The organism is Streptomyces sp. NPDC001980, assembly GCF_040296885.1.
In the GTDB taxonomy this organism is placed as follows: domain Bacteria; phylum Actinomycetota; class Actinomycetes; order Streptomycetales; family Streptomycetaceae; genus Streptomyces.
The window spans coordinates 1-228,426 of record NZ_JBEOYD010000004.1; the positions used below are offsets into that span (position 1 = coordinate 1).

Consider the following 228,426-nt stretch of genomic DNA (forward strand, 5'->3'; position numbering starts at 1 on the left):
CTGTATCGCAGATAGTGCGCATCAGGCAGGAAGTGGGTCCTTGGCGGGGCTACGGCGCGCACCTTCCCGAAGACGTCACAGGTGTCGCTCCCTGGCGTCCCGATCCGCTGCCACTGCGGCGGCTGGGGCTGCCCGCCACCGCTCCGGGCGCTGTAGGCACCCGCGCTGTACGCGCTGTACGAGTTCCCTCCGTACGAGCCCAGACCGTGGGTGCCGGTACTGAACGGGGCGGTCCCGAAGGCGACGAACCCCAGGGACTCCTCCCCGCTGCGATCACCCGGCAGCGTACGGAAGGCCTTGACCCACTCCGTGTAGAGCGAGTCGTAGATCGGCGTGGCCGAGACCCCGCCCGAGGCCTCCTGCGCCACCCGGGCAGCGGGAATGGCGGAGAAGGACGGCCGGTGGTGAGGAAGGTCGTATGCGTGCACGTATGTCCAAACGACCAGGTCTTCAAAGAGATGCGGCCCCTGAGATGCGCCATTAGGGGCGCGAGACCGCATTGAATGTGCGGCTACCGCCGCGTGGGCGCGACCAGCCGCGGACTACCCGCAGCCGCTCACGCACAGCAGCTCCCACCTGCGTGGGCGCCTCTCAAACCCCCGCGAGCGGAAGCGCCGCCGCCACCAGCTTCCCGTTCGCCGCCGCCTTGTCGATCGCGTCGCGCAGCAGATCCTCCCGGGGCTGTCGCCCGATCGACCCCACCGGCGCCGCGAACATCAGCACCTGCTGGTGCTTGTTGGCGGCCGCCCGCCACCCGTCGGTCACCTGCAGCGGCTGATGCGCCTGCCACCACGCCACCGGCTGCCCACCCGTCGGCCCGGGCTGCAGCACCGCGTGCAGCTGCCCCACCGCCAGCAGCACCGACCACCCGTGCAGCACCGGCGGCACCGCGGTCAGCTCCGGCACCGGCATGAAGCCCTGTTCGATGAGGAGCGGCAGGAAGTCGTCGCCCACCCCGTCCGTGCCGGGCCGCACGATCGGCGAGGTCGGCTCCACGACCAGCGCGGGGTGCAACTCCCCGGCGATCAGCACGAGTCCGCTGGTCACCCCGAGCACCGCCTGCTCGGGCACCGACTTCTGCGCCCCGCCGCCGGGCGCGCCCTCGCCGCTGATGGAGCGGACCGCGCCCTGCAGCTGCTCCTCGGTGACCTGGACGACCTGCGAGGGCAGGCAGGTGGCGTGGGCGAAGGCGAGGACGGCGGTCTCGTCGCCGATGAACAGGACGGTGCTGGTGCGCTCCTGTCCGGAGTCGCCCGGGGTGCGGCAGGAGGTGCAGTCGTAACTGCCGGGGGCGTTGTCTCCGGCGAGCAGCCGGTCGGCTTCTTCGTCGCCGATCTCGGCGCGTACCTCGTCGCTGACGTCGAGCATGCGCGGCACGGTGGCTCCCTCGGGATGCGGTACCTGAAGGCCCGGGTGGCTCCCGGTCCGTGAGCCCCCGGGGTCGCGGGCTCATGAAGAAGACAACGGGCGATCTGTGGTGGGGGTCACGCCTTGGGGGGATCGGGATCGAACCATCCGCTGCACAGGGTCACTCGTCGTGCGGAATCCGGCACTCCCCGTCAACTCTTCGCAAGCCAAAGCAGTTTGACGCGGTGAAGTGAATCACAGATCCGTCGAACCCATGGTCGACAAATCACGAAATCCTGGAATGTAGTGGGTGGCTGGAAATCGCCGCTACCCACGGTAACATCGAACTGGCCTGGCCTGACGGGGAGTTGGTTGATTTCGGGCGTTCCCGATCTCTAGATTCCTCCGCCGTGTGCAGCGAGCACCGCTCGGGTACGTCCGCCGGCCGGCACAGGCAGAGCACCACCGCAGTACCGGCCGCCGCGGACGGGGCGAGCGCGAGGAACCGCGTCCATTGCGCGGGGACCGCGTCCCGCCTGGGGGACCCCGGGTATGTGGAGAGGGAAATACATGTCCGAGTGTGCCGATACCACCCGTGAGACCGCCGCGAACAAGAACGGCTCCCGCAAGGGCCGTACGACGGCCGCCCTGGCCGGAGCGGCACTGCTCGCCCCGCTGGGCCTGCTGGCAGCCACCGGCAACGCCGCGGCGGCGGACAACGGAGTGTGGGACCGCATCGCCCAGTGCGAGAGCGGCGGCAACTGGCACATCAACACCGGCAACGGCTACTACGGCGGACTCCAGTTCTCCGCCTCCACCTGGCGCGCGTACGGCGGCACCGCCTACGCGGCGACGGCCGACCAGGCCTCCAGGGAAGCGCAGATCGCCGTCGCCACCAAGGTCCAGCACGCCCAGGGCTGGGGCGCGTGGCCGGTCTGCTCGGGACGGGCCGGGGCGACCGGCTCGGCACCGGAGAGCGCGTCGGTGACCACGAAGAGCAGCACGGAGTCGGCGACGAAGTCGTCGAAGTCGTCGACCACGACGACCACCCGGAAGTCGACCCCCGCGGCGAAGACGCCGCAGCGCTCGACGACCGGCACCGGCCGCACCTCGGCCAAGGGCGACTACACCGTCCGCGAGGGCGACACCCTGAGTCAGATCGCCGAGCGGCACGGCACCACCTGGCAGCGCCTCTACGCCGCCAACAAGGCCGTCATCGGCGACGACCCGAACCTCATCGTGCCCGGGCAGCGCCTCGCGCTCTGACGCGCACCCCTGCCCCGCACCACCATGCCCCGCCCGGTCCGACCGGGCGGGGCCCGGTGCGTTTCGTGGGGACATGTACATGCTCCGAATGGGGGCGCACGCCCGTATGTGAGGCCGATTCATGTGCGGACGGCACGCTCCGAGTTCACGTTGCCGCAACCTCGGTCCTACCCGCGCGGTACGGGGGTTCTGTGCCGAACCGGTGAATCTCTTATGCGGTGTCAGCTTCGGTGCGTCCCGGCGGAATCGGAATGGAATGCAGGCGCCGGAGTGTCCCGGATCCAGGCTTCCGGTTCTTTCCGGCGGCTTTTCGGAAGACCGTACCGGCATCGGGGAATTGCGCTCGAATGCGCCAGGAAGACGCATGGAACCGCTCGTACGTGTGACGGAGTTCGAGCGAAACGCGTGTCGTGATTCTGTGACAGAAGTGTGACCGGAGGTGGACGTGGGACTTCGGCTTCCGTCCCCGCCCGAAGCGGCCTAGCGTGGGCCGTATGGCACCGGACACCGCTCCGCCGACGGAGCCCCAGGACAGCCCGCAAGGGTACGTAGGCCGCGACGCGGGCGACGCGGAACGGCTCGCCCGGCAGCGCGGGTGGACCACGGTGCGCTCGCTGCCGCCGGGCGCGATCATCACCATGGAGTACCGGATGGGGCGGCTCAACTTCGAGGTACGGGACGGCGTCGTGGCGCGCGCCTGGAAGGGCTGACCCCACGACGGCGAAGGCCCCGGTTCCCGCAGTGGGGAACCGGGGCCTTCGCCGTGCCGGGGCCGGCTGTGCGTACCTGACCCCGCTGTCGCGTCCGTACGGCCGTCAGCCGCCCGTCAGCGGGCGGGCCGCCTGGGCGGCGGTGCCGCGCGGCTGCCGCTCCGGGTGCTGCGGGCGGCGGCTGCCCGCCGGGGTCACCGGGGTGCGCTCCGAGCGGGCCGTGTGCGGGCCGGGCGCCAGGTGGATCGGGGCCCTGGGCGCGCGGGCGAGGGAGACCGGTTCGCGTTCCGGCTCCGTCTGCTCGACGGGCGCCGGGCGCGGCTTGAGGACCACGGGCACCGGGACGGGTGCGGGCACCGTGCTGCCGCTGCGGGCGCGCCAGCGGTCGCGCAGGTCGAAGAGCCAGGCCTCGGCGAGGGCGATGAACGGCTCGCACCAGGGCAGCGCCAGCAGGATCAGCAGCCCCGCCGCCCAGCCCAGCAACACGTCGCTCAGCCAGTGCGTACCGAGGTAGACGGTGGACATGCCGACGCCGAGGGAGGTGACCGCCGAGGCGGCGGAGAGCCAGCGGCGGGCTCTCGGGGTGGAGGCCAGATATGCCAGAATTCCCCAGGTCACCACCGCGTTGGCGGTGTGTCCGCTGGGGAATATATCGCCGCCCAGGCCCATCTCGTTCGAGCCGATGACGGTCGCGTAGTGCGGTCCGAGGCGCCCCATGCCGAGCTTGGCGGCGCCGACCGTGATGTTGAGCAGCAGCAGCGAGGCGCCGAGCGTGAGCATCGGGCGCAGGGTGTGCTGCCGCCACGAGCGCCAGCCCAGCCAGGCCGCGACCATCACGGCGGTCGGGCCGCGCTGGCCGAGGACCACGTAGTAGTCGACGAACCAGTGGATTCCCGACCACTGCTGGTAGGGCCGGAAGAACATGACCTGCCAGTCGAGCCGGACCAGCCAGGACGTGATCACGACGGCCCACACGATCGCCAGGTAGAAGGCAAGGGTCGCGGTGAACAACACGACCCGGTGCCGGCTCATCTTCGGCAGATCAAAGTGGGCCGGTCGTTCCGGCTCACGGTCCAGTCTGGCGAACACCCGGTCCAGACGGGTGAGGTTTCGTTCGGTACGCACCCAATCGACGTTACAGCGAGTGAGCTCTGTTCCCGGTCGAAACTGCGGCTTTGTGATGACGATGTGATGTGGGAAACCTCTCAGGAGGTCTCCGAATTCTAAGGATTCCGTAATCCTCGGCGGGTCTGCCCTTCAATTCCTTTGATCATGCCGGGTCGCTGTTTTATGGCACTTATGAATTCGTTAACCAAAGCATGGGGTGGAATTCTCCGGCCGCTCACCGAGGACGTCGAAACGATCATGGAGGTCCCGAGCCGTTCAGCCAGAACGCGCCATAGATCGCCGAGGCCACCGCCACACCTGCCGTGACCAGGGCCGATCTGCTGGTGCGCAGCCGGGCGAGGGCCCGGGCGAGCGGCAGCAGCACCGGGAAGGCCGGCATCAGCAGCCGCGGCTTGGACCCGAAGTAGCTCGACGCGCACAGCGCGAGGGCGAGGACGACACCCGTGTAGACCAGCAGGGGGAGCGGTTGCCGCTGGCGGACTCCGGTCACGTAGAGCCACAGCAGCAGGCCGACGCCGAGGATCAAACCCGCTCCGGCCGGAGCGGACGGAAATGACGTGAACTTGTCGGCGACGAAGCGTGCGAACGCATAGCCGCCGTCGAAGCCGTTACGCCAGCCCGCCTGGACGTCCAGGTAGCCGAGCGGGCCCCGGCCGGTGCGGTGGCCGACCCACAGGACATAGGCGGCGGTGCCGACGGGAGCGAGGAGCAGGCCGAGGGCGCGGCGCCAGACGGGAGCGCCGGGGGTGGTGACGTGGGGGGCGCGTGTTGTGTGAGGTGCGCCGGTTGCCTGCGGGGCGCGCCGGGCGCGGGCGGCGCTGGACGCCTCGGGGGCGCGTTCGTCGAGATGCGCGCCGTCCGGCCGATCCGTACCACCGTCCCGCGCGCCCCTGCCTCGATCCCGCACGAACGAGACCACCCCAGCCGTCCACACCGCCGCCACCACGGCGAGCCCCACCGGCCGGGTCAGCCCCGCCAGCGCGGCCAGTACCCCGGCGGTCACCCAGCGACCGGTCAGCACGGCGTACAGCGACCACGCGGCCAGTGCCGTGAACAGCGACTCGCTGTACGCCATCGACTGCACGATCCCGACGGGCAGCACGGCCCACACCAGCACCGCGCAGATCCCCACCCGCCGGCCGTACACGACGTCCGTGACCGCGAAGATCCCCCAGGCCGCGGCGAGCGAGGCGAGCAGGCTCACCGTGAAGCCGGCGTCGGCGTACGGCAGCGGCGCGAGCGCGTGCAGCAGGCGCTCCAGCCAGGGCAGCAGCGGGAAGAAGGCCAGGTTGGAGTGGACGTCGCCGTTGGGCAGCCGCACCTGGTAGCCGTAGCCCAGTCCGGCGACCCGCGTGTACCACAGCGAGTCCCAGCGCGCCGTCAACAAGGTGTACGCGCTCCTGCCCCGTGCCGCGCTCCACCCGGCCAGCACGACCAGGCCGAGGGCGCGCACGGCCGCGTATCCGAGCAGGGCCGGCGCCGCCCGGCGCAGGGCGGGGGCGCGCGGTGCCGCCACGGACGTTTCAAGATCGGTCACGGGCTCGATTATCGACGGGACGCGGAACCGCGGGGTTCGCGCGGGCGTGGTGCAGAGCGGGGGCAGTGGCGTACGCCACATGAGTTCTCCGGAGCGTGTGAGAGGTCCGCCACGTGCCCCCGCAACGAACTCGCGTACGCTGACATGTCACTCGCGTTCGTCTGCGCGGGCCGGAGACCCCGCTCCTCTCCGGCCGTACGACGGGGAGTCCCCACCCCGCCGGTCCGCCGCACGCGAGGGACCATCTGGGAGGTACGTACATGTCCGGGACGACCACGGCCGCCGTACGACCGCGCCGTCGTGCGGTGTCCGGGGCCGGTGCCGGTGCCAACCGCTGGGTCGTCCTCGTCGTCCTCTGTGTCAGCCTGCTGCTGGTCGCCCTCGATGCGACCGTGCTGCACGTCGCGGTGCCCGCCGTCACCGAGGACCTCAAGCCCGGTGCCATGGAGCTGCTCTGGATCGTCGACGTCTACCCGCTGGTCTGCGCCTCGCTGCTGATCCTGTTCGGCACGCTCGGCGACCGGGTGGGCCGGCGGCGCGTCCTGCTCCTCGGCTATGCCCTGTTCGGCATCGCCTCCGCGGCGGCCGCCCTCGCGCCGAGCGCGGCGGCGCTGATCGGGGCCCGGGCACTGCTCGGCGTCGGCGGCGCGATGATCATGCCCGCGACCCTCTCCATCCTCCGGATGGTCTTCCCCGACCGGCGGGAGCGGGCCCTCGCCATCGGCATCTGGAGCGCGGTGGCGGCGGTCGGTGCGGCCGTCGGCCCCCTCCTCGGCGGCTTCCTCCTCGAACACTTCTGGTGGGGCTCGGTCTTCCTGGTCAACATCCCGCTGATGCTGGTCAGCCTTCCGGTGGGGCGTCTCCTCCTCCCCGAGTCCCGCGGCGACCGCAACGGCCCCTGGGACGTGGTCGGTGCGCTGCTGGCGGCGGTCGGCCTGTTCGGCGTGGTGTTCGCGGTGAAGCGCCTGGGCGGCGGTGAGCCGGCGGGGAGTGCGCTGACGGTGGTGCCGTTGCTGCTGGGCGCGCTGCTGCTGGTCCTCTTCGTACGACGCCAACGGCGGCGGACGTTCCCGCTGGTGGACCTGAAGATGTTCGCGCGGCCCGCGTTCAGCACGGCGGTGGGCTGCATCGTGCTGGCGATGCTGGCGCTGGTGGGCCTCGAACTGATCGCCGCGCAGTACCTGCAACTGGTGCTGGGCCTCTCGCCGTTGCAGACGGGGCTACGGCTGCTGCCGCTGACGCTCGCCGCGATGGCGGCGGGGCTGGCCGGGGCGCGGATGCTGCGGCGCTTCGGGCCGCGCCGGATGGTGTGCTTCGGCTTCTGCCTGACCGCGGCGGCGGTGCTCACGCTGACGGCGATGGGCGGGACCGACGACGCGGGCCTGCTGCTCGTCGGCTTCCTGATGCTCGGCTTCGGCCTGGAGACCACGCTCTTCGGGGCCTACGAGTCGATGCTGAGCGAGGCGCCGGCGGCGCAGGCCGGCGGGGCGGCGGCGATCGGCGAGACGTCGTACCAGTTGGGCGCCGGGATCGGGATCGCGCTCCTCGGCAGCGTGATGAACGCGGCGTACGCGCCGGGGCTGGCCGGGGTGCCGGGAGTACCGGCGTCGGCGTCGGTCGCGGCGGGGCATTCGCTGGGGGAGGCGTACGAGGTCGCCGGGCGGCTGGGCGGGTCGGCGGGGGCGGCGTTGCGCCGGGCGGCGCGGGAATCCTTCGTGCACGGGCTGCATGTGACGTTGCTGGTGAGTGCGGGGTTGCTGTTGCTGGGGGCCGTGATGGCACTGCGCCTGCCGCGCGCCATGCAGTGTGACGACACAGCCGCCTCGGTGGACCTCCCCGCCCCCAGGGAAGCCGAACGCTCGCGCGTGTCGGCGTAGCTCCTGCGGGGACTTCGCCGTTGGCGGGTGCGGGTCAGAACTTCTCCCACCCACGCACCGCCCGTGCGGGTTGGGGGAGGGGCGGGGCGACCTGTGGGGGTGGTTCGCCGTTGGCGGGTGCGGGTCAGGGCCTTTCCCGCCCACGCGCCGCCCGTGCGGGGTGGGGGAGGGGCGACCTGTGGGGGCGGTTCGCCGTTGGCGGGTGCGGGTCAGGGGCTTTCCCGCCCACGCGCCGCCCGTGCGGGTGCGGGGGCGTGTCTGCGTGCTGTCTTTGCGGGGGGACGTCTGCGCGCGGTCGCCGACGGTGAATGCGGGCCACGGGGGAGTTCGCCTTCTCAGGAGACCCGCACGGGTGGTGCGTGGGTGGAGGGAACAGGGAGACTGTGCCTAAGCTGGTGTAACTAGCGGTGCTAGTTTTGGGAGGGTTCTGATGTTCGATGCCGGTGACCCGCTCGGGATCGACGAGCTTCTGGAGCCGGAGGATCTCGCCGTACGGGAGACCGTGCGGAGCTGGGCGGCGGATCGGGTGCTGCCGTTCGTCGCCGAGTGGTACGAGAGCGGGGCGCTGCCCGGCATCAGGGAGCTCGCCAAGGAGCTCGGGTCCATCGGGGCGCTCGGGATGTCGCTCAGTGGGTACGGCTGCGCCGGGGCGTCCGCCGTGCAGTACGGGCTCGCCTGCCTGGAGCTGGAGGCCGCCGATTCCGGGATCCGGTCCCTTGTGTCCGTGCAGGGGTCGCTCGCCATGTACGCGATCTATCGGTTCGGGAGCGAGGAGCAGAAGCAGCGGTGGCTGCCGGGCATGGCCGCCGGCGACGTCATCGGGTGCTTCGGGCTCACCGAGCCGGATCACGGGTCCGACCCGGCCGCCATGCGGACGTACGCCCGGCGCGACGCCGGCGGCGACTGGGTGCTGAGCGGGCGGAAGATGTGGATCACCAACGGGTCGGTGGCGGGTGTCGCCGTCGTGTGGGCGCAGACGGAGAACGGGATCCGGGGGTTTGCCGTGCCCACCGACACGCCGGGGTTCTCGGCGCCCGAGATCAAGCACAAGTGGTCGCTGCGGGCGAGTGTCACCAGTGAGCTGGTGATGGACGACGTGCGGCTGCCCGCCGATGCCGTGCTGCCCGAGGTCACCGGGCTCAAGGGGCCGCTCAGCTGTCTGTCGCACGCCCGGTACGGGATCGTGTGGGGCGCCATGGGTGCGGCACGCACCTGCTTCGAGACCGCCGTCGACTACGCGAAGTCGCGCGAGCAGTTCGGTCGGCCCATCGGCGGCTTCCAGCTCACCCAGGCCAAACTCGCCGACATGGCGGTCGAACTGCACAAGGGAATCCTGCTCGCCCATCACCTGGGGCGGCGGATGGATGCCGGTCGCCTGCTTCCGGAGCAGGTCAGCTTCGGCAAGCTCAACAATGTACGGGAGGCCATCGAGATCTGCCGTACCGCGCGGACGATCCTCGGGGCGAACGGGATCTCGCTGGAGTACCCCGTGATGCGGCACGCGACCAACCTCGAATCGGTGCTCACCTACGAGGGCACCGTCGAGATGCACCAGTTGGTGCTGGGCAAGGCACTCACCGGGCTCGACGCCTTCCGGTGAACCCCGCGCGGGGGCAGGGCCGGTGAGCGGCCCTGCCTCAGCTCTGGTTGAAGAAGCCGTCCTCCCGGCGCCTGGCCGGTTCACCGCTGACGATCTCGGTGTTCGCGGGGGTCAGCAGGAAGACCCGGTTGGCGACCCGCTCGATGGTGCCGCGCAGGCCGAAGGTCAGCCCGGCCGCGAAGTCGACGACACGCTTGGCGTCGCCCGGCTCCATGGCCGTGAGGTTCACGATGACCGGCACACCCTCACGGAACAGCTCGCCGATCGCGCGGGCGTCCCGGAAGCTGTCCGGGGTGACCGTGCCGATCCGGCGGCCCTTCTCCTCGGCGGTGTCCGTGGCCACCTTGACCCGGGGGTCGGTGACCCAGGCATCCCCGGGCTGCTCGGTCCCTTCGGAGTAGTCGTCGTCGTAGTAGCGCTCGTCATCGTTGTCGTCGACGAGGCCAAGCCAGGCACTCGCCTTGCGTACCGATCCCATGGACGCCTCCTCTCACAGCGGTCTTTCTTGCTTCCGCATCCCTATGGTCGTCCATGATGCGGATGTCGCGCCAAGTGGATAGACGCCGCACGGGGGGTTTGTGACGGTACTGGTGCAGAGCCAAAACGTCGAGAGCCCAGGTACCCCAAGGGCGGTAGCTCACACGGCTGCTGACTGAGAGTGAAATATGATTGTTCCCGGCGTACGGGTGATGAACGGTGCGTCCGGGTGAACGGGCCGAGGCGGTTCGGGGCGTCTTCGGAATACCTTCCGGGCCTCTTCGAACAGTCTTCGGGGGCGGTCTGACGCACGCTCAGGGGACGTCGGCCGGCTCGGGTGCGGCGACGGGCGGCGGCAACCGGGGTGAGGATCCGTCACCGTATACGGACACGCGGCGCCGGGACGGTCGCCTCGGGGTTCGCCTTGATTCTGTTTCCGTGACGTAAAACAAAAAACATCAAGGCACTTCCGTGCAAGCGGCCGCCATGCGCACCAGGATCCTGATCCTGGTCGTCGTGCGGGCGCGGTGTTACTGGACCGGCGAACGTGCGAGGGGAGGGGTGCGCGTGTGAAGGCGAAGGGTGGGGCGGCGGCAAGGAACGCGAAGAGTCCCCGCTGTCCGCGGGGCGCGCAGGGGGGTCAGCTCAACAGGAACAGGACCACACTCGACCGAGGTCGATGTGGGAGCGCTTGACCAGCCACTGCTGCGGATGCATGGGCCAAGTGGAACAGGTCTCCGGTTCTCCGTCAACTGACCTGAGACGCGCTGCTCACACTCTGGACACCCTTGACAACGAGGGGAAACGGCACCGTAGAGTCGACGGACGGCCCTGCTGAGGGGCTCGGCCGTAAGAGCGCCGTACTCCGGCGTTCCGTGTGAAGGCACCCGCACCCCCGTGTGCGCGTCCACCGTGTTCGATTGATCCGCCACGGAGCCTTCGCATGTCTTCCGAGACCCTTGCCAGAACCATCACCCCCGTCCCCGGCATATCCGGGCCCGCGGTCGGCCGCGTCACCTCCGAGGCGGCCCGATGAGGCCCCAGCTGGTGATCGTGGGAGCCGGGCCGCGGGGGACCGGACTCCTGGAGCGGATCGCCGCCAACGCGCCCGAGCTGTACGCCGGTTCGGGTCTCGACATCCATCTGGTCGACCCGCATCCGCCGGGCGCCGGGCGCATCTGGCGGGCCGCCCAGTCGCCGCTGCTGTGGATGAACTCGCACGCCGAGGACGTCACCATGTTCACGGACGAGTCGGTGCGGATGGCCGGGCCGGTGCGGGAGGGCCCCACCCTGCACGAGTGGGCGGGCCTGGACGGCCGTACCTTCGCCGACCGGCAGATCCAGGGCCGCTATCTGCGCCACGTCTACGACCAGGCCGTCGCCGACCTCCCGGACGGCATCACCGTCCACCACCACCCACGCCGGGCCCTGCGGGTCAGCGGGCCGCGCGAGGGCCGCCAGCAGGTCTGGCTGGAGGGCCGGCCGCGCCCGCTCCTCGCCGACCTCGTCGTCCTCGCCCTCGGCCACCTTGATGCTGAACTCGACCCGGAGCAGGCCGAGTTGGCCGCGTACGCCGACGCGCACGGCCTGGTCCACCTGCCGCCCGACTTCACCGCCGACAGCGACCTGTCCGCACTGCGGCCCGGCGAACCGGTGCTGGTGCGGGGGTTCGGGCTCGCCTTCGTCGACCTGATGGTGCTGCTCACGGAGGGGCGGGGCGGCCGTTACGACGGCGACACCTACGTGCCGTCCGGGCAGGAGCCGGTGCTGTACGTCGGGTCGCGGCGCGGCGTGCCGTACCACTCGAAGATCGGGTACGACTGGACCGGCGAACGCCCGCCGCTGCCGCGCTTCCTCGGCCCCGCCGAGATCGACGGACTGCTCGCCCGGCCCGGGGGCTTCGACTTCCGGCGGGACGTGTGGCCGCTGGTGGAGAAGGAGCTGGGCTTCGCCCACTACCACCGGCTGTTCACCGTCCATCCCGAGCGGACGGCCGTCGCCTGGCGGGACTTCGAGGAGAAGTACGCCGCCGCCGAGGGCGACGCGGAAGTGCGGGCGCTGGTGGCGGCCGCCGTACCGGATCCGGCCGACCGGCTCGATCTCGCGGCGCTCGACCACCCGCTGGACGGGGTGCGGTACGGGTCGCACGAGGAGTTCCAGGAGGGGCTGCGCGGCTACATCGAGGCGGACCTGGGGCGCCGGCACGATCCCGCGTACAGCACCGACCTGGCGGTGTTCCTCGGACTGCTCTCCGTCTACGGACAGCTGGTGCGGCTCGGCGACATCGGGTCCTGGTGGCACGGGTTCTTCAGCTACCTCGCCTCCGGGCCGCCCGGCCCCCGGCTGCGGCAGATGCTCGCGCTGTCCCGGGCCGGGGTGCTGCGGTTCGTCGGCGCCGGGATGTCGGTGACGGCCGAGGGCGGGGTGTTCCGGGCGTCCGCCGACACCGTGCCCGGGTTCTCCGTGGAGGCGCGGGCCCTTGTCGAGGCGCGGCTGCCCGAACCCACCGTGGGGCGCGCCCGGGACGCCCTGCTGCGCGGGCTGCCCGCCGGCGAGGCCGCCGAGACGGCCGACGGGCTGCTCAGGGTGGACCCCGCCGACGGGCGGATCCTCGACGGGGGCGGGCGGCCGCATCCCCGCCGGTTCGCGCTCGGGCCGTTCACGAACGGCCGTACGCCCGGCGCGTTCACCCGGCCGCGCACCGGAGGGCCCGCGTTCCGGCAGAACGACGCCACGGCCCGCGCGGCCCTCGCCTTCCTGGCCGACCCGGCGGGAGTCGGGTCATGAGCGAGCGTCACGGTCGGCGTCCGGCTGTCTCACAGGCTGTCTTACAGGGAGGTTCGTGGTGATGACCGGCTCGTACGGCCGGGGGCTGCTGCATCTGGCCGCCGCCGTGGATCAGGTCGGCGTCTTCGACGCGGAGCGTTACGTCGAGCTGGTGCGGCTGGCCGAGAGCGGGGGGCTGGACTTCGTGACGCTCGACGACCGGTTCGGGTGGCCGGAGACCGACGCGCTCACCGTGCTGGCGCAGGTGGCCCCGGCCACCCGGCGGATCGGGCTGGTGCCGGTGACGACCGGGCCCGAGGCCGCCGTCGCCCACCTCGACCGGGTCAGCCGGGGCCGGGCCGGCCGGTGGAGCGAGGCCCCCGGACCCGCGCCGGAACAGCCGGTCCGGGTGACCGACGCCACCGAGCCCGCCGCCCGGCAGGCCGCCGCCCGGTACGCCGATGTCGCCCTGGTACGGGCCGCGAGCTCCGCGCAGGCCGCTGCCGTACGGGAGGAACTACGGCGGCAGGCAGCGGAGTTCGGGCGGGAGCCGGACGCCTTGCGGGTGCTGGTGAGTCTCGTGGTGGATCTGGGCGACGGGGAGCGCGCGGCCGAGCCGGGACACGGGGGCGGCGGGCCCCGGCAGACCGTGCAGGGGCCGCTGTACCGGGGCGGTCCGGTGGATCTGGCGGAGCTGGTCGCAGGCTGGCACGGCGAGGGCGCCACCGACGGCTTCCACCTGGTCCCCGCCGAGCCGCGGCGCGACCTGGAGCGGCTGGTCAACGGCACCGTGGCGCTCCTTCAGCACCGCGGTCTGTTCCGCACCTTCTACCCGGGCGGCACCCTGCGCGAGCACCTCGGCCTCGCCCGGCCCGCCGGGCAACTCGCGGCGCCGTGAAATACCTTGCGCATAGGGGAGAGGGGACGTGCGTCGTGACGAGAGCATGGGAAGGACTGATCGTATGAAAGCGGACGCGGCCGGGGACTGGAAGCGCTGGCACGAACACCGCGAGGAGACGGTGTCGGCGCCGTACGGGCCGCTCGCGCTGGTCGGCAGCCACTGGATCGAGGACCATCCGGAGGGCCGGCTCCCGGCCCTCCCCGGAATCTGGGCAGCCGACGAGGACGGCGTCGTGCTCACCGCGACGGCCGCCGACGGCCTGGCCCTGGACGGCGAGCCCTTCGCCGGTGAGGTCCGGCTCGCCGCCGACCCCGAACCGTCGGCCCGGGTCACGCTCGGCGAGCGCCGGCTGGTCGTCCTGGTCCGCGAGGACATATGGGGTGTACGGGAGTACGACCCGGCCGCCGGGACCCGCCGCGCCTTCCGGGGCATCGACGCCACCCCGTACGACCCGCGCTGGTCGGTGCCGGGACGCTTCACGCCGTACGACGACGACCCGCGCACCGTCCGCGTCGGCACCGCGGACGGAGTGGAGCGCGCGCTCGTGCTCGCCGGGGAGCTCGGCTTCACCCTGGCCGGCCGGGAGCTGACGCTCCAGGTCGCCGAGCAGCCCGACGACCGGCTGTGGGCGGTGTTCGCCGACACCACCGGCGGAGCCGGCAGCTTCCGGTTCAGGTTCCTCTATTCGGCCGCTCCGGCCGCCGACGGCTCCACCACCGTCGACTTCAACCGGGCGCAGCTGCCGCAGTGCGCCTTCGCGGACCACTTCATCTGCCCTTTCCCGCCGCCGGGCAACACGCTGGACCTCGCGGTCGAGGCGGGGGAGCGGAAGCTCGCCTGAGGCGTTCGACGGACATTCGACGGACATCGACAGGGCGTCAACTCACCCGGATCGCGACAGGATCACACAAAGTCGGCATGGTTCGAACACGGTCGCACGGCCGAAAGGCACCCTTGCGGGTACCGGTCGTTCGCCCGAATACTCCCCCTCAGCGCTTGTCAGGGGCATTGCGTGTCCGAAATCCGGGCGGCACCCACTGGCTGCGCCTCACGGGCCCCGACCCCACGCGGGCCCCCGACTTCCCCTGGGAGGGAACGAAAAGTGAGGATCAAGCGCACGACCCCCCGCAGCGGTATCACGAGACGGACCCGGCTGATCGCCGTGGGCTCCGGTTTCCTGGCCGCGGCAGCGTTCGCCGTCCCCACCGCGAGCGCGAGTGACGTTCACACCTTCAGCACCAGTGAGCTGAAGGCCGTGAACAGCTCCGTTCTGAAGGCGGACGTCCCCGGCACCGCCTGGGCCGTCGACAGCAAGACCAACCGTGTCGTCGTCACCGTCGACGCCACGGTCTCCAACGCCGAGATCGCCAAGATCAAACGGCAGGCGGGCGCCGACGCCGGCGCGCTCACCATCAAGCACACCAACGGCACCTTCAAGAAGCTGATCACCGGCGGCGACGCCATCTACGGCGGCGCCTACCGCTGTTCGCTCGGCTTCAACGTGCACAGCGGGAGCACGTACTACTTCCTGACCGCCGGGCACTGCGGTGAGGTGGCCTCGACCTGGTACAGCAACTCCGGCCACACCACGGTCCTGGGCACGAACGTGAGCTACAGCTTCCCGACGAACGACTTCGCGCTGGTGAAGTACACCAACACCTCGATCGCGCACCCGAGCGCGGTCGGCAGCCAGACCATCTCCAGCGCGGCCACGCCCAGCGTCGGGACGACGGTGTACCGCCGCGGTTCGACCACCGGCACCCACAGCGGCCGGGTCACCGCGCTCAACGCCACCGTCAACTACGGCAGCGGTGACATCGTCTACGGCATGATCCAGACCACGGTCTGCGCCGAGGGCGGCGACAGCGGCGGCCCGCTCTACGGCGGTTCCGTGGCCTACGGTCTGACCTCCGGCGGCAGTGGCGACTGCACCTCCGGCGGTACGACCTTCTTCCAGCCGGTCACCGAGGCGCTGAGCTACTACGGCGTCAGCGTCGGCTGACGACCCCTCGGATCGGCTTCGGACCGGCTTCGGATCGGCTTCAGGCGAGCCCTCGTACGCAACCGGCGTACGGGGGCTCGCCCTTGTACGACCCCGGGGTTACCGTCGAAGGATCGTTGAAGTCAGTCACCCCTTGGGGGCCGGCATGGTCGAGGCGCTGGTGGCGGCCGCAGCCGCTCTCGTGTCCGTCGGAGCGGTCTACGCGATGTCCGCGGCACGGGTCGTCAAACAGTACGAACGGGGCGTGGTGTTCCGCCTCGGCCGGCTCCGACCGGAGGTGCGTGGACCCGGGTTCACCATGATCCTCCCGTTCGTGGACCGGCTCCAGAAGGTCAACATGCAGATCGTCACGATGCCGGTGCCCGGGCAGGAGGGCATCACCCGGGACAACGTGACCGTGCGCGTCGACGCCGTCGTCTACTTCCGGGTGACCTCGCCCGCCGAGGCGGTCGTCCGGGTCGAGGACTACCGGTTCGCGGTCGCGCAGATGGCGCAGACCTCGCTCCGGTCCATCATCGGCAAGAGCGAGCTGGACGACCTGCTGTCGAATCGCGAAAAGCTCAACCAGGGCCTGGAGTTGATGATCGACAGTCCGGCCGTGGAGTGGGGCGTCACCATCGACCGCGTCGAGATCAAGGACGTCTCGCTGCCCGAGACCATGAAGCGGTCCATGGCCCGGCAGGCCGAGGCCGACCGGGAGCGCCGGGCCCGCGTCATCAACGCCGACGCCGAACTGCAGGCGTCCAAGAAGCTCGCGGAGGCGGCGAAGGAGATGTCGGAGCAGCCCGCCGCGCTCCAGCTGCGGCTGCTGCAGACGGTGGTGGCGGTCGCCGCCGAGAAGAACTCGACGCTGGTGCTGCCGTTCCCGGTGGAGCTGCTGAGGTTCCTGGAGCGGGCACAGCAGCAACTGCCCCCGGCGGCAGCGGCCGATGGTGCCGACGGGGCGGCAGGTGCGAATTCCGGCCAGGGATAGCCGGGAGGCAGCCGGGGCGGACGTCACTGTCGGCCGTCCGTTGCTCGCCCGCAGTGTTTGCAGAGCGAATTCTCCTGCGGTGATCGGCGGCTGTGAAGGGCCCGCACACGGGGGGCGCACAACATCCGCGCACGCGAGACCTGAAGTCGACCTTGTGTGCTCCCTGTGGGGCTCGGAATAGTGGGCGGCCGTCAACCAGCCTTCCGGCCCTTGAGGTCCCCACAACCTCACGGGCCGACCCCCCACAGGAGGACGTGAGTTGAAGCACCGACGCATACCCAGGCGCCGGGCGGCGCTCGCCGGCGCGGGTGTCGCCGCGCTCGTCGCCGCCGGAGTGACCTTCCAGAGTGCGAACGCGAGCGAGCCCGCCAAGACCGCCGTACCGCAGATCCTGTCCGCCCCGGCGGCCGGAAAGCTCGCCTCGACGCTCGCCGCCGACCTCGGCAGCGACGCGGCGGGCACCTACTACGACGCCGGGTCGAAGAACCTCGTCGTCAACGTGCTCGACGACACCGCCGCCAAGGCCGTCGAGGCGGCCGGGGCCAAGGCGAGACTCGTCGCCAACTCCCTCGCCGAACTCGACGGCGCGCGCACCACCCTGAAGCAGGACGCGACCATCCCCGGCACCTCGTGGGCGACCGACCCGGTCGGCAACAAGGTCGTCGTCACCGCCGACAGGACGGTCACCGGGGCCGAGCTGGCCAAGCTCACCAAGGTCGTCGACGGTCTCGGCGAGAAGGTCGAACTCCGGCAGTCGAAGGGGGAGTTCAAGCCCTTCATCGCCGGCGGCGACGCGATCAGCGGGTCGGGCGGGCGCTGCTCGCTCGGCTTCAACGTGGTCAAGGACGGCGAACCGTACTTCCTGACCGCCGGGCACTGCACCGAGGCCATCTCCAGCTGGTCGGACTCCTCGGGCAACGTGATCGGCCAGAACGCCCAGTCCAGCTTCCCCGGCAACGACTTCGGACTCGTCAAGTACACCTCGGACGTGGACCACCCGAGCGAGGTCGACCTCTACAACGGCTCCGCCCAGCAGATCACCGGCGCGGCCGAGGCCACCGTCGGCATGAAGGTGACCCGCAGCGGCTCCACCACCCAGGTCCACGACGGCACGGTCACCGGCCTCAACGCCACCGTGAACTACTCCGAGGGCACCGTGAGCGGACTCATCCAGACCGACGTGTGCGCCGAGCCCGGCGACAGCGGCGGCTCGCTCTTCTCGGGCAGCAACGCGATCGGCCTGACCTCGGGCGGCAGCGGCGACTGCACCTCCGGCGGCGAGACGTTCTTCCAGCCGGTGACGGAGGCACTGTCGGCCACGGGGGCCCAGATCGGCTGAGGCGAGGCCCGGCCACCGGCACCTCGATCGGCCGGCACGCGCCGTGTTCCGGCGAGGCCCTGCCCCCTCCGAGGGGGCAGGGCCTTTCCGTCCGGTCGGGATCCGCAGGGTGGAGCGGCTCAGCCGACCGTCTCTCCGGTGCTCTCACCGCACACCGGGTTGGCGGCCGCCAGCACGTCGAACTTCTTGCCCACCACTGTCGTCCGTGCCCACGACCGACGCCCCGGAGAGTCCCGTCTCGGAGGTGGCGACCCGGTCGGCCGGCTCGGCCGCCAGGAGGTCCAGATCGGCGAGGGCCCTGATAGTGCGTCATGAGCCGGAGGCGGTACGACCCGCCAGGCCGGTGCCGGTGCCGGTGCCGGTGCCGTGCTGCTCGTCGCCGCGTCACTCGTCCCGGTCGGCGCCCTCGCCCTCCGCCGTCACGGCGGTGCCGATCAGCAGCAGTGCCACCAGTCGTTCGAGGCGGGGGGCGAACTCCGTGGGCGAGTGGGCGAAGGCGGGATCCTGGGCGTAGATGCGCGCGAGGGTCTCCGGCGGGTTCGCGGTCTGCCACAGCGATGCGGCCATCGCCGTCACGCCGGCGATCACGTCGATGGCCTGGCTCCGGGACACCGACGGCATGGCGGACGTCAGGGTGTCGGCGATGCGGTCGACGGCGGCCAGGGTCGTGACCTTGAAGGCCCGGACCTCCTGTTCGGACACGCCGCGTTCGAGGTTGAGCTGCGCGTGGGCGAGCAGGTCGCAGAAGAGCGGCCGGCTCGCGAGCGTCTCGGCGAGAACGGCGGCGACCCGCTGCGGGCCGGCCGATTCGGCCAGGTGTTCCTCGACGGCCGCGGCCCAGTCCTGCCAGGCGTCCGCGGTCAGGAGGAGGAAGACCGCCTCGCGGGACTCGAAGTAGCGCAGGACGGCCGACTTGTGCACGCCGGCTTCGCCGGCGAGGTCGGTGAGGGTGACCGCCCGCACACCGTCGCGCCGCCCGAGGGTGGCGGCGGCGTCCAGGATGTCCTGCCGGCGCTGCTCCTTGTGCTCCGGTCGGCGTGCGCGCTGGAACGAAGAGGTCATGGAGGCATATTAGCGCAACACCGTTGCGTTGTTAGCGAAACGATGTTGTGTTGTTAGTGCACCCATGTTTCACTAATTCGTGCAGGCACTACCGCCTCCGAGCAAGGGAAGATCATGAGCGAGCACATCCACCCGTCAGGGCGTTACGAGTACACGAAGCTGCTGATCGGAGGGGACTGGGTCGAACCCGCCTCCGAGCGGGTCTTCGAGATCCGTTCACCGCATGACGGCCGCGTTGCCGGACACACTCCGGAAGCCGTGCGGGAGGACGTGGACCGGGCCGTGGCCGCGGCGCGCCGGGCGTTCGACGAGGGGCCCTGGCCCCGGATGACCCCGGGCGAGCGGGCCGAGGTGATCGCTCGCTTCGCGCGCCTCCACCGTGCCGAGGCCACGGAGCTGGCCGCGCTGACGACCGCGGAGAACGGCTCGGCCATCTGGTTCACGACCATGCTGCAGAACCTCGTCAACGACCGGACCGACGACTTCCTGCGCCTGGCCGCCGACCACCCCTGGGAAGAGGAGCTCGTGGACCCCTCGGGTCTGCGGACGCTGGTGCGGCGCGAGCCGGTCGGGGTGGTGGCCGCGGTCATCCCCTGGAACGCCCCGCAGCAGTCGGCGCAGGTCAAGCTGGTCCCCGCGCTGCTGGCCGGCAACGCCGTCGTGCTCAAGCCGTCTCCCGAGACCGCCCTCGACGGCGTCCGGTTCGGTGAACTGCTCGTCGAGGCCGGACTCCCCGAGGGAGTGATCAGCGTGGTCCCGGCCGACCGCGAGGTCAGCGAGTACCTCGTCGGCCACCCGGGCGTCGACAAGATCGCCTTCACCGGCTCCACCGCGGCGGGGCGCAAGATCGCGTCCGTGGCCACGGGACAGCTCAAGCGGGTCAGCCTGGAACTCGGCGGCAAGTCGGCGGCGATCGTCCTCGAGGACGCCGATCTCGGGCGGCTGGCCGAGGGGATCCGGTACGGCAGCTTCTCGAACAACGGGGAGGCGTGCGTGGCCCTCACCCGGGTCCTCGCGCCGCGCAGCCGCTACGAGGAGATCGTGGCCGCGCTCGGCACACTGACCGGGAGCCTGAAGGTCGGTGACCCGTCCGACCCCGAGACCTTCATCGGCCCGATGGTCCGCGAGGGCCAGCGCGACCGGGTGCAGTCCTACATTCAGACCGGCATCGAGGAGGGCGCCCGCCTCGTCACCGGCGGCCCCGGCGCGCCCGAGGGCCTGGAGTCCGGGTACTACGTCCGGCCCACGCTCTTCGCCGACGTCGACAACTCGATGCGTATCGCGCAGGAGGAGATCTTCGGGCCCGTCGTCGTGGTGATCCCCTACGAGGACGAGGCGGATGCCGTCCGGATCGCCAACGACTCGCCGTACGGCCTGAGCGGAGCGGTCTTCACCGCCGACCCCGAGCACGGCATCGAGGTCGCGCGCGCGGTGCGCACCGGTGTGTTCTCCGTGAACGGCGCGCCGCGCCACTGGGACGCGCCGTTCGGCGGGTTCAAGAACAGCGGCTTCGGCCGCGAGTACGGGCGGCACGGGTTCGACGAGTACACGGAGCTCAAGGCGATCGGCACCGGCCTCACCGTGTGACCGGCCGACGCGGCTTCTGACGCCGGCGGGGGAGCGGGATCGGCCGGCCCGGCCGTTGACCGTGCCGATGAGGTTGGCCTGCACGACCTTGGCGTACAGGCCCAGGTCGTGCACGCCCTTCTTGCCGGGGATCCGCATCGAGGGGCCGATGCGCGTCAGTTCTCCTGGTTCCGCACCCTGAGGGTGCCGCGGTCGTGCTTCTTCAGCGTCCGGCCGATGATCAGACGCTGGATCTGGTTGGTGCCCTCGAAGATCTGCATGACCTTGGCCTCGCGCATGTAGCGCTCGACCGGGAAGTCGCGGGTGTAGCCGTAGCCGCCCAGCACCTGGACCGCGTCGGTGGTGACCTTCATGGCGTTGTCGGTGGCCACCAGTTTGGCGATGGACGCTTCGCTGCCGAACGGCAGACCCTGGTCCTTGAGCCGCGCCGCGGCGAGTGTGGTGGCGCGCGCGGACTGGACCGCCGCGGCCATGTCCGCGAGGACGAAGGCCAGGCCCTGGTGGTCGATGATGGCCCGGCCGAACGTCTCCCGTTCCCGCGCGTAGTTCACCGCGTGGTCCAGCGCGCCCTGGGCCAGACCGACCGCCACCGCCGCGATACCCAGTCGTCCGCAGTCCAGTGAGGCCAGGGCGATGGCGAGCCCCTGGCCCTCCTCGCCGAGCCGGCGGCGGGCCGGGACGCGCACGTCCGTCAGCCGGACGGTGGCGGTGGCCGAACCGGTCAGGCCCATCTTGCGCTCGGGGGGATCGCTGGCCACGCCGGGCGTGTCGGCCGGGACGAGGAAGCACGAGATGCCGTGCGGGCCGTCGTCGGACGTGCGCGCCATGACGGTGTAGAAGTCCGCGTGCCCGGCGTGGGTGGTCCATGCCTTGGCGCCGTTGAGCACGTAGTCGTCGCCGTCCCGTACGGCCCGGGTGCGCAGCGCCCCGGGGTCGGAGCCGGCGTGCGCCTCGGACAGGCAGTAGGCGCCGAGCAGGTCGCCGCCGAGCATCCGGGGCAGCCACTCCCGCTTCTGTTCCGCGGTGCCGAAGGCGGCGAGGCCGAAGCAGGACAGCGCGTGCACGGAGACGCCGACCGCGACGCTGGACCACACGGCCGCGATCTCTTCGAGGACCTGGAGGTAGATCTCGTACGGCTGGCCACCGCCGCCGTACTCCTCGGGGTAGGGCAGGCTCAGCAGGCCGGCCCGGCCGAGGGTGCGGAAGACCTCGCGCGGAAAGCGTTCCTCGGCCTCGGCCTCGCCGACGCGTGGTGCCAGCTCCTTCTCGGCCAGCTCACGGGTCAGGCCGATCAGGTCGACGGCTTCCGCTGTGGGGAGCGTTCGGGTAGCGGGCATGGCAGTCCCTCGGATGTGAACACTGCGAAAGATTGATACGGAAAACAGTACTACCGTATCGCTTGAGGTACGGTAAAGCCATGCTTCCCAGAGCCGGATCCGCTGGCCCCCTCGCGGGTCTGCGCGTTCCCGAGCCGGCCGGGCTCGGCCCCGCCCCGCACGCGGCCATGGTGCTGGCCGATCTCGGAGCAGACGTGGTGCGTGTCGAACGGCCCGCGGGCCGCGCGCTCCGACTCGGGGCGCCGGCCGCGCCCGACTCGTGCTGCGCGGCCGCCGGTCGGTCTGCGCGGATCTCAAGGAGCCCGAGGGCCGAGCCCTGGTGCCGGTGCTGGCCGCCCGCGCGGACGTCCTGATCGAGGGCCTGCGTCCGGAGGTCGCCGAACGGCTCGGGGGCGGCCCTGACGACTGCGGCAGCCGGAACCCCGGTCTCCTCTATGCCCGCATCACAGGCCCGCGCAGGACGACCGCGGCGGCTGGCCGGCGCTGCGGGCCCGGTTCGCCGAGCTGTTCGCCTCCCGTACGCGCGACGCGTGGGTCGCGCACTTCGCCGGGTCGGACGCCTGTGTGACACCCGTGCTGACCTTTGCCGAGGCGGGCGCGCACCCTCATCTGGTGGCCCGCAGCACCCTGGTCGAGGCCGACGGCATCCTCCAGGCCGCACCGGCCCCGCGGTTCTCCCGCACCCCCGGCCGCCGGCCGTCGGCGCCCGCGGTGCCCGGCGCCCACACCGAGGAGGTGCTGTGCGACTGGGGCGTCCGGCCGTGACCGGCTCCGCTCAGGGCGAGACCGCGTGGACGATGAGCGAGGCCAGCTCGGCGTACGCCTCGGAGTCGGTCAGCCCGGTACGGGTGGAGATCTCGCCCCGCTGGATCTCCTGCATGGTGGCGGCGACGACCTCGCCCACGAACGCCGCGTGGACGTCCCGGAAGGCGCCGGCCGCGACGCCCTCCGTGATGAGCTGCCTCAACCGGCCCGCGGCGATGCGCGTATTGGCCTCGTACACCTCGCGGGCGGGCTCGAACCGGGCCATGTCGTCGAGGAACTGCCGGGAAAGCGGCTTGAGCTCCGCGGCGACGGCGTTCAGATAGACCACCACCCGGTCCGACGGCTCGGAGACGATCGCCACCTGCTTCTCGACGGACTTGGTGGCCTCCCGGAAGTAGTGCTTGACCGCTTCCCGGACCAATTCCTGCCTGCTGTCGGCCAGTTGGTACAACGTCGTCTTCGAGCACCGCAGCCGCTCGGTCAGCTCGTCCAGAGTGAACGACGCGAAGCCCTCGGCCGTCAGCAGCGCGACCAGACGCTCCAGCAGATCGGTCTGGCGCGCGGTACGGCGGGAGGCAGGCATGGCCTCAGCGTAACTGCTCCCCTTCGCGGGCGGTGACCAGCGCCGGAGCAGCTCGGGCGGGCCGGTGTGCGGCGCGGTGGACAGCGGGAACAGGTCCGAAGCGTAGGTGAGCGCACGGGACCGGAGCAGCGCGTCGTGGGGGAGGGGCTCGGCGACCCGGAGCCAGAAGCGCTGCCGGGGCAGGACACGTGCGCCGCGTGACGTGGACACCCGGGTCGGCTCGCCGTGGAAGCGCGGGTCGAGCGGGATCCGCATTCCAGGCGGAGGGCAGCGCGGGACCGCCCTCCACCCCGCTCGCGACGCGGTTCCCGGGTCAGGTCGGACCGGCCGGCGGATCGCCGTCAAACCAGGGTGGCCGCCGCCCCCGGGTCAGGTCGGACCGGCGGTGCGGCGTCTTTCGGTCACTGTTCGCCCCGCCAGAAAATCGCTGATGTGTTCGAATGTGGGGTCGCTGACCGGGGCTGGTGGGGTTAGAGTAATCGAACGCGAGTACGATGAACATATCGGGCGTATCGGGTGTGTGGCTGAAAAGGGGTGGAGTGATGGAGGTGCGGCATGACGGGCTTCGCCCATCTGCACGTCGCGTCCGGTTACTCCGTCCGCTACGGCGCCTCCCATCCCGAGCAGCTCGTCCAGCGGGCGGCCGAGCGGGGCATGTCCGCGCTCGCGCTCACCGACCGGGACACGGTCACCGGAGCTGTTCGATTCGCTCAGGCCTGCGCGAAGGAGGGGGTCCGGCCGGTCTTCGGTATCGACCTCGCGGTGGCGGCCCTGGCGCCCCCGCCGCCCGGCCGCCGCCGCCGCACCCCGGCGCGCGGCGGTGCGCACGTCGTCGAGCCGCCGCTGCGGTTCGTGCTGCTCGCCCAGGACCGGGAGGGCTGGGCCCGGCTGTGCCGCATCACGTCGGCCGCCCATGTCGGCGCCGTGTCCGGCACGCCGCCGGTGGTGCCGTGGGAGGCGCTGCGCGAGTACGGCGGCCCCGGCCTGACCGTGCTGCTCGGACCGCTCTCGGAGCCGGTGCGGGCGCTGTCGGTGGGGCGGGAGGACGTCGCGATGAAGCTGCTGGCGCCCTGGCAGGAGATCTTCGGGAGGGATGTTCGATTGGAAGCCGTCGCGCAGAAACGTTCCGGCACTGGTCCGGGATCCCTGCGCCTGGCCGCCCGCACCCTCGCCCTGGCCGACCGCACCCGCACCACCGCCGTGCTCTCCAACGCCGTCCGCTACGCCGATCCGGAACAGCATCGACTTGCTGATGTCCTGGACGCCGCGAGGCTGCTGCGGCCCATCGACCGGCGCCGCCTGGACAGCGGGCAGCGCTGGCTCAGGGACGAGAGAGGGATGGCGGCCGTCGCCCGCATGATCACCGACTGCGCCGGAACGGACGACCGCAGGGCCCACCGGCTGCTGGCGGACACCGCCGCCACCGCGGACGCGTGCACCGTCGATCCGAAGGCGGACCTCGGCCTCGGCACCCCGCACCTCCCTGAACCGGCGCTCTTCGGCGCCGAGCCCGGAGCCGACGGCGCGGCCCGGCTGCTCCGCCTGCGCAGCGAGGCCGGCCTGGCCCGACGCGGCCTCGACCGCGACCGGGAGGCGCTCGCCCGGCTGGACGAGGAACTCGCCGTCATCTCCCACTGGAACTACGACGCGTACTTCCTCGCCGTCGGACAGGTCGTCGCCGACATCCGGGCCAAGGGCATCCGGGTCGCGGCCCGCGGCTCCGGCGCCGGCTCCCTGGTCTGCCACGCCCTGGACATCGCCACCGCCAACCCGCTCGACCACAGCCTGCTGTTCGAACGCTTCCTCAGCAGGCGCCGGGAGTCGCTGCCCGACATCGACATCGACGTGGAGTCCGCCCGTCGCCTGGAGTGCTACGACACCATCTTCGAACGCTTCGGGAAGGAACGGGTGGCGGTGACCGCGATGCCCGAGACCTACCGGGCGCGCCGGGCCCTGCGTGACGCCGGTCTCGCGTTGGGGATCGCGCCCGCGGACGTGGACCGGATCGCCAAGAGCTTCCCGCACCTGCGCGCCTGCGACATCACCAGCGCCCTCGCCGAACTGCCCGAACTACGGCAACTGGCCGCCGAGGCACACCGCTACGGCCCCCTGTGGGAACTCGCCGAGGGCCTCGACTCCCTGGTCCACGGCATGGCCATGCACCCCTGCGGCGTGGTCATCAGCGACGCCACCCTCCTGGACCGGCTGCCGGTACAGCCCACCCCGCAGGGCGACTACCCCATGGCCATGGCCGCGAAGGAGGAGATCGAGGCGCTGGGCAACATCAAACTCGACGTCCTGGGCGTCCGGATGCAGTCCGCGATGGCCCATGCGGTCACGGAGATCGAACGGACCACCGGCAACCACATCGACCTGGACGATCCCGAACAGGTCCCGCTCGACGACGTCTTCGCCTTCAAGCTCATCCAGGCCAGCCAGACGCTGGGGCTGTTCCAACTGGAGTCGCCGGGCCAGCAGGACCTGCTGTCCCGGCTCCAGCCCCGTGACGTGCAGGACGTCATCGCCGACATCAGCCTCTTCCGCCCCGGTCCGGTCGCCGGTGGCATGCCCGAGCGGTACATCGCCGCCCGGCACGGCGGTACCCCCTCGTACGCCCACCCGGACCTGGAGCCGGTGCTTGCGGACACCTACGGAGTGACCATCTGGCACGAGCAGATCATCGAGACGCTGCGGGTGCTGACCGGCTGCGACCGGGCCTTCGGGGAGATCACCCGGCGGGCGCTCGGTGACAAGGAGCAACTGCCCGGGATCAGGGACTGGTTCCACGAGAAGGCCCGCGCGCGTGGTTACAGCGCGGCCGTACGGGACGAGGTGTGGAAGACGGTCGAGGCCTTCGGGGCGTACGGTTTCTGCCGGGCCCATGCGGTCGCCTTCGCCGTACCGGCGCTGCAGAGCGCCTGGCTCAAGGCGCACCACCCGGCGTTCCTGCTGGCCGGGCTGCTCGAACACGACCCCGGGATGTGGCCCAAGCGGGTCCTCGTCGCCGACGCCCGCCGCGGTGGCGTCCCCGTCCTGCCCGTCGACGTCAACAACTCCCGGGTGCGGCACACCGTGGAGAAGGCCGACGGAGACCGGTGGGGTGTGCGGCTCGCCCTGTCTGCGGTGCACGGCATCAGCGAGGAGGAGTGTGCCCGGATCGAGGAGGGGCAGCCGTACGGATCGCTGTCGGACTTCTGGCAGCGGGCCCGTCCCAGCAGACCGATTGCCGAACGTCTCGCCGAGATCGGCGCCCTGAACCGTCTGCACGACGGCCGCCTCACGCGTCGTGACCTGCTGCTCCAGATCGCCGAGCTCCACCGGGCCTCCCGGACCCGGTCCGCGGGCAAGGGCCAGTTGCCCATCACCGCGGACGCCGTCGGCGGAGCCGAGCCGAGCGGGCTGCCGGAGATGACCGGCCGCGAGGCCCTGAGCGCCGAGCTGAGCACCCTCGGCATCGACGTCTCCCGGCACCTGATGGAGCACCATCACCGGCTGCTGCGCGAGATCGGCGCGACCGACGCGGCGCACCTGGCCGCCATGCGCGCCGGACAGCAGGTCCTCGTGGCCGGGGTGCGGGCCTCGACCCAGACCCCGCCGATCGCGAGCGGCAAGCGGATCATCTTCGTCACGCTGGAGGACGGGTCAGGGCTGGTCGACCTGGCGTTCTTCGAGGACTCGCACCCGGCCTGCGCGTACACCGTCTTCCACAGCGGACTGCTCCTGGTCCGGGGCACGGTCCAGGTGCGCGGTACCCGTCGTACCGTCGTCGGCTCCATGGCCTGGGACCTGGACGAGATCGCCGCCGCCCGCCGTGACCACGGTCCCCAGGCCGCCCTCGCCCTCCTCGGCACGAGCCGCCCGCACCCGACCCCCGCCCAGCCGCAGCGCACCCTGGCCGACGGCACCGCGGGCGCCCGCCTCCATCCCTACGCCGACCTCCAGCCCGCCGGCACCCGCTCCGCCGACCTGAAGAAGTTCGGCCACCGAAGCCCCGGGAGCGCGGGATGAGCGGCATGGGTACACGTCAGCGGCACATCGCCCACCTCCACCTGCACGCCTCACTGACCGAGGCCCAGTACGCCGATATAATCGAACTGATGTCCAATGTCACGCCGCACGTCCAGGCCGTTCCGCCCAACGCCGTCCAACTCGACCTGACCTCGGCGCTCCGGTACTTCGACCTGTCTCCCTATGACATGGTTCAGGCGACGATGATGAGGCTGAAGGCCCACTACGGCATCGACAGCAGCGCAGGGCTCGCGGGCAACCGGATGCTGGCGGCGATGGCGGCCGACGCGTCCGCGCCGGGGGAGGCCACCTGGGTCCCCGCCGACCGGGCCGCCGAGTGGTTGTACCCCCGCCCGCTCACCGCGCTGCCGGGCATCGGCCGCGCCACGGCGACCACCCTCACCCGGTACGGCCTGCACTCCATCGGCCAGCTCGCCGACCTGCCCCCGGCGACCCTGCAACGACTCCTCGGCACCGCCCAGGCGCGACTGCTGGCCGAACGCGCCCGCGGTCACGACCCCCGCCCGGTCACCCCCAGGGAACCGGCGGCGTACCTGACCGCCGAGCAGGTACTCGACCAGGACTGCCTCGACGCGGCACAACACCGCCGAACCGTCCTGGGGCTCACCGACCGGATCGGCGGGCGTCTGCGCGGCGAGCGCCAGGTCGCCGGCCGGGTCACCCTCACGGTCCGGTACGCCGACCGCAGCTCCACCACGCGCACGCGTGCCCTGCCGGAAGCCACCGACCACTCACCCGCCCTCGCCGCGACAGCCTTGGGTCTGCTGGCTTCTCTCGGACTGCAACGCGCACGCGTGCGTGCCTACGTGGTCCGCGCCGACGACCTGCGGCCGGCCGGCACCGCATACCGCCAGCTCTCCCTGGACCCCGGCGACGCCCGCGCCCGCGCAGCCGAAGCCGCCGCGGACCGAGCCCGCCGCCGCTTCGGACCGGAGGCCGTACGGCCGGCCGCACTGGTCGGCTGACCGGCTGACCGAGTGCCGACCCGGGCGGCGGTGGCCTGGTCGGCCCCCTTGCCGTCCGGCACCCGCTCGGTGAACGGCCCCGCGACGCTCTTCCCTGGCCGGGGCGGTCGTTGCGACGGTCACCACGAGGTCGAGCCGAGGCTGCCGGTCGCGGTCGCGATCCCGACCGCGTCAGTGCCGGGGTTCGCCGCCGCTCGCGTCGACGAGGTCGTCGGCCACCGCGGTCAGGGAGGTGCCCGCGAGATGCGGCAGGCAGTGGCCCCGCACCCGGTCCACCTTCTCCTGCCACCGCCGCGGCAGGGCGCCGGCCCCGTTCAGGGCGCCGGTGAGGGCCCCCACCATCGCGGGCATGCTGTCGCTCTGCTTGGCGACCATGCCGGCCAGCGGCAGCGCGGTGACCGGGTCCCCGTCGGTCGCCCGGACGATCGCGAAGGCGGCGGCCAGCGTCTCCGGGGCGACCGTGCCGAAGCTGTAGGAGGCGTTCGCCACCTGGTCGTTGAGGTCCGCGACGAGGTCCAGTGGTGTGGGGGCCGCCTCGGCGAGGCCGAGCGCCCGCGTCGTCTGCCGGGCGAGCCAGGTGTCCGGCGGGATCCGGCCGGCGCCGACGCGCACGGCCTCGGCCGGGTCCGCGCCCGCCAGCGCCGCCGCGATGCTCGCCGCCATGGCGGCCGCGGCCCACACCCCGTCGTCGGCGTGGGTGATCTCGGCGAGCCGGGTGGCGACGCCGGCGGCCCGGTCGGGGTGTCCCGCCCAGCGGATGCCGACGGGTACGGCACGCGCCACGGCGCCGTCGTCGAAGCAGGCCGGGTTGTCGTTCCCGGTGGCCGGCGGCACCAGACCCGCCAGGGTGTTGACGATCGAGGAACGTTCGGCGATGCCCGACCACACCTCGTCGGCGCGGTCGACCACCAGCTTCCGCCAGCCCGCGAAGAGTTCCTCGCGCGTGGCGTCGGCACCGGCACCGAGGACGATGAGCGCCGCGGCCACCGCGAACTCGGTGTCGTCCGTCCCGGAGAGCTCCAGCGGCTCCGGGCGGCCCAGCGTGAACGGCAGCGGAAAGCGCAGGACCTGGTGGGAGTCGGCCTCGGCGCCGAAGTGCCACAGCCACGCGCGCGGGTCGTCGAAGCGCGCGCTGCGGTGGTAGAGGGCGGGCAGCCCGGCCGCGTCACCGATCGCCAGGCCGAGCAGGGCTCCGCGAGCGCGGTCACGCAGGTCCAGGGGGGTGACGGTGGGTGCGGTCACGCCGCGACCTCCTTTGCGGTCAGCGCCGCGTGCAGCTCGCGGGCGAGTTCGGCCAGGTCCGTCCCGGCCGTCGAGGCGATGCAGTGGCCGCGTACGACGTTGATGCGCCGCCGCCACGGCTCGGGTACGGCGTCGGAGCCGTGCAGGGCGCCGGCCATGGACCCGGCCATCGCCGCGATGGTGTCGGCGTCGCGGCCGATGTTGGTGCCGCCGAGCACCGCCGGCACGTACTCGCCCCGGGCGGCCGTGAAGACGCCCATCGCCAGTGCCGTTGCCTCCGGGCCGACGTCGGCGAAGGGGTAGTGGAAGATCGAGATGCGCTCGTAGAGCTCGTCCAGGGCGGCGGGCAGTTCCGTGTGCGAGGAACCGATGTCGACCGCCCGCCGGACGGTGCGCCCGGTCCAGGAGTCGGCCGGCACCGCGGCGAGCGCGGCCTGGACCACGTCCTCCCAGGAGGCGGCCGTCATCGCGGCGGCGACCCCGGCGGCCACGACCTGCGCGCAGCGGATCCCGTCCTTGGCGTGGGACACCTGGGCCTCGATCGCGGCGAGCCGGGCGGCCTCGGCCGGGTCGCCGGCGCACAGGATGCCGACCGGCGCGATCCGCATCGCCGCGCCGTCGCTCCACATCTCGTGGTTGTCGCTTCCGGTGACCGGAGGGGTGAGACCGGCCCGCAGGTTGTTGATCGCGGTCATCTCGCTGAACCCGCCACCGAAGAAGCCGCCCACCTGGTTGACCAGGTTCTCGGTCCAGGCGGCGCCGACCTGCTCGGGAGTGAGGCCCGTGCCGTGGGCCAGCAGCACCCGGGCCGTCAGCACCGCGTACTCGGTGTCGTCGGTGCCGGCCGGGTCGTCGTCGACGAAGTCCGACACCCACCCGTACCGCTCGACGATCTGAGCCCGGGTGAGCCCCTCGGTCGGCGCCCCGAGCGCGTCGCCCACCGCCTGTCCGATGAGCGCGCCGTAGACGCGCTCGAACGATGAAGTCACTGGCACCTTCCTTGCGTGCGGTGCTTGCACAACGATGCAAGACGATTTGCGCGCTCACTCAAACCCCACCGCCCCGACGCCGTCAAGGGCTCACCTAAAAATCGCAGTGACGTCCAGAAATCGTTTAGTAATGCGTGTTTTACCTCTTGACAACTCCGCAACGGCGCGACAAAGGTGACGGCCACACCACGCCAAACGTTTTGCATGGAGGTCGAGAGTGACTCAGGTCGGCATGACGGAAGTCGCCGCACGGGCCGGGGTGTCCGTCACCACGGTCTCCCACGTGCTCTCCGGGCGCCGACCGGTCTCGGAGAAGACCCGGGCCCGCGTGCTGCAGGTGATCGAGGAGCTCGGCTACCAGCCCAACACCCTCGCGCAGGGCCTGCGCACCCGGCGGACGATGACGGTCGGTCTGATCGTCCCCGACCTGACCAACCCCTTCTACCCGATGATGCTGCGCGGGCTGGACGACGTGCTGGTGCCGGCCGGGTACCGCACGGTCGTCTGCAACACCGACGGCACCCGCGAGCAGGAGCTGGCCTACCTGCGGGAGATGGCGACGCGGCGGGTCGACGGCGTGGTCGTCGCCCCGTTCCAGCTCTCGCGCAAAGACCTCCTGGAGCACCGGAAGGCCATGCCGGTGGTGCGGCTCGGCGGCGGCCCCTTCGACGCCGACCTCGGCGACCTGGTCCGCAGCGACGACGAGGGCGGCATGGCCCAGGCGGTCCGCTACCTGCTCGAACAGGGCCGGCAGCGGGTGGCGTACATCGGCGGCCCCCTGCACACCGGCCCCAGCGATCTGCGTGAGGCGGGCTTCCGCCGGGCACTGGCCGAGGCCGACCGGGAAGCCGACGAGAACCTCGTCCTCCGGGGCGACTACACCCGGGACGCGGGACGCGAAGCGGCCGAGACGCTCCTGGACCGGGAGGACCGGCCGGACGCCATCGCCTGCGCCAACGACCTCATCGCCATCGGCGTCCTCGACGCCGCCCGCAAGCTCGGCCTGCACGTACCGGACGAGCTGGCCGTCAGCGGCTACGACGACATCGACGCCGCCTCCCTGGTCCACCCCGCGCTCACCACCGTGGTGAACCCGGCGCGCCAGGTGGGCCGAGCCTGCGGCGAAGCCCTCCTGCGGCAGCTGACCGCGGAGGAGCCGGAGCCCGCCCGGGAGCTCGTCATCGCCAACTCCCTCGTGCGCCGCGAATCGGCGTGAGCCGCCCTCCCGAGTACATCGAGCACCTCGTACATGAACGACAGGAGCAGTGAACGGTGAACGACCACCCGCCCCACGATCCGCGTGAACTCCTGCGCTGGGAACTCGCGCAGCGCCAGGAGAGCGGATACGAGCTCGGCGACCTCGCCGCGGCCGGGCACCGGGCCGTGACCGGCGGCGACGCCGCCACGGCCCGCAGGCTCCTGGACGAGCTCGGCACCACCGAACGCAAGGCCGACTGGGGCTACGACGAGCCGGAGGGCCTCGACGCCATCCTCGCGTCCCTGCCCGACGCGCCGCCCGTGACCGCGATCGGCGAGCCCGAACTGGGCGACCGCGTGCTCGGCGCCTGGCTCGGCCGCTGCGCGGGCTGCAACCTCGGCAAGCCGGTCGAGAACGGCGACCACTGGACGTACCGGCACCTGCGCGCCTACCTGGAGCTGGCGGACGCCTACCCGCTGCGCGACTACGTCCCCGTCCTCGACCCGATGCCCGCGGGCTTCGAGTTCCGCGAGTTCTGGCCGTACACCACGCGCGGCCGGATCACCGAGAGCGCCCGCGACGACGACATCGACTACACGATCCTGGGCCTGCACATCCTGGAGGAGTACGGGTTCCACTACACGGGCGAGGACGTGGCCGCAGAATGGCTGGACCGGCTCCCGTACACCCAGACCTTCACCGCCGAGCGGTCCACCTACCGCAACCTCGTCATCGGACACGCACCCGCCGGCGCCGGCCGGATCGACAACCCGTACCGGGAGTGGATCGGCGCCCAGATACGCGCGGACATCTTCGGCTACGTCCACCCCGGAGATCCGCGGGCTGCCGCCGAACTCGCCTACCGCGACGCGGCGTTGTCGCACACGGCCAACGGCGTGTACGGCGAGATGTGGGCGGCCGCGCTGGTGGCCGCCGCGTTCACGGGCACCGCGCGCCAGGCCGTCGAGTCCTCCCTGACCTGCGTTCCGCCCGGCAGCCGGCTGGCGGAGGCGATCGGGTTCGTCCTCGGCCGGCATGGAGCCGGGGACACCTGGGAAGCGGCCCGGGCCGCCATCGAGGACCGCTACGGCCACTACTCCTGGGTCCACACGGTCAACAACGCCGCCCTGGTCGTGGCCGGACTGCTCTGGGGTGACGGTGACTTCACCGCCACCGTCGGGCTGACCGTGCAGGGCGGCTGGGACACCGACTCCAACGGTGCCACCGCCGGCAGCGTCGCCGGGATCATCTCCGGTGCGCAGCGGCTGCCCCGGCACTGGACCGCCCCGCTCAACAACACCGCCCGCAGCGCGATCCGCGGCTTCGACGGCTCCCGCATCTCGGACCTCGCCGACCGGACCGTACGGCTGGTGACGAGCAGATGACCCGCCACCCCAACCTCCACCGGGCACGCCAGAATGCGGAGGCCACCGTCATGCCCGCACCACTCTCCCGCCGCCGGTTCCTGCAACTGACCGGCACGGCCGCGCTGAGCGCGACAGCCCTGTCCGCCTGCGGCTCCGGCAGCGGCTCCGCGGGCAACCAGGTCACCTACTGGGGCGCGTTCGCGAGCACGGACATCCAGAAGTACTTCCAGCAGCACTTCGTCGACGCCTACAACAAGACCGCCACCGGGGCGAAGACGCTCAAGGCGCAGATGACCGTCAAGCAGATCGACACCATCGACCGGCTCACCCAGACCGCCGTCGCCTCGGGCCGCGGCCCCGACCTCATCACCACCACCGGCCCGGCGCAGACCCTGAACTACGCCGACAACCACCGTCTGCTGGCGCTGGACCCCTACGTCGAGAAGTCCGGCTGGCAGGACTCCTTCCTGCCGTGGGCGCTGGATGCCGGGCGGGTCGACGGCAAGCTCTACTCGCTGCCCTCCAGCTTCGAGACCATGGCCGTCTTCTACAACCCGGCCACGCTCACCCGGCACGGCTGGCAGCCGCCGACCACCCGGGCCGAGTTCGAGGACCTCTGCAAGGACGCCAAGGACAAGGGCATCATGCCGGTCGGCGCGGGCAACGCGGAGTGGAAGGCCGCCACCGAATGGCACGTGACCTGGGTCTGGAACGCCTTCGCGGGCCCCGAGGCGCTCTACGAGGCACTCACCGGAAAGCGCCGGTGGACCGACCCCGTCTTCGTCGACGCGATCGCCGCGCTCAAGGGCTGGTTCGACAAGGGCTGGTTCGGCGGCAGCACCGACCGCTACTTCACCAACAAGTTCACGGACCTCTACGGCGACCTGGCGAGCGGCAAGGCGGCCCTGATGTTCAGCGGCTCCTGGACGTTCAGCGAGATCGGCCCGTACTTCGGCAAGGCGGCCGGCAACGACGCGACCTGGGACTGGGCACCCCTGCCTTCGCTGAACACCGGCGTGCCCGCCGGGGTGCAGCCGCTGTCGATCGGCATCGCCAACTCCGTCAACAAGGACTGCACCCACCCCGAGCAGGCAGTGGCCGTACTCGACTACTTCGTCTCCGACCCGGCCCGCCAGCTGGAGTACCTGGCCGCGACGGGCGTCGCACCGTCCCCCGTCAAGATGACCGAGAAGGACTTCCCCAAGGACATCGACCCCCGGGTCAAGCGCCAGTACCTCCAGCTCGGCGAGGGCAGCAACATCGGCTACACGACCTGGACCTTCTGGCCTGCCAAGTCGGACACCTACATCTACGAGCAGATGGAGAAGGTGCTCACCGGCGGCCTCAGCCCGAAGGACTACTGCGCGGGGCTGGACAAGCTCTTCCAGCAGGAGCTCAAGGCCGGCGCCCGGCCGCCCGTGCCCGCCCCGAAGGGGGCGTGACCCATGGCCGTCCTCCAGGCCCACCGGCCCGCGGCGCCACCCGCGCCGCCCGGCCGCGCGAGGCGCCGCAGCAGGCTGCGCCGTACCGCCGTCGCGTTCGCCTTCCTCGCACCGCTGCTCGCGGTCAACCTGCTGGTGATCGCCGTACCCGGCGCCCTGTCCGTCTGGTACTCCTTCACCGACTGGACGGGCCTGGGACCGGCCCACTTCATCGGCCTGGACAACTACACCCGCCTGTTCGGCGACCCGGAGTTCCGCAACGCGCTGTGGCACAACATCCTGTGGACGGCGTTCTTCCTCACCGTGCCCATGGCGATGGGACTGTTCGGAGCGTTTCTCCTCACCCGTATCAAGCGCTTCCAGATGCTGTTCCGGGTCGCCTACTTCATCCCGTACATCGTGGCCACCGTGGTCTCCGGATCGATCTGGGAGAGCCTGCTCAGCCCCGACCAGGGCATCGGCAACGGGCTCGCCGGCCTGGGCATCCCCTGGCTGAAGGACGTCAACTTCCTCGGTGACCCGCATCTGGCCCTGGGCACGGTGGCGTTCGTCAACACCTGGCAGTGGTGGGGCTTCCTCGTGGTGATCTTCCTCGCCTCGATGCAGGCGGTGAACCCCTCGCAGTACGAGGCGGCCCGCCTGGACGGCGCCAACCTGTGGCAGGAGTTCTGGCACATCACGCTGCCCGGGATCCGGCCGACCCTGATGTTCCTGGGCCTGATGACCGTCATCTGGTCGTTCCTGATCTTCGACTACATCTACATCCTCACGCAGGGCGGCCCGGCCGGCTCCACCGACGTGCTCGGCACCCTCCTCTACCGCAACGCCTTCGCCAACCAGGACGCCGGCTACGCCGCGTCGATCGGCGTCGTGATGGCCCTGATCAGCGTGCTCGCGGTATCCGGCTTCCTCTGCCTGCGCCGCCGGGGGTGGGACATTTGAGCACCCTGACCACTCCCCGGCGCGCCCCCGGCAGGCGGTTGTCCCCCGGCCGGTACGCGGTCTACGGCGTCCTGCTCCTGCTCGCCCTGTTCGCCGTCGGTCCGATGCTGCTGTTCGCCTTCAACGCGCTGAAGACCCCCACGGGCCTCACCGACTCCCCGCTCGGCCTGCCCACGCACCCGCAGTGGCACAACTTCGTCGACGCCTGGCAGCAGGCCAACATGGGTGTCGGCCTGCGCAACAGCGCGGTCGTGGTGACCGGCACCGCGCTCGGCGTGTGCGTGATCTCCAGCTGCGCGGCCTACGCCCTGAGCCGGCTGCGCCTGCCCGGCAGCAGCTTCTTCATCTACTACCTGCTGGTCACCACGGCCCTGCCGATCCAGCTCTTCCTGGTCCCGCTGTTCTACCTGTGGACCAACCTCGGCCTCTACGACAGCCTGTTCGGCCTGATCGTCATCTACTGGGCCGTCTTCAGCCCCTTCGCCACCCTGCTCATCCGCTCCTTCATGGTCGGCCTGCCCAAGGAGTACGAGGAGGCCGCCCGGCTCGACGGGGCCGGTGAATGGCGGGTGTTCGCCCGCGTGGTCCTGCCCATGGCCTGGCCGGGACTGCTGACGGCCGCACTCGTCGCCGGCCTCCAGGCCTACAACGAGTTCCTGCTCGCCGTGACCTTCATCCAGAGCAGCGACAAGATGCCCGTCTCCACGGCCTTCTTCGCCTTCAAATCCGGCTACACCCAGAACTACACGCTCGTCAGCGCCGGCGGCATGATCATGGTCATCCCGGTCCTGATCGCCTTCCTGCTGCTCCAACGCCGGTTCATCGAGGGCTACACCTCGTCGGGGATGACGGGCTGACCCGCCCCCACCGCACAGCCCCTCGCCGGCACCCGAACACACCGTGGCACCTCTCTCAAGGCTCTCTCAAGGACGAGGAGAACCGCATGCCGTACACCAGAGGCACCGGACGCACCAGACACACCGGACGCAAGGTCGCCCTTGCCGGAGCACTCGGCTTCGCGCTGACGCTCCCCATGACGCTCGCGTCGAGCGGGAGCCCCGCCGAAGCGGCCGCACCGAGCACGTCGGCGGTACCTGCGGAAGGCACCCGGCAGAGCACCGACTTCCAGAACCTCAACGGGTTCATGTGGTACTACAACACGTACTTCGGCTACCGGTACAAGGACGTCGAGAAGGACCTCGACAATCTGAAGAGCCGCGGCATCCGGGTGCTCGGATTCTTCAGCCCGTACAGCGGCGACAAGAAGACCTGCGACGGCTGCGACCCCGTCGACTTCTACTCGGTCTCGCCGCAGAACGGCACGATGAAGGACTGGAAGAACCTGGTCGCCGCGGCCCACCGCAAGGGCATGAAGGTCGTCACGTACTTCGTCAACATCTACCTGGACGACCGGTCCCCGTACTTCGAGAAGGCCGAGAAGGAGTACGCGGCCGGCGACCGCACCTCCCGCGAGGTCAGCTCCTTCCACTGGACCGACAACCCGTCCGAGCCCCTTCCCCAGCCGCGGATGGGGCCCGCCGGAGTCAGTTCCTGGGCGTGGAGCCCCACCGCCGGGGCCTTCTACTGGAAGCTGTGGTTCGGACCCGGCTTCGACTACAACCTGGCCGGCAACGCGGCCGAGGTGGAGCGGATCGAGAAGTTCTGGCTCGACACGGGCATCGACGGCTTCATGTGGGACGTGGGCACGACCGACACCCGCTGGAAGAACGCCGCGATCGACCTGCCCAAGACCTACACCGGCACCGACAAGTGGCTGACCAGCGAACGGACCAACTCCTCCACCGCGGCCGCCAACCAGCAGTTCGGGTACACGTCCTGGTTCAACTACACCGACGACGACACGGTGAACGACTACACCCGGATCGTCGACGGCGACATCGACGCGAACGGGCTCGAGACGGCGCTGCACAACACCGACATCGCCCGCGCGGCGGGATCCACCACGTTCGCCTGGAGCATCTGGGGCGACGACCCGGCGACCAACCTGGACCCGCACACGTACCCGGCGTACGCGCAGGACGACGTCATGCGGGTCCAGGAAGCCGCCCTCCTCGCCGGCTCCGGCATGCTCTACGGCTCGGGCATGTACGACCAGTACATCCACTGGCCCAAGCAGCTCAGGACCGACTGGGAGAAGGTCCTGGAGACCGTCAACGCCAACAAGGCCCTGCTGCCCGCGGCCGACCGCACCCGCGTCCCCGCCGGGGACGACCCGAAGGTGTACGCCATGCGCCGCACCAGCGAGGACGGCAAGCAGACCGCCCTGCTCGTCTACAACTTCGACAGCACGGCCAAGGACGTGACCGTGGACCTGACCGGCACCGGCATCGACACGCACCAGACGCCCAGGGACCTCTACAAGGGAGGCGGCGCGGACGCGATCAACGGCAGCGAGTACACCGTCAGCCTGCCGGCCTACGGCTTCCGGATTCTTGATGTGACGGGCCGGTAGCGCCTTCAGCGGACGAGTGCCCGGTGACGAGGCGTCCGCCCGCCCGGAGCGGGCGGGCAGCCATCGCCGCCGGGCACCGGCCGTCACCGGTCAACTCCGGCGGGGGTGGGCGTGCACGCGGGCCGCGGAGGTCGTGCGGGAGTGGGGCGATGTGCTGAGCGGGGAGGAAGCGCGCGTGTTGCGGGATGGTCTTTTCCGTATCGCGCCCTATGGTCCCCTCAGGCCCGGCCGGTGACATCCCGTCAGGCGAGTGGTGTGCGACCGGTTACTCGGAAGTTTTACCGACGCGTAACTTCACGCTTGCACTACTCGTCCGTAACTTGATGAGTGAACAGCATCCTTCGTGATCCGGATCACAGGGCGTAAGGCCGTCGTAACTCCCTTGAGCCGCAAGGAGATCACCCGATGCTGCCCTGGAAACGAGTGCTCAGACCCCTCACCGCGCTGCTCCTCGCCGCCGCCGTCGCCACCGTTCCCGCCGCCACCGCCCACGCCTCCAGCGCCCCCACCACCGGCTGGAACGACTACTCCTGCCGCCCCTCCGCCGCCCACCCCCGCCCGGTGATCCTGGTCCACGGCACCCTCGGGAACTCCGTCGACAACTGGCTCTCCCTCGCCCCGTACCTGGAGGACCGCGGCTACTGCGTCTTCTCCCTCGACTACGGCCAGCTGACCGGCGTCCCCGTCTTCTACGGCCTCGGCCCCATCGACAAGTCGGCAGAGCAACTCTCCGCCTTCGTAGACAAAGTGCTCGCCGCGACCGGCGCCGCCAAGGCCGACCTCGTCGGCCACTCCCAGGGCGGCATGATGCCCCGCTACTACCTGAAGTTCCTCGGCGGCTCCGCCAAGGTGAACGCCCTCGTCGGCCTCGCCCCCGACAACCACGGCGCCACCCTCAGCGGCCTCACCAACCTGCTGCCGTACTTCCCCGGCGCCTCGGACCTGATCAAGGCCACCACCCCCGGCCTCGCCGACCAGATCCCCGGCTCCGCCTTCCTCACCAAGCTCAACGCGGGCGGCGACACCGTCCCCGGAGTGCACTACACGGTCATCGCCACCAAGTACGACGAGGTGGCCACGCCCTGGCAGAGCCAGTACCTGAGCGGCTCCGACGTCCACAACGTCCTGCTCCAGGACCTGTGCTCGCTCGACCTCTCCGAGCACGTGGCGATCGGGCTCTTCGACCGGATCGCCTTCCACGAGGTGGCCAACGCGCTCGACCCGGCACACGCCACCGCCACCACCTGTGCGTCGGCGTTCAGCTGAGCCGCCGCCCAACTGAACGCCGCCGGGGCCTGTCCGGCCTGAGCCGCCGGTCAGGCCCCGGAACCATGAGGGATCAGCGCCGGGGAGCCCGCCGCCGTACCGACAGGAAGAGCGCGCTGGAGCCCAGCGCCAGGGCGGCCGCCCCGCCGACCGCGAGGTACGGCGTGGAGCCGTCGCCGCCGGTCGCGGCGAGCGTCGTCTCCGGGCTTCCGGCGGGCTCGGGCGCGTTGGCCTCCGCGACCGGCTCGGCCGAGGTGCTCGCGTCGTCGTCGCCGTGACCACCGTGCTCGACCGTCGACTTGTCGGCACCGGCCGCGATCTGCTCGTCGGTGGGAGCGGAGGCGGTCGGGGCCGGCGAGGCGGTGGTGGCCGTACCGGTGTGGGCGTTGTCACTGCCCCCGAAGTCCACGTCCGAGCAGGAGTAGAAGGCCTCCGGGCTGTCCGAGCGCTGCCAGACCGCGTACAGCAGCTGGCGGCCGGTGCGTTCGGGGAGGGCGCCGGAGAACGTGTAGAAACCGTCGGCGGCGACCGGGTCGGTGGCCGTCGCCACCGGGTGGTCGAGGTCCAGGTCCGCCCAGGCCAGCGGCTTGGCCGGGTCGTAGCCGGCCTTGGTGAGATACACCTTGAAGGTGCCCTTGTGCGGCGCGGTCACCCGGTACCTGAAGGTGTACGACCCGCTGCTCACGTTCGTCGCCGGCCAGTCGGCGCGGGCCAGGTCGAGGCCCTTGAACTCGTCGTTGCCCGCGCTGCACAGCTTCCCGTCCGGGATCAGCGCCTGGTGCCGCCCGTTCGCGTCGCCGATGCGGATGCCGTTCCAGTCGTAGAGGGCCTGTGTGCCGCCGGCCGCCACCGCCGCCTTGCACGCGTCGGACTTCGGGCTCTCCGGGTTCTCCGCGTAACACTGGGCGACCCGGCTGACCGGGTCGCCCATCGTGCCGTGCGCGGACGCGGGCGCGGCGGCGAATGTGACCGCACCCACGCCGAGCGCGACGGCGACAGCGAGCTGACGGCGTGTTGCGAGCATGCGGAGACTCCTCGGAACGGTCCTCGGGGGGGGCGGGGTCGGGCGGGCCGGATCCCGTGGGGGCGATCAGAAAGCTAGCCCCAAGGAACCGTGAAATCGCCTGCTGGGAGCGGGCGACGGAGATCCTTATGGTCGCCTTAAGGGAATGTTCGGACTGCGCTGAGGTAGCTAGCGTTCACGCCATGACGAACGACGAGATCCGGCCCGCCCGGGCCGCCGACGTACCGGCCGTGAAGGCCGTGACCGATATGGCGTACCGCCACTACATCGCGCGGATCGGGGTGGTGCCGCAGCCCATGGAGGCGGACCACATGGCGAATGTGGCCGCGGGCCGGGTGTTCGTCGTCGGGGAGCCGGTGATCGGGCTCGTCGTCATCGAGGCCCACGACGACCACCTGTTCCTCGACAGCATCGCCGTCCGCCCCGACGCGCACGGCACGGGGGTGGGACGGCGGCTGCTGGAGTTCGTGGACGCACGCGCGCGTGCGCTGGGCCTGCCCGAGGTCAGGCTCTATACGAACGCCCTGATGTGGGAGAACCAGAAGATCTACCCGAAGTACGGCTACGAAGTCGTCGAGCGGCGCGTGGACGGGCCGTACGACCGGATCCACTACCGCAAGCGGCTGGACTGAAGGGCCCGGGGAGCGGGCCCGGTCAGCCGTCCGGCCACCAGGTGCGTGCGATGTCCTTGCGCACCTCGGGGCGTCCGGCGGGGCGCTCGTCGGCCTCCTCGCGGATCCGGCGGCTGTCCGTCCTCTTCAGGGGCTTCTGCACGGTTGTGCGGCGCATGGCTGCCTCCTTCAGTGCCTACCGAGATCCGTGTTGTCACGGAGGTAGACGCTTTTGGCGAGAGTTCCTCATCGGTGCCGGTCTGTCAGTGGTCGCTGTCACATGGACCGAGTGTCAGTGGTGGGTGTCACGCTGGGGGCATGAGGAACGAAAGTGATCGGACGGTTGCGGTGAGTGTCGACTGGGATGCCGAGGCGGCCCGGTTCGACGAGGAGCCGGATCATGGCCTCGGTGCGCCCGAGGTCCGCACGGCCTGGGCGGCGCGGCTCACGGCGTGGCTGCCCGCCCGCCCCGTCGACGTCCTCGACCTCGGCTGCGGCACCGGCAGCCTGGCCCTCCTCGCCGCCGAGCAGGGCCATCGCGTCACCGGGGTCGACAGCTCCCCGGCGATGGTGGCGCGGGCCCGCGCCAAGCTCGCCGGCCGTGACGCGGTGTTCCTGCTCGGCGACGCGGCGGCACCGCCGGTGGGCGAGCGGCTCTTCGACGTCGTTCTCGTACGGCATGTGCTGTGGGCGCTGCCCGACCCCGCGCGCGTGCTGCGGCACTGGCGGGGCCTGCTGCGGCCCGGCGGGCGGTTCGTGCTGGTGGAGGGGGTGTGGGGGACCGTGACCCCGGTCGGCATACCCGCCGACCGGCTCACCGCCCTCCTCGCGCCGCTCGCCGCGGACGTGCGCGTGGAGCCGCTGTCGGCGCAGGCGGTGCTGTGGGGCAAGGAGGTGGACGACGAGCGGTACGCGGTGGTGGCGACGGTGTGAGGGGGCGTCACGGCCGCAGGGACAGCAGGGCGGCGAAATCCGGCTTCCCGGCCAGGGTCTCCAGCGTGTCGAGCGCGGTCACGGCCGCCGCCGCTGCCTCCGGGTCCCGCTCCGCCAGCCCGCTCTCGGCGAACTCGTCCTCGTCCAGGCGCCGTACGTCCGTGCCGTCGGCGGAACGCCACAGGTCCAGGTCGAGGTCCTCGACGACCAGCCGGCCGCCGGTGAGCGTCGCCGGGCGGGTGACGTCGCAGTACCAGCCCTTCAGCGTGCCGTCGGCCGCGCGGACCTCCTTCACCGCGTACCAGCGGTCCCGCCAGTAGAACTCGGTGAAGACGTCGCCCTGTTCGAAGCGGACGAAGCCGAAGTCGCGGGGCGTGTCGCCGGCCCAGGGGGCGCGTACGGCGATCCGGACGCCGTCGTCGTGCAGCAGCGCGGCGGGGTAACGGATCTTCGTACGGCCCGCCTTGACCAGCACGACGTCCACCGTGCCCGCCGGTTCAGCCGAGTTCACGGACATACCTGACCTCCGTCGCGCAGATCTCGTACCCGAACCACTTGTTGATCGCGAGCATCGGGCCGTTGCCGCTGTCGTTGCCCGTGAACGCCTCCGTGAAGCCGGCGGCGCGGGCGCGGTGCAATGAGTCGTTCTTGGCGAGCTTGGCCAGTCCCCGGCCGCGGAAGGCACGGGCCGTGCCGGTCATGACGGTGCCGTACCTGGTGCCGCCGTCGGTGCGGGCCGCGCTGAAGGCGGCGGGGCGGCCGTCGACCAGGACCACCGAGGTCAGCTCCCGGCTGAACAGGGGGTGCCGCCAGGTCCCGTCCAGCCACGCCGCGTAGTCGGCGAACTCCGTGTCGATGTCGCTCGGTTCGTCCAGCGTCGTCTCCGCGTCGAGGGCGAAGAGCGGACGCGGGTCGTCGGCGAAGTCGGCGGCGGTGCGCAGCTCCACGCCGGGCGGGGGAGTCCGCAGCGGGGGGAGGGCGCCGTGCGCGAGGTCGAGCCGGAGGAAGTGGGCGGACCGGCTCGCCCGGTAGCCGCGCCGCTCGGCGAAGGCGCGGTTGGGCGGGGCGTCCAGGACCCAGGCGTACGACGTGCTCGCGCCGACGGCCGAGAGGTGCGCCTCCGCCGTACGGGCCAGGAGGGTGCCGGCGCCCCTGCCGGTGCGCTCCGGATGCACGTACACGTTGGCGAAACCCTGGCCCGGCTCCGTGCTCTCGTGCGCGAGGCCGACCTGGGCGGTGCCGACGACCTCGCCGTCCTCCTCCGCGACCAGCTGGCGGAAGCGGGCGTCGGGGTGGGTGTGCGTGAGGTCGTGGACCAGCGACTCCGGGGTGAACAGCATGAAGGGGAGGGCGAGCTGCCGGACCCGGGCGAAGCCCTCGGCGTCGGACCGGGCGTCGGGGCGCAGGTCACGCACGATCACTGTCATGGGGCGCACGCTATGCGGGACGTGTGCGGGATGCCTCTCATTTTCCGGCGGTTGCGGGAGAATCGGGCCGTGACCTTGAAGATCCACATCGATGACAGCGCGCCGCCGTACGAGCAGGTACGGGCGCAGATCTCCGAGCAGGCGCGGGGCGGCGTGCTGCCGGTGGGGTACCGGCTGCCGACGGTCAGGGGGCTGGCCGAGTCGCTGGGCCTGGCGGTGAACACGGTGGCCAAGGCGTACCGGGCCCTGGAGACGGACGGGGTGATCGAGACGCGGGGGCGCAACGGCACGTTCGTCGCCGCGGCGGGCTCGGCCGCGGAACGCGAGGCGTCGCTGGCCGCGCAGGCCTACGCCGAGCGGGTGCGGCGGCTGGGGCTGGCCGAGGAGGAGGCGCTCGCAGCGGCCCGGGACGCGGTGCGGGCGGCGTACGGGAAGGGCTGAGGACGACTCGGCACCGCCGGCAGCCCGGCGTCAGCCGCTCGTGCTCAGTTCCGGCGTCCTGGTCACCGTCAGCCCCGCCCGGTCCGCCGCCTTCCCGAACGCCACCGCGTCCCGCACGGCCGCCCCGCCCGGGTCGTTGTTGAAGTACGCGTAGACGTCGGCCGTCCTGGGGTACGCCGTGGCGATGCGGTCGATCCAGGTTTCCAGGGAGCGGCGGCCGTAGCGGGGCCAGGGGTGGGCGCGCCCCTGGTGGAAACGGACGTAGGCCCAGTCGGCGGTGCGCCAGAGGGGGGTCATGGGGCGGGCCTGGATGTCGGCCCAGCACAGGGCCGCGCCCCGGGACTCCAGGACCTCGCGGGTCTCCGGCGTCCACCAGGAGTCGTGGCGGGGTTCCACCGCCACCCTCGTACCGCGCGGGAAGCACGACAGACAGGCGTCCAGCAGCGGCGGGTCCGCCTTGAGCGTCGGCGGGAGCTGGAGGAGGACCGGGCCCAGCCGGTCGCCGAGGCCCGTCGCGTGGGCCATCAGGCGGTCGACCGGCTCCTCGGGGTCCTTGAGGCGTTTGACGTGCGTGAGATAGCGGCTCGCCTTGACCGCGATCACGAAGTCCGGCGGGACCCGGTCCCGCCAGGACTCGAAGTTCTCGCGGGTCGGGAGGCGGTAGAACGCGTTGTTCAGCTCGACCGTCGTGAAGTGCGTCGCGTACTCCTCCAGCCATGCGCGCAGGGGCACATCGGCCGGGTACAGGACGTTCCGCCAGTCCTTGTACTGCCAGCCCGAGGTTCCGACGAACAGGGCCATACCCTCATCAAAGCACTACAGGTACAGCCCCGCGTCCGCGCCCTCCCGCGCCCCCGGCACCGACGTCGGCGCCGTGCCCCGGCGCAGCGCGTACAGCTCCGCCAGGGTCGCCCCGTCCCGGCCCACGGCATCCTCCGTGCCGAGCCAGTTCACCGCCTCGCGGTGCGTCAGCGGGCCCACCTCGATCCGGGCCAGGCAGCGGCCGGGGCGGACCACGGCGGGGTGCAGCCGCTCCAGGTCCTCGTTGGTGGTGACGCCGACCAGGACGTTGCGGCCCTGGCCGAGCAGGCCGTCGGTGAGGTTCAGCAGCCGGGACAGCGCCTGGCCCGCCGTGTGCTTGGCCTCGCCGCGGATCAGTTCGTCGCAGTCCTCCAGCAGCAGGAGCCGCCAGCGGCCCTTGCCGGCGCCGTCCTCCTCGCCGATCGCGATGTCCATCAGATAGCCGACGTCGGAGAAGAGCCGTTCCGGGTCGAGGACGCAGTCCACCTGGCACCAGTCCCGCCAGGAACGGGCGAGCGTGCGCAGGGCCGAGGTCTTGCCGGTGCCGGGCGGGCCGTGCAGGAGGAGCAGGCGGCCCGCGATGTCCTCGGGCGTCGTCTTCATCAGGCGGTCCATCGCATCCGCGACCGGCGCCGTGTAGTTGGCGCGGACCTCGTCCCAGGTGCCCGCGGAGATCTGCCGGGTGGTGCGGTGCGGGCCGCGGCGCGGCGAGACGTACCAGAAGCCCATGGTGACGTTCTCCGGCTGCGGTTCCGGCTCGTCCGCCGCGCCGTCCGTCGCCTCGTTCAGCACCTTCGCGGCAAGTTCCGCGGTGGTGGCGGTGACGGTCACGTCGGCGCCCCGGTTCCAGCGGGAGACGAGGAGGGTCCAGCCGTCGCCCTCCGCGAGCGTCGCGCTGCGGTCGTCGTCGCGGGCCACCCGCAGCACCCGCGCCTCCTTCGGCAGCAGGGTCGCCCCGGACCGCACCCGGTCGATGTTGGCCGCGTGCGAGTACGGCTGCTCGCCCGTCGCGAAGCGGCCGAGGAACAGCGCGTCGACGACGTCGGACGGGGAGTCGGAGTCGTCGACGTTGAGCCGGATCGGCAGCGTCTCGTGCGGCTTGGCAGACATGCCGCCATGATCCGCCACGGATGTGCTGCGCGCACGGCATTTCCCTCGGATGGCAGCGCCGCTCCCCAAGGCGCGGGTCGTGCGGGTCGTACGGGGCGGCTGGGCGCGCTCACGCGGCGGAGCCGCATGTCGAACACAGCCCCGCGCTCCTTCGGGTCGCGTGGGTGTGCCCAAGACCCGCCCCCGGGACGATGTCCGCCGTTACTCTTGTCCTTGATGGGACGTCATGGGTGGAATTCGGGGGCTCGGCGGTGGCGGCTCACCGCCCTGCTCGGGGTGGGCTTGGCCGCGCTCGCCCTGATCGTGACACTGGTCAACACACTTCCCGGGGGCGGCGCCGACGCCGCGGGTACGACCCGCGACGGCGACAAGGTGCACGGCACCCCGGCCACCCCGCCGGACACCACCGAGCCGTCCGTGGGCTGGGGCTTCACCCACACCCAGTACAGCGCCGACGAGGGCAGTACGACCGCCACCGAGCGGGTCGAGGACCGGCTGTCCCAGGACGCCGGGATGCCGCAGGACCAGGCCATCATGGGCTGGGGCGCCGACAATCCCGAGCCGGTGAAGGGGCGTTACGACTTCGGCGCGCTGGACCGGCGCGTCGACTTCATGCGCAGGTCGGGCGGCACCCCGGTGATCACCCTGTGCTGCTCGCCGGACTGGATGAAGGGCGGCAGGGCCGGGGTGAACAACACCGACTGGAGCCAGGCCGCCCTGGAGACCGCGCCCACCCCCGACCACTACCAGGACTACGCCGACCTCGCCGCGACCGTCGCCAGGCGCTATCCGGACGTACGTCACTTCATCGTCTGGAACGAGTTCAAGGGCTTCTGGAACAACGCGAAGGGCCGCTGGGACTACGAGGGCTACACCGAGCTCTACAACCTCGTCTACAAGGCGCTGAAGGCCGTCGACAAGGACATCATGGTCGGCGGGCCGTACCTCGTCATGGACAGCTTCGACCCGCGCCAGACCGAGAACGCCTCGACCACCCTCAAGGGTGACTGGGGCGTCATGGACCAGCGGGTTGTCGACGCCTTCGACTACTGGAACACCCACAAGGCGGGCGCCGACTTCGTGGTCGTCGACGGATCCAGCTACACCAACGACGACGACATGCTGCCGAACGAGTTCGCCGCCACGGAGAAGCTGACCTACGTCAGCGAGTGGCTGCGGAAGCGGACGCACGACCTGCCGCTGTGGTGGGCCGAGTACTACGTCGAGCCCGCCGACGGCCGGGACGAACGCGACGGCTGGACCGAGGACCACCGGGTCGCCGTCCAGGCCACCGGCATGATCGCCCTGGTCAGGGGCGGCGCCGACTCCGGCTTCTACTGGAACCCGGAGGACGAGAAGGGCGGCGACTGCGCGGGCTGCCTGTGGACCACGACCGACAGCGGGGACGGCGGGCAGGCGCTGCCCATGTACGACCTGGTGTCGCGGTTCGGGAAGGCGTTCCCGCCGGGAACCAGGTACGAGACGGTCTCCGTCGCCCAGGACGACGTGCCCAACGTCCGCGTCCTCGCCAGCGACAGGACGGTCCTGGTGGTCAACACCCTCGACCGGGCGATCAGCGCCCAGGTGGACGGGAAGCGGTTCGAGATGAAGGCCTACGAGGTGAAGTGGCTCACCAGGTGAGCCACTTCACCTCGTAGGCCTGGCCTACTTGATCGTCAGGAACCGCTGCGCCAGCGAGGCCAGCAGCACCGCCATCAGCGGCAGCGAGAACCAGAAGCTGCCCTGCAGCAACCGCAGTTGACGCACCCCGGGCCGGACCGCGACCCGGACCACCTCGCGCGCCGTCAGCAGCAGGATCAGCGCTACGGCGGCGAGACCGCCGATCACCGACCACGGCGTCCAGGTGATCCGCGGCCCGATCGGCCCCGGATCCGGCTTCGCCACCGCTCCCGCGGGCTGCGTGCGCAGCGCGTACATGGTGAAGTCGTCGTTGACCAGGACCTTCGTCAGGTCCTGCCGGTCGTCCAGGTTCTGGATCAGCCGGCTCTCCCAGGTCGCCGAGTAGCCGGCGTCCATCCGGAGATAGGTCACCTGGCTCCTGTTGATCATCAGATACGAGTTCGGGCCCGCGTCCTTCAACGCCTTGACCAGGCTCGACACCAGCACCGGGTCGGTCGGGGCGAGCGTCGGCAGGTAGTCGACCCGCTCCATGTCCTTCGCGCCCCAGGGGATCGCCGGGGTCACGTCGTTGACCGTGTCGTTGCTCAGCCACAGCAGCCGTACCGTCGGCTTGTCGTGGGCGTAGACGTAGTCCATGGCGGCGACCTCGCCGGGCCGCACCCGTTCGAAGCTCTCGTTGCCCCAACGGGCCACCAGGAAGCCCCCCATGAGCAGCAACCCGGCCATGAGCGCGGCCACCGGGGCCAGACTGGCCTTCTCCTTCTCACGCTCCTTCGCCGTGACCCCGGTGCGCGGGAACAGGGCGAGCCCGGCCAGCAGGGCCGCGCCCGGCACGGCGAACATGAAGACGCGCAGCGCCATCTCGCCGCCGTAGGACTGCATGCCGAAGCCCAGGAACGGGACGAAGGTCAGGACCAGCAGGGAACGCTCGCGGTACCGGTGGAAGCGGCGGCGCCACCAGCCCCAGACGGCGAACGCCATCATGCTCCCGGCCAGCAGGACCCGGACGTACAGGACCAGCTTGTGGGTCGAACTGCCGCCCTGGATACGGCCGGAGACCGAGGTGGAGACATTGCTGCCGACTCCGCCGACCCCGCCGAACAGCTCGTTGAAGTGCCCCGACCAGTACGGCTCGGCCATGAAGCCCAGCCAGACGGCCGCGACCACCCCGAACAGGAGGGGCAGGCCCCGCAGTTCGGACCGGCCGATCAGCACCAGGGCCGCCAGCACGCCCAGCATCACGAACGGGGTGAGCTGGTGCGCCGGGACCGTCGCCGCGTACAGGCCGATCAGCACCATGAGCAGCACGGCCTGTTGACGGCGGTTCGTCGGCTCGACCTCCGCCTCGCCCGGCCGGAACTTCGCCCAGACGACGTGCGGGGCACGGAACCAGACGAGCAGGATCGCCACGAACATCAGATAGAGCAGGTACGTGAAGCCCTGCGGGGAGAAGTAGTCCTGGCCGACCCAGCCGCACAGCACGAAGATCCAGATGCCGGTCCACTTCGCCCGCCAGCTCGCCCGCAGCGACCGTACGAGCAGGAACATCGGTGCCAGATAGGCCAGTTGGATGAACGTCGGCCACCAGCGGATGACCTCGGTGAAGTCCGTGACCCCGCAGGCCCGGCCGATGAACGCGGCCGCCGCGAAGAAGCCCGGCCAGCTCCAGCGGGCGTCCAGGTCCGGTACCGCCGAGCCGGTGCGGTCGATGTAGTCGATGAAGCCGAGGTGCTGCCAGGCGGTCGGGAAGCGCGGCTCCGTCTCGATCACGGCGGGCAGGGCGTGCAGCGACACGACCGTCGCCAGCAGCGTGACCAGGAGCAGCGTCTTGTGCTCCCGGCGCAGCCACAGCAGCGCGGCGAACACCGTGACCAGCAGCGCCGCCCCGACCAGCGTCGGCAGCGGCAGCACCGAGATCAGCCCGAGCCCGCCCATCCGGTCCAGGTCGGCCTCGTCGAGCCGGGCCGCCGGCACCCAGTAGAGCAGCAGGGCGGCGACCAGCAGACAGCCGAGGACGACTCCCGAGCGGGTGGGCGTCAGCCGCTCCCGCAACGAGCGCACGGGCGCGGACTCCTCCGGAGCCTCGGCCGGTACGCCCGGCTCCTCGGGTACGACCGCCTTTCCGAACGGCGCGTCGACTTCCGCCTCCCTCAGCAGCGAGGCCTCGGCAGGCCCGAGCGAGGCCTCCGCGTGCGGCTCTCTCTCCTCCACCGGCAGCCCCGGGTTCCGTGCCGGCCGGAGCGCCCACGTCGGCCGGTCCTCCGGTCGGACAACGGGCGTACCCGTGGGCGGAGTTCCCGGACCCGGCCGGACGTCCGGGCGCCGCTCCACATGGTCGAAGTCCACATGGATGCCGAGGGCGAGGGTGTCGGTGTCCAGCGCCCACGCCGGACCCCGCCTGCGCGCTGCGGCGGCGGACGGGACCTCGCGCGCGCCCAGGTCGGCGAGGTCGCCGTCCGGAGCCGTGTCCTCGGGGATCTCCGCCGGGGCGGCCCGCAGCGTCCGCCACAGCCGGGGCGCCGCGATCGTCACGATCACCGCGAGGCTGGAGATCTCGGCCACGCCCGCGCCGGTCAGCCCCATCCGGGGCAGGAGCAGCAGGGTCAGCCCGAGCACCAGCACGCACAACAGGCCCTGCAGCCAGGCAAGGCCGGCGGTACGGCTCTGCGCGCGCAGCACCGCGAAGTACGTCTCCATCACGACCCTGAGCAGCGCGCCGACCGCGAACCAGCGCAGCAGCGGGGTCGCCGCGTCCGCGTAGCCGGGGCCGAACACACCGAGGATCCAGGGCGCCCCGAAGAACAGCAGCGCGCAGATGGGGATCATGATCCGGGCCATCCGCTTCAGCGCCGCACGGGTGTTGCCGGCCAGTCGGGCCGGGTCGTGCGAGCCCTCGACGGTCAGCGAGGCGCCCATGTTGATGGCGAGCAGGTTGGTGGTGCCGCCGATGGTGGTGGTGATGTAGAAGTACGCGTTGTCCTCGGAGCTGACCTGCGAGGCGATGATGACCGGGACCAGGTAGACCACGGCGAGGGAGAACAGCGAGCCGGTGTAGTCGCCGGCCAGGAACCTGCCGATCTCCTTCAGCGTGGGCGGTTTCGCATGGTCCGCGGTCGCCTTGACGTGCCGGGGCACCAGGCGCCGGAACACCAGCCAGCCGAGCGGTACGAACGAGGTGGCGATCGCGGCGACCCAGGAGACGAAGACACCGGCCATCGGGATCGCCGCCGCGAAGGCGACAAGGAGCGCCAGCTTCACAGCGGAGAAAACGGTGTTGCCCACCGGCACCCAGGGCGCGTTGCGCAGCCCGGTCAGCACCCCGTCCTGGAGCGTGAGCAGGTTCCAGGCGATCACCGCGACGACGAACCCGAGGCCGGGCAGCGGCCCGTGCAGGAAGCGGTACGACGGCCCCCACACGCCCAGCGTCAGCAGGAAGACCCCGGCCGCCAGCGCCACGATCAGCGAACTGCCCGCGTAGGTACGGAAGATGAACTTGCCGGTGTGGCGTCCGGCGACCGGGATGAAGCGGGCGAGGGCGCCGGTCAGGGTCACCGCGGTCAGTCCCGCCAGGAGTTTCATGGCGGCGATGGCGGCGGAGCTCTGGCCTACGGCCGACTCGGAGTAGTAGCGGGCCGCGGCCAGCCAGAAGCCGAGGCCCAGGACGGCGGAGATGCCGGTGTTCAGCATCAGCGCATAGGCGTTCCGGAAGAGTGGGCTGCCGCCGGACGAGCCGCTCCGTCCGGGCAGGCGAAGGCGGCGCCCCGACTGCTCGGGCGCCGCTGTGTCGGGTGTGTTGGCCTTTGTTGTGGTGGTCGTGTCAGACACGGGAACGGATGGCCTTCCGGCGGACCTGGCGTGCTCTGCGGAGAACGGCGTAACCCTTGGTGAGGGCACGGTCCCTGGCGAAGTTGCGGGCGATCGAACGGCCTTCGAGCAGCCGGGCGAACTCCTCGGTGTCCGTACTGCGGCGCACGGTGACGCGCTGCAGCGCGAACGGACCCTGACGGCGGCGGGCGAGACCGTTGCCGACGGCGAGCGCCTGGGTGTACCCGGCCGCCCGCACGGCCTGCCGGACCCGGCGGCTGGAGTAGCCGTACGGGTAGGCGAACGACGCGGGTGCGGCGCCCAGTTCGTCGGTGACGATCTCCCGGCAGCGCACCAGTTCGGCGCGCAGCCGCTCGTCGTCCAGCTGGTCGAGCTGCGGGTGGGTGTGGCTGTGCCCGCCGATCTCGCAGCCGGCGCCCGCGAGTTCGCGGACCTGGTCCCAGTCGAGCATGGCGTCCAGGCCGCCGCCGGTGTCGTGCGTACCCCTGATCCAGCCCGTCGAGACGAACAGCGTGGACGCGAAGCCGTGCTTGGCGAGCACGGGCAGGGCGTGCCGGTGCACGCCCTCGTAGCCGTCGTCGAAGGTGATCAGGACGGGACGGTCGGGAAGCGGGCCGCCGGAGCGCCAGCCCGCGCACAGGTCAGCCGTGTTGACGGGGGTGAGGCCCAGGTCGCCGACGAGCGCCATCTGCTCGGCGAACGCCTCCGGCGCCACCGACAGCGCGCGGGTGGCGTCGTTGGGCGCGGTCGCGACCGAGTGGTACATGAGGATCGGGACCGGGGTGTCACTCATGCGGCACCCCCGTCGGCAGGGGCGGACCGGTCGTACGACCCGCCCTCGATCCCGGCGACGGCGAAGGTCGCCCCGCCCCGCCGCGCCCGCACGCTCCCGACCACATAGCCGCCCGCCGCCGTGAGCACCCCGGCGACGATCGCGCCCGCCCGGCCCGCGCCGCCCGGCCGGGCCAGCAGTGCGTCCCGCAGGCCACGAGCGACCCCCGCGGGCAGCACACGCGTGGTGTACCGGCGTTCGGACTCCAGGCCCTTGCCGGCGCCCACGCTGCGGGCGACCAGGGCCTTGGAGAGGCCCTCGGCGTAGGCGCGGGTGCGGAAGTACCCGAAGTGCTCGCGGACTTCCGGGACCCGGTGGTGGATGACCGCGCGGTCGTCGATGAGCAGCACGGCGTCCGGGCGGGCCCGGGTGAGCCGGATGCACAGCTCGGTCTCCTCGCAGCCCAGCGGGCGCTTGTCGCCGTCGCGGCCGATGCCGGTGGCGAAGCCGCCCGCCGCGTCGAAGGCCGTACGCCGGAAAGAAGCGTTTCCGCCGAGGACGTTCCGGACCCGGACGCGGCCCGCCGGCAGCCCCCGGTAGGTGCAGCCGACGACCCAGTCGAACTCCTCCGGGAACCAGTCCGGGCGGCGGCCCGAGGCCCAGATCGGCATGGTCCGGCCGCCGACCGCCATCACCTTCGGGTCGGCGTACCCCTCGGCGAAGCGGCGCAGCCAGTCCCGCTCGGCCACGGCGTCGTCGTCGAGGAAGGCGATGACCTCGCCGTACGAGGCGGCGATGCCCGTGTTGCGGCCGGCGGACAGGCCACGGGGACCCGCGTTGGCGAGCACCCGCACCCCCGCGGCCTCTGTGTCCTCCTTGTACTCCTTCGTGAGCCGTTCCAGGAGCACCGGGTTGTGGTCGACGACCAGCAGGGTCTCCAGCGCCGGATACGACTGGGCGCGCACCGAGGAGACCGCCGCGAGGATGTCCTCCCAGCGGTCCTCGGTGTACACGCAGATCACGACGGAGATGTCGGGATCGCTCAAGACGACTCTCCCTGGCCCGTGGTGAGCATCGGGGAGTGCCGCACCTGCCGGCGCAGGTCACGCCGGTTGGAGCGCTCCTTCAGGATCACCTTGAGCACGCGCAGCCCGTCGCGTACGGCACGCAGGTTGCTGGTGCCGTGGATGCGGAGGTACTCGTAGCTCGGGATCTCCTGCACCTTCAGGCCCGCCTTGACGACCCGGATGTTGATCAGGGTCTCGATCTCGAAGCCGGTGCAGTCGAGGTCGATCTTGTCGAGGCAGTGCCGCCAGAACGCGTTGTATCCGTAGCAGAGGTCGGTGTACCGGGCGCCGAACTTGCGGTTGACGACCGTGCACAGCGCCCAGTTGCCGAGCTTGCGGATGAAGGTCATGTCGTCCGTGCCGCCGCCGTTGGCGAAGCGCGAACCCTTGGCGAAGTCGGCGCCCGAGACCAGGGCGGAGACGTACGACACGATCTCGTGGCCGTCGGCCGAGCCGTCCGCGTCCACCATGACGATGATGTCGCCGGTGCACGCCTCGAACCCGGTGATGAGGGCATCTCCCTTGCCCTTGCCACTCTGTTCGACGACTTTCACGTCGGGCCACAACTCCCGCGCTACTTCCACGGTGTTGTCGGTGGAATTACCGTCCACAAGGACCACTTCGTGTATCCAGCCGGGAAGTGTCTTGAAGACGTAGGGGAGATTCTCCGCCTCATTCATGGCGGGGATCACCACGCTCACCGGCGGTGTGATCGCCAGGTGGGAGGAGATCGGCCGGTATTCGATGGCCATTAACGGATCTTGGCCCGAAGTCGGGTGACGCAGAACAGAACTCATGAGTCTTGTCCCTCTCGTCCGGTGGGCCGCCCGCCCCTTGGGCAGCCCGCTTTGGTGTCCGGTTCGAAAGGGGGGTTCTTCTCACCCTTGGCACGGAAAAAGGATCTCCGCATCCCCAGGTGAGCTGGCAAAGCAGCCCGGTCTGCCGGCAAACGGCAGCCGGTCGCGCGGCACGACTCGGAAACGACAGTGGTCACACGAGAAACGAAAGTGGTCATTGCGGTCACCGAGCACGGCACCCCCCTACCGCGCCCCGCTCCGGAACATCGCGGTCCTTGAGCCCTCCCCTAGAGCCGCTTGATGACGATCCGATGCGGGTGAGATGTATGACGGTATTGACGATTGGACCAGTATGGCAAGTCCCGGAACTGGTCCTCACGTTTTTATTGGTTTGGCCGTTACGAAACTTTGGCCTACCTTGTTCTTCAACTCGAACGGATTTTCCCGGCTCGCCGGGACATCCGTTTGAGAATGCGCTCCACCGGTCGCAGGAGTACCAGTAGAAGCAGCAGAATGCTGATCGCGGTCACGGCGGCGATACCGCCGCGCCAGGACCAGTGGTGAGTGGCGAGCATGCCCTGGGCGACCAGCATGTCCAGGGCGACGGCACCCGCCAGCGCGGTGAGCACGCGGGCCGGCGGATCGAGTCCGCGCAGTGCCGCACCGATCGCCGCGGCCGGCGCGGCGAGCAGGAAGAACAGCGCGAACGGCCCCCGTAACGTCGAGCCCGAGTCGGTGAGTGCGAGCAGCGCGCCGGTCCCGGCGACGGCCGTCGCGACCCCCGCGAGCAAGGGCACCAGGTCCCTCCCCGGTCCTGGCCGTGCCCGTTCGTCCGCTGTTGATGATGTCTTGAGACGTATGGTCTGCATGGCCGACTTTGCCCCCCAAGGCGTCGGATGCCGGGCTTCAATGTCGCGCAGCCGAACTGGAGGCGTCAAGCGGGTCTCCGGACATGACCGTTCCCCGGAGACACCTGATGTCTCCGGGGAACAAGTCGCTCGATTCCGGTGTGTTCCGGTGATCGATTACGACACGAGCTTCAGGAGCTTGTTGGGCGAGCCGGTGCCCACGCTGGTGAGCACGTTGGACGTGGCGCCGTTGACCAGAGCCGTGGCGACCTGGGCCGGGGTGGCCGAGGTGTGGCCCGCGAGGTAGACGGCGGCCGCGCCCGCCACGTGCGGGGTGGCCATGGAGGTGCCCGACAGGGTGGCGGTGGCGGTGTCGCTGGTGTTGTAGCCCGCCAGGATCGACGAGCCGGGGGCGAAGAGGTCCAGGACCGACCCGTAGTTGGAGTAGCTGGCCTTGGCGTCGGAGCTGGTGGTGGCGCCGACGGTGATGGCGGTCGAGACCCGGGCCGGCGAGTACGAGGAGGCGTTGGCGCTGCTGTTGCCGGCCGCGATCGCGTAGGTCACCCCACTGGCTATGGAGTTGGCGACCGCGGTGTCGAGCGAGGTGGAGGCCGAGCCGCCGAGCGACATGTTGGCGACCGCCGGAGTGGTGTGGTTCGACGTCACCCAGTCGATGCCCGCGATCACCCCGGAGGTGGTACCGGAGCCGCTGTTGTCCAGCACCCGCACGGCGACGATGTTCGCCTTCTTGGCGACCCCGTACGTGGAGCCCGCGATGGTCGTCGCCACATGGGTGCCGTGGCCGTTGCCGTCGGAGGCGGTGGTGTCGCCGTCGACGGCGTCATAGCCGTAGGAGGCACGGCCGCTGATCTGGGTGTGGGTGATCCGCACACCGGTGTCGATCACGTAGACGGTCACCCCGCTGCCCGCGGTGTCCGGATAGGTGTAGGTGCCGGACAGCGGAAGGCTCGCCTGGTCGATGCGGTCCAGGCCCCAGGGGGCGCTGGACTGGGTGGTGTCGGTGAGGCGGACCGTCTGGTCCTGCTCGACGGTGGCCACCGCCGGGTCGGCGGCGAGTCTCGCGGCCTGGGTCGCCGAGAGCTCGGCCGAGTAGCCGTTCAGCACCTTGCCGAACGTCTTCTTCACCGTGCCGCCGTACTCCTTGACCAGGCCCTTGCCGGCGGTCGAGGAGGCCTTGAGGCCCGCGCTGTTCTTCAGCGTGACGATGTAGCTGCCCTTGACGGCCGTGGGGGAGCCGGCGTGCAGCACCCTGCCGGTGGCGGGTGCCGCCTGGGCGGGGAGCGCGGTGAGTCCGCCGACGAGGGCGGCGGCCGCCACGGTGGTGACGGCGGCGAACCGCAGCTTCTGGATACGCAGATGTGCCATTACGAGGGAGTCCTCCTCATAGGCAGCGTGCGCCCGGGTCGGCGCACGCGTGTGGGGGTGTGCGCGCGGCTTCGCGCACACGGGCCGGGAGCGTCGCGTTCCGCTCACGGACCGAGTAAAGAATCGGTTTTCCCCGGGCAAAGAACAAGGGAGTTGACGACCTGTCACAGAGCTGTCATGGGCATGCAATCAAACGCGCCGGGAACGCCCGGGATCGCTCCGGTTAGGGCTGGTTGAGATCCTGAACAGTTTTGGCATGGACACTTCCCATCAACACGCGTAGTTGGTACGCCAGTTATGGCAGAGATCCTGCTAAAGGGAGGTTCCATGAGACGTTCCCGAATTACGGCATACGTGACTTCACTCCTCCTCGCCACCGGCCTCGCCCTCACCGGGGCGGCCGCGACGGAAGCGCAGGCCGCGACCGGGGGCTATGTGGCGCTCGGCGACTCGTACGCGTCCGGCGTCGGCGCCGGCAGCTACATCAGCTCGAGCGGCAGCTGCGACCGCAGCACCAACGCCTATCCCTACCTGTGGAACGCCGCCCACAGCCCGTCCTCGTTCTCGTTCCTCGCCTGCTCGGGTGCCACCACGGACGACGTGCTCTCCGGCCAGCTCGGCACGCTCAGCTCCTCGACCGCCCTGGTCTCCGTCACCATCGGCGGCAACGACGCGGGCTTCGCCGACGTCATGACGACCTGTGTGATCAGCTCCGACAGCACCTGCCTGTCCCGCATCAGCACCGCCGAGGCGTACGTCGACTCCACGCTCCCCGGCAAGCTCGACAACGTGTACGACGCGATCAGCGCCAAGGCCCCCAACGCCAAGGTCGTCGTCCTCGGCTACCCCCGCTTCTACCTGCTGGGCACCACGTGCCTCGGCCTCTCCTCGACCAAGCGCACCGCCATCAACAACGCCGCCGACTACATCGACACCGCGATCGCCAAGCGCGCCGCCGACCACGGATTCACCTTCGGCGACGTCCGCAACGCGTTCTCCAGCCACGAGATCTGCTCCGGCAGCTCCTGGCTGCACAGCGTCAACTGGCTGGACATCACCGAGTCGTACCACCCCACCGCGGCCGGCCAGTCCGGCGGCTACCTGCCGGTGCTGACCAGCAACGCGTCCTGAGTTCCGGTACGAAAGCTCTAGTACGAACTCGAAGGCGAAGGCGAAGCGGAGGCCCCGTCGGTCGGGGTCTCCGTCGTTTTGGTGCAGGTGACCGAGAACGGTACCGAGTTGGACGTCGTCTCCACCGGGCTGCGCACCTCGACGGCGATCGCGTCGCTCAAAGTCCCGCTGTCGGACCAGGTCGTCACGGTCACCCCCGTCTGCCGGGTCTTCCCGCCGCCGTCCGGGAAGGACAGCGTCTTCCAGCCCTGGTCGTCGAGCTTCCCGTTCTTCAGCACCCACCGGTACTGCACGTCCTCGGGCACGCTCCCGACCGTGAACGTCGCGGTGAACGTGGGCGCCTGTGCCGTCGACGGCGGACAGGACCCCGAGTAGTCCGTCCGGGACCCGGTCACGCTGACCTTCACACTCTGCTGGGGCGCGCTGCTGCTCGCGGACGCCGACGGGGACTCGGACGCGGTGCTGCTGCTCCGGCTGGGTGCCGGGGAGCTGAGGTTGCTGGCCGACTGGCTCGCTCCGGCGTTGTTGCCGTTGCCGTTGCCGTTGTCGCGGTTGAGGAGGGCGTACGTCAGTCCGCCGAGCGCGAGGACCACCAGCACCAGGCCGATGAGCAGCACGGTACCGGCCCTGCGGTTGCCGTCGTGGTCGGCGGCGGGCGGCCGGGTGTCCGCCGGGGTGGGCATCGGGGGTGTGGGGGAGGAGGACCGGGGCTGGCGGGCGACGAGCGTCGGGGCCTCGTACGGCGGCGGGACCGGGACGGTGGTGGCCGTGTGCGGCGTGCCCCCTGCCGCGACCAACCGCAGGTCCCGTTCGGCCTGTTCGGCGGAGATCCGCGCGGCCGGGTCCTTGCGGAGCAGCCCTTCGATGACGGGACCGAGCGGTCCGGCCCGGTACGGCGGCGGCAACTCCTCGTCGACCACGGCCCGCAGGGTGCTCAGCGGGGTGTCCTGCCGGAACGGCGAGGCGCCCTCGACCGCCGCGTACAGCAGCACGCCGAGCGACCACAGGTCGGACTCGGGGCCGAACGCCCGCCCGAGCGCCCGCTCCGGGGCGAGGAACTCCGGTGAGCCGATCACCTCGCCGGTCATGGTCAGCGCCGAGCTGCCCTCGACGGTGGCGATCCCGAAGTCGGTGAGCACCACCCGGCCGTCGTTCGACAGCAGCACGTTGCCGGGCTTCACGTCCCGGTGCAGCACCCCGGCGGCGTGCGCGGCCCGCAGCGCGGACAGCACCTCGGCCCCGACGCCCGCCGCCCGCTGCGGGGACATCGGCCCCTCCGCCTCCAGCACGTCGGCGAGGGACACGCCCGGGATCAACTCCATGACGATCCAGGGCCGTCCGCCCTCCATCGCCACGTCGTACACCGTCACCACATTGCGGTTCGCCACCCGGGCCGCGGCCCAGGCCTCGCGCTCCAGCCGGGCGTACATCCGCTCGACGTCGGAGCCGGGCAGCCCGGCGGGCGCCCGCACCTCCTTGACGGCGACGTCGCGGCCCAGCACCTCGTCACGGGCCCGCCACACGGTGCCCATGCCGCCCTCGCCCAGCGGGGACAGCAGTCGGTAGCGGCCCGCGATCACTCGCTCACGGCCCGGCTGTTCGGTCACGGGTGCCCCCCACGGCAGCTCGCGCGAATTCATCACAAACGTAACTCAGAGAAGCGCGGATGCGGCCCCCTTGAGCACCAGTCCGGCGCCCAGGGCCACCACCACGAGTGCCGAGACGAGCGGGATGGTCCTGTGGACCAGGGCCGCCATGGGGTGGGTGGTCCAGCGAGGGCGTTTGTCCAGCACCCGGGTCATTCCCGTACCCAGCTTGACGACGGCGAACCCGGCGGCGGTCAGCGTCAGCGCGAGACCGACGCCGTAGGCGACCACGAGAAGCAGCCCGAACCAGGCCTGGCCGAGGGCGGCGGCACCGACGAGCACGACCACGGCGGAGGGGCTGGGCACGAGGCCGCCGGCGAAGCCGAGGAGGATGGTGCCGCGCAGGGTGGGGGCCGTGGGGTGGGTGTGGGTGTGGCCGCCGTGAGAGTGCGTGTGCCCGTTGGCGTGGGCGTCACTGGGGGCTGCGCCTCCAGACCCCCCTTCGGCCTGAACGGCCTCGTCCTCGAACTCCCCCAGAGGGGGTACCCCCAGACGGGCTGAAGAATGTGGCTGAGCGCCGTGGTCATGGCCATGAGCGTGGTCGTGGTCATGAGCGTGCCCGTTGCCATGCGAGTGGTCGTGGCCGTGATCGTGCGGGTGCCCGTGATCGTGTGTGTGGGCGTGAGCACGGGCGTGCTCGTGTGCCCCCACCAGGGCCAGCTCCCGCTTCTCGGGCGCCTCGTGCTCGTGGTCGTGCTCGTGATCGTGGTGATGGTCGCCGTGGGTGTGCGCCTGCTCGTGGGTCCGGTTCCGCCAGGCCCTACGGGTCAGGTTCGCGCCCGCCGCCAGGACCATGAGGCCGCTCGCGATGCCCAGCCAGGCGATCACCGACGGGGTGGCCGCCGAGCCGGCCGTCACCAGAACGCCGAGGGCGACCACGCCCAGGGTGTGGGTGACCGTGACCGACGCGGCAAGCGGGAGGACGTCGCGAAGGCGGGCGCGGCCGCCGCGGGCCGCTGCCGTCGCCGCCATCAGGGTCTTGCCGTGGCCCGGTGCGAGGGCGTGCATCGCGCCGAGGCCGATCGAGATGAAGAGGGCGAGCACCGCGAAGCCGACGGTGAGGTGGTGACGGGCGACCAGGTCGGTCAGGGCCTGGGTCCAGCGGTCGATGCCCCGGGGGAGGATCTCCGCGCCCGGGGTGTCCTGCCGTTCCTGGCCGAGGGCCGGGCCGCCGGGCCGCACGTGGACGGCGGCGGTGGTGATGTCGGCGGGGGAGGAGAGCAGGTCCTTGGGATAGCTGGTGAGTTCGTGGGAGACGGACGTCTTCGGTACGTCCGACTTCGTCAGCGTCATCCGGTCGCCGCGCGCCGTGATCTCCCGCCAGCCGGGCCCGGTGTCGGCGCCGGCGCTGTGGAAGGCGAGGGTGGCCGTGGTGCCCTGGGGGAGGGGCGCGGTGAAGCGGCACTCCACGCGGAGCGTGTTCAGGCCCGCCTGGCCGGGGCGGAGTTCGGCGTGGCTGGCCCGCACGGTCAGCGGGGTCGAACGGCCGTCGACGGTGAGCTCGCTCCCGTCGGCCGCGGTCGTGCAGCGCTGCTCGGCCCACTTGGCGGTGCCCAGCCGCTTCAGGTCGGGCTTGGCCTGGGTCGCCGGGATCTCGGCGAGGTCCTCGACGTGGTCGACGCGGAGCTGCCCGGGGGCGGCGACGAGACCGTCGTACTTGTTGACGGTGAAGTTGCCGAGCGGGTGGGCGCTTGCGCCCGTGGCGGACAACAGCGTCGCGGCGCAGGCCACGGTGAAGACGGCGGCGATCCGGCGGAGGTTCACTTCGAGTCCTCCAGCGCCTTGCGGGCGGTACGGGCGCCCAGCGGGGAGAAGCCGGGGTTGAGCTTGAGGGCCTTGGTGAGGGCGGCGCGGCCGGCCGCCTTCTCGCCGTTGGCCAGCTCGATCATGCCCTGGTGGTAGATGAAGGAGGCGTTGCGGTAGCCGGTCGCGGTGGCCCGGCGGGCGTACGGCAGTGCCTCCTTGTCCTTGCCGTTGACGTGCAGCGCCCAGGCCAGCGCGTCCGCCGTGTGCACGGTGTGGCGGCGGGCCCACTCGGCGCGGGCGGCCTTCAGGGCCTCGGCCTTGTTGCCGTGGTCGGCGGCGGCGAGGGCGGTGTCGAGGTCGGCGTTGACGCCGTTGGCGCGGGCGAGCGCGATCCAGGCCTCGACGAGCGCGTACTGGTCCTCGGCCTTCGCCTTGTCGCCCTTGGCGTTCCGGTCCTCGTACAACTCACCGAGTTCGACGAGGGGCTGGGGGAGCGGGTAGCGGGAGACGACCAGTTCCATGCCCTTGATGGCGTCGGCCCGGTCGCCGGTCGCCGCCTGGGCGCGGGCCCGGCCCTCCAGCGCGGGGAGGTAGTTCTCGTCGGCGGTCAGGGCGCGGGCGTAGTAGTCCAGCGCGCTCTTGTAGTCGCCCTGGTTCCAGGCGAGCAGACCGAGCTGGGCGGACACGTAGGAGATGTCACCCTTCGACGTGGCCGTGGACAGGGCCTGCTCCAGCACCTGCCGTGCGCCCTGCACGTCACCGCGCAGCTCCCGGACGTACGCGAACCGCGTGAACACCGGTACGCCCGGCTTGCGCCGGTCGGCGAGGTCGGCCGCCTTGCTCGCCTCGTCGTAGCGGCCGAGTTCGACCAGGGCGTCGATCCGGGAGGACAGGGCGTTCGCGCTGTACGGGTTCTGCTTCAGAGCCTGGTCCGCGTAGGTGAGCGCCTGCGCGAACTCGTGCCGGGCCGCGGCCAGCGCGGCCTCGCCGGCCAGGGCCTGGTCGTTGTCCGGGGTGATCTGGAGCGCGCGCTTGAGGGACTTCTCGGCCTGCGGGTAGCGGGACGGGTCACCCTTGGTGCGCGCCTGTTCGACGTAGGCGAGGCCGAGGGTGGCCCAGCTGTCGGAGTCCTTCGGCTGGGTACGGAGATGGGCCTGGAGGGAGGCGATCGTCGTGTCGAGGTCCCCGCTCGCCAGCAGCGCCGGGTCCACCGCGCTGGACGTGGCGACCGGCGCCGTACCGCCGTCACGGGTGGACCCGAAGGCGATCGCCCCGCCGGTCAGCGCGATGGCCATCAGCACGGCGGAGCCCGCGAGTTGGGCCCGGCGCCAGTTCCGCCCCGCGGCGGCGAACCGGCGCAGGGCGGTGACGCGCTCGTCGTCCTTCGTCTCGGCGGGCTGCTTGTCGTTCGTACCCGGGGCCATGCCCTCTCCTAGTAACTGTTTCGCGCGGGGCGGCGCGGCCCGCGCCGTGGGGGATTGGGTGGGTGCGGGCCGCGCCAGTAAATGGAGGGCGCCTCAAGCGCCCCGTAAGGGGCGCTGGGGGCACCCCCGGCCGAAGGCTGGGGGAGGAACTGCGCGACCGGCCACCGCCGACCCGCAGTCACCCCGCTGCCCTTGCCGGAACGGCGATTAGTACGGCCGCCGCATCCGCCGCCGCCACCAGCCGAACCCGGTGCCGATCAGCAGCACGCCCGCCGCACCCGCGGCCGCCGAGCCCGCGATCAGCGTCATGTTGTTGTCACCGGAACCGGTCAGGGCGTCGCCCAGCGCGCTCTTCGTGCTGCTGCCGGCCGCCGCCTTGGCGATCTTGCCGCGCGAGCCGGCCGTCGGCTCGGCCACGTACGGGAAGTACTTCTCGAAGCTCTTGTCGTTCTTGTCGACCGCGTCGCCCAGGTCGTTCTTGGAACCGACCAGTTCGCCCTCCACCACCTGGAGCGCCTCGTCGATCACGTCGTCGGTGAGCCGGCGCCCGTTCGGGAAGCCCTGGTTGTCACCGTCCAGCACACCGAGCCGCTTGGGCTTGGCGGTGGGCTTGATGGACGTGTTGAGGCGGAGCATCTCCGACGGCTTCGCCTGCGGCTGCTCCGTGTTGAGGCCCTTGACGCCCGTGAGGAACACGCTGACGAGGTCGTTGCGGGGCTCGGACGGCGCCTTGATGTTGTAGATCGCCTGGATGAGCTTCGGCAGTTCCGGGTTGGTGACGTTCTTCAGGAACTGCGCGTCGTCCTTCGGCTGGGACGCGTTGAACTTGTCCTTGTCCTTCTGCGGGTTGACGACCTCGTTGACCAGCGGGTTGCCGAGGCGCGAGACCTGCGAGTAGTAGCCCTGCGCGTTCTTGCGCTGGGTCGTCGCGTAGATGCCGACGGTCGGACGCGACGCCGACTGCCGGATCAGGGAGTTCGGCACCTGGAGGGCGATCGTGTTGACGTTGTAGCCCTTGAGGGTGTCGTTGCCGACCTCGCTGAGGTTGCCGCCGTACAGCAGGTCGAAGACGCGCAGGTCGGCGAAGAACGGGTCGTCGGCCTGGCCGGCGAAGGTCGCGCCGCCGCCGGCCGTCTTGTAGATGGCCTGCGAGCGCAGCTTCGCGTAGTCCGGCATCGACGCCTTGCCGACGTCCGACGGCGCCGCCGGGATGTTGTCGGCGACCTTCGTCGTGCGCTCCACCCTCCCCTTCTTCAGCTTGATGAGGTCGACGTCGTACGACTGCGTGACGTTCAGGTCGGGGTCGTTCAGGCTGTCGACCACGCCCGTGTTGTAGAGGAACGTCTTCTTGTTCTTGATCTGGGTGTGGAAGGTGTAGCGGAAGATCAGGTCGTCCAGCGCGTCACCGTTGTTGTCGATGTGGATGTCGTACTGGGCGTCGTCGGCGAACTGGTAGAAGTTCGGGCCGCCGGCCGGTTCCTCGAAGGGGATGTAGTCCGACACGATCGTGGTGGTGTCGGGCTTGTCCGGGCTGACGAACGCGTACAGGTCGGTGTTGTCGTACTGGGGGGTGCCCGAGATGAGCGGGGCCTCCCGGTGGGAGGAGGCGGAGGCCGCCCCCGGTTCCAGCGCGGCGACGCTGGCGGCTGTGATCCCGCCGGTGGCCAGTGCCCCACAGATGAGCGTGACAAGGCCCTTGCGCCCTGCGCCGCTCCTGGAGTTTAGAGGTGTCATGCCGTCCGTCCCTCGGTCCCAACTTGCTTGACGGACGGGTATACGGAGCCGGAGGGCCGTTTGGATTGGTCGGAAGAAAAAAATCTTTTCTTCCTGCTCGACCCGCGTTTTTGCCTCCCGCATACGTACTTCTGCCGGAGGTGCGTCAGTTGCGAATGCCTGGTGTGGGAGGACGGGCCGGGTGCGGCCACAGGAGGGGGGACGGGGTGGAGGCGGACGAACTGCTGGTGCTCGTCGCCGGTGGCGACCAGAAGGCGTTCGAGGACCTCTACGGACTGGTGTCCGGGCCGGTGTTCGGGCTCGTGCGCCGGGTGGTCCGCGACCCCGCCCAGTCCGAGGAGGTGGCCCAGGAGGTGCTCCTCGAACTCTGGCGCTCCGCCGCCAAGTTCGACCCCGGCCGGGGCAGCGCCCTCTCCTGGATCCTCACCCTCGCCCACCGCCGCGCCGTCGACCGGGTGCGCAGCGCCCGCGCGGCCGGCGAACGCGAGCAGCGCGAGGCGCTGCGGGCCGGCGAACCCGCCTTCGACCAGGTCGCTGAAACGGTGGAAGCCGGCCTGGAGCGCGAATGGGTACGCCGCTGCCTGGACCGCCTCACCGCCCTGCAGCGCCAGTCCGTCACGCTCGCCTACTACGACGGCTACACGTACCGTGAGGTCGCCGAGCGGCTCAAGCTGCCGCTGGGCACGGTCAAGACACGGATGCGCGACGGACTCACCCGGCTGCGCGACTGCCTGGGAGGTGTGGCGTGAGCCTGGTCGGCCGTCTGCTGCACCGCGAGGACCTGCACTCGCTGGCCGCGCCCTACGCCCTGGACGCCCTGGAGCCCGGCGAGCGGCGCCGCTTCGAGAAGCATCTGCGGGACTGTGACCGGTGCGCCGACGAGGTCCGGGAGCTGACCGAGGACGCGGTACGGCTCGCCTTCTCCGCGGCGGCCCCGCCGCCCCTGGCGATGCGCGGCCGGGTGCTGGCCGCCGTCCGCGCCACCCCGCAGGAGCCGGCCCCCGGCCAGGAGCGCGTGCCCAATCTGCCGCCGCACGTCTGGGGCGCACAGCCCCCGCCGCCGCGCCGGCGGCCGCGCCCGCTGTTCGTGCCGTTCGCCACCGCCACCGCGGCCGCCGCCCTGGTCGTCGCCTCGCTGTTCGCGGTGCAGGCCGACCGGACGCAGAATCAGCTCGACGCCGAGCGGGCCCAGTCGCGTGAGATCGCCCACGTTCTGGCCGCGACCGACGCCCGCGCGACCAGCTACAAGGACGCCCAGGGCCGAAGTATCGGAGCGGTGGCTTCCGTATCGGAGGGGCAGGCCGTCGTCACGCTCAGCGGATACGGCACCCCGTCGAACGGCCGGGTGCACCAGCTCTGGCTCATGCGCCCCCGTGTGCAACCGCGCTCCCTCGGGCTCTTCGAGGCCGACACGCCCCTGGTCGCCAGGGGGCTGAGCAAATCGGCGACGTCACTCGCGGTGACCGTCGAGCCCGCCGGTGGGTCAGCGCAGCCCACCAGCCAGCCAGTTGTCCAACTCGCCCTGAAATCGGTTGGATTCGGAGAGTAGTCAAAGTGTAGTTCAAGAGGGGTCGTCAACGCCCTTGCGGGGAAGGTGAATCCTGTGACCGCGATACACGAGTGCCCCATCGGGGCGATAGGGTTACCCTGCCCGGGCCGGGTGGACTCGTACGGGTGGGGAGTGACATGGATCAGATAACACGCAGCAGGGCGAGGGTTCCTGCGATCACCTGCGGGAGTGGTGCGACCAGTTCGCGCCTCGACCGCCATCTGTCGGTGCTGGCGGGTCCCGCCATACCGCAGCAGCAGGCGGTCGAGGCGACGTCGCTGATGCGTGAGCTGACCTCGCGTGAACCCGCGCAGCGCAGCGACCGGGGTGCGCGGGTCAGCCGCGTCTCCCTCTTCGCGCCACTGCGGCGGCTGCGCCGCTCGCTGTTCGGCGGCAACAAGTACTGACCGCCTGACCGTCAGGCCCGCGCTCAGACCGCCACACCGTCCCGGCGCAGCGCTGCGATCTCGGCGTCCGTCATCCCCACGGCACGCAGCAGCGCCTCGGTGTGCTGCCCGAGCGCGGGCACATCCCCCATCCGCGCCTCGTCCCCGCCCGGCAGCGTGATGGGCGGCAGCAACGCACGCAGCGGCCCCACCGGCGACCCCACTTCCCGCCACCGCTCCCGGGCCGCCAGCTGCGGATGCCCGGCCAGCTCATGCAGATCCCGCAGCCGCGCGCAGGCGATGCCCGCGGCCTCCAGCCGTGCCAGCGCCTCGTCGGTGCCGAGCGCCTTCAGCGCCCTCCCGACCAGTTCGTCGGTCCGCGCCCGGTTCGCCACCCGCGCCGCGTTCGTCGCGAACGCCGGATCCGCACCCAACTCCGGCAGCCCGATCACCTGTTCGGCCAGCCGCCGCCACTCCCGGTCGTTCTGCACCGACAGCAGCACCCGTCCGTCGTCCGCGGTCGGGTACGCGTCGTACGGTGCGATCACGGCGTGCGCCAGACCGGTGCGCTCGGGCGGCGTCCCCCCGTGCATGGTGTGATGCAGCGGATGCCCCAGCCACTCGGCCAGCGCCTCCAGCATCGACACCTCCACCGGCCCGCCCCGGCCGGTGGTCCCGCGCCGCACCAGCGCCGCGAGGACGCCCGAGAAGGCGTACATGCCCGCCGCGATGTCCGCGGCCGGGATCCCGGCCTTCACGGGCTGCTCCGGCGTCCCGGTGACCGACACCAGGCCCGCCTCGCACTGCACGAGCATGTCGTACGCGCGTTTGTCGGCGTACGGCCCCGACGCCCCGTACCCGGAGATGTCCACGGCGACCAGCCGGGGGTGCGCGGCGCACAGGGTGGCCGCGTCGAGCCCGAGCCGGGACGCGGCACCGTGGGCCAGGTTCTGCACGAAGACGTCCGCCTCTGCGACCAGCCGCCGCACGACGTCCAGGCCGCGCGGGTCCTTCAGATCCAGCGCGACGGACTCCTTGCCCCGGTTGCACCACACGAAGTGCGAGGCGAGACCGTGGGCGGCGGTGTCGTAGCCGCGGGCGAAGTCCCCGCCGTCCGTGCGTTCGACCTTGATGACCCGGGCGCCGAGATCGGCGAGCTGGCGGGTGGCGAAGGGGGCGGCGACGGCCTGTTCGACGGCGACGACGGTGATGCCTTCGAGGGGCAGCGGGAGACGGTCCATGCGCTGGATCATGTCCGGTGACCGGCGGGTTTGTCAGCAGCGCCCGTACCGGCGGACGGCGAGGGGCAGGAAGACGGCGACGAGGACCACGCTCCAGGCGACCGACCCCGCGACGGGGTGCGCCACCGGCCAGGCCGCGCCGTCGGGTACGGGAGCGTTGCCGAAGAGGTCGCGCAGGGCGGTGGTCACCGCGCTGATCGGGTTCCACTCGGCGAGCGTGCGCAGCCAGCCCGGGAGGTTGCCGGTGGGGATGTAGGCGTTGGAGAGCAGCGGCAGCACGAAGGTGGACGCGCCGAGCTGGCCGGCCGCCTCCTCGCTGCGGGTGAGCAGGCCGAGGTAGATGCCGACGGCCGTGCAGGCGAACCTGAACAGGAGCAGCAGGCCCACCGCGCCGGCCGCCGCGGCCGCCGATCCCTCCACGCGCCAGCCCACGGCGAGACCCACCAGGAGCAGGGGCACGGTACCCGCCGTGGTGACGACGAGGTCGGCCACCGCCTGTCCCAGCGGTACGGCGGCCCGGCTCACCGGCATGGCCCTGAAGCGGTCCGTCACCCCTCGGTGGGTGTCCTGGGCGGCCTGGAACATCCCGGTCATGACCCCGCCGGCCGCGGTCGCGACCAACAGTCCCGGGACGAGGAACGAGCGGTATTCGGGGCCCGGCATCGCCAGCGCGCTGCCGAAGACATAGCCGAAGAACAGCAGCATGTTGACCGGCATCAGCTGGGTGAGGACCGCGAGGCCGGGGCTGTTGCGGACCCGGCGCAGCTGCCGGCCCGTCATCGCGGCACCGTCGTACACGAGCGCACTCATGCGGGGCTTCCCGTCAGTCGGAGGAACACGTCGTCGAGGGTCGGTGGTCTGAGGCTCGCGTCGAGCAGCGGGACACCCGCCGCGTCGAGTTCGCGTACGAGACGGGGGAGGGTGAGGGTCGGATCCGTGGTGACGGCGCCGACGGTGTGCCGGTCGTGGTCGAACCGCGGCTCCCTGCCGGTGAGCCGGTCGAGAACCGCGGCCGCCTTCGGCAGCGCGTCCCGGTCGGCGACCACTGCCTCCGCGTACCAGCCGATGAGCGCCTTCAGTTCGGCGGGAGAGCCGGTCCGGGCCACCCGGCCCCGGTCGATCAGCACGATGTCGTCGGCAAGTTGGTCGGCCTCCTCCAGGTACTGCGTGGTGAGCAGCACCGTCGTACCGTCCGCCGCCAGCTCGCGCACCGCGTCCCAGATGCCGTTCCGGCCGGCCGGGTCGAGGCCGGTGGTGGGCTCGTCGAGGAAGAGCACGGCAGGACGGCGGACCAGGCTCGCCGCGAGGTCGAGGCGGCGGCGCATACCGCCGGAATAGGTGGCCGCCTTGCGGTCGGCGGCCTCGGTGAGGCCGAAACGGCCGAGGAGCTCGGCCGCCCGGTCGTCCGGCCTCCGCACCCGGAGCAGCCGCGCGAAGAGGCGCAGGTTCTCGCGGCCGGTGAGATCGCCGTCGACCGAGGCGTACTGGCCGGTGACGCCGATGCTGCGGCGCACGGCCGCCGGGTCCCGGACCACGTCGTGCCCGGCGACGCGGGCGGAGCCCGCGTCGGGCCGGAGGAGGGTGGCCAGCAGCCGTACGACCGTCGTCTTGCCTGCCCCGTTCGGCCCGAGCAGTCCGCAGACCGCGCCCCGCCGGACGGCCAGATCGAGACCGCGCAGCGCGGACACCGTGCCGAAGCGCTTCTCCAGACCTTCACTAAGTACAGCGTACGTAGTATTCACGGGGTGACCATAGCGCACTACGTACGGCGTACGTAACTAGCATGGTGGGCGAGGTGATGATCGATGGCAGTCCGAGGGGCCGAACCCGAGGTGATCTGGACGCGTCCGGAGCGTGCCGGGCGAGGGCCGAAGCCGGCGTTCACCCGCGCCGACATCGCCGCCGTCGCGGTGCGCATCGCCGACGCGGAGGGGCTGGACGCCGTGTCGATGCGGCACGTGGCGGCCGGGGTGGGGTGCGGGACCATGTCCCTGTACAACTACGTCCCCCGCAAGGAGGACCTGCACGAGCTGATGTTTGACGCGGTCAGCTCGGAGCACGAGCTGTGGGAGCCGACGGGGGACTGGCGGGCCGACATGATGCGGGTCGCCGGGCAGACGCGGGAGTTGATGCACCGGCACCCCTGGGTGCCGCGGCTGATGTCACCGGTCTACGGGTTCAGTCCTCATGCGCTGCGGTATCTGGAGCACTGCCTGGCCTGCCTGGATCCGCTGGACGCGTCGTACGGCACGAAGCTTGAGCTCGTCGCCATGCTGAACGGTGTGGTGACGACCTATGTGCGCAACGAGATCGACACGGCTGAGCGGGTGCGGAACCTGCCGTGGTCGGAGGAGCGGGAGAACGCGGTGCGCACCGCCTATCTCGGGGGGCAGATCGCCTCGGGGGCGTATCCGCGGATGGCGGAGGCGTTCGCGGAGGATTCGGGGCCGATTGATCTGGAGGGGGTTTTCAGGCGGGCCTTGGAGAGGGTGCTGGGTGGGTTCGCGTCGTCGTAGGGTGCGGGGCGGTGGGGGCTGGTCGCGCAGTTCCCCGCGCCCCCGAACAGGTTGGTCACAGCAACGTGAACTGGCCTGCTGGGCCTTCCTCGTGGTGATCCAGGACCGAAGCCGGTTTGCGGGCTGTCCCCGGGGGCGGGAGTACGTCCGCCGTCGTGAGGTCTGTAGCCGTGATCTGCGTCTTGATCTCCAAGGCGGCCTGCTGTGCGCGGACGTCCGCCAACAGGGCCAGGACCGTGATCAGTTCCAGCAGTTCCGAGGTCAGCTGTTGCGGCCACGTCGTGGGGCCGATCGCTGACAGGGTGCCTGGTTCCCCCTGCTGGGTGCGGGTGGTGAACCATGCCTCCAGGACCCGCACCTCACCCATCCTGAAGTCCCACGCCTCCGGCGGTACCGGGGAGATGCGGCCTTCGTCGATATGGAGGGCTTCCTCCTCCGTGTCGTAGCGGATCGTGAGGGGGCGGGCGGGGAGCGGGGACCGGACGTACGGGCGGCGGCCGCCCGGGAGTTTGGGACGGTCGCCGTCGCGGCGCAGCAGCCACAGGGCCCGGTGGCCGAGTTCCACGCCCTGTGCCCAGAGGTCGGTGTCCTCGGTGAGCGGGACGGTGCGGTCCGGGCGGATCGTGGTCAGGGTCCAGGCCAGGACGTCCAGCGGGGTGACTCCTCGGCCCAGCCGGTCGGCCAGGTACGCCGGCAGTCCCGGCGCCAGGTTCGGTTCCGCGCCGCCCGGGCGGCGGTACAGCGGGCGGATGCGGCCGGCGCGCAGGGTGGGGAGGAGGGAGGTCGCCAGCAGGGGCATGCCCTCCGGTGACTCCACCGCGAAGACCTGGTGGTCGTCCGCCACCCGCCACAACTCCGGGCGGGCCGCGTCGATCAGGCGGTGGTCCGGGATCAGCCACTGTTCGTCGAACGGGGCGGCCAGGACGCGGACCGGGTCCGGGCAGGGGTCCGACGCGTCGGCGAGCGGTCCGGTGCCGCTGAGCCGGCCGGGGAGCTGGGCGGCCGCGGAGTGGACCGTGCGGGCGCGCGTCGGCTCGAACAGGGTCTCGCGGTCGGGGCCCCCGGCCTTGAGGAGGGCGTCCCAGCGGGTCTTCAGGGTCGTCGGGTCGGGGGCCGTCGGCCACCCCCGGCCGAGCCGTAGTGGTGCGACGGACCACGGCATGAGGTCCGCCAGCAGCGGAGCGTCGTCGTGCGTCACGCCCGGCATCGTACGACGACTTCAGGTGGCGTCGAGCGTGACCGTGAAGGAGAAACGGTCGCCGCGGTAGTGGATGACCGCCAGGTCCAGGACCCGGCCGGCGGTGTCGTAGGTGACACCCGTGTAGTGCAGGATCGGGCTGAGGAGGGGGACTCGGAGCAGGCGGGCGGTCTCCGGGTCGGCGAGCCGGGCCGCCACCGTGTCCGTGATGCGGCTGATGTCCGCGCCGACGACGTCCCGGAGCACCTTGGTCATCGGCTGCCGGGCCAGGTCCTCCGGGTCGATGCGCTCGGCCAGTTCGGGGCGGACATGGTTGCGGGCGTGGTTGGTGGGCTCACCGGTCTGTTCGTCGCTGCGGAGGCGGTGATAGGTCGCCACCTCGGCGAGGTCCGGGAAGTACTCGGTGAGTTCGCCGGTGACGGGCACCATGCCGTGGTCCAGCAGCTCCGCCGTCATCCCCGACTGCTGGGCCACGATCGCGTCCACCGAGCCGAGCAGCCGTACCGGAGTGCCGCGCCGGGCGTCCGGCTCGATGAAGGTGCCCCGGCGGCGGTGCCGGCTGATCAGGCCCTCGTCCTCCAGCTCCTTCAGCGCCTGCCGCATGGTCAGCACGCTCACGCCGTAGTGCTCCGCGAGCTGTTCCTCGGTGGGCAGCCGGAGCGGGTCCAGGGGCGAGCGGCCGAGTATCGAGGCGCGCAGGGACTGCGACACCTGGTACCAGAGCGGCAGCTTGCGGTTCAGGACGATCGAGTCCGGGGCGAAGGAGGTCACGGGCCATCCGTACCGGTGAGGGATCTTCGATGCAAGGGGCGTCGGCGCAAGGAGCTTCAGTGCAAGGGGCGGTAGTGCCTTTCCAGGCCCTGCCACACGTCGTCGTAGCGCTGCTGGAGGTGTTCGGCGGTCGCCGCCTGCGGGGTGAGCGTCACCGGCCAGCGGGTCTCGAACATGAACGCCAGGCCGTCGTCCACCTTCTGGGGCTTCAGTTCGGCCGCGCTCGCCCGGTCGAACGTCTCCCGGTCCGGGCCGTGCGCCGACATCATGTTGTGCAGCGACCCGCCGCCGGGCACGAAGCCCCCTTTCCCGGCCGTCTTGGCGTCGTACGCCCCCTCGACGAGCCCCATGTACTCGCTCATCACGTTCCGGTGGAAGTACGGCGGCCGGAAGGTGTTCTCGCCCACCAGCCAGCGCGGCGCGAAGACCACGAAGTCGACACCCGCAAGGCCCGGGGTGTCGGAGGGAGACGTCAGCACCGTGAAGATCGACGGGTCCGGGTGGTCGTACGAGATGGTGCCGATCACATTGAAACGGCGCAGATCGTAGGCGTACGGCACATGTGTGCCGTGCCAGGCGACGACGTCCAGTGGGGAGTGGTCATATGTGGCGGTCCACAGGTTGCCGCAGAACTTGTTGACCACCTCCACCGGCCCCTCGACGTCCTCGTAGGCGGCGACGGGGGCCAGGAAGTCCCGGGCGTTGGCGAGGCCGTTGGCGCCGATCGGGCCGAGGTCGGGGAGTCGGAACGGCGAGCCGTAGTTCTCGCACACATAGCCCCGGGCCGTGGCATCCAGCAGCTCCACACGGAAGCGGACCCCACGGGGGATCAGCGCCACATGTCCCGGCTCCACATGGAGCAGGCCGAACTCCGTGTGCAGCAGCAGTCCGCCGCGCTCCGGGACGATCAGCAGCTCGCCGTCCGCGTCGGAGAAGACCCGCTCCATGGAGGCGTCGGCGTGGTAGAGGTGCACGGCCATGCCGGTGCGCTGGGTCGCGTCGCCGTTGCCGCCCAGGGTCCACAGGCCGGCGAGGAAGTCCGTGCCGGGCGAGGGCTCCGGCAGCGGGTTCCAGCGCAGCCGGTTCGGGTCCGGGGCGATGTCCGTGAAGGGAGCGGTGCGCAGCCCGCCGTTGTCGGCGGCCCGGGTGAACGCCGGGTGGGCGGCCGAGGGGCGGATCCGGTACAGCCAGGAGCGGCGGTTGTGGGCCCGCGGCTCGGTGAAGGCCGAACCGCTGAGCTGCTCCGCGTACAGGCCGAGAGGTGCGCGCTGCGGGGAGTTGCGGCCCTCGGGCAGGGCGCCCGGCACTGCCTCCGAGGAGTGCTCGTTGCCGAACCCGGAGAGGTACGCCAGCCCCTCGGCGGTCTTCCGCGCCGCCCCGCGCTCTCGCTCGAACGCGCCCGCGCGGGAGATACCCCCATCGCTCATGATCGCTCCCTGAACCTGCGTGCCATCGATTCCTATGTATCACCGTAGGATTGCGTGGGGGCGGGTGCAAGAGGGCCGGGATCATCCCGGCGGTGGATGGCGAGAACCCGACTTCAGGGGGATCCGGTCCGCGACGCGCTGTTCTACGCTCCCGGGCATGTCGTGGACGCGTGGACTGCCGGGTGCGCTCGCGGTCTGCGTACTGCTGCTGGTCGCCGCGGCGGGGTGCGGGACCGGAAAGGCCCACGGGCAGCGAGGGGCGGAGTCCCCCTCGCCGGTGGGCAAGATCCTCGACGACACGGACGAGAACGGACGCCACTACCGCGAGCTGGACAAGAAACAGGCGCCCGAGGTCGGCACGGTGGTCACCCCGGACGCGTCCGGCGGCTGGGACGTACGGCTCGACGTGCACCGCTTCCGCTTCTCCTCGGCGGGCGCCGCGGCGAAGGCGGTCGCCGGCCGGGGGCTCGCCTACCTCTTCGTGGACGGCGGCCTGGTGACGCGGCTGCGCACCCCCGCGTACCACCTGCCCGCCGGCCTCGTTCCGCACGGCACCCACCACATCACCGCCCGGCTCTACGCGGACGACGGCACGGTCTGGGCGGTGCACGGCAAGCCGGTGGAGAGCACGGCGGACGTCACGGCGTCGGGCGCGGAGACGGCGTCGCCGTCGGCATCGGGGGCCGTGCCCGCCACCCCCTCGGCCACCGGCACCGGCACCGGCGCGAGCAGCACGGACGCCGGATGAGTGCATGGGCCATCCGTCCGCGTACTGGGGGGCGAGGTTCACCTGATCCCGGCGGAAAGGCATCATGAAGCCCGTGCCCCCAGCGACACCGCTTCGCAAAGCGCCCGTACAGCGCCGCAGCGCCGAACGCCTGACCCGGATCCTCGACGCCTGTGCCGACCTCCTCGACGAAGTCGGCTACGACGAACTGAGCACCCGGGCCGTCGCGGTGCGCGCCGGGGTGCCCATCGGCTCGGTCTACCGCTTCTTCGGCAACAAGCGGCAGATGGCCGACGCCCTCGCCCAGCGCAACCTGGAGCACTACTCCGAGCGCGTCACCGAGCGGCTGAAGGAAGCGCCGAAGGGCGACTGGCGGACGGCGATGGACGCGGTGCTCGACGAGTACCTGGCCATGAAACGCACCGCCCCCGGCTTCTCCCTCGTCGACTTCGGCAACCAGATCCCGGTCGGCGCCCGCCACTCCGAACCCAACCGCAGAGTCGCCGACCGCCTGACCGACCTCCTCTCCGGCTACCTCGGCCGCACCCCCGACGAGGCCCTGCGCCGCACCTTCCTGGTGGCCGTGGAAACCGCCGACACACTGGTCCACCTGTCCTTCCGGGTGGATCCGGAGGGCGACGCGGAGATCATCAGGGAGATGCGGGAGCTGTTGCGGGCGTATCTGGGGCGGGTGCTGGACTGAACAGGCCCCGGAGGGGCTCCCGTTGCTAGTCTGAGTGCACGCTGGGGTCGCGCACGGGGGGACGTATGGCTCGGGTGGTCTGCATCCACGGAATCGGCCAGCAGCACACGGGCGAGCGGGAGTTGCGCGGGACCTGGCACCCCGCCCTCCGCGACGGCCTGATCCGTGCCGGAGCCGTGACCGACCTCGCGGCGGACGATGTGCGCTGTGTCTTCTACGGCGATCTGTTCCGCCCGCCGGGCCGTACCCTCGCACTCGGCGATCCGCCCCTGGACGCCTCCGACGTCGCGGACGGCTTCGAGTCCGAACTCCTGCTGGCATGGTGGGCGGAGGCGGCCCGGACGGACGGGACGGTGCTGCCGCCCGACGCACGCACCCTGGTCCGCACCCCCCAGGCCGTGCAGCGGGCCCTCAACGCCCTGAGCCGCTCCCGCTTCTTCGCCGGCGTCGCCCTGCGCGGTCTCGTACTCGACCTCAGGCAGGTCCGCGGGTACCTGTGCGACCCGGCACTGCGGGACGCCGTCCAGCACCGGGTCGCCGACGCGGTGACCGAGCGGACCCGGGTCGTGGTGGGTCACTCGCTCGGCAGTGTCGTCGCCTACGAGGCGCTGTGCGCCCGCCCGGACTGGCCGGTGCGCACCCTGCTGACGCTGGGCTCGCCGCTGGGTGTCCGCAACCTGGTCTTCGACCGGCTGCGCACCGGCCCCACCGGATCGCCCGGCGACTGGCCGGGTTCCGTACGGCACTGGACCAACCTCGCGGACGAGGGGGACGTCGTCGCCCTGGTGAAGGACCTCCGGCCGCTGTTCGGCGAGCGGGTCAGGTGTCAGGTGGTCCACAACGGGGCACGGGCTCATGACGCGACGCGGTATCTCAACACGGCGGAAGCGGGACACGCCGTGGAGGAGGGGTGCCGAGAGACGGGGGAGGCCGGGGTATGAGCGGCAGACGTCGGTCGGTGGGCCATGGGTGCGGCACCGCGCCCCGCTGAGGCGACGGACGGCCCGGCGCCGGGCACCTCGCGCCGCTTCCTCATCGCCACCGCCGTCACCTCCGTCGCCGCGCATCCCGAGGCGGAGCGCCTGGAACTCGCCGACGACGTACGCCGGATCGAGGAGCTCTTCCTCGGACCGCTCGGCTACCGCCGGGGCACGGACCTCGCCCTCGACCCGACCCGACGCCAACTCCAGGACGCGCTGCGGGCGTTCGCCACGGCCCCGGACCGCAGCCCCGAGGACTACGTGGTCCTCTATCTCGCCACGCACGGGGTCACCGCCGAGCACAGCGGACGCCACTATCTGCTGCTGAACGACAGCGACGCCCGGGATCTGCGCGGCACCGCCCTGCCCACCGAGGACCTGGTCGCCCAGCTCTGGGAGGACACCCCTGTCGAGCGGCTCCTGGTGCTGATCGACGCCTGCTATTCCGAGGAGGGGGCCGACCGGGCGCTGCGTGGTGCGCTGGAGGCCCGCCGCTTCCGGGAGCCGGTCACCGAGCACGGCCCCACCGGCCTGGTCCTCGTCTCGTCGTCGCGCCGAAAGGAGGAGGCGTACACCGGGGCTCTGTCGGCGGCCTTCGACCGGGCCGTGCGCCGCACGGCGACCGCCGGGCACGCGCCCGCCCACATCAGCCTCGAACACGTCATGGCGGCCATCCGCAGCGACCCCGAGGTCCCCGCCGCCCAGCGCCCCGTCTGGTCCCTCACCCACGCCACCGGGGACATCCCGGCCTTTCTCCCCAACCCCCGGCACGTGCCCGACTCCGCCGGGCTCAGGCTGGAGGAGATCGACCGCATCGTCGATCTCGGCGCCCGTGAACGTGGCGCCCGCGACCAGGACATGCGGGAGTTCTTCGTGCCCCGTGCCCGCGGCACCGACGTACCCACCGAGGACGTCTGGGACTTCACCGGCCGCCACGCGGCGCTGGGCGACATCACCACCTGGCTCGACCCGCGCCGGGCCGGGGAACGCCTGTGCGTGGTCACCGGGGACCCCGGGTCCGGCAAGTCCTCGCTACTCGGCATGGTGGCCGTCCTCACCGACGACCACCGCAGCGAGTCGGTGCCCCGCACCGGGCTGCCCGCGCTGCTGCCCCGCCCCGGCGACGTGGACGTCCGCATCAACGCGAGCCATCTCTCCACCCGCCAACTCCTGGACGCCCTCTCGGCGGCCGCGGGCTGCGCCGCCGACTCCCTCGGGGCGCTCACCGCGCACCTCCAGACCAGGCCCCGCCCGCTCGTCGTCCTCGTCGACTCGCTGGACGAGGCGCTGGCCCCGCACGAGGCCGTGGACGAACTGTTCCTCCCGCTCAGCGACCCCGAACGTCGGCTTCAGCTGCGCCTGCTGATCGGTGCCCGCCCGCACGTCGCCGCACGCCTGGCCGCCGCCGTCCCGCGCATCGACCTCGACTCCGAGCGGTACGGCGATCCGGACGCCGTCCGCGCCTACACCCGCAAGCTGCTGTGCGCCGGCGGCTCGGTCCTCAAGGCCGCCGTACCCCGGCTGGTGGACGAGATCGCGGAGGCGGTCGCGGAGGCCGCCGGCCGGTCCTTCCTGGTCGCCCGGATCACCGCCCGCACCATCGCCCGCGAACCCCGGCTACCGGACCCGCACGACCGGCGATGGCGCGACGGGCTCCCACGGCTGCCCGGCGAGGCGATGGAACGTGACCTGGTGCAGCGGCTCGGCCCGCTGGCCGCCCGAGCCCGGGACCTCCTCCTCCCGCTCGCCTACACCCAGGGCGCCGGCCTGCCCTGGGCCGGTGTCTGGCCCCGGCTGGCCTCCGCGCTCACCGGCACGCAGTACAGCGACGAGCACATCGTCTGGCTGCGGCAGGCGGCCGGGTCGTACGTGGTGGAAAGCGTCGAGAGCGGAGGGTCGGTCTACCGGGTCTACCACCGCGCGCTCATCGAGTACCTGCGCGAGGGCCGGGACGCGGCGGCGATCCAGCGTACGGTGACCGAGGTGCTGCGGGACATCGAACACCCCTATGTCCGGCGGTACCTGGCCTTGCACGCCGGCGCGGGCGGGGTCCTCGATCCCCTGGTCCAGGACGCGGCCTTCGTACTGGGCGCCGAACCGGGCCCGCTGCTCGCCGCCCTGGCAGGCCTCCGCACCCTCGAGGGCCGCCGCGCCGGGCAGGCGATACGCGACCTGGAGGAGTGGCTGCGGGACCGGGCGGGCGTCGGCGCGGACCCGAAGATCCGGGCCCGACTGCGGCTGGCCGCGGTGTGCCGCAAGGCGCAGCCCCTGGCGGACTCCTGCGACACCGGGGAGGGCGAGCTGCCGTGGCGCGCACGCTGGGCGGCGTGGAACCCGCACGAAGGGAACCGGCGGTACGCGGCGATGATGTTCGGGGTCGGGAACGGGGTGGTGGTGCCGGAGCGGTACGGCGCCCGGTTCCTGGACCTGTCGCCCTGGGACGGGGCGATGTGGTGCGACCTGGACAGTGGCACCTGGCAGGAGGTGCACCCGCAGCGGGGCGACCCGTACGCGTGGACGATCACGGCGACACCCCAGGTGGAGGGCGCGGCGGCCGGCCTGACCTGGACCACGCGCCTGGCGATCGAGGAGGAGAAGATCGTCACGAAGAACTACGCCCGCCTGCTCCACCTGTGGGGGGCCTACGGGCGGCAGACCTGGCTGCTGGCGCCCGCCCCGACGGACACCGAACCCGAGCGGCGGGTTCCGGAGCCGCCGTCGGAGGTGGCCGTACTCGCGGGGGCCGACGGCCGGGCCGGCACGGCGGCGCTGCGTCTCGGCGGCGGGCTGCTCGTCTATCGGCTCGGCGCCACCCGCGCCCACCCTCCGCTGACGCGCGCACAACGCCGGGCCCTGTGGGACTTCCAGATCAGCAACTGGGAAGAGCGTGCGGAGGAACTGTCGGCCGAGTTCCTCCTCGCCCTTACGCCCGAGGGACCGGGCACCCGGATCACCGCGTGCGCGGCGCCCGAGGGCCTGCCGGATCTGACGCTGCTGCTGGGGTACGAGGACGGGCGGGTGGTGCCGTTCGACACGGAAAGCCGCGCATCGGGCGTGGAGGTGAACACCGGACACGAGGGGCCGGTCACCCGGATCGAGTGGGTGGCCGGCCACCCGCAGGGCAGCCTCTTCGTCACCGCGGGCGACGACCACACGGTCCGGCTGTCCGCCGTCGCCACCCGCGGGCCGCTGCGGACCCTGTTGAGGGGCACCTTCGCCGTCGCGTCCTTCGCGGTGCACAGGGTCGGCCGGCAGTGGATCGTCGCCGTGGTCACGGCCGACGGCCAACTGCACCGGATCGACCTGGACAGCGGCCGTCCGATCGGTCTGCCCCTGCGGGTCGACCCCGGCACCGCGAGCCGGGTGGCCGCCTTCGACCTCGGACCCACCGCCTGTGTCTCCGTGCAGGGGAACAGCAGCGGTCTTCAGCTCTACGACCTGGTGTCCGGGGAGCGCGTGGGCGGCCAGGTCCGCAGACACGCCGCCGCGGCCGTCTGCGCGGCGGGTGGCACGGTCTGCGCGGGGGGGTCCGACGGGGTCGTACGGTTCTGGCCCTCCGTCCACGCCGCCGACTCGGTGCAGATCACCGCGCACGAAGGCGCGTTGCTGGCCGCCGGCGAGATCCGCGGACCGGGCGGCGCGCCCGCGCTGCTCACGGTCGGTGTGGACGCCCGGATCCGCTGCTGGGACCTGGACCGGCCGCACGAGCTGTGGCGCCGCCGCGTCCTCGACCCGGGCCCCTGGGAGGTCCCGCTGATCGGCTGCGCCACCGTGGGGCACACGGCGGACGGCCGGTCCTACGTGGTCACCGGCGAGCACAGCGGCCGGGTCGCGGTGCTCGTGCTGCGGGACGGACTCCCCGTGGCCGAGCAGGAGTTCACCCTTCCCGAGATCGTCACCGCCGTCACGGCGGGCCGGGTCCGGGGCCGGGACGTGGTGGTCGCCGGCACCGGATCCGGCCGAATGGCCTGCTGGGACGTGGGCGCGGGGCGGATGTACGCGTCCGGACCGGCCCCGGACGAGCCGGTGTGGCTCACGGCGCTCACCCTCGCCCCCGACGGCTCGGGGCGGCTGGCGGCCGGCGCGTTCGACGGATCCGTCCGGGAGTGGTCGCTGCCGGGGTACCTGCCGCTCGGACCGGCCCGTGCCGCGCACCGGGGCACGGTCCTCGCCCTGGCCCACGCCGGCGGCCGGCTCTTCGGCTGCGGCACCGACTCCCGGCTGGTGTGCCTGGACGACGGCTGGGAGCGGCGGATGCCACAGCCCGTCGGCTCGCTGCACGCCACCCGCGACGGACTGCTGTGCGGGGACGAGCAGGGACAGGTCTGGCAGGTACGGGAGACCCCCGAGGGCCGGCGCGCGGTGGAACTGCTGGACGCCGTACGGCCCGTGTCCGCGGTGGCGGCGGTGGCCCTGGACGGGGGCCTGGCGGTCGTCGCGGGCAGCGCCGACGGGTCGCTCCAGGTACGGGACGGCGAGACCGGGGCGCTGCTGCGGCGGCTGCGCCCGGTCAGCGGCGGCGGGGTGGAGCAACTCGCCACCGTCGCCTGGCGGTCGCCCGGTCGGGCGGTCCGCCCGCTGCTGTTCGCCCGGGGCACCGACGGCCTGCTGGAATACTGGGACTTCGGCACAGGCGGGGCCGTCGCCTCCGCGGGACGGCCCCTGGTCACGCCCGTGCCGCACCAGCGCCGGGAGCGGGTACGGCTGGCCGCGCTCCCGGACGGCCCGGATGCACAGGCGCTGCTCTCGCTGGCGGTCTGGGACGCGCGGCCGAATCCGCTGGCCTACGGCACCGCCGCCGACCTCCATGTCGCCGTCCACGACATCGCCCGCGGACCCCGGCACGACCAGCCGTGTTCGGCCGAGGCGGAGGAGACCGGGGCCGGCGCGGTGCGCGCGGTGCGCTGCGGGGGCCGACTGCTGGTCCTGGTCCACGTCGACGGGGTGGGCGTACGGGTGCTGGACACGTCGACCCGGCGCTGGGCGGTCCTGAACGGGCTGGACATGACCGAGGCGTTCACCCTGACGGGGCCGCGCGGTGACGAACTCCTGGTGACCGGCGGGCACCACACCCGCATCATCGCGTGGGAGTCCCTGCTGCCCCGTTTCACCGGTCGCGACGAGCGCCCGCCCCGGCATCGTCCCGCCACGGGCCGACGCCGCCTCTACCGCCGCCCGCCGTCACCGCCGCCCGTGGCCCACGAGCACGTCACGCGAGTGGACGTCGACTACGCCGCCCTCTTCCCGGACGGCGTGTCCTATGCCGTGGCGAGCAGGGACGTGGTGGTCGTCATGGACACCCGCACCGGCGCCGTCCACCGCGAAGTGGACCTTCCCTCCCCGTGCACCGCCCTTGCCGCCGGCTCCCGGGGCGAACTGATCGTCGGCACCCGCAACGGAATCATCCTCTTCGACTGAGGTGCCCCCGCCGGCTGTCGGCGCCTCGGCCCGGCCGCATACGCGCGGGTTCCCGACCTCACCCCCGCCGGGGACTCCCCACTCGACATACCGATCGGTATGCTCAGCTCGAGTTCCGTGACTTCCGGGAGGCCCCCATGCCCCGCACCGCCCTCCGTATCTGCCCCCTGTGCGAGGCCACCTGCGGCCTGACCCTCACCGTCGAGGGCACCCGCGTCACCGGAGCCCGCGGTGACCGCGAGGACGTCTTCAGCAAGGGGTTCATCTGCCCGAAGGGCGCCTCCTTCGGCGCCGTCGACGGCGATGCCGACCGGCTGCGCACCCCCCTCGTCCGCAGGGACGGCGAGCTGCGCGAGGCCACCTGGGCGGAGGCCTTCGACGCGGTGGCCGCCGGGGTGCGGGGGGTCGTCGAGCGGTACGGCCCGGACTCCGTCGGCATCGTCCTCGGCAACCCCAACGTCCACACCGTGGCCGGCGGCCTCTACCCGCAGGTCCTGGTCGGCGCCCTCGGCACCCGCAGCGTCTTCACCGCGTCCACGGTCGACCAGATGCCCAAGCACGTCTCCAGCGGACTGCTCTTCGGCGACGCCAACGCCATACCGGTGCCCGACCTGGACCACACCGACCACCTCCTCCTCATCGGCGCCAACCCCCTGGAGTCCAACGGGAGTCTGTGCACCGCCCCCGACTTCCCCGGCAAGCTCAAGGCGCTCAAGGCCCGCGGCGGCACCCTCACCGTCATCGACCCGCGCCGCACGCGCACCGCCAAGCTGGCCGACCGGCACATCGCCATCCGGCCCGGCGCCGACGCCCTGTTGCTCGCCGCGATGGCCCAAGTCCTCTTCGAGGAGGGCCTGGTGGATCCGGGCCACCTCGCCCCGCATGTCGAGGGACTCGGCGAACTCCGCGCCGAACTGGGGGACTTCACCCCGGACGCGGTCGCCCACGCCACGGACGTCGACGCCGCCACGATCCGCGTCCTCGCCCGCGAACTCGCCGCCGCCCCCACCGCCGCCGTATACGGCCGGATCGGCAGCTGCACCGTCCCGCACGGCACCCTCGCCAGCTGGCTCGTCGACGTCCTCAACATCCTCACCGGCAACCTCGACCGGCCCGGCGGCGCGCTCTTCCCACAGGCCGCCACCGACCGGACCCCGCGCCCGGCCGGTCCGGGCCGGGGCTTCGCGCTCGGGCGCTGGCACTCCCGGGTCAGTCAGCACCCCGAGGCGAAGGGCGAGTTGCCGCTCTCCGCGCTCGCCGAGGAGATCGACACCGCGACGGCGGAGGGCGAGCCGATCCGGGCGCTGATCGCCATCGCCACCAACCCCGTCCTCTCCGCCCCGGACGGCGACCGCCTCGACAAGGCCCTGGACTCCCTCGACTTCATGGTCAGCGTCGACCCCTACCTCAACGAGACCGCCCGCCACGCCGACGTCGTACTGCCCCCGCCGCCGCCCTCGCAGAGCCCGCACCACGACTTCGCCTTCAACACCCTCGCCGTACGCAACCAGGTCCGCTACACCCGCCCCGCCGTCCCGCTGGAGCCCGGCCGGATGGCCGAGACCGAGATCCACGCCCGGCTGATCCTCGCGGCCGGCGGCATGCACGGCGCCGAACCCTCCGCCGTGGACGACATGGTCATCGGCCAGACCCTGGGGAAGGCGGTCAAGGAGCCCCACTCGCCCGTGCACGGCCGGGACCCGCAGGAACTCGCCGGCCTGCTCACCGGCGAGACCGGTCCCGAGCGCCGGCTCGACCTGATGCTGCGCCTCGGCCCCTACGGCGACGGCTTCGGCGCCCGGCCCGACGGGCTCACCCTGGAGCGGCTGCTCGCCCAGCCGCACGGCATCGACCTCGGACCCCTCACGTCCCGCCTCCCGCAGCCGCTGAAGACCAGGAGCGGCAAGGTCGAACTGCTGCCGCGGCCGATCGCCGACGACCTGCCCCGGCTGCGCGCGGCCCTCGACACCAGCCCCGCGGCACTCGTCCTCGTCGGCCGCCGGCACCTGCGTTCCAACAACAGCTGGATGCACAACGTGCCCGCCCTCACCGGCGGCTCCAACCGCTGCACCCTGCACATCCACCCCGAGGACGCCGAACGGCTCGGCGTGCGCGACGGTGCCGACGTCCGCGTCAAGGGCGCCGGCGGCGAGGTGGTCACCCCCGCCGAGGTCACCGACGGCGTCCGGCCCGGAGTCGTCAGCCTCCCGCACGGCTGGGGCCACGACCGCCCCGGCACCCGCCTCAGCCACGCCGCCACCGCCCCCGGCGTCAACGTCAACCAGCTCCTCGACGGCAGCCTGCTCGACCCGCTGTCCGGCAACGCCGTCCTCAACGGCATCCCCATCGAGGTGACCGCAACCCCGTGACCTGGACTTTCGCGCTTATTGCTCGCGCGTCAACGTCTTGTTAACGATGTTTGACGCGACCTAACGTCGTCCGCACCGCCGGCCCTGGTGGGAGTTCAAGGGCGAACGTTAGGTAATCCACTCATGCTGACCATCCTCGGCTTCGCCATGATCGCGACCTTCCTGGTCCTGATCATGCTGAAGAAGATGTCGCCGATCGCGGCGCTCGTGCTGATCCCCGCGCTGTTCTGCGTGGCCGTCGGCAAGGGCGCCCACCTCGGCGACTACGTCATCGACGGCGTCACCAGCCTCGCGCCCACCGCGGCGATGCTCATGTTCGCGATCGTCTACTTCGGCGTGATGATCGACGTCGGCCTCTTCGACCCCGTCGTCAAGGGGATCCTGCGGTTCTGCAAGGCCGACCCGCTGCGGATCGTCGTCGGTACGGCCCTGCTCGCCGCGATCGTCTCGCTCGACGGCGACGGCTCCACCACGTTCATGATCACCGTCTCGGCGATGTACCCGCTGTACAAGCGCCTGAAGATGAGCATGGTCGTGATGACCGGGGTCGCCGCGATGGCCAACGGCGTGATGAACACCCTGCCCTGGGGCGGCCCCACCGCCCGCGCCGCGACCGCGCTCAAGCTGGACGCGAGCGACATCTTCGTGCCGATGATCCCCGCGCTGGCCACGGGCCTGCTCTTCGTCTTCGCCCTCTCCTACGTCCTCGGCCGCCGCGAACGCAAACGGCTCGGCGTGCTCACGCTGGTCGAGGTGCTGGTCGAGGAGCCGGAGACGGTTCTCGTGGGCGCGGGCAAGGCCACCTCCCGCACCGGCGGTCCGGGCTCCGGCACCGGCGGCGCGGACCTTCCCGACGAGCCCGAGGACGACGGCTTCCAGGGCCTCGACCCGCACCGCGAGACCCTGCGGCCCAGGCTGTACTGGTTCAACGCGCTGCTCACGGTCGCCCTGCTCACCGCCATGATCATGGAGTGGCTGCCGATCCCGGTGCTGTTCCTGCTCGGCGCGGCCCTGGCCCTGACCGTCAACTACCCCCAGATGCCCGCCCAGAAGGCCCGGATCGCCGCGCACGCCGAGAACGTCCTCAACGTCTCCGGCATGGTCTTCGCCGCCGCCGTCTTCACCGGCGTCCTCCAGGGCACCGGCATGGTCGACCACATGGCCGACTGGCTCGTCGGCAACATCCCCGACGGCATGGGGCCGCACATGGCCCTCGTCACCGGCGTGCTGAGCATCCCGCTCACGTACTTCATGTCGAACGACGGCTTCTACTTCGGCATCCTCCCGGTGCTCGCCGAGGCCGGCCAGGCGCACGGCGTCTCCGCGGTGGAGATCGCCCGCGCCTCGATCGTCGGCCAGCCGCTGCACATGTCCAGCCCGCTCGTGCCCGCGGTCTACGTCCTGGTCGGCATGGCCAAGGTCGAGTTCGGCGACCACACGCGGTTTGTCGTGAAGTGGGCTGTGGTGACATCGGTGGTGGTGCTCGGGGCAGGGATCCTGTTCGGGGCCATGTGACATAGCACTCGGTGAACTATGTGACACAGCACTGCGGGGGGAGTATGTGACATACCACTGGGAGGTTTCACCATGGCGCCCGGCAGGAACCGCCGCTGGCTGCTCCGTCTCGTCATCGCCTTCGGCTGCGCGCAGGGCGCCGTGTCGATGGCCCGACCCGCAGTCTCCTACCGGGCGCTCGCCCTCGGCGCCGACGAACGGGCCGTCGGCGTCCTCGCGGGTGTCTACGCGCTGCTCCCGCTCTTCGCCGCCGTACCGCTCGGCCGCCGCACCGACCACGGCCGCTGCGCACCCCTGCTGCCCGTCGGCGTCGTACTGATATCCGGCGGCTGCGTGCTCAGCGGAGTCGCCGGCTCCCTCTGGGCGATGGCCCTGTGGAGCGGGGTGATGGGCCTCGGCCACCTCTGCTTCGTGATCGGCGCGCAGTCGCTGGTGGCCCGCCAGTCGGCGCCGCACGAACAGGACCGCAACTTCGGCCACTTCACCATCGGCGCGTCGCTGGGCCAGCTGGTCGGGCCGATCGCCGCGGGTGCGGTCATCGGCGGGCCGGACATGGCGGGCACGAGTGCGCTCGCGCTGGTGGTGGCGGGTGCGGGGGCGGCGGTGGCGTTCACGTCGCTGTGGCGCATCGAGGACCGTACGGCGGTCAGGTCCCGTTCGGCGGCGGGGGACCGGGTGCCGGTGGGCCGCATCCTGCGTGCCCGGGGCGTTCCCGCCGGCATGCTGATCAGCCTCTCGGTGCTGTCCGCGACGGACATCCTGACCGCGTACCTGCCCGTGGTCGGCGAGCACCGGGACATCTCCCCGGCCGTGATCGGCGTGCTGCTCAGCGTGCGGGCGGGGGCGACGATCGCCTGCCGGCTCGTCCTCACACCGCTGCTGCGGCTGCTCGGGCGGCCGGTGCTGCTGACGGTGACCTGCTTCCTGGCGGCCGTGCTGTGCGCGGGGATCGCGGTCCCGGTGCCGGTGTGGGCGCTGGCCCTGATGCTCGCCGTACTCGGCTTCTGCCTGGGGGTCGGACAGCCGCTGTCGATGACGACGGTCGTCCAGGCCGCACCCGAGGGCGCCCGCTCCACGGCGCTCGCCCTGCGGCTGACCGGCAACCGGCTGGGCCAGGTGGCCGCGCCGGCCGGGGCGGGGCTGCTGGCGGGTGTGACCGGGGTGGCCGCGCCGTTCGTGATGCTGGGCGCGTTGTTGCTGGTGTCGGCGGGGGTGGCGGTGCGCTCGCCGGGGGCGGTGGGACGGGGCGAGGGCGCCGGTGCGATGCCGTCGGCGCGGCGAAAGGGCCGGGCGTTGCGCCGCACGAGCGATATCTGACGGCGCGTCGGACGTTTCTGCCGCGGGTCGTGGAGTGCATGAGTGACAGTCCAGACGAAAGGCCGATTTGTATGAAAATCATCTAACTCGGAGGAGCTTGCATGGCCACGCTCACACTTCCACGCGCCGCCGGCTCCCGCGCGGGCGCCACCGTCCTCCTCTCCGCCCTCGCCGCGGCGGGTGCGTCGTGGGTGGCGGCACCGAACGCGGTGGCCCAAGGGGAGAACGGCGACATCAGGCTCCACCGTGTGGGCGTGCCCTTCGGCGTCTCGAAGGACGACCCGCTGGTCTGCAAGTTCTACCTCGACGCCGTCAACTTCGACATCCTCGCCCAGATCGGCTACACCATCACGCCGCAGCCCCCGCTGCCCACCGCCGCCACCGTCGCCGGCTCCATCCAGCTCGCCGGAGGCGCCGGTCACACCGACCCGCTGGGGCTGGCGGACGGACAGTACAGGCTCGCGTGGACCGTGGATGGCGCCCGGAAGGAGAAGGTCTTCCGGGTCAACTGCCATGACGGCAAGCAGGACGGGCCGCAGGACCAGAACGGCCAGAACGGCCCGAACGGCGGTCCGAATGACCAGAACGGCCCGAACGGCGGCCCGGACGGCGGTCCGAACGATCAGGGCGGTCAGAACGGTCCGAACGGGCAGATCCAGGACAACCAGCGGAGCGACTCGTCCTGGGGGCAGGGCGGTGACGACCACAACGGCCCGCAGGGCGGTGTGCACGCGGGCGGCGGTGGCATCGCCGACACGGCGGCCGCGTTCTCGCCCGTGGCCGCGGCCGCGGCCGTCACCCTGGTCGCGGCCAGCGGCGTGGTGTACGTCCGGCTGATCCGCCGTCGCCCCCATGGCGCCGCGTAGACGCAGACGCAGGCCCTGGTACCGGACCCGTACCTACCGCCTCGCCAGAACGGCCCTGCTGGCGATCGTCCTGGTGACAGTGGTCCGGTGGTGGGGGCACGACGGGTCGACCGCGCCGGACGGGTCGGACGCCCAGGCGGCGTCCGGCCCGGGCGCGGACGAGTCCGGGCCCCCGCCCCGCCCGCTTTCCCGGTCCCGGCCGACGTCGATGCGCATCCCGTTCCTGGGCGTCGACGCGCCGGTCATCGGGATCCGGCTCGACCGGGGCCGGCAGCTGGAGACACCGCCGGTCGACGACCCGAAACTGATCGGCTGGTTCCAGGGCGGCGCCACGCCGGGCGAGTCCGGCCTCGCGATCGCCGTCGGCCACCGTGACACCAGGACGGGACCCGCCGTCTTCGCGGCGCTCGCCCAGGTCGAGCCCGGCAAGCGGATCGAGGCCGGGCGCGCGGACGGCCGTACCGCCGTGTACACCGTGGACCGGGTGAAGGTCTATGACAAGGTCGGCTTCCCCGACAAGGAGGTGTACGGCCCGACCCGGCGTCCCGAACTCCGCGTGATCACCTGCGGCGGCCTCTTCAGTCGGCGGACGGGCTACACCAGCAACGTGGTGGTCTTCGCCCACCTGACCGCGACGAAGTGACCGGGCGGAGCGCCGCGGCTCGACCTGGACGAGTGAACTCCGGTGGGAAGTGGGGATTTTGGCGGGGCAATCCCTCTAGGAAGGGGGCATGCGCACTTATTCCCTCCGCAATCGGTCGGCCCTCGCCGTGGCGGGGCTTCTGCTCGCCGGCGCTCCGACCGCGTTCACGGCGCTGGCCGCCGATCATCCCTCCGCCGCGCCGGCGCGTGGCAAGCCGTACATCGAGACCCGGCTGCTCTTCGGCACCGCCCGCCCGGACGGCGGACCGGCCGTCACCGACCGGCAGTTCACGGCCTTCGTCGACAAGGAGGTCACCCCGGACTTCCCCGACGGACTCACCGTGCAGAACGGGCGCGGGCAGTGGCGGGACGCGCACGGGACGATCGAGAAGGAGCGGTCGTACGAGCTGATCCTGCTGTACCCGGAAGCGGCGGCGAAGGGCAGCGACCGCAAGGTCGAGGAGATCCGGCGGGCCTACGAGAAGGCCTTCGGGCAGGAGAGCGTGGGCAGGGTGGACGAACACGCCCAGGTCGACTTCTGATGGTCCCGGAGCATGTCCCGGTGTGCGTCCTGGGGCACGTCTGGCGCGCTAAAACTATCGCCGCTAGTTTGTGATTCGGACGACGCAGCCCCGCCGGGAGGAAGCAGCATGAAGGCACACGACGGCCTGTACATCGACGGCGCCTGGCGCGCCGCCGAGAGCCGGGACGTGATCGAGGTCGTGAACCCGGTCGACGAGCAGGTCGTCGGCCGGGTCCCGGCGGGCGGCGCGCTGGACGTCGACACGGCCGTACGCGCCGCCCGTGCCGCCCTCCCGGTCTGGGCCGCCACCCCGCCGGCCGAGCGGGCCGCCCGGCTCGGCGCGCTGCGCGATGCGCTCGCGGCCCGGAAGGACGAGATCGCCGAGACGGTCACCGCCGAGCTGGGCTCACCCCTTCAGTTCTCCCAGGCGGTCCACGCGGGCGTGCCGATCGCGGTCGCGGGTTCGTACGCCGAGTTGGCGGCCACTCACCCCTTCGAGGAGAAGGTCGGCAACTCCACCGTCTACCAGGAGCCGGTGGGCGTGGTCGGCGCGATCACGCCCTGGAACTACCCGCTGCACCAGATCGTCGCCAAGGTCGCCCCGGCGCTCGCCGCGGGCTGCTCGGTCGTGCTGAAGCCCGCCGAGAACACCCCGCTCACCGCCCAGCTGTTCGCGGAGGCGGTGCACGAAGCGGGCTTCCCGGCAGGCGTGTTCAACCTGGTCACCGGCCTCGGCCCGGTCGCCGGTCAGGCCCTCGCCGAGCACCCGGCCGTCGACCTGGTCTCCTTCACCGGCTCCACGGCCGTCGGCAAGCAGATCGGCGCGGTGGCCGGGGCCGCCGTGAAGAAGGTCGCCCTCGAACTGGGCGGCAAGTCCGCGAACGTCATCCTCCCGAGCGCCGACCTCGCCAAGGCCGTCAACGTCGGCGTGGCCAACGTGATGTCCAACTCCGGCCAGACGTGCAGCGCCTGGACCCGGATGCTGGTGCCCGCCGACCGGTACGAGGAGGCGGTGGAGCTGGCGGCCACTGCGGCCGCCAAGTACGGCGAGCGGATCGGTCCCGTCGTCAGCGCCAAACAGCAGACCAGGGTCCGGGGTTACATCGAGAAGGGCATCGCGGAGGGCGCCCGGCTGGTCGCCGGCGGTCCCGAATCGCCCCGCGAGCAGGGCTACTTCGTCAGCCCGACCGTCTTCGCCGACGTCACCCCCGAGATGACGATCGCGCAGGAGGAGATCTTCGGCCCGGTCCTGTCGATCCTGCGCTACACCGACGAGGACGACGCCCTGCGCATCGCCAACGGCACGGTCTACGGACTCGCGGGCGCCGTCTGGGCCGGGGACGAGGCGGAGGCGGTGGCCTTCGCCCGACGCATGGACACCGGTCAGGTCGACATCAACGGCGGACGCTTCAACCCCCTTGCCCCGTTCGGCGGTTACAAGCAGTCGGGCGTCGGCCGCGAGCTGGGCGCGCACGGCCTCGCCGAGTACCTCCAGACCAAGTCCCTGCAGTTCTGAGGAGGTCGCTGCGATGACTTTCACCGTCCGAGCCGCCGTACTGCCCGCCGTGGGCGCCCCGCTGTCGGTCACCGCGATCGAACTCCCGGACCCCGGCCCCGGCCAGGTCCGGGTCCGGCTCGCCGCCGCCGGTGTCTGCCACTCCGACCTCTCCCTCTCCGACGGCACCATGCGCGTGCCTGTCCCGGCGGTCCTCGGCCACGAGGGCGCGGGCACGGTGGTGGCCGTGGGCGAGGGCGTCACCCGTTGTGCACCCGGGGACCCGGTCGTCCTCAACTGGGCCCCCTCCTGCGGCAGCTGCCCCGCCTGCGCGCTGGGCGAGGTCTGGCTCTGCGCCAACGCGCTGAACGGCTCCGCCGACGTCTACGCCCGCACGGCGGACGGCGCCGACCTGCACCCCGGCCTGAACGTGGCGGCCTTCGCCGAGGAGACCGTGGTCGCCGAGTCCTGCGTCCTCCCGCTCCCGGCCGGCATCCCGCTCACCGACGCCGCCCTGCTCGGCTGCGCGGTCCTCACCGGTTACGGGGCCGTCCACCACTCGGCGCGGGTCCGCGAGGGCGAGACGGTGGCGGTGTTCGGCGTCGGCGGGGTGGGCCTGGCCACCGTCCAGGCGGCCCGGATCGCGGGCGCCTCCCGGATCATCGCGGTGGACGTCTCCGAGGAGAAGGAGGGCCTGGCGCGCGCGGCGGGCGCCACCGACTACGTCGTCGCCTCCGACACCACGCCCCGCGCGATCCGCTCCCTCACCGGCAAGCAGGGCGTCGACGTCGCCGTGGAGTGCGTGGGCCGCGCGGTCAGCATCCGCGCGGCCTGGGAGTCCACCCGCCGGGGCGGCCGTACGACGGTGGTCGGCATCGGCGCAAAGACCGAACAGGTCACCTTCAACGCCCTGGAGCTCTTTCACTGGGGCCGCACCCTCTCCGGCTGCGTCTACGGCAACTCGGACCCGGCACGCGACCTGCCCCTGCTCGCCGGACACGTCCGGGCGGGCCGCCTGGACCTGGGCGCGCTGGTGACGGAACGGATCGCGCTGGAGGACATCCCGGTCGCCTTCGAGAACATGCTGGCGGGGAAGGGCGGCCGGGCGCTGGTCGTGTTCTGAACAGGCGTGTTCTGCGCGGGAGTCGTCACAGCGGCCTGCGGGCCTCCTCGGGCCGGGCCTCGTGCGCGGCCACGACCCGGGAGGTCCGCGCCCGCGACCGGGACACCGCGACACCGGCCAGGCACAGCACCCCGCCCGCGAGCGTCAGCACACCCGGCACCTCACCGAGCGCCAGCCACGACATCAGGACGACCAGCGCGGGCACCGCGTAGGTGGTCGCCCCCATCCGGCTGGCCGTCGTACGGGCGAGCGCGTACGCCCAGGTGGTGAAGGCCAGGGCGAGCGGGAACACGCCCAGGTACAGCATGTTGAGGGTCGCGGAGAGCGGGGCGTCGGCTGTCTCGCCGACGAGCTGCCCGGAGAACGGCAGGCACAGGACGGCGCCGATCAGACACCCGAACGTCGTCACCTGGAGCGCGCTGGCGTGGCCGAGCGCCGGCTTCTGCGCGACGACGCCGCCGGCGTACGCGACGGCGGCCAGCAGGCACAGCACCACGCCGAGCACCGAGGAACCGCCTTCGCCCGACATCGACAGGCCGACGGTCACCGCGCCCGCGAACGACACGGCCATCCCCGCGAGCAGCCGCGGCGGCATCGGATCGCCGAGCAGCCGGGCGCCGAGCAGGGCGATCAGGATCGGGCCGATGTTCACGACGAGGGCGGCGGTGCCGGCGTCCACCTGCTGCTCGCCCCAGTTCAGCACGACGCTGTAGAAGCCGAACCAGAGGAGGCCGGACACCACGATGCCGCGCCAGGCGGACCTGGGAGGGAGGCCCTCGCGCCGCACGACACAGAGGAGCCCGAGCACGAGCGACCCGGAGAGCAGCCGGCCGAGGGCGAGTGCGCCGGGAGAGTAGGAGTCGCCTGCGCTGCGGATCGACACGAAGGCCGACGCCCAGAGCACGACGGTGACGGCGGCTGCGGCGACGGGGAGGAGGCGGGGGTCGGCGATGCGAGCGGGCTTCTTCATAAGGTCGAGAGTAAGGAGCGGGGGAGGACGGGGCTGGCGGATTTCGGACGGGGCTGGTGGGTGGTTGGTGAGTGGAGGGCGCTAGGCGTCGCGCACGTACAGCAGCAGGCCGCCCGTCAGCAGCGCCGCGGCGGCCCACCCGGCGGTCACGCCGAGGCCGGCCCAGGGGCCGATGGGCAGGGAGCGGAGGCCGGTGGTGGCCTGGACGGCGAGTCCGGCGCTCATCGGCCCGATCCGCTGGAGCAGGCGCTGCCCGTGCGGATCGCCGATCGCCTGGGAGAGGAGAGGGAACAGGTAGAGCAGACCGAGGACGATCCCGATGCCGGTCGCGGAGTCCCGTACGACGGTGGCGACGCCGAGGCCGAGCAGGGCGATCAGGGTCAGATAGAGGACCGACCCGAGGGCCGCACGCAGCGTGGGTCCGTCGGACGGCAACAGCGACAGGGACGACGACGGGGACAGCGGCGGCGGGGCCGGACGGCCGTGGGTGGCCGCCGTGCCGGTGTGCCCGGGCAGCAGGACCCCGCCGGCGGTCAGCGACCCGAGAACCGCGACGGTCCCGGCCGCGGCCACGATCCCGGCCAGAGTGACGGCCTTGGCCGCGAGGACGGTGATCCGGCGCGGCATCGCCGTCAGGGTGCCGCCGATCATCCCGGTGCCGTACTCGGCAGCCATGACCAGGACGGCCAGGACGACGACCGGTGCCTGGCCGAGCCGTACGCCGGTGAGGCTCAGCCTGGTCGGGTCGCCGCAGCCGGCGGACCCGCAGGCCGCCACCGAGACCGCGCCGGCGCTCAGGGCCACGGTCGCCACGACGGTGGCGAGCAGCAGCCACAGCGGGCCGCGGACGGTCCGGAGCTTCGTCCACTCCGCGTGCAGGGCCGGTCTCACGCGTCCCTCCGGCGCAGCACCAGGGCCGCCGCGGCCAGCCCCGCCACCGCGTAGCCGGCCAGGACGGCGAGCCCGGCCCACGGGGCGAGCGGGTAGTAGCCGTCGTACGGCGTGTACACGCTCGTGACCTGGGGGTACCGCACGAGCGTCTGCTGGACGGCGAAGGCCGCGGCCGGGGTCACCCGGGCCAGCCGGTCCGCCATGCCCGCGGGCAGGAACGGGTTGGCGATCAGCAGGTACGGCAGCACGACGGCCACGACGACGCACGCGACCGCACCGGCCCCGCGCCGCAGGACGGTGCCGACGCACAGGGCCAGGACCGAGGCGGCCGCGAGCAGCGCCGCGGTCCCCAGCGCCACGCGGAGTCCGGTCCCGGACGTCACCGGGAAGACGAACACGCCGCTGTGCCGGGCCAGCCGCTCGCCGAGCGGAATCGCGAGAGCCGATCCGGTCAGCCCGGCGGCGAAGGTGACGCCGCCCAGCACCGTCGCCTTGGCCAGCAGCATGCGGCTCCGCAGCGGACCGGCGGCCAGGGTCACGCGGATCAGGTTGTCGCGGTACTCCGTGGTGATGAACAGCACCCCCACGACGACCACCACGATCAGCGCGGCGAACGTACCGGTGAGGAGATCGCCGAGGGTGCCGCCGGTGGGCAGGGTCTCGCGGACGGCGGGCGCCAGGTCGCCCGCGCCGGTCACCGTGAAACGGCCGTCGGATTCCGTGACCGAACCCGAGGTGTTCGCCGGATAACCGGCGAAGGTGGGCGATCCGGCCCCCACCTGGTCCCCCGTCCAGTCGCCGGCGGCCCACTGCCCCCCGACCCGCAGGTCCCCGAAGACGGCCGTGGAGACACTCCCGCGGGTGCCCCTGCCGTCCACGGCGGGCGGGGACGCGACGAACAGCCCGCCCTGCGCGGTGTGTCCCAGCCCGCGCAGCCGCACGGTGCCCACCTTGGTCCAGTGCGTGCCGTCGGCGGAGGCGTAACCGGTGACGGTGTCGCCCGCACGGTCCAGCCGCAGCCCGCGGACGGACGCGGCAGCCTCGGGGGAGGCGGGGGAGGCGGCGGAGTCGGTGCCGGGGAGAGCGGTGTCGTTGACGAAGTCGTCCTGCATCCGCACGCCATGGCCGCGGGTCACCATGATCGCCGCATAGGGCGAGCCCTGACGGGTGCTCTCCCTGACGACGAGTCCGGCCTTCGCCCACGGCACGACGCCGGGCTCCAGGTCCCGGGGACCGGCGGGAACGCCGCTGGTCAGCGCGGACACGGAGACGGAGACGGAGCCGTCTCCCGCCAGCGGCCGGTGCACGAAGTAGAAGCTGTCGGTGACCGGTACACCGCCCGGTCCGGTCGGCACGGGCGGTGCGCCCCGCTGGTCGCTGCTGACCCCGGCGAGCAGCGCCATCAGCACCGGCAGCAGCGCGGCCACCACCAGACCGGCCACCCAACCGCGTACGGTCCGGAACTTGGTCCACTCCGCGCGCACCAAGGGGACGAAGCGGGCCCACCGGCCGGCGGACGACGACGTGCCGGCGGCGGTCACCGCGGGACCTCCGTGGCCGCCGAGGCCCGGAACTCCACGGCGTCACGGGTGAGTTCCAGGTAGACGTCCTCGAGGGTGGCCCGGTGTGCCGACACCTCGGAGAACGGCACCGCGTTCGCGCCGAGCAGCGCCACGACACGGTCCGCGGGCAGGCCGGAGACGGTCACGGTGTCGCGGCCGGTGACCGCCACGGTCGCGCCGGCCCGGGTGAGCACCGTCGTCGCGTGGGTCCCGGCCGTGGTCCGCAGGGCCACCCGGTCCCCGGACGCGGCCGCCAGCAGCTCGGCCACCCCGGCGTCGGCGAGGGCCCTGCCGCGCCCGGCCACCACGAGGTGGTCGGCGGTGTCCTGCATCTCGCTCATCAGGTGGCTGGAGACCAGCACCGCGCGGCCCTGGGCGGCCAGCGACCGCAGGAAGCCGCGCAGCCAGATGACGCCGTCGGGGTCCATGCCGTTGAACGGCTCGTCGAGCAGGACGACCGGCGGGTCGCCCAGCAGGGCCGCGGCGATCCCGAGCCGCTGCCGCATGCCGAGCGAGTAGCCGCCGGCCCTGCGCCGGGCCGCCGGGGTCAGGCCGACCAGCTCGATCACCCGGTCCACCCGCCGCCCGGTCAGGCCCTGCGAGTGTGCCAGCCACAGCAGGTGGTTGCGCCCGCTGCGGGCGGGGTGCGGCGCCGCCGCGTCCAGCAGCGAGCCGACATGCCTCAGCGGGTGCCGAAGACTGCGGTACGGCGTCCCCCCGACGAGCGCGGTGCCCTCGTCGACCGCGTCCAGGCCGAGAACGACCCGCAGGGTGGTGGTCTTCCCGGCCCCGTTCGGTCCCACAAAGCCGGTCACCCGCCCCGGACGGACGGTGAAGGACATGCCGTCGAGGGCCGGGACCGGCCCGTAACGCTTGCGCAGTCCGGAGACGACGATCCCCGCGGCGCTCACCACGGCGCGCTGACGGTTCGAGAAGTCTTGGTGGTTCGAAGAGGACTCATGGCGACGGTTGTACGCGGCCCCTGGTTCCGGTCCGGTCGCAGTGGCCGCGACCCGGTCGAGACCTGGCCGCCCCCGTTGCGACCCGGTTGCGACCCGGGATCTGGCATCGTCGGGGCATGGCATCCCGACCCGTCGGCCGGTCCGTCCGTCCTGTCCGCCCCGTCCGCCCGGTCCACCCCGCACGTCACGTCCGCACGACGCCCCGCGGTGAGCGGCGGTGAGGGTCCTCGTCGTCGAGGACTTCGAGGTCCTCGCCCGCTCCCTGGGTACCGGACTCCGTCGTGAGGGCATGGCCGTCGACGTCGTCCTGGACGGCACCGCCGCACTCGACCGCTTGGCCGTCACCCGCTACGAGGTGGTGATCCTCGACCGTGACCTGCCCGGTGTCCACGGGGACGAGATCTGCCGGCGACTCGCCCACGGCCGCTGTGAGCCCCGGGTCCTCATGCTCACCGCCGCCGACACGATCGAGGACCGGGTCGACGGGCTGGGCCTCGGCGCCGACGACTACCTGCCCAAGCCGTTCGCGTTCGCCGAACTCGTCGCCCGCGTCCGTGCGCTGGCCCGCCGCGCCACCCCGCCGCTGCCGCCCACCCTGGCGTGCGGGGACATCACCCTCGACCCGGGCCGCCGCACCGTGTTCCGGGCCGGACGGCGCCTCGATCTGAGCCCCAAGGAGTTCGCCCTCCTCGCCTGTCTGCTCGCCGCACCCGGACTGGTCGTCTCCGCCGAGGAGCTGCTCGAACGCGTCTGGGACGAGGCCGCGGACCCCTTCAGCAGCGCGGTCAAGCACACGATGCACCGGCTGCGGGGCAAGCTCGGCGACCCGCCCGTGATCGAGACCGTCCGCGAGGGCGGCTACCGGATCGGACCTTCGTGACCGGCTCCGGCCGACTCGCGGGGAGATCCCTGCAGACACGGCTCGCGCTCGCCTACGCGGCCGGCATCTACGCCGCCGGGGTCTTCGTCCTCGTCTGCGTCGCCGTCCCGCTGGCCGGCGTCCGGTCGACGAAACCCAGAGGTGCCCCGTCGGCCGGCGGGATCACCGGAACCGGCGACGCGATCGGCCTGCCCCGGCTCCTCACCGGATCCGCGGTGGCCCTGGTCGTGCTGGTTCCGGTGGCGGTGGGGCTCGGCTGGTTCGTCGCCGGCCGGTTCCTGCGCCCGCTGCGCGCCATCACCACCACCGCCAGGGTCATCTCCGCGGGCGACCTCCACCGGCGCCTCGACCTCGGCGAGCCCACGGACGAACTGACCGAGTTGGGCCACACCCTCGACGACCTGTTCGCCCGCCTTGAGGCCTCCTTCGACGCCCAGCGCCACTTCGTCGCCAACGCCTCCCACGAGCTGCGGACGCCCCTCGCCGGACTGCGCACCCTCCTCGAAGTCGCCCTCGCCGACCCCGATGCCGACGCCGACACGCTGCGCTCGGTCTGCGAGGAGGCCCTCGTCCTCGGCGCACACCAGGAACGGCTCGTCAGGGCGCTGCTCGTGCTCGCCACCGGCGAGCGCGGGATCTCCCGCCGGGTCACCGTGGACCTCGCCCGTGTCGTCGAGGGGGTGCTCGTCTCCCGCCGCGACCTGGCGGCCGAGCGGGGCATCGGCTTCGCCGCACACCTGACGCCCGCGCCGACGGCCGGGGACCCGGGACTGATCGAGAGCCTCGTCGCCAACCTCGTGGACAACGCCGTCCGCCACAACCACCCGGACGGGCACGTGGAGATCACCGCGCGGACCGTCGGCACACAGGCGACCCTCACGGTCGCCAACAGCGGCCCGGTCGTCCCCGACGACCAGGTCCGGCGCCTGTTCCAGCCCTTCCAGAAGCTGGCGCCCGAGCGCAACGGCCACCGCGACGGCTACGGCCTCGGCCTCGCCATCGTCAACGCGGTGGCCCACGCCCACCACGCCACCCTCACCACGACCCCCCGCCCCGAGGGCGGCCTGTCGATCGAGGTCCGGTTCGCCCACAGCACCGACAGCTGAAGCGCCCCACCAGGGGCGCGGGACGTCATCGGCGTGCGGCTCCGCCGCGTGGGCGCGACAAGGCCCCACCGGCCCGCACCCGGCACACCACCGAACCACCCCCCCGGAAGCCCTACACCGTCCCCTTCACTCGTGCGAACTGTTCACTCAACCCGTCCAACAACGCCCGCAACCCCGTCTCGAACGCCCGCTCGTCCACCTTCTCCTGCTGTTCCGCCAGCAGATGCGCCTGCCCCAGATGCGGATAGTCGGCCGGATCGTACGCGCTCGCGTCGTCCACGAACCCCCCGGCGAACGACCCCAGCGCCGAGCCCATGATGAAGTACCGCATCAACGCCCCGATCGACGTCGCCTGCGCCGCCGGCCACCCCGCGTCCACCATCGCGCCGTAGACCACGTTGGCGAGGCGCAGGCCCGCCGGGCGGCGGCCGGGGCCCCGGGCGAGGACCGGGACGATGTTCGGGTGGGCCCGCAGCGCCGTCCGGTAGGACACCGCCCAGTCGTGCAGCGCGGTCCGCCAGTCCCGCCCGGCGTCGTGCCCGAGGTCTTCGAACATCGACAGGTCGACCTGCGCGCTGACCGAGTCCGCGACCGCCTCCAGGATCTCGTCCTTGGTGCGGAAGTGGTTGTAGAGCGAGGGCCCGCTCACCCCCAGCTCGGCGGCCAGCCGCCGGGTGGAGACGGCCGCCAGACCCTCCGCGTCCACGAGTTCCCGGGCCGCCCGGACGATCCGGTCGGTGCTGAGGAGGGGCTTGCGCGGTCGGGCCATGGCGCACATAGTAGGGCCCGGGGAAAGAAACTAGCAGTGCTAATTTAAAGGGTGATCGCATGGTGAACCTGGGACTCAGCGAGGAGCAGACCGCCGTCCGGCAGCTCGCCCGGGACTTCGTCGACCGCGAGATCACTCCGCACGTGATCGCCTGGGACCGCGCCGAGGAGGTCGACCGGGGGATCGTGAAGAAGCTCGGCGAGGTCGGCTTCCTGGGCCTGACCGTCGACGAGGAGTACGGCGGCTCGGGCGGCGACCATCTCGCGTACTGCCTGGTGACGGAGGAACTGGGCCGGGGGGACTCCTCGGTCCGCGGGATCGTGTCCGTGTCCCTGGGGCTGGTCGCCAAGACCGTGGCCGCCTGGGGTACCGAGGAGCAGAAACGGCGCTGGCTGCCGGGGCTCACCTCCGGCTCGTACGTCGGCTGTTTCGGCCTCACCGAACCCGGCACCGGCTCCGACGCGGGCAACCTCACCACCCGCGCCGTTCGCGATGGCGACGACTATGTCGTCAACGGCACCAAGATGTTCATCACCAACGGCACCTGGGCCGACGTCGTCCTCCTCTTCGCCCGCTCCACCGACGCCCCCGGCCACAAGGGCGTCTCCGCCTTCCTGGTGCCGGCCGACACCCCCGGCCTCACCCGCCGCCCCCTGCACGGCAAGCTCGGCCTGCGCGGCCAGGCCACCGCCGAACTCGTTCTGGAGGACGTCCGGGTCCCCGCCTCGGCGATGCTCGGTCCTGAGGGCAAGGGCTTCTCGGTCGCGATGTCGGCGCTCGCCAAGGGGCGGATGTCGGTCGCCGCCGGCTGCGTCGGGATAGCGCAGGCCGCGCTGGACGCGGCCGTGCGGTACGCGGGGGAGCGCGAGCAGTTCGGCACGCCGATCGCCGGGCACCAGCTCGTCCAGGAGCTCATCAGCGACATCGCCGTCGACGTGGACGCGGCCCGGCTGCTGACCTGGCGGGTCGCCGATCTGATCGACCGGGGGCTGCCCTTCGCCACCGAGTCCTCCAAGGCCAAGCTCTTCGCCTCGGAAGCCGCGGTGCGCGCCGCCAACAACGCCCTCCAGGTCTTCGGCGGCTACGGCTACATCGACGAGTACCCGGCGGGCAAACTCCTGCGCGACGCCCGCGTGATGACCCTCTACGAGGGCACCAGCCAGATCCAGAAACTGCTCATCGGGCGGGCGCTGACGGGCGTCTCGGCGTTCTGAGTACGTCCCTGAGTATCCCGACGGATGTGGCGCGGGCCACGTCCCGCGATGCTCGAACCATGAGTGACACACCGGTCAGACACCAGAACACGGCCGCCTTCTACGGGCAGGCCGTCGCCTCCTTCGCCCTCGCCCTCACGGCCATCGCCATCGGCATCTTCCGGCTGCACGCCGACGCCTGGGTCCGCGGCTTCCTCGGCATCGCCGTGCTCTACCTCGTCACCTCCGCCTTCACCCTCGCGAAGGTCGTCCGCGACCGCCAGGAGGCCGGGCAGATCGTCAGCCGCGTCGACCAGGCCAGGCTGGAGAAGCTGCTCGCCGAACACGACCCCTTCGAGAAGCTCTGACCCTTCGGGACGCTCCGAGGCCCCTGCCGCCCGTGAAAAGCTCTGAGCGGGCACACTAAGCGCTCGCTCAGCCGGGGCGGTATGGTGGAGCTCCGGTACCGAGAGGGGCGAGCGAGCGATGAGTACGGCGGAGGAGACGACCGGCGGCGAGGTCGAGCCGTGGGAAGAGGTCACCCCTGACGCGGCCCGGCGACTGCTGGTCGCCGCCGTGGAGGCCTTCGCCGAGCGCGGCTACCACGCCACCACCACCCGCGACATCGCGGGCCGGGCCGGCATGAGCCCCGCCGCGCTCTACATCCACTACAAGACCAAGGAAGAGCTGCTCCACCGGATCAGCCGCATCGGTCACGACAAGGCCCTGGAGATCCTCCAGACGGCCGCCCGGCGCGAGGGCACCGCCACCGAGCGGCTCGCCGACGCCGTCAGCTCCTTCGTCCGCTGGCACGCCGGGCGGCGCACCACCGCCCGGGTCGTGCAGTACGAACTCGACGCCCTCGGCCCCGACGCCCGCGCCGAGATCCTCGACCTGCGCCGCCAGGTCGACGCCGAGGTGCGCGGGATCATCCAGGAGGGCGTCGCCGCCGGCGAGTTCGACGTCATCGACGTGCACGGCACCACCCTCGCGGTGCTGTCGCTCTCCATCGACGTCGCCCGCTGGTTCAACGTGAACGGTCCCCGCACCCCCGAGGAGGTCGGCGCGCTCTACGCCGACCTCGTGCTGCGGATGGTCGGGGCCAAGTAGCGGCCCGCCGTCCTCAGAGGTAGTACCGGGACACCGACTCCGCGACGCAGACCGGCTTGTCGCCGCCCTCGCGCTCCACGCTGAAGGCGACCGTCACCTGCACGCCGCCCGTGACGTCCTCGACACCGGTGATCTTCGCGGTGGCGCGCAGCCGGGAGCCGACCGGGACGGGGGCGGGGAAGCGGACCTTGTTGGTGCCGTAGTTCACGCCCATCTTCACGCCCTCGACCGTGATCAGCTGGGGGCCGAAGAGCGGGAGCAGCGACAGGGTCAGATAGCCGTGCGCGATGGTCGTGCCGAACGGGCCCGCCGCCGCCTTCTCGGGGTCGATGTGGATCCACTGGTGGTCGCCGGTCGCGTCCGCGAACAGGTCGATCCGCTTCTGGTCGACCTCCAGCCAGTCGGTGTAGCCCAGCTGCTCGCCCACGGCCGCCTTCAGCTCGTCGGGGGAGGTGAAGATCCTCGGTTCTGCCATGTTGCCGGCCCTCTCGCACTCACGGTCACGTGTGCATTGTCTAAGCAACTGCTTAGCATGGTCGGGTACGGGCCCCCTGTCAACGGACCGCGACCCGCACCCGGTGGGTAGTCTCTGCGGGGTGCCGCAGATTCCCGAGAAGATCCACGAGCTGACCGTGGGCCAGTTGTCCGCGCGCAGCGGTGCCGCCGTCTCCGCGCTGCACTTCTACGAGTCCAAGGGCCTCATCAGCAGTCGGCGGACCTCCGGCAACCAGCGCCGCTACACCCGTGACACGCTGCGCCGGGTGGCCTTCGTCCGGGCGGCACAACGCGTCGGCATCCCCCTCGCGACGATCCGCGAGGCCCTCTCGGAGCTTCCCGAGGAACGCACGCCCAACCGCGAGGACTGGGCGCGTCTTTCGGAGGCGTGGCGGGCGGAACTGGACGAACGCATCAGGCAGCTGAACCGGCTCCGCGACCACCTGACGGACTGCATCGGCTGCGGGTGCCTGTCCTTGAGCAGCTGCGTGCTGTCCAACCCGGACGACGCGATCGGCCAACGCCTGGCGGGCTCGCGCCTGCTGCCGGAGAGGGGGCGGCCGTAGTCCGGCTGCGGGCCGGTGGGGGCTGATCGCGCAGTTCCTCGCGTCCCTAAAAGACATGGCTGCGGCCAATCGTGCCTCCCCCAAGCGTCCCCCCCCGCCCCCACCCCGGGCCCCTACTCGAACTCCGTCCCGCCCTTCCGGGTCAGGTACGCCGGGCTCACCGCCTTCGCGATCGCCCGCCCCCCGGTCACCGCGCTGTACCGCTCCACCACCGGACGGATCACCACACCCTCCCGCAGGTGCAGCCCCCGCCCGGACACGGTCTCCCGCCCGCTCGCGACCTCCAGCACCCGCTCGATGTCGTACGCCCCCTCGAACAGCCGCGGCACCAGCGGCAGCTCGCCGGCCAGGTATTCCGCCGCGTCCAGCCACCGCACCGCCCCGTCGAACTCGGCGGACACCTCGGCGGACACGTCGAACGCGGCGTACCCGAGCGACTCCCGCCGCCCGTCGGCGCCGTACGTCAGGTCCTGGACCCCCGCCCCGTACACCTCTCCGAAGATCCCGACCCGGCGCGCGCCGAGCCGTTCGGCGAGTCGGCGGGCCGCCTCGGCGACGCCGTGGCCGCGCACCGCCCGCCAGTAGAGGTTGCGCGGATCCTCCTTGAGGGCCAGGGACTTCGCGCCGAAGCCCTTCGAGGACACGTACACCCGGTCCTCGTCGGCGACATAGGTGACCAGGCATGCCGAACCGTGGAGCTTCTCGGTGAGGACCACCGGCTCGCCGGGCTCGAAGATGCCGGGGTAGCGCTGGATGTTCTCGATGTCGACCCAGGGGAGCAGATCGGGTGCCGACTCGACGTCCCCGTCCATCGTGGGCGGGACCGGCGGCACCCACTTGGTGATGCCGAGCGTCTCCGCGAAGTCGGTGCCCTCCGCCACCGCCCGCGCCAGGTCGACGCCGGTCAGCACCTTCGGACGGCACACGATGCCCTGCGACAGCTCACCGCGCAGCCGCACCGCCCTGACCCGGTCCGCGTTGCTTCCCGCCAGCCGCCCGGTCAGCCCCAGTTCCTCGATCAGCCCGGCCGGCAGCACGGCCTGTTCGGGGATGTACAGGGCGGTCTCGCCGGTGCGGTACACGCCCTTGGCGACGACCGCGCGGTAGAGGCCCACCTGGGCCAGCTCCAGCGCGTCGGCGTTGGGGTGCTCGTGGACGGTCAGCACTTCGGCGGTGACGCGCAGCGTCGACATCGGTGCTCCTCGCTCGGAGGGAACCTGCGGGTTCCTCAGCTGGGTTTCATCGGACCCAACTCTCCGGACGGGAAAAGGGTGGAACCAGCGGATTAGCCGCTGCTATGGCGCTGTCGTGAGCGGTTGCCCACCGCGGGCCGCCAGGCAGTTGGGGGGTGCGGCATCCCCGGCGCACCCCCACGTGGTCAGGCCGACATGAGAAGCCGCCCGCGCCTGGCATAGGCCAGGGCCTCGGGGGTGAGTACCGGACGCGGCACCAGGATCCCGCAGTCCGTGCAGACCGGACCGGCGGAGGGCTCGTGGTCCAGGTCGTACTTCCAGATGAGGCGCTCCCCTGCGCACACCGGGCAGACCGTGCCCGGCTCGCGCTCCAGGGCGGCGATCAGCCGTCGCAGCACCTCGGCGAGTGGTTCGTCGGGATGGACCCGTGGGTCGTCGCACCAGGCCACTCCGAATCCGCCCCAGGTCAGCCGGTGCCAGTCGTCCACGCTGCCCGGGCGGCGCAGCCCGTCGTGCTTCTCCTTCTTGCGGCGCTCGGCGAACTCGCCCTCATAGGCGAGCCATACCGTCCGCGCCTCCTCCAGCTCCTCCAGCGCGCCCACGAGACGCACTGGATCGGGGGACCGGTCCTCGGGACCGAACCCGGCCCGCGAGCAGAGATGGTCCCAGGTCGCGCGGTGCCCGTAAGGAGCGAACCGCTCCAGGCACTTGCGCAGCGAGTAACGCCGTAGCGCCAGATCGCACCGTGGGTCTCGCACCTGTCTCGCCAGACTCCGGAAACCGGCCATCGCCCTGCACCTCCGTCACACCTGCACCTGTACTTCGGTCACTTCGGCGTCGCCGCACCGGCTTCGCGCGGCGTTGCCGTATAGACGTATCGACACTCGAATCGGCTCCATCCGATTTCCGATGCCGCCCATAAGGCCGCCCGCCTTGACCGACGGCCGGTGGCACCACCGACGCGGGCGACCACTCCAAAACTTGACGCATGTTCATCTTCAATCCCGGGGATACCGGCGGTAACGTCCGGCACCACCCCCGTCGTGAGGAGCTGCCATGCCCCGGCGCACCAGACATCACGCGTTGTTCGACAGACTGAGAACTCCCCGCAAGCTCCCCGGGTTCCTGAAAGCCGCATCCGTATGCGTCCTCATGGCCGGCCTGCTCTCCCCGCTGGTCCAGGCGACTCCGGCGGCGGCCGCGGCCTCCAACGACTACTGCGGCGGCCAGTGTTCCGACATCCTGCCGCCCGGCGAGAACGGCAACGCCACGCTCGCCCAGGTCCTCCTCAACCAGGTCTTCGGCACCCAGCCCGACCATGCCGAGGATCAGCTGGGCCCCTACAACAACCTGGCCACGGGTTACTCCACCCTCACCGACGCGAAGATCAACACGTTCTTCAACGACTCGTCGTTCGGTGTCGCTTCCGATCAAGTCGCCTCCACGGAGAGTCCGGCGGGTCGCAGTGACGTGACGATCGTCCGTGACAAGAAGACGGGCGTGCCGCACATCACCGGTACCACCAGATACGGCACCGAGTTCGGCGCGGGGTATGCCGCCGCTGAGGACCGGCTGTGGCTCATGGACGTGTTCCGGCACGTCGGCCGCGGCCAGCTCACCACCTTCGCCGGTGGCGCCGCCTCCAACCAGGGCCTCGAGCAGGAGTTCTACCGCAACGCCCCCTACTCCGAGGCCGACCTCCAGGCGCAGATCGACAACGCCGTCGCCAACAACGGCGCCCGCGGCCAGCAGGCCCTCGCGGACGCCAACGCCTACCTCGCCGGCATCAACTCCTACATCGACGCCTCCGACAGCGGCCGGTACTTCCCCGGCGAGTACGTGCTGACCGGACACAAGGACTCGATCACCAACGCCGGTACGATCGACCACTTCAAGATCACCGACCTGGTGGCGCTGGCCTCCGTGATCGGCACGCTGTTCGGCTCCGGCGGCGGCGGCGAGGTCAACAACGCCATCTCGCTGCTCGCCGCCCAGGAGAAGTACGGCGTGACGGAGGGCACCAAGGTCTGGGAGTCGTTCCGTGAGCGCAACGACCCCGAGGCGGCGCTCACCGTCCACAACGGCGAGAGCTTCCCGTACGGCACCAAGCCCGACAACCCGCAGGGCGAGGCGCTGCCCGACGCCGGTACGGTGACGACCGAACCGCTGGTCTACAACGCCACCGGCACCGGCGCCGACCAGAGCGCCAGCGCGGCCTCCGCGGCGGCGACCGCGACCGCACTCAGCTCGGCCAAGCGAGGGATGTCCAACGCCCTGGTCGTCAGCGGCAAGTACACCGCGAGCGGTCACCCGATCGCCGTCTTCGGACCGCAGACCGGCTACTTCGCCCCGCAGCTGCTCATGCTCCAGGAGATCCAGGGCCCGGGCATCAGCGCCCGCGGCGCCTCCTTCGCCGGCCTGAGCATGTACGTCGAACTGGGCCGCGGCCAGGACTACGCGTGGTCCGCCACCACCTCCGGGCAGGACATCATCGACTCCTACGCGGTCGAACTCTGCCAGGACGACTACCACTACCTGTACCACGGCACCTGCACGGCCATGGACGAGGTCGAGCAGACCAACTCCTGGAAGCCGACCACGGCCGACGGCACGGCCGCCGGCTCGTACACCATGAAAGTCTGGAAAACCAAGTACGGCCCTGTCGAATACCGGGCCACCGTCGGCGGGAAGAAGGTCGCCTACACCACCCTGAGATCCTCCTACATGCACGAGGCCGACTCGATCATCGGCTTCCAGATGCTCAACGACCCCGACTACGTGAAGAGCCCGCAGACCTTCCAGAGCGCGGTCCAGCACATCAACTTCACCTTCAACTGGTTCTACGCCGACTCCTCGCACACCGCGTACTACAACAGCGGCAACAACCCGGTGCGGGCGAGCGGGGTCGACCCCGAGTTCCCGATCTGGGGCCAGGCCGCCTACGAGTGGCAGAACTGGGACCCGACCACCAACACGGCCGACTACACCCCGGCCTCCGCGCACCCCAACTCCATCGACCAGGACTACTACATCTCCTGGAACAACAAACAGGCGCTGAACTACACGACCGCCAGCTGGGGTGACGGGTCCGTGCACCGCGGCAACCTCCTCGACGACCGGGTCAAGAAACTCGTCGCTGCCGGCGGTGTCACCCGCTCTGCGCTTGTCAAGGCCATGGCAGACGCATCGCTCACGGACCTGCGTGCCGAGGACGTGCTGCCGGACCTGCTGAAGGTGGTCAACAGCAGTACGGTGACCGACTCCACGGCCGCCGCGGCCGTCACCAAGCTCCAGACCTGGCTGACCGCGGGCGGCAAACGCACGGAGACCTCGGCGGGTTCGAAGACCTATGCCAACTCCGACGCCGTCCGGATCCTGGACGCCTGGTGGCCGCTGCTGGTGAAGGCCGAGTTCCAGCCCGGCCTCGGTGACGACCTGTACACCGCGTTCACCAACAACCTGTACATCGACGAGACCCCGTCGGCCGCCCACGGCCCGACCGGTGCGCATGCCGGAAGCTCCTTCCAGTACGGCTGGTGGAGTTATGTCGACAAGGACATCCGGTCGGTGCTCGGGCAGACCGTGTCGGGGCCGCTCGCCGAGCAGTACTGCGGCGGCGGCAGCCTCAGCGCCTGCCGGGACATCCTCATCAGCACCCTGAAGACGGCGGCCGGCACCAGCGCGTCCACCGTCTACCCCGGGGACTCGCTGTGCTCGGCGGGCGACCAGTGGTGCGCCGACTCGATCGTGCAGCGCACCCTGGGCGGCATCAAGCACTACAACATCAGCTGGCAGAACCGGCCGACCTTCCAGCAGGTCGTCGAGTTCACGTCACACCGGTGAGCCGAATGCCGGTGAGCCGAACGCCGGTCCGCTGATGCCCCACGGCGGCGGGGTCATGCGATGTGCCCCGCCGCCAGCACCACCCGCGCCAGTTCGGGGTGCACGATGTCGCTGTGCGCCCCGGACGGCGGGCCGCCCCTCTTCACGACCGCCGCCGCGTCGACGTTCACACAGCCCGGCGCGGCGAGCGGGCCGCGCAGCGCCGCCGCCAGGTCCAGCGACCGGGTCCCCGGCACCTCCTGGACACCGTCGTGGCCCATCGCACCCCACTTGGCGCCCAGCATCCGCGCCACGTCCTCGCCCAGCGCCGACTCGCAGTCGTCCGCCATCCGCGAGGCCAGCGGGTACAGCGTGCCGAGCGACTGGTCGAAGTGGGAGTAGCAGCACACCAGCGGGCCGTCGATCCGGTTCTGCTGACCCTGGAGCACTCCGCCGGCGCGCGGATCGTGCGGCAGCCGGGCGGCGAACGCGTAGTGCGAGAACGCCCCTTGCAGCAGGGTCACGGACTTCACCGTGCGCACCCCGTCCGGCAGCCCGCGCAGCGCGAACGACACCAGCCGGCCGCCGAAGCTGTGCCCCACCAGATGCACCCGCACGTCCGGCGCCGCATCGGCCAGCTGACCGATCACCCGCCCGAGCCCACGCTCCCCGACGGTCCCCGCGCGCCGCTTCATCGCGTAGTACGTCGCCTGCCGCAGCAGCTCCTTCGCGCCGTCCCAGGGGTTCGGCACCGTGAACCCGGCCGCGCCGCCGTGCCCCTGGAGGGCGGCCAGCGCCGCCGCGAACTCCTCGCACAGGGTCGTGATCTCCCCGCTGAACAGCACGGGCTCGCTCTGCGGGACGCCCTCCGCGAGCGTGTCCGCGGCGAACAGCGGCTGCGGGCCGCCGGGCAGCACCTCGACCAGCAGCCGTACGAGCCGCCCGAACTCCTCCAACTCGTTCGCCGGCCGCTGGTCCAGCATCCGCGCGATCTGGTCGACCACGGTGGCCCGCCCCGGGAACGTCTCCAGGAGCGCGTGCCGGGTGTCCTTGTCGAGGACGGGGGCCTGTGCCTCCTCCGCCTCCGCGGCCACCACGGACTTCGGGAAGTCGGGGATCGGCTCGTCGCAGAACCGCATCGACGGCCAGATCACCCCGGCGTACCCGATCCGTGCCTTCGGTGCGAGCTTCGGGACCGGCGCGAAGAACCGCCGGTACAGGCGGGTCGCCCCCGAACGGTCGTTGTTCCAGCCGTGCGCGAAGACGATCAGGTCGTGGAGGCCGTGGCCGCCGATCTCGCCCAGCAGCCGGTCGCGTTCGCCGCCGTCCGGGTCCCCGTCGGCGTCGAAGGTCAGCTCCCAGTAGGGAGCCACGCTCATCCCAGGATCGGACATACCAGGCTCCTCGTCCCCCGAACCGGTGCGATGTGCGCGCATCGTCCCGCCACGGGGCAAGGTTGGCCATACAACGCGCCTCACCTGTAGAGGAGAAATTCCTTTCGTACCCGGCGGAACGCGGCGAGTTCGTCCTGCCAGGCGCCGACGATCTCGTCCGGGCCCGCGCCGGCGTCGATCATCGTGCGCACGCGCGTGGATCCGGTGAGCTTGTCGATCCAGTCGTCCGAGCGCCAGGCGAAGCCGCTCCACACCTTCTTCACGGTGACCAGCAGGGCGATTCCGGTACGTACCGGGTCGTAGGCGGCCCGGTCGTGCACATGGATCTGCACCCCGCCGACGGTCCTGCCCTGGAACTTGGAGAAGGTCGGCGCGAAGTACGCCTCCCGGAACCGCACGCCGGGCAGCGCGAGTTCGTTGGCGGCGGCCGCCCAGCGCGCGTCGATGCCCTCCGCGCCGAGCAGTTCGAAGGGGCGGGTGGTCCCGCGGCCCTCCGACAGGTTCGTGCCCTCGAAGAGGCAGGTCCCCGAGTAGGCGAGGGCGGTGTCGGGGGTGGGCATGTTGGGACTCGGCGGCACCCAGGGCAGGCCGTACGCGTCGTAGAAGCGGGAGCGCCGCCAGCCCGTCATCGGTACGACGTCCAGCGCCACCGGCGGGTCCAGGAACTCCGCGTTGAACAGCCGCGCGAGCTCGGCGACCGTCATCCCGTGCGCCTGGGCGATCGGCTGCCGGCCGACGAAACTGGCGAACTCCCGGTGCAGGACCGGGCCCTCGGCCGTGCGGCCGGTCACCGGGTTCGGGCGGTCGAGGACGGCGAAGCGCCTGCCGGCCAGCCGGGCGGCCTCCATGCAGTCGTACAGCGTCCAGATGTACGTGTAGAAACGGGCGCCGACGTCCTGGATGTCGAAGACGACGGTGTCCACGCCGGACGCGGTGAAGACGTCGGCGAGGGGCTGTCCGCTCTTGAGGTACGTGTCGTAGACGGGGAGACCGGTCGCCGGGTCGTCGTAGCGGCCCTCGGAGCCGCCGGCCTGGGCGGTGCCGCGGAATCCGTGTTCCGGGCCGAAGACCGCCGTCAGCTCGACCCGGGGGTCGGCGTGCATGACGTCGACGAGGTGGCGGGCGTCGGGGGTGATGCCGGTGGGGTTGGTGACGATGCCGACTTTTTGGGCGGCGAGGAGGGAGTAGCCGTCGGCGGAGAGGTGGTCGAACCCGGTGCGGAGGTGATCTCGGGCGTCTGCGGTTGTCGCGATTCCCGTGAGTGAGGCGGTTGCCGTGGCCGCGGTGAGCAGAGCTCTTCTGGACAGGTGCATGGGGGTGACCTCCACGTTGAGTGCTCCCGCACGAAGTTTGGCAGGCCGCGGGCCGGATGTGGCTGGTCGCGCAGTTCCCCGCGCCCCTTTCGGGGCGCGTTGCAGTGGGCCCTTTCCTGGAACATACCGACCGGTTAGTGTGTCGGTGCTGAGCCGAGTCTGGTCGCGTCGTGTCGAAGGAGACCGATGGTGGGAGCCGTGCAAGATGCCCGAGTCGTCGTCACCGGGGCGGGAGGTGGCATCGGGGCTGCTCTCGCCCGCCGGTTCGCCGCCGAAGGCGCCCGGGTCGTCGTGAACGACCTGGACGGGGACAAGGCGGCCGCGGTCGCCGCGGAGATCGGCGGGATCGCCCTTCCGGGCGACGCGTCCGGCATCGTCGGCGCCGCCCGGGACGCGCTCGGCGGGAGCGTCGACGTCTACTGCGCCAACGCCGGGCTCGGGTCGGGTGGGTCCGAGGCGGCCGACGCGGCCGTGTGGGAGTCGGCCTGGGACGTCAACGTCATGGCGCACGTACGGGCCGCGCAGGAGCTGGTGCCGGAGTGGCTGGAGCGGGGGAGCGGGCGGTTCGTGTCCACCGTGTCCGCGGCCGGGCTGCTCACCATGATCGGCGCCGCGCCCTACAGCGTCACCAAGCACGCCGCCTACGCCTTCGCCGAGTGGCTGTCGCTCACGTACCGGCACCGGGGCCTGAAGGTGCACGCCATCTGCCCGCAGGGCGTCCGTACCGACATGCTCGCCGCCACCGGCAGCGCGGGCGATATCGTGCTCCAGCCGACCGCCATCGAACCGGAGGCTGTCGCCGACGCGCTGTTCAAGGGGATGGCCGAGGACCGGTTCCTGATCCTGCCGCATCCCGAGGTCGCCGACTTCTACCAGGCGCGGGCCACCGACCCGGACCGCTGGCTGACGAACATGAACCACATCCAGCAGAAGTGGGAGGCCACCCGGTGAGCGAGTCGGTGACCGAGTCCGTCTACGCCGCCCGGCCCTGGGTGGGGCTGCTCAACGACGCCCAGCGCGGGCCGGTCGATCCGCCCGCCTCGCTGGTGCACGCCCTGCGGGCCGCCGTGGCCGAGGCGCCCGACCGCGCCTGCCTCGTCTACTTCGACGCCCGCCTCAGCTTCCGCGAGGTCGACGAGCTGAGCGACTCGGTCGCCGCGCATCTCGCCGGGCGGGGCCTGGAGCGCGGGGACCGGGTCGCCGTGATCCTGCAGAACTCGCCGCACTTCGTGCTCGCGGTGCTGGGTGCCTGGAAGGCGGGCGCGACCGTCGTGCCCGTCAACCCGATGTACAAGTCGGGGGAGGTCTCCCACGTCCTGCGGGACGCCGAGGTGGCCGCGCTGGTCTGCTCGCAGCGGGCCTGGGAGTCGTATCTGCGCGACACCGCCGCCGACTCGCCGGTGCGGATCGTGCTCACCGCGAGCGAGCTGGACTTCCAGACGCGTGCCGACGCGCGCGTGCTGACCTTCGAGCGGCTGCCGCAGGCCGCCGACGCCGAGGACCTGGTCGCCGTCGCGCGGCAGGGCGGGAAGGCTCCCGAGGGACGCGAACCGGCGCCCTCCGACATCGCGCTGATCAGCTACACCTCGGGGACCAGCGGCACCCCCAAGGGCGCCACCAACCTGCACGGCAACATCATGTACAACGCGGAGCGGCAGCGGACCGGGCTCGCGCTGCCCGACGCGCCGGTCTACTACGCCCTCGCGCCCCTCTTCCACATCACCGGCATGGTCTGCCAGCTCTGCGCCTGCCTCACCAGCGTGGGCACGCTCGTGCTGACGTACCGCTTCGAGCCGGGCCTGGTGCTGGAGGCGTTCGCCGAGCACCGCCCGCAGTACACGGTCGGCCCGTCCACCGCCTTCATGGCCCTGGCCGCCCACCCGGACGTCACCCCGGAGCACTTCTCCTCCTTCGTCAACATCTCCTCCGGCGGCGCGCCGCTGCCGCCGGCCCTGGTGGAGAAGTTCCGCGCCGGGTTCGGGCCGTACATCCGCAACGGCTACGGGCTGACCGAGTGCACCGCGCCCTGCGCCTCCGTGCCGCCGGAGCTGGAAGCGCCCGTCGACCCGGTCTCCGGGACCCTCGCGGTCGGGGTGCCCGGCCCGGACACGGTCGTCCGCATCATCGACGACGAGGGCCACGAGGTGCCCTTCGGCGAGCAGGGCGAGATCGCCGTGCGCGGGCCGCAGGTGGTGCCCGGGTACTGGCGGCGGCCCGAGGCCACCGCCGAGACCTTCCCGGACGGCGAACTGCGCACCGGCGACATCGGGTTCATGGACCCGCAGGGCTGGCTGTACGTCGTCGACCGCAAGAAGGACATGATCAACGCGTCCGGCTTCAAGGTCTGGCCGCGCGAGGTCGAGGACGTGCTGTACACCCACCCGGCGGTACGCGAGGCGGCCGTCGTCGGGGTGCCGGACGGGTACCGCGGCGAGACCGTCAAGGCCTACATCAGTCTTCGCCCGGGAACTGCAACCGACCCGGACGATCTAGCCCTCTATTGCAAGGAGAGACTGGCCGCTTACAAATATCCGCGCCAGGTGGAGATCCTGCCCGACCTGCCGAAGACGGCAAGTGGGAAGATCCTCCGACGGGAACTGCGTTCCCGACCGCAACAGGGTTAGTGGATTTACGAGAAAGGCAGGTGGCGGCAGTGCCCAGGACGACGGACGGAGACGGGGCTCCTGTTCCGCAGCGGCTTCTTGCCGCCGCCACCCGGCTCTTCGCGGAGCAGGGGTACGACCGCACCTCCGTGCAGGAGATCGTGGAGGCGGCCGGCGTCACCAAGGGGGCGCTGTACCACTACTTCGGCTCCAAGGACGACCTCCTGCACGAGGTGTACGCGCGCGTGCTGCGCGTCCAGCAGGAGCGGCTCGACGCCTTCGCGAACGCGGACGAGCCGATCGAGAAGCGGCTGCGGGGCGCGGCGGCGGACGTGGTCGTCACGACCATCGAGAACCTCGACGACGCGATGATCTTCTTCCGGTCCATGCACCACCTGAGCCCGGAGAAGAACAAGCAGGTACGCGCCGAGCGCCGGCGCTACCACGAACGCTTCCGCGCGCTCGTCGAGGAGGGCCAGCGCGAGGGCGTCTTCTCCACCGCGACCCCGGCCGACCTCGTCGTCGACTACCACTTCGGCTCGGTCCACCACCTGTCGACCTGGTACCGCCCCGACGGACCCATGACCCCCCAGGAGGTCGCCGACCACCTGGCCGACCTGCTGCTGCGGGCACTGCGTCCCTGAGCTCTCCCGCCGGTGCTCCTCCTGGTGGCGGCGCGTGGACACGGGCGCATAGTCTCGCCCGCATGGCAGATGCGTTTGCGGGCGTCCGGCTGCTCGGCCCGCCGGTGACCGACGGCGAGTACATCGAGTTGAGCGAGCACGAGACGGTGCACCTGCACGAGTACACGCGGATCTACGCCGTGCCCGGCCTCTACGAGCACGTCGTCCAGGAACGGTTGCGGTGCAGGTCGCCGCAGGTCGCGGCGGAGGGCTTCCTGCGCGCGGCCGCGAGCCTCGGGACGGCGCCGGAGTCGATGACGGTGCTGGACGTGGGCTCCGGCACCGGACTGGTCGGCGAACTGGTGCGGCGCGGAGGCGTGGCCCGGGTGGTCGGTGTCGACGCGCTGCCGGCGGCGCGCGAGGCGTGTCTGCGCGACCGGCCGGGCGTCTACGCCGACTACGTGGTCGGCGACTTCCAGCTCGGCGACGGACTCCGTGCGGCGCTGAGCCCGTACGCGTTCGGCGGGTTGGTGTCGGCCGGCGCGTTCGGCGGCACGCACGCCACACCGCGGGCCCTGGTCAACGCACTCGGGGCGCTGCCGTCGGGCGCGCCCGTGGCCTTCACCCTCCACGAGCAGTGGATGGACGAGGCGGATCCGGACGGGTTCGGCGTCGCCGTCGAGCGGCTGGTGGCCGACGGACGTCTCGAACTGCTGGAACGGACCCGCTTCCAGCACCGGGTGACGACGACCGGCGAGCCGATCTTCTACCAGCTCCTGGTGGGCCGGACGGGCTGAGGCGGACGGCGACGGGCCGGTGCGGGCATCTCCGATGTCCGCACCGGCCCCGAACCGCGCGTCGCCTACAGGTACTTCTTCAGCTCCCGCCGCGCCAGCGACCGCTGGTGCACCTCGTCCGGGCCGTCGGCGATCATCAGGGTGCGGGCCCCGGCGTACAGGTCGGCCAGCGGGAAGTCCTGGCTGACGCCGCCCGCGCCGTGCAGCTGGATCGCCCGGTCGATGATGTCGACGACCGCACGCGGCGTGGCGATCTTGATGGCCTGGATCTCGGCGTGGGCACCCCGGTTGCCGACGGTGTCCATCAGCCAGGCCGTCTTGAGGACCAGCAGCCGCAGCTGTTCGACCGTCACGCGGGCGTCGGCGATCCAGTTGTGCACCACGCCCTGCTGGGCCAGCGCCTTGCCGAAGGCCTGGCGGGAGACGGCCCGGCGGCACATCAGCTCGATCGCCCGCTCGGCCATGCCGATCAGCCGCATGCAGTGGTGGATCCGGCCCGGACCGAGCCGGGCCTGGGCGATGGCGAAGCCGCCGCCCTCCTCGCCGATCAGGTTCGTCACCGGCACACGCGCGTGGTCGAAGACCACCTCGGCGTGGCCGCCGTGCGAGTGGTCCTCGTAGCCGAAGACCTTCATCGCCCGCTTCACGGTGACGCCCGGGGTGTCGCGCGGGACCAGGACCATGGACTGCTGGCGCCGGATGTCGCTGCCGTCCGGGTCGGTCTTGCCCATCACGATGAAGATCTTGCAGTCCGGGTTCATCGCCCCGGAGATGTACCACTTGCGGCCGGTGATGACGTAGTCGTCGCCGTCGCGCTCGATGTACGTGGTGATGTTGGTGGCGTCGGAGGAGGCCACCTCCGGCTCGGTCATGGCGAACGCGGAGCGGATCTCACCGGCGAGGAGCGGCTCCAGCCACTGCTTCTTCTGCGCGTCGTCGGCGAACTGGGCCAGCACCTCCATGTTGCCGGTGTCCGGCGCCGCGCAGTTCAGCGCGGTGGGCGCCAGGTGCGGGGAGCGGCCGGTGATCTCGGCGAGCGGCGCGTACTGGAGGTTGGTGAGACCGGCGCCGTACTCGGCGTCGGGCAGGAAGAGGTTCCACAGGCCCTGCCTGCGCGCCTCGGCCTTCAGCTCCTCGACCACGGCCGGGGTGTCCCACGGCGAGGCCAGCGCGGCCCGCTGCTCCTCGGCCACCGCCTCGGCCGGGTAGACGTACTCGTCCATGAAGGCGAGAAGCTTGGCGCGCAGTTCCTCGGTGCGCGCGTCGAACGCGAAGTCCATGGCCGGTCAGCCTTCCTGAAGAGTGGTCAGTCCGTGGTCGATGAAGACGGGGACGAGCTCGCCGATACGGTCGAAGCCCTGCCCGAGCGTCTGGCCCAGCGTGTACCGGTAGTGGATGCCCTCCAGGATCACGGCGAGCTTGAACCAGGCGAACGCCGTGTACCAGGAGATGTGCGAGACGTCCCGCCCCGAGCGGGCGGCGTAGCGCTCGACCAGCTCCCGCGGGTCCGGGTGGCCCGGCGCCTCGGCGGTCGTCGACACCGGCGAGTCCGGCGCACCCAGCGGCAGGCTGTACATCACCAGCAGGCCCAGGTCGGTCAGCGGGTCGCCGAGCGTGGACATCTCCCAGTCGAGGATCGCCTTGATCCGGTCGTCGTCGCCGATCAGCACGTTGTCCAGGCGGTAGTCGCCATGGATCACCGTGGGCGCGGGGGAGTCGGGCAGGCGGCGGCCCAGGGTCGCGTGCAGCTCGTCGATGCCGGCCAGCTCGCGGTTGCGGGAGGCGTCCAGCTGCTTGCCCCAGCGGCGGAGCTGGCGGTCCAGGAAGCCCTCCGGGCGGCCGAAGTCGGCCAGTCCCACCTCCTCGGGGTCCACGGCGTGCAGCTCGACCAGCGTGTCCACCAGGGACAGCACGGCGTTGCGGGTGCGCTCGGGGCCGAGCGGGGCGAGCTGCTCGGAGGTGCGGTACGGGGTGCCGTCCACGAACTCCATCACGTAGAACGGCGCGCCGAGTACCTCGTCGTCCTCGCACAGCAGCACCGGACGCGGCACCGGCACCTCGGTCGGGTACAGCCCGCTGATCACCCGGTGCTCGCGCCTCATGTCGTGCGCGGTGGCCAGGACATGGCCCAGCGGCGGCCGCCGTACGACCCACTTCGAGGTGGAGTCGGAGATCGCGTAGGTGAGGTTCGACCGTCCGCCCTCGATGAGCCTTCCGGTCAGCGGACCGGTCACCAGGCCGGGGCGCTCGCGGTCGAGCAGGGCGCGCAGCCGGTCGAGGTCGAGTCCGGGCGGGTGGTCGGGGCTCATGCATCGCTCCTACGAACGAATGAACAGGACCCGACTCATGATGCCGACCAGTCGGTATGTCGTCCAGCGCGTGAGCCAAACGTGACCGGGACCACCCTACGACCCGCACGGCGGGTGACGGCTCCCCGCGTGCGCGGAGCGGGTAGCCGTCACTTTCGAGGACCGGCTCAGTGATCGTCCCAGTGGCCGTCGTGCTCCGCGTGCCGGTGGCCGTCGTGCAGGTAGTCGATGTGGTCGCCGTGCAGCACGCCGGTGTGCCCGCAGCCGTCGCCGTGCCGGTGCTCGTGCGCCTCGTGGGTGATGTGACCGGCGGGCTCGCACTCGTCCCAGTGGCCGCCGTGCTCGCGGTGCAGGTGCCCGTTGTGCGCGTAGTCGACGTGGTCGCCGTGCGGCACCTGGTCGTGCCCGCAGCCCGGTCCGTGGCTGTGGCCGTGCGCGGTGTGTTCCTGGTGCAGGGTGGTCATGGTGCTCGCCTTCGGGAGTGCGGGGTTCAGGGGGGTGGGGTTCGGGAGTGTGGCGTGATGCCGACGGACAGGCTGCCACGCAAACCGCACATATGCGGGCATCCCGGTTGCGTGGCGTCCGAGTACCCCGGAGGGTCATGGCATGAGAGGCATCAGCTACAGCCGGTACGGCGGCCCCGAGGTGCTGGAGTACGGCGAGGTCAAGGACCCGAAGGTCGGCCCCGACTCGGTGCTGGTGAAGGTCCGGGCGGCGGCCGTGAACCCGGTCGACTGGAAGTGCCGCGAGGGCCATCTGCACGGCATCATGGACGCCGTCTTCCCGGTGATCCCGGGCTGGGACGTCTCCGGAGTCGTCGTCCAGCCGGGCCCGGCCGTCACCGAGTTCGCGGTCGGCGACGAGGTGATCGGCTACGTTCGCGAGGACTTCCTCTCCCGGGGCACCCTCGCCGAGTACGTCGCCGCCCCGGTGCGCACCCTCGCCCGCAAGCCGCGCAACCTCACCTTCGAACAGGCCTCCGGGCTGCCGCTGGCCGGCCTCACCGCCTACCAGGTGCTGGTCCACGCCCTGGAGGTCAAGCGCGGCGAGACGGTCCTGGTGCACGCCGCCGCCGGCGGGGTCGGCTCCCTCGCCGTCCAGATCGCGGCCCACCTCGGAGCCCGGGTCATCGGCACGGCGAGCGAGCGCAACCACGACTTCGTCCGCGGCCTCGGCGGCGAGCCGGTGAGCTACGGCGCGGGCCTGGCCGAACGCGTGCGGGGACTGGCCCCGGAGGGCGTGGCCGCCGTCTTCGACACCGTCGGCGGCGAGGCCCTGACCGTCTCGGCGAACCTGCTCGCCCCCGAGGGCCGGATGGCCTCGATCGCCGACCCGGACGTCGTCGACTTCGGGGGCCGCTACTGCTGGGCGCGCCCCGACGCCGCGGACCTGGCCCGGCTCACCGCGCTCGCGGAACAGGGCGCGGTCACCGTCCATGTCGCCGAGACGTTTCCGCTGAAGGCGGCGGCCGACGCGCAGCGCCGCAGCCAGGCGGGGCGGACCCGGGGCAAGCTGGTGGTCACCGTGGACTGGCCGGAGGAGGGCTGAGCCAGGGCTCACACGACCAGGGCGGCGGCGCACAGGGCGATGGCGACCGTGCACAGCACCGCCCCGGCCGCCTGCCGGGACGTCAGTGCCGCGGGACGGCCGGTGGCCGCCAGGGCGCGGATACGGCGGTGGGCGACCAGGAGGAAGCCCAGCCACAGGGCGCAGCAGGCGGCGCAGGCGACGACGCCGGCCGAGGTGCTGCCGTGCAGTGCGGTCTTCGCCGCGAGTACGCCGGCGACGGTCGCCGACAGGGTGGTACGGCGCCAGGCCAGCCGGGTCCGCTCCGGCTGGAGCCCGGGGTCGCGGGCCGGCTCCGTCATCCCTCCCACCCGACGAGCACGACGACGACCATCGCGACGGCGACCACCGCGATGACCACGCTCAGCAGGGCCGGGAACCGGGACACCGGCAGGTCCTCACCGCGCCGCATCGCGCGCTCGCAGCGCATCCAGTGGTTCACGGCGCGCAGCGAGCAGAGGACGCCTGCGGCGAGGAGCGCGAGGGCGAGGCCGATGCGCCAGCCGCGGCCGAGGTCGGGCAGGAACTGGTCCACGGCGAAGCCGCCGCCGATGAGGGCGAGGGCGGTGCGCAGCCAGGCGAGGAAGGTCCGCTCGTTGGCGAGGGAGAAACGGTAGTCGGGGGTCGTGCCCTCCTGCCGCACCTCTTCGGGGGCGAACCACAAACGGACGTTCCGCGCGAATTCGATCACGTGCCGGAAGCCTACCGGCGGGTCGGGACGCGTGGTCGTTCGGCTGCGGCCGGGTGGGGGCTGGTCGGGCAGTTCCTCCCCCAGCCTTCGGCCGGGGGTACCCCCAGCGCCCCTGAAGGGGCTCTTCAGCCGCGGGCGCCATGTCAGCTCACGTAGCTGCGGGCAGGCGTGCCGCAGGGCGGCACGGGTGGGCGCGGCGGCACCCTGCAAGCGCCGGTAAGCGTCCCCCCGCCTCAGCCCCGCCACTCCCGCAGCCGCTCCCACGCCGCCACCCCGTCCGGTACCCACTCCCACTCCCCGAGCCGCGACAGCAGTTCCTCCTCGGTGAGGAAGTCGTGCCACGCCACCTCCTCCACCTGCGGCCGCACCGGCAGCTCGCAGCGCACCTCGTACACCGCCGACCACCAGCTGTGCCCGGCGCCGTCGTCGTACAGGAACTTGAAGAGGAACGTCGGCCGGGCGAGACCGCTCACGCCCAGTTCCTCCTCGGCCTCCCGCAGCGCCGCGTCGTCGTAGGACTCGCCCGCGCCGACCACACCGCCGACGAACATGTCGTACAGGGAGGGAAAGACCAGCTTGGTCGCGGTGCGGCGGTGGACGAAGACGCGGCCGGCGGCGTCGCGGGCCAGGATGAAGGCGCAGCGGTGGCGCAGGCCCCGGGCGTATGCCTCGCCGCGCGGGGACGTGCCGGTCACCTGGTCGTTCTCGTCGACGATGTCGAGGATTTCGTCAGCAGCGCTCATGCCGCCATCCAAGCAGGCGGACGGCGGTCGGCGTCAGCGCGGCTGGAGGTCCAGCGACGGCTCCTTCGGCGCCGTACCGCGCGGCATCGCCGGATGGAGCCCGAGGAGCACGATGCCCGCCACGATCGCCGCGAGCCCCGCCGCCTCCCAGGCCAGCGCCCCGGTGTCGGTGCGCAGCCTGTCCCCGAGGAAGCCGACCCCGCAGAGGATCCCGGCGAGCGGCTGGGCCGCGGTGAGCGCGGGCAGCGAGTTGCGCAGCTCCGCCGTCTCGAACGCGCTCTGGACGAGGATCAGCCCGGTGACCCCGAGGACCAGCACGCCGTACGGCTGCCAGCCGGTCAGGACCTCCATGATGCCGCCCTCGGAGAAGCGGGTGCTGGTGACCCGGGTCAGCGCGTCCTGGACGCCGTAGAGCAGGCCGGCGGCGAGGGCGAGCAGGGTGGGACCCGCGCTCAGGCGGGACCGCTTGGCGTAGGTGGTGAGCAGCAGGGCTATGCCGACCGTCACGCCGATGATCAGCCAGTGCCGCGCAGGGTTGGTGACGGCGTCGCCGCCGCGTGGCTGGCCCGCCAGGATGAACGTGGTCACCCCGCCCGCGAGCAGGATGAGGCCCGCCCAGCCCTGGTGGCTGAGGGGATGCTTGGTCTGGTGCCGGGAGAGCGCGAGGGCGAACAGGAGGTTCGTCGCGAGCAGCGGTTCGACGAGGGAGATCTCGCCCTTGCCGAGGGCGATCGCGCCGAGGATCATGCCGGCCACCATCAGGCCGATGCCGCCGAGCCAGCGCGGCACCCGCATCAGGTCGAGCAGCAGCCGGGGCGAGAGGAAGTCGCTGAGCGGTGCCTTCTGGGCGACGTTCTGCTGGAGCACGAACCCGAAGCCCAGGCAACAGGCCGCGCTCACGGCGAGAATCAGAACCAGAACGGACACGCTGCGTACCTCGATCTGCGGCCGGGCTACGGAGTGCGTAGTGGCCGACTGTAGCGCTCCCGGATGGGGATTGCTCCGGGGAGTACCCGGAACCGGGCGGTTGACTCGGTCACGCCGCCCGGGCCGGTCTCGGTGGGCGGATGGGGACGGTGGCGCGACCCTACGGCCATGGTCCGACGCCCGGGCGGCCCGCGCCATGGCGTACGCCACAGCCGGAACCCGGAGCCCCACGGTCACCGTACGCCAACCCGACCCCGGCGCGCGTCAAGTTCCGCTTCACGCAAGGTAGTTGAACGGAGTACCAGCCCCGTTCAACTTGACGCAAAGTCTTGGCTGGGGGTTTGCTGTGCGTGATCGGCCGATGGCAGCCCGACAACCAGGAAGTTCCGCGGTGCCCCCAACCCCGCCCCTCTTAGGCCCAGGCCGGGCCGTGGCAGGCCCCGGCCCGGCCGTCGCCGAAACTCCCCCTGCGCCGGCGCACCCCGGGTGCGAACACTGTCCCGACGACGCCCTCGACGACGCCGAACTCATCTCCGCGCGGGCCGCGTTGACCCAGGGCCGCTGGCAGTCCGCCCGCTCCCTGTTGCTCCACACGGGTGACGACTGGGACCGCCGCGGCCACCGGGTCACCGTCCTCGCCCGCGAGCCCTACGCCATCGCCTGGGCCCGCGAGTGGCTGCTCGCCGAGCCCGGCTCCGCCGGAGCCGCCACCCTGTACGCCCTGACCCTGGTCCGGCGTGCCCTTCGCGGCAAGGGGGAGCCGGAGCGGGCCCGCGAGGCCTGCGCCGGCGCGGCCGCCCTCGCCCCCGCCGACCCCACCCCCTGGCTCGGCCTCCTGCTGCTGGCCCGCTACCTGGGCACCGGCGAGGAGACGCGCCGCCTTTTCGCCGAGGTGTGCCGCCGCCATCCCGAGCACCACCACGCCCACCACCTGATGGCGGCCCGGATCGCGGAGACCGAGACCCGCGGGACGTACGAACTGTGCGCCTTCGCGGAACGCGCGGCGGCCGAGGCCCCGGCCGACTCTCCGCTCGCCGTCCTGCCGGTCGTCGCGTACACCGAACGCCACCGGGTGCTGGCCGCCACCGGCCGGGCCCCCGCCGACCCGGCCGCCGCCGGGCACTGGACCGAGCCGTCGGCGCTGGGCGCCCTGGGCGCCGCCTTCGACTGGTGGCTGGAGTGGGGGATCGAGGAGCATCCCCGCCGTTACGTCGACCTCAACCACCTCGCCCACGCCACCTTCGGTGCCGGCCGGTACGCCGAGGCCGCGGCCCTGTTCCAGCGGATCGGCCGGCATGTCACCCCGGCACCCTGGTCGTACCCGGACCGCGACCCGTGCGAGGCGTTCCGGGCGGCCCGGGAGCGGACGCTGGGAGGTTGATGAGAAGAGGTTGTGGATTCCTTACGGCCGCCGGATTCCGTGGCCGAACACGCCCCGATGGTGTTCGAATGAGTACGTGAACTCTGAACAATCCGAGGAGCCGCGGCGCACCGGGGAGGGCAGCCCGGTCGGCCGCCGGGTGTTTCTCGGCACCATCGGCCTCGGCGCGCTCGGACTGGTGACCGCCCCGGTGCTGCAACGCATGACCGAGACGGTCCTCGGCGCCTTCTCCGGCAAGGACCCCACGGGCCTGACCGGACTCCTCCCGAACGGCGGCGGCTTCCGCTACTACTCGGTGACCGGGTCCGTGCCGGACAAGACCGCCGCGGACTACCAGCTGAAGATCGACGGGCTGGTCGACAAGCCGCAGACGTACACCCTGGCCGACCTGCAGTCCCTGCCGCAGACCAAGCTGGTCAAGGACGTCCAGTGCGTGACCGGCTGGCGGGTCCCCGACACGCCCTTCGAGGGCGTCCGCCTCTCGCACCTGCTGGACCTGGCGGGCGTCCGGGACACCGCCAAGGCGATCCACTTCACCTGCTTCGACGGCGCGTACACCGAGAGCCTCACCCTCGACCAGGCGCGCCGGCCGGACGTCCTGGTCGCGCTGCGCATGCAGAACAAGGCCATCACCCACGACCACGGCGGCCCGGTCCGCCTCTTTGTCGCTCCCATGTACTTCTACAAGTCGGCCAAGTGGCTCTCCGGCATCACGGTCACCGACAAGGTCGAACCGGGGTACTGGGAGAACCTCGGCTACGACGTCGACGCCTGGGTCGGCCGCTCGAACGGACGTGACGATGAGCCTACGAGCTGAGGCCCCGGCCGCCACCGACCGGCTGCACCGCTTCACCCCGGCCGAGCGCTGGATCCACCGCACGACGGCGCTGCTGATGGGCCTCTGCGTCGCGACGGCCGCCTGCCTCTACATCCCGCAGCTGGCGATCCTCGTCGGCCGCCGCGAACTGGTCGTCCGCATCCACGAGTGCGCGGGCCTCGCCCTTCCCGTCCCGGTCGTCCTGGGCCTCGCCTCCCGCGCCTTCCGCAGGGACCTCGGCTTCCTGAACCGCTTCGGCCCCCACGACAAGCTCTGGCTGGTCGCCGCCCTGAGCCGCGACAAGCGCCCGTCCTCCCGCCCGGCGGGCAAGTTCAACGCCGGCCAGAAGATCTACGCGAACTGGATCGCCGGCGCGACCCTCGTCATGCTCGCCACGGGTCTCCTGATGTGGTTCACCCACCTCACCCCCCTGATGTGGCGCACCTCGGCCACCTTCGTCCACGACTGGCTGGCCCTCACCATCGGCATCGTCCTGGCCGGCCACGTCGGCATGGCCCTGGGCGACCCGGAGGCGAGACGGGGTCTGCGCACGGGAACGGTGAGCCGCGAGTGGGCCAAGCGCGAACATCCGCTGTGGCGGCGGTAGCCCTGCGGAGCCGTCGAACGCGCTCCGACGGCGTATCGGGCACCGCCGGACACCGCCGTCGTGGCTGATCGCCGTTGCGGCGGAGAGAAGGTCGCGGAGAGAAGTTCGGCAGCCGCCGCTCCCCTCGTCCCGCCGCCACGGAGATCGGCCGAGACGGCGGAGTCCGGCGGTGCCTCACCGGTCGCACCGTCGGACTCCGCCCGCCCCTAGATCACCAAGGACAGCAGCAGCACCAGGCCGCCCCCGACCACCGAGATGATCGTCTCCATGACCGACCAGGTCTTGAGCGTCTGGCCGACGGTCAGGCCGAAGTACTCCTTCACCAGCCAGAATCCCGCGTCGTTGACATGGCTGAAGAACAGCGAGCCCGCGCCGATGGCCAGCACCAGGAGGGCCGTGTGGGTCGTCGACATGTCGGCGGCCAGGGGGGCCACCAGGCCCGCCGCGGAGACCGTGGCGACCGTCGCGGAGCCGGTCGCGAGGCGGATCGCGACGGCGATCAGCCAGGCCAGCAGCAGTGCCGGGATCGACCAGTCCTTGGAGATCTCCAGGATCATCTGGCCGACACCGCAGTCGATCAGCGTCTGCTTGAAGCCGCCGCCCGCGCCGACGATCAGCAGGATGCCCGCGATGGGCATGAGCCCCTTCTCGACGGTCTGCGAGATCCGCTCCCGGGAGAACCCGGCCGGCCGGCCCAGCGTGAACATGCCGACGATCACGGCCGCGAGCAGCGCGATCAACGGGGAGCCGACCACGTCGAAGACGCGCTGGACGGTGTCCGCCGGGTCGTCGACGACGATGTCGACCAGCGCCTTGGACAGCATCAGGACGACCGGCAGCAGGATGGTGGCGAGGGTGGCGCCGAAGCCGGGGCGGTTCTCCAGTTCCTCGGACGGGCGCTGCGGGAGCATCCGGTCGGGGGCCTGCACGTCCACCCAGCGGGCGGCGACCTTCGAGAACAGCGGGCCGGCGATGATCACGGTCGGGATCGCGACCAGGACGCCGAGGGCCAGGGTCACGCCCAGGTTCGCGTGGACCGCGTCGATCGCGACCAGCGGGCCGGGGTGCGGGGGCACCAGGCCGTGCATCACGGACAGACCGGCGAGGGCCGGGATGCCGATGCGCATCAGGGAGTAGTGGCCGCGCTTGGCGACCATCAGCACCACCGGGATGAGCAGCACGATGCCGACCTCGAAGAACAGCGGCAGCCCGACCACGGAGGCGATCAGCACCATCGCCCAGGGCATCGCCCGGCCGCCGGCCTTGGCGAGGATCGTGTCGACGATCTGGTCGGCGCCGCCGGAGTCGGCCAGCAGCTTGCCCAGGATCGCCCCGAGCGCGATCAGGACACCCACGCCGGCGACGGTGGCGCCGAGCCCGGTGGTGAAGCTGGTGATGGCCTTGTCGAGCGGCGCTCCGGCGAACGCGCCGAGCGCGAGCGAGCCGATGGTCAGCGCCAGGAAGGCGTGGAGCTTGAACTTGGTGATGAGCAGGACGATGACGGCGAAGCCCAACAGGACGGCGATGCCGAGCCGGGCGTGTCCGGCCGAGGTGATGGGCGCGACGGTGTCCGCTGCCAGCATCTCGACGCTGAGTCTGGTCACGGGGGGTTCCTTGCAGTGACGGGGGAGGGGGGAGGAAAGGGGGGAGTTACTGCGGGGTGAGGCCGGGCAGCGCGTCCAGCGCCCGCACGGCCCGTGCGGTGATCTCCTCGGGGGTGCCCGAGACGTCCACGGCGACACCCGGCTCGTCCGCCTCCAGTGGCTGGAGCGTGGCGAACTGGGAGTCCAGCAGGGCGGTCGGCATGAAGTGGCCCTGCCGGTGCGACATCCGGTCCTCGATGAGCCGCCGGTCGCCGGCCAGGTGCAGGAACACGATGTCGGGGGCCGCGGCCCGGAGCCGGTCGCGGTACGACCGCTTCAGTGCGGAGCTGCTGACCACTCCGCCGAGTCCCGCCCGCCCGTGCGCCCAGGCGCCGATGGCGTCCAGCCACGGCCACCGGTCGGCGTCGTCGAGCGGGTGGCCGGCCGACATCTTGGCGATGTTGGCCGGCGGGTGGAAGTCGTCGCCCTCGGCGTACGGGACGCCGAGCCGGGCGGCGAGCAGGGGACCGATCGTGGTCTTGCCCGTGCCGGCGACGCCCATCACCACGACGACGTGAGGGGTGCGCATCAGTGCCTCGCTGTGTCTTCCTCGGAAGGTGTCGCCTCACTGAAACCCATTAGGTACGACGAATTCAAGAGTCTGTGACAAATAAGTCTGACTTTTTGGCTCGGTGATCCACTCGGTACGCTGAGTGCATGAGCACACCGGGCCGGGGCCTGCACGGCCGAGTACTGGACACCCTCGGCCCCGCCATCACCGCGGGCGAGTACCCGCCGGGCAGCGTTCTGCGCACCGACGAACTGGCCCAGCACTTCGAGGTCTCACGCTCCGTGATGCGCGAGGCGGTCCGGGTCCTCGAATCCATGCACCTGGTCGAGTCCCGCCGCCGGGTGGGCGTCACCGTCCGCCCCAAGGCCGAGTGGAACGTCTACGACCCGCAGGTCATCCGCTGGCGTCTGGCCGGCGCCGACCGCCCGCACCAGCTGCGCTCGCTCACCGTGCTGCGCTCCGCGATCGAGCCGGTGGCGGCCGGCCTGGCGGCGCGGCACGCCACGGCCGGGCAGTGCGCCGAGCTCACCGAGTGCGCCCTCGGCATGGTGGCCCACTCGCGCGGCCACAAGCTGGAGGAGTACCTGTTCCACGACGTGGCCTTCCACCGGGTGATCCTGGTGGCGTCGGGCAACGAGATGTTCGCCCGGCTCGGCGACGTCGTGGCCGAGGTCCTCGCGGGCCGTACTCAGCACGAGGTCATGTTCGAGGACCCCGACCCGGCCGCCGTCACCCTCCACGTCCAGCTCGCGGAGGCGGTCCGCGAGGGCGACGCACCCCGCGCGGAACAGCTGACCCGCGAGATCACCGTGGGTGCCCTCCAGGAGCTGGACATCCTGGCGCCGTAGCCCTACTGCTCCGGGAACTCCCCGTCCAGATACACCCAGGCCCCGTCGACCCGCTCGAACCGGCTGCGCTCCAGCAGCGAGCCGTCCCGGAACGAGGCGCGGAAGGTCACCGTGCCGGTGGAGTGGAAGGCCGAGCCGTCGGTCGCCGCCAGGATCTCCAGCCCCGTCCACCGCGTCCCGGGGTCCAGGCCGAGCCGGGCCGGGCGGGTCCGGGGATGCCAGGTGCGCAGCAGGTACGGCTCGTCACGCCTGACGAAGGCGCTGTAGCGCGAGCGCATCAGCGCCTCGGCGGTGGGCGCCGCCGCACCGCGGTGGAACCGGCCACAGCAGTTCTCGTACGTCTCCGGCAGACCGCACGGGCAGGCGGCGGACTGCTGCCGGGGTCGCTTCGGTGCCACGGACCCGCCCCCCTACGCCGACTCGGCGTTGGTGGGCGGCTGGGCCGGACGTACCGGGATGGTCAGGGTGGGGAGCGCGGGCAGCGCCGTGCGGTGTACCCAGGCGTCGAGGAGAGCGTCCAGCGGCTCGTCCGCGAACCGGTTGACGTGGGCCGTGAACATCGCGGTCGTCACCGACCCGCCCCGGTGCAGCCCCGCCCACGCGCGCAGCATGTGGAAGAACCGCTCGTCGCCGAGCGCGCAGCGGATCGCGTGGATCGTGACCCCGCCCCGCTCGTAGAGCCGGTCGTCGAACATCGACTTCTTGCCCGGGGCGGCGATCCGGATGTCCTGCGGCAGCCCGGAGAGCAACCGGTGCGCGATGGCGGCCAGTTGCTGCGCGCTGCGGCCCCCGGACCGCTCCGACCAGAGCCACTCCGCGTACTTGGCGAGCCCCTCGTTCAGCCAGATGTGCCGCCAGTCGGCGATGGACACGCTGTTGCCGAACCACTGGTGGGCGAGCTCGTGCGCGACCAGCCGCTCCGAACCCCGGGCCCCGTCCACGTGGTTGGCGCCGAACAGCGACAACCCCTGTGCCTCGACGGGGACATCGAACTCCTCGTCGGCGACGACCACGGCGTACTCGTCGAAGGGGTACGGCCCGAACAGCCGCTGGAACAGGTCCATCATCGCGGGCTGCCGCGCGAAGTCCCTGGAGAACTCCGGGAGCAGCTGCGCCGGTATGTGCCCGTGCATCGGGATCCCGCCGAAGCCCGGGTCGCCGAGCAGCACCGTCTGGAACTTGCCGATCGCGAGGCTCACCAGGTAGCTCGACGTCGGCGCCGCCTGCTCGTACACCCAGGTCGTCGTGGACGCCTTCGTGGTACGCGTGAGCAGCCGGCCGCCGGCCACCACCGAGTACGCCGACGGACAGGTGACCGAGAGCAGGTACGACGCCTTGTCGGCCGGCCGGTCGTTGCACGGGAACCAGGAGGGCGCGCCGATCGGCTGGCTGGCCACCAGCGCGCCGTCCGTCAGCTCCTCCCAGCCGATCCCGCCCCAGGGGCTGTTGACCGGCTTCGGGTTGCCGGACCAGTGGATCTCCACGGTGAAGGCGGCCCCGGCGCGCAGCGGCTTCGCGGGCTTGACCCGCAGCCGCCCGCCCCGGTGCGTCCAGTGCGGCTGGCGGCCGTCCACCCGGATCCGGCCGATCTTGAAGTCGGCCAGGTTCAGCTGGAACTCGGGCAGCGCGGCACGGCCCGCGATCGCGTTGATCCGGGCCATGCCGGCCAGGCGGTTGGGTCCTGGCCGGTAGTCCAGCGTGAGCTCATAGCGATGCACCCGGTACCGGGCATCGCCGTTGTCCGGGAAATACGGGTCCGGACCCGCTGACTGCTGCACTGCCACTTCCGCGTTCGCTCCCTGCGCTGTGCTCGAACCGTCCCTCGGTGCACCGATGCCCGCGGCCACCACCGGACGGCCCGCGCTCAGGGACGCCATGCCTCGATCGGGTTGCCGAGCCAACGGGTGTCGTCGGGGACCGACTCCGCCGCCATGACGAGCGACGCGGGACCCAGGGTGGTGCGGGCCCCGATCGTGCTGCCGGGCAGCACGATCCCGCCAGGGCCCAGGGTGGCGCCCTCACGGAGAACCACAGTATCCGTCCGCAAGATCCGGTCGTGGAAGAGGTGAGTCTGCAGGACACAGCCGCGGTTCACGGTGGCCGCGTCCTCCAGTGTGACCAGATCCGTCTCCGGCAGCCAGTAGCTCTCGACCCAGACGCCCTTGCCGATGCGCGCGCCGAGGCCGCGCAGCCAGGCCGTCATCACCGTGGTACCCGGCACCGAGCCGGCCAGCCACGGCACCGCCAGCACCTCGACGAACGTGTCCGCCAGCTCGTTGCGCCACACGAACGAGCTCCACAGCGGGTGCTCCCCGCTGCGGTGCCGTCCGACCAGTGTCCACTTGGCCAGCACGGAGACCAGGCCCGCGACCGCACCTGCGCCGAGCAGCACCAGGCCGGACAGCAGCGGCGCCCAGGCGCCCAGCGCGCACAGCGCGGCCACCGTCAGCCCGGCCAGCGCCACCGAGCACAGCACCGGCACGATCCGGCACGTCTCCACCAGGGCCCGCGCCCACAGCAGCCGGGCCGGCGGCTCGTAGGTCCGGCTCTGGTCGCCGTCGGCCGCGCTGCGCGGCAGCTTCACCGGCGGCAGCCCCAGGTACGACGTGCCCTTCTTGGCCTTCTTCGGCGTCGCCGACAGCACACCCACCAGACCGCCGTCCGGCACACTGCGGCCCGGCGCGGTCATCCCGGAGTTCCCGAGGAACGCCCGCCGCCCGATCTCCGCACGCCCTATCCGCACATACCCGCCGCCCAGCTCGTACGGCGCGGTCAGCGTGTCGTCGGCCAGGAACGCGCCCTCGCCGACCGTCGTCAGGCTCGGCAGCGCGAGCACGGTCGACACCTCGGCCCCGCGCCCGATCCGCATCCCGAGCAGCCGCAGCCACACCGGCGTGACCAGGCCCGCGTACAGCGGGAACAGCGTCTCCCGGGAGCGGTCCATCAGCTGGGACACCGTCCACGCCTGCCAGCCGGTCCGGCTGTGCGTCGGGTAGGTGCCGGTGCGCAGCCCCAGGCTCAGCAGCCGCACGGAGACCAGGATCAGCAGCGCGTACGCCAGCCCGAACGCCAGTGTGGCCGGGACCAGCGCGACCGCCGCGCCCCGCAGGGCCTCGGCCAGACCGTCCCCGGGGGCCACGAAACGCCCGGCGACCAGCAGCGCGGCGGCACCGGAGAGCACCGGAAGCGCGCTGAGCCCGAGGCCTGTCAGGCCGTACATCACCCGCCAGTAGGTGCCGCGCTGCGGCCGGTGCTTGGGCCAGTTCCGCTTGGCCTTGCCCAGCTTGACCGCGGGGGCGCCGGCCCAGCGCTGGCCGGTCGGGATCTGCCCGGTGACCGCGGAGCCGGGGGCCACCTCGGCGCGCTTGCCGACGCGGGCGCCCGGGAAGAGCATGCTGCGCGTCCCGACGACCGCGTGGGCGCCGATCCGGACCGGGCCGATCACCAGCCGGTCGCCGTCCAGCCAGGAGCCGGACAGGTCCACCTCGGACTCCACGGCCGCGCCCCGGCCGACCCTGAGCAGGCCGGTGACCGGCGGCAGCGAGTGCAGGTCCACCTCGGGACCGATCTTGGCGCCCAGCGCCCGCGCGTACCGCTCCAGCCAGGAGCCGGTCAGCGTGGTCGCCCCGGCGAACTCGGCCAGCCGCTCCGCCGCCCACAGCCGCAGATGGACGGAGCCGCCGCGCGGATACGTGCCGGGCTTCACGCCCCGCAGCAGCAGCCGCGCGCCACCGGCCGCGATCGCGATCCGGCCGGGCGGGGTGAACAGAGCCAGAGCCCCGAGGCCGACCAGCCACCAGGGCGCGGTGGGCAGCCAGCCGTAGCCGCCCAGCACGTTGCCGAGCGCGGCGAGGACCACCGTCCAGCGCAGCCCGAGGAGGGTGAACAGGGGGAGCAGGAACAGCAGCTGCACGAACTGGGCGCTGCGCGGCACCGGCGCGATCGTCCGCTCGGCGCCGTCGTCCTGCACGGACTCTTCGAGTCGGCGGGCCAGCTTGCGCAGCACCGGCTGCTGGTAGATGTCGAGGACGGCCGCGCTCGGGTAGCGGGTGCGCAGCCGGGTGGTGAGCTGGGCGGCGGACAGGCTGCCGCCGCCGATCGCGAAGAAGTCGTCGGAGGCGCTGCTCACCGGGATGCCGAGAATCTCGGTCCACTGCTCGGCGAGCCAGGCCTCGGTGCCGTACAGCTGCTCGGCCTTGCCGGCCGTCTCCAGGCCCTCCAGGGGCCAGGGCAGGGCGTTGCGGTCGACCTTGCCGGAGGTGCGGGTGGGCAGCTCGTCGACCGGCGCCAGCAGCGGCACCAGGGCCGCGGGCAGCTCGGTGCGCAGCTTCTCCACGGCCGCCGCGTGGTCCCAGCCGTCCTGGGTGACGACATAGCCGACCAGGAGCTGGTTGCCGCTGCGCGCGGTCCGTACGGCCGCCGCGGCGCCCGCGACGCCCGGGAGCGCCTGGAGGGCCGCGTCGACCTCGCCCAGCTCGATCCGGCGCCCGCCGAGCTTGATCTGCTCGTCGGCACGCCCGAGGAACACCAGCCCCTCGCGGTCGGCCCGCACCAGGTCACCGCTGCGGTACGCCCGCTCCCAGCCCAGCGACTCCAGCGGCGCGTACTTCTCCGCGTCCTTCTCGGCGTCGAGGTACCGGGCGAGGCCGACCCCGCCGATCACCAGCTGACCGCTCTCGCCCATCGACACGGGCACGCCCGCGTCGTCCACGACGGCCAGCTCCCAGCCGTTCAGCGGCAGCCCGATGCGGATCGGCTCCTCGCCGGTCATCAGGGCGGCGCAGGCGACGACGGTGGCCTCGGTGGGGCCGTAGGTGTTCCAGACCTCGCGGCCCTCGGTCACCAGGCGCTGCGCCAGCTCGGGCGGGCAGGCCTCGCCGCCGAAAATGAGGAGGCGGACGTCGTTGAGGGTCTCGGGCTCCCAGAGGGCGGCCAGGGTCGGCACGGTGGAGACGACGGTGATCTCCTGGTCGACCAGCCAGGGGCCGAGGTCGGCGCCGCTGCGCACCTGGGAGCGCGGCACCGGCACCAGGCAGGCGCCGTAGCGCCAGGCCAGCCACATCTCCTCGCAGGAGGCGTCGAAGGCCACCGAGAGGCCCGCCATGACCCGGTCGACGGGCCCGATCGGCTCCTCGGCCAGGAACAGCGCGGCCTCGGCGTCCACGAAGGCGGCGGCGCTGCGGTGGGTGACGGCGACGCCCTTGGGCTTGCCGGTGGAACCGGAGGTGAAGATGATCCAGGCGTCGTGCTCGGCGCCGGGGCGGCCGGAGGGCTTTCCGGACTCGTGGCGTACGTCGATGTGCAGCCCCTCGCCGAGGACGGCCGCCACCTCCGCCTCGCCGAACACCAGTGCGGCCCGCTCGTCCGGGTCCTCTGCGTCGACCGGGACGTAGGCGGCGCCGGCCGCGAGCACACCGAGAATGGCGACATACAGATCGTTGGTTCCGGACGGCACTCGAACGCCCACGCGATCCCCGAGCCCGATCCCGGCCTCGGTGAGCCGCAGCCGCAGCCGCGCCACCTCTATGGCCAGCCCGCGGTAGGTGAGCTGGGTGGTGCCGTCGTCCAGTGCGGGCTCGTCGGGATGTGCCCGTACCGTTGCTTCGAACACGTCCACGAGCGTGCGCGGCGAGGCCGCCGCCCCGGCCGAGAAGCGTGCCGTGTCCCCGAACTCCTCGCGGAACTCTTCGTCGAGCAGGCCGAGAGCACTGCTCTCGTCAATCGCTGCCATCCGGTCCTCGCGTCTCGTTCCCGGAACCTCCGGGGTGCCGGCGGGCCCGCAGGTCTGCCTGGGGTTGTCCGGCTCCGGCTAGGTGACAAGCCGGAAATATTAGTACGACGCTAGGCTCCCGTTCATCTCGCGGCCACCTGGAGACGGCCGTTCGGAGTAGTCCCTTGAATCTTAAGCAACTCCTGACCTGGGATTCTCCGCGCACGACGAGAGATGGGACACACAGCGTGAGGCGGGCCAACTCCATGTGTCCGGCGGCCCGTACGACAACGGCCGGCCCTGCGGCGAAGAGGGGGGAGAGATCGCCGCGGAACCGGCCGTCGCCGTGGGGGCGGAGGAAACGTCACAGGGCGCCGGACGTCACGCGGCGCTGACCTCGGCCCAGATGGACTTGCCCCAGGGCAGATTGCCCACACCCCAGCGGCCCGAGCAGAGCGCGTCGAGGATCAGCAGACCACGACCCCGGTCCCGTTCGACCGAGATGGGGCGCAGCCGGGGATGGCGGCCCAGCGGGTCGTGCACCTCGACCCGGGTCCGGGAGCCGTCGGTGTCGATGACGAGACGGACCGGGTCGTCCGGGTCGGTCTCGTAGCGCAGGGAGTTGGTGACCAGCTCGCAGGTGACCAGGGCGACCGCGTCGATGTGGTCACGGGAGGCGTCAGGGGTGTGGTGCGTGATGAAGTCGCTCACGAACAGCCGGGCAGCCTTGGCCGACTGAGGCTCGCTGGCCAGTAACAGAACCGGAGGTGGGGCGACTTGCAGGGGGCGGGGTTCGGTCGTGGTGCTCCGCTGGCGTTCGATCATGTGCATCCCCTCACGGGCATGTCCCAACGCAGGCACGGTAGTTCGCCATGCGAGTGCGGTCGCTGTCGTATTTCCCGGATTCATGGTGCCTTCACGGCACAGTCGATCGCAATACGTCCCACCAGATGTGAAATATTGCGCGTCGCTTCGAGAGACTTGCGGCACAAGTCGTCAGCCGGTGGCGGGCGTCGGGGCGACACGGGCAGACTGTCGGGCAGTTCACCGGACAGAAGGGGGAATCCGTGAGCACGCCCACGGTGCGTCGGCGACGGCTCGGTGCGAAGTTGCGCGAACTGCGCGGCGAACTCACCCTCGACGAGGTCGCCGAGCACTCCGAGGGCGCGTTCGTCTCCTCCAAGCTGTCCCGGATGGAGACCGGCAAGACCGCCCCCAAGGCAGCGGACATCCAGGCGCTGCTCCACCTGTACGGCGAACTCGGCCGCGACGTCAGCGACGAACTGCGCGCGGCCCTGATCACGCTCACCAAGGAGGGCGGCCGGCGCGGCTGGTGGCACTCGTACCGGGGTGTCCTCACCCCGGTGTACGAGGACCTGATCAGCCTGGAGGCGGAGGCCGAGACGGTCTCCACCTGGCAGCTGGGCATGGTCCCCGGACTGCTCCAGACCGCCGAGTACGCCCGCGAGATCATCCGGGCGACCGCCATGTCCGAGGCGGTCGAGGCACGGGTCGACGCGCTCGTCGAGGTGCGGCTGGCACGCCAGGCCGTCCTCACCCGGGACAGCGACCCGCTGGCGCTCTGGGCGATCATCTCCGAACAGGCCCTGCGCTCCACCACCGAGGATCCCGCCCTGATGTACGAGCAGTTGGGGCGCCTGCTTACGATGGGGCGGCGCCCGAACATCAACATCCAGGTGTTGAGATCGGACGCTCCCCTGCACGCCGGGCTCACCGGCACCTTCAGCATCCTGGGCTTCGGTCCGCACACCGATCTGGACGTCGTCCACCAGGAAGGGCTGACCTCCGCCCTGTACATCGAGGAACGTGATCGGGTCTCCACGCACCGGGCCGCGTGGCAACGCCTCACGTCTGCCGCCGAGTCCGTCGAGGCGTCGGTGGAACTGATCACCCAGATAAGGAAGAACGAATAGCGAATGAAGCACGTTGACGACGCGTCGACTCTGCCGGTGACCTGGTGGAAGTCCTCGGCGTCCGCATCACAGTCCGACTGCGTGGAATGCGGGATCGTCGACGAGGCGACGGTCGCCGTCCGCGACAGCAAGCGGCCCGACGGGCCCGCGCTCCTGCTGGACCGCACCACGCTCCGCGCGTTCACCTCCGCCGTGGCCCTCCGTGACGGCCGAATAGGCGGCCTGGACGACCTCGGCTGAGAGAGCGGCGTCCACCGACGAGGTGGCCGCCCACGCTCTGCTCCAAAAGCGCACCAAAACCAAGAAACCCCTGCTCAGCAGGGGTTTCTTCGTGGTGTCCGAGGGGGGACTTGAACCCCCACGCCCGATAAAGGGCACTAGCACCTCAAGCTAGCGCGTCTGCCATTCCGCCACCCGGACAAGGTGTCTGTCGTGCGAAGGCTTCCGTGCGGGTTTCCCTCGCGGCGACGGAGGAAACACTACCAGGCTTTCGGGGGCGGTCGATCACACCCTGTTTCCGGACCTGCGGGCGTGAACGGCGTGTGACGGGCCTGGACCGGCCTTGGGCCCGGAGCGGGAAGGGAGAGAGGATGGCGGGGACCGGGCGGCAGTGACAGCGGAAGGAAGCAGCGTGAGCGAGACGGACACGGCCAGGGGCGTCACCGGCGAGGACGAGGTCGTGGACCTCTGCCGCGAGCTGATCCGGTTCGACACCAGCAACTACGGCGACCACTCCGGTCCCGGTGAGCGCAAGGCCGCCGAGTGGGTCGCCGAGAAGCTCGCCGAGGTCGGCCTGGAGCCGAAGATCTTCGAGTCCCACCCGGGCCGCGCCTCGACGGTGGCCCGCATCGAGGGCGCGGACCCGTCCAGGCCCGCCCTGCTGATCCACGGCCACCTCGACGTCGTACCGGCCAACGCCGACGACTGGACCCACCACCCGTTCTCCGGCGAGGTCGCGGACGGGTGCGTGTGGGGGCGGGGCGCCGTCGACATGAAGGACATGGACGCGATGACCCTGGCGGTCGTACGGGACCGGCTGCGCAGCGGCCGGAAGCCGCCCCGGGACATCGTGCTGGCCTTCCTCGCCGACGAGGAGGCCGGCGGCACCTGGGGCGCCCGGCACCTGGTCGACAACCACCCGGACCTCTTCGAGGGGGTCACCGAGGCGATCAGTGAGGTCGGCGGGTTCTCCTTCACGGTGAGCGAGCAGCGCCGGCTGTACCTCATCCAGACGGCCGAGAAGGGCATGCACTGGATGAAGCTGAAGGTGGCCGGCACCGCGGGGCACGGCTCGATGATCCACCGCGACAACGCGATCACCGAACTCTCCGAGGCCGTGGCCCGGCTCGGGCGGCACAGGTTCCCGGTCCGCGTCACCAAGACCACCCGGGCCTTCCTCGACGAGCTGGGCGACGCGCTCGGCACCGAGCTGGACCCGGAGGACATGGAGTCGACGCTGGCCCGGCTGGGCGGCATCGCCAAGCTGATCGGCGCGACCCTCGGCAACACCGCCAACCCGACCCAGCTGAACGCCGGCTACAAGGTCAACGTCATCCCCGGCGAGGCCACCGCGCACGTGGACGGCCGTTTCCTGCCCGGTCACGAGGAGGAGTTCCTCGCCGACCTCGACCGGATCCTCGGCCCGAACGTGGTCCGCACGGACGTGCACTCCGACAAGGCGCTGGAGACCAGCTTCGACGGGGCCCTGGTGGAGGCCATGCAGTCCTCGCTGCTCGCCGAGGACCCGACCGCCAAGGCCATCCCCTACATGCTCTCCGGCGGCACCGACGCCAAGTCCTTCGACGACCTCGGCATCCGCGGCTTCGGCTTCGCGCCGCTCAAGCTGCCGCCGGAGCTGGACTTCGCGGGCATGTTCCACGGTGTGGACGAGCGGGTTCCGGTGGACGGGCTGCAGTTCGGCGTGCGCGTCCTCGACCGCTTCATCGACGCGTCGTGATGCTGTACGCGTCGTGAAGCCCTGGCTTCAGGTAATCGGGCGGCTGTACGAGGTCGACTGAAAAGAGTGAATGCGACGATAAGCTCGTAGCTCCATTACTCCCTCCTCGTTACATCTCATGCGATCCGCTACTTGGAATCGCATTGCCAACAAGGAGGAATAATGCTCAAGAAGGTCGTCGCTGCTGCGGCTGTCACTGGTGGTCTGGTTCTCGCGGGTGCGGGCCTGGCCGTCGCCGATTCGGGTGCCCAGGGCGCTGCCGTGGGTTCCCCGGGTGTCGTCTCCGGCAACGTGATCCAGGTTCCCGTGCACGTCCCGGTGAACGTCTGCGGCAACACGATCTCCGTGATCGGGCTGCTGAACCCCGCCTTCGGCAACACCTGCATCAACAAGTGACGCCGACTCCCTGAGGGGCGTCGTCTTTCCGTCGGCCCTGGAGCGCGCGCCATGCGCTCCGGGGCCGGCCGGTTTTTCCGCAGGTTTTCTCTGCGGTGAATGCTAGGTCAGGATCCAAGGCAGGGGGGAATTCATAAAATGCGACAGGGCACCCGCAAGGGCCTTATGACAGTGGCCGCGGCGACCGGCGTGATCGCAGCGGCGGGCGGTTACGCCCACGCCGACTCGGGGGCCGTCGGCTCCGCCACCGACTCACCCGGCGTGCTCTCCGGCAACACCGTGCAGGCGCCGGTACACGTGCCGGTGAACGTCTGCGGCAACACCGTGAACGTCGTCGGCGCCCTCAACCCGGCGATGGGCAACAAGTGCGCCAACCACGGCGGCGGTGGCGGCGCTTCGACGGGCTACGGCGACACCGGAGGGTACGGCGGCCACGGCGGCCACAGCGGTCACGGCGGCTCGCACGCCGGGGGACACACCGCAGGCTCGCCCGGTGTCGGTTCGGGCAACACCGTGCAGGCGCCCATCGACGTCCCGGTCAACGTCTGCGGCAACAGCGTCGACGTCATCGGCGTCGGCAACGCCGCGGTGGGCAACGAGTGCGCCAACGACGGGGGTTCCGGACACACGGGGCACCCCGGCCATCCCGGCCACCCCGGAACTCCCGGACATCCGGGTGGCGGTCACCCCACGCAGCCGCCCGGACATGGCGGGCATGGCGGTCACGGCGGCCATGGGGGTCACGGCGGCCACGGAGGTCACGGCACGCCCCCTGGGCACGGGGGACACGGGAGCAACCCGCCCGGGAAGCCGGGGAACCCCGGAACTCCGGGGCAGCCGGGGACCCCGGGCCAGCCGGGACATCCGGGCACTCCGGGCCAGCCGGGACACCCCGGCACTCCGGGGCAGCCGGGCAACCAGGGTCAGCACCCGGGAACGCCTCCCGCTCATTCCGGGAGCAACACCGTCCCGACCGGTACCCACGGCTCCAGCCACGTCGACCCCCTGGGCAGCGCCTCGGTGAGTCAGCCCGTCGCCGCCGCGCAGCTCGCGCACACCGGCAGTGACCTGCCGCTGGGTCTCGCGCTCCCGGCGGGCGCGGGCGCGCTGCTCGCGGGCGCGGTGCTGTACCGCAAGGCACGCGCCGCGGCGTAGCGCACGGACGGTGAAGCACCGGCGACGGTGCGTGGAACGGGACGGGCCCCGTCGACGCGGGGCCCCTTCCGTCAGTCGGCCAGTCTCACCATGTGGCACGCACCTGGCGGATGATCCGCCGGCGCAACCGCACCCTGCGGCTGCCGTCGCGCATGAGGCTCAGTCGGTCCAACTCCCAGTGTCCGTACTCGGCATGGTCCGTCAGCAGGCGTGTCGCCTCCTTGCGGGACACCCCGCGAGGCACGTACACGTCGACAAATTCGTATTCCGGCATCGCATCTATTGTGCGGGCTGGTGCCCGGTACGGATAGCGTCTGCACTATGTCTGATGCTGCGCAGCCCACCGCTGCCGAGGTACGCGCCGCCGCCGAGGCGGTCAAGACCGCGCTCGACCGCCATCTGGCCGCGGTCGAACGCAGGTCGGGGGAGGACGACCCGGCTGTCTACGAGGCGTTCAACCAGCTGGCCGCGGCCGCCGAGGTCTACGACGAGCTCCTGTACGACCGCTACGACGAGGTCACCCCCTTCGAGATCCCCGGTACGGACGACTCGCTGCCGCCGTACGCGGGCCCCGAGGAGCCGAACGCGATCAGCGTGCTGATCCGCCGCGACTACGCCGTGGCGGAACCACAGCGGCTGCTGGCGCAGGCCCAGCGCGTCGAGGCGGCGGAGTACGACGACGGCCCCGGCGCGGACGAGGACGCGGCCGGCACGATCCACGGGGCGCTGGGCGTCCTGTTCGGCGAGTTCGAGCCGGACGAGATCGCCTCCCGGCACAAGGAGTTCGGCCTGGAGGAGGGCGACTCCACGCTCTGGGTGACCGCGGCGGACGAGCCGGCCGAGCCCGGCGAGTGGCTGGAGGCGCCCTTCGAGGGGGTCGACCCGCAGCGGGTGGTGTGCCGCTTCGACGTCAGCGCGGTCTTCGACGACGAGGACGCGGAGGACGGCCCGGACGCCGCGGAGACCGACGAACTGGACGACCTCGACCTGGACGAGGACGAGGATCTGGAGCCGTTGGACGCGGAGCGCTGATCCGCCGGCCGGCGGTGCCTTCCGGGGGTCGAGGCCGGACGGGCACCGCCGGCCGGCGCCGTTGCGGCCGATCGCCGTACGGAGCCGCCGGCGGAACCGGTCAGTTCGCGGCGGGGACCTGCGTCTTCAGCAGCAGCGGCAGGCGGGTCGTCCGCGGCTTCGGCAGGGTCTCGGCCACCGCCTTCGGCAGGGCCTGTTCCACACCGTGGACCACCGACAGGTGGCGCTCCGCCCGGCTGAACGCCGTGTACACCCAGGGGCGGCTCAGGGACTGGACCGCGTCCCCGGGCAGCACCACGACCGCCGCCGGCCAGCGGCTGCCCGCCGCCTGGTGGGCGGTCAGGGCCCAGCCGTGGCGGACGGACTGATCCACCCGCTCCTTCGGTACGACCACGGGCGCGCCGGCGCACGACAGGTGCAGCCCGTCGGCGTCGGCGTCGACCACCTGGCCCGGCACCGTACGGCCCGGCGCGGGGGAGTAGGCGATCCGGTCACCGGGGTCGAAGCCGCCGAAGCGGCCGGGGCCCGGATTGAGCCGTTCCTTGAGAGCGGTGTTGAGGGCGCGGGTGCCGGCCGCTCCGCCGTGGCCCGGGGTGATCACCACGGTCTGCTCGGCGGGGACCCCGAGCGCGCGCGGGACGGAGTCCGCGACCAGCTGCACCGTCCGGTGCACCGCCTCGCCCGCGTCCCGCACCGGCACGATCACGACCTCCTTGCCGGGCGCCTCGACCTGGGTGAGCTCGCCGACGCCGATCCCGGAGACCAGTTCGCCGAGCGGGCCGGGGTCGGGCGTGCGGGAGGCGATCTGCGGGCACACCCGGGCCGCCAGGAGGTCGGCGAAGACCCGCCCGGGGCCCGCGGACCACAGCGCCGCCGGATCCCCGCTCAGCACCAGCCGGGCCCCGTCGGGCAGCGCCTCCACGAGCATCGCCGCACCCTCCACGTCCAGCTGGGGCGCGTCCAGCACGATCAGCAGGTCGAGGGCCAGGGCGCCGTCCGCGTCCCGGCCGGGCCCCGTGGCGCCGGCGAGCAGGTCGGCGACGGTGCCCACGGTTTCCGCTTCCGCGCCGTCCGCGAGGCGCCGGCTGCCGTCAGGGGTGTGGGTGGCCGCGAAGGCGCGCAGTCCGGCCGCGCGGGCGGCGCCGAGCAGGGCCGCGGGTTCGGCGCGGGCCGCCTCGCCGCCCGTGTGCAGCACCAGGCCGTGCCCGGCGACCGCCCGCGCCAGCTCGGCCGCACCGCCGGAGGCCGCCGCCGCGGCCGCCTCCCAGGGCTCCGAGGCGTCCTTGGCCAGGGAGTTGACCAGCCGGGCCAGCCCGTCGGCGAGGCTCTCCTCGGCCAGCGCGTACCGCTCCAGGGCGACCAGGACCCGGACCGGACGCTCCTCCTCGTCGTCCTCGGGCTCCGGGGCGCCCGGATCCAGCGGGTCCCGGAAGACCAGCGCCTCGCCCTCCGCGAGGGCACTCTGCACGACCGCCTCCGGGTCGGGCACCGCCCGCTGGGCCAGTGCGGCGGTGAGCGCCGGCATCTCCAGCGCGGTGTGCCCGGCCACGGCGGCCTGCTCCAGGAGCCAGCCGGCCACCGCCCGGCCGCGCCGCTCGTCGTCCGGGCCGCACTCCGCGCCGAGCAGCGCCCGCGCGAACCCGTCGGCCTGGTCCGGCCGTACCCCGGTGACCCGGAGCAGCTGCCAGGGGTCCTCCCGCAGCAGCGTCTCCGCGCCCTCGCCGAGAGCGGTGGCCACCTGGGGCGCGAGCGACTCGGGCGCACCGCCGTCGGACAGGATCCGTCGCACGTCCGCGATCGTCTCCGTGGCGGGCACGGCGCCGGCCGGCGCGGGCTGGGGCCGGCGCACGGGCTCCGGGGCGGGGGCCGCCCGGTGCGGGGTCGGCTCCGGAGCCGCGAACACGGTGGCCACCGGCTTCTCGCCGCTCTCCACGGCCCGGATCGCCGCGAGCAGATCGGCCGCCTTGCCGCTGAGCTTGGCCCCGCTCTCGATCGGCGCCGACTTCTCGGCCTTCCGCCGCTCGATCCGCTCCCGCTCGACCTGCTGAGCGGCCAACTCGGCCTCGGCCTCGGACTGCTGGACTGCACCTTCGGCGCCGCCCCCGCCGCCGTCCGCCCCGGCGGTGGCGGTGTCGCTCCGCGCGGCCGGGCCGGCGGTGAGGTCGCCGGTCTCCGTCGTCCCCCCGGCCGTCGTGCCCTCGTCGGCCTCGGGCTTGGCGCCCGGCCCCGGCTCCGTGCTCACAGCGTGCTCCAGTCGTGATCGGGATAGCGGTGCACGGGCGCCGACACGTCGTCGAGCGCCCGGCAGATCTCGTCAGGAAGAGTAAGCGCCTCCACTGACAACGCCCCCGCGAGCTGCTGCGCGGTGCGCGCGCCGACGATCGGCGCGGCCACGCCCGGCCGGTCCCGCACCCACGCGAGCGCCACCTGGAGCGGGGTGACCGCGAGCCCGTCCGCCGCCGTCTGTACCGCGTCCACGATCCGGGTCGCGGTGTCGTCGAGGTACGGCTCGACGAACAGCGCCAGATGCTCGGAGGCGCCGCGCGAGTCCGGGGGAGTGGAGTGCCGGTATTTCGCGGTCAGCACGCCCCGGCCCAGCGGGGAGGACGGCAGCAGGCCGATGCCCAGGTCGAGGGCGGCGGGCAGCACCTCGCGCTCGATGCCCCGCTGGAGCAGCGAGTACTCCAGCTGTGTGCCGGCCAGCCGGGTGCGGGTGCCCGGCGCCGCGAGCTGCCAGGTCGCCGCCTTCGCCAGCTGCCAGCCGCAGAAGTTGGAGACCCCGGCGTACCGGGCGCGGCCGCTGCTCACCGCCAGGTCGAGGGCCTGCAGGGTCTCCTCCAGCGGGGTGTCCGGGTCGTAGGCGTGCACGTGCCAGATGTCGACGTAGTCGGTGCCGAGGCGGGCCAGGGAGGCGTCCAGCGCGGCGAGCAGGTGGCCGCGCGAGCCGTTGAAACGCCGGTCGGGGTCGGGGACGCTGCCCGCCTTCGTCGAGATGACCAGGTCCCGGCGTGGCACCAGCCCCTCTATGAGCTGCCCGAGCAGATACTCGGCCTCGCCGTCGCCGTACACGTCCGCGGTGTCGACGAGGGTCCCGCCGGCCTCCCAGAACGCCTTCAGCATGTCCGCGGCGTCGTGCTCGTCGACGTCCCGGCCCCAGGTGAGGGTGCCGAGTCCGATTCTGGACACACGCAGGCCGGTACGGCCGAGATGCCTCTGCTCCATGCCCGCGAGATTACTGGCCAGAGCTGGTGCGTTGGGTTGCCTGTGGATAACCGATTTCCATGGCAGAAGGGGTGGGTCGGACGCCTTCGCCGTGGGGTCTTCGGCCGTCGCCGGTCCGCGGACCGTGCGGGGTTGCTCGCGCAGTTCCTCGCGCCCCTCCGGGGCGCTCTCGCGCTAAGGTCTCCGCAACAGCGACGTTACTGATCGGTAAGGGGAACGGCCATGCAGCTCGGGATCAACCTCGGCTACTGGGGTGCCGGGATGGACGGGGACAATCTGGCCGTGGCGCAGGAGGCCGAGCGGCTCGGGTACGCCGTGTGCTGGGCCGCCGAGGCCTACGGCTCCGACGCCGCCACCGTGCTCAGCTGGGTCGCCGCCCAGACCGAGCGCATCGACGTCGGCTCGGCCATCTTCCAGATCCCGGCCCGGCAGCCCGCGATGACCGCGATGACCGCCGCCACCCTCGACTCGCTCTCCGGCGGCCGTTTCCGGCTCGGCCTCGGCGTCTCCGGACCGCAGGTCTCCGAGGGCTGGTACGGCGTCAAGTTCGACAAGCCGCTCTCCCGCACCCGCGAGTACGTGGAGATCGTGCGGAAGGCGATGACCCGGGAACGCCTGTCGTACGAGGGCGAGCACTGGACGCTGCCGCTGCCGGGCGGCCCCGGCAAGCCGATCAAGCTGACCGTGCACCCCGAGCGCGAGCACATCCCGGTCTACATCGCCGCCATCGGCCCGAAGAACCTGGAGCAGACCGGCGAGATCGCCGACGGCGCGCTGCTGATCTTCCCCTCCGCCGAGCACCTGGAGGAGACGGCCGTGAAGTACCTGCGCGCGGGCCGGGAGAAGGCCGGCAAGACCCTCGACGGGTTCGACATCTGCCCGACACTGCCGCTCGCCGTCGGCGACGACAAGGACGTGGCCTCGCTCGCCGACACCTTCCGGCCCTACACCGCGCTGTACGTCGGCGGCATGGGCAGCCGCAAGCAGAACTTCTACAACCAGCTCGCCCAGCGCATGGGCTACGAGCGCGAGGCCGCCGAGATCCAGGACAAGTACCTGTCCGGGGACAAGAACGGGGCGTCGGCCGCCGTACCGCAGGAGCTGATCGACCAGACCACGCTGCTCGGTTCCGTGGACCGGATCGCCGACCGGATGAAGGCCTACGCGGCCGCCGGGGTCACCACGCTCTCCCTCGCGCCCGCCGGGTTCGCCCTGGACGAGCGGCTCGCCTCGCTGCGGGCCGGCGCCGAGGCCCTGGAGCGCGCCGGACTCGCGTGAGCGTCTGACACGTCCGACGCGGGAGAGAAGTCCGCGGCCGTGGTGGGGGCTCGGGGGGTCTTCCCCGCCACGGCCGTCACGCAGAACAACGCGCCCGTGCCCGCGCGGTTACGCCCCGGGCGTGACCCCGCCGGTCCTCCTTTCGGCCGAGTTCGCCCGCACACCTGTTGCAGCCACTCCGGCGCGGCATTTGACTCGTTCTTTGCGGGTCTGGTGAGTCCTCCAGAGAGGTGCCCACGATGCTGTCGGTCAGGAGTCTGTTCCAGGAGATCCTCGACAACGACGAGTCCTTCCGGCTCTTCTGCTCCATCGCGGCCAGCGGCGAGTCCCAGGGCGGCTGGGAGAACGCGCGGATCGCCGCACTCGTGCCGCGGAGCGAACGCGACCTCGCCCCCAAGATCACCCGCCACGGCGCCGACGAGGACAAGCACGGGCGCATCTTCCACGCCCTGCTGAAGAAGCGCGGGCTGGCGCCCGTTCCGGTGCCCTCCGACACCGACTACACGATGATCCTGGAACGGCACGGCATCGGGCTCGCCCACGACCGGCTCCGGGCCGACCAGCCGCTCACCGTGCCGGACATCGTCACCTACCTCGCCCACAGCCGGGTCACCGAGCAGCGCGCCTCCGAGCAGATGGAACTGCTGTGCCGGTACTTCGCCGACCATCCGGACGTGGGCCGCGCGGTGCGCATGATCTCCGGCGACGAGGACAATCACCTCGCCTACTGCCACGAGGAACTGCTGCGGTTCGCCGCCGCCGGGCACGGTCGCACCATCCAGCGCACGCTCCGCGCGTGCGCCCTCGCCGAGGTCCGCATTTACCGGGACGTCAGCCTCGCCGTCATGGCCCACATGGGCCGCATCCTCGGCTGGCCGAGGGCCAAGTCCGCGCTCCTGGCCTTCGGCATCCACGCCGTCTACGCCTACGAGCGCGCCGCCGGCTGGCGCCGCATGGTCTCCCTGCGGATGCCGGAGCGCAGGAACGCCCTGGGCGGTCCCGCGACCCCTGCCCCCGAGTTCGCCTGAGCCCACGGGCTGCAAGCCTCGCTCACATCCACCCGCGGCGCTTGAACAGCCGGTACAGCACCGTCTCCAGGCAGGCCATGAACAGGATCACCGCCGGGTACGACCAGATCCAGTGCAGCTCGGGCATGTGGTCGAAGTTCATGCCGTAGATTCCCGCGATCAACGTGGGGACGGCGGCCATGGCCGCCCACGCGGAGATCTTCCGCATGTCGTCGTTCTGCCGCACGCTCATCTGCGCGAGATGGGCGCCGAGGACGTCCGACACCAGCCGGTCCAGGCCCTCCACGCTCTCGTTCACCCGCAACAGGTGGTCGTTGACGTCCCGGAAGAACGGCCGGGCCTCCGCGTGCACGAAGGGCACGGTCGCGCCGCTGCCGTACGGGCCCACTCCCGCCAGCTTGGTCATGGGCAGCGCCAGCGGCACGGTCGCCCGGCGGAACTCCAGGATCTGCCGCTTGAAGGTGTAGATCCGCGACGCGGTGTGCCGGGAGCCGCCACCGCTCGGCGAGAACACCTCGGCCTCCAGCTCCTCCAGGTCGTTCTGCAGCTCGGTCGCGACCTCCAAGTAGTTGTCGACGACCGCGTCGGAGATCGAGTACAGCACCCCCGTCGGCCCGTGCTTGAGCATCTCGTGCTGCTCCTCCAGGTGCCGCCGGATGTCGCCGAGCGGCGACGGCGTCCCGTGGCGCACGGTGACCACGAAGGAGTCCCCGATGAAGATCATCAGCTCGCCGGAGGTCACCGTGTCGCTCTTCGCCTCGTACGTCACCGGCTTCAGGACGACGAACAGCGAGTCGTCGTACACCTCCAGCTTGGGCCGCTGGTGGGCGGTCAGGGCGTCCTCGACGGCCAGCGGATGCAGCCCGAACTCGTCGGTGACCAGGTCGAACTCTCGCTCCGTCGGCTCGTACAGGCCGATCCACAGAAAGCTGTCGCCACGCGTGCGTGCCTCCGCGAGGGCGTCGGAGAAGTCCTGCGGAGTCTCCGTCCGCTCCCCGTCCCGGTAGATGGCGCAGTCGACGATCACGGAGCGTATTCTCCCGTCGCCCGCCCACCTGTGCACTTCGGCGTGCGCCTACCCTGGGCCGCATGCCCACGCTGATCCTCGTAAGGCACGGACGGTCCACCGCCAACACCTCGGGTGTGCTGGCCGGCTGGACGCCGGGCGTCGCCCTCGACGAGCGGGGGGCCGCCCAGGCCGCCGCGCTGCCCGGCCGGCTCGCCGGGCTGCCGATCTCCGAGCTCGTCACCAGCCCGCTGCAACGCTGCCAGGAGACGGTCCGCCCGCTGCTCGACGCCCGCCCCGGGCTCACCGCCCACACCGACGAGCGGATCGGGGAGGCGCACTACGGCGACTGGTCCGGCCGCAAGCTCGCCGAGCTCAAGGACGAGCCGCTGATGGAGGTCGTCCAGGCCCACCCGTCGGCGGCCGCGTTCCCCGGCGGCGAGTCCATGCGCGCCATGCAGGCCCGCGCCGCCGAGGCGGTACGCGAGTGGAACGCGCGCGTGGAGCGCGACCACGGCTCGGACGCCGTCTATGTCATGTGCTCGCACGGTGACATCATCAAGTCTCTCGTCGCGGACGCGCTCGGTCTGCATCTCGACCTCTTCCAGCGGATCTCCGTCGAACCGTGTTCCGTCACCGCGATCCGCTACACCCGCCTCAGGCCGTTTCTCGTTCGTCTCGGGGACACCGGGGATTTCGCCTCCCTTGCCCCCCGCGAGGAACCCCCCGGGGAAGACGCCACGGTCGGTGGCGGCGCCGGCGCGCCGTGATCGTCGGCCGCAGTAGGGTGAAGCGATCCACGTAAGCGGCCTCCTGGCCGCGTCGTCGCCCTCCCGAACCCACGCACTCTCGACTCATGGAGACAGGACGTGTCCCGTCAGGTGTTCCTCTACGATCCGCCGGACCGCTTCGTCGCGGGCACGGTCGGAATGCCCGGACGCCGTACGTTCTTCCTCCAGGCCACGGCCGGACCCCGGACGACCAGCGTGGCCCTGGAGAAGACCCAGGTCGCCGCACTCGCCGAACGCATGGACGAACTCCTCGACGAGGTCGTGCGCCGCAGCGGCGGCAACGCCGCCGTGCCCGCCGTCGCGCCCACCGAGATCGCCGACAGCGCCCCGCTGGACACCCCCGTCGAGGAGGAGTTCCGCGTCGGCACCATGGCGCTCGCCTGGGACGGCGAGGAAGAGCGCATGATCGTCGAGGCACAGGCCCTCGTGGAGCTGGAGGCCGACTCCGAGGAGGACCTCGCCGAGGCCGAGGAGCGGCTCCTGCAGGACGAGGAGAACGGGCCCCCGATGCTGCGGGTCCGGCTGACCGGCGCGCAGGCCAGGGCCTTCGCCAAGCGCGCCCTCGACGTCGTCAACGCCGGGCGGCCGCCGTGCCCGCTGTGCAGCCTCCCGCTCGACCCGGAAGGACACGTATGTCCGCGCCAGAACGGATACCGCCGCGGAGCGTGACCGCCGCCGAGCTGCTCATCCACGGTGAGCTGAAGGTACGCGGCCGGATCCGCGACGCCTCCAACGCGGCGCTGTTCTGCACGGTCGCGCACGACGGCCAGGAGGCGTCCTGCGTCTACAAGCCGGTCGCCGGGGAGCGCCCGCTGTGGGACTTCCCCGACGGCACCCTCGCCCAGCGCGAGGTGGCCGCCTACGAGCTCGCCGCGGCCACCGGCTGGGACCTGGTCCCGCCCACCGTGCTGCGCGACGGGCCGTACGGCGAGGGCATGGTGCAGCTGTGGATCGACGTCGACCCCGAGGGCGCCGAGCTGCTCGCCCTGGTGGACGCGGAGGAGCCCGAGCCCGGCTGGAAGGCGATCGGGTTCGCCGAGGTCGGCGACGGCAAGACCGCGCTGCTGGTGCACGCCGACGACGAACGGCTGCGCCGGCTCGCCGTCCTCGACGCCGTCATCAACAACGCCGACCGCAAGGGCGGCCATCTGCTGCCCACCGCCGACGGCCGGCTCTACGGCATCGACCACGGCGTCACCTTCAACGTCGACAACAAGCTCCGCACCCTGCTGTGGGGCTGGGCGGGGGAGGACCTGACGGGTGAGGCCGTCGAGGTCCTCAAGGGCCTGCGCGAGGCCCTCGGCGGGCCGCTGGGGACCCGGCTGGCCGAGCTGATCACCGCGGCGGAACTGGAGGCCACGCGCGCGCGTGTCGAGACCTTGCTCACTGCCGGCAAGCACCCGGAGCCGAGCGGCGAGTGGCCGGCCATCCCCTGGCCGCCGGTATAGCGCCCACCAGCACATTCCGGCCCCGAGATCAAGACTGCTTTCCCGGCCGTCCGGTTCGTATACCGAACTCGGGTCCGGTTACGCTCATGTACATGCATGCCTGGCCCGCTTCCGAGGTCCCCGTCCTGCCCGGTCAGGGCCGCGACCTGAGGATCCACGACACCGCGACCGGCGGTCTTGTCACCCTTGACCCCGGTCCCGTCGCCCGTATCTACGTCTGCGGCATCACGCCGTACGACGCGACCCACATGGGGCACGCGGCGACCTACAACGCGTTCGACCTGGTTCAGCGCGTGTGGCTCGACACCAAGCGGCAGGTGCACTACGTCCAGAACGTGACGGACGTCGACGACCCGCTCCTGGAGCGCGCGGAGCGCGACGGCGTCGACTGGGTCGCCCTCGCCGAGAAGGAGACGACCCTCTTCCGCGAGGACATGACCGCCCTCAGGATGCTGCCGCCGCAGCACTACATCGGCGCGGTCGAGGCCATACCCGGCATCGTGCCGCTCGTCGAACGTCTGCGCGATATCGGCGCCGCCTACGAACTCGAGGGCGACATCTACTTCTCCGTCGAGTCCGACCCCAACTTCGGCAAGGTCTCCAACCTCGACGCGGCGGCGATGCGGCTGCTGTCCGCGGAGCGCGGCGGCGACCCGGACCGTCCCGGCAAGAAGAACCCCCTCGACCCGATGCTGTGGATGGCCGCCCGCGAGGGCGAACCGAGCTGGGACGGCGGCTCCCTCGGCCGCGGCCGCCCCGGCTGGCACATCGAGTGCGTGGCGATCGCTCTCGACCACCTCGGTATGACCTTCGACGTCCAGGGCGGCGGCTCCGACCTCGCCTTCCCGCACCACGAGATGGGCGCCTCGCACGCCCAGGTGCTCACCGGCGAGTTCCCGATGGCCAAGGCGTACGTCCACGCCGGCATGGTCGCCCTCAATGGCGAGAAGATGTCCAAGTCCAAGGGCAACCTGGTCTTCGTCTCCCGGCTCCGCCGGGACGGCGTCGACCCGGCCGCCATCCGCCTCGCCCTGCTCTCCCACCACTACCGGGCCGACTGGGAGTGGACCGACCAGGTCCTGGCCGACGCGGTGGCCCGCCTGGACCGCTGGCGCGCGGCGGTCTCCCGCCCGGACGGCCCGCCCGCCGAGTCCCTGGTGGAGGAGCTCCGCGAGGCCCTGAGCAACGACCTGGACGCCCCCGCCGCGTTGGCGGCGGTGGACCGCTGGGCAGCCCTCCAGCAGGAGCAGGGCGGCACGGACACGGGCGCGCCCGGGGTCGTGTCGCGAGCAGTGGACGCCTTGCTGGGCGTAGCCCTTTAAGGAAACGCCGACCTCCGCGCCCCTGTCTTCTTTCTTTCAGGGGCGCGGGGCTGTATCGATGTGCGGCTCCTCCGCGTGGGCGCGAGCAACCACGACGCACCCGCAGACAACTTTCGACGCGCGCCCCCCTACTGTCGAAACCCTGTCGATGAAGCCGACACCGCTGTGTCCGGTGTGATGCATGTGATGGGCTACGAGGGTCAGTTGACCGTTGGACCGGCCGGCTGTCGGCCGGTCCCCACGCGGAAGGCACCCCCCGTGGCCCACCCCTTAAGCCGACGCCGACTGCTCACCCTCGGCACGGCGACCCTCGGCGCCCTGGCCCTCGGCCCGCACGCCCACGCGGCGGCGCCCGCCGCCATCCCCCTCCCCGACGGCTGGCAGCCGGAGGGCATCACCATCGGCGCCGGCCCCTACGCCTACCTCGGCTCCCTCGCCGACGGCTCCCTCTACCGCGCCGACCTGCGCACCGGCACCGGCAAAGTGATCTCCGCCGGCCCCGGCACCCCCGCCGTCGGTCTCAAAATCGACCCCCGCGGACGGCTGTTCGTCGCGGCCCGCGGCTCCGGCGCCCGGGTGGTCGACGCCCGCAGCGGCGAGACCCTCGCCTCCTACGCGCTCGCCACCGCCACCCCGAGCTTCGCCAACGACGTCGTGCTGACCCCGCGCGCCGCCTGGTTCACCGAGTCGTACCAGCCGGTGCTCTACGGCCTGCCGCTCGGCCGAGGCGGGGAGCTCCCGGCCGCCGAGGACGTCGTACGGCTGCCGCTGACCGGCGACTGGACCCAGTCCACCGACGGTGCCATCAACGCCAACGGCATCGCCCGCACCCCCGACGGCTCCGCACTCCTCGTCGTCCAGGCCGGCGCCGGTCTGCTGCACCGCGTCGACCCGGCCACCGGGATCACCGAGGCCGTGGACCTCGGCGACGCGGCCCCGCTCACCAACGGCGACGGCCTGCTGGTCCGCGGCCGCACGCTGTACGCCGTGCAGAACCGGCAGAACGCCGTCGACGTCTTCCGGCTGGCCGCGGACGGCCGCACCGGTGTCTTCCAGCGCCGGATCACCGACCCGGCCTTCGACGTCCCGACCACCGTCGCCGAGTACGGCGGCCGGCTCTACCTGCCCAACGCGCGGTTCACGACCACGCCGACGTCCGAGACGACGTACTCGGTCACCGCGGTCGAGGCCTGAGACACGGCATGACGAAGGGGCGGTACGCGTCATGCGTACCGCCCCTGGTCAGTCCTCTGATCAGTCCACCGTTCAGTCCTCGGAGGTGTCCTCGCTGTCCGGCCCCGGGTCCCCGGAGTCGCCGGTGTCCCCGGAATTCTCCGGGGTCCCGGGCGTGTCGGGCTTCGGCGGCCGAGGCGGCCGGGGCCGGCCGCCGGGGTTGTCCCGCAGGTACGACGCAGTGTCGCTGCCGTCCGCCGTGGCGTGACCGCCGGGCGGGCTCACGTCCCGGCGCCGCAGGTAGCGCTCGAACTCACGGGCGATCGCCTCGCCCGACGCCTCCGGAAGCTCGGCGGTGTCCCGGGCCTCTTCCAGCGTCTGCACGTACTCCGCGACCTCGCTGTCCTCCGCCGCCAGCTGGTCCACCCCGACCTGCCAGGCGCGCGCGTCCTCGGGCAGCTCGCCCAGCGGGATCCGCAGGTCGAGCAGGTCCTCCAGGCGGTTGAGCAGCGCCAGCGTGGCCTTCGGGTTGGGCGGCTGGGAGACGTAGTGCGGGACGGCCGCCCAGAGCGAGACCGCGGGCACACCGGCGTGCGTGCACGCCTCCTGGAGGACGCCGACGATGCCCGTCGGGCCCTCGTACTTGGTCTCCTCCAGGTCCATCCGCTGCGCCAGGTCCGAGTCCGAGGTGACCCCGCTGACCGGCACCGGACGCGTGTGCGGGGTGTCACCGAGCAGTGCGCCCAGGACGACCACCAGCTCGACGCCCAGCTCGTGGGCGAAGCCCAGCAGCTCGTTGCAGAACGAGCGCCAGCGCATGGACGGCTCGATGCCTCTGACCAGCACCAGGTCCCGCGGCTTCTCGCCGCCGACCCGGACCACCGACAGCCGTGTCGTCGGCCAGGTGATCTTGCGCACGCCCGCTTCCATCCACACCGTGGGGCGGTTCACCTGGAAGTCGTAGTAGTCCTCCGCGTCGAGCGCCGCGAACACCTCGCCCTTCCACTCCCGCTCCAGGTGCGCGACCGCGGTGGAGGCGGCGTCGCCGGCATCGTTCCAGCCTTCGAACGCGGCCACCATGACTGGGTCGATCAGCTCGGGAACCCCCTCCAGCTCGATCACCCAGTGCCTCCTTCCGACGTGCCCTCGCGTACGCCCCAACCTTACGGCGTGAGGCGGGGGCGCCCGCAGCCCCCTTGCACGGGGGAGTGAACGGATCACTGCCCCGTTCGCCGCCTTCGAACACACCGGGTTTCAGGGAGCGGCAAGCGCTTCACAGGCTGCTGCGCAGCCACTGCTCCACGCTCGCGATGTGCACGGTCGCCCAGGACCGGGCCGCTTCCGCGTCCCGGTCGCGCAGCGCGGCCAGGATCGCCCGGTGCTCCCGCAGGGTCCGGGCCACCGCGTCCTCCTGGGTCAGGCCGCGCCAGATCCGGGCCCTGGTGGTCGGCCCCGACAGCCCGTCGAGGAGCGAGCACAGCACCGAGTTTCCCGAGCTCTGCACGATGCCCCGGTGGAACTCCAGGTCGCAGGCGACCAGCTCCTCCACCGACGGCTCGGCGCCGAGCGCGTCCAACTGGGCGTCCAGCGCGTCCAGTTGCTGCTCGCTGATCCGCGAGGCGGCCATCGAGGTCGCGGCCGGCTCCAGGATCCGGCGCACCGCCAGGAACTCCAGGACCGTGTCGTCGCGGTGGAAGTCGACGACGAAGCTCATCGCCTCCAGAAGCAACTGCGGGTCGAGACTCGTGACATACGTGCCGTCGCCCTGCCGGACGTCCAGGATCCGGATCAGCGACAGGGCCCGCACCGCCTCCCGCAACGAGTTGCGGGACAGGCCCAGTTCGGCGGCGAGCTCGCTCTCCTTGGGCAACCGTTCTCCGGGGCGCAGCGCACCGGAGACGATCATGTCCTTGATCTTCTCGATCGCCTCATCGGTGACTGCCATACCGGCCTCCCTGTAGCTCAGACATCCGATGTCTCGGTTACATTATGCGGCCTGGTCAGGCGTCCGCGGTCAGGCTTCGTCCCCCTCCGCCAGCAGCCGCAGCGCCTCCAGGACCACCACCGCACCGCGCTCGACACCGGCCGCGACGACGTCCCGGTGCGGGTCGTACCCGCCGGTGGCCGCCGCGTCCACCAGCTCGTCCGCGTTGACCCCGTCGATCACCACGATCCCGCCCGCCACCAGCCCGCGCAGCGAGGCCGTCACCAGCAGCGCGGACAGCTCCATCTCGATCGCGGCGAGCCCGGCACCCCGGTAGGAGAACAGCGGCAGCAGCCCCGGCTGGAAGGCCGCCCGGGTCCACACCACGCCCCGGTGATGCGGCGCGCCCGCCTCCCGCGCGGCCCGCTGGAGCGCGAACACCGCCTCCGGCGCGGAGTACGCCGGATACTCGGGCGGCAGCAACTGCTGGGTCACCCCGTCGTCCCGCACCGCCGCCTCCGCGATGACCAGGTCGCCGTCCGCGATCCCGGGCCGCATCGCCCCCGCCGTACCGAACCGCAGAAAGGTGCCCACCCCCGCGTCGGCCATCTCCCGGAACAGCAGGACCGCCCCCGGCGCCCCCACCCCGTGCGAGGCCACCGCCACCGGCAGCCCCTTCCAACTCCCGGCGAACACCCGGTACTCGCGGTGGTACGACACCTCCTCGGCACCGTCGAGGAGACCGGCCACCGCCGCCGCCCGCGCCGGGTCCCCGACCACGACCGCGTGGGCGGGCAGGCCCGAGCGCGGTATTCGGGTGATGGGCAGCAGATCCAGCGGCATACGGCGACTCCCGGGGAGAGGACGAAGGGACCCAACTGCCGTTCGCCGAGGCCGGGTACGGTGTCGGGCACCAACGGAACACCAGGAGTTTCGCGTATGCCCCTGGAACCGCGTGCCGTCGGGGTCGCACTGCACCCCGGGGGAACTGCTGCAGGGGCCGACGGGTACGCGAAAGGGGCGGCTCCCTAGGGGAGAGGAGCCGCCCCCTCGCAGACCCGCCCCCGGTACGGCGGGGCCGGGGTCTCAGCGGGTGCCGGGCCGGTCAGGGTGGACCCGGCACACCGCCCGTCTGGTGCTGCTGCTCGCCGCTTCCGGCTACTTCTTGTCGAGCAGGTCCTGGACCTTGGCCCGGACGTCGTCCGTGGCCAGGCCGCGGATCGTCAGGGTGGTACGGCGGCGCAGCACGTCGTCCGTGGTCTCGGCCCACTCGTGGTCGCGGGCCCAGACGACCTGTGCCCAGATCTCCGGGGCGTCCGGGTGGACGCGCTCGGCGAGCTGCGGGTCCTCGTTGGCGAGGCGGGCGATGTCGAAGGCCAGCGAACCGTAGTGGGTGGCCAGGTGCTTGGCCGTGTCGGCGGCCATGCGCGGGCCGGGGGCCGGGTTGTCCACCAGCAGCCGGTGGGCGACCGCCCGGGGGTTGGCGACGCCGGGCAGCGGCAGCTTCTTGGGCAGCGAGGCGATCGGCTCGAAGTCGTCGCCCAGCGGGTGGCCCGGCAGCGCCTCCAGCTTCTCCATCACGGTGCGGCCGATGTGCCGGAAGGTGGTCCACTTGCCGCCCGCGACGGACAGCATGCCGCCCCTGCCCTCGGTGACCACGGTCTCCCGCTTGGCCTTGGCGGTGTTGCCGGGGCCGCCCGGCAGCACCCGCAGGCCGGCGAAGGAGTAGGTGATCAGGTCGCGCTGGAGCTGCTGGTCCCGGACGGAGAACGCGGCCTCGTCCAGGATCTGGGCTATGTCCTTCTCGGTGACGGACACGTCCGCCGGGTCGCCCTCGTACTCCTCGTCGGTGGTGCCGAGCAGGAGCATGTCCTCCCAGGGGAGGGCGAAGGTGATCCGGTACTTGTCGATGGGGGTGGCCAGCGCGGCCTTCCACGGCGCGGTCCGCTTCAGGACCAGGTGCGCGCCCTTGGAGAGGCGGATGGACGGGGCCGCGTTCGGGTCCTCCATCTTGCGCAGGTGGTCGACCCAGGGGCCGGTGGCGTTGAGGACCAGGCGGGCGTTGACGCCGAACTCCTCGCCGGAGACCGCGTCCTTCAGGTCGGCTCCGGTCACCCGGCCCCTGGTGAAGCGCAGCCCGGTGACCTGGGCGTGGTTCAGGACGACCGCGCCCGCCTCGACGGCCGCGCGGACCGTCATCAGCGCCATGCGCGCGTCGTTCATCTGGTCGTCGCCGTAGACCGCGACGGCCTTGAGGTTCTCGGTGCGCAGCTCCGGCACGTCCCGCTGGGCCCGCGCGGGGGAGAGCAGGTGGCCGACGCCGTCACCGAACGCGGAGAGCGCGGAGTAGGCGAACACGCCCGCCCCGAGCTTCGCCGCGCCGTGCGGACCGCCCTTGTACACGGGGAGGTAGAACGTGAGCGGGTTCGCCAGGTGGGGGGCCACCTGCCGGGAGACCGCACGGCGTTCGAAGTGGTTCTCCGCCACCAGCTTCACCGCGCCGGTCTGCAGGTAGCGCAGACCGCCGTGGAGGAGCTTGGAGGAGGCGGAGGAGGTGGCGCCGGCGAAGTCGCCGGCGTCGACCAGTGCCACCCTGAGCCCGGACTGCGCGGCGTGCCAGGCGGTGGAGATGCCCAGGATGCCGCCGCCGATCACGAGAAGGTCGTACGACGCCTTGGAGAGCTGCTCCCTGGTCTCGGCCCGGCTCGGGGTGGAGCCGGAGGCCGGGTGCGTCCCCAGGGCAGGCACGGACTGCAGGGTGGACTGACTGGTCATGTCGGGTTCTTACTCCTCGTCAGAGCTCGATCGTGAGAGCGGTGCACGCTCTCGTCAGCTCTCGTCGTCGATCCAGCCCATGGTCCGGTCGACGGCCTTGAGCCAGTTCTTGTACTCACGGTCGCGGGTCTCCGCGTCCATGCGGGGGGTCCACTCGGCGGCCCGGCGCCAGTTGGCGCGCAGTTCGTCGGTGCTGGACCAGAAGCCGACGGCGAGGCCGGCGGCGTAGGCGGCGCCGAGGCAGGTGGTCTCGGCGACCATCGGGCGCACCACGGGTGCGTCGAGGACGTCGGCGAGCTGCTGCATCAGCAGGTTGTTGGCGGTCATGCCACCGTCGACCTTGAGGGCGACCAGCTCGTCGCCGGAGTCCTTCACCATGGCGTCCGCGATCTCGCGGGTCTGCCAGGCGGTGGCCTCCAGGACGGCGCGGGCCAGGTGCGCCTTGGTGACGTACCGGGTCAGGCCGGCGATGACACCGCGGGCGTCGGAGCGCCAGTGCGGGGCGAACAGGCCGGAGAAGGCCGGCACGAAGTAGGCGCCGCCGTTGTCCTCGACCGAGAGCGCGAGCGTCTCGATCTCGGCCGCGGTGGAGATCAGGCCCATCTGGTCGCGCATCCACTGCACCAGCGAGCCGGTGACGGCGATCGACCCCTCCAGCGCGTACACGGTCGGCTGGTCGCCGATCTTGTAGCCGACCGTGGTCAGCAGGCCCGCGTAGGAGTTGATGATCTTGTCACCGGTGTTCATCACCATGAAGGTGCCGGTGCCGTAGGTGGACTTGACCTCGCCCTCGGCGAAGCAGCACTGGCCGAACAGGGCCGCCTGCTGGTCGCCGAGCGCGGACGCCACCGGGATGCCGCCGAGCAGGTCCCCCAGCTTGCCGCCGGTGACCTCGCCGTAGACCTCCGCGGAGGAACGGATCTCGGGCAGGATCTGCAGCGGCACGCCGATCGACTCGGCGATCTTGTCGTCCCACTGCATGGTGTGCAGGTTCATGAGCAGGGTGCGGGAGGCGTTGGTCACGTCGGTGACGTGCTTGCCGCCGTTGACACCGCCGGTCAGGTTCCAGATGACCCAGGAGTCCATGGTGCCGAAGAGGATGTCGCCCGCCTCGGCGCGCGCCTGGAGGCCGTCGACGTTGTCGAGCAGCCAGCGGGCCTTGGGGCCGGCGAAGTAGGAGGCCAGCGGCAGACCGGTCTCGCGGCGGAAGCGGTCCTGGCCGACGTTGCGGCCGAGCTCCTTGCAGAGGGCGTCGGTGCGGGTGTCCTGCCAGACGATGGCGTTGTGGACGGGCTCACCGGTGTTCTTGTCCCACAGCACGGTGGTCTCGCGCTGGTTGGTGATGCCGATGGCCTTGATGTCGTCGCGGGTGATGCCGGCCTTCTGGATGGCCCCGGCGACGACTTCCTGGACGTTGGTCCAGATCTCGTTGGCGTTGTGCTCGACCCAGCCCGGCTTCGGGAAGATCTGCTCGTGCTCCTTCTGGTCGACCGAGACGATACGGCCGTCCTTGTCGAAGACGATGCAGCGGCTGGAGGTCGTGCCCTGGTCGATCGCGGCGATGAAGGGACCTGCGGTGTGGGCGTCGGTCACTGTGTGCTCCTCAAAGATCCGTGGTGTGTGGCGGTACGTCTGTTTCTTCGGCGAAGCCTGCTGATCTAAGCGAAGGCGACGTTGTAGATACCCGCGGCTATGGCTCCGCCGATCAGCGGGCCGACCACCGGGATCCAGGCGTAGCTCCAGTCGGAACCGCCCTTGTTGGGCAGGGGGAGGAGCGCGTGCACGATGCGCGGGCCGAGGTCACGCGCCGGGTTGATCGCGTACCCCGTCGGACCGCCGAGCGAGAGACCGATCGAGACGACCACCAGGGCGGTGATCAGGCCGCCCAGCACGCCGAGGCCGTTGCCCTTGTCGTTGAGGCCCTGGGTGAGGACCGCGAGGATCAGCACGACGGTGCCGATGATCTCCGTGGCGAGGTTCTGGACCGCGTTCCGGATCTCCGGACCGGTGGAGAAGATGCCGAGGACCGGGCCGGCGCCCTTCTCCTGGGCCTCGACGGCCTTGGCCGTGGTGGCCTGCGCGCCCGGGCCGCCGACAATCTCCTTGTCGGTGAGGTGCGCCTGGAACTGGCCGTAGTAGGCGACCCACACCAGGGAGGCGCCGATCATCGCGCCGAGCAACTGTCCGGCGAAGTAGACCGGGACGTTGCTCCAGTCGCTGTTCTTGATGGCGAGAGCGACGGTGACGGCCGGGTTGAGGTGGGCACCGGACAGCGGTCCGGAGATGTAGACGGCCGTCATGACGGCGAAGCCCCAACCGAAGGCGATGGCGAGCCAGCCGGCGTTGCGGGCCTTGGAGGCCTTGAGGGTCACGGCGGCGCAGACGCCGCCGCCGAGCAGGATGAGTATGGCGGTACCGATGGTCTCGCCGATGAAGATGTCGGAGCTGGACACCCGCGACTCCTTTGTCCTTCGTCCAGGGAAGCCGAACCCCGAGTCCCTTCGGGGTGTTGGCGCCCTCGGGGGTGAGAGCGATGTCGGCCTTTGGCGTTGTCACACTCTAGCGCGTATTGCCGGTAGGTGTTCGACAATGCCGACCGATGGACGGGAGTCTTGCTCCGGCGTTACGCGTGCGTCAAGAGTTCTGTTATCGAAAGCGCGATCGTTATTGATTGCTGTGGGTTATCGATGAGTCGGGTTGTCCGCCGGGTGTCCTGCGTCAACTCCGCTGATCTGCCCGTTTGCCCTGTTATGTCCATCTCAGGGTACGGCTGAGGCCGGTCCGCCACACGCGAACCGGCCTCGGTCGTCGATCAGCTGCGCGCCGTCAGAACCGGCCCGCGCCCAGGTCCCGCGAGACCGCGCGGGCGCAGTCCCGCACCGCCGCGATCAGGTCGGGCCGCAACTCCCCGTCCTTGCAGAGCCGCTCCACCGCGCCCGTGATGCCCACCGCGCCCACCGGCATGCGCCGGCGGTCGTGGATCGGGGCCGCGACCGAGGCCACGCCCTCCCAGGTCTCCTCCACGTCGGCCGCGTAGCCCCGTGCCCGCGTGATGTCGAGGATGTGCTCGAAGGCGTCCAGGTCACAGGTGGTGCGGTCGGTGAAGGGCTTGCGGTCGGCCTCCAGGGCCTCGCTGTGCGCCACCGGGTCGTAGGCGGACACCACCTTGCCGAGGGCGGTGGAGTGCAGCGGCTGCATGGCGCCGATCTCCAGCACCTGCCGGCTGTCGTCGGGCCGGAAGACGTGGTGCACGATCAGCACGCCCTGCTGGTGGAGCACGCCCAGGTAGACGCTCTCCCCGCTGGAGCGGGCAAGGTCGTCCGTCCACACCAGCGCTCGCGCTCGCAGCTCGTGGATGTCCAGGTAGGTGGTGCCGAGCCGGAGCAGCTCGGCGCCCAGCTGGTAGCGGCCCGAGACGTCGTCCTGCTCGACGAACCCCTCCTGCTGGAGGGTGCGGAGTATGCCGTGGGCGGTGCCCTTGGCGAGGCCCAGCGACGAGGCGATGTCCGACAGGCCGAGCCGTCGCTCGCCGCCCGCGAGCAGCCGCAGCATCGCGGCCGCCCGTTCGAGCGACTGGATGTTCCGTGCCATCGCCGTTCTGCCTCCGTCCCCTGTGACCCTCACCGTCACGACGCCATAACCATCGTTCGGCAATGCCGAACACTACCGGTCCATGCCGACTCTCCGCTAATGGTCGGTCGACATGCGTTACTTCGCGCGTGGCCCGCCCTTGGGCGTCCGGCCACACACGTCCGCCCCGCACCATGACCGGTGAGCGGCCAAAACGCCATGGCCGGCGTCATACTGCCCGCCCGGTCGGTCACTCGTCCGCCACATGGACGCCCTGCCCATCCAAGCCCACTCCCGGTTAGGCTGGCGCCGTGCGTCCATACCCGGGTCCGCCCGGGGAAGCCGCATAGCCGACAGCCGTCGCATCCAAGGGAGCCCTTTCATGGCCTCGTTGCCGCCGTCCCCTTCCGCCGACAGCCGGACCCGGGTGTCCGCGCTCCGGGAGGCGCTCGCCACGCGTGTGGTGGTCGCCGACGGAGCCATGGGCACCATGCTCCAGGCGCAGGACCCCACTCTGGAGGACTTCGAGAATCTCGAGGGCTGCAACGAGATCCTCAACCTCACCCGCCCCGACATCGTCCGTTCCGTCCACGAGGCGTACTTCGACGTCGGCGTGGACTGCGTGGAGACGAACACCTTCGGGTCGAACCACGCGGCGATGGCCGAGTACGACATCGCCGACCGGGTCCACGAGCTCTCCGAGGCCGGTGCCCGCATCGCCCGCGAGACGGCCGACGGCTACACCGCCCGGGACGGCCGGCAGCGCTGGGTCCTCGGCTCCATCGGCCCCGGCACCAAGCTGCCCACCCTCGGGCATGTGCCGTTCGTCACCATCAGGGACGGCTTCCAGCAGAACGCCGAGGGCCTGCTCACCGGCGGCGCCGACGCCCTGATCGTCGAGACCACCCAGGACCTCCTGCAGACCAAGGCCTCCGTCCTGGGCGCCCGCCGCGCCATGGAAGCCCTCGGTATCGAGGTCCCGCTCCTCGTCTCCATGGCCTTCGAGACCACCGGCACCATGCTGCTCGGTTCCGAGATCGGTGCCGCGCTGACCGCGCTGGAGCCGCTCGGCATCGACATGATCGGCCTGAACTGCTCGACCGGCCCCGCCGAGATGAGCGAGCACCTGCGCTACCTCACCCGGCACTCCCGTATCCCACTGCTGTGCATGCCGAACGCGGGTCTGCCGGTCCTCACCAAGGACGGCGCGCACTTCCCGCTCGGCCCGGAGGGCCTGGCCGAGGCGCAGGACAACTTCGTCCGCGACTACGGCCTCTCCCTCATCGGCGGCTGCTGCGGCACCACCCCCGAGCACCTGCGCCAGGTCGTCGAGACGGTCCGCGGCGTCACCCCGCCCGAGCGCAGTCCGCGCCCCGAGCCCGGCGCCGCCTCCCTCTACCAGACGGTCCCGTTCCGTCAGGACACCTCCTACCTGGCCATTGGCGAGCGCACCAACGCCAACGGGTCCAAGAAGTTCCGCGAGGCCATGCTGGCGGCCCGCTGGGACGACTGCGTGGAGATGGCCCGTGAGCAGATCCGCGAGGGCGCCCACATGCTGGACCTCTGCGTGGACTACGTGGGCCGGGACGGCGTCGCCGACATGGAGGAGCTGGCCGGCCGCTTCGCCACCGCCTCCACCCTGCCGATCGTCCTCGACTCCACCGAGGTCGACGTCCTCCAGGCCGGCCTGGAGAAGCTCGGCGGCCGCGCGGTCATCAACTCCGTCAACTACGAGGACGGTGACGGCCCGGAGTCCCGCTTCGCGAGGGTCACCAAGCTGGCGCGTGAGCACGGCGCCGCGCTGATCGCGCTGACCATCGACGAGGAGGGCCAGGCCCGCACCCCCGAGAAGAAGGTCGAGATCGCCGAACGGCTGATCGACGACCTCACCGGGAACTGGGGCATCCACGAGTCGGACATCCTCATCGACACCCTGACCTTCACCATCTGCACCGGTCAGGAGGAGTCGCGGGGGGACGGCATCGCCACCATCGAGGCGATCCGCGAGCTCAAGCGCCGCCACCCGGACGTCCAGACCACGCTCGGCCTGTCCAACATCTCCTTCGGCCTCAACCCGGCCGCCCGGATCCTGCTGAACTCCGTCTTCCTCGACGAATGCGTCAAGGCGGGACTGGACTCGGCGATCGTCCACGCGTCGAAGATCCTGCCGATCGCCCGGTTCTCCGAGGAGGAGGTGCAGACCGCCCTCGACCTCGTCCACGACCGCCGCACCGAGGGATACGACCCGCTCCAGAAGCTGATGGCCCTCTTCGAGGGCGCCACCGCCAAGTCGCTGAAGGCCGGCAAGGCAGAGGAACTGGCCGCCCTCCCGCTGGAGGAGCGCCTCAAGCGCCGCATCATCGACGGCGAGAAGAACGGCCTCGAGGCCGACCTGGACGCGGCCCTCCAGGACCGCCCGGCGCTCGACATCGTCAACGAGACGCTGCTGGACGGCATGAAGGTCGTCGGCGAGCTGTTCGGCTCCGGCCAGATGCAGCTGCCGTTCGTCCTCCAGTCCGCCGAGGTCATGAAGTCGGCCGTCGCCCACCTCGAACCGCACATGGAGAAGTCGGACGCCGAGGGCAAGGGCACCATCGTGCTCGCCACCGTGCGCGGCGACGTGCACGACATCGGCAAGAACCTCGTCGACATCATCCTGTCCAACAACGGCTACAACGTCGTCAACCTCGGCATCAAGCAGCCCGTCTCCGCGATCCTGGAGGCCGCCGACGAGCACCGGGCCGACGTCATCGGCATGTCCGGGCTGCTGGTCAAGTCCACGGTGATCATGAAGGAGAACCTGGAGGAGCTCAACCAGCGCGGTCTGGCGGCCACCTACCCGGTCATCCTCGGCGGCGCCGCCCTCACCCGCGCGTACGTCGAGCAGGACCTGCACGAGCTCTACGAGGGCGAGGTCCGCTACGCCCGCGACGCCTTCGAGGGCCTGCGCCTCATGGACGCCCTCATCGGCGTCAAGCGCGGGCTGCCCGGCGCGGTCCTGCCGGAGCTGAAGCAGCGTCGGGTGCGGCCGACCGCGACCGTCGAGGCCGAGGAACGGCCCGAGGAGGGCCACGTCCGCTCCGACGTCGCCGTCGACAACCCGGTGCCCATCCCGCCGTTCTGGGACACCCGCGTCATCAAGGGCATCCAGCTCAAGGAGTACGCCAGCTGGCTGGACGAGGGCGCCCTCTTCAAGGGCCAGTGGGGTCTCAAGCAGGCCCGCACCGGCGAGGGACCCTCCTACGAGGAACTCGTCGAGAGCGAGGGCCGCCCCCGGCTGCGCGGCCTCCTCGACCAGCTCCAGACCGAGAACCTCCTCGAAGCCGCCGTGGTCTACGGCTACTTCCCCTGCGTGTCCAAGGACGACGACCTGATCATCCTGGACGAACAGGGCAACGAGCGCACCCGGTTCACCTTCCCCCGCCAGCGCCGCGGCCGCCGGCTCTGCCTCGCCGACTTCTTCCGCCCGGAGGAATCCGGGGAGACGGACGTGGTCGGCCTCCAGGTCGTCACCGTCGGCTCCCGCATCGGCGAGCAGACCGCCAAGCTGTTCGAGGCCAACTCCTACCGCGACTACCTCGAACTGCACGGCCTGTCCGTCCAGCTGGCCGAGGCCCTCGCCGAGTACTGGCACGCACGCGTGCGTTCGGAGCTGGGCTTCGCCGGCGAGGACCCGAGCGACATCGAGGACATGTTCGCCCTGAAGTACCGGGGCGCCCGCTTCTCCCTCGGCTACGGCGCCTGCCCCAACCTGGAGGACCGCGCCAAGATCGCCGACCTGCTCCGGCCCGAGCGGATCGGCGTCCACCTGTCCGAGGAATTCCAGCTCCACCCCGAACAGTCCACCGACGCGATCGTGATCCACCACCCGGAGGCGAAGTACTTCAACGCCCGCTGAGCGGTACGCGGGCCCGAGACGTGTCCCACAGAGCACACTGATCGGATAAGTCGTACACTGGTCGGTCCACAGCAGGCCGGTTCCCCGCATGGGAACCGGCCTGGTCGTCCCTCAAGGAGGTGTGTGGATGACCAGCACGGTCCCCGCGCTCGGAACCCGTACGGCGGAAGGCTCGGCCCTCCAGGCGGTGCTCCTCGACATGGACGGCACCCTGGTGGACACCGAGGGCTTCTGGTGGGACGTCGAGGTCGAGATCTTCGCCCGCCTCGGCCACACCCTCGACGACTCCTGGCGCCATGTCGTGGTCGGCGGCCCCATGACCCGCAGCGCCGGGTTCCTCATCGAGGCGACCGGCGCCGCCATCACGCTCGCCGAGCTAAGTGTGCTGCTCAACGAGGGCTTCGAGGCGCGCATCGGCACCGCCCTGCCGCTGATGCCGGGCGCACAGCGGCTGCTCGCCGAGCTGTACGAGCAGCAGATCCCCACCGCCCTGGTCTCCGCCTCGCACCGGCGCATCATCGACCGTGTCCTGACCTCGCTGGGCCCCCAGCACTTCAGGCTGTCCGTCGCCGGCGACGAGGTCTCGCGCACCAAGCCCTACCCGGACCCGTATCTGCTCGCCGCCGCCGGGCTGGGGGTGAATCCGGCCAGATGCGCGGTCGTCGAGGACACCGCGACCGGCGTGGCAGCCGCCGAGGCCGCCGGCTGCCAGGTGGTCGCCGTCCCGTCGGTCGCGCCGATCGCCCCGGCCGCACGGCGTACCGTGGTGACCTCCCTGGAAGAGGTCGACCTGGCTTTTCTGCGCGGCCTGATGACGGAAATGGGCTAGCCGTTCACCCAGCGTGCAAAGTCCATTGGTCGAAATCCCGGCATCGGTCATTCAACTGAATTCGCAACTGTTCAACCGGCTGAATTCCGATACCCCATCACAGAAATGCACGTGTGACGTTCCCCACGTGTAGGAAGCTCGACAACGTTGCCCGACTGTGCAGCCCACCCCCGTTCGTGGGGAAACGGGGCGACCTTGTGTCCCGATTGGGGAGACGCTGCACTAATCCTGCCGCTGTCGGGTTTTCGGTCCGTCCACAACCGGTTCCCCTGCGTGATGGGACCTCAACTCACGCCGCTGCCAACCCTCCTGCGGGCGCCGACTAATCTCGTCGCGAGAACATCGCCGTAACCCCCGTGATCCGCGTCGACACCCCATGTATGCGGGCTACACGGACTCGAACAGCTCTGGAGAACTTCGAGCATGAACCGCAAGACTTTGGTGCTGCCGGCCGTGGTCGGTCTGCTCACTCCGGTGCTCGCCGCGTGCGGTGGATCCGACAGCGGGAGCAGCAGTAGCGACGCGATCGTCGTAGGCACCACTGACCAGTTCACCGCCACGAAGGACGCTCCGGCACCGGTCGACCCCGCGTACTCCTACGACGTCGGCGGCTGGAACATCCTGCGCCAGACCGTGCAGACCCTCATGTCCCAGCCCAAGGGCGAGGGCGACCCGGTCCCCGACGCGGCCGAGAGCTGCTCCTTCACCGACAGCGGCAGCGAGCGCTACGCCTGCAAGCTGCGTGAGGGCCTGAAGTTCTCCGACGGCAACGCCGTCACCGCCGAGGACGTCAAGTGGTCCATCCAGCGCGCCCTGCGGATCAAGTCCGACACCGGCGTCTACGCCCTCCTCTCGAACATCGACACCATCGAGACCCAGGGCGACCGCGAGGTCATCTTCCACCTGAAGACCGCCGACGCCACCTTCCCGTACAAGCTGTCCACTCCGGTCGCGGGCATCGTGAACCCGAAGGACTACGAGAAGGACAAGCTCCGCGACGGCTTCGACATCGACGGTTCCGGCCCCTACACCTTCAAGGCCGACGTCAAGGACGACGCGATCGTCTCCGCCACCTTCACCAAGAACCCGAACTACAAGGGCAGCGTGAAGGTGAACAACGAGCAGGTCGTCATGCGCTCCTACAAGGACGCCGACGCCATGGGCGAGGCGATCGACAAGGGCGACATCGACGTGATGACCCGCACCATGTCGCCGGCCCAGATCAACAAGCTCGACGCCGGCACCGACAAGAACGTCGCCCTCGTCGAGATGTCCGGCCTGGAGATCCGCTACCTCGGCTTCAACACCGACGCGCCCACCGTCAAGGCCAAGGCCGTGCGGCAGGCCATGGCCCAGGTCATCAACCGCGACGACCTCGTCGCCAAGGTGTACGGCTCCCAGGCCGAGCCGCTGTACTCGCTGGTCCCGGCTTCCGTCACCGGCCACTCCAACTCCTTCTTCAACAAGTACGGCGACCCCAGCGTCTCCAAGGCCAAGAGCCTGCTGACCGCGGCGAACATCACCACCCCGGTGAAGCTCACGATGCACTACACGACCGACCACTACGGTCCGGCCACCAAGCAGGAGTTCGAGGTCCTCAAGCAGCAGCTCAACGGCAGCGGGCTGTTCGACGTCAGCATCGAGGGCACCCCCTGGTCGAGCTACCAGACGAACGAGCGCAAGGGCGACTACGACGTCTACGGCATGGGCTGGTTCCCCGACTTCCCGGACGCCGACAACTTCCTCGCGCCGTTCCTCGACAAGGACAACTTCCTCAAGTCGCCCTACGTCAACAACCGGATCATCAACACGCTGATCCCGGCCTCCCGCCGCGAGGCCGACCGGGCCAGCGCCACCGGCAGCCTGACCGAGATCCAGGACGACGTCGCCACCGACGTCCCGGTGCTGCCGCTGTGGCAGGGCAAGCAGTACGTCGCCGCCCGCGACGACATCACGGGCGTCGCCTACGCCCTCAACTCCTCCGCCAGCCTCCAGCTGTGGGAGCTCGGCCGCGGCTCCAGCAGCTGACGCCCGGTCACAACACGACGCGAAGGGGCCCCTCTCCGGCCGGAGAGGGGCCCCTTCGCGTCGTAGTCGTACGGCGGCGGCTACTGCGCGCCGGGGCGCACCAGGCCGCTCTCGTACGCGTACACCGCCGCCTGTACCCGGTCCCGCAGCCCCAGCTTGGTCAGCACATGCCCCACATGCGTCTTCACCGTGGTCTCGCTGACGAACAGGTCGGCGGCGATCTCCGCGTTCGACAGCCCGCGCGCCACCAGCTTCAGCACCTCCACCTCACGGTCGGTGAGGGTGTGCAGGGTGTCCGGCACCGGCTCCTCGCCGGACGGCAGATGCGTCGCGTACTTGTCCAGCAGCCGGCGCGTGATGCTCGGCGCCAGCATCGCCTCGCCGTTGGCCACCACCCGGATCGCCTGCACCAGTTCGTTGGCCGGGGCGTCCTTCAGCAGGAAGCCGCTGGCTCCCGCGCGCAGTGCCTCCACCACGTACTCGTCCAGATCGAACGTGGTCAGCACCAGCACCTTCGCCGGACCGTCCCGGCCGGGGCCGGTGATCTGCCGGGTCGCCTCCACGCCGTCCATCCGCGGCATGCGGATGTCCATCAGCACGACGTCGGGCTGGAGGGCGCGCACCTGGTCGAGTGCCTGCAGGCCGTCTCCGGCCTCGCCCACGACCGCGATGTCCTGCTCGGCCTCCAGAATCATCCGGAACCCGGTACGCAGCAGCGGCTGGTCGTCGACCAGTAGGACGCGGATGGCCACGGTGAGTCTCCTTCTGCTAGTCCGCGCCCATTCTGCCCTGCGGCACGTCCCCGGACCCGGCCGACCTCACCGGCAGCGGGTACGGCGGGGGAGTGCCGCCGAACTCCGGGCAGTGCGCCTGGTGGTCGCACCAGCCGCACAGCTTCGTCGGACGCGGCCGCCACTCACCCGACTCCGTCGCCTGCCGGATCGCCTCCCACAGCGCGAGCAGCTTGCGCTCCACCCGCTGCAGATCGGCGAGGACCGGGTCGTACGTCAGCACGTCACCGCTGCCGAGATAGACCAGCTGCAGCCGCCTCGGCACCACGTTCTTCAGCCGCCACACCACCAGCGCGTAGAACTTCATCTGGAACAGCGCGCCCTCGGCGTACTCCGGCCGCGGGGCCTTGCCCGTCTTGTAGTCGACGATCCGCACCTCGCCCGTCGGCGCCACGTCGACCCGGTCGATGATCCCGCGCAGCCGCAGCCCCGACTCCAGCTCCGTCTCCACGAACAGCTCCCGCTCCACGGGCTCGAGACGGACCGGATCCTCCAGCGTGAACCAGCGCTCGACCAGCTGCTCCGCCTCACCCAGCCAGCGCGCCAGCCGCTCGCCCTCCGGATCCTCCGCGAACAGCTCCCCGAGCTCCGGCCTGGACTCCCGCAGCCGGTCCCACTGCCCCGGGATCAGCGACTTGGCCCGCGGCGCCGTCCGCTCCGCCGCAGGCGCGTCGAAGAGCCGCTCCAGGACCGCGTGCACCAGCGTCCCCCGCGTCGCCGCCTCGCTCGGCTTCTCCGGCAGCCGGTCGATCACCCGGAACCGGTAGAGCAGCGGACACTGCATGAAGTCACTGGCCCGCGAGGGCGACAGCGAGGCGGGCGGCCCGGCCGCCTTCCCCGCCACCGCCGTGACCGGCCCTTCCCCCTGCGCGACGACCGGGCCCCGTTCCCGCGCGGCGTCCTCGATGCTGCTGTCCATGACCACAGACCATATGGCCCGCCACTGACAGTCACCCAACCCGCACGGCGCCCCGGCCAACACAGGGGGTGCCGGGGCGGAACACGCCACGACAGCCGCATACCATCGACCGGAGAAGACGCATCTAACGAGGGGACACCGTGGACGTGAGCGGCGGCAGCGGGCAGCCCCGGTCGGACAACGCCGAACCGACGCAGGAGACGACCGGCGAGGAGCCCGCACCCCCAGCCCCGCAGACACCGGAGAAGCCGGAGACGACGACGGCACCGGAGGAACCGGCGCAGCCCGACACGGCCGGGGCACCGGAACCCGCGCCCGCGCCGCACGCCGACGCGACCCCCGAACCCCCCGAGACCCGCAACGACGCGCCCACCGGTGCTCCCGGCGCAGGCGACGGGCCGACCCCCGCGCAGCCCGGCATGACCAAGGGACAGCCGCCGCAGCGGCCCAAGGAACCCGGCGGCGGCCTGCTCATGGGGCGGCCCTTCGGCGTCCCCGTGTACGTCGCCCCCAGCTGGTTCGTCGTCGCCGCGCTGATCACCTGGGTCTTCGGCGGCCAGCTCGACCGCGTGCTGCCCGAACTCGGCGCCGCCCGCTATCTCGTCTCCCTCTTCTTCGCCATCGCCTTCTACGCCTCCGTCCTGATCCACGAGCTCGCCCACACGGTCGCCGCGCTCCGCTTCAAACTCCCCGTCCGCCGCATCCAGCTCCAGTTCTTCGGCGGCGTCTCGGAGATCGAGAAGGAGGCGGAGACCCCCGGACGGGAGTTCGTGCTGGCCTTCGTCGGCCCGCTGCTCTCCCTCGTCCTCTCCGGTCTCTTCTACCTCGCCATGCAGCCCGTCGAGCCCGGCACCGTCCCCGGCGTCCTGCTGGCCGGGCTGATGGTCTCCAACCTCATCGTCGCCGCCTTCAACCTGCTGCCCGGCCTGCCCCTCGACGGCGGCCGGATGCTCCGCGCCGTCGTCTGGAAGATCACCGGCAGGCCCATGAGCGGCACCGTCGCCGCCGCCTGGGTCGGCCGCGCCCTCGCCGTCTCCGTCCTCATCGGCCTCCCACTGCTCAACCACTGGGGCGCCTTCGGCGGCGGCACCGACGACAGCAGCGGCATGGACGCCGTCACCGACGCCCTGCTCGCCGCCATCCTCGCCGCGATCATCTGGACCGGCGCCGGCAACAGCCTGCGCATGGCCCGGCTCCGCGAACACCTCCCGGAACTGCGCGCCCGCACCCTCACCCGGCGTGCCGTCCCCGTCGAGACCGACACCCCGCTCTCCGAGGCCCTGCGCCGCGCCAACGCCGCCGGTGCCCGCGCCCTGGTCGTCGTCGACGCCGACGGCAACCCGCTCTCCCTCGTCCGCGAGGCCGCGATCGTGGGCGTACCCGAACACCGCCGCCCCTGGGTCGCCGTCAGCGGCCTCGCCCAGGACCTCACCGACGGCATGCGCGTCTCCGCGGAACTCGCCGGCGAAGACCTTCTCGACGTCCTGCGTGCCACCCCCGCCACCGAGTACCTGGTGGTCGAGGAGACCGGCGAGATCTACGGTGTCCTGTCGGCGGCGGACGTCGAACGGGCCTTCGTCAGGGCAATGGCAAGGCCCGCCTGACAACACCCCGAGGCCAAGCGCGCCCCTTCAGGGGCGCTGGGGGTACCCCCAGCCGAAGGGTGGGGGGAGGAACTGCGCGAGCAACCACAGACGGCCTGCACTGTTCACACGCACCGCACGCCACCCTTGTCGGTCTGAGCCCCCGCAGGGAACCGGTAGGCTGTTCACATGTCCGAACCGACCGGTGCCGCCCGCAGGCGCGGGCCCTTCAAGGTCGGGGACCAGGTACAGCTGACCGACCCCAAGGGTCGCCACTACACGTTCACGCTCGAAGCCGGGAAGAACTTCCACACCCACAAGGGCTCCTTCCCGCACGACGAACTGATCGGCGCTCCCGAGGGCAGCGTTGTCCGCACCACCGGCAACGTCGCCTACCTCGCGCTGCGCCCCCTGCTCCCCGACTACGTCCTGTCCATGCCCCGCGGGGCAGCCGTCGTCTACCCCAAGGACGCGGGGCAGATCCTCTCCTTCGCCGACATCTTCCCCGGCGCCCGCGTCGTCGAAGCCGGCGTCGGGTCCGGATCGCTCAGCAGCTTCCTGCTGCGCGCCATCGGCGACCAGGGCATGCTGCACAGCTACGAGCGCCGCGCGGACTTCGCCGAGATCGCCCAGCAGAACGTCGAGCGCTACTTCGGCGGCCCGCACCCGGCCTGGCAGCTCACCGTCGGCGACCTCCAGGACAACCTCTCGGACACCGACGTCGACCGGGTCATCCTCGACATGCTCGCCCCCTGGGAGTGCCTGGAGGCCGTCTCCAAGGCCCTCGTCCCCGGCGGCATCCTGTGCTGCTACGTCGCCACCACCACCCAGCTCGCCCGGACCGTCGAGTCCATTCGCGAGATCGGCTGCTTCAACGAGCCGACCTCCTGGGAGACGATGATCCGCAACTGGCACGTGGAGGGCCTCGCCGTCCGTCCCGACCACCGGATGATCGGCCACACCGGCTTCCTGCTCACCGCCCGCCGCCTCGCCGACGGCGTCGAGCCGCCCATGCGCCGACGCCGCCCCGCCAAGGGCGCCTACGGCGAGGACTACGACGGGCCCAACGCCGACGGCGGCGCCGGCCGCTGAGCCCGGCCCCGCCACCGCTTCAACGTACGAGCGCCGCCGCCCAGTTCCCTGATCCCACGGGAACTCGGCGGCGGCGCTCACCCGTTGACGCCCCCCGTCACAGTGCGGCACCCCACCGGCCGCGAAAGCCCACCCCGCCGTTCCCTCCCCACTGTGACGTGTGGCACGATGCAGGCCACCCCCACCGGCACAGGCCTCACAGGAGACACTCCTAGTGCAGCAATCCGTGGTCCCGGAGCTCGCTCACACCGACACCCGCCCCATGCACTGGCTCGCCACCGCCGCTGCCGTGGCCGGTGTCGTCGCTCTGTCGTCCCTCTTCCAGCCGGGGTCGGCCAAAGCCGCCCAGCCCACCGCCGGAACCGGGACGAAGCCCGCCCCCGCGGCCGCCGCGCCGCCCAGTACCACCGGCGTGGACTTCCCCCTCGACTGCGGCCCCGTGAAGGAGCTGGTCGTCAAGAAGGCCTCCGGCGATCTCGACGGCGACGGCAGACCGGAAACCGTGGTGGTCGTGCACTGCGACTCGGCCATGGGCACCCCGCCCGACGGCGTCTACGTCCTCACCCAGGCCGCCGGCGCCACCAGCCCCCGTGTCGTCGCCACCCTGGTCGACCCCAAGGACCGGTACACCGTGACCGACTTCGCCGTCGCCGGCAAAGCGGTCACCGCCACCCTGCTCGGCTATTCCTCGGACAATGTGCCCAGTTGTTGCCCGGACCTGAAGTCCAACGCCAAGTGGCAGTGGAACGGCCACGCGTTCGTCCGCTCCACCCCGGCTGCCGCCCACAGCGTCTGACGGCCGCGCCGGTCCGGCGGCCCCGCCACGCGGAGTGGCCGGAAAGTCACTCCGCGTCCGGCCCGTACACCTCGACGCGGTCCGCGACCCGGCGCACATGGATGCACTCGCCCGGACACTCCCGCGCCGAGTCCACCACGTCCGTGAGCAACGGCAGCGGCACCGGGACCGTGGCCCCCTTCGCCTGGAGCAGCTCGTCGTCCGCGCCCTTCACGTAGGCCAGGCCGTCGATGTCCAGCTCGAACACCTCCGGGGCGTACTGGGCGCAGATCCCGTCACCCGTACACAGATCCTGGTCGATCCAGACCTCGAGCGCCTCGTCGCCGGCCAGGGCCTCCTGCTGCACGGTCATCTCTCCTGCCGTCGAAAGCGCCGGGCAGCCGGACCCGGGGGTCACCCGGTCCCGCCCCGGCGGGTGTTGAACGCCTTCGACCCTACCTCCGGCCGACAGCCGCCCGCGCACCCTCCTCGCGCACCCTCCAGGCGCCCCCTGCGCCCGCGCACGCGGCGCGTCCTGCCGCGCGGGGCGGCGGCGCCCGGCCACCGGAGCGATCGACTTGAGCCAACCCGCGGCCCGGCTCCGTGAACACGCCCCACATCCGGCCGGTCGCTCTGTGTAAGAAATCCGCCATCGGGGCACAACCCCTGAACCGGCACTGGAGCGGACAACTCCGGTCAGTAACGAAGGGTTTTGACCACTCCAGGCCTGGAACACGCCGCTTCTGAATCGCGTTGAGTGGGTATCCACCCGGCACGAGGGAGAACGCGATGGGTGACCGACGACACACCTTGACAGTCTTTGTGATCTAGGGGTTTCAATCGACACCCACCCAGGTAGGGTCTGGAAGCGTCCAGCTCCCCTTGGAGGAGGTGAGGACCGTGGCAGCCCACGACGACGACATGAACCGCGGCATCCGCCCGGGACGAGGGTCCGACGACCCGTCCGAGCAGATCGCCTATCTTGAGCAGGAGATCGCCGTCCTGCGACGCAAGCTCGCCGACTCTCCGCGACACACGAGGATTCTCGAAGAGCGGATCGTCGAGCTGCAGACGAACCTGGCCGGCGTGTCCGCCCAGAACGAACGACTCGCGAACACCCTCCGCGAGGCCCGCGACCAGATCGTGGCCCTCAAGGAAGAGGTCGACCGTCTCGCACAGCCGCCGGCCGGCTTCGGTGTCTTCCTCACGGCGAACGAGGACGGCACCGCCGACATCTTCACCGGCGGCCGCAAACTGCGGGTGAACGTCAGCCCAAGCGTTGACCTGGACGACCTCAGGCGCGGCCAGGAAGTCATGCTGAACGAAGCGCTCAACGTGGTCGAGGCCATGGAGTACGAGCGCGTCGGCGACATCGTCACCCTCAAGGAGATCCTGGAGGACGGCGAGCGCGCCCTCGTCCTGGGGCACACCGACGAGGAGCGGGTGGTACGGCTCGCCGAGCCGCTGCTGGACGTGAACATCCGCCCCGGCGACGCCCTGCTGCTCGAACCCCGCTCCGGCTACGTCTACGAGATCGTTCCCAAGAGCGAGGTCGAGGAACTCGTCCTCGAAGAGGTCCCCGACATCGGCTACGAGCAGATCGGCGGACTCGGCGGCCAGATCGAGGCCATCCGGGACGCCGTCGAGCTCCCCTACCTCTACCCGGACCTGTTCAAGGAGCACGAACTGCGCCCGCCCAAGGGCGTCCTGCTCTACGGGCCTCCCGGATGCGGCAAGACGCTCATCGCCAAGGCCGTCGCCAACTCGCTGGCCAAGAAGGTCGCCGAGGTCACCGGCCAGGCCGCCGGCAAGAGCTTCTTCCTCAACATCAAGGGCCCCGAGCTCCTGAACAAGTACGTCGGCGAGACCGAGCGGCAGATCCGCCTCGTCTTCCAGCGTGCCCGGGAGAAGGCCAGCGAGGGCACCCCCGTCATCGTCTTCTTCGACGAGATGGAGTCCCTCTTCCGCACCCGCGGCTCCGGTGTCAGCTCGGACGTGGAGAACACCATCGTCCCCCAGCTGCTCGCCGAGATCGACGGTGTCGAGGGCCTGCAGAACGTGGTCGTCATCGGCGCCTCCAACCGCGAGGACATGATCGACCCCGCCATCCTGCGCCCCGGCCGGCTCGACGTGAAGATCAAGATCGAGCGTCCCGACGCCGAGGCGGCCAAGGACATCTTCGGCAAGTACCTCACCGAGCGCCTCCCGCTGCACGCCGACGACCTCGGAGAGCACGGCGGCAGCAAGGCCACCACCGTCGAAAGCATGATCCAGACGGCGGTGGAACACATGTACGCCGAGTCCGAGGAGAACCGCTTCCTGGAGGTCACCTACGCCAACGGCGACAAGGAAGTCCTCTACTTCAAGGACTTCAACTCCGGCGCCATGATCGAGAACATCGTGGGCCGGGCCAAGAAGATGGCGATCAAGGACTTCCTCGACCACAACTCGAAGGGTCTCCGCGTCTCCCACCTCCTCCAGGCCTGCGTGGACGAGTTCAAGGAGAACGAGGACCTGCCCAACACCACCAACCCCGACGACTGGGCCCGGATCTCCGGAAAGAAGGGCGAACGGATCGTCTACATCCGTACCCTCATCACCGGAAAGCAGGGCGCGGACACCGGACGCTCCATCGACACGGTGGCGAACACCGGACAGTACCTGTAAAACGCAGGGCGGCTGCGGGTGCCCTCACCGGGTACCCGCAGCCGACTGTTTTTCCGGCCAAAACCGGAACCGAGGCGAGCAAGGCAATGACGCAAATGATCTCCCCACCAGCGCAAAGGCGTTCTAGGCTCTTTCCTACCGCCGAGTCGCGCAGTGCGGGGACGGGCACCGCACACGCACCGGAGCGCCAGCGGTACGCGAGCGCAGCCCACGACCGAGGGCTCCGCCGGGCAAGGAGGGCCGCATGACCGTACGGCGAGTAATGGGCATCGAGACGGAGTACGGGATCTCCGTCCCCGGCCACCCGAACGCCAATGCCATGCTCACCTCGTCCCAGATCGTCAACGCCTACGCGGCGGCGATGCACCGGGCCCGCCGGGCCCGCTGGGACTTCGAGGAGGAGAACCCGCTGCGGGACGCCCGAGGCTTCGACCTCGCACGGGAGGCCGCCGACGCCAGCCAGCTCACCGACGAGGACATCGGCCTCGCCAACGTGATCCTCACCAACGGCGCACGTCTCTACGTCGACCACGCACACCCCGAGTACAGCGCCCCCGAGGTCACCAACCCCCGGGACGCCGTCCTCTGGGACAAGGCCGGCGAACGCATCATGGCCGAGGCCGCCGAACGAGCCGCCCAGCTCCCCGGCGCCCAGCCCATCCACCTGTACAAGAACAACACCGACAACAAGGGCGCCTCCTACGGCACGCACGAGAACTACCTGATGAAGCGGGAAACCCCCTTCTCGGACATCGTGCGCCACCTCACCCCCTTCTTCGTCTCCCGCCAGGTCGTCACCGGCGCAGGCCGCGTCGGCATCGGCCAGGACGGCCACGAACACGGCTTCCAGCTGAGCCAGCGCGCGGACTACTTCGAGGTCGAGGTCGGCCTGGAGACGACGCTCAAGCGGCCGATCATCAACACCCGCGACGAGCCCCACGCGGACGCGGAGAAATACCGCCGCCTGCACGTGATCATCGGCGACGCCAACCTGTCGGAGATCTCGACCTACCTCAAGCTCGGCACCACGGCCCTGGTCCTCTCCATGATCGAGGACGGCTTCATCGCCGTCGACCTCGCCGTCGACCAGCCCGTACGCACCCTCCACCAGGTCTCCCACGACCCCACCCTCAAGCGCCTCGTCACCCTCCGCAGCGGACGCACACTCACCGCCGTCCAGCTCCAGATGGAGTACTACGAGCTGTCGCGCAAATACGTGGAGGAGCGCTACGGCGCCGACGTCGACGACCAGACCAAGGACGTCCTCGCCCGCTGGGAGGACACCCTCAACCGGTTGGAACACGACCCCATGAGCCTCTCCGGAGAGCTCGACTGGGTCGCCAAGCTGGAACTCATGGAGGGCTACCGCCGCCGCGACGGCCTCGACTGGGACGCCGCCAAGCTGCACCTCCTCGACCTCCAGTACGCGGACGTACGGGCCGAGAAGGGCCTCTACAACCGCCTCGCGGCCCGCGGACGCATGAAGCGGCTCCTGGACGAGGCCGACGTGGAACGGGCCCGCACCAGCCCGCCTGAGGACACCCGGGCCTACTTCCGCGGCCGCTGCCTGGAGCAGTACGCCGACGACGTCGCCGCCGCGAGCTGGGACTCGGTCATCTTCGACCTCCCGGGCCGCGACAGCCTTCAGCGCGTTCCAACCCTGGAACCGCTACGCGGAACGCGAAATCACGTCAAGGAGCTCCTGGACCGCTGCCGCACCGCGGAAGACCTGGTCAGGGTCCTCTCCGGCGGCTGAACGGGTACCCGGACCACACCGGACGACCGGGGTCAAAACCCCGGCGCCCGGGAATCATCGAGGTGGCCCCCGTACGTTGGAGAAACTGCGGGGCCGATGTCGGACCCGGCTTGTAGGGTCTGATCATCACCGATCGGCAGGAAGCCGACCTGTCGACCCATGTCGGGCGAACTGAGCGGGGTGAGGGTTATGGCAACCAAGGACACCGGCGGCGGACAGCAGAAGGCCACGCGTTCCACGGAGGAGACCGAGGAGCAGGTGGCCGAGGCACAGGCTTCCGAGGACCTCAAGGAGCGGCACGAGAAGCTGTCGGACGACGTGGACTCCGTCCTGGACGAGATCGACGACGTCCTGGAGGAGAACGCAGAGGACTTCGTGCGGTCCTTCGTTCAAAAGGGTGGGCAGTAGCCCCACTGTCCCTTCGGATCGAAGGTGGACGGAGATCGGAAGTGTCGGGGGCGTCGACCGTGAGGGGTTGCGCGCGGCGCGGGCGGACCGAGCCGCGCGCAGCCTTCGCATCGGCGACGGGCAGGACAGCGCCCCTGCGCGAGATCTGACCGACTGCCCAGCCCGCGCATGTGGATCACCGCCGCAAGGCGGGTAGGGTCCGAGGCGTACTGAGCTTCAACTGCAATTCGGCCATCGGCAAGTTGGGAGACGATCCCGACGCTGTTCGTCGGGCAGCCGCCAACCTGGAAGGAACTCCGTGGAAGCCAACACTCGTAGTACCGGGCGTCTGCCAGCTGCCTTCCTGACGCCAGGCTCCTCTTCGTTCATGGACTTTCTCGGTGAACACCAGCCGGAGTTGCTGCCCGGCAGGCGGCAGTTGCCGCCCACGCAGGGGGTGATCGAGGCGCCGCACGGGACGACGATCGTGGCGGTGACCTTCCCCGGGGGCGTGGTGCTCGCCGGTGACCGACGGGCCACGATGGGCAATGTGATCGCCCAGCGGGACATCGAGAAGGTGTTCCCGGCCGACGAGTACTCGGCCGTCGGCATCGCCGGCACCGCGGGTCTCGCCGTGGAGATGGTGAAGCTCTTCCAGCTGGAGCTGGAGCACTTCGAGAAGGTCGAGGGCGCCCAGCTGTCGCTGGAGGGCAAGGCGAACCGGTTGTCGACGATGATCCGGTCCAACCTCGGCATGGCCATGCAGGGACTCGCCGTCGTGCCGCTGTTCGCCGGGTTCGACGTGGACCGGGACAAGGGGCGGATCTTCTCGTACGACGTGACGGGCGGCCGTTCCGAGGAGCACCACTTCGCCGCCACGGGGTCCGGCTCGATCTTCGCGCGCGGTGCGATGAAGAAGCTGTTCCGTGAGGACCTGACCGAGCAGCAGGCGACCACACTGGTGGTGCAGGCTCTGTACGACGCGGCTGACGACGACTCGGCGACGGGTGGGCCCGATGTCGCCCGCCGGATCTACCCGATCATCACCGTGATCACCGACAGCGGTTTCCGCCGGCTCACCGACGACGAGTCCTCCGAGCTCGCCCGTGCGGTGCTGGCGCGCCGTCTGGAGGAGCCGGACGGCCCGCGCGCGGCGCTGCTGTAGAGCGTCGGCGCTCTCTTATCAAGGTGATCCCAGTGACTTCGACGGAACCCTAAGGAAGGGGACGGATACCGGTGTCGACGCCGTTCTATGTCTCACCTCAGCAGGCGATGGCGGACCGTGCCGAGTACGCCCGCAAGGGCATCGCGCGCGGCCGCAGCCTGGTTGTGCTCCAGTACGCCGACGGCATCGTGTTCGTCGGTGAGAACCCGTCCCGTGCGCTGCACAAGTTCAGCGAGATCTACGACCGGATCGGTTTCGCGGCCGCCGGCAAGTACAACGAGTACGAGAATCTGCGGATCGGCGGTGTGCGCTACGCCGACCTGCGTGGTTACACCTATGACCGTGACGATGTGACGGCGCGTGGTCTTGCGAACGTGTACGCACAGACGCTGGGCACGATCTTCTCGTCGGCGGCGGAGAAGCCCTACGAGGTGGAGCTGGTCGTCGCGGAGGTGGGGGAGACCCCTGAGGGTGACCAGATCTACCGGTTGCCGCACGACGGATCGATCGTGGACGAGCACGGTTCGGTGGCGGTCGGCGGCAGTGCGGAGCAGATCAGCACCTATCTGGACCGTGAGCACCGGGAGGGCATGACCCTCGCGGAGGCTCTGAAGCTGGCCGTGACGGCGCTGTCGCGGGAGTCGAACGGTACGCAGCGGGAGATTCCGGCGGAGCGTCTGGAGGTCGCGGTGCTGGACCGGACGCGTCCGCAGCAGCGCAAGTTCAAGCGGATCGTCGGCCCGCAGCTGTCGCGGCTGCTGGAGGCGGACGGTGCGACGACGGCCGCGGAGGCCGAAGAGGCCGAGGAGTCCGGCGGAGACGTCGAGTAGTCGTTCGTAGTCGTTCGTATCGGCCCCGCCCCGCGCGCCCCGTCCGGTGACCACCGGACGGGGCGCGGGCGTTTGTACACATACCGCGGTGTGGCGGCTATGAGGGCGGTGCGGGCGCCGTGGAGCCCCGTACGACCAGTTCCACGGGGATGTCCCCGCGTTCGGGTTCCCGGCCGTCCAGGACGGCGAGGAGGGCCTGCATGCCGCGTTCGCCGAAGAGCTCCGCGTTCAGGCGGACGGTGGTGAGCTCGGGGTCGATGGCGGTGGCGAGGGCGAGGTCGTCGAGGCCGGTGACGGAGATGTCGTCGGGGATGCGCAGGCCCCGGCGGCGGAGGGCCTTGTAGGCGCCGGCGGCGAGTTTGTCGTCGTCGCAGACGAGGGCGGTGGGGCGGGGGCCGGGGGTGGCGAGGGCGGCCTCGGTGGCGGCCAGGGCGCCTTCGATGGAGATCGGGGCGTGGACGGTGCGTACCGAGGTGCCGGGGACGTCTGCCACGCGGGCCGCGAGTTCGCGGGCGCGTACCTCGAAGGTCCAGGACGCGACATCGGCGGCCAGGTGCAGGAAGCGGCGGTGGCCGAGGCCCAGCAGGTGGTCGGTGACCTGGCGTACGCCGTCGGCGATGTCGAGGTTGACGGTGGCGGCGCCGAGGCTGCCGTCGGGGTCGCTGTCGAGCATGACGAGGGGGAGCTGGTCGCCGCGGATGGCGGTGAGGGCGTCGGCGGCCATGGAGGAGGCGATGACGCCGTCGAGGGCGGCCTGGGCGGAGGCGAAGGGGTCGCGGGCGGGGCCGATGCCCTCGGGGGAGGGGTAGAGGACGACGCCGAAGCCGTGGGCGGAGGCGACGCGGGCGGCGCCGGTGTAGACGCCGGCGAAGAACTCGGCGGTGAGGGCGGGGACGACGAGGAGGACGGTGCGGGTGCGGCCGAGGCGGAGGTTGCGGGCGGCGAGGTTGGGGCGGTAGCCGAGCTCGCGGGCGGCTTCCCGGACACGTTCGGCGGTGGCTTCGGAGACGCGGCCGCGCCATTTGTCGCCGAGCACGAGCGACACGGCTGCCTGGGAGACGCCGGCTGCGCGGGCGACGTCGCGGCTCGTGGGGCGCGTGCTGCTGCGTGGCACCGGGGGTGGGCTCCTTCGTCTGGACGTGTGAACAGCGCACATGGTACGTATGGGAGACGGAGTTATACGTAAAACGTGAAGGTGGGACATGGCCGCGGGGTACCTGGAGATCCTCAGGGCGAGGCACGCGGCCCGGCTGCTGACGGGGACGCTGGTGGGCCGGTTGCCGAACGCGACCGCCGCCCTCGCGATCGTGCTCTTCGTGCGCGCGGAGGGCGGCACGTACAGCCTCGCGGGGGCGCTCGCGGCGGTGTACGGCGTGGCCAACGCGGTGGGGCAGCCGGTGCTGGGGCGGCTGGTCGACCTGTGCGGGCAGCCGCGGGTCCAGCTGCCCGCCGCCCTCGCGTCGGCCGGCGCGATGGCCGTCTTCGCCTTCGCGGGTACCGGGTCGCTGCCGGTCGCGTATGCGGCCGTGGCGGCGGCCGGGCTGTTCACGCCGCCGCTGGAGGGCGGTCTGCGTGCCCTGTGGCCCAGTGTCCTCGGGGCTGACGAGCAGGTGCACACGGCGTACGCGATGGACGCGGTGGCCCAGGAAGTCATGTTCACCGTGGGGCCGTTGCTGGTGACGTTGTGCGTGTCGCTGTGGTCGGCGCAGGCGGCGCTGCTCGTGGTGAACGTGGTGGGGGTCCTCGGGGCGCTCTCGGTGGTGGTCTCGCCGCCGTCGCGCGCGTGGCGTTCGGCGCCGCGCGAGGCGCACTGGCTGGGCGCGCTGCGCTCGCCCGGGCTGCTGGCCCTGCTGGGCGCGTTCCTGTTCGTCGGGATGGCGCTGGGTTCCATCACGGTCGCGTCGGTGCCGTACGCGGACGGCCACGGCGGTGACGCGGTGTACGGCTGGATGATGGCCGCCCTCGGGCTCGGCGCGCTGCTCGGGGGCAGCGTCTACGGCGTGCGGCGGTGGACGGGGGAGCCGGCGCGGCGACTGCGGGTGCTGGTGGCGCTTCTGGCGGTGTGTTATCTGCCGCTGATGCTGATGCCGGATGCGTTGGCCATGGTGTTGCTCACAGTGCTGGCCGGGGTGTTCCTGGCGCCGGCGATCGCGTGTGCGTTCGTGCTGGTGGACCGGCATGCGCCGACCGGGACGGTCACCGAGGCGTTCTCCTGGCTTGTGACGACGTTCACAGTGGGGGCGTCGGTGGGAACGGGCCTGGCGGGTCCGGTGGTCGAGGCGGGCGGGGCCCTGTGGGGGTTCGCCGTGCCGGGTGCCGCGGGGGGTGTGTCCTTGCTGGTCCTGGCGGTCACGAGGAGGGTCCTCGCAGCTCCCGGTGGGGGTGCGGTGGTTGCGGCCGGTTCGGAAAATGATCCAAATCGTGCTGTCGAACCCCGTTTCAGCTCAGGGGATCGGGCGTAATGTTCAGTCATGGACCGCCGCATTTTCGGGCTGGAGAACGAGTACGGCGTCACGTGCACGTTCAGGGGACAGCGCCGCCTGTCGCCTGACGAGGTGGCGCGGTACCTCTTCCGCCGTGTCGTGTCATGGGGCCGTAGCAGCAATGTCTTTCTGCGGAACGGCGCCCGGCTCTATCTCGACGTGGGCTCACATCCGGAATACGCGACACCCGAGTGTGACAATGTGACCGAACTGGTCACCCACGACAAGGCCGGCGAGCGCATTCTCGAAGGGCTGTTGGTGGACGCCGAACGACGCCTGCATGAGGAAGGAATCGCGGGCGACGTCTACCTTTTCAAGAACAACACGGACTCGGCGGGCAACTCCTACGGTTGCCACGAGAACTATCTGGTGGCGCGGCACGGGGAGTTCTCCCGGCTCGCGGACATCCTCATTCCGTTCCTGGTGACCCGGCAGCTGCTGTGCGGCGCCGGGAAGGTGCTGCAGACGCCGCGCGGTGCGGTGTACTGCGTGAGCCAGCGGGCGGAGCACATCTGGGAGGGCGTCTCCTCGGCGACGACGCGTTCCCGGCCGATCATCAACACGCGCGACGAGCCGCACGCGGACGCGGAGCGCTACCGCCGGCTGCACGTCATCGTCGGCGACTCGAACATGTCCGAGACGACCATGCTGCTGAAGGTCGGCGCCACCGACCTGGTGCTGCGCATGATCGAGGCGGGCACGGTGATGCGGGACCTGACCCTGGAGAACCCGATCCGGGCGATCCGCGAGGTCAGCCACGACATCACGGGCCGGCGCAAGGTGCGCCTGGCCAGCGGCCGGGAGGCCTCCGCGCTGGAGGTGCAGCGGGAGTACTACGAGAAGGCCGTGGACTTCTGCGAGCGCCGCGGTATCCGCACCGGCACGGTCGAGCAGGTGCTGGAGCTGTGGGGCCGGACGCTGGACGCGATCGAGGCCGAGGACCTGGACCGGATCGGCACCGAGATCGACTGGGTGATGAAGTACCAGCTCATCGAGCGGTACCGGGCCAAGCACAACATGACCATGTCTCATCCGCGAGTGGCGCAGATAGACCTCGCTTATCACGACATTCACCGTCGTCGGGGTCTGTATTACCTGCTGGAGAAGAAGGGTCAAGCCGCGCGGATCTGCAATGACTTGAAGATCTTCGAAGGCAAGTCGGTACCGCCGCAGACGACTCGGGCGCGGTTGCGCGGTGACTTCATCCGGCGGGCCCAGGAGCAGCGCCGGGACTTCACGGTCGACTGGGTGCATCTCAAGCTCAACGACCAGGCGCAGCGCACGGTGTTGTGCAAGGACCCGTTCCGTTCGGTCGACGACCGGGTGGAGAAGCTCATCGCCGGTATGTGAGAGATCGGCACAGAACGCCACACGGGCGCCGTACGTTTTCCGTACGGCGCCCTTCTCACGTCGTAGAGTTGCGCGCACGCCATCCGCAAGATCGACCGATTACGAGGCTCTTCCGTGCGCCGACGCTCTCTTCTCCTAGCCGCTGTTCCCGCGGGACTGGTCACGCTCGCCGGGTGTGGTGACAACTCGTCCTCCTCCAGCAAGGCCAGCGCCTCGCCGTCGGCCTCCGCCTCGGTGCCGCCGCCGAAGATCGTGGACGGGCCGTTGCCGGCGATCACGGCGGGCACGAAGTTCGACGAGAAGCCGACGGTGGCCAAGGGCAGCGGTGACCCGTCGAAGAACCTGGCGGTCAAGACGGTGATCGCGGGCAGCGGCAAGACGGTCGCGGAGAACGACTTCATCCAGGCCAACTACCTGGGGCAGATCTGGTCCACGGCGAAGGTCTTCGATCAGTCGTACGACCGTTCGCCGCTGCTGATGCAGCTCGCCGCGGGCAGCATCATCGACGGCTGGCGGTACGGGCTGGCCGGGAAGAAGGCCGGCAGCCGGGTGCTGATGGCCGTGCCGCCGACCTGGGGGTACGGCAGCGCGGGCAACTCGCAGGCGGGGATCAAGGGCACGGACACCCTGGTGTTCGTGGTGGACATCCTGAACTCGTTCAACTCGAAGAGCTCCAGCACGGGCAAGGAGGTCGCGCAGAGCGACGCCGCGCTGCCCAAGATCGGCACGAACACGGACGGCAAGGCCCCCTCGATCGACATCCCGAAGGTGGACCCGCCGAAGAAGCTGGTGTCGAACTACGTGCTGGAGGGCGACGGCGCGGTGGTGCAGTCGGCGCAGACCGTCCTGTGCCAGTTCAAGGGCGAGGTCTGGGACAGCGGCAAGGTCTTCGAGCAGACGTACGAGAGCGGGCGGCTGGCCCAGTTCTCGGTCGCGCAGATGCAGGAGGTCGTCAAGGGGCTGGCGCAGGGCATCACCGGCAAGAAGGTGGGCAGCCGGATCATGATCGTCACACCGCCGGACCTCGCCTACGGGAACAACCCGCCGAGCGGTGGCGTGGTGAAGAAGGGTTCGACGCTGGTGTTCACGGTGGACATTCTTGCGGCGATGTAGTCGCGGGGGCGTGACCCGGGCGGGGATGAAAGACTGTCCCGGTTCCGTGTCGTACACAAGCAGGAGCCTAAGACGTGAACATCGACAAGCCCGAGATCGACTTCCCCGAGGGCGAGGCCCCGGCCGACCTGGAGATCAAGGACATCTGGGAGGGTGACGGCGAGGTGGCCCAGGCGGGTCAGACCGTCACCGTGCACTACGTGGGTGTCGCGTTCAGCACCGGCGAGGAGTTCGACGCCAGCTGGAACCGGGGCGCGCCGTTCCGTTTCCCGCTGGGCGGTGGCCGGGTCATCAAGGGCTGGGACCGCGGCGTGCAGGGCATGAAGGTCGGCGGCCGGCGCCAGCTGACCATCCCGGCCCACCTCGCCTACGGCGACCAGAGCCCGACGCCGGCGATCAAGCCCGGCGAGACGCTGATCTTCGTCGTGGACCTGCTCGGGGTCTGATCCCCGTGCCGGGCGGCGCCGTCGGGCGCTGACCGGTCCCGGTCGGAAACCGGCTGCACGAGGGCCCGTGCCGTGCGCGCGGGCCCTCGGCGTTTGTCAGGTCGTGTCCGTTTCGGTCCTCGTTGTTTGTACTGGCTTTTGCCGTGACACTCCGGAGCGGTACGGTCATCGGTCAGAAGCACCATAGGGAAGGCGAAGGGCGTCGATGGCCATTGCCAAGGCCGAGCGGCTGATGAACCTGGCGCTGTGCCTGCTGGGGACGCGGCGGCCGCTCAGCAAGCGCGAGCTGCGGGAATCCATTGAGGCCTACCTGGAAGCCGGCAGCGACGACTCCTTCAGCCGGATGTTCGAGCGGGACAAGGACGACCTCCGCGAACTCGGACTGGTGATCGAGACCGTCGAGAACCTGGACGGCGAGGTCGGCTACCTCGCGCGCCGGGACAGCAACCGCCTGCCGCCCATCACCCTGGACGCCGAGGAGGCCGCCGCCCTCGGTCTCGCCGCCAAGGTCTGGCAGCAGGCCCGGCTCGCCGGCGCCGCCAGCGGTGCCCTGCAGAAGCTGCGCGCGGCAGGCCTCCCCGAGGATGTCGACCCGTACGAGGTCCACGGCGCCCTGGAGCCGCGCATCCCGGTGCACGAGGCCGCGTTCGAGCCGCTGATGCTGGCCTGCCGGGACCGCCGCCCGGTCGTCTTCGACTACCGCAAGGCCACCGCCGCCCACCCCGAGACCCGGAACGTGGAGCCCTGGGCCCTGGAGTGCTGGCGCGGCCACTGGTACCTGGCGGGCTGGGACCGCGACCGGGGCGCCGAGCGGGTGTTCCGGCTGTCCCGGATCACCGGGAAGGTCCGCTCCCGGGGCACCGCCTTCACCGCGCCGGTCCCGGACGTCGTCACCGTCCGTGAGACCGTGGCGAGCTGGGCCGGTGAGATCGCCGACCGCTCCGCGCTGATCCGGCTGCGTTCGGGATCCGGGTACCCCCTTCGGGCGAAGGCCACCGCGGTGCGGGAACTCGGTGACGGGTGGGACGAGTTGGAGATTCCGTACGGGCACGGGCTGGACGCCTGGCTGGTGGAGTTCGGGCCGGACGTGGTGGTCCTGGAGCCGGCCGAGCTGCGGGCGGACGTCGTGGACCGGCTGCGTGCCGTGTCCAAGGGCTGAGGGGGAGCGGAGCAAGGCAGTGGCAGGCAAACCGGTCAGGCCCGTGAACGCCATCGACCAGACCCGGCGGATGCTCTCCCTGGTGACCTACCTGCGCGAGCGCCCCGGCGCCCGGATCGCGGACGTGGCACGAGCCTTCGGCATCACCGAGGACGAGCTGGTCTCCGACCTCGACGTGCTGCCCATGTGCGGCACCAGCTTCCGGGGCGGCGATCTGCTGGACATCGACACCGACGGCGAGCGGATCTGGTGGCACAACGCGTCCGCGCTCGGCGAGGAGGCCGCCGAACCGCTCAGGCTCGCCGCCGACGAGGCGACCGCGCTCCTGGTCGCCGCCCGCGCGGTGGCCACCCTGCCGGGGCTGCGCGAGGGCGACCGGCAGGCGCTGCTGCGGGCCACCGCCAAGGTGGAGACCGCGGCCGGGGAGGCGGGCGACGCCAGCGCCCGGCTTTCGGTGACCTTCGAGTCCGAGGGCGGGGTCTTCGCCGACGTCGACAGGGCCATCGCCGAGCGCCGCCGGCTGTGGATCCGCTACTACTCACCGGCCCGCGACGAGGTGACCGAGCGCGAGATCGACCCCATCCGTCTGGTCAGCGTCGGCCACACCTACGTCGAGGCCTGGTGCCGCCGCTCCGAGGCCCGGCGCACCTTCCGGCTCGACCGGGTCGCCGAGATCAAGATCCTCGACGAGCCGTCCGCGCCCCCCGAGATCGAGCTGCGCGACCTGTCCGAGGCCCTGGTGCAGCCGGCCGCCGAGGACCCCGAGGTGGTCGTCGAGGTCGGCCCGGCCGGCCGCTGGGTCGCCGAGTACTACCCGCACGACAGCGCGGATGAGCTTCCCGACGGCGGGCTGCGTATTACCCTGCGCACCCCCGATCCGGCCTCCCTGCGCCGGCTGGCGCTCAGGCTCGGCGGCGACGGCCGGATCGTGTCACCGCCCGAGCTGGCCGACAGCGCCCGCCGGGCGGCCCGCGACGCATTGGCGGCGTACGACCACGTTGGGCACGGCGACGAGGAAGGGCAGGGGCTTTGAACGAGTCTTCGGGGGTTCTGAACGAGTCTTCGGGTTCCGGTGGCGCGGGCGCGCGGGAGATGACGGTCGCGGCCGCCTTCGCCGGGATGAGACGCGTGGTCCCCGTGGTGTTCAGGGCCGGCTGCCCGGACTGCCGGGGCAGTTTCGAGCTCACCGCGAGCGCCCTGCGCCTGGCCATCGGGGCCACCAGCAAGACGACGTTCTACTCGTTCACCTGCCCCGACTGCGGGGCCGCCGTCCGCAAGCCCGCCGGCGAGCGGATCGTGGAACTGCTCACCGGCGGCGGGGTCAGGACACTGCGGCTGCACCCCACCGTCTAGGCTCGGCCCCATGTTCTGGGCGATGGTCGCGGTAGCTGTGGGTTTCGTGGGTCTCGCCGTGCTCGGTGTGCTCGCCGTCCGGGTCTTCCTGGAGGCGCGGCGGCTGGGCGCGCAGGTCGCGGACTCGGCACGGCGCATCAACCGGGCCGCGGAGGACCTGGAGCGGGCGGCCGAGAGCGCCGCCCGCACTGTGGACGCACTGTGACCCCCGCTGTGCGGGCGATGTGAGTAGTGGGCCATAAGCGGTTTGCGTCACTTCGCCCTGTCACGGTGCCCGCAGGGAAAGGTACGCTGCTGACGCGGCACGGAGAACGAGGCCCGTTCCGCGGACCGGGAGTACGCACGGGGATTGCCTCACGTTTACCCCTGAGCGTTACGATCGCTGAGAGCACGATCATTCGGACGCATGTCCGACGGATCGGACAGCACCCCACCCAGCCGCCTCGGTGAGAAGGTAAAGACTTATGTTCGGAAGGCTCGGAGCCCCCGAGATCATTCTCATCCTTGTCGTCGTCATCCTGCTGTTCGGCGCGAAGAAGCTTCCGGACATGGCCCGCTCGCTCGGCAAGTCCGCGCGCATCCTCAAGAGCGAGGCCAAGGCGATGAAGGAAGAAGGCAACACCACGACCTCCGCCCAGGCGCCCGCCTCCGGCGAGCAGTCCCAGGCCCAGCGCACCATCCAGGCGTCCCCCGGCGACGTGACCAGCGCCCGCCCGGTCAACGAGCCGTCGGACACCACCCAGCGCTGACGCAAGGCCGGTAGCCCCCGGCCTGCCGCACGAGATGAGGACGTGGGTTGCCCAAGTCTGCCCGCAAAGAGGAGAAGGATCCCGAGGGGCGGATGCCTCTCGCGGATCACCTTCGCGAGCTCCGCAACCGGCTCGGGAAGGCCATGCTGGCCATCATCGTCATCACGGTGGTCGCCGCCTTCTTCTACAACGACATCATCGACTTCCTGACCAAGCCGATCCTCGACTCGGTCGGTTGTCACCACGCCTTCTCGGAGATGAACAAGGCGAGTGGCGACGATCAGTGCGCCCAGATCACGATCAACGGTCTGCTCGCGCCCTTCACCCTCGCCCTCCAGGTCTCCCTGATGGCCGGTGTGGTATTCGCGTCGCCGGTCTGGCTGTACCAGTTGTGGGCCTTCGTCGCCCCCGGTCTGCACCGGCACGAGAAGAAGTACGCCTACGCGTTCGTCGGCACCGGCGTCCCGCTCTTCTTCGGTGGCGCGTTCTTCGCGTACAAGGTGCTGCCGACCACCGCGAAGGTGCTCATCGGCTTCACCCCGCACGAAGTGACCAACCTGCTGCCGCTCGACGACCTGCTGCAGCTGGTCACCCGCATGGTGATCGTCTTCGGTCTCTCCTTCGAGCTGCCGCTGCTCCTGGTGATGCTCAATCTCACCGGCATCATCACCGGCAGGCGCATGCTCGGCTGGTGGCGGGCGATGATCCTCGGCATCACGGTCTTCGCGGCCGTGGCCACCCCGAGCACCGACCCGCTCTCCATGCTGGCGCTCGCCGGACCGATCTGGGTGCTGTACTTCGGTGCGGTCGCGTTCTCCCTCCTCAACGACCGGCGCAAGCGCCGCCGCGACGATGACGGCCTCGACGACGACGAGGCCTCCGACCTCGACCTCACTCCCGAGGACGTCGGCGAGATCGAGACCGTCTCCGCCAGCCGGGCGCTGCCCGAGGGCCCGGACCGGGTCAACGGATACGACGACGTGACCTGACAGGGCGACCACAGCCACCGGGAGGTGTCCGCGTCCCACGACGCGGGCACCTCTTTGTTGTCCGTTGTCCCACGTTCCGGATAATGATCGTCCTGTTGTCAGTGGGGACCGGTACGCTCGAAAGCACGATGACAGAGGACCTCTCACCGGCCGAGCGGTATGCGGCGGCCCGCAAGCGGGCCGCCGAGCAGGCCACCGCGCTCGCGTCTTTCCGCGAGATGTACGACTTCGGCCTCGACCCCTTCCAGATCGAGGCCTGCCAGGCGCTCGAAGCCGGAAAGGGCGTACTGGTGGCCGCCCCCACCGGCTCCGGCAAGACGATCGTGGGCGAGTTCGCCGTCCACCTCGCCCTCATGCAGGGCAAGAAGTGCTTCTACACGACACCCATCAAGGCGCTGTCGAACCAGAAGTACGCCGACCTCTGCCGCCGCTACGGCGACGGCATGGTCGGCCTCCTCACCGGTGACAACAGCATCAACCCGGACGCCGCCGTGGTCGTCATGACCACCGAGGTCCTGCGGAACATGCTGTACGCGGGCTCCCAGACCCTCATCGGCCTCGGTTACGTGGTCATGGACGAGGTCCACTACCTCTCCGACCGGTTCCGCGGCGCCGTCTGGGAAGAGGTGATCATCCACCTCCCGGAGTCCGTGACCCTGGTCTCCCTGTCGGCCACCGTCTCCAACGCCGAGGAGTTCGGCGACTGGCTCGACACCGTCCGTGGCGACACCGAGGTCATCGTCTCCGAGCACCGGCCCGTCCCGCTGTTCCAGCACGTGCTCGCCGGACGCCGGATGTACGACCTGTTCGAGGAGGGCGAGGGCCACAAGAAGGCCGTCAACCCCGACCTCGCCCGGCTGGCCCGGATGGAGGCACAGCGTCCGTCGTTCCAGGACCGCAGACGCGGCCGCGCCATGCGCGAGGCCGACCGGGAGCGGGAGCGCCGGCAGCGGTCCCGGGTGTGGACACCGGGTCGCCCCGAGGTCATCGAACGGCTCGACAACGAGGGCCTGCTGCCCGCCATCACCTTCATCTTCAGCCGCGCCGCCTGCGAAGCCGCCGTCCAGCAGTGCCTGTACGCGGGACTCAGGCTCAACGACGACGAGGCGCGGGAGAAGGTGCGCGCCCTCGTCGAGGAGCGCACCTCGTCGATCCCGCCGGAGGACCTGCACGTCCTCGGCTACTACGAGTGGCTCGAAGGCCTGGAGCGCGGCATCGCCGCCCACCACGCCGGCATGCTCCCGACCTTCAAGGAGGTCGTCGAGGAACTCTTCGTACGCGGCCTGGTGAAGGCCGTGTTCGCCACCGAGACCCTCGCGCTCGGCATCAACATGCCCGCCCGCTCGGTGGTGTTGGAGAAGCTCGTCAAGTGGAACGGCGAGCAGCACGCCGACATCACCCCGGGCGAGTACACCCAGCTGACCGGGCGTGCGGGCCGCCGCGGCATCGATGTCGAGGGCCACGCGGTGGTGCTCTGGCAGCGCGGCATGAGCCCCGAGCACCTCGCCGGGCTCGCCGGCACCCGTACGTATCCGCTGCGGTCCAGCTTCAAGCCGTCGTACAACATGGCGGTCAACCTGGTCGAGCAGTTCGGGCGGCACCGCTCGCGGGAGCTGCTGGAGACGTCGTTCGCGCAGTTCCAGGCCGACAAGTCGGTCGTCGGGATCTCCCGCCAGGTGCAGCGCAACGAGGAAGGGCTCACCGGCTACAAGGAGTCCATGACCTGCCACCTCGGCGACTTCGAGGAGTACGCGCGGCTGCGGCGGGAGCTGAAGGACCGCGAGACCGAACTGGCCCGGCAGGGCATGGCCCAGCGGCGCGCCGAGGCGGCCGTCGCCCTGGAGAAGCTCAAGCCGGGCGACGTCATCCACGTGCCGACCGGCAAGTACGCCGGCCTCGCGCTGGTCCTTGACCCCGGGCTGCCCGCCGGGCGGTCCAACGGCCACCGCGGCTTCGAACAGCACGACGGCCCACGGCCGTTGGTGCTGACGGCCGAACGGCAGGTCAAGCGGCTCGCCTCCATCGACTTCCCGGTGCCGGTCGAGGCGCTGGAGCGGATGCGGATCCCCAAGTCCTTCAACCCCCGTTCCCCGCAGTCCCGTCGGGACCTCGCCTCCGCGCTGCGGACCAAGGCCGGGCACATTCCCCCGGAGCGGGCCCGCAAGAAGCGGTCGCAGGCGGCCGACGACCGCGAGATCGCGCGCCTGCGCACCGCGATCCGGGCGCACCCCTGCCACGGTTGCAACGACCGTGAGGACCACGCCCGTTGGGCCGAGCGCTACCACCGGCTGATCCGGGACACCTCCCAGCTGGAGCGGCGCATCGAGGGACGGACCAACACCATCGCCCGGACCTTCGACCGGATCGTGGCGCTGCTGACCGAGCTGGACTACCTGCGCGGCGACGAGGTCACCGAACACGGCAAGCGGCTGGCGCGGCTGTACGGCGAACTCGACCTGCTCGCCAGCGAATGCCTGCGGGCCGGCGTCTGGGAGGGCCTCGGCCCCGCCGAACTCGCCGCGTGCGTCTCGGCGCTGGTCTACGAGGCCCGCGTCAGCGACGACGCCATGGCGCCCAAGCTGCCCTCCGGCAAGGCCAAGGCCGCGCTCGGCGAGATGGTGCGGATCTGGGGGCGCCTCGACGCCCTTGAGGAGGACTTCCGGATCAACCAGACCGAGGGCGTCGGACAGCGCGAACCGGACCTCGGCTTCGCCTGGGCCGTCTACATGTGGGCCACGGGATTGGGCCTGGACGAGGTGCTGCGGGAGGCGGAGATGCCCGCCGGTGACTTCGTCCGCTGGTGCAAGCAGGTCATCGACGTGCTGGGGCAGATCTCGGCGGCCTCTCCTGTGGAGGGCTCGACCGTGGGGAAGGCCGCGCGGAAGGCGGTTGATCAGGTGCTGCGGGGGGTTGTGGCCTACTCGTCGGTGGGGTAGCGGATTCGTTGGCGGGTGCGGGTGGGGTGTGGCTGGTCGCGCAGTTCCTCCCCCAGCCTTCGGCCGGGGGTACCCCCAGCGCCCCTGACGGGGCGCCTGTTCTAAGCCTCGTTCAAGAAGGCTCGCCAGCCTCCGTGATGGGTGATGTCCTCGGCGTCGGCCAGAGCGCTCGGTTCGCACAGGAAGCCGGGGACGCTGGTGCCGTCCGCCAGGTCGACGCTGCCCAGGGTCATGGGGTGGGGGAGCGCGGCCAGCAGGCGGCCCAGGCTCTCGGGCGGCAGGCTCCACACCTCCGCCTCGATTGCTGCCCCGCCCTCGTCCACGTGGACCAGGCCCGGCTTCGGCGGGGTCGTCGGTAGCGCATAGAAGCGGTATGCCGGTGCCGTCGTCGTGGTGCGCTCGAGTACTGCCCCCAGCGCCAGGAGCTGCGGGTTCAGGGGCTGGCCCGTCAGGTGGGCGCCCACCACCGCCAGGCTCACCCTCGGTTCCAGGGTGCGGGCGATCGTGGCCAGACGGTCGTCCGTGAACGCCGGTCCGATCAGCATCACGCCGAACGGCAGGCCGTCCACCTCGCCCGCCGGTACCGCCACGGCCGCCAGGTCGAAGAGGTTGGTGGAGTTGGTGAATCGGCCCAGGCGGGCGTTGGCGCCCAGCGGGTCGGCCGCCACCTCGGCGAGGGTGGGATGACCGGGGGTGGTGGGGAGCAGCAGGGCGTCCGCGTCGGCGAGTTCGGCCAGGGCGCGGGTGCGCAGGTCCGCCAGGCGGTCCTGGTCGGTGAAGAGCCGGTGCGCCGGGATGTCGCGGGCGCGGGTGATGATGCCGGCGACGGTGGGGTCGAGGCCCTCGCCGCCGGACGAGATCAACTTGTCGATAAAAGGCCCCACTGCCGTGTAGCGCTCGGCCACGAAGGCGCCCTCGTAGAGCATCGCCGCAGCCTCGGTGAACGGGGTCAGGTCGAGCGGGCGGATCGAGGCGCCCGCGGCCCTCAGACGGTCCACCGCCTTCTCGTATGCCTCCGCCCAGCCCTCGTCCAGCTCGCCGAGCTGAGCGAGCGGCGGGACCGCGATCCGCCAGGGGCCCGGGGCCCGCTGGGGGAGCGGCGGAAGCGTGCGGTCCGGTGGGGCCGCCAGGTACGACAGTGCCTGCTCCGCCTCCGGGAGGGTGCGGGCGAACACCGTCACGCAGTCGACGGACGCGCAGGCCGGGACGACACCGGCCGTCGGGACCAGGCCGCGGGTCGGCTTCAGGCCGACGATGCCGTTGAAGGCGGCCGGCACCCGGCCCGATCCCGCGGTGTCCGTGCCCAGGGCGAGGTCGACGATGCCGAGGGCGACGGCGACGGCCGAGCCGGAGCTGGAGCCGCCGCTGATCCGGCTGGGGTCGATGGCGTTGCGGACCGCGCCGTGCGGGGAGCGGGTGCCGACCAGGCCGGTCGCGAACTGGTCGAGGTTGGTGGTGCCGAGGGCGAGTGCGCCGGCCGCGCGCAGGCGGGCCACCACGGGAGCGTCGGCCTGCGGTTCGTACGCGTACGCCGGGCAGCCCGCCGTCGTGGGCAGGCCGTGCACGTCGATGTTGCCCTTGGCGGCGAACAGGCGGCCCGCGAGGGGGAGGTGTTCCCCCGCGGCCACCCGCTCGTCGAGCGCGTGGGCCTCCGCCTCGACCTCCGCCCGCGGGCGCAGGTCGATCCAGATCTCGGGGCGGTCGACCGCTTCGATGCGCGCGTAGGCGGCACGGACACGGGAGACGGTGCTGGACATGCTCTTGCTCCTGTCGCTCAGTTCGCGGCCGGCGCCAGGACGAGCAGTGCCGTCCCCGCCTCCACCTGGTCGCCGGGCCGGGCCAGGATCTCCGTCACCACGCCGGGCATCGGCGCGTGCACCCTGGACTCCATCTTCATCGCCTCCAGGGCGAGGAGCGGCTGGCCCGCCGTCACCTCGTCGCCCGGCGCGACGTTCAACTGCCACACGGAGGCCGCGAACTCGGCCTCTATCAGGCGGCCGCCCGGCGGGACGGACACCTCGGCCGGGGCGGCGGCCGGTGCGGCCGAGGCCTCGGCCCGCGCGAACTCGCCCGCCGCTTCCCACGCGTCGCGCTCCGCCGCGAAGGCCGTCTGCTGCCGTGACCTGAACTCCGCGATGGATGCGGCGTGTTCGGCGAGGAATCCCTGGTACGCGGAGAGGGAGAAGGTGCCTTCCTCGACGCGCGGGACGAAGCGGCCGGAGGTGATGTCGGCGCGCAGGTCCAGGAGTTCGTCGGCCGACACCGGGTACCACCTGATCCGGTCGAAGAACCGCAGCAGCCACGGCATGCCCGGCTCGAACGCGCCGCGCTGCTGCCAGCCCGACCACACCTGGGTCGTGCGGCCCACGAACTGGTAGCCGCCGGGCCCCTCCATGCCGTAGATGCACAGGTAGGCGCCGCCGATGCCGACGGAGTTCTCGGCGGTCCAGGTGCGGGCCGGGTTGTACTTCGTCGTGACCAGGCGGTGGCGGGGGTCGAGCGGGGTGGCCACCGGGGCGCCCAGGTACACATCGCCCAGGCCCAGGACCAGGTACTCCGCGTCGAAGACCGTGCGGTAGACGTCGTCGACCGCGTCCAGGCCGTTGATCCGGCGGATGAACTCGATGTTCCACGGGCACCAGGGGGCGTCGTCGCGGACGCCCGCCATGTAGCGGGCGATGGCCTCGCGGGTCGCCGGGTCGTCCCAGGAGAGGGGGAGGTGGACCGTGCGGGAGGGGACCACGAGTTCGTCGGTCGGCGGCAGAGCCAGCACGATCTCCCGCACCGCACGCAGGAGTCCGGCCTGGGCGAGGACGCGCGGGTCGGTCCGGACCTGGAGCGAGCGGATGCCGGGAGTGAGGTCCGTGACCCCGGACAGGTCGGCCGCCGTCACCGCCTCCATCAGGGCGTGGACGCGCATCCGCAGGGCGAGGTCCAGCTGCATGGGGCCGAACTCGACCAGCAGGTTGTCGTCGCCGCTGCGCCGGTAGGTCACGTCACCGTCCCGGGCCAGGACTCCGCCGTCGACGATCTCGGGGCGGGGCGCGCCCGTGGCGTCGACCGGGGTGAAGCGGACCGTGTCGCCGGGGCGGAGCTGGCCGAGCTTCCAGCGTTCGCCGCTCAGGACGGTCGCCGGGCACACGAAGCCACCCAGGGAGGGGCCGTCGGGGCCGAGCAGGACCGGCATGTCGCCGGTGTAGTCGACGGCGCCGACCGAGTACGGGGTGTCGTGGATGTTGGAGGGGTGCAGGCCCGCCTCGCCGCCGTCGGTGCGGGCCCAGCGCGGCTTGGGGCCGACCAGGCGGACGCCGGTGCGCGCCGAGTTGAAGTGCACCTTCCACTCGGCCGCGTAGAAGTCCCGGATGTCCTCCTCGGTGAAGAACTCCGGAGCGGCATGCGGGCCTTCGACGGCCGCGAGGTGCCAGGCGGCGGTGAAGCGCGGGCGGTCGGCGACCGGCTCGCCGTCCGTCACCGCCCCGCCGTGCAGGACGTCGCCGGTGCGCAGGGCCCGGCCGCCGTGGCCGCCGAACCGGCCCAGGGTGAAGGTGCTCGCACTGCCGAGGAAGGCGGGGACGTCCACGCCGCCGCCGGCGAACAGGACGTAGGTGCGCAGGCCGTGCTCGGCAGGCGCGCCGATCTCCAGCAGACCGCCCGCCGGGACCGTCACCGGCTCCCACTGGGCGACCGCGGCGCCGTCGACCGTCACCGGGGCCGGGGCACCGGTCACGCAGACGGTGGTGGGGTGGGTGAAGCGCAGGGACGGGCCCTGGAGGGTGCATTCGAGGCCGGGCGCGCCCTCCGGGTTGCCGAGGGCGCGGTTGCCGAGGCGGAAGGAGCGGTCGTCCATCGGGCCGCTCGGGGGGACACCGACCTGCCAGTAGCCGGTCCGGCCCGGCCAGTCCTGGACCGTGGTGAGCGTGCCGGCGGCGACGACCTCGATCCGGGAGGTGGGATCGGTGACCGTGGCGAGGGTGGCCGTGGAGTGGGCGGCGGCCCGGAACGCGGTATCGGCGAGCGCCGCGCGCACCAGCCCGAGGTTGGTCTCGATGCCGTCGACGCGGGTGCCTGCCAGTGCCTCGTCCAGCCGTCGCAGCGCCTGGGCGCGGTCGGGACCGTACGCGATGACCTTGGCGAGCATCGGGTCGTACGACGTCGTCACCTCGGTGCCGGTCTCCACCCAGCCGTCGACGCGTACGCCCTCCGGGAACTCGACCCGGGTCAGCAGGCCCGCGCTGGGACGGTGTTCGCGGGTCGGATCCTCGGCGTAGACGCGGGCCTCGACGGCGTGGCCGCGCGGTGCGCCCGGTTCGCGGACGACGTCGGTCTCGCCGCGGGCGAGGCGCAGCATCCAGGCGACCAGGTCGACGCCGTAGATCTCCTCGGTGACCGGATGCTCCACCTGGAGGCGGGTGTTGACCTCCAGGAAGTAGGCCTCCTCGCGGGCCGCGTCGTACACGAACTCGACCGTGCCGGCCGAGCGGTAGCCGACCGAGGCGCACAGGTCGCGGGCGGCGGCGGCCAGTTGGGCCCGGACCTGCGGGGGCAGGCCGGGGGCGGGGGCCTCCTCGACCACCTTCTGGTTGCGGCGCTGGAGGGAGCAGTCCCGGTCGCCGAAGGTGACGACCCGGCCGGAGCCGTCGCCGAACACCTGGACCTCGACATGGCGGGCGTGCTCGACCAGGCGTTCCAGGAAGACCCCGGCGGAGGAGAAGGAGGCGGCGGCGACGCGCTGGACGCGGTCCCAGGCGTCGGTCAGTTCATCGGCCGATCGGCATGCCGACATGCCGATACCGCCACCACCGCCGGTGGCCTTGAGCATGACCGGGTAGCCGATCGCGGACGCCTCGCGCAGGGCCTCCGGAAGGTCGTGCAGCAGACCGGTGCCGGGCGCGAGGGGGACACCGGCCGCCCGGGCCGCGGCCCGGGCCGTGTGCTTGGCCCCGAACAGCTCCAGCTGCTCCGGGGCCGGGCCGACGAAGACGATCCCGGCCTCCTCGCAGCGCCGGGCGAAGACGGCGTCCTCGGACAGGAATCCGTAGCCGGGGTGGATCGCGCCCGCGCCGGTGTCCTTGGCCGCCTTCAGGACCAGGTCGGCGTCGAGGTACGACTCCTTGGCCGGGGCCGGGCCGAGCCGGACCGCCTCGTCGGCCAGGCGTACGTGCGGGGCCGAGCGGTCGGGGTCGGAGTAGACGGCGACCGTGCGCAGGCCCAGTTCGCGGGCGGTCCGGATGATGCGGACGGCAATCTCGCCCCGGTTGGCGACCAGGAGTTTCTCGAAGGAGGTCACTCCGCGGCCCCGGTGATCGTCATCGCCACGGCCGTCGGGTCGAAGCCGTTGCAGGGGTTGTTGATCTGGGGGCAGTTGGAGACCAGGACGAGGACGTCGCGTTCGGCGCGCAGGGTCAGCTTCCGGCCCGGGGCCGAGAGGCCGTCGACGATGCCGAGGGTGCCGTCCTTCTCGACCGGCACGTTCATGTACCAGTTGATGTTGGAGACCAGGTCGCGCTTGCCGAGGCCGTGCCGGGCGCCCTCGGCGAGGAAGTTGTCCACGCAGGCGTGCTGGGACCAGGTGTGGTGGCCGTAGCGCAGGGTGTTGGACTCCTTGGAGCAGGCGCCGCCGACCGTGTCGTGCCGGCCGACCTCGTCGGCGGTCACCGTCATCAGCGGGGTGTGCTCGTTGGAGAGCAGCACGCTGTTGGTGGTGAGGAAGATGGAGCCCTGGCCGTGGACGGTGTCGGGCGCGCTGTAGCGGACCGACGTGTCGTGGGCGTCGTAGACGAGGAAGTCGACGGCCTGGTTGCCGTGCAGGTCGGTGATGGTGAGGGTCTGGCCCTCGCGGATGACGGCGGACCAGGCGGCGCGGGCCGGGACGACGGTCTGCGTGCTCATGCGAGCCCCCTCGCGGCGAGGAATTCACGGGTGTTGAGGAAGGCGCGGCGGCCTTCGGGGGTGGCGTCCCACAGGGGGTCGCCGGGCGGGGTGGGCGCGGCCCGCCAGGCCAGGACCTCCAGCGGGGTGCTGACGTAGTCGGGGCGCGGGTCGGCCGGGTGCGGGACGTTCGCGATCAGTACGGTCACGTCCTGCTCGGCGCGGAGCGTGACGCTGCCGCCGGGGCCGGCCGAGCCGGTGAAATCAAGCGTGCCGTCCTCGCGCACCTCCACGCCCTGGAAGAACGACAGGGACGGCGGCAGGTCGCGCGGCTCCAGGCCGTTCTTGGCCGCCGCCAGCTTGAACAGCTCGCGTCCCGCGGGGGAGGGCGACTGCGGGGTGCCGTCGCCGTACCGCTCGGTGTTGCGGACCAGGGTGGAGGTGCCGCACAGCGCGTCGTGCCGGCCGGAGGTGTCGGCGACGACGGAGGCGAGGACCCGGCCCTGGTCGGAGAGGAGCAGTACGCCCTCGCCGAGGTAGGCGTTCCACTGGACCTTGACCGTGTCGGCGACGTTCAGCCGCTCCCAGGGGCGGTCGGCGGCGTACAGCAGGAGGTGGGCGCAGGCGTCGCCGGCCTGGTCGGTCAGGCGCAGTTCGGTGCCGCGGGCCAGGACGCGGTGCGTGTAGTTGCCGCCCGCCACGGTCTCGGCCCACACCAGGTGGCCGGCCTCGCAGGGCGGGTCCGGCCAGTCGGCGGCCGGTACGACGGGCATGGCCTCGGCGCGGGCGCCCTCCTGGGCTCGGGCGTGGGCGCGGGCTCCGTACGTGGTCGCTGTCGCCATCGCTGACCTCCGGCTCCTTGGTCTGGGGGTAGGACGCGGGTGGGCCCCGGGGATATTTCTGTCGCCCGACAGAAATTAGGGGCGGGCCGGGTCGGCGGCGTTGCCGTGGCGTTCCGGCCCGGTTACCGAGGGCTCACCGGGGGCGGCGGTACGGCAAGGGCCGCGTCGGCGTGATCGCCGTACGGCGCAGTGTGCGAGGATCGAACGCATGGGGACGAGCAGTGGCCGCCGGGTCGGCCGGCCGCGGGCCGCGCAGCGACCGGACAGCGGTCTTGAGCCGCGCGCCGAACTGCTCGCGGCCGCGGCCGAGTTGTTCACCACCCGCGGCTACGCGGCCACCACCACCCGGGCCGTCGCCGAGCGGGCGGGGATGCGGCAGGCGTCGATGTACCACTACGTCTCCGGTAAGGAAGATCTGCTCGCCGAACTCCTTGAGTCCACCGTCACGCCGTCCCTGGCCTGCGCGCGGGAACTGCTCGCGGACGACGTGACCCCGGCCGAGGAGCGGCTGCGGGTCCTGTGCCGGGCCGACGTGGAGCTGCTGTGCGCCGGCCCGCACAATCTCGGCGCGCTCTACCTGCTGCCCGAGGTGCACGCCGAGCGGTTCGCCGGCTTCCATGCCGTGCGCGCCGAACTCAAGGACGCGTACCGGCAGTTGATCGCCGCCACGGCGGCCGGCGGGGCGCTGGCCAAGGGGGAGCTGGAGCTGCGGACCGATCTCGTCTTCGGGCTGATCGAGGGCGTCATCCTCGTCCACCGCTCCGAACCCGAGCGCCCCGCCCACGAGTTCGCCCGCGCCACGGCCGAGGCCGCGCTGCGGATCGTAGGGGTCTGAGGAGACTCGCGGGGGCGGCGGAGGTTTCGCTCCGGAGGCTCCTTTCATCCGTCACGGTGAGTGGTCTCCGCACACCCGTACGCCATGACGCGCCGTGTTCGAATGAATGCCCTCCGTGCAAAACGACCGAGGGTACTCCAGTCCTTTGGGCGTTTTCAGGTGCTTGCCGAATATGACACGGCGTTGATCCGGTCGGACTAAGCTCGCCCGCGGCGCACCGAGTTGAGGTGAATTCGTGCGCCTGTTCCCAAACATACGGAAGATCCAGACTGCTCCATGAACCTTCCCCCCACGAGCTCCCCCGACACCCAGCCGATTCGTCTCAGAAGGCATACATGGTGAGTGTGCAATCGCCTCCCGATGGCCGTGAACTTTCCCTGGCGCGCGTGCTGTTGCTGCCCGCCATACTGATGGCCGCGGCAACCGCCGCCGCCGTCGTCCTGGTGGCGGGGTCCGCCCGGATCGCCGTCGGCGTGTGCGGGGCCGTCGGCATGCTGCTGGTGCTCGCGACGGCGGCGGAAGCGGTGCGCCGCGGCCGTAGGCTCCGGGACGCCCGGGCCGAGCACGACCGTCACAGCGCGTATCTGGAACGGCGCCTCACCGCGAGCGACGAGGAGATCGAGCACCTCGGCCGGGAGGTCTTCCCGACCGCGCTCTACCGCCTGAAGGCCGGCGAGTCACCCAAAGAGGTGGTCCGCCAGCTCTTCGACGTCGACCCGCGGATGCGCCACGCGCCCGAGTCGCAGCGCCGGCTGATCCGCATCATGCTCGACATCGTCGACGAGGAAGACCTCCAGCGCGACTCCCTGGAGCGTTCGTTCGTCAGCGTCGCCCGGCGCGTCCAGGCCATCGTCCACCAGCAGGCCCACGAACTGCGGGAGATGGAGGAGGACCACGGCCGCAACCCCGAGGTCTTCGACGACCTGCTGCGCATCGACCACGGCACCGCGCTGATCGGACGCCTCGCCGACTCGGTCTCCGTGCTCGGCGGCGGCCGCCCGGGCCGCCAGTGGCCCAACCCCGTCGCCCTCTACAGCGTGCTGCGCGGCGCCATGTCCCGGATCCTGGAGTACCGGCGCATCGAGCTGCACTCCATCTGCCAGGTCAACATCAAGGGCACCTCCGTCGAGCCGGTCATCCACGCGGCCGCCGAACTCCTCGACAACGCCACCCGCTACTCGCCGCCCTCCACCAAGGTGCACGTCACCGCCGTCGAGGTGCAGTCCGGCGTGTGCATCGAGATCGAGGACGCCGGCGTCACCCTCAACGAGGAGGCCCGCGACCGCCTGGAGGGCCTGCTGGAGAAGGCCAAGCAGGGCAAGGACATCCAGGTCCTCGGCGAGAACCCGCGCCTCGGCCTCTCGGTCGTGGGCCGCCTGTGCAAGACGTACAACATGGACGTCTCGCTGCGCGCCTCCGCGTACGGCGGCGTCCGGGCCGTCCTCATCGTGCCCAGCGACATGATGACCACCGACCCCGCCCCCGGCATCGCCCACGGCATCGGCGCCACCGGCATCCCCAAGCCCGAGCTGGGCGCCCTCGAAGGCCCCAAGCGCCCGCCCAAGAGGCGCCGGCCCACCAGCCCCCGCATCCCCGCCGGGATCTCCATGGAGGACGACGTCCCCGAGGTCACCGAATGGACGGCGGGCGGGCTGCCGCAGCGGCGAAGCCGGATGAAGACGCCGCTCAGCCAGCGGATCGCCGAGCAGGCCGCCATCGAGCGCGCCGAACGCGAGGGCAACCCGACCATCTGGTCGCAGCACAAGGAGCCCGAGCCGGAGCCGGAGGCGGAGCGCCGCGAGCCCGGCCTCTGGGTGGAGGCCTTCTGGGAGGGGCTCAAGAAGAACAACCCGGGTGTCCACCCCACCGACTTCACCCGGAACCCCACCAAGTACCTGCATCTGATCAACGATCCGGCCGGCACCGAGGCCGATGACGAGGGGGACCTCAAGTGATCCAGCAGCGAGGCAACTTCGACTGGATGCTCAAGCAACTCGCCGACGGCGTACCGGGCGTGGAGATGATCGTCGTGCTCTCCGCCGACGGCCTGCGCATCGCCCGGCACGGCGGCGACCCCGACGCCGCCGACCGGCTCGCCGCGGCCTGCGCGGGCGTGCAGAGCCTGGCCAGTGCCGTCGCCCAGGAGCTCCCCATCAGCAACGGCGACATGAACCTCGTCCTGATCGAGATCGACAGAGGCTACTTCTACCTCATGTCCGCCGGTGCCAACGCCTACCTCGCCGTGCTCGCCGACGTCACCTGCGAACCGGGCCGGATGAGCGAGATGATGCGCGACCTGGTCGTCCGCATCGGCGCCCACCTCACCAGTCCGCCCCGGCGGAACGGGCAGACCGTATGACTCCTCCGCGACGCAAACGGCGCCAGCCCAGGCCGGAACTCGCTCCACCCCCGGTCCCGTCCGCGCCGCCGACCCCCGAGAGCGGCGGCGAGGACGGCGACAGCAAGAACCCCGAACGGCTCTACGTCATCAGCGGCGCCGACGGTGCCCGGGCCGAACTCGACCTGGTCACCTTAATCGTGGCGCGCGCCGCCGCACCGCCCTCCGTCACCCCGGAGCAGGCGGCGCTGCTCCGGCTCTGTCTCGCCCCGCTGTCCGTGGCCGAGCTCTCGGCCTACCTCAACCTGCCGTTCAGCGCGATGACGGCACTGATCACCGAGCTGATCACGGCCGAACTGGTGCAGGCGCGCGCCCCGATCGTCCGCCAGGCGCTCCCCGACCGTTCACTTCTCGAAGCGGTGATGCATGGACTTCAAAAGCTCTGAGACGATCCCCGGCCCCCGCACCGAGGATCATCTGCCGCACACCGCCCAGGCCGCGGTCAAGATCGTGATCGTGGGCGGCTTCGGGGTCGGCAAGACCACCATGGTCGGTTCCGTCAGCGAGATCAGGCCGCTGACCACCGAGGAGACCATGACCCAGGCCGGTATCGGGGTCGACGACAACTACGGCTCCGACTCCAAGACCGCCACCACCGTGGCCATGGACTTCGGCCGCATCAGCATCACCGACCAGCTGGTCCTCTACCTCTTCGGCACCCCCGGCCAGGAGCGCTTCTGGTTCCTGTGGAACGGCCTGTTCGAAGGCGCCCTCGGTGCGGTCGTCCTCATCGACACCCGGCGCCTGGAGGTCAGCTTCGACGTGATGGGACGCTTGGAGGAGCGCGGCGTGCCGTTCGTCGTCGCCGTCAACTCCTTCCCGGACGGGCCTCGTTACCCCATCGAGGAACTGCGCACCGCGCTGGACCTGCCCCCCGATGTCCCCATCATCGAGTGCGACGCCCGCCGCCGGGCCTCCAGCCGTGACGTCCTGATGACGCTGATGCGCTTCCTGCACTCGCTCGCCATGTCCGGCGCGCTCACCTGACACCTCGTTCGGACTCTTCCGGACTCTTATAAGAATCATTCGGATCTCTTCGGAGCGATCACTGTGACGCCTGAATCCCCCTTCCCGGCCGGCGCCAGCACGGACCCGGTCCCGCCGCCCGGCTGTCCGGCGCACGACCGCGGCCCCGGCGGACTCCAGCGGCTCTACGGCGCCGACGCGGACCACCTGGGCGAGCTGTACGAGAAGCTGCGCGAGGAACACGGCTCCGTGGCGCCCGTCCTGCTCCACGACGACGTACCGATCTGGGCGGTCCTCGGGCTCACCGAGAACCTCCAGATGGTCCGCACCCCCGCCGTCTTCACCCGGGACAGCCGCATCTGGACCCCGCTGCGCGAGGGCATGGTCAAGCCGGACCACCCCCTCATGCCGCACATCGCCTGGCAGCCCATCTGCTCGCACGCCGAGGGCGACGAACACCTGCGGCTGCGGGCGGCGGTCCAGGGCGCCATGACCACCATCGACCACCGCAGCATCCGCCGCCTCATCGGCCGCTACACCCAGCTGCTGGTCAACGAGTTCTGCGAGAAGGGCCGCGCCGAACTGGTCTCCCAGTACTCCGAGCACCTGCCGATGGCGGTCATGTGCGAACTCCTCGGCATGCCCGAGGAGTACAACGACCGGATCGTGGAGGCCACCCGGGACGCGCTCAAGGGCACCGAGACCGCGATCGCCAGCAACGAGTACGTCATGGGCTGCCTGACCCGGCTCACCGCCCGCCGCCGGGCCCGCCCCGAGGACGACTTCACCAGCCACCTCGTCAACCACCCGGCCGGGCTGAACGACGACGAGGTCGCCCAGCACCTGCGGGTCGTCCTCTACGCCGCCTACGAGACCACCGCCAACCTCCTCGCCAACGCGCTGCGCATGGTCCTCACCGAGCCCGGCTTCCGCGCCCAGCTCAACGGCGGCCAGATGACCGTGCCCGAGGCGATCGAGCAGTCCCTGTGGGACGAGCCGCCGTTCAGCACCGTCTTCGCCTACTTCGCCAAGCAGGACACGGAACTCGGCGGCCAGCGCATCCGCAAGGGCGACGGACTGCTCTACGCGCCCGCGCCGGGCAACGTCGACCCGCGCGTCCGCCCCGACCTGAGCGCCAACATGCAGGGCAACCGCTCCCACCTCGCCTTCGGCGGCGGCCCGCACGAATGCCCCGGCCAGGACATCGGCCGTGCCATCGCCGACGTCGGTGTCGACCAGTTGCTCACCCGGCTCTCCGACATCCAGCTCGACTGTGACGAGGAGGAGCTGCGCTGGCGCGCCTCCATCGCCTCCCGGCACCTGGTGGAACTGCCGGTGCGCTTCGACCCCAAGCCGAAGCAGGACGTCACCCTCATGCCGAGCCCGGCCCTCGTCCCCCCGCAGCGCACCGACTGGCAGGTCGGCGTTCCCCGCCCGGCGGCACCGGAACCGGTCCCCGCTCCGGCTCCCGCCCCCGAGCCCCAGCCGGCGGCGCCGGTGGCCGTGTCCGCCTCCGATCCGGCCAGGCCGCGCGGCATCTGGCCCAGGCTGCGCCGCTGGTGGCTGGGCCGCTAAAGGACCTGGTCGCCGGCCCACGCCGGGTACGACTCCCAGGCCTGCAGCGTCCGCCCGCTGCACAGCCGGTGCTCCACCCCCGTGACCGGATCGGTGAACTCCAGCCGCCGCGCCAGCAGTTGCAGCGGCCGCCGGAAGTCACCGTCCGGCACGGGGCCGGCCACCTCGGGGTACAAGGGATCCCCGAGAATCGGCACGCCCAACGCGCTCATGTGGACGCGCAGTTGATGGGTCTGCCCGGTGTGCGGGGTGAGCCGGTACCGGCCCAGGTCGCCTCTGCGTTCGACCAGTTCGACGAGGGTCTCGGCGTTGGGCTCCCCCTCGATCTCCCGGGCCGCCAGCACCCCACGCTCCTTGAGGATCCGGCTGCGTACGGTCCGGGAAACGGTGAGCGAGGGGTCGTACGGCGCGATCGCCTCGTACTCCTTGCGCACCCGCCGCTCGCTGAACAGCCTCTGGTACGCGCCTCGCTCCGCGGGCCGCACGGTGAACATCACGAGCCCGGCCGTGAGCCGGTCCAGCCGGTGCGCGGCCCCGAGCGCGGGAATCCCCAGCTCCCGCCGCAGCCGGGCGAGGACGGTCTCGGTGACGTGACTGCCGCGGGGCGTGGTGGCGAGGAAGTGCGGCTTGTCGGCGACGACGAGGTGGTCGTCGCGGTGGACGACTTCGAGGGGGAAGGGGACGGGGACCTCGGGGGGCAGGTCGCGGTGGAACCAGAGGCGGAGGCCGGGGGAGTAGGGCGCGTGGGCGGCGACGGGGTGTCCGTCGGCGCCCACGATCAACCCTGCGTCCAGCATCTCCTCGACGACACCGGGGGCGGCTCCGGAGAGCCGGGCGACGAGGTACGCGCCGACGGTCTCCCACTCCTCGGAGAAGGGCAGCCGGATCCGCACGGGGTCCACCCCTTGGCGCTGGGGGAGGGGGGAGGGCGGGGCTGCGGTCTTACGTCTCATGTGCAGCCAAGGTTACGGGGATGCGCCCCTTGAGGGGCGCGGGGCCGTACCGATATGCGGCTCCGCCGCGTGGGCGCGACCAGCCACACTCCACCCGCACCCGACCCACTACGCCGCAGCCTCCGGCACAGCAACCGCACGTCGAGACTCCGCCCGGGTGAGCCTCCAAACGCCGCCCACCACGACAGTCCCGACCAGGAACAACACGGTGAACCACCGGAAGTACCAGTGGCCCCCACTGGGGTCGTACACCGCCCCCCGAGGCCACGCCAGGTTCACGGTCATCACCAGCCCGTACAGCAGCGCGACCGCGTTCACCGGCACCCCCCACCGCCCCAGCGAGAACAGCGGCGCCCCGGTCTCGTCCGTCCCCTCGACCCGGAACTCCCCACGCAGCCGCCGCACCAGCAGCGGCCCGGTCACCATCGCGTACGCGAGGTACAGCATCACGATGCACGTGGTCCCGATCGCCAGGAACGCGTCCGGCGAGGCGAAGTTGAGCAGCAGCAGTACGGCGGCCAGCACCCCCACCACCACGGCCGGCGCCCCCGGCATCCCGGTCCGCGGATTCACCCGCGCCAGCCGGTCGGCGAACGGCAGCTGCCCGTCCCGCGCCATGGAGAACAGCATCCGGGACGCCGCGGTCTGGATCGCCAGCGTCGCCACCGCGATCGCCACCACCACGTCGGCCAGCAGCACCCGGCCCACCCCGTCCCCGAGACTGCTGGTCAGGACGTAGCTCAGCCCGTCGACCCCCAGGTGCCCGTCGGTCAGGCTGGGCGCGGCCAGCAGGCCGCCCAGGACGACCAGGCCGCCGAGCAGGCCCGCGGCGGCCAGCGCCGTGAGGATCGTGCGCGGCGCCGTACGGCGCGGGTGGTGCGTCTCCTCGCTCATCTCGCCCGCGCTGTCGAAACCGATCATCACGTACGCGGCCGTGAACGAGCCGACCAGAAGGGCACCCAGCAGACCGCCCTCGGCCGCCGTACCGGTGTGGAACGTGATGCCGGGGGAGCGCTTGGAGTGGGTGAGCAGCAGCACGATGATCAGTGCCGCGCCGATGATCTCGGCGGTCACCCCGACCCGGTTGATCACGGACATCACCCGGTTGTCCATGACGTTCACGAGGGTGGTCAGCACCAGCAGGACGACGCCCAGCACGGCGGCGTTGGCGGCCCCGTCGGCCGAGGTCACCGCGGTGTCCGTGCCGATCAGCTGGAAGCCGGACCACAGCGCGGGCAGCACCATCTGGAGGGCGAGCGCGGCCGCCGCGACCACCACGATCTGCCCGATCACCATGATCCAGCCGGCGAACCAGCCGAAGGACGGGTTCGACAGGCGTGAGGACCACTGGTAGATGGCGCCGGAGATCGGGTAGCGGCCGGCCAGTTCGGCGAAGCACGCGGCCACCAGCAACTGGCCGATCAGGACGGCCGGCCAGGCCCAGAAGAAGACCGGGCCGCCGAACGCGTACCCGAAGGCGAAGAACTGGAAGACGGTCGTCAGTACGGAGATGAAGGAGAACCCGGCGGCGAACGAGGCGTACCGGCCGAGGCTGCGGTGCAGCTCCTGGCGGTAGCCGAACTCCTCCAGGGAGCGGTCGTCGGGTTCCACGGGGCGGTCGTCGAGTGTCGTCACGGCGGCACCTGCCTGTCAGGCGGACTTCCTGTCGAGGACGGAAATCGCGGATTTCCTGTCGGGCGACAGAAATTAGGGACGCGCTGTTTCGGACGCGTCACGCGGGCGTGTCCGGGGCGGGCCCAAGTCCTCACGCCCTTGCGGAGTCCGCTCAGACGCGATACATCGTGTGTATTGACGAGCTCGCTCGACTCGCGATATGTTCGGCCACGGATATTCGGAGACGAGGTGGTCGGTGTGGCGATGAAGCGGCGCAAGCTCAGCAATCCCCTGGCGCTCGTCGTGCTGACCACCCTCTGGCAGAAGCCGATGCATCCGTACGAGATAGCCCAGACCATGCGCCGTCAGGGCAAGGACACCAGCACCCGGATCAACTACGGCTCGCTCTACACGGTCATGCAGAACCTGGAGAAGCACGGCTTCGTCGAGGTGGCCGACGTGGAGCGGCAGGGCAACCGCCCGGAGCGCACGGTCTACGGCATCACCGACGCCGGGCGCGAGGAGATGATCCACTGGCTGTCCGATCTGATGGCCGTCCCGGTGAAGGAGTACCCGATCTTCGAGACGGCGCTCTCGCTGATGGGCGCCCTGCCGCCCGACGAGGTCGCGCGCCTGCTGGAGGAGCGGCTGAGCTCCCTGGAGGTGGAGGTCGTCGGCGGCAGGGCCGTGCTGGAGAAGCTGCACGAGACGCTGCCCCGGCTCTTCGTCGTGGAGGTCGAGTACCACCTGCACATGCTGGAGGCGCAGACCGACTGGGTCCGCGGCTTCGTGCGGGAGATGCGGGACGGTTCGCTGCCGGGCGTCGAGGGCTGGCGCCGGTTCCACGAGACCGGCGAGTTCCCGCCGGAGTTCACGGAGGTGGAGCAGCAGTAGAGGAAGCTGCGAGAGAGAAAACAGACCCCGGCAGAGCTGTTGCAGCAGCTCCGCCAGGGTCTCGAACCCCGAGCTGAATCCGCCGTGGGGCAGATCCGGGCGATCGAGGTGCGGCACATCCAGGATAGCCCGGCGCTCCTCAGGTGGATCAGCTGTCATCCCCTGTCATCTGTCATCCGCTCATTCAGGAGAGCCCTGTCATGAACACCCGTGCGCCCGCAGTGCAGGCGCGCCAGCTGATCAAGACCTATCCCGGCGACGTCACCGCGCTGAACGGCATGGACGTCACCGTCGAACCCGGCACCGTCTTCGGGCTCCTCGGGCCCAACGGCGCCGGCAAGTCCACCACCGTCAAGATCCTCACCACCCTGGCCCGCCCCGACTCGGGTACCGCCACCGTGGCCGGCCACGACGTGCTGCGCCACCCCGACCGGGTGCGCCGTGCGATCGGCGTGGTCGCCCAGAACTCCGGGGCCGACCCGGTCGCCACCGGCCGGGAGAACCTCCAACTCCAGGGCAGGCTCTACGGCTTGCGCGGGGCCGGGCTGAACCGCCGGGTCGACGAACTGCTGGACCGCTTCACCCTCACCGAGGCCGCCGGCCGCCAGGTCAAGGGCTACTCCGGCGGCATGCGGCGCCGGCTCGACGTGGCCCTCGGCCTGGTCCACCGCCCCGAGGTGCTCTTCCTCGACGAGCCCACCACCGGTCTCGACCCCGAGGCCCGCACCGCGATGTGGGACGAGATCGGCCGGCTGGCCGGCCAGGAGGGCCTGACCATCCTGCTCACCACGCACTATCTGGAGGAGGCCGACCGGCTCGCCGAGCGGATCGCGATCGTCGACCGCGGCCGGGTCGTGGTCGAGGGCACCCCGGACTCCCTCAAGGGCGAACTGCGCGGCGACGCCGTCCACGTGGAGCTGCGCGAGGCGCCCGGGGAGGCCGGCCGCACCCTGCTCACGGGTGCGCTGACCGGGCTGCCGGGCGTGCACGAGGCGCTGTTCGACGGGCGCCGGATCAGCGCCCGCGCCGACGACGGGGCCGCCGCGATGCCGGCACTGCTGGCCGCCCTGGAGCGGGCCGGGGTGACCGTGGTCGCCGCGACCGTCGCCCGGCCCTCCCTCGACGACGTCTACCTGCGCTACGCCGGCCGCCGTTATGCGGAGGCCGACGCCGCCGACTCCGGTTCCCTCGCCCTGGCCGGAGGCGCGCGATGAGCAACGCCGTGTCCCAGACCTGGTACATGACCCAGCGTCAGCTGGTGGTGTTCGCCCGGCAGCCGGCGTTCGCCGTCATCACCCTGATCCAGCCGGTGATCTGGCTGTTCCTGTTCGGCAACCTCTTCAGGAAGGTCGTCGAGCTGGGCGGCTTCGGCACCACCTCCTACCTCGACTACCTGGTGCCGGGCGTGGTCGTGATGAGCGCCCTCAGCTCCAACATGTGGGCGGGTATGGGCACCCTGGAGGAGATCCAGCGCGGCACCCTCAACCGCTTCCTGACCACACCGGTCAGCAGGGCCGCGCTGATGAACGGCAACGTGGTGAACAACGGCCTGGTCACCGCCGGCCAGTCGCTGATCATCGTGCTGCTCGGCCTGCTGGGCGGCGCCGACTACCCGGGCGGGATCGGCGGCATAGCCGTCCTGCTGGTGTCGGCCGTGCTGCTCGGCACGATCTTCGGCGCGCTGTCCAACGCGCTCGGCATGCTGGTGCGGGAGCGGGAGTCGATCATCGGGATCAACACCTTCCTGCTGCTCCCGCTGACCTTCCTCTCCAGCGCCTTCATGGCACCGTCCCAGATGCCCGGCTGGATGCGGCACATAGCCGACTTCAACCCGCTCAACTGGGCGATGGTGGCGAGCCGTTCGGCGCTGTCGGCGGACCCCGACTGGGGTGCGGTGCTCGGCCGCGGCGGGGCGCTGCTGGCGCTGGCGGTGGCGGCCGTGTGGCTGTCGATCAGGACCTTCAGGTCGTACCAGCGGTCGGTGTGACCGACACGTCGTACCGGCGGTCGGACTGACCGGCAACGGGTGGCGGCACCTCCTCGTGGGGTGCCGCCGGTCCGCGGTGCCGCCGGTCCGCGGTGCGGCCGGTCCGGTCAGGCCGCGGCCGCGCCGCCCTCCTGCTCCTCCTCGATCCGGGCGTTCCACTCGCGCTTGGAGGCCTGCCAGCCGTCCTCGTTGTGCCCGAGACGCCAGTAGCCGGAGATCGACAGGTCCTCGCGCGGGATCTGGCGCTCGACGCGCAGCAGCGCCCGCAGCTCCTTCACGAAGCTCGCCTCGCCGTGCACGAAGGCGTGCGCCCGGCCCTGAGGGAACTCCAGCGCCCGTACGGCGGCGACCAGGGCCTCGCCGACCGGCCGTTCGCCCCGGTGCAGCCAGACGACCTCCACATCGGAGTCGATCTTCTGCTCCTCCTCGGGGCCGGAGATCTCGACGAAGGCGAACGCCTTCGCCCCGGCCGGCAGGGACTCCAGGGAACGGGCGATCGCCGGCAGCGCGCTCTCGTCACCGGCGAGCAGATGCCAGTCGGCCTCCGTGTCGGGGGCGTAGGCGCCGCCGGGGCCCATGAAGCGCACGGTCTCCCCGGGCTGCACACGGCACGCCCACGGCCCGGCCAGACCCTCGTCGCCGTGCACCACGAAGTCCAGGGCCAGCTCCCGGTGCTCGGGATTCCACGAGCGCACGGTGTAGGTCCGGGTCACCGGCCAGTGCTCGCGGGGGAACTCGGCCCGGATCTGCTCCAGGTCGAAAGGCTCCGGATAGGTGACGCCCGCCGGCCCGAAGAGGAGTTTCACGTAATGATCGGTGCAGGTGTCCGGGGCGAAGCCGGCCAGCCCGTCACCGCCGAGGACCACGCGCTGCATGTGCGGGCTCAGCCGCTCGGTGCGCACCACCTGAGCGGAATGGGGCTTACGCGGCTTACGTCCCGGGCGCTCTGCCATGACCGGCCTCCCTGCTCAATGGTTAGGTTAACCTAAGTTAGCACCTCCTTCCCGGTTGACACCTCTTCCATGAACACTTGCCGAGCGGGTTTTGCCGGAAGAATTCCTTCGGGCGTCAGGCTTCCAGGGTCGCCAGCAGGCGGTTCAGCGAGCCGCCCAGGCCCCAGCGGGCGGCGAGGGTGTTCAACCGCGCGGGGTCCCGGGGGGCCTTCGGCAGCGCCGTGTCGACGTCCGGCAGCGGGACGTCACCGGCGACCCGGACCACCTTCGGTGCCACGGCGACATACGGCCGGGCCTCGTCCAGCCGCTTGCGCTGCGACGGCGTGAGCTTCGCCTTCGGGTCGTCGACCGCGGCCATGATCCCGGCCAGGTCGCCGAACTCGGCGAGGAGCTTCGCGGCCGTCTTCTCACCGATGCCCGGCACCCCCGGCAGACCGTCGCTCGGGTCGCCGCGCAGCAGCGCCAGGTCCGCGTACCCGGGTCCGTCCACGCCGTACTTCTCGCGCAGCCATGCCTCGTCCGTCATCTGCAGCGTGCCGACACCCTTGAGCGGGTACAGCACCCGCACCCCGCGCCCGTCGTCCACCAGCTGGTAGAGGTCGCGGTCGCCGGTGACGATGTCCACCGGGCCCGCGGCGCGCGCGGTGAAGGTGCCGATCACGTCGTCGGCCTCGTACCCGGCGACACCGACCCGGGCGATGCCGAGCGCGTCCAGCACCTCCTCGATGACCGGCACCTGCGGGGAGAGGGTGTCCGGCACCTCCTCCTGGTCCGGTCCCGTCTCGCGCTCCTCGGCGACCCGGTGCGCCTTGTAGGAGGGGATGAGATCGACCCGCCACTGCGGCCGCCAGTCCGCGTCCATGCAGGCCACCAGCAGGTCCGGACGGTGGTCCTTGACCAGCCGGTCGATGAAGTCCAGCAGCCCGCGCACGGCGTTCACCGGCGTGCCGTCCGGCGCCTTCACGGAGTCCGGGACGCCGAAGTAGGCGCGGAAGTACAGCGAGGCGGTGTCGAGAAGCATCAGTCGAGCGGTCACGCCACGCATCATGCCGTACGGCACTGACGGCGACCGGCTCCCCGTGCGGCCGCCCGTGTGGTGAAGTCCACCCCGCCCGCCCTGCTCCGGACCCGGCCGGCGGCCGTACCCTCTGACGCCCCGCCCCCGCCCGTTCCTGTGAGCAGCCCGTGATCCGCCAGCTCCTGCCGCTCCTCCTGCTGCTGACGGCCGCCGTGGCCGTGCCCCGGTTCTCGGAGGCGAGCCCGGACCCGGCGTCGGCGGCCACCGCCCGCTTGGAGGCGCTGGCCGGGGACGTGACGCGGGCGGACGGCGCCGTCTTCGACGCCCGCGACGACACCGGCCGCACCCTGGACACCGCCGAGATCACCCAGGTACCGGAGGCGTACGGCGGCGGCTACCTCGCCGTCTACCACACCACCCTCGCCGACGGCCGCTTCCACACGGCCGTCGCCACCTCCGCCGACCTGCGCACCTGGACCCGCCGCCACGACTTCGGTCCCGGCACCAGTCAGCCCTCCCTGCACACCGACGGCACCGGCGGATGGGTCCTCGCCTACGAAAAGGATCCGGCCAACCACATAGCGCTACGGCACTACCCAAGCCTTTCCGCCCTGCTGGCCGGCACGGCCGACCGTGCGTTCGACGCGCCCCGGACCCTGTCCCGCTGCGCCGAGGGCACCCCCGACATCACCGCGGTCCACGGCGACACCGTGGAGCTGACCGGCCACTACCGCGCCGACTGTGCCACCGACCGCCAACTCCGGGCCACCCTGCGGGACTTCACCGTCTGGAGGGTCCGCCCGGACCACCGCCTCGACCAGGCACTCCTCGCCTGGGGCACCGCCGGGAACATCGGCGACCGTTCGCGCATTGAACTCATGGGGCGTCCCCTCGTCCTGATCGAGGGCCAGCGCCTGCGGAACGACTTCGGGAGCTGGTCCACCTATGCCTACGACCCCGGCTCCGGCCGCGCCGACCGGCTGAGCCCGCGCACCCCCGGCGGCAGCCGCGCCTTCGCCAATCCGTCGGCCGCACTGCTGACCGACCCCGACGGCCGTCCGGCCCTCCTGGTCAGCGTGTTCATCCCGAAGGAGGAGTCCGGGCCCGGTGAGTCCGGCGAGCTCGTGTACTGGCGTGAACTGTGAGGGTCGCGCTCACCGGACGTGACAGGGATGTGACGGCCGCCTGAAACGGTTTGCCGAACATGCGTAGGGTGCAGAGAACCCATCAGGAGGGGCCCGGCCGGAGCGGGGCACCCGAAGGACGGAACGACGAGCGAAGGAGGGAGCCGGAGCGATGGGCGACCACAAAGACCAGCAGCCCGTGCGGGTGGGCGCGGCAGTGCGGCGGCGCCGCCGTGCGCTGGAGCTCACCCTCGCCGTCGTGGCCGAACGCAGCGGCCTGTCGGTGCCCTTCCTGAGCCAGGTCGAGAACGACAGGGCCCGCCCCAGCCGCACCTCCCTGGAGAAGCTCGCCGACGCCCTGCGCACCACGGCCGTCGAACTCCTCGCCGCCGCCGACCCGGCGTGCAGCGTCGACGTCGTACGCGCCGACGACACCACCGAGCCGGACTTCGCGCCCCGGGTGCGTTCCCTGGTCCGCGGTCACCACCAGTTGCACGCCTCGGAGTTCACCGGCGACCATGACGCCGGCCGCGAATTCCAGCACCGCAACGACGAGTTGATGTACGTCGCCGACGGCGCCGTGGAGGTCGAGGCCGAGGGCCGCGCCTACCGCCTCGGCCGCGGCGACACCCTCTACCTCACCGGCGGGGTCCGCCACCGCTGGCGCGCGACGGTCCCGGACACCCGGGTCGTCGTGGTGGCGGTGGCGGAACACATCGAGGCAGTCCACGATCGCCAGCGCTGAAGCACCCCGGCCCGAAGCCTTTGCAGCGCCCCCGTCTGAAGCGCCCCGTAAGGGGTGCGGGGCTGTATCTGATATGCGGCCGACGCCGCGTGGGCGCGACCAGCCACAACGCACCCGCAGCGCACCACGGCGCGTAGTCTCCCTGGTCCCCTCCCTCACCGAGGCAATCGCAGAAACGCTCCCCGAAGTCCTCGTCGGCGCCACAAACTGGTGCTCCCACCCGGCCGACCTCGACGTCACCCGCATCGGCGGCACCAAGAACCCCGCCCTCGACCGCATCCTCGCCCTCACCCCCGACCTGGTGATCGCCAACGAGGAGGAGAACCGCGCCCCCGACCTGGACGCCCTGCGCACCGCCGGTGTGGAGGTCCTGGTCACCGAGGTGCGAAACGTGCCGCAGGCCTTCCGCGAACTGGCGAGGGTCCTGGCCGCGTGCGGGGCGAGCGGCCGCCCCCGCTGGCTGGACGACGCGGAGCAGGCCTGGTCGGCGCCGATGCCCGAGCCCTTCGCCACGGCGGTCGTACCGATCTGGCGGCGGCCGTGGATGGTCCTGGGCAGGGACACGTTCGCGGGTGATGCGCTGGCCCGGCTGGGCGTCCGCAACCTCTTCGGAGACCATCCCGAGCGCTACCCCCGGATCCCGGTCGAGGAGCTGCTCGACGCGGCCCCCGACCTGGTCGTCCTCCCGGACGAGCCCTACCGCTTCACCGCCGCCGACGGCCCGGAGGCGTTCCCCGGGCTGCCGTGCGTACTGCTCAGCGGACGGCACCTGACGTGGTACGGACCGTCACTGGCCGAGGCGCCGCGGGTGCTGGGCGGGGCCCTGCGAGCAGCTCACCGCTGAGCAGCCCGCGTACGGTGCCGGAGGCGGCCGCGAGCCAGCCGGCGGCGAGGACGGCGTACAGACCCACCGCCAGCCAGTGGTAGCCGGTGAACCCGGTGTGCCGCCCGAGCGCGGCGGCGCCCGTGACGCACGTGCCCACGGGGAAGGTGAAGGCCCACCACGTCATGGCGAACCGCATGCCGTGCCGCCGGGCCCGCACCACGTGCGCGGTCGCCAGCGCCAGCCACAGCAGCGCGAACCCCATGACCGGAACGCCGTACAGCACGGCGAGGAGACCGAAGCCGGCCGCGTACGGTGCCGGTACGACCCCGGGGGCGAGGTCCGCGAAGGCGCCCACCGCCGTCGTCGACTGCCCGAGCGGGCCCAGCACCAGGAAGATCGTCGGCGTCAGCGCGAGCGGCAGCGGACCGGCGGTGACCAGCCGGGCGAAGACGAGCGTCAGCATCAGCAGCGTCGTCAGCAGGCTCAGCCCGAAGAGCGCGAAGCAGCCGTAGAGCAGGGCCTCGCGGGGCTGCCCTGGCGGCAGCTGCGGGATCAGCTGCGGACCCACCGCGGCCGACACCATGGGGGCGACCAGCGGCAGCAGCCACGCCGGAGAGGCCTGACCGGGCTCGACCCGGTGCCGTACGGCCAGCAGGTACGGTACGGCGACGGCGGCCACGAGCCCCACCGTGGTACCGGCGACGAACAGCACGGAGTCGAGCGCGACGGCGGCCGGCTCGCCGATCCAGTCCCGCCCGAGGGCGAGGGCACCGGCGCCGACGGCGAGCAGGGCCATGGCGAGGCAGCCGTAGAAGGGGGCGACCGCGGGATCGCGGAGGTGGGCGAGGGCCTGGTCGCGGTGGTAGGCCCAGTGCAGGGCACGGGCGACCAGCAGGACCAGGAGCTGCAGCAGGGACAGCGCCCAGATGCCGACGAAGAGCTCGCGCGGACCGCCGGCGCCGAGGGCGACGCCGCCGAGGGCGAGGGCCGCGGTGCCCATGACGGACGCGTACCAGTTGGGGCCGAGATTCCGGACTGCGGTGAACATGAGTCCACGGTCCCGCCGCTTCGGGCCCGCTACCAGGGAGTCCGCCTCTATGGGGGCATAAGCTGGTCTTATGAGCGAGAGGGAGGAACGGGCGGGCGGCGGCACCCTGGCGCACCGGGTGCCGGACCTGGGCGCGCTGGAGCTGCTGCTGGCGGTGGCGCGGCTGGGCAGCCTCGGGGCGGCGGCGCGGGAGGTCGGCATCACCCAGCCGGCGGCCAGCAGCCGGATCCGCTCCATGGAACGGCAGCTGGGCGTGGCCCTGGTCGACCGTTCACCGCGCGGCTCCCGGCTCACGGACGCCGGGGCGCTGGTCACCGACTGGGCGCGGCGGGTGGTGGAGGCGGCGGAGGCCTTCGACGCGGGGACCCAGGCGCTCCGGGACCGGCGGGACTCGCGGCTGCGGGTCGCGGCGAGCATGACCATCGCCGAGTACCTGCTCCCCGGCTGGCTGCTCGCGTTGCGCGCCCAGCGCCCCGACACGGCGGTGTCCCTGCTCGCCGGCAACTCGGCGGCGGTCGCGGAACGGCTGCTCGCGGACGAGGCGGACCTGGGTTTCGTGGAGGGCCTGACGGTCCCGCACGGCCTGGACTCGGCGGTGATAGCCCACGACCGCCTGATCGTCGTGGTCGCGCCCGCCCACCCCTGGGCCCGCCGCCGACGCCCGCTCGCCGCGGAGGAGTTGGCGGCCACACCTCTCATCCTCCGCGAACGCGGCTCCGGCACCCGCCAGGTCCTCGACGCGGCACTGGGCGGCCTGGCCCGCCCGCTGATCGAACTGTCGTCGACCACGGCCGTGAAGGCGTCGGCGGTCAGCGGCGCGGGCCCTGCGGTCCTCAGCGAACTGGCGGTGGGGGAGGAGCTGTCGATGCGACGGCTGGTCAGCATCCCGCTGGAGGGCATCGCCCTGCGCCGCGACCTACGAGCGGTCTGGCCAACCGGCCACCGCCCGACCGGCCCGGCCCGCGAGCTGCTGTCCCTGACCCGGGGTTGACCGTCCCAGGGGGCTCCGCCCCCTGGACCCCCGAATCCTCCGCCCACCCACCACCCGACTCGGTTACCTGAGAGGGGGCGGGCGAAGGCCGGTCCGCACCCCCACCAGCCCGTCTGGGGGTCCCCCTGGGGGAGTTTGAGGACGAGGCCGTTCAGGCCGAAGCGGGGGTCCGGGGGCGGCAGCCCCCGAAGTGGGCGGTCGAAGGGGGGCCACCCCCTGGAGGACGGGACGGGTAGGGGCGGCGGGGGCGAGAACCCGGCTCAGCGGCCCGACGCGGCGCCGACCAGCGCGTGCATCACCCGCAGATCCTCCCCCATCTCCGGATGCCACTGCACCCCGAGGACCCAGCCGCGCTCGGCGGGCAGTTCGACCGCCTCGACCGTGCCGTCGGCCGCGTGCGCCGACACCAGCAGCCCCTCTCCGAGGCGGTCCACCGCCTGGTGGTGGAAGGTGGGCACGGCGGTCTCCTCCGGGACCGTCTCCGCGTACCGCGTCCCGGGCACCGGCTTGACCGGGTGGCGGCCGAAGACGCCCGGGACCTCCGCGTGGCCGTCCATGTGCTGGACCAGGGTGCCGCCGAGCGCGACGTTCAGAAGCTGCATGCCCCGGCAGATGCCCAGCAGCGGTACGCCCGCGGCCAGCGCCGCGTCGATCAGGGCCAGCTCCCAGGCGTCCCGGGCCCGGGCGGGGCGGCCGGTGCGGGGGTTGGGCTCGGCGCCGTAACGGACCGGCTCGACGTCCGGGCCGCCCGCGATCACCAGGCCGTCCAGGCGGGCCACCGTCGCCGCCGCGTGCTCCGGGGCGTCCGGCGGCAGCATGGCCGCCAGGCCGCCGGCCCGCTGGACCAGCCGTGGGTAGCCGGCCGGCAGCAGGGCCGCCTCCAGCTCCCAGACACCCCAGCGCGCCCCGGCCTCCAGGTATGTGCTCACGCCGATCAGCGGCCGTCCGGTCATGGACCCCTCCCGTGTCATAAAGGTGTGCGTGCCCACCTTTATGACATGCCCATGGGCCGCTACGCCAGAAAGCCCCGCAGCAGCGCCGCCGTCCCCGCGCAGTGCTCCCGCATCATCTCCCGGGCGCCGTCCGCGTCTCCGTCCAGCACCGCCTCCACCAGCGCGATGTGCTGGCGCTGCGAGTGCTCCAGGTTGCGGACCAGGAGCGGGATGCAGTCCAGCAGGTCGTTGACCGTGGCCCGTACCGCCGCGTACTGGGCCGTGAGGGAGGGGGAGCCGCACAGTTCGGCGATCGTGAGATGGAGCAGGGTGTCGAGGCGGCGGTAGTCCGCCAGCGGCGCCTCGTGCGTGCGGGCGAGGGCCTCCCGCAGCCGGAGCGCCTGCTCGCCGGTCAGCCCGTGCGCCGCGCACAGGCCCGCCGCGCCCACCTCCAGGACCTCCCGGAAGCGCAGCACATCCTCGATGTCGACCTCGGCGATCCGGCGCCGCAGCTCGTCCTCGCCGCCCGCGTCCGCGCGCGGCAGCACGAACGTCCCGCCGTACCGCCCGCGCCGGGACTCCACCAGGCCCTGGTCCTGGAGCACCTTCAGGACCTCGCGCAGCGTCACCCGGCTGATCCCGAGCCGCTCCGCCAGCACCCGCTCGGCGGGCAGCCGCTCGCCGCCCGGGACCAGGCCCAGCCGGACCACCTGCAGGATCTGCTCCAGCGCCTCCTCGAAGCCGTTGCCCGCCCGCACCGGTCGCAACACCGGAGTCAACGGGTCGTCGAGGGCGCCGTCCGCGTCCAGCGACATATGGCCGTACCCCCTTCCCAAGCAATGGTTCTGTTCAATACCTTAGAGCTCCCCGCCCGGCCGCAGAAGCGCAGCACCATCGCGAACGAAGCCGAAGGAGCTCCCGTGGCAGACCGCACACCCCCGCTGAGTGTCGAGGAACTGCACACCCTCGTCGCGAGCGGTGAGATCGACACTGTCGTCCTGGCCTTCCCCGACATGCAAGGGCGGTTGCAGGGCAAGCGGTTCGCCGCCCGTTTCTTCCTCGACGAGGTCCTGCGCCACGGCACCGAGGGCTGCAACTACCTCCTCGCCGTCGACACCGAGATGAACACCGTCGACGGCTACGCCATGTCCTCCTGGGACCGCGGCTACGGCGACTTCGCCATGCACCCCGACCTCGCCACCCTCCGCCGCGTGCCCTGGAACGCGGGCACGGCGATGCTCATCGCCGACCTCGCCTGGAACGACGGCTCCCCGGTCGTCGCCGCGCCCCGGCAGATCCTCCGCCGCCAGCTGGAGCGCCTCGCCGAACTCGGCTACACCGCACAGGTCGGTACGGAGCTGGAGTTCATCGTGTTCAAGGACACCTACGAGGCGGCCTGGGACGCGAACTACCGGGGGCTGACCCCGGTCAACCAGTACAACATCGACTATTCGGTGCTGGGGACCGGCCGGATCGAGCCCCTGCTGCGCCGGATCCGCAACGAGATGGCGGGGGCCGGGCTGACCGTCGAGTCCGCCAAGGGCGAGTGCAACCCCGGGCAGCACGAGATCGCCTTCCGCTACGACGAGGCCCTCGTCACCTGCGACCAGCACGCCGTCTACAAGACCGGCGCGAAGGAGATCGCGGCCCAGGAGGGCGTCTCCCTCACCTTCATGGCCAAGTACAACGAGCGGGAGGGCAACTCCTGCCACATCCACCTCTCGCTGACGGACGCGGACGGCCACAACGTCTTCGCCGCCCCCGACGGGCACGGCATGTCCGACGTGATGCGGCACTTCCTCGCCGGACAGCTCGCCGCCCTCCGCGAGTTCTCGCTCCTCTACGCGCCCAACATCAACAGCTACAAGCGGTTCCAGCCGGGCTCCTTCGCCCCGACCGCCGTCGCCTGGGGCCAGGACAACCGCACCTGTGCGCTGCGCGTGGTCGGCCACGGCCGCTCGCTGCGCTTCGAGAACCGGCTGCCCGGCGGCGACGTCAACCCGCACCTGGCCGTGGCCGGCCTGGTCGCCGCCGGGCTGTACGGCATCGAGCAGAAGCTGGAACTGCCCGAGGCCTGCGCCGGCAACGCCTACACGGCCGACTTCGCGCACGTACCGACCACCCTCCGCGAGGCCGCCGAGCTCTGGGAGAACAGCCCCGTCGCCAAGGCCGCCTTCGGCGACGAGGTCGTCGCGCACTACCGCAACATGGCCCGCGTCGAGCTGGAGGCCTTCGACGCCGCGGTGACCGACTGGGAGCTGCGCCGCTCCTTCGAACGCATGTGAGGCACCCCTTGTCGCAACAGCAACAGTACGAACTCGACGTCCTCAACCCGGCCACGGAGGAGGTGATCGCGACCGTCCCCGGGGCTGTGGAGGGGGACGTCGACACCGCCGTCCGCCGGGCCGCGCGGGCCCAGGAGCGGTGGGCCGCCCTCGCGCCCGGTGAACGGGCCGGGCTGCTGCGCCGGTTCGCCGTCACCGTCGACGAACACCGCGAGGAACTCGCACAGTTGGAGGTCCGGGAGGCCGGACACACCATCGGCAACGCCCGCTGGGAGGCGGGCAACGTCCGGGACCTGCTCGACTACGCGGCCGGGGGAGTGGAGCGGCTGACCGGCCGTCAGATCCCGGTTCCCGGCGGCCTCGACGTCACCCTCCTCGAACCCCTCGGGGTCGTCGGCGTCATCGCCCCCTGGAACTTCCCCATGCCCATCGCGGCCTGGGGCACCGCCCCCGCCCTCGCCGCCGGCAACGCGGTCATTCTCAAGCCCGCCGAGACGACCCCGCTCACCGCCCTCCGTCTCGCCGAACTCGCCCTGACGGCAGGCCTCCCCGAGCACCTCTTCCAGGTACTGCCCGGCCGTGGCGACATCGCCGGCGAGGCCCTGGTCCGCCATCCCGGCGTCGCCAAGATCGTGTTCACCGGCTCCACCCGCATCGGCAAGCGCATCATGGCGCTCTGCGCCGACCAGGTGAAGCGCGTGACCCTCGAACTCGGCGGCAAGAGCCCCAACCTCGTCTTCGCCGACGCCGACATCGAAGCCGCGGCAGCCGCCGCCCCGATGTCCTTCCTGGACAACTCCGGCCAGGACTGCTGCGCCCGCACCCGCATCCTCGTCCAACGGACCGTCTACGACCGCTTCCTGGAGCTCCTGGCCCCCGCGATCGAGTCCGTCACCGTCGGCGACCCGGCCGACGAGAAGACGGACATGGGCCCGCTGATCTCCAAGGCCCAGCTGGAGCGGGTCCGGTCGTACGTCGACGCCGACGCGCCCGGCATCCGCGGCAAGGCCCCCGAGGGCCCCGGCTTCTGGTTCCCGCCGACCGTCCTCACCGGCGCCGACCCGCACGCGCGCGTGGCCGTCGAGGAGGTCTTCGGGCCCGTCGCCGTGGTCCTTCCCTTCGAGGACGAGGCCGACGCCGTCCGCCTCGCGAACGACACCGAGTACGGCCTCTCCGGCTCCATCTGGACCCGTGACGTCGGCCGTGCCCTGCGCGTCTCCCAGGCCGTCAAGGCCGGCAACCTGTCCGTCAACTCCCACTCCAGCGTCCGCTACTGGACCCCCTTCGGCGGCTTCAAGCAGTCGGGGATCGGCCGCGAGCTCGGCCCGGACGCGCTCACCGCCTTCACCGAAACCAAGAACGTCTTCATCAGCACGGAAGGCCCCGCACAGTGACCGCTGAGACCCCTGACATCGTCTGCCGCCGGCTCGTCGGCCGTACCGCCGTCATCACCGGAGCCGGCAGCGGCATCGGCCTCGCCACCGCGCGGCGGCTGGCCTCCGAGGGCGCGCACGTCGTCTGCGGCGACGTCGACGAGACCCGCGGCAAGGCCGCCGCCGAGGAGGTCGGCGGGCTGTTCGTGAAGGTCGACGTCACCGACGCCGAACAGGTCGAGGCCCTGTTCAAGACGGCCTTCGACACCTACGGCAGCGTCGACATCGCCTTCAACAACGCCGGTATCTCGCCGCCCGACGACGACTCCATCCTGGAGACGGGACTCGAAGCCTGGAAGCGCGTCCAGGAGGTCAACCTCACCTCCGTCTACCTGTGCTGCAAGGCCGCCATCCCCTACATGCGGCAGCAGGGCAAGGGCTCCATCATCAACACGGCGTCCTTCGTGGCCCGGATGGGCGCCGCCACCTCGCAGATCTCCTACACCGCATCCAAGGGCGGGGTGCTGGCCATGTCCCGTGAACTGGGCGTGCAGTTCGCCCGGGAGGGCATCCGGGTCAACGCGCTCTGCCCCGGACCGGTCAACACCCCCCTGCTCCAGGAGCTGTTCGCCAAGGACCCCGAGCGGGCCGCCCGCCGCCTGGTGCACATCCCGCTCGGCCGGTTCGCCGAGGCCGAGGAGATCGCCGCCGCCGTCGCCTTCCTGGCCAGCGACGACTCCTCCTTCGTCAACGCCAGCGACTTCCTCGTGGACGGCGGGATCTCTGGGGCGTACGTCACGCCCCTCTAGGAGTCCGTGTACGGACCCCTGCCCCCGCCCTACAGTGCGGGAGTGAGCATGACGCCGCCGCCCGGCTGGTACGCCGACCCCGAGGCCCCGCACCTGGAGTGCTGGTGGGACGGACGGGCCTGGACCGAGCACCGGCGCACCCCGACCGGCCTGCCCGCGCCGCCGACCCCGGCGGCGCGGGCGCCCGGGCGGGCCAAGGCGGTCGCGCTGATATCCGCCGCGGCCGTGCTGGCGACGGCGATAGTCTCCGGCGCGACCGTGCTCCGCACCGACGAGGCGAACGGCGGAGCCGACACCACGGTCCGCGCCGCCCCCAGCGCGGCGGCGCCCCCGTCCCTCGTCGTCGACCAGCTCAACGGGATCACCCTGCCGGTACCGGCCGGCTGGACCGGCTCCTCGTACCTCGCCCAGGACGACGTCGTGATGACCACCGACGGCACCTACGCCTGCCCGGCCGACACCGGCCGGTGCCGCCACGGCCAGGTCATCAGCCGTACGGCGGGCAGCGCCGACGGGGCCTCCCCGCGCACCGTCGCCGAACGGGACGTACCCGACGCGGCCGAGGCGGCCTACGGCCACGATCCCGGCGGCCGGCGGCCCTTCGGCGGCATCCGCTCCCACCAGGTCGTCAAGGCCGGGCGGGTCGCGGTGGCGGGCCGCGACGGCTACCTGGTGCGCTGGCGGGTCCGGACGGCCGACGGACCGGGCGGCTACGTCCAGTCCCTCGCCTTCCCGTCCGACACGGGCGTCCCGGCCCCGGTCGTCGTCCGGTTCGTCTTCGACGCGGGCCCGGACGGGCCGCCGCTGTCCGACATGGACGCCATCACGAACGGCATCCGCCCGGCGGACAGGCCCTAGACGCCTACAGGAACGTGTGACCCTCGCCCCGGTACGTCGGTACGGTCGCCGTCACCCGGTCCCCCTCGACCAGCTGCAGCTCGGCGAACCGCTCGCACAGCTCGCCCGCCTTGGCGTGCCGGAACCACACCTTGTCGCCGATCAGCAGGTCGTCCGCGGCGGCGCCGAGCAGCGGCGTCTGCACCTCGCCGGGGCCCTCCTGGGCGTCGTACGACAGCCCCTCCGGCAGGTACGGCACCGGCAGCCGGTCCGGGCCCGCGGCACCCGAGGCCGGGTAGCCGCCGCCGAGGACCGTGACGACCCCGACACCGGGCCGCCGGACCACCGGCATGGCGAACAGGGCGGACGGACGGCCGGTGAACGACGTGTAGTTGTCGAAGAGACGCGGCACGTACAGACCCGACCCGGCGGCTATCTCGGTGACCGCGTCCTCCGCCGCCGTGGTCTGCACACTGCCCGTGCCGCCGCCGTTGACGAACTCCAGGTCCGGCGCCACCGCCCGGACCGCCCGCACCACCGCGCCGCGCCGCTCGGCCAGCTCACGACGGGCGGTGGCCTGCATCAGCCGCACCGCGCGGGAGCGCAGCGGCCGGCCGGCGACGTCGTCCCCGACGCCGGCGATGTGCCCCTCGTACCCCATGATCCCGACCAGCCTGAAGCCCGGCCGCCCGGCCACGGTCCGGGCGAGGTCGGCGAGCTGGGCGGGGGAGTACAGCGGCGAGCGCCGGGCCCCGACCCGCACCCGGCCCCCGAACAGCTTCAGCGAGGTGTCCAACTCCAGGCAGACCCGGACCACTTCGCTCCCGCCGTCCCGGGCGGCGTCGATCAGGTCGAGGTGCGCCGGGTCGTCGATCATCACGGTCACGGCGGCGGCCAGCTTCGGATCGGCGGCCAGCTCGGCGAACGCGCTCCGGTCGGCGGACGGATACGCCAGCAGGATGTCGTCGAACCCCGACCGCGCGAGCCACAGCGACTCCGCGAGCGTGAACGACATGATCCCCGCGAAGCCCTCCTTCGCGAGCACCCGTTCCAGCAGGTGGCGGCAGCGCACGGACTTGCTCGCGACCCGGATCGGCTTACCGCCGGCCCGGCGCACGAGATCGTCCGCGTTGGCGTCGAAGGCCTCAAGGTCCACGATCGCGAGAGGGGCGTCCAGATGGGCGGTGGCCCGGTCGTAACGGGCCCGGTCGGCGGCGCGCGCAGTCATGAACGAAGCCTGCCAGACACGATTACCGCAGGGTAGGGGGACGATCCGGGCAGATGCCGCGGGCCCGCGGACTGGTTGCCGTTCGCGCTCGCACAACCCGTAGAGTGACGCGCACGTACGGCGGAACGAGCCGGCCGCCTGACCCGCGCCGGGATGCGGATCCGCGCGTGCGGGTATGCGTGCCCGGAGGCGGACGCCTTCGCGCCGGGAGCACGACGGCCCGTACGAGGAGTTGGCCCGGGCACGAGGAAACGGGGGGCGCATGAGCGGCGAAGCGCGGCACGCCCCGATCCCCCGACGCTCCTCGCCCGACCCTGCCCCGGCGGAGCCCGCCGGGGAGCCTGCGCCAACGGCCGACGGAGCCCGACCGGGCAGCGGCGGGACCGGCCGCGGCGAGGTCCCGGGCACCGCCGACGCGTCCCGCCGGGCGGACCGGCCCGGGTTCTTCGACCGGCCGAGCCGGGTGAACCGGTCGCAGCGCGCGGACGTATCCACTGGTGGGGCCGGGACCACCGGGCAGGACCAGCTGCCGGGACGGCCCGGCGGGCAGCAGAGTCGTGATGACCGGACGAGTCGGGGCGGTGCGGTGGGGCAGGTCGAACAGAGTGCGGGGGACCGGGCTGTCGGCCGCTCGACGTCCGCCGAACGCATCATTCGGCCCCGCCACCCCAACCTCCGGCCCCCACAGGACCAGCCGCCCCAGGACGCCTCCACCGCGTCCCCGCCGCCACCACCGGCCTCGGCCCGCTTCCCGGACACACCCCCGGCGCCTTCCGGCCGGGAGTCCGGTCGGGCGATGCCGCCGATGCCGTCGGCGTTTTTCGGCGGGGAGATCGGTGGAGAGACCGGGGAGGAGACCGGCCGAGGGGGGCCGTCGGCGTCCTCGGACCGGGGGTCCGGCCGTGCCGTGCCGCCCGTGTCCCCCGGGCGGGAGACCGGGCGGGGCGCGCCGTTCCGGCTGTCGTACGGCTCGGGCCCGTCGCCGCGGCGCGCGGATTCCGGGTCGGAACCGACCGCCTCGCCGCGCCCCCTCCGCACGGCCGCGGAGCCGGAGCCGTCGTCGGACGAGCGGCACGGCGCCGCAGGGCCGTCGGCCGCGCGCCCGGGCACGCCGTCCGCGCCGTCGGGCGAGACGACCGGGGGTACCTCCGGTGCGGCCGGACGCGGACGGCTCGAACCGCCGCGCGGCGACTACCCGACCTCCCCCATCGGCGCGCAGGGCTCGGGCAGCGCGTGGAGCCCGCACATGCGGACGTTCCCCGTCCCGACCGCCCCGCCACGCCCCACGACACCCCCGAAGGCCGCCCCGCCGCCGCCCCGGCCGGCCCAGCCTCCGTCCACCGACACACCACCGCGCCCGACGGACGCTCCGGCGGCCGGCAGACCCTTGCGTCCCGCGGATCCTCCGACGGCGGGTGCCGCACCGCGTCCGGCGGGGCCCGCGGCGGCCGGTGCTCCCTCGCGTCCCGCGGGGCCCGCCGCGCCCGGCGGTTCGCCGCGTCCGACGAGCGGTCCGGGGGCCGGCACACCCTTGCGTCCGGCCGGGTCCGCGGCGGCCGGCGTGCCCTCGCGTCCGACGAGCGTCCCGGCGGCCGGTGCTCCGCCGCGTCCGACGGTGCCTCCGGCAGCCGGTGCCCCGGTGGGCGCGGTGCCGCCTCGGCCGGGTGGCCCGGCGGCCTCCGGTCCGCCGCGTCCGGTGGGGCTCCCGGACAGCGCTGACCAGACGCGTCCCGCCGCTTCGTCGGCGACCGGTACGGCGTTCCCGGCCGTCGACGGTCCCGCGCGCCCGGCGGCGGGAGCGCCACCGCGGCCTGCGGCCGCTCCGGCCACCGCCCCGGCTCCGGCTCGTCCGGACTCCGCCACCGTGCCGCATCCCGCCCACGCCCCCGCGCCGCCTTCCTACCGCGACACCGCACCGCCGTCCCACCTGCTCGGCCCCGCCCCGGACCCCTCGATGTCCTGGAGCGCCTCCGCGGGAACTCCCGGCCGGGAGCGGCCCGTTGTGACCTTCGGTGAGCCCGAGGGGTACGACGAGCGGGGGCGGGGGCTGTCGTTGGCCGGTCGCGTGGCGCCTCGTACCGTCGCTGCCGCCGCCTGCATGGTCCTCGGCCTCGGCCTCATCGGCGGCGCGGTGACCGGCGGCTGGATCGTCGACGACGGCGGTGACGCGAGCGCGGCGACCAGCTTCAGCTCCGCCTCCGGCCTCTGGCACAACGTGCCCGTCGACGAGCTGTTCCCGCGCACCGTGCAGGGCACCGGCGCCGGCCCGGGCGGAGCCGACCGCACCTGGACCCGGATCGCCGTCGCCCCGGCCGGCGGCTGCTCCGGCGCCTTCGACCCGCTGCTGCGCAAGGCCCTCGCGCCCGTCGGCTGCCAGCGCCTGATCCGCGCCACCTACACCGACGCCACCCAGAGCTACGTGACGACCGTCGGTCTGCTGTTCACGAAGGCCGACTCGGCCGGCATGGCCGCCCTGGCCAAGCGGTTCACGGACGAGCGCCTGGACCGCCGTACCGACCTGCTGCCCCTCCCGTACGCCGAGAAGAACACCGCGGCCGAGCGGTTCGGCCCGCACCAGCGCGGCTCCTGGACGATCTCCGTGCTCACCGACGCCCCGGTCGTCGCCTACGCCGTCTCGGGCTGGGCCGACGGCCGTACCGTCGACACCCCGCAGCCCGCCGCCGACGCCGAGGCGTCCGGTGCCACCACGGCGGCGGCCCAGGCCGGCCTCGGCAACGAGGCGGAGGGTCTGGCCGACCGCATCGAACGGCGACTGCGCCAGAACATCGCAGGACCGGCAACGGAGAAGCCCTCATGAAGCGCCGCGCAACCGGGGCCGCGGTGAGCCTGCTGCTGGCCGGCTCGCTCGCCCTGCTGCCCTCCACGACCGCGTACGCGGACAGCATCCGCGCCCAGCAGTGGGGGCTGTCCGCCCTGCACCTCGACGAGGCCTGGCAGACCACCAAGGGCAAGGGCATCACCGTCGCCGTCCTGGACACCGGCGTCGAGGCCGACCACCCGGACCTCACGGGCAACGTCCTGGCCGCCAAGGACATGATCGGTTTCGGCGCCGGGCCGGGCGACCGCGACTGGGCCCGCCACGGCACCGCCATGGCCGGCATCATCGCCGGTCACGGCCACGGGGTCGGCAACGGCGACGGCGTGATGGGGGTCGCCCCGGAGGCCAAGATCCTGCCCGTCCGGGTCATCCTCGAAGACGGTGACAGCGCCCGTGCCAAGGCCCGCTCCACCCGGGGCAACGCCCTCGCCGAGGGCATCCGCTGGGCCGCCGACCACGGCGCCGACGTCATCAACCTCTCCCTCGGGGACGACTCCGACTCCGCGCACCCCGAGCCCAGCGAGGACGAGGCCATCCAGTACGCCCTGAAGAAGGACGTCGTGGTCGTCGCCTCGGCGGGCAACGGCGGCGACAAGGGCGACCACATCTCCTACCCGGCGGCCTACCCGGGCGTCATCGCCGCCACCGCGGTGGACAAGTTCGGCACCCGCGCCGGCTTCTCCACCCGCCGCTGGTACGCCACGATCAGCGCGCCCGGCGTCGACATCGTCATCGCCGACCCGGACCACAAGTACTACGAGGGCTGGGGGACGAGTGCCGCCTCGGCCTTCGTCTCCGGCGCCGTGGCCCTGATCAAGGCCGCCCACCCCGGGCTCACCCCGGCCCAGATCAAGAAGCTCCTGGAGGACACCGCCGGCGACGCCCCGGCCGGCGGCCGCGACGACTCCCGGGGCTTCGGCATGATCGACCCGGCGGCCGCCATCAAGGCCGCGGCCCGCCTGAAGACGCAGAACCTGACGTCGGCCTCGTACAGCAAGAAGTACTTCGGCTCCGGCCCGGACCCGGAGGAGAAGACGACCAGCGCGACGGACTGGGCGGCACCGCTGGCGGGCGGTTCGGGCGGCGTGCTGCTGGTCGCGGCGGTGGTCCTGTGGCGAGGCCGCAGACGGTCCTTCGAAACACCCTGAGGGAAACGCGCCCCCGAAGGGGCGCTGGGGGCACCCCCGGCCGAAGGCTGGGGGAGGAACTGCGCGGCAAGCCCCCACGCAGCCGCAGTCGTCTCCGAACCCGTCGTCCCTGCCCTTACTACGAAGCCGAAGCCGAGGCAGACGAAACTACGAAGCCGAAGCCGAAGCAGACGAATCGGCTTCGGTGAAGGAGCCCACCGCCGCTTTCGCAGCCGCCTCCACCAGCGAGATCCCCTTCGCCTGGCTCACGGTCCCCTTGGACAGCACGGCCACCAGATAGTCGGTCCCGCCCACCGTCACCCGCCCGATGCTGTTGACGTCCCACAACCCGGTCGTGCTCCGCGCCAGCCACCCGTTCTTCAGCGCGTACTCCGCACCGTCGGCGGCGGCCGAGACCCCCCACCTCTGGTCCGACTCGACCGTCTTCATCAGCCCCTGCAGGTACGCCTGCGAGGCCTCGCTCAGCTTCGAGTCGTCGCCGAACACCTGCTGGAGCAGGGTGAGTTGATCGGCGGCGGTGGTCTGCGTGAGCCCCCACAGCGCCCCGTCGCCACCCTCGGTCGACGTCAGCCCGAACCGCTTGTTCGCGGCGTCCAGGCCCGTCGCCTTCCCGATGACGTCCCACAGCTGGGACGCCGACGTGTTGTCGCTGTTCTCGATCATCTTCGTGGCGTACGCCTTCTCCGTCGCCGTCAGATGCCGGCCGGCGTCCTGCGCCTGCAGCAGCAGCGTCGCCAGGATGTCGACCTTGACGATGCTCGCGGTGTCGAAGGCCGAGTCGCCGTAGGTCGCACTGCCGCCGGAGTCCAGGTCGAGGACGGCTGCCGAGACCTTCGCCCCGGACGGCACGGTCACCTTCCCCAGCGCCGTACCCAGCAGCGCGTCCCGGTCCACGGCCGGCTCCGTCACGGGTTCCACCGATGCCTCCCCACTCGCCGAGGCCGAGGCCGAGGAGGACGGCGTCGGCGACGCCGCCGAGGATACGGCGTTGTCGCGCGCGTGCGCCTTCACGTACACGGTTCCCGCCGCGGTGGCCCCGACGACGGCGACCGTGGCGAGGGAGACGTAGAGAAGGGCCCGGCGCCGGGGCCGGGCGCGACGGCGGGCCCGACGGGATCCTGAGGTGGCTCTGGGGGACTCCATGCCCGCGATGCTCGGGGCGGGGACTGTGCGAGCCGTTTGTTGGAAGTTAGAAGTAGGTCAGGGAAATCTGAGATTCCCGTGAAAGTCGTGTCGAGCCGGTTTCGGGGGCCGCACAACCGCAGCAGCATCCCACCGATAGGGTCGGGGACCGTGGCGAACAAGAACATTCCCGACTCCGGCTACTCCGACGACGACGGCTCCGCCGACCCCCGGCTGGCCGCCGCGCTGTCCGCCTGGGCCGCGGACCGAAGCGCCGTCGGACCGGTCCTGGAGGCGCTGCAGGGCGCCCGGCTCCTGGTCCCGGTGGTCGCCGTCCTCGGCGAGGTCGAGGAGGACGAGAACGGCTTGCGCCGCGAGAAGACCAGTGACATGGCCGTCCCCACCCTGAAGGCGGGCCGCCGCACCGCCCTGCCGGCCTTCACCTCCACCGAGTCGCTGGCCCGCTGGGACCCGGCGGCCCGGCCCGTCGCCGTACCCCTGCACCAGGCGCTCCAGGCCGCCGCGCACGAGAAGGCCGACACGGTGGTCCTCGACCTGTCGGGGCCGGTGCCGTTCGAGCTGACCGGCTCGGCGCTGCTGGCCCTCGCCGAGGGGCGTACGCCCACCGACCCGCTCGCCGACCCGGCCGTGGTCGGGGCCGTCCGGGCCGCGGTGGCCGCCGAGCCCGCCGTGCTCCGCGCCCACCTCGGGCCCGGAGCGGCCGACGGGACGCTGGCGCTGGTCCTCGACCCGGCCGCCGCGCCGCCCGCCGAGGCCGCCCGGGCCGTCGCCGAGCGGCTCGCCGCCGACGAGACACTGCGGGCCCGCCTGGTGCGCGGCCTCGACCTGGCACTGCTGCCGGCCGGGACCACGCCTCCGGGCGAGCCCTTGTACGTCAGGGACTGAGCGGCGGTCAGCCGTAGACCGGGCCGGTGTACTTCTCGCCGGGGCCCTGGCCGGGCTCGTCGGGGACGATCGAGGCCTCGCGGAAGGCCAGCTGGAGCGACTTCAGGCCGTCCCGCAGCGGAGCCGCGTGGAAGGAGCTGATCTCGGTCGCGGACGCGTCGAGCAGCCCGGCGAGGGCGGTGACCAGCTTGCGGGCCTCGTCCAGGTCCTTGTACTTGTCCCCCTCCTCGGTCAGCCCGAGCTTCACGGCCGCGGCACTCATCAGGTTGACGGCGACCGTCACGATCACCTCGACCGCGGGGACCTCCGCGATGTCGCGGGTCATCTCGTCGAAGTCGGGCTGCCCGGCGTCACCGGGGCCGGGAAGGGGCGTCTCACTCATGCCCCACACGATAGGCGCAGGGGTGCGGAGGCTCTCACTTAGCCCCAGGTCGTCTCAATTAGCCCCGCCCCGGCTTTGCTGCTAGCCTGGTGTGACGACCGGCCGGACAGGTATGCCGCATAGGTAGCTGAACCGGCCCACAAGTGGAGGCTTCGAACTCCCACCCGACCACCCTCTGGGCGGCGGGTCACCGGTCAGACGGTCGCTTCGCCGCAACGGCGACGGCGTTCCGTCCGATTGTGCGCCCCGCGATCCCCGCGGCGGTGTTCCGGTAGTTCGAGGAGCCCCGCCTGTGATCGTCCGGGGCATTTTTTCTGCTTCGGTGCGGTTAGGTCTCACGAAAACAGACGTTGCGCGGCGGTCCGCCAGACCGCCGTGTGGTGCTACCGAGGAGGATCCATCAGCACCGAGCCCCGCATCAACGACCGGATTCGCGTTCCCGAGGTGCGACTTGTCGGTCCCAGCGGCGAGCAGGTCGGGATTGTTCCGCTTGCCAAGGCGCTGGAGCTTGCGCAGGAGTACGACCTGGACCTGGTCGAGGTCGCGGCGAACGCCCGTCCGCCCGTGTGCAAGCTCATGGACTACGGGAAGTTCAAGTACGAGTCGGCCATGAAGGCCCGTGAGGCGCGCAAGAACCAGGCGCACACGGTCATCAAGGAAATGAAGCTCCGGCCGAAGATCGACCCGCACGACTATGACACCAAGAAGGGTCACGTCGTCCGGTTCCTCAAGCAGGGCGACAAGGTCAAGATCACGATCATGTTCCGTGGTCGCGAGCAGTCCCGGCCCGAGCTGGGCTACCGACTGCTGCAGCGGCTCGCGGAGGACGTCCAGGACCTCGGCTTCGTGGAGTCGAACCCTAAGCAGGACGGCCGGAACATGATCATGGTTCTCGGTCCGCACAAGAAGAAGACCGAGGCGATGGCCGAGGCCCGTCAGGCGCAGGAGGCCCGCAAGGCGGATGCGAAGGCCAACCCCGGCCGCTCGCAGAACGCTGCCGAGGTCGACGCGGCCGAGGCGCCTGCCGAGGAGCCCGCCGAGGCGTGATCCCGGGGTCAACGCCCCAGGTCAGCACCAGGGGCGCGAGTCCCAGGATGTAACCGATACAAGAGCGACGTTCCATCGTGCCCGGTTTCACGACCGGGCACCGGAGCGCCACCGACGAGGAGATAACGGCGCTATGCCGAAGAACAAGACGCACAGCGGTGCCAGCAAGCGCTTCAAGGTCACCGGCTCCGGCAAGGTCCTGCGTGAGCGCGCCGGCAAGCGCCACCTGCTCGAGCACAAGTCGTCCCGTGTGACGCGTCGCCTCACCGGCAACGCCGAGATGGCCCCGGGTGACACCGCGAAGATCAAGAAGCTTCTCGGCAAGTGACACGCGGGCGCCGGCCGGCGCCCTGAGTCAGCAGCACCGGGACCCAGTCGTTTCCGGGCCGCGTGAGTCCAACCGCGGCCCCGCTACAAGGAGTTAACAAGTGGCACGCGTCAAGCGGGCAGTCAACGCCCACAAGAAGCGCCGGGCGATCCTCGAGGCGGCCTCCGGCTACCGCGGTCAGCGTTCGCGCCTGTACCGCAAGGCCAAGGAGCAGGTCACCCACTCGCTGGTCTACAACTACAACGACCGCAAGAAGCGCAAGGGCGACTTCCGTCAGCTGTGGATCCAGCGCATCAACGCCGCTGCCCGCGCCAACGGCATCACCTACAACCGCTTCATCCAGGGTCTGAAGGCCGCGAACGTCGAGGTCGACCGCAAGATCCTGGCCGAGCTGGCGGTCAACGACGCGAGCGCGTTCGCCGCGCTCGTCGAGGTGGCCCAGAAGGCGCTGCCGTCGGATGTCAACGCCCCCAAGGCGGCGTGACGCTGCGCTGGCTTCGGCCGACGTGACGTGAGGACCCGCAGGCTTCAGGGCTTGCGGGTCCTGCTGTTGCTGCCGCGCCCTGCCGTGTTTCGGCCGCGGGCCGGTGGGGGCTGCTCGCGCAGTTCCCCGCGCCCCTAGAAGACATAGCTGCGGGCAAGTGAAACTGTTGCCCCGGCCCAGGGCTCGGCACCGCCGAAAACGTACGTCGTGGTTGCTCGCCGTTGCGGCGGGAAAAATTGCCCCGAAGGTGAAGAACGCACATGACCCCCGCCACCCCCGAGCTGATCTCCCCCCGTTCCGCCCGTGTCGCCGCTGCCCGGCGGCTGGAGCGGCGGAACTTCCGGGGCAAGGAGCGGCTGTTTCTCGCCGAGGGGCCGCAGGCCGTGCGGGAGGCGGCCGGGCATCGGGGCGGTGACGTGCCCACGCTCGTCGAGCTGTTCGCGACCGTCGAGGCGGCC

Annotated in this window: 201 protein-coding genes, 1 tRNA gene and 1 pseudogene (1 of these 203 only partly in view); 118 read left to right on the plus strand and 85 right to left on the minus strand. The window is 71.6% G+C overall.

Annotation, left to right across the window (positions count from 1 at the left end; all coding sequences use genetic code 11):
- On the minus strand, window positions 1–428 hold a 428-nt coding region (locus tag ABT137_RS06850; RefSeq protein WP_502984483.1), incomplete at its 3' end, for a hypothetical protein.
- 163 nt (window positions 429–591) lie between these two features.
- Window positions 592–1,377 (minus strand): DUF8842 C-terminal domain-containing protein, encoded by a 786-nt coding sequence (locus ABT137_RS06855; protein WP_351703653.1) that lies wholly within the window; start codon window positions 1,375–1,377, stop codon window positions 592–594.
- A gap of 540 nt (window positions 1,378–1,917) precedes the next feature.
- On the opposite strand from ABT137_RS06855, the gene ABT137_RS06860 reads away from it, so the two are divergent.
- Together ABT137_RS06860 and ABT137_RS06865 are read left to right on the plus strand one after the other, a co-directional pair.
- On the plus strand, window positions 1,918–2,613 hold the full coding sequence (locus ABT137_RS06860) for a transglycosylase family protein (protein WP_351703656.1): 696 nt from the start codon (window positions 1,918–1,920) through the stop codon (window positions 2,611–2,613).
- A 494-nt stretch (window positions 2,614–3,107) separates the two neighbouring features.
- Window positions 3,108–3,323 carry an I78 family peptidase inhibitor gene (locus tag ABT137_RS06865; RefSeq protein ID WP_293991910.1) on the plus strand — a complete coding sequence of 72 codons (216 nt, stop codon included), beginning with the start codon at window positions 3,108–3,110 and terminating at the stop codon, window positions 3,321–3,323.
- A gap of 105 nt (window positions 3,324–3,428) precedes the next feature.
- Here ABT137_RS06865 and ABT137_RS06870 read toward each other — a convergent pair whose 3' ends face one another.
- Both ABT137_RS06870 and ABT137_RS06875 read right to left on the minus strand, forming a co-directional pair.
- Entirely contained in the window at window positions 3,429–4,448 is a 1,020-nt protein-coding gene (locus tag ABT137_RS06870) for a phosphatase PAP2 family protein (RefSeq protein ID WP_351703658.1), read from the minus strand.
- Between the two features lie 238 nt (window positions 4,449–4,686).
- A complete protein-coding gene (locus ABT137_RS06875; protein WP_351703661.1) occupies window positions 4,687–5,988 on the minus strand; it encodes a mannosyltransferase family protein in 1,302 nt (433 codons plus the stop codon).
- 260 nt (window positions 5,989–6,248) lie between these two features.
- Between ABT137_RS06875 and ABT137_RS06880 the strand changes: the two genes are divergently transcribed.
- Window positions 6,249–7,865: an MFS transporter gene (locus ABT137_RS06880; protein ID WP_351703664.1), complete on the plus strand. Its 1,617-nt coding sequence runs from the start codon at window positions 6,249–6,251 to the stop codon at window positions 7,863–7,865.
- Between the two features lie 430 nt (window positions 7,866–8,295).
- On the plus strand, window positions 8,296–9,465 hold the full coding sequence (locus ABT137_RS06885) for an acyl-CoA dehydrogenase family protein (protein ID WP_351703667.1): 1,170 nt from the start codon (window positions 8,296–8,298) through the stop codon (window positions 9,463–9,465).
- A 37-nt stretch (window positions 9,466–9,502) separates the two neighbouring features.
- Here ABT137_RS06885 and ABT137_RS06890 read toward each other — a convergent pair whose 3' ends face one another.
- Window positions 9,503–9,943 (minus strand): cell division protein SepF, encoded by a 441-nt coding sequence (locus tag ABT137_RS06890; RefSeq protein WP_293991899.1) that lies wholly within the window; start codon window positions 9,941–9,943, stop codon window positions 9,503–9,505.
- 1,031 nt (window positions 9,944–10,974) lie between these two features.
- On the opposite strand from ABT137_RS06890, the gene ABT137_RS06895 reads away from it, so the two are divergent.
- The 6 genes from ABT137_RS06895 to ABT137_RS06920 all read left to right on the plus strand — a co-directional run bounded on the left by ABT137_RS06895 (window position 10,975) and on the right by ABT137_RS06920 (window position 17,923).
- Window positions 10,975–12,729, plus strand: coding sequence for an FAD/NAD(P)-binding protein (locus ABT137_RS06895; RefSeq protein WP_351703670.1), 1,755 nt, complete (start codon window positions 10,975–10,977; stop codon window positions 12,727–12,729).
- A gap of 61 nt (window positions 12,730–12,790) precedes the next feature.
- Entirely contained in the window at window positions 12,791–13,606 is an 816-nt protein-coding gene (locus ABT137_RS06900) for an LLM class flavin-dependent oxidoreductase (RefSeq protein ID WP_351703673.1), read from the plus strand.
- 64 nt (window positions 13,607–13,670) lie between these two features.
- A complete protein-coding gene (locus ABT137_RS06905; protein ID WP_351703676.1) occupies window positions 13,671–14,450 on the plus strand; it encodes a DUF1684 domain-containing protein in 780 nt (259 codons plus the stop codon).
- A gap of 261 nt (window positions 14,451–14,711) precedes the next feature.
- Window positions 14,712–15,611, plus strand: a complete 900-nt coding sequence (locus ABT137_RS06910) for a S1 family peptidase (protein WP_351703679.1) — start codon at window positions 14,712–14,714, stop codon at window positions 15,609–15,611.
- Between the two features lie 145 nt (window positions 15,612–15,756).
- Window positions 15,757–16,584, plus strand: coding sequence for a slipin family protein (locus ABT137_RS06915; RefSeq protein ID WP_351703682.1), 828 nt, complete (start codon window positions 15,757–15,759; stop codon window positions 16,582–16,584).
- 259 nt (window positions 16,585–16,843) lie between these two features.
- Window positions 16,844–17,923: a S1 family peptidase gene (locus tag ABT137_RS06920; RefSeq protein WP_351703685.1), complete on the plus strand. Its 1,080-nt coding sequence runs from the start codon at window positions 16,844–16,846 to the stop codon at window positions 17,921–17,923.
- 384 nt (window positions 17,924–18,307) lie between these two features.
- On the opposite strand, the gene ABT137_RS06925 is transcribed toward ABT137_RS06920, so the two are convergent.
- A complete protein-coding gene (locus ABT137_RS06925; RefSeq protein ID WP_351703688.1) occupies window positions 18,308–18,985 on the minus strand; it encodes a TetR/AcrR family transcriptional regulator in 678 nt (225 codons plus the stop codon).
- Between the two features lie 114 nt (window positions 18,986–19,099).
- On the opposite strand from ABT137_RS06925, the gene ABT137_RS06930 reads away from it, so the two are divergent.
- The gene (locus tag ABT137_RS06930; protein ID WP_351703690.1) at window positions 19,100–20,572 is read left to right on the plus strand and encodes an aldehyde dehydrogenase; all 1,473 of its coding nucleotides are present in this window, start codon (window positions 19,100–19,102) and stop codon (window positions 20,570–20,572) included.
- A 155-nt stretch (window positions 20,573–20,727) separates the two neighbouring features.
- Here the strand turns inward: ABT137_RS06930 and ABT137_RS06935 are convergent, their stop codons facing one another.
- A complete protein-coding gene (locus ABT137_RS06935) occupies window positions 20,728–21,909 on the minus strand; it encodes an acyl-CoA dehydrogenase family protein (protein ID WP_351703693.1) in 1,182 nt (393 codons plus the stop codon).
- Between the two features lie 80 nt (window positions 21,910–21,989).
- On the opposite strand from ABT137_RS06935, the pseudogene ABT137_RS51005 reads away from it, so the two are divergent.
- Window positions 21,990–22,674 (plus strand): annotated as a pseudogene (locus ABT137_RS51005) (CoA transferase).
- A gap of 10 nt (window positions 22,675–22,684) precedes the next feature.
- Here the strand turns inward: ABT137_RS51005 and ABT137_RS06950 are convergent.
- On the minus strand, window positions 22,685–23,512 hold the full coding sequence (locus tag ABT137_RS06950; RefSeq protein WP_351703696.1) for a TetR/AcrR family transcriptional regulator: 828 nt from the start codon (window positions 23,510–23,512) through the stop codon (window positions 22,685–22,687).
- 300 nt (window positions 23,513–23,812) lie between these two features.
- Between ABT137_RS06950 and ABT137_RS06955 the strand changes: the two genes are divergently transcribed.
- Both ABT137_RS06955 and ABT137_RS06960 read left to right on the plus strand, forming a co-directional pair.
- Window positions 23,813–27,265, plus strand: coding sequence for a DNA polymerase III subunit alpha (locus tag ABT137_RS06955; RefSeq protein WP_351703699.1), 3,453 nt, complete (start codon window positions 23,813–23,815; stop codon window positions 27,263–27,265).
- A gap of 5 nt (window positions 27,266–27,270) precedes the next feature.
- Window positions 27,271–28,251 carry a DNA polymerase Y family protein gene (locus ABT137_RS06960; RefSeq protein ID WP_351703702.1) on the plus strand — a complete coding sequence of 327 codons (981 nt, stop codon included), beginning with the start codon at window positions 27,271–27,273 and terminating at the stop codon, window positions 28,249–28,251.
- Window positions 28,252–28,422: 171 nt separating this feature from the next.
- On the opposite strand, the gene ABT137_RS06965 is transcribed toward ABT137_RS06960, so the two are convergent.
- Window positions 28,423–29,493 carry an ADP-ribosylglycohydrolase family protein gene (locus ABT137_RS06965; protein WP_351703705.1) on the minus strand — a complete coding sequence of 357 codons (1,071 nt, stop codon included), beginning with the start codon at window positions 29,491–29,493 and terminating at the stop codon, window positions 28,423–28,425.
- Window positions 29,490–30,482 (minus strand): ADP-ribosylglycohydrolase family protein, encoded by a 993-nt coding sequence (locus ABT137_RS06970; RefSeq protein ID WP_351703708.1) that lies wholly within the window; start codon window positions 30,480–30,482, stop codon window positions 29,490–29,492. The genes ABT137_RS06965 and ABT137_RS06970 overlap by 4 nt, the downstream gene beginning before the upstream one ends.
- A 217-nt stretch (window positions 30,483–30,699) precedes the next feature.
- Here ABT137_RS06970 and ABT137_RS06975 point away from each other — a divergent pair, with 217 nt between their 5' ends.
- From ABT137_RS06975 to ABT137_RS07010, 7 genes are all read left to right on the plus strand, one after another.
- Complete coding sequence (locus tag ABT137_RS06975) at window positions 30,700–31,698, plus strand: LacI family DNA-binding transcriptional regulator (RefSeq protein WP_351703711.1); 999 nt, start codon at window positions 30,700–30,702, stop codon at window positions 31,696–31,698.
- Window positions 31,699–32,000: 302 nt separating this feature from the next.
- Complete coding sequence (locus tag ABT137_RS06980; RefSeq protein ID WP_502984491.1) at window positions 32,001–33,065, plus strand: ADP-ribosylglycohydrolase family protein; 1,065 nt, start codon at window positions 32,001–32,003, stop codon at window positions 33,063–33,065.
- A gap of 50 nt (window positions 33,066–33,115) precedes the next feature.
- Window positions 33,116–34,489 carry an ABC transporter substrate-binding protein gene (locus ABT137_RS06985; RefSeq protein ID WP_351703717.1) on the plus strand — a complete coding sequence of 458 codons (1,374 nt, stop codon included), beginning with the start codon at window positions 33,116–33,118 and terminating at the stop codon, window positions 34,487–34,489.
- Window positions 34,490–34,492: 3 nt separating this feature from the next.
- A complete protein-coding gene (locus ABT137_RS06990) occupies window positions 34,493–35,431 on the plus strand; it encodes a carbohydrate ABC transporter permease (RefSeq protein WP_351703720.1) in 939 nt (312 codons plus the stop codon).
- The gene (locus ABT137_RS06995; protein ID WP_351703723.1) at window positions 35,428–36,288 is read left to right on the plus strand and encodes a carbohydrate ABC transporter permease; all 861 of its coding nucleotides are present in this window, start codon (window positions 35,428–35,430) and stop codon (window positions 36,286–36,288) included. Before ABT137_RS06990 ends, ABT137_RS06995 begins: the two co-directional genes overlap by 4 nt.
- An 86-nt stretch (window positions 36,289–36,374) precedes the next feature.
- Window positions 36,375–37,904: an alpha-amylase family glycosyl hydrolase gene (locus tag ABT137_RS07000; protein WP_351703726.1), complete on the plus strand. Its 1,530-nt coding sequence runs from the start codon at window positions 36,375–36,377 to the stop codon at window positions 37,902–37,904.
- Between the two features lie 405 nt (window positions 37,905–38,309).
- Window positions 38,310–39,170, plus strand: coding sequence for an esterase/lipase family protein (locus tag ABT137_RS07010; protein WP_351703729.1), 861 nt, complete (start codon window positions 38,310–38,312; stop codon window positions 39,168–39,170).
- A gap of 73 nt (window positions 39,171–39,243) precedes the next feature.
- On the opposite strand, the gene ABT137_RS07015 is transcribed toward ABT137_RS07010, so the two are convergent.
- A complete protein-coding gene (locus ABT137_RS07015; protein WP_351703732.1) occupies window positions 39,244–40,194 on the minus strand; it encodes a lytic polysaccharide monooxygenase auxiliary activity family 9 protein in 951 nt (316 codons plus the stop codon).
- 182 nt (window positions 40,195–40,376) lie between these two features.
- Between ABT137_RS07015 and ABT137_RS07020 the strand changes: the two genes are divergently transcribed.
- The gene (locus tag ABT137_RS07020) at window positions 40,377–40,826 is read left to right on the plus strand and encodes a GNAT family N-acetyltransferase (protein WP_351703735.1); all 450 of its coding nucleotides are present in this window, start codon (window positions 40,377–40,379) and stop codon (window positions 40,824–40,826) included.
- 22 nt (window positions 40,827–40,848) lie between these two features.
- Here ABT137_RS07020 and ABT137_RS07025 read toward each other — a convergent pair whose 3' ends face one another.
- A complete protein-coding gene (locus ABT137_RS07025) occupies window positions 40,849–40,983 on the minus strand; it encodes a hypothetical protein (RefSeq protein ID WP_089102986.1) in 135 nt (44 codons plus the stop codon).
- Between the two features lie 140 nt (window positions 40,984–41,123).
- Here ABT137_RS07025 and ABT137_RS07030 point away from each other — a divergent pair, with 140 nt between their 5' ends.
- Window positions 41,124–41,738: a class I SAM-dependent methyltransferase gene (locus tag ABT137_RS07030; RefSeq protein WP_351703738.1), complete on the plus strand. Its 615-nt coding sequence runs from the start codon at window positions 41,124–41,126 to the stop codon at window positions 41,736–41,738.
- Between the two features lie 7 nt (window positions 41,739–41,745).
- Here ABT137_RS07030 and ABT137_RS07035 read toward each other — a convergent pair whose 3' ends face one another.
- Window positions 41,746–42,255, minus strand: coding sequence for a ribonuclease FAU-1 family protein (locus ABT137_RS07035; RefSeq protein ID WP_351703741.1), 510 nt, complete (start codon window positions 42,253–42,255; stop codon window positions 41,746–41,748).
- Entirely contained in the window at window positions 42,236–43,165 is a 930-nt protein-coding gene (locus tag ABT137_RS07040) for a GNAT family N-acetyltransferase (RefSeq protein ID WP_351703744.1), read from the minus strand. The genes ABT137_RS07035 and ABT137_RS07040 overlap by 20 nt, the downstream gene beginning before the upstream one ends.
- Window positions 43,166–43,234: 69 nt before the next feature.
- Here ABT137_RS07040 and ABT137_RS07045 point away from each other — a divergent pair, with 69 nt between their 5' ends.
- Window positions 43,235–43,606 (plus strand): GntR family transcriptional regulator, encoded by a 372-nt coding sequence (locus tag ABT137_RS07045; RefSeq protein ID WP_351703748.1) that lies wholly within the window; start codon window positions 43,235–43,237, stop codon window positions 43,604–43,606.
- A gap of 30 nt (window positions 43,607–43,636) precedes the next feature.
- Here the strand turns inward: ABT137_RS07045 and ABT137_RS07050 are convergent, their stop codons facing one another.
- Complete coding sequence (locus tag ABT137_RS07050; RefSeq protein WP_351703751.1) at window positions 43,637–44,407, minus strand: DUF72 domain-containing protein; 771 nt, start codon at window positions 44,405–44,407, stop codon at window positions 43,637–43,639.
- Between the two features lie 15 nt (window positions 44,408–44,422).
- Window positions 44,423–45,517, minus strand: a complete 1,095-nt coding sequence (locus ABT137_RS07055; protein ID WP_351703754.1) for a DUF5925 domain-containing protein — start codon at window positions 45,515–45,517, stop codon at window positions 44,423–44,425.
- Window positions 45,518–45,733: 216 nt separating this feature from the next.
- Here ABT137_RS07055 and ABT137_RS07060 point away from each other — a divergent pair, with 216 nt between their 5' ends.
- Window positions 45,734–47,158 carry a GH39 family glycosyl hydrolase gene (locus tag ABT137_RS07060; protein WP_351703757.1) on the plus strand — a complete coding sequence of 475 codons (1,425 nt, stop codon included), beginning with the start codon at window positions 45,734–45,736 and terminating at the stop codon, window positions 47,156–47,158.
- Between the two features lie 24 nt (window positions 47,159–47,182).
- Here the strand turns inward: ABT137_RS07060 and ABT137_RS07065 are convergent, their stop codons facing one another.
- The 6 genes from ABT137_RS07065 to ABT137_RS07090 all read right to left on the minus strand — a co-directional run bounded on the left by ABT137_RS07065 (window position 47,183) and on the right by ABT137_RS07090 (window position 55,853).
- The gene (locus tag ABT137_RS07065) at window positions 47,183–50,983 is read right to left on the minus strand and encodes a lipopolysaccharide biosynthesis protein (protein WP_351703760.1); all 3,801 of its coding nucleotides are present in this window, start codon (window positions 50,981–50,983) and stop codon (window positions 47,183–47,185) included.
- The gene (locus ABT137_RS07070; RefSeq protein WP_351703763.1) at window positions 50,976–51,776 is read right to left on the minus strand and encodes a polysaccharide deacetylase family protein; all 801 of its coding nucleotides are present in this window, start codon (window positions 51,774–51,776) and stop codon (window positions 50,976–50,978) included. Before ABT137_RS07070 ends, ABT137_RS07065 begins: the two co-directional genes overlap by 8 nt.
- Window positions 51,773–52,801: a glycosyltransferase family 2 protein gene (locus ABT137_RS07075; protein ID WP_351703766.1), complete on the minus strand. Its 1,029-nt coding sequence runs from the start codon at window positions 52,799–52,801 to the stop codon at window positions 51,773–51,775. The genes ABT137_RS07070 and ABT137_RS07075 overlap by 4 nt, the downstream gene beginning before the upstream one ends.
- Entirely contained in the window at window positions 52,798–53,619 is an 822-nt protein-coding gene (locus ABT137_RS07080; RefSeq protein ID WP_351703769.1) for a glycosyltransferase family 2 protein, read from the minus strand. Before ABT137_RS07080 ends, ABT137_RS07075 begins: the two co-directional genes overlap by 4 nt.
- A gap of 425 nt (window positions 53,620–54,044) precedes the next feature.
- Window positions 54,045–54,416 (minus strand): hypothetical protein, encoded by a 372-nt coding sequence (locus tag ABT137_RS07085; RefSeq protein ID WP_351703772.1) that lies wholly within the window; start codon window positions 54,414–54,416, stop codon window positions 54,045–54,047.
- Between the two features lie 228 nt (window positions 54,417–54,644).
- Window positions 54,645–55,853, minus strand: a complete 1,209-nt coding sequence (locus tag ABT137_RS07090) for a S8 family peptidase (protein WP_351703775.1) — start codon at window positions 55,851–55,853, stop codon at window positions 54,645–54,647.
- A gap of 327 nt (window positions 55,854–56,180) precedes the next feature.
- On the opposite strand from ABT137_RS07090, the gene ABT137_RS07095 reads away from it, so the two are divergent.
- Window positions 56,181–56,984 (plus strand): SGNH/GDSL hydrolase family protein, encoded by an 804-nt coding sequence (locus ABT137_RS07095; RefSeq protein WP_351703778.1) that lies wholly within the window; start codon window positions 56,181–56,183, stop codon window positions 56,982–56,984.
- A gap of 17 nt (window positions 56,985–57,001) precedes the next feature.
- Here the strand turns inward: ABT137_RS07095 and ABT137_RS07100 are convergent, their stop codons facing one another.
- The 4 genes from ABT137_RS07100 to ABT137_RS07115 form a co-directional block, all read right to left on the minus strand.
- On the minus strand, window positions 57,002–58,624 hold the full coding sequence (locus ABT137_RS07100) for a serine/threonine-protein kinase (protein ID WP_502984484.1): 1,623 nt from the start codon (window positions 58,622–58,624) through the stop codon (window positions 57,002–57,004).
- A gap of 12 nt (window positions 58,625–58,636) precedes the next feature.
- On the minus strand, window positions 58,637–60,394 hold the full coding sequence (locus ABT137_RS07105; protein ID WP_351703784.1) for a nickel transporter: 1,758 nt from the start codon (window positions 60,392–60,394) through the stop codon (window positions 58,637–58,639).
- Complete coding sequence (locus ABT137_RS07110; RefSeq protein WP_351703787.1) at window positions 60,391–61,800, minus strand: tetratricopeptide repeat protein; 1,410 nt, start codon at window positions 61,798–61,800, stop codon at window positions 60,391–60,393. Before ABT137_RS07110 ends, ABT137_RS07105 begins: the two co-directional genes overlap by 4 nt.
- A 207-nt stretch (window positions 61,801–62,007) precedes the next feature.
- Window positions 62,008–63,534, minus strand: coding sequence for a DUF4331 domain-containing protein (locus tag ABT137_RS07115; protein ID WP_351703790.1), 1,527 nt, complete (start codon window positions 63,532–63,534; stop codon window positions 62,008–62,010).
- Window positions 63,535–63,740: 206 nt separating this feature from the next.
- Between ABT137_RS07115 and ABT137_RS07120 the strand changes: the two genes are divergently transcribed.
- The 3 genes from ABT137_RS07120 (at window position 63,741) to ABT137_RS07130 (ending at window position 65,490) form a co-directional block, all read left to right on the plus strand.
- Window positions 63,741–64,283: a sigma-70 family RNA polymerase sigma factor gene (locus ABT137_RS07120; RefSeq protein ID WP_351703792.1), complete on the plus strand. Its 543-nt coding sequence runs from the start codon at window positions 63,741–63,743 to the stop codon at window positions 64,281–64,283.
- Window positions 64,280–65,083 (plus strand): anti-sigma factor, encoded by an 804-nt coding sequence (locus tag ABT137_RS07125; RefSeq protein ID WP_351703795.1) that lies wholly within the window; start codon window positions 64,280–64,282, stop codon window positions 65,081–65,083. Before ABT137_RS07120 ends, ABT137_RS07125 begins: the two co-directional genes overlap by 4 nt.
- A gap of 137 nt (window positions 65,084–65,220) precedes the next feature.
- Complete coding sequence (locus tag ABT137_RS07130; RefSeq protein WP_351703798.1) at window positions 65,221–65,490, plus strand: hypothetical protein; 270 nt, start codon at window positions 65,221–65,223, stop codon at window positions 65,488–65,490.
- A 23-nt stretch (window positions 65,491–65,513) separates the two neighbouring features.
- Here the strand turns inward: ABT137_RS07130 and ABT137_RS07135 are convergent, their stop codons facing one another.
- Genes ABT137_RS07135 through ABT137_RS07145 form a run of 3 tightly spaced genes read right to left on the minus strand, consistent with a single transcriptional unit; the run spans window position 65,514 to window position 68,452 of the window.
- A complete protein-coding gene (locus tag ABT137_RS07135; protein ID WP_351703801.1) occupies window positions 65,514–66,710 on the minus strand; it encodes a CaiB/BaiF CoA transferase family protein in 1,197 nt (398 codons plus the stop codon).
- A gap of 33 nt (window positions 66,711–66,743) precedes the next feature.
- Window positions 66,744–67,520, minus strand: coding sequence for an ABC transporter permease (locus ABT137_RS07140; protein ID WP_351703804.1), 777 nt, complete (start codon window positions 67,518–67,520; stop codon window positions 66,744–66,746).
- Window positions 67,517–68,452 (minus strand): ATP-binding cassette domain-containing protein, encoded by a 936-nt coding sequence (locus ABT137_RS07145; RefSeq protein ID WP_351703807.1) that lies wholly within the window; start codon window positions 68,450–68,452, stop codon window positions 67,517–67,519. The genes ABT137_RS07140 and ABT137_RS07145 overlap by 4 nt, the downstream gene beginning before the upstream one ends.
- A 63-nt stretch (window positions 68,453–68,515) precedes the next feature.
- Here ABT137_RS07145 and ABT137_RS07150 point away from each other — a divergent pair, with 63 nt between their 5' ends.
- Window positions 68,516–69,226 (plus strand): TetR/AcrR family transcriptional regulator, encoded by a 711-nt coding sequence (locus ABT137_RS07150; protein WP_351703810.1) that lies wholly within the window; start codon window positions 68,516–68,518, stop codon window positions 69,224–69,226.
- Between the two features lie 55 nt (window positions 69,227–69,281).
- Here the strand turns inward: ABT137_RS07150 and ABT137_RS07155 are convergent, their stop codons facing one another.
- Genes ABT137_RS07155 through hmgA form a run of 3 tightly spaced genes read right to left on the minus strand, consistent with a single transcriptional unit; the run spans window position 69,282 to window position 72,622 of the window.
- Window positions 69,282–70,433, minus strand: coding sequence for a type ISP restriction/modification enzyme (locus ABT137_RS07155; RefSeq protein WP_351703813.1), 1,152 nt, complete (start codon window positions 70,431–70,433; stop codon window positions 69,282–69,284).
- Window positions 70,434–70,445: 12 nt separating this feature from the next.
- Complete coding sequence (locus ABT137_RS07160; protein WP_351703816.1) at window positions 70,446–71,195, minus strand: GntR family transcriptional regulator; 750 nt, start codon at window positions 71,193–71,195, stop codon at window positions 70,446–70,448.
- A gap of 56 nt (window positions 71,196–71,251) precedes the next feature.
- Window positions 71,252–72,622, minus strand: a complete 1,371-nt coding sequence (hmgA, locus tag ABT137_RS07165; protein WP_351703819.1) for a homogentisate 1,2-dioxygenase — start codon at window positions 72,620–72,622, stop codon at window positions 71,252–71,254.
- A gap of 157 nt (window positions 72,623–72,779) precedes the next feature.
- On the opposite strand from hmgA, the gene ABT137_RS07170 reads away from it, so the two are divergent.
- The 12 genes from ABT137_RS07170 (at window position 72,780) to ABT137_RS07225 (ending at window position 90,300) form a co-directional block, all read left to right on the plus strand.
- Window positions 72,780–73,370, plus strand: a complete 591-nt coding sequence (locus ABT137_RS07170; RefSeq protein WP_351703822.1) for a hypothetical protein — start codon at window positions 72,780–72,782, stop codon at window positions 73,368–73,370.
- 64 nt (window positions 73,371–73,434) lie between these two features.
- Window positions 73,435–74,052: a TetR/AcrR family transcriptional regulator gene (locus ABT137_RS07175; RefSeq protein WP_351703825.1), complete on the plus strand. Its 618-nt coding sequence runs from the start codon at window positions 73,435–73,437 to the stop codon at window positions 74,050–74,052.
- A gap of 65 nt (window positions 74,053–74,117) precedes the next feature.
- The gene (locus ABT137_RS07180; protein WP_351703828.1) at window positions 74,118–74,993 is read left to right on the plus strand and encodes a hypothetical protein; all 876 of its coding nucleotides are present in this window, start codon (window positions 74,118–74,120) and stop codon (window positions 74,991–74,993) included.
- 24 nt (window positions 74,994–75,017) lie between these two features.
- The gene (locus ABT137_RS07185; RefSeq protein WP_351703831.1) at window positions 75,018–80,450 is read left to right on the plus strand and encodes a caspase family protein; all 5,433 of its coding nucleotides are present in this window, start codon (window positions 75,018–75,020) and stop codon (window positions 80,448–80,450) included.
- Window positions 80,451–80,587: 137 nt separating this feature from the next.
- A complete protein-coding gene (locus ABT137_RS07190) occupies window positions 80,588–82,819 on the plus strand; it encodes a molybdopterin oxidoreductase family protein (protein WP_351703834.1) in 2,232 nt (743 codons plus the stop codon).
- A gap of 123 nt (window positions 82,820–82,942) precedes the next feature.
- Entirely contained in the window at window positions 82,943–84,334 is a 1,392-nt protein-coding gene (locus ABT137_RS07195) for a CitMHS family transporter (RefSeq protein WP_351703836.1), read from the plus strand.
- Window positions 84,335–84,406: 72 nt separating this feature from the next.
- Window positions 84,407–85,651 carry an MFS transporter gene (locus tag ABT137_RS07200; protein WP_351703839.1) on the plus strand — a complete coding sequence of 415 codons (1,245 nt, stop codon included), beginning with the start codon at window positions 84,407–84,409 and terminating at the stop codon, window positions 85,649–85,651.
- Window positions 85,652–85,752: 101 nt separating this feature from the next.
- On the plus strand, window positions 85,753–86,517 hold the full coding sequence (locus ABT137_RS07205) for a hypothetical protein (protein ID WP_351703842.1): 765 nt from the start codon (window positions 85,753–85,755) through the stop codon (window positions 86,515–86,517).
- Window positions 86,504–87,160 (plus strand): class F sortase, encoded by a 657-nt coding sequence (locus ABT137_RS07210; RefSeq protein ID WP_351703845.1) that lies wholly within the window; start codon window positions 86,504–86,506, stop codon window positions 87,158–87,160. The genes ABT137_RS07205 and ABT137_RS07210 overlap by 14 nt, the downstream gene beginning before the upstream one ends.
- Before the next feature lie 88 nt (window positions 87,161–87,248).
- The gene (locus ABT137_RS07215; RefSeq protein ID WP_351703848.1) at window positions 87,249–87,701 is read left to right on the plus strand and encodes a DUF3574 domain-containing protein; all 453 of its coding nucleotides are present in this window, start codon (window positions 87,249–87,251) and stop codon (window positions 87,699–87,701) included.
- A gap of 108 nt (window positions 87,702–87,809) precedes the next feature.
- Complete coding sequence (locus ABT137_RS07220) at window positions 87,810–89,198, plus strand: aldehyde dehydrogenase family protein (RefSeq protein WP_351703851.1); 1,389 nt, start codon at window positions 87,810–87,812, stop codon at window positions 89,196–89,198.
- A 13-nt stretch (window positions 89,199–89,211) separates the two neighbouring features.
- The gene (locus ABT137_RS07225) at window positions 89,212–90,300 is read left to right on the plus strand and encodes a Zn-dependent alcohol dehydrogenase (RefSeq protein ID WP_351703853.1); all 1,089 of its coding nucleotides are present in this window, start codon (window positions 89,212–89,214) and stop codon (window positions 90,298–90,300) included.
- A gap of 25 nt (window positions 90,301–90,325) precedes the next feature.
- Here ABT137_RS07225 and ABT137_RS07230 read toward each other — a convergent pair whose 3' ends face one another.
- The 4 genes from ABT137_RS07230 to ABT137_RS07245 all read right to left on the minus strand — a co-directional run bounded on the left by ABT137_RS07230 (window position 90,326) and on the right by ABT137_RS07245 (window position 94,634).
- Entirely contained in the window at window positions 90,326–91,270 is a 945-nt protein-coding gene (locus ABT137_RS07230; protein ID WP_351703855.1) for a DMT family transporter, read from the minus strand.
- An 81-nt stretch (window positions 91,271–91,351) separates the two neighbouring features.
- A complete protein-coding gene (locus ABT137_RS07235; protein WP_351703857.1) occupies window positions 91,352–92,161 on the minus strand; it encodes an ABC transporter permease in 810 nt (269 codons plus the stop codon).
- Window positions 92,158–93,702 (minus strand): DUF1349 domain-containing protein, encoded by a 1,545-nt coding sequence (locus ABT137_RS07240; RefSeq protein WP_351703859.1) that lies wholly within the window; start codon window positions 93,700–93,702, stop codon window positions 92,158–92,160. Before ABT137_RS07240 ends, ABT137_RS07235 begins: the two co-directional genes overlap by 4 nt.
- Complete coding sequence (locus tag ABT137_RS07245) at window positions 93,699–94,634, minus strand: ABC transporter ATP-binding protein (protein ID WP_351703862.1); 936 nt, start codon at window positions 94,632–94,634, stop codon at window positions 93,699–93,701. The genes ABT137_RS07240 and ABT137_RS07245 overlap by 4 nt, the downstream gene beginning before the upstream one ends.
- A gap of 268 nt (window positions 94,635–94,902) precedes the next feature.
- On the opposite strand from ABT137_RS07245, the gene ABT137_RS07250 reads away from it, so the two are divergent.
- Both ABT137_RS07250 and ABT137_RS07255 read left to right on the plus strand, forming a co-directional pair.
- Window positions 94,903–95,565 carry a response regulator transcription factor gene (locus tag ABT137_RS07250; RefSeq protein WP_351703865.1) on the plus strand — a complete coding sequence of 221 codons (663 nt, stop codon included), beginning with the start codon at window positions 94,903–94,905 and terminating at the stop codon, window positions 95,563–95,565.
- On the plus strand, window positions 95,562–96,671 hold the full coding sequence (locus ABT137_RS07255; protein WP_351703868.1) for a sensor histidine kinase: 1,110 nt from the start codon (window positions 95,562–95,564) through the stop codon (window positions 96,669–96,671). Before ABT137_RS07250 ends, ABT137_RS07255 begins: the two co-directional genes overlap by 4 nt.
- A 112-nt stretch (window positions 96,672–96,783) precedes the next feature.
- Here the strand turns inward: ABT137_RS07255 and ABT137_RS07260 are convergent, their stop codons facing one another.
- A complete protein-coding gene (locus ABT137_RS07260; RefSeq protein ID WP_351703870.1) occupies window positions 96,784–97,440 on the minus strand; it encodes a TetR/AcrR family transcriptional regulator in 657 nt (218 codons plus the stop codon).
- Window positions 97,441–97,502: 62 nt separating this feature from the next.
- Here ABT137_RS07260 and ABT137_RS07265 point away from each other — a divergent pair, with 62 nt between their 5' ends.
- From ABT137_RS07265 to ABT137_RS07275, 3 genes are all read left to right on the plus strand, one after another.
- Window positions 97,503–98,654, plus strand: a complete 1,152-nt coding sequence (locus ABT137_RS07265; protein WP_351704711.1) for an acyl-CoA dehydrogenase family protein — start codon at window positions 97,503–97,505, stop codon at window positions 98,652–98,654.
- 59 nt (window positions 98,655–98,713) lie between these two features.
- A complete protein-coding gene (locus ABT137_RS07270) occupies window positions 98,714–99,001 on the plus strand; it encodes a YiaA/YiaB family inner membrane protein (protein ID WP_351703873.1) in 288 nt (95 codons plus the stop codon).
- A gap of 118 nt (window positions 99,002–99,119) precedes the next feature.
- On the plus strand, window positions 99,120–99,743 hold the full coding sequence (locus ABT137_RS07275) for a TetR/AcrR family transcriptional regulator (RefSeq protein WP_217554867.1): 624 nt from the start codon (window positions 99,120–99,122) through the stop codon (window positions 99,741–99,743).
- Between the two features lie 13 nt (window positions 99,744–99,756).
- Here ABT137_RS07275 and ABT137_RS07280 read toward each other — a convergent pair whose 3' ends face one another.
- A complete protein-coding gene (locus ABT137_RS07280) occupies window positions 99,757–100,218 on the minus strand; it encodes a MaoC family dehydratase (protein ID WP_351703876.1) in 462 nt (153 codons plus the stop codon).
- 121 nt (window positions 100,219–100,339) lie between these two features.
- Between ABT137_RS07280 and soxR the strand changes: the two genes are divergently transcribed.
- A complete protein-coding gene (gene soxR / locus ABT137_RS07285) occupies window positions 100,340–100,804 on the plus strand; it encodes a redox-sensitive transcriptional activator SoxR (RefSeq protein ID WP_351703879.1) in 465 nt (154 codons plus the stop codon).
- Between the two features lie 113 nt (window positions 100,805–100,917).
- On the opposite strand, the gene ABT137_RS07290 is transcribed toward soxR, so the two are convergent.
- Together ABT137_RS07290 and ABT137_RS07295 are read right to left on the minus strand one after the other, a co-directional pair.
- Window positions 100,918–101,997 (minus strand): RNA ligase (ATP), encoded by a 1,080-nt coding sequence (locus ABT137_RS07290; RefSeq protein WP_351703882.1) that lies wholly within the window; start codon window positions 101,995–101,997, stop codon window positions 100,918–100,920.
- Between the two features lie 185 nt (window positions 101,998–102,182).
- Entirely contained in the window at window positions 102,183–102,785 is a 603-nt protein-coding gene (locus tag ABT137_RS07295) for a hypothetical protein (protein WP_089103023.1), read from the minus strand.
- Between the two features lie 268 nt (window positions 102,786–103,053).
- On the opposite strand from ABT137_RS07295, the gene ABT137_RS07300 reads away from it, so the two are divergent.
- Window positions 103,054–105,840 (plus strand): penicillin acylase family protein, encoded by a 2,787-nt coding sequence (locus ABT137_RS07300; protein ID WP_351703885.1) that lies wholly within the window; start codon window positions 103,054–103,056, stop codon window positions 105,838–105,840.
- 53 nt (window positions 105,841–105,893) lie between these two features.
- Here the strand turns inward: ABT137_RS07300 and ABT137_RS07305 are convergent, their stop codons facing one another.
- On the minus strand, window positions 105,894–107,213 hold the full coding sequence (locus ABT137_RS07305; protein WP_351703888.1) for a serine-threonine protein kinase: 1,320 nt from the start codon (window positions 107,211–107,213) through the stop codon (window positions 105,894–105,896).
- Window positions 107,214–107,293: 80 nt separating this feature from the next.
- Window positions 107,294–108,526 (minus strand): exo-beta-N-acetylmuramidase NamZ family protein, encoded by a 1,233-nt coding sequence (locus ABT137_RS07310; RefSeq protein WP_351704714.1) that lies wholly within the window; start codon window positions 108,524–108,526, stop codon window positions 107,294–107,296.
- A gap of 186 nt (window positions 108,527–108,712) precedes the next feature.
- Between ABT137_RS07310 and ABT137_RS07315 the strand changes: the two genes are divergently transcribed.
- The 4 genes from ABT137_RS07315 to ABT137_RS07330 all read left to right on the plus strand — a co-directional run bounded on the left by ABT137_RS07315 (window position 108,713) and on the right by ABT137_RS07330 (window position 112,549).
- A complete protein-coding gene (locus tag ABT137_RS07315; RefSeq protein ID WP_351703891.1) occupies window positions 108,713–109,477 on the plus strand; it encodes an SDR family oxidoreductase in 765 nt (254 codons plus the stop codon).
- Window positions 109,478–109,485: 8 nt separating this feature from the next.
- Window positions 109,486–111,150: a class I adenylate-forming enzyme family protein gene (locus ABT137_RS07320; protein ID WP_351704717.1), complete on the plus strand. Its 1,665-nt coding sequence runs from the start codon at window positions 109,486–109,488 to the stop codon at window positions 111,148–111,150.
- A gap of 29 nt (window positions 111,151–111,179) precedes the next feature.
- Window positions 111,180–111,773 carry a TetR/AcrR family transcriptional regulator gene (locus ABT137_RS07325; RefSeq protein WP_351703894.1) on the plus strand — a complete coding sequence of 198 codons (594 nt, stop codon included), beginning with the start codon at window positions 111,180–111,182 and terminating at the stop codon, window positions 111,771–111,773.
- A gap of 62 nt (window positions 111,774–111,835) precedes the next feature.
- Window positions 111,836–112,549: a class I SAM-dependent methyltransferase gene (locus ABT137_RS07330; protein ID WP_351703897.1), complete on the plus strand. Its 714-nt coding sequence runs from the start codon at window positions 111,836–111,838 to the stop codon at window positions 112,547–112,549.
- A gap of 65 nt (window positions 112,550–112,614) precedes the next feature.
- On the opposite strand, the gene ABT137_RS07335 is transcribed toward ABT137_RS07330, so the two are convergent.
- From ABT137_RS07335 to ABT137_RS07345, 3 genes are all read right to left on the minus strand, one after another.
- A complete protein-coding gene (locus tag ABT137_RS07335) occupies window positions 112,615–113,829 on the minus strand; it encodes an acyl-CoA dehydrogenase family protein (RefSeq protein ID WP_351703900.1) in 1,215 nt (404 codons plus the stop codon).
- A gap of 6 nt (window positions 113,830–113,835) precedes the next feature.
- Window positions 113,836–114,858 carry a phosphotransferase family protein gene (locus ABT137_RS07340; RefSeq protein WP_351703903.1) on the minus strand — a complete coding sequence of 341 codons (1,023 nt, stop codon included), beginning with the start codon at window positions 114,856–114,858 and terminating at the stop codon, window positions 113,836–113,838.
- Between the two features lie 167 nt (window positions 114,859–115,025).
- Complete coding sequence (locus ABT137_RS07345; RefSeq protein ID WP_351703906.1) at window positions 115,026–115,322, minus strand: hypothetical protein; 297 nt, start codon at window positions 115,320–115,322, stop codon at window positions 115,026–115,028.
- Window positions 115,323–115,464: 142 nt separating this feature from the next.
- Here ABT137_RS07345 and ABT137_RS07350 point away from each other — a divergent pair, with 142 nt between their 5' ends.
- Window positions 115,465–116,406: an NADP-dependent oxidoreductase gene (locus ABT137_RS07350; protein WP_351703909.1), complete on the plus strand. Its 942-nt coding sequence runs from the start codon at window positions 115,465–115,467 to the stop codon at window positions 116,404–116,406.
- A gap of 8 nt (window positions 116,407–116,414) precedes the next feature.
- Here the strand turns inward: ABT137_RS07350 and ABT137_RS07355 are convergent, their stop codons facing one another.
- From ABT137_RS07355 to ABT137_RS07370, 4 genes are all read right to left on the minus strand, one after another.
- Window positions 116,415–116,726 carry a DUF202 domain-containing protein gene (locus tag ABT137_RS07355; RefSeq protein ID WP_351703912.1) on the minus strand — a complete coding sequence of 104 codons (312 nt, stop codon included), beginning with the start codon at window positions 116,724–116,726 and terminating at the stop codon, window positions 116,415–116,417.
- A complete protein-coding gene (locus tag ABT137_RS07360) occupies window positions 116,723–117,115 on the minus strand; it encodes a YidH family protein (protein ID WP_351703915.1) in 393 nt (130 codons plus the stop codon). Before ABT137_RS07360 ends, ABT137_RS07355 begins: the two co-directional genes overlap by 4 nt.
- A 233-nt stretch (window positions 117,116–117,348) precedes the next feature.
- Entirely contained in the window at window positions 117,349–117,858 is a 510-nt protein-coding gene (locus ABT137_RS07365) for an NUDIX hydrolase (RefSeq protein WP_351703918.1), read from the minus strand.
- A gap of 33 nt (window positions 117,859–117,891) precedes the next feature.
- Complete coding sequence (locus ABT137_RS07370; protein ID WP_351703921.1) at window positions 117,892–118,785, minus strand: DMT family transporter; 894 nt, start codon at window positions 118,783–118,785, stop codon at window positions 117,892–117,894.
- Window positions 118,786–119,176: 391 nt separating this feature from the next.
- On the opposite strand from ABT137_RS07370, the gene ABT137_RS07375 reads away from it, so the two are divergent.
- The 3 genes from ABT137_RS07375 (at window position 119,177) to ABT137_RS07385 (ending at window position 121,590) form a co-directional block, all read left to right on the plus strand.
- Complete coding sequence (locus tag ABT137_RS07375) at window positions 119,177–120,166, plus strand: hypothetical protein (RefSeq protein ID WP_502984485.1); 990 nt, start codon at window positions 119,177–119,179, stop codon at window positions 120,164–120,166.
- A gap of 76 nt (window positions 120,167–120,242) precedes the next feature.
- Entirely contained in the window at window positions 120,243–120,983 is a 741-nt protein-coding gene (locus ABT137_RS07380) for a molybdopterin-dependent oxidoreductase (protein WP_351703927.1), read from the plus strand.
- Window positions 120,967–121,590, plus strand: coding sequence for a cytochrome b/b6 domain-containing protein (locus ABT137_RS07385; RefSeq protein WP_351703930.1), 624 nt, complete (start codon window positions 120,967–120,969; stop codon window positions 121,588–121,590). The genes ABT137_RS07380 and ABT137_RS07385 overlap by 17 nt, the downstream gene beginning before the upstream one ends.
- Window positions 121,591–121,796: 206 nt before the next feature.
- On the opposite strand, the gene ABT137_RS07390 is transcribed toward ABT137_RS07385, so the two are convergent.
- Window positions 121,797–123,194 (minus strand): GntP family permease, encoded by a 1,398-nt coding sequence (locus ABT137_RS07390; RefSeq protein WP_351703933.1) that lies wholly within the window; start codon window positions 123,192–123,194, stop codon window positions 121,797–121,799.
- Window positions 123,195–123,240: 46 nt separating this feature from the next.
- On the minus strand, window positions 123,241–123,762 hold the full coding sequence (locus ABT137_RS07395) for a gluconokinase (RefSeq protein WP_351703936.1): 522 nt from the start codon (window positions 123,760–123,762) through the stop codon (window positions 123,241–123,243).
- A 128-nt stretch (window positions 123,763–123,890) separates the two neighbouring features.
- Here ABT137_RS07395 and ABT137_RS07400 point away from each other — a divergent pair, with 128 nt between their 5' ends.
- A complete protein-coding gene (locus ABT137_RS07400; RefSeq protein ID WP_351703939.1) occupies window positions 123,891–124,592 on the plus strand; it encodes a FadR/GntR family transcriptional regulator in 702 nt (233 codons plus the stop codon).
- A gap of 2 nt (window positions 124,593–124,594) precedes the next feature.
- Here the strand turns inward: ABT137_RS07400 and ABT137_RS07405 are convergent, their stop codons facing one another.
- The 4 genes from ABT137_RS07405 to ABT137_RS07420 form a co-directional block, all read right to left on the minus strand.
- A complete protein-coding gene (locus ABT137_RS07405) occupies window positions 124,595–124,990 on the minus strand; it encodes a YchJ family protein (RefSeq protein WP_351703941.1) in 396 nt (131 codons plus the stop codon).
- Window positions 124,991–125,002: 12 nt separating this feature from the next.
- Entirely contained in the window at window positions 125,003–126,376 is a 1,374-nt protein-coding gene (locus tag ABT137_RS07410; protein WP_351703944.1) for a M1 family metallopeptidase, read from the minus strand.
- An 80-nt stretch (window positions 126,377–126,456) separates the two neighbouring features.
- Complete coding sequence (locus ABT137_RS07415; RefSeq protein WP_351703947.1) at window positions 126,457–130,323, minus strand: Pls/PosA family non-ribosomal peptide synthetase; 3,867 nt, start codon at window positions 130,321–130,323, stop codon at window positions 126,457–126,459.
- Between the two features lie 360 nt (window positions 130,324–130,683).
- A complete protein-coding gene (locus ABT137_RS07420) occupies window positions 130,684–131,127 on the minus strand; it encodes an ATP-binding protein (protein WP_351703950.1) in 444 nt (147 codons plus the stop codon).
- A 242-nt stretch (window positions 131,128–131,369) separates the two neighbouring features.
- On the opposite strand from ABT137_RS07420, the gene ABT137_RS07425 reads away from it, so the two are divergent.
- A complete protein-coding gene (locus tag ABT137_RS07425) occupies window positions 131,370–132,236 on the plus strand; it encodes a helix-turn-helix domain-containing protein (RefSeq protein WP_351501568.1) in 867 nt (288 codons plus the stop codon).
- A gap of 3 nt (window positions 132,237–132,239) precedes the next feature.
- Complete coding sequence (locus tag ABT137_RS07430) at window positions 132,240–132,476, plus strand: DUF397 domain-containing protein (RefSeq protein WP_351703953.1); 237 nt, start codon at window positions 132,240–132,242, stop codon at window positions 132,474–132,476.
- A 92-nt stretch (window positions 132,477–132,568) separates the two neighbouring features.
- Here ABT137_RS07430 and ABT137_RS07435 read toward each other — a convergent pair.
- Window positions 132,569–132,656 (minus strand) — tRNA-Leu (locus tag ABT137_RS07435).
- 211 nt (window positions 132,657–132,867) lie between these two features.
- On the opposite strand from ABT137_RS07435, the gene ABT137_RS07440 reads away from it, so the two are divergent.
- From ABT137_RS07440 to ABT137_RS07450, 3 genes are all read left to right on the plus strand, one after another.
- A complete protein-coding gene (locus tag ABT137_RS07440; RefSeq protein WP_351703955.1) occupies window positions 132,868–134,193 on the plus strand; it encodes a M20/M25/M40 family metallo-hydrolase in 1,326 nt (441 codons plus the stop codon).
- A gap of 162 nt (window positions 134,194–134,355) precedes the next feature.
- Window positions 134,356–134,589 (plus strand): chaplin ChpH, encoded by a 234-nt coding sequence (gene chpH / locus ABT137_RS07445; protein WP_351703958.1) that lies wholly within the window; start codon window positions 134,356–134,358, stop codon window positions 134,587–134,589.
- A gap of 138 nt (window positions 134,590–134,727) precedes the next feature.
- A complete protein-coding gene (locus ABT137_RS07450) occupies window positions 134,728–135,744 on the plus strand; it encodes a chaplin family protein (protein WP_351703961.1) in 1,017 nt (338 codons plus the stop codon).
- An 85-nt stretch (window positions 135,745–135,829) separates the two neighbouring features.
- On the opposite strand, the gene ABT137_RS07455 is transcribed toward ABT137_RS07450, so the two are convergent.
- The gene (locus ABT137_RS07455) at window positions 135,830–136,018 is read right to left on the minus strand and encodes a DUF5703 family protein (RefSeq protein ID WP_046732800.1); all 189 of its coding nucleotides are present in this window, start codon (window positions 136,016–136,018) and stop codon (window positions 135,830–135,832) included.
- A gap of 47 nt (window positions 136,019–136,065) precedes the next feature.
- Between ABT137_RS07455 and ABT137_RS07460 the strand changes: the two genes are divergently transcribed.
- On the plus strand, window positions 136,066–136,776 hold the full coding sequence (locus ABT137_RS07460) for a hypothetical protein (protein ID WP_351703964.1): 711 nt from the start codon (window positions 136,066–136,068) through the stop codon (window positions 136,774–136,776).
- Between the two features lie 100 nt (window positions 136,777–136,876).
- On the opposite strand, the gene ABT137_RS07465 is transcribed toward ABT137_RS07460, so the two are convergent.
- A complete protein-coding gene (locus ABT137_RS07465) occupies window positions 136,877–139,018 on the minus strand; it encodes a helix-hairpin-helix domain-containing protein (RefSeq protein WP_351703967.1) in 2,142 nt (713 codons plus the stop codon).
- Complete coding sequence (locus ABT137_RS07470) at window positions 139,015–139,998, minus strand: aldo/keto reductase (RefSeq protein WP_351703970.1); 984 nt, start codon at window positions 139,996–139,998, stop codon at window positions 139,015–139,017. The genes ABT137_RS07465 and ABT137_RS07470 overlap by 4 nt, the downstream gene beginning before the upstream one ends.
- A 222-nt stretch (window positions 139,999–140,220) precedes the next feature.
- Here ABT137_RS07470 and ABT137_RS07475 point away from each other — a divergent pair, with 222 nt between their 5' ends.
- Both ABT137_RS07475 and ABT137_RS07480 read left to right on the plus strand, forming a co-directional pair.
- Window positions 140,221–141,276, plus strand: a complete 1,056-nt coding sequence (locus tag ABT137_RS07475; RefSeq protein WP_351703973.1) for an LLM class F420-dependent oxidoreductase — start codon at window positions 140,221–140,223, stop codon at window positions 141,274–141,276.
- Window positions 141,277–141,515: 239 nt separating this feature from the next.
- Window positions 141,516–142,304: a ferritin-like domain-containing protein gene (locus ABT137_RS07480; RefSeq protein WP_351703976.1), complete on the plus strand. Its 789-nt coding sequence runs from the start codon at window positions 141,516–141,518 to the stop codon at window positions 142,302–142,304.
- A gap of 22 nt (window positions 142,305–142,326) precedes the next feature.
- Here the strand turns inward: ABT137_RS07480 and corA are convergent, their stop codons facing one another.
- On the minus strand, window positions 142,327–143,331 hold the full coding sequence (gene corA, locus ABT137_RS07485; RefSeq protein WP_351703979.1) for a magnesium/cobalt transporter CorA: 1,005 nt from the start codon (window positions 143,329–143,331) through the stop codon (window positions 142,327–142,329).
- Window positions 143,332–143,393: 62 nt separating this feature from the next.
- Between corA and ABT137_RS07490 the strand changes: the two genes are divergently transcribed.
- From ABT137_RS07490 to ABT137_RS07510, 5 genes are all read left to right on the plus strand, one after another.
- Window positions 143,394–144,080 (plus strand): histidine phosphatase family protein, encoded by a 687-nt coding sequence (locus ABT137_RS07490; RefSeq protein ID WP_351703982.1) that lies wholly within the window; start codon window positions 143,394–143,396, stop codon window positions 144,078–144,080.
- A 99-nt stretch (window positions 144,081–144,179) separates the two neighbouring features.
- The gene (locus tag ABT137_RS07495) at window positions 144,180–144,770 is read left to right on the plus strand and encodes a DUF3090 domain-containing protein (RefSeq protein WP_351703985.1); all 591 of its coding nucleotides are present in this window, start codon (window positions 144,180–144,182) and stop codon (window positions 144,768–144,770) included.
- The gene (locus ABT137_RS07500) at window positions 144,734–145,549 is read left to right on the plus strand and encodes an SCO1664 family protein (protein WP_351703988.1); all 816 of its coding nucleotides are present in this window, start codon (window positions 144,734–144,736) and stop codon (window positions 145,547–145,549) included. The genes ABT137_RS07495 and ABT137_RS07500 overlap by 37 nt, the downstream gene beginning before the upstream one ends.
- Window positions 145,550–145,641: 92 nt before the next feature.
- Window positions 145,642–146,871 carry a cysteine--1-D-myo-inosityl 2-amino-2-deoxy-alpha-D-glucopyranoside ligase gene (mshC, locus tag ABT137_RS07505; protein ID WP_351703991.1) on the plus strand — a complete coding sequence of 410 codons (1,230 nt, stop codon included), beginning with the start codon at window positions 145,642–145,644 and terminating at the stop codon, window positions 146,869–146,871.
- Between the two features lie 258 nt (window positions 146,872–147,129).
- Window positions 147,130–148,065 carry an SMP-30/gluconolactonase/LRE family protein gene (locus ABT137_RS07510; protein WP_351703994.1) on the plus strand — a complete coding sequence of 312 codons (936 nt, stop codon included), beginning with the start codon at window positions 147,130–147,132 and terminating at the stop codon, window positions 148,063–148,065.
- A gap of 72 nt (window positions 148,066–148,137) precedes the next feature.
- On the opposite strand, the gene ABT137_RS07515 is transcribed toward ABT137_RS07510, so the two are convergent.
- The 7 genes from ABT137_RS07515 to ABT137_RS07545 form a co-directional block, all read right to left on the minus strand.
- Window positions 148,138–149,166 carry a PAC2 family protein gene (locus tag ABT137_RS07515; protein WP_351703997.1) on the minus strand — a complete coding sequence of 343 codons (1,029 nt, stop codon included), beginning with the start codon at window positions 149,164–149,166 and terminating at the stop codon, window positions 148,138–148,140.
- 151 nt (window positions 149,167–149,317) lie between these two features.
- Window positions 149,318–149,989, minus strand: a complete 672-nt coding sequence (locus ABT137_RS07520) for a FadR/GntR family transcriptional regulator (RefSeq protein ID WP_351703999.1) — start codon at window positions 149,987–149,989, stop codon at window positions 149,318–149,320.
- Window positions 149,990–150,058: 69 nt separating this feature from the next.
- Entirely contained in the window at window positions 150,059–150,811 is a 753-nt protein-coding gene (locus tag ABT137_RS07525; RefSeq protein WP_351704002.1) for a nucleoside phosphorylase, read from the minus strand.
- A gap of 315 nt (window positions 150,812–151,126) precedes the next feature.
- Entirely contained in the window at window positions 151,127–152,743 is a 1,617-nt protein-coding gene (locus tag ABT137_RS07530) for a glycerol-3-phosphate dehydrogenase/oxidase (protein ID WP_351704005.1), read from the minus strand.
- A gap of 54 nt (window positions 152,744–152,797) precedes the next feature.
- Window positions 152,798–154,336, minus strand: coding sequence for a glycerol kinase GlpK (gene glpK / locus ABT137_RS07535; RefSeq protein ID WP_351704008.1), 1,539 nt, complete (start codon window positions 154,334–154,336; stop codon window positions 152,798–152,800).
- 65 nt (window positions 154,337–154,401) lie between these two features.
- Window positions 154,402–155,196 (minus strand): MIP/aquaporin family protein, encoded by a 795-nt coding sequence (locus ABT137_RS07540; protein ID WP_351704011.1) that lies wholly within the window; start codon window positions 155,194–155,196, stop codon window positions 154,402–154,404.
- Between the two features lie 373 nt (window positions 155,197–155,569).
- Window positions 155,570–156,334: an IclR family transcriptional regulator gene (locus tag ABT137_RS07545; protein WP_351704014.1), complete on the minus strand. Its 765-nt coding sequence runs from the start codon at window positions 156,332–156,334 to the stop codon at window positions 155,570–155,572.
- 361 nt (window positions 156,335–156,695) lie between these two features.
- On the opposite strand from ABT137_RS07545, the gene metH reads away from it, so the two are divergent.
- The 3 genes from metH to ABT137_RS07560 all read left to right on the plus strand — a co-directional run bounded on the left by metH (window position 156,696) and on the right by ABT137_RS07560 (window position 163,068).
- On the plus strand, window positions 156,696–160,211 hold the full coding sequence (gene metH / locus ABT137_RS07550) for a methionine synthase (RefSeq protein WP_351704017.1): 3,516 nt from the start codon (window positions 156,696–156,698) through the stop codon (window positions 160,209–160,211).
- 127 nt (window positions 160,212–160,338) lie between these two features.
- Window positions 160,339–161,040: an HAD family hydrolase gene (locus ABT137_RS07555; RefSeq protein WP_351704020.1), complete on the plus strand. Its 702-nt coding sequence runs from the start codon at window positions 160,339–160,341 to the stop codon at window positions 161,038–161,040.
- A 423-nt stretch (window positions 161,041–161,463) separates the two neighbouring features.
- Window positions 161,464–163,068 (plus strand): ABC transporter substrate-binding protein, encoded by a 1,605-nt coding sequence (locus ABT137_RS07560; protein WP_351704023.1) that lies wholly within the window; start codon window positions 161,464–161,466, stop codon window positions 163,066–163,068.
- A gap of 80 nt (window positions 163,069–163,148) precedes the next feature.
- Here ABT137_RS07560 and ABT137_RS07565 read toward each other — a convergent pair whose 3' ends face one another.
- Both ABT137_RS07565 and ABT137_RS07570 read right to left on the minus strand, forming a co-directional pair.
- On the minus strand, window positions 163,149–163,820 hold the full coding sequence (locus ABT137_RS07565) for a response regulator (RefSeq protein ID WP_030608351.1): 672 nt from the start codon (window positions 163,818–163,820) through the stop codon (window positions 163,149–163,151).
- Window positions 163,821–163,836: 16 nt separating this feature from the next.
- Window positions 163,837–164,778: a RecB family exonuclease gene (locus tag ABT137_RS07570; RefSeq protein ID WP_351704026.1), complete on the minus strand. Its 942-nt coding sequence runs from the start codon at window positions 164,776–164,778 to the stop codon at window positions 163,837–163,839.
- Between the two features lie 140 nt (window positions 164,779–164,918).
- Between ABT137_RS07570 and ABT137_RS07575 the strand changes: the two genes are divergently transcribed.
- The 3 genes from ABT137_RS07575 to ABT137_RS07585 all read left to right on the plus strand — a co-directional run bounded on the left by ABT137_RS07575 (window position 164,919) and on the right by ABT137_RS07585 (window position 168,249).
- Window positions 164,919–166,382, plus strand: a complete 1,464-nt coding sequence (locus ABT137_RS07575; protein WP_351704029.1) for a site-2 protease family protein — start codon at window positions 164,919–164,921, stop codon at window positions 166,380–166,382.
- Window positions 166,383–166,550: 168 nt separating this feature from the next.
- Complete coding sequence (locus ABT137_RS07580; RefSeq protein ID WP_089103073.1) at window positions 166,551–167,453, plus strand: tRNA (adenine-N1)-methyltransferase; 903 nt, start codon at window positions 166,551–166,553, stop codon at window positions 167,451–167,453.
- 214 nt (window positions 167,454–167,667) lie between these two features.
- Window positions 167,668–168,249, plus strand: coding sequence for a hypothetical protein (locus ABT137_RS07585; RefSeq protein WP_351704032.1), 582 nt, complete (start codon window positions 167,668–167,670; stop codon window positions 168,247–168,249).
- Window positions 168,250–168,295: 46 nt separating this feature from the next.
- On the opposite strand, the gene ABT137_RS07590 is transcribed toward ABT137_RS07585, so the two are convergent.
- Window positions 168,296–168,601, minus strand: coding sequence for a ferredoxin (locus ABT137_RS07590; protein ID WP_351704035.1), 306 nt, complete (start codon window positions 168,599–168,601; stop codon window positions 168,296–168,298).
- 527 nt (window positions 168,602–169,128) lie between these two features.
- On the opposite strand from ABT137_RS07590, the gene arc reads away from it, so the two are divergent.
- The 6 genes from arc to prcA all read left to right on the plus strand — a co-directional run bounded on the left by arc (window position 169,129) and on the right by prcA (window position 175,033).
- Window positions 169,129–170,895 carry a proteasome ATPase gene (arc, locus tag ABT137_RS07595; RefSeq protein WP_351704038.1) on the plus strand — a complete coding sequence of 589 codons (1,767 nt, stop codon included), beginning with the start codon at window positions 169,129–169,131 and terminating at the stop codon, window positions 170,893–170,895.
- Window positions 170,896–171,139: 244 nt separating this feature from the next.
- The gene (gene dop / locus ABT137_RS07600) at window positions 171,140–172,651 is read left to right on the plus strand and encodes a depupylase/deamidase Dop (RefSeq protein ID WP_351704041.1); all 1,512 of its coding nucleotides are present in this window, start codon (window positions 171,140–171,142) and stop codon (window positions 172,649–172,651) included.
- Window positions 172,652–172,840: 189 nt separating this feature from the next.
- The gene (locus tag ABT137_RS07605; protein WP_351704044.1) at window positions 172,841–173,059 is read left to right on the plus strand and encodes a ubiquitin-like protein Pup; all 219 of its coding nucleotides are present in this window, start codon (window positions 172,841–172,843) and stop codon (window positions 173,057–173,059) included.
- A 170-nt stretch (window positions 173,060–173,229) separates the two neighbouring features.
- Complete coding sequence (locus ABT137_RS07610; RefSeq protein ID WP_502984486.1) at window positions 173,230–173,406, plus strand: endonuclease domain-containing protein; 177 nt, start codon at window positions 173,230–173,232, stop codon at window positions 173,404–173,406.
- Window positions 173,358–174,203 (plus strand): proteasome subunit beta, encoded by an 846-nt coding sequence (gene prcB, locus ABT137_RS07615; protein WP_351704047.1) that lies wholly within the window; start codon window positions 173,358–173,360, stop codon window positions 174,201–174,203. Before ABT137_RS07610 ends, prcB begins: the two co-directional genes overlap by 49 nt.
- A gap of 71 nt (window positions 174,204–174,274) precedes the next feature.
- Window positions 174,275–175,033, plus strand: coding sequence for a proteasome subunit alpha (prcA, locus tag ABT137_RS07620; RefSeq protein WP_351704050.1), 759 nt, complete (start codon window positions 174,275–174,277; stop codon window positions 175,031–175,033).
- Between the two features lie 97 nt (window positions 175,034–175,130).
- Here prcA and ABT137_RS07625 read toward each other — a convergent pair whose 3' ends face one another.
- Window positions 175,131–176,189 (minus strand): LacI family DNA-binding transcriptional regulator, encoded by a 1,059-nt coding sequence (locus tag ABT137_RS07625; protein WP_502984487.1) that lies wholly within the window; start codon window positions 176,187–176,189, stop codon window positions 175,131–175,133.
- 46 nt (window positions 176,190–176,235) lie between these two features.
- On the opposite strand from ABT137_RS07625, the gene ABT137_RS07630 reads away from it, so the two are divergent.
- The 11 genes from ABT137_RS07630 to ABT137_RS07680 all read left to right on the plus strand — a co-directional run bounded on the left by ABT137_RS07630 (window position 176,236) and on the right by ABT137_RS07680 (window position 187,611).
- Window positions 176,236–177,495: an MFS transporter gene (locus ABT137_RS07630; protein ID WP_351704056.1), complete on the plus strand. Its 1,260-nt coding sequence runs from the start codon at window positions 176,236–176,238 to the stop codon at window positions 177,493–177,495.
- 9 nt (window positions 177,496–177,504) lie between these two features.
- Window positions 177,505–178,866, plus strand: coding sequence for a Pup--protein ligase (gene pafA, locus ABT137_RS07635; RefSeq protein ID WP_067429457.1), 1,362 nt, complete (start codon window positions 177,505–177,507; stop codon window positions 178,864–178,866).
- Between the two features lie 114 nt (window positions 178,867–178,980).
- A complete protein-coding gene (locus ABT137_RS07640) occupies window positions 178,981–179,979 on the plus strand; it encodes an FKBP-type peptidyl-prolyl cis-trans isomerase (RefSeq protein ID WP_351704060.1) in 999 nt (332 codons plus the stop codon).
- Between the two features lie 74 nt (window positions 179,980–180,053).
- Entirely contained in the window at window positions 180,054–180,425 is a 372-nt protein-coding gene (locus tag ABT137_RS07645; protein WP_351704063.1) for an FKBP-type peptidyl-prolyl cis-trans isomerase, read from the plus strand.
- Window positions 180,426–180,630: 205 nt separating this feature from the next.
- Window positions 180,631–181,584: a helix-turn-helix transcriptional regulator gene (locus ABT137_RS07650; RefSeq protein ID WP_351704066.1), complete on the plus strand. Its 954-nt coding sequence runs from the start codon at window positions 180,631–180,633 to the stop codon at window positions 181,582–181,584.
- A 19-nt stretch (window positions 181,585–181,603) separates the two neighbouring features.
- Window positions 181,604–182,617, plus strand: coding sequence for a helix-turn-helix transcriptional regulator (locus ABT137_RS07655; protein ID WP_351704069.1), 1,014 nt, complete (start codon window positions 181,604–181,606; stop codon window positions 182,615–182,617).
- 59 nt (window positions 182,618–182,676) lie between these two features.
- The gene (locus ABT137_RS07660) at window positions 182,677–182,937 is read left to right on the plus strand and encodes a CpXC domain-containing protein (protein ID WP_351490293.1); all 261 of its coding nucleotides are present in this window, start codon (window positions 182,677–182,679) and stop codon (window positions 182,935–182,937) included.
- Window positions 182,938–182,947: 10 nt separating this feature from the next.
- Window positions 182,948–183,142 (plus strand): hypothetical protein, encoded by a 195-nt coding sequence (locus ABT137_RS07665; protein ID WP_294002768.1) that lies wholly within the window; start codon window positions 182,948–182,950, stop codon window positions 183,140–183,142.
- A gap of 259 nt (window positions 183,143–183,401) precedes the next feature.
- Window positions 183,402–183,686, plus strand: coding sequence for a Sec-independent protein translocase subunit TatA (gene tatA / locus ABT137_RS07670; RefSeq protein WP_351704072.1), 285 nt, complete (start codon window positions 183,402–183,404; stop codon window positions 183,684–183,686).
- Between the two features lie 47 nt (window positions 183,687–183,733).
- Window positions 183,734–184,675 (plus strand): twin-arginine translocase subunit TatC, encoded by a 942-nt coding sequence (tatC, locus tag ABT137_RS07675; protein ID WP_351704075.1) that lies wholly within the window; start codon window positions 183,734–183,736, stop codon window positions 184,673–184,675.
- 83 nt (window positions 184,676–184,758) lie between these two features.
- Window positions 184,759–187,611, plus strand: coding sequence for a DEAD/DEAH box helicase (locus tag ABT137_RS07680; RefSeq protein ID WP_351704078.1), 2,853 nt, complete (start codon window positions 184,759–184,761; stop codon window positions 187,609–187,611).
- Between the two features lie 101 nt (window positions 187,612–187,712).
- Here the strand turns inward: ABT137_RS07680 and atzF are convergent, their stop codons facing one another.
- From atzF to ABT137_RS07700, 4 genes are read right to left on the minus strand one after another with little or no spacing between them, the layout of a single operon-like run.
- The gene (gene atzF, locus ABT137_RS07685) at window positions 187,713–189,368 is read right to left on the minus strand and encodes an allophanate hydrolase (RefSeq protein WP_351704081.1); all 1,656 of its coding nucleotides are present in this window, start codon (window positions 189,366–189,368) and stop codon (window positions 187,713–187,715) included.
- 17 nt (window positions 189,369–189,385) lie between these two features.
- A complete protein-coding gene (locus ABT137_RS07690) occupies window positions 189,386–192,898 on the minus strand; it encodes a 5-oxoprolinase/urea amidolyase family protein (protein WP_351704084.1) in 3,513 nt (1,170 codons plus the stop codon).
- Window positions 192,895–193,500 carry an urea amidolyase associated protein UAAP2 gene (locus ABT137_RS07695; RefSeq protein WP_351704087.1) on the minus strand — a complete coding sequence of 202 codons (606 nt, stop codon included), beginning with the start codon at window positions 193,498–193,500 and terminating at the stop codon, window positions 192,895–192,897. Before ABT137_RS07695 ends, ABT137_RS07690 begins: the two co-directional genes overlap by 4 nt.
- Window positions 193,497–194,321: an urea amidolyase associated protein UAAP1 gene (locus ABT137_RS07700; RefSeq protein WP_351704090.1), complete on the minus strand. Its 825-nt coding sequence runs from the start codon at window positions 194,319–194,321 to the stop codon at window positions 193,497–193,499. Before ABT137_RS07700 ends, ABT137_RS07695 begins: the two co-directional genes overlap by 4 nt.
- A gap of 208 nt (window positions 194,322–194,529) precedes the next feature.
- Between ABT137_RS07700 and ABT137_RS07705 the strand changes: the two genes are divergently transcribed.
- From ABT137_RS07705 to ABT137_RS07730, 6 genes are all read left to right on the plus strand, one after another.
- Window positions 194,530–195,156 carry a TetR/AcrR family transcriptional regulator gene (locus tag ABT137_RS07705; RefSeq protein WP_351704093.1) on the plus strand — a complete coding sequence of 209 codons (627 nt, stop codon included), beginning with the start codon at window positions 194,530–194,532 and terminating at the stop codon, window positions 195,154–195,156.
- Window positions 195,157–195,491: 335 nt separating this feature from the next.
- Window positions 195,492–197,111 carry a sensor histidine kinase gene (locus tag ABT137_RS07710; protein ID WP_351704096.1) on the plus strand — a complete coding sequence of 540 codons (1,620 nt, stop codon included), beginning with the start codon at window positions 195,492–195,494 and terminating at the stop codon, window positions 197,109–197,111.
- Complete coding sequence (locus tag ABT137_RS07715) at window positions 197,108–197,515, plus strand: roadblock/LC7 domain-containing protein (RefSeq protein WP_089103096.1); 408 nt, start codon at window positions 197,108–197,110, stop codon at window positions 197,513–197,515. The genes ABT137_RS07710 and ABT137_RS07715 overlap by 4 nt, the downstream gene beginning before the upstream one ends.
- Window positions 197,512–197,940: a DUF742 domain-containing protein gene (locus tag ABT137_RS07720; protein ID WP_351704099.1), complete on the plus strand. Its 429-nt coding sequence runs from the start codon at window positions 197,512–197,514 to the stop codon at window positions 197,938–197,940. Before ABT137_RS07715 ends, ABT137_RS07720 begins: the two co-directional genes overlap by 4 nt.
- Window positions 197,921–198,541, plus strand: a complete 621-nt coding sequence (locus tag ABT137_RS07725) for a GTP-binding protein (protein WP_351704102.1) — start codon at window positions 197,921–197,923, stop codon at window positions 198,539–198,541. The genes ABT137_RS07720 and ABT137_RS07725 overlap by 20 nt, the downstream gene beginning before the upstream one ends.
- Window positions 198,542–198,604: 63 nt before the next feature.
- The gene (locus ABT137_RS07730; RefSeq protein WP_351704105.1) at window positions 198,605–200,095 is read left to right on the plus strand and encodes a cytochrome P450; all 1,491 of its coding nucleotides are present in this window, start codon (window positions 198,605–198,607) and stop codon (window positions 200,093–200,095) included.
- On the opposite strand, the gene ABT137_RS07735 is transcribed toward ABT137_RS07730, so the two are convergent.
- Together ABT137_RS07735 and ABT137_RS07740 are read right to left on the minus strand one after the other, a co-directional pair.
- Entirely contained in the window at window positions 200,092–201,048 is a 957-nt protein-coding gene (locus ABT137_RS07735) for an RluA family pseudouridine synthase (RefSeq protein ID WP_351704108.1), read from the minus strand. The genes ABT137_RS07730 and ABT137_RS07735 overlap by 4 nt on opposite strands.
- A 108-nt stretch (window positions 201,049–201,156) precedes the next feature.
- Entirely contained in the window at window positions 201,157–202,683 is a 1,527-nt protein-coding gene (locus ABT137_RS07740) for an amino acid permease (protein WP_351704111.1), read from the minus strand.
- 243 nt (window positions 202,684–202,926) lie between these two features.
- Here ABT137_RS07740 and ABT137_RS07745 point away from each other — a divergent pair, with 243 nt between their 5' ends.
- From ABT137_RS07745 to ABT137_RS07755, 3 genes are all read left to right on the plus strand, one after another.
- Window positions 202,927–203,556: a PadR family transcriptional regulator gene (locus tag ABT137_RS07745; RefSeq protein ID WP_351704720.1), complete on the plus strand. Its 630-nt coding sequence runs from the start codon at window positions 202,927–202,929 to the stop codon at window positions 203,554–203,556.
- A gap of 200 nt (window positions 203,557–203,756) precedes the next feature.
- Complete coding sequence (locus tag ABT137_RS07750; protein WP_351704114.1) at window positions 203,757–204,770, plus strand: ATP-binding cassette domain-containing protein; 1,014 nt, start codon at window positions 203,757–203,759, stop codon at window positions 204,768–204,770.
- Entirely contained in the window at window positions 204,767–205,543 is a 777-nt protein-coding gene (locus ABT137_RS07755; RefSeq protein ID WP_351704117.1) for an ABC transporter permease, read from the plus strand. Before ABT137_RS07750 ends, ABT137_RS07755 begins: the two co-directional genes overlap by 4 nt.
- A gap of 107 nt (window positions 205,544–205,650) precedes the next feature.
- Here the strand turns inward: ABT137_RS07755 and ABT137_RS07760 are convergent, their stop codons facing one another.
- Both ABT137_RS07760 and ABT137_RS07765 read right to left on the minus strand, forming a co-directional pair.
- Complete coding sequence (locus ABT137_RS07760; protein WP_351704120.1) at window positions 205,651–206,496, minus strand: siderophore-interacting protein; 846 nt, start codon at window positions 206,494–206,496, stop codon at window positions 205,651–205,653.
- A 115-nt stretch (window positions 206,497–206,611) separates the two neighbouring features.
- A complete protein-coding gene (locus ABT137_RS07765) occupies window positions 206,612–207,541 on the minus strand; it encodes a 5'-3' exonuclease (protein WP_351704723.1) in 930 nt (309 codons plus the stop codon).
- Window positions 207,542–207,681: 140 nt separating this feature from the next.
- Between ABT137_RS07765 and ABT137_RS07770 the strand changes: the two genes are divergently transcribed.
- The 3 genes from ABT137_RS07770 to ABT137_RS07780 all read left to right on the plus strand — a co-directional run bounded on the left by ABT137_RS07770 (window position 207,682) and on the right by ABT137_RS07780 (window position 210,227).
- Window positions 207,682–208,659: a hypothetical protein gene (locus ABT137_RS07770; RefSeq protein ID WP_351704123.1), complete on the plus strand. Its 978-nt coding sequence runs from the start codon at window positions 207,682–207,684 to the stop codon at window positions 208,657–208,659.
- 151 nt (window positions 208,660–208,810) lie between these two features.
- Window positions 208,811–209,383: a helix-turn-helix domain-containing protein gene (locus ABT137_RS07775; RefSeq protein WP_351704126.1), complete on the plus strand. Its 573-nt coding sequence runs from the start codon at window positions 208,811–208,813 to the stop codon at window positions 209,381–209,383.
- A 73-nt stretch (window positions 209,384–209,456) separates the two neighbouring features.
- Window positions 209,457–210,227: a helical backbone metal receptor gene (locus ABT137_RS07780; protein WP_351704129.1), complete on the plus strand. Its 771-nt coding sequence runs from the start codon at window positions 209,457–209,459 to the stop codon at window positions 210,225–210,227.
- Here ABT137_RS07780 and ABT137_RS07785 read toward each other — a convergent pair.
- On the minus strand, window positions 210,139–211,257 hold the full coding sequence (locus ABT137_RS07785; protein ID WP_351704132.1) for a TDT family transporter: 1,119 nt from the start codon (window positions 211,255–211,257) through the stop codon (window positions 210,139–210,141). The genes ABT137_RS07780 and ABT137_RS07785 overlap by 89 nt on opposite strands.
- 70 nt (window positions 211,258–211,327) lie before the next feature.
- Between ABT137_RS07785 and ABT137_RS07790 the strand changes: the two genes are divergently transcribed.
- A complete protein-coding gene (locus ABT137_RS07790; RefSeq protein WP_351704135.1) occupies window positions 211,328–212,248 on the plus strand; it encodes a LysR family transcriptional regulator in 921 nt (306 codons plus the stop codon).
- A gap of 260 nt (window positions 212,249–212,508) precedes the next feature.
- On the opposite strand, the gene ABT137_RS07795 is transcribed toward ABT137_RS07790, so the two are convergent.
- Both ABT137_RS07795 and ABT137_RS07800 read right to left on the minus strand, forming a co-directional pair.
- The gene (locus ABT137_RS07795) at window positions 212,509–213,201 is read right to left on the minus strand and encodes a gamma-glutamyl-gamma-aminobutyrate hydrolase family protein (protein ID WP_351704138.1); all 693 of its coding nucleotides are present in this window, start codon (window positions 213,199–213,201) and stop codon (window positions 212,509–212,511) included.
- A gap of 59 nt (window positions 213,202–213,260) precedes the next feature.
- The gene (locus tag ABT137_RS07800) at window positions 213,261–213,995 is read right to left on the minus strand and encodes a FadR/GntR family transcriptional regulator (RefSeq protein ID WP_351704141.1); all 735 of its coding nucleotides are present in this window, start codon (window positions 213,993–213,995) and stop codon (window positions 213,261–213,263) included.
- A 105-nt stretch (window positions 213,996–214,100) separates the two neighbouring features.
- On the opposite strand from ABT137_RS07800, the gene ABT137_RS07805 reads away from it, so the two are divergent.
- The 4 genes from ABT137_RS07805 to ABT137_RS07820 are packed head-to-tail and all read left to right on the plus strand — an operon-like array spanning window position 214,101 to window position 218,505.
- Window positions 214,101–215,465, plus strand: coding sequence for a glutamine synthetase family protein (locus tag ABT137_RS07805; RefSeq protein WP_351704144.1), 1,365 nt, complete (start codon window positions 214,101–214,103; stop codon window positions 215,463–215,465).
- An 8-nt stretch (window positions 215,466–215,473) separates the two neighbouring features.
- A complete protein-coding gene (locus ABT137_RS07810) occupies window positions 215,474–216,859 on the plus strand; it encodes an aldehyde dehydrogenase family protein (protein ID WP_351704147.1) in 1,386 nt (461 codons plus the stop codon).
- Entirely contained in the window at window positions 216,856–217,647 is a 792-nt protein-coding gene (locus ABT137_RS07815) for a 3-oxoacyl-ACP reductase (protein WP_351704150.1), read from the plus strand. Before ABT137_RS07810 ends, ABT137_RS07815 begins: the two co-directional genes overlap by 4 nt.
- Before the next feature lie 48 nt (window positions 217,648–217,695).
- Window positions 217,696–218,505: a DUF2510 domain-containing protein gene (locus ABT137_RS07820; RefSeq protein WP_351704726.1), complete on the plus strand. Its 810-nt coding sequence runs from the start codon at window positions 217,696–217,698 to the stop codon at window positions 218,503–218,505.
- 4 nt (window positions 218,506–218,509) lie between these two features.
- Here ABT137_RS07820 and ABT137_RS07825 read toward each other — a convergent pair whose 3' ends face one another.
- Window positions 218,510–219,712 (minus strand): amino acid deaminase/aldolase, encoded by a 1,203-nt coding sequence (locus ABT137_RS07825; protein ID WP_351704153.1) that lies wholly within the window; start codon window positions 219,710–219,712, stop codon window positions 218,510–218,512.
- 1,864 nt (window positions 219,713–221,576) lie between these two features.
- Here ABT137_RS07825 and ABT137_RS07830 point away from each other — a divergent pair.
- Together ABT137_RS07830 and mycP are read left to right on the plus strand one after the other, a co-directional pair.
- On the plus strand, window positions 221,577–222,530 hold the full coding sequence (locus tag ABT137_RS07830) for a hypothetical protein (protein ID WP_351704156.1): 954 nt from the start codon (window positions 221,577–221,579) through the stop codon (window positions 222,528–222,530).
- The gene (gene mycP / locus ABT137_RS07835; RefSeq protein WP_351704159.1) at window positions 222,527–223,699 is read left to right on the plus strand and encodes a type VII secretion-associated serine protease mycosin; all 1,173 of its coding nucleotides are present in this window, start codon (window positions 222,527–222,529) and stop codon (window positions 223,697–223,699) included. Before ABT137_RS07830 ends, mycP begins: the two co-directional genes overlap by 4 nt.
- A gap of 147 nt (window positions 223,700–223,846) precedes the next feature.
- Here the strand turns inward: mycP and ABT137_RS07840 are convergent, their stop codons facing one another.
- The gene (locus tag ABT137_RS07840; RefSeq protein ID WP_351704162.1) at window positions 223,847–224,842 is read right to left on the minus strand and encodes a serine hydrolase; all 996 of its coding nucleotides are present in this window, start codon (window positions 224,840–224,842) and stop codon (window positions 223,847–223,849) included.
- Between the two features lie 150 nt (window positions 224,843–224,992).
- Here ABT137_RS07840 and ABT137_RS07845 point away from each other — a divergent pair, with 150 nt between their 5' ends.
- Window positions 224,993–225,727, plus strand: a complete 735-nt coding sequence (locus ABT137_RS07845) for an SseB family protein (RefSeq protein WP_351704165.1) — start codon at window positions 224,993–224,995, stop codon at window positions 225,725–225,727.
- Between the two features lie 7 nt (window positions 225,728–225,734).
- Here the strand turns inward: ABT137_RS07845 and ABT137_RS07850 are convergent, their stop codons facing one another.
- Window positions 225,735–226,109, minus strand: a complete 375-nt coding sequence (locus ABT137_RS07850; protein WP_217550395.1) for a DUF1844 domain-containing protein — start codon at window positions 226,107–226,109, stop codon at window positions 225,735–225,737.
- 375 nt (window positions 226,110–226,484) lie between these two features.
- On the opposite strand from ABT137_RS07850, the gene infC reads away from it, so the two are divergent.
- The 4 genes from infC to ABT137_RS07870 all read left to right on the plus strand — a co-directional run.
- Window positions 226,485–227,156, plus strand: a complete 672-nt coding sequence (infC, locus tag ABT137_RS07855) for a translation initiation factor IF-3 (protein ID WP_351704168.1) — start codon at window positions 226,485–226,487, stop codon at window positions 227,154–227,156.
- Window positions 227,157–227,289: 133 nt separating this feature from the next.
- A complete protein-coding gene (gene rpmI, locus ABT137_RS07860) occupies window positions 227,290–227,484 on the plus strand; it encodes a 50S ribosomal protein L35 (RefSeq protein WP_046726698.1) in 195 nt (64 codons plus the stop codon).
- Between the two features lie 100 nt (window positions 227,485–227,584).
- On the plus strand, window positions 227,585–227,968 hold the full coding sequence (rplT, locus tag ABT137_RS07865) for a 50S ribosomal protein L20 (RefSeq protein WP_351704171.1): 384 nt from the start codon (window positions 227,585–227,587) through the stop codon (window positions 227,966–227,968).
- Window positions 227,969–228,228: 260 nt separating this feature from the next.
- Window positions 228,229–228,426, plus strand: partial view of a TrmH family RNA methyltransferase gene (locus ABT137_RS07870; protein ID WP_351704174.1) — the 5' portion only. It continues 663 nt past the right edge of the window; 198 of the gene's 861 nt are visible here — the first part of the coding sequence; its start codon is at window positions 228,229–228,231; its stop codon lies off the right edge, out of view.

What these genes read in the sequence shown, in the direction of transcription:
- tatA (WP_351704072.1), top strand. Translation starts at nt 183,402, where the DNA reads ATGTTCGGAAGGCTCGGAGCCCCCGAGATCATTCTCATCCTTGTCGTC.
- ABT137_RS07020 (WP_351703735.1), top strand. Translation starts at nt 40,377, where the DNA reads ATGACGAACGACGAGATCCGGCCCGCCCGGGCCGCCGACGTACCGGCC.
- ABT137_RS07385 (WP_351703930.1), top strand. Translation starts at nt 120,967, where the DNA reads ATGAGCCTACGAGCTGAGGCCCCGGCCGCCACCGACCGGCTGCACCGC.
- ABT137_RS07130 (WP_351703798.1), top strand. Translation starts at nt 65,221, where the DNA reads ATGGATCAGATAACACGCAGCAGGGCGAGGGTTCCTGCGATCACCTGC.
- ABT137_RS07215 (WP_351703848.1), top strand. Translation starts at nt 87,249, where the DNA reads ATGCGCACTTATTCCCTCCGCAATCGGTCGGCCCTCGCCGTGGCGGGG.
- ABT137_RS07330 (WP_351703897.1), top strand. Translation starts at nt 111,836, where the DNA reads ATGGCAGATGCGTTTGCGGGCGTCCGGCTGCTCGGCCCGCCGGTGACC.
- ABT137_RS07040 (WP_351703744.1), bottom strand. Translation starts at nt 43,165, where the DNA reads ATGACAGTGATCGTGCGTGACCTGCGCCCCGACGCCCGGTCCGACGCC.
- ABT137_RS07500 (WP_351703988.1), top strand. Translation starts at nt 144,734, where the DNA reads ATGTCCGCGCCAGAACGGATACCGCCGCGGAGCGTGACCGCCGCCGAG.
- ABT137_RS07780 (WP_351704129.1), top strand. Translation starts at nt 209,457, where the DNA reads ATGCGGCCGACGCCGCGTGGGCGCGACCAGCCACAACGCACCCGCAGC.
- ABT137_RS07070 (WP_351703763.1), bottom strand. Translation starts at nt 51,776, where the DNA reads ATGAGTGACACCCCGGTCCCGATCCTCATGTACCACTCGGTCGCGACC.
- ABT137_RS07335 (WP_351703900.1), bottom strand. Translation starts at nt 113,829, where the DNA reads ATGGACTTCGCGTTCGACGCGCGCACCGAGGAACTGCGCGCCAAGCTT.
- ABT137_RS07200 (WP_351703839.1), top strand. Translation starts at nt 84,407, where the DNA reads ATGGCGCCCGGCAGGAACCGCCGCTGGCTGCTCCGTCTCGTCATCGCC.
- ABT137_RS07825 (WP_351704153.1), bottom strand. Translation starts at nt 219,712, where the DNA reads ATGACTGCGCGCGCCGCCGACCGGGCCCGTTACGACCGGGCCACCGCC.
- ABT137_RS07760 (WP_351704120.1), bottom strand. Translation starts at nt 206,496, where the DNA reads ATGGCAGAGCGCCCGGGACGTAAGCCGCGTAAGCCCCATTCCGCTCAG.
- ABT137_RS07665 (WP_294002768.1), top strand. Translation starts at nt 182,948, where the DNA reads ATGTTCTGGGCGATGGTCGCGGTAGCTGTGGGTTTCGTGGGTCTCGCC.
- ABT137_RS07150 (WP_351703810.1), top strand. Translation starts at nt 68,516, where the DNA reads ATGGCAGTCCGAGGGGCCGAACCCGAGGTGATCTGGACGCGTCCGGAG.
- ABT137_RS07840 (WP_351704162.1), bottom strand. Translation starts at nt 224,842, where the DNA reads ATGGAGTCCCCCAGAGCCACCTCAGGATCCCGTCGGGCCCGCCGTCGC.
- ABT137_RS07750 (WP_351704114.1), top strand. Translation starts at nt 203,757, where the DNA reads ATGAACACCCGTGCGCCCGCAGTGCAGGCGCGCCAGCTGATCAAGACC.
- ABT137_RS07630 (WP_351704056.1), top strand. Translation starts at nt 176,236, where the DNA reads ATGGCCGCGGGGTACCTGGAGATCCTCAGGGCGAGGCACGCGGCCCGG.
- ABT137_RS07775 (WP_351704126.1), top strand. Translation starts at nt 208,811, where the DNA reads ATGGGCGACCACAAAGACCAGCAGCCCGTGCGGGTGGGCGCGGCAGTG.
- ABT137_RS06930 (WP_351703690.1), top strand. Translation starts at nt 19,100, where the DNA reads ATGAGCGAGCACATCCACCCGTCAGGGCGTTACGAGTACACGAAGCTG.
- ABT137_RS06860 (WP_351703656.1), top strand. Translation starts at nt 1,918, where the DNA reads ATGTCCGAGTGTGCCGATACCACCCGTGAGACCGCCGCGAACAAGAAC.
- hmgA (WP_351703819.1), bottom strand. Translation starts at nt 72,622, where the DNA reads ATGAGCGATGGGGGTATCTCCCGCGCGGGCGCGTTCGAGCGAGAGCGC.
- ABT137_RS07355 (WP_351703912.1), bottom strand. Translation starts at nt 116,726, where the DNA reads ATGACGGAGCCGGCCCGCGACCCCGGGCTCCAGCCGGAGCGGACCCGG.
- ABT137_RS07570 (WP_351704026.1), bottom strand. Translation starts at nt 164,778, where the DNA reads ATGGACAGCAGCATCGAGGACGCCGCGCGGGAACGGGGCCCGGTCGTC.
- ABT137_RS07650 (WP_351704066.1), top strand. Translation starts at nt 180,631, where the DNA reads ATGGCCATTGCCAAGGCCGAGCGGCTGATGAACCTGGCGCTGTGCCTG.
- ABT137_RS07270 (WP_351703873.1), top strand. Translation starts at nt 98,714, where the DNA reads ATGAGTGACACACCGGTCAGACACCAGAACACGGCCGCCTTCTACGGG.
- ABT137_RS07460 (WP_351703964.1), top strand. Translation starts at nt 136,066, where the DNA reads ATGTCTGATGCTGCGCAGCCCACCGCTGCCGAGGTACGCGCCGCCGCC.
- ABT137_RS07000 (WP_351703726.1), top strand. Translation starts at nt 36,375, where the DNA reads ATGCCGTACACCAGAGGCACCGGACGCACCAGACACACCGGACGCAAG.
- ABT137_RS07720 (WP_351704099.1), top strand. Translation starts at nt 197,512, where the DNA reads ATGACTCCTCCGCGACGCAAACGGCGCCAGCCCAGGCCGGAACTCGCT.
- ABT137_RS07475 (WP_351703973.1), top strand. Translation starts at nt 140,221, where the DNA reads ATGCAGCTCGGGATCAACCTCGGCTACTGGGGTGCCGGGATGGACGGG.
- ABT137_RS07755 (WP_351704117.1), top strand. Translation starts at nt 204,767, where the DNA reads ATGAGCAACGCCGTGTCCCAGACCTGGTACATGACCCAGCGTCAGCTG.
- ABT137_RS06925 (WP_351703688.1), bottom strand. Translation starts at nt 18,985, where the DNA reads ATGACCTCTTCGTTCCAGCGCGCACGCCGACCGGAGCACAAGGAGCAG.
- ABT137_RS07400 (WP_351703939.1), top strand. Translation starts at nt 123,891, where the DNA reads ATGAGCACACCGGGCCGGGGCCTGCACGGCCGAGTACTGGACACCCTC.
- ABT137_RS07310 (WP_351704714.1), bottom strand. Translation starts at nt 108,526, where the DNA reads ATGCACCTGTCCAGAAGAGCTCTGCTCACCGCGGCCACGGCAACCGCC.
- ABT137_RS06915 (WP_351703682.1), top strand. Translation starts at nt 15,757, where the DNA reads ATGGTCGAGGCGCTGGTGGCGGCCGCAGCCGCTCTCGTGTCCGTCGGA.
- ABT137_RS07030 (WP_351703738.1), top strand. Translation starts at nt 41,124, where the DNA reads ATGAGGAACGAAAGTGATCGGACGGTTGCGGTGAGTGTCGACTGGGAT.
- ABT137_RS07365 (WP_351703918.1), bottom strand. Translation starts at nt 117,858, where the DNA reads ATGAGCGCTGCTGACGAAATCCTCGACATCGTCGACGAGAACGACCAG.
- ABT137_RS07795 (WP_351704138.1), bottom strand. Translation starts at nt 213,201, where the DNA reads ATGACCGGACGGCCGCTGATCGGCGTGAGCACATACCTGGAGGCCGGG.
- ABT137_RS07095 (WP_351703778.1), top strand. Translation starts at nt 56,181, where the DNA reads ATGAGACGTTCCCGAATTACGGCATACGTGACTTCACTCCTCCTCGCC.
- ABT137_RS07180 (WP_351703828.1), top strand. Translation starts at nt 74,118, where the DNA reads ATGGCTCGGGTGGTCTGCATCCACGGAATCGGCCAGCAGCACACGGGC.
- ABT137_RS06990 (WP_351703720.1), top strand. Translation starts at nt 34,493, where the DNA reads ATGGCCGTCCTCCAGGCCCACCGGCCCGCGGCGCCACCCGCGCCGCCC.
- ABT137_RS07175 (WP_351703825.1), top strand. Translation starts at nt 73,435, where the DNA reads ATGAAGCCCGTGCCCCCAGCGACACCGCTTCGCAAAGCGCCCGTACAG.
- ABT137_RS06950 (WP_351703696.1), bottom strand. Translation starts at nt 23,512, where the DNA reads ATGCGGATCCCGCTCGACCCGCGCTTCCACGGCGAGCCGACCCGGGTG.
- ABT137_RS07185 (WP_351703831.1), top strand. Translation starts at nt 75,018, where the DNA reads ATGGGTGCGGCACCGCGCCCCGCTGAGGCGACGGACGGCCCGGCGCCG.
- ABT137_RS07700 (WP_351704090.1), bottom strand. Translation starts at nt 194,321, where the DNA reads ATGGCGACAGCGACCACGTACGGAGCCCGCGCCCACGCCCGAGCCCAG.
- ABT137_RS07850 (WP_217550395.1), bottom strand. Translation starts at nt 226,109, where the DNA reads ATGAGTGAGACGCCCCTTCCCGGCCCCGGTGACGCCGGGCAGCCCGAC.
- ABT137_RS07660 (WP_351490293.1), top strand. Translation starts at nt 182,677, where the DNA reads ATGACGGTCGCGGCCGCCTTCGCCGGGATGAGACGCGTGGTCCCCGTG.
- mycP (WP_351704159.1), top strand. Translation starts at nt 222,527, where the DNA reads ATGAAGCGCCGCGCAACCGGGGCCGCGGTGAGCCTGCTGCTGGCCGGC.
- ABT137_RS07415 (WP_351703947.1), bottom strand. Translation starts at nt 130,323, where the DNA reads ATGGCAGCGATTGACGAGAGCAGTGCTCTCGGCCTGCTCGACGAAGAG.
- ABT137_RS07745 (WP_351704720.1), top strand. Translation starts at nt 202,927, where the DNA reads ATGAAGCGGCGCAAGCTCAGCAATCCCCTGGCGCTCGTCGTGCTGACC.
- ABT137_RS07025 (WP_089102986.1), bottom strand. Translation starts at nt 40,983, where the DNA reads ATGCGCCGCACAACCGTGCAGAAGCCCCTGAAGAGGACGGACAGCCGC.
- ABT137_RS06955 (WP_351703699.1), top strand. Translation starts at nt 23,813, where the DNA reads ATGACGGGCTTCGCCCATCTGCACGTCGCGTCCGGTTACTCCGTCCGC.
- ABT137_RS07035 (WP_351703741.1), bottom strand. Translation starts at nt 42,255, where the DNA reads ATGTCCGTGAACTCGGCTGAACCGGCGGGCACGGTGGACGTCGTGCTG.
- ABT137_RS07695 (WP_351704087.1), bottom strand. Translation starts at nt 193,500, where the DNA reads ATGAGCACGCAGACCGTCGTCCCGGCCCGCGCCGCCTGGTCCGCCGTC.
- chpH (WP_351703958.1), top strand. Translation starts at nt 134,356, where the DNA reads ATGCTCAAGAAGGTCGTCGCTGCTGCGGCTGTCACTGGTGGTCTGGTT.
- ABT137_RS07210 (WP_351703845.1), top strand. Translation starts at nt 86,504, where the DNA reads ATGGCGCCGCGTAGACGCAGACGCAGGCCCTGGTACCGGACCCGTACC.
- ABT137_RS07625 (WP_502984487.1), bottom strand. Translation starts at nt 176,189, where the DNA reads ATGTGCGCTGTTCACACGTCCAGACGAAGGAGCCCACCCCCGGTGCCA.
- ABT137_RS07680 (WP_351704078.1), top strand. Translation starts at nt 184,759, where the DNA reads ATGATCGTCCTGTTGTCAGTGGGGACCGGTACGCTCGAAAGCACGATG.
- ABT137_RS07205 (WP_351703842.1), top strand. Translation starts at nt 85,753, where the DNA reads ATGGCCACGCTCACACTTCCACGCGCCGCCGGCTCCCGCGCGGGCGCC.
- rpmI (WP_046726698.1), top strand. Translation starts at nt 227,290, where the DNA reads ATGCCGAAGAACAAGACGCACAGCGGTGCCAGCAAGCGCTTCAAGGTC.
- ABT137_RS07725 (WP_351704102.1), top strand. Translation starts at nt 197,921, where the DNA reads ATGGACTTCAAAAGCTCTGAGACGATCCCCGGCCCCCGCACCGAGGAT.
- ABT137_RS07110 (WP_351703787.1), bottom strand. Translation starts at nt 61,800, where the DNA reads ATGGCCCCGGGTACGAACGACAAGCAGCCCGCCGAGACGAAGGACGAC.
- ABT137_RS07605 (WP_351704044.1), top strand. Translation starts at nt 172,841, where the DNA reads ATGGCAACCAAGGACACCGGCGGCGGACAGCAGAAGGCCACGCGTTCC.
- ABT137_RS07790 (WP_351704135.1), top strand. Translation starts at nt 211,328, where the DNA reads ATGAGCGAGAGGGAGGAACGGGCGGGCGGCGGCACCCTGGCGCACCGG.
- ABT137_RS07710 (WP_351704096.1), top strand. Translation starts at nt 195,492, where the DNA reads ATGGTGAGTGTGCAATCGCCTCCCGATGGCCGTGAACTTTCCCTGGCG.
- ABT137_RS07260 (WP_351703870.1), bottom strand. Translation starts at nt 97,440, where the DNA reads ATGGCCCGACCGCGCAAGCCCCTCCTCAGCACCGACCGGATCGTCCGG.
- ABT137_RS07015 (WP_351703732.1), bottom strand. Translation starts at nt 40,194, where the DNA reads ATGCTCGCAACACGCCGTCAGCTCGCTGTCGCCGTCGCGCTCGGCGTG.
- ABT137_RS07140 (WP_351703804.1), bottom strand. Translation starts at nt 67,520, where the DNA reads ATGAGTGCGCTCGTGTACGACGGTGCCGCGATGACGGGCCGGCAGCTG.
- ABT137_RS06900 (WP_351703673.1), top strand. Translation starts at nt 12,791, where the DNA reads ATGACCGGCTCGTACGGCCGGGGGCTGCTGCATCTGGCCGCCGCCGTG.
- ABT137_RS07520 (WP_351703999.1), bottom strand. Translation starts at nt 149,989, where the DNA reads ATGGCAGTCACCGATGAGGCGATCGAGAAGATCAAGGACATGATCGTC.
- ABT137_RS07395 (WP_351703936.1), bottom strand. Translation starts at nt 123,762, where the DNA reads ATGCGCACCCCTCACGTCGTCGTGGTGATGGGCGTCGCCGGCACGGGC.
- ABT137_RS07590 (WP_351704035.1), bottom strand. Translation starts at nt 168,601, where the DNA reads ATGACCGTGCAGCAGGAGGCCCTGGCCGGCGACGAGGCGCTCGAGGTC.
- ABT137_RS07170 (WP_351703822.1), top strand. Translation starts at nt 72,780, where the DNA reads ATGTCGTGGACGCGTGGACTGCCGGGTGCGCTCGCGGTCTGCGTACTG.
- pafA (WP_067429457.1), top strand. Translation starts at nt 177,505, where the DNA reads ATGGACCGCCGCATTTTCGGGCTGGAGAACGAGTACGGCGTCACGTGC.
- atzF (WP_351704081.1), bottom strand. Translation starts at nt 189,368, where the DNA reads ATGTCCAGCACCGTCTCCCGTGTCCGTGCCGCCTACGCGCGCATCGAA.
- ABT137_RS06890 (WP_293991899.1), bottom strand. Translation starts at nt 9,943, where the DNA reads ATGGGATCGGTACGCAAGGCGAGTGCCTGGCTTGGCCTCGTCGACGAC.
- ABT137_RS07735 (WP_351704108.1), bottom strand. Translation starts at nt 201,048, where the DNA reads ATGAGACGTAAGACCGCAGCCCCGCCCTCCCCCCTCCCCCAGCGCCAA.
- ABT137_RS07275 (WP_217554867.1), top strand. Translation starts at nt 99,120, where the DNA reads ATGAGTACGGCGGAGGAGACGACCGGCGGCGAGGTCGAGCCGTGGGAA.
- mshC (WP_351703991.1), top strand. Translation starts at nt 145,642, where the DNA reads ATGCATGCCTGGCCCGCTTCCGAGGTCCCCGTCCTGCCCGGTCAGGGC.
- ABT137_RS07470 (WP_351703970.1), bottom strand. Translation starts at nt 139,998, where the DNA reads ATGGAGCAGAGGCATCTCGGCCGTACCGGCCTGCGTGTGTCCAGAATC.
- ABT137_RS07195 (WP_351703836.1), top strand. Translation starts at nt 82,943, where the DNA reads ATGCTGACCATCCTCGGCTTCGCCATGATCGCGACCTTCCTGGTCCTG.
- ABT137_RS07315 (WP_351703891.1), top strand. Translation starts at nt 108,713, where the DNA reads ATGGTGGGAGCCGTGCAAGATGCCCGAGTCGTCGTCACCGGGGCGGGA.
- ABT137_RS07345 (WP_351703906.1), bottom strand. Translation starts at nt 115,322, where the DNA reads ATGACCACCCTGCACCAGGAACACACCGCGCACGGCCACAGCCACGGA.
- ABT137_RS07055 (WP_351703754.1), bottom strand. Translation starts at nt 45,517, where the DNA reads ATGTCTGCCAAGCCGCACGAGACGCTGCCGATCCGGCTCAACGTCGAC.
- ABT137_RS07090 (WP_351703775.1), bottom strand. Translation starts at nt 55,853, where the DNA reads ATGGCACATCTGCGTATCCAGAAGCTGCGGTTCGCCGCCGTCACCACC.
- ABT137_RS07100 (WP_502984484.1), bottom strand. Translation starts at nt 58,624, where the DNA reads ATGAATTCGCGCGAGCTGCCGTGGGGGGCACCCGTGACCGAACAGCCG.
- ABT137_RS07155 (WP_351703813.1), bottom strand. Translation starts at nt 70,433, where the DNA reads ATGCCGGGCGTGACGCACGACGACGCTCCGCTGCTGGCGGACCTCATG.
- ABT137_RS06985 (WP_351703717.1), top strand. Translation starts at nt 33,116, where the DNA reads ATGCCCGCACCACTCTCCCGCCGCCGGTTCCTGCAACTGACCGGCACG.
- ABT137_RS07230 (WP_351703855.1), bottom strand. Translation starts at nt 91,270, where the DNA reads ATGAAGAAGCCCGCTCGCATCGCCGACCCCCGCCTCCTCCCCGTCGCC.
- ABT137_RS07290 (WP_351703882.1), bottom strand. Translation starts at nt 101,997, where the DNA reads ATGTCGACGCTGCGCGTCACCGCCGAAGTGCTGACCGTCCACGAGCAC.
- ABT137_RS07530 (WP_351704005.1), bottom strand. Translation starts at nt 152,743, where the DNA reads ATGACCAGTCAGTCCACCCTGCAGTCCGTGCCTGCCCTGGGGACGCAC.
- ABT137_RS07580 (WP_089103073.1), top strand. Translation starts at nt 166,551, where the DNA reads ATGTCCGAACCGACCGGTGCCGCCCGCAGGCGCGGGCCCTTCAAGGTC.
- ABT137_RS07545 (WP_351704014.1), bottom strand. Translation starts at nt 156,334, where the DNA reads ATGGCACGGAACATCCAGTCGCTCGAACGGGCGGCCGCGATGCTGCGG.
- metH (WP_351704017.1), top strand. Translation starts at nt 156,696, where the DNA reads ATGGCCTCGTTGCCGCCGTCCCCTTCCGCCGACAGCCGGACCCGGGTG.
- ABT137_RS07560 (WP_351704023.1), top strand. Translation starts at nt 161,464, where the DNA reads ATGAACCGCAAGACTTTGGTGCTGCCGGCCGTGGTCGGTCTGCTCACT.
- ABT137_RS06935 (WP_351703693.1), bottom strand. Translation starts at nt 21,909, where the DNA reads ATGCCCGCTACCCGAACGCTCCCCACAGCGGAAGCCGTCGACCTGATC.
- ABT137_RS06960 (WP_351703702.1), top strand. Translation starts at nt 27,271, where the DNA reads ATGGGTACACGTCAGCGGCACATCGCCCACCTCCACCTGCACGCCTCA.
- ABT137_RS06905 (WP_351703676.1), top strand. Translation starts at nt 13,671, where the DNA reads ATGAAAGCGGACGCGGCCGGGGACTGGAAGCGCTGGCACGAACACCGC.
- ABT137_RS07820 (WP_351704726.1), top strand. Translation starts at nt 217,696, where the DNA reads ATGACGCCGCCGCCCGGCTGGTACGCCGACCCCGAGGCCCCGCACCTG.
- ABT137_RS07115 (WP_351703790.1), bottom strand. Translation starts at nt 63,534, where the DNA reads ATGACACCTCTAAACTCCAGGAGCGGCGCAGGGCGCAAGGGCCTTGTC.
- ABT137_RS07190 (WP_351703834.1), top strand. Translation starts at nt 80,588, where the DNA reads ATGCCCCGCACCGCCCTCCGTATCTGCCCCCTGTGCGAGGCCACCTGC.
- ABT137_RS07135 (WP_351703801.1), bottom strand. Translation starts at nt 66,710, where the DNA reads ATGGACCGTCTCCCGCTGCCCCTCGAAGGCATCACCGTCGTCGCCGTC.
- ABT137_RS06865 (WP_293991910.1), top strand. Translation starts at nt 3,108, where the DNA reads ATGGCACCGGACACCGCTCCGCCGACGGAGCCCCAGGACAGCCCGCAA.
- ABT137_RS06885 (WP_351703667.1), top strand. Translation starts at nt 8,296, where the DNA reads ATGTTCGATGCCGGTGACCCGCTCGGGATCGACGAGCTTCTGGAGCCG.
- ABT137_RS07295 (WP_089103023.1), bottom strand. Translation starts at nt 102,785, where the DNA reads ATGGCCGGTTTCCGGAGTCTGGCGAGACAGGTGCGAGACCCACGGTGC.
- ABT137_RS07060 (WP_351703757.1), top strand. Translation starts at nt 45,734, where the DNA reads ATGGGACGTCATGGGTGGAATTCGGGGGCTCGGCGGTGGCGGCTCACC.
- ABT137_RS07080 (WP_351703769.1), bottom strand. Translation starts at nt 53,619, where the DNA reads ATGAGTTCTGTTCTGCGTCACCCGACTTCGGGCCAAGATCCGTTAATG.
- ABT137_RS07420 (WP_351703950.1), bottom strand. Translation starts at nt 131,127, where the DNA reads ATGATCGAACGCCAGCGGAGCACCACGACCGAACCCCGCCCCCTGCAA.
- ABT137_RS06895 (WP_351703670.1), top strand. Translation starts at nt 10,975, where the DNA reads ATGAGGCCCCAGCTGGTGATCGTGGGAGCCGGGCCGCGGGGGACCGGA.
- dop (WP_351704041.1), top strand. Translation starts at nt 171,140, where the DNA reads ATGACCGTACGGCGAGTAATGGGCATCGAGACGGAGTACGGGATCTCC.
- ABT137_RS07455 (WP_046732800.1), bottom strand. Translation starts at nt 136,018, where the DNA reads ATGCCGGAATACGAATTTGTCGACGTGTACGTGCCTCGCGGGGTGTCC.
- ABT137_RS07220 (WP_351703851.1), top strand. Translation starts at nt 87,810, where the DNA reads ATGAAGGCACACGACGGCCTGTACATCGACGGCGCCTGGCGCGCCGCC.
- ABT137_RS07300 (WP_351703885.1), top strand. Translation starts at nt 103,054, where the DNA reads ATGCCCCGGCGCACCAGACATCACGCGTTGTTCGACAGACTGAGAACT.
- ABT137_RS07525 (WP_351704002.1), bottom strand. Translation starts at nt 150,811, where the DNA reads ATGCCGCTGGATCTGCTGCCCATCACCCGAATACCGCGCTCGGGCCTG.
- ABT137_RS06880 (WP_351703664.1), top strand. Translation starts at nt 6,249, where the DNA reads ATGTCCGGGACGACCACGGCCGCCGTACGACCGCGCCGTCGTGCGGTG.
- ABT137_RS07490 (WP_351703982.1), top strand. Translation starts at nt 143,394, where the DNA reads ATGCCCACGCTGATCCTCGTAAGGCACGGACGGTCCACCGCCAACACC.
- ABT137_RS07305 (WP_351703888.1), bottom strand. Translation starts at nt 107,213, where the DNA reads ATGTCCGATCCTGGGATGAGCGTGGCTCCCTACTGGGAGCTGACCTTC.
- ABT137_RS07050 (WP_351703751.1), bottom strand. Translation starts at nt 44,407, where the DNA reads ATGGCCCTGTTCGTCGGAACCTCGGGCTGGCAGTACAAGGACTGGCGG.
- ABT137_RS07765 (WP_351704723.1), bottom strand. Translation starts at nt 207,541, where the DNA reads ATGCGTGGCGTGACCGCTCGACTGATGCTTCTCGACACCGCCTCGCTG.
- ABT137_RS07705 (WP_351704093.1), top strand. Translation starts at nt 194,530, where the DNA reads ATGGGGACGAGCAGTGGCCGCCGGGTCGGCCGGCCGCGGGCCGCGCAG.
- ABT137_RS07225 (WP_351703853.1), top strand. Translation starts at nt 89,212, where the DNA reads ATGACTTTCACCGTCCGAGCCGCCGTACTGCCCGCCGTGGGCGCCCCG.
- ABT137_RS07350 (WP_351703909.1), top strand. Translation starts at nt 115,465, where the DNA reads ATGAGAGGCATCAGCTACAGCCGGTACGGCGGCCCCGAGGTGCTGGAG.
- ABT137_RS07785 (WP_351704132.1), bottom strand. Translation starts at nt 211,257, where the DNA reads ATGTTCACCGCAGTCCGGAATCTCGGCCCCAACTGGTACGCGTCCGTC.
- ABT137_RS07280 (WP_351703876.1), bottom strand. Translation starts at nt 100,218, where the DNA reads ATGGCAGAACCGAGGATCTTCACCTCCCCCGACGAGCTGAAGGCGGCC.
- ABT137_RS07430 (WP_351703953.1), top strand. Translation starts at nt 132,240, where the DNA reads ATGAAGCACGTTGACGACGCGTCGACTCTGCCGGTGACCTGGTGGAAG.
- ABT137_RS07450 (WP_351703961.1), top strand. Translation starts at nt 134,728, where the DNA reads ATGCGACAGGGCACCCGCAAGGGCCTTATGACAGTGGCCGCGGCGACC.
- ABT137_RS07480 (WP_351703976.1), top strand. Translation starts at nt 141,516, where the DNA reads ATGCTGTCGGTCAGGAGTCTGTTCCAGGAGATCCTCGACAACGACGAG.
- ABT137_RS07800 (WP_351704141.1), bottom strand. Translation starts at nt 213,995, where the DNA reads ATGTCGCTGGACGCGGACGGCGCCCTCGACGACCCGTTGACTCCGGTG.
- ABT137_RS07340 (WP_351703903.1), bottom strand. Translation starts at nt 114,858, where the DNA reads ATGAGCCCCGACCACCCGCCCGGACTCGACCTCGACCGGCTGCGCGCC.
- ABT137_RS07555 (WP_351704020.1), top strand. Translation starts at nt 160,339, where the DNA reads ATGACCAGCACGGTCCCCGCGCTCGGAACCCGTACGGCGGAAGGCTCG.
- ABT137_RS07010 (WP_351703729.1), top strand. Translation starts at nt 38,310, where the DNA reads ATGCTGCCCTGGAAACGAGTGCTCAGACCCCTCACCGCGCTGCTCCTC.